This window comes from Streptomyces melanosporofaciens, from assembly GCF_900105695.1.
Classification (GTDB): Bacteria; Actinomycetota; Actinomycetes; order Streptomycetales; family Streptomycetaceae; genus Streptomyces; species Streptomyces antimycoticus.
The window spans coordinates 6,520,895-6,751,580 of the sequence record NZ_FNST01000002.1 but is presented as its reverse complement, the minus strand read 5'-3'; the positions used below and the strand labels follow the sequence as shown (position 1 = coordinate 6,751,580).

At 71.5% G+C, this 230,686-nt stretch carries 184 protein-coding genes and 11 pseudogenes (2 of these 195 cut by a window edge); 67 read left to right on the top strand and 128 right to left on the bottom strand.

Features of this window, described 5'->3' with window-relative positions; translation table 11 throughout:
• Both BLV72_RS32070 and tuf read right to left on the bottom strand, forming a co-directional pair.
• Positions 1-261, bottom strand: partial view of a spermidine synthase gene (locus BLV72_RS32070; RefSeq protein ID WP_093466683.1) — the beginning only. It extends 585 nt beyond the left edge of the window; the window shows 261 of its 846 coding nt (coding positions 1-261); the start codon lies at positions 259-261; its stop codon lies beyond the left edge, outside the window.
• A gap of 108 nt (positions 262-369) precedes the next feature.
• Positions 370-1,551: an elongation factor Tu gene (gene tuf / locus BLV72_RS32065; RefSeq protein ID WP_093466681.1), complete on the bottom strand. Its 1,182-nt coding sequence runs from the start codon at positions 1,549-1,551 to the stop codon at positions 370-372.
• 559 nt (positions 1,552-2,110) lie between these two features.
• Here tuf and BLV72_RS32060 point away from each other — a divergent pair.
• Entirely contained in the window at positions 2,111-2,869 is a 759-nt protein-coding gene (locus BLV72_RS32060) for a TVP38/TMEM64 family protein (RefSeq protein ID WP_093466679.1), read from the top strand.
• 30 nt (positions 2,870-2,899) lie between these two features.
• Here the strand turns inward: BLV72_RS32060 and BLV72_RS32055 are convergent, their stop codons facing one another.
• The gene (locus BLV72_RS32055; RefSeq protein ID WP_093466677.1) at positions 2,900-4,420 is read right to left on the bottom strand and encodes an MFS transporter; all 1,521 of its coding nucleotides are present in this window, start codon (positions 4,418-4,420) and stop codon (positions 2,900-2,902) included.
• 313 nt (positions 4,421-4,733) lie between these two features.
• Here BLV72_RS32055 and BLV72_RS32050 point away from each other — a divergent pair, with 313 nt between their 5' ends.
• Positions 4,734-5,606: an undecaprenyl-diphosphate phosphatase gene (locus BLV72_RS32050; RefSeq protein WP_059145874.1), complete on the top strand. Its 873-nt coding sequence runs from the start codon at positions 4,734-4,736 to the stop codon at positions 5,604-5,606.
• A 275-nt stretch (positions 5,607-5,881) separates the two neighbouring features.
• Here BLV72_RS32050 and BLV72_RS32045 read toward each other — a convergent pair whose 3' ends face one another.
• Together BLV72_RS32045 and BLV72_RS32040 are read right to left on the bottom strand one after the other, a co-directional pair.
• Positions 5,882-6,529, bottom strand: a complete 648-nt coding sequence (locus BLV72_RS32045) for an HAD family hydrolase (protein ID WP_093466675.1) — start codon at positions 6,527-6,529, stop codon at positions 5,882-5,884.
• 27 nt (positions 6,530-6,556) lie between these two features.
• A complete protein-coding gene (locus BLV72_RS32040) occupies positions 6,557-7,180 on the bottom strand; it encodes a flavin reductase family protein (RefSeq protein WP_093466673.1) in 624 nt (207 codons plus the stop codon).
• 124 nt (positions 7,181-7,304) lie between these two features.
• On the opposite strand from BLV72_RS32040, the gene BLV72_RS48165 reads away from it, so the two are divergent.
• Positions 7,305-7,697: a hypothetical protein gene (locus BLV72_RS48165; RefSeq protein ID WP_167746432.1), complete on the top strand. Its 393-nt coding sequence runs from the start codon at positions 7,305-7,307 to the stop codon at positions 7,695-7,697.
• Between the two features lie 103 nt (positions 7,698-7,800).
• Here BLV72_RS48165 and BLV72_RS32030 read toward each other — a convergent pair whose 3' ends face one another.
• Positions 7,801-8,943, bottom strand: coding sequence for an FAD-dependent monooxygenase (locus BLV72_RS32030; RefSeq protein ID WP_093466669.1), 1,143 nt, complete (start codon positions 8,941-8,943; stop codon positions 7,801-7,803).
• A 169-nt stretch (positions 8,944-9,112) separates the two neighbouring features.
• Between BLV72_RS32030 and BLV72_RS32025 the strand changes: the two genes are divergently transcribed.
• Complete coding sequence (locus BLV72_RS32025) at positions 9,113-9,448, top strand: ArsR/SmtB family transcription factor (protein WP_014059368.1); 336 nt, start codon at positions 9,113-9,115, stop codon at positions 9,446-9,448.
• 175 nt (positions 9,449-9,623) lie between these two features.
• Positions 9,624-10,082: pseudogene (locus BLV72_RS32020) on the top strand (transposase family protein); the annotation flags it as partial.
• Between the two features lie 118 nt (positions 10,083-10,200).
• On the opposite strand, the gene BLV72_RS32010 reads toward BLV72_RS32020, so the two are convergent.
• From BLV72_RS32010 to BLV72_RS31950, 13 genes and pseudogenes are all read right to left on the bottom strand, one after another.
• Entirely contained in the window at positions 10,201-10,632 is a 432-nt protein-coding gene (locus tag BLV72_RS32010) for a DUF2267 domain-containing protein (RefSeq protein WP_093466667.1), read from the bottom strand.
• Between the two features lie 96 nt (positions 10,633-10,728).
• Positions 10,729-11,298 (bottom strand): Hsp20/alpha crystallin family protein, encoded by a 570-nt coding sequence (locus BLV72_RS32005; RefSeq protein ID WP_093466665.1) that lies wholly within the window; start codon positions 11,296-11,298, stop codon positions 10,729-10,731.
• Positions 11,299-11,304: 6 nt separating this feature from the next.
• Positions 11,305-12,918 carry a cyclic nucleotide-binding domain-containing protein gene (locus tag BLV72_RS32000; RefSeq protein WP_208905791.1) on the bottom strand — a complete coding sequence of 538 codons (1,614 nt, stop codon included), beginning with the start codon at positions 12,916-12,918 and terminating at the stop codon, positions 11,305-11,307.
• The gene (locus BLV72_RS31995; protein ID WP_093470669.1) at positions 12,918-13,181 is read right to left on the bottom strand and encodes a UBP-type zinc finger domain-containing protein; all 264 of its coding nucleotides are present in this window, start codon (positions 13,179-13,181) and stop codon (positions 12,918-12,920) included. Before BLV72_RS31995 ends, BLV72_RS32000 begins: the two co-directional genes overlap by 1 nt.
• Positions 13,182-13,186: 5 nt before the next feature.
• Entirely contained in the window at positions 13,187-13,648 is a 462-nt protein-coding gene (gene trxA, locus BLV72_RS31990; protein ID WP_093466661.1) for a thioredoxin, read from the bottom strand.
• A 5-nt stretch (positions 13,649-13,653) separates the two neighbouring features.
• A pseudogene (gene clpB / locus BLV72_RS31985) lies at positions 13,654-16,294 on the bottom strand (ATP-dependent chaperone ClpB).
• A complete protein-coding gene (locus BLV72_RS31980) occupies positions 16,285-16,653 on the bottom strand; it encodes a chaperone modulator CbpM (protein WP_093466659.1) in 369 nt (122 codons plus the stop codon). The pseudogene clpB and the gene BLV72_RS31980 overlap by 10 nt, the downstream one beginning before the upstream one ends.
• 43 nt (positions 16,654-16,696) lie before the next feature.
• Positions 16,697-17,662 (bottom strand): DnaJ C-terminal domain-containing protein, encoded by a 966-nt coding sequence (locus tag BLV72_RS31975; protein WP_093466657.1) that lies wholly within the window; start codon positions 17,660-17,662, stop codon positions 16,697-16,699.
• Between the two features lie 7 nt (positions 17,663-17,669).
• Positions 17,670-18,269: a nucleotide exchange factor GrpE gene (locus BLV72_RS31970; protein WP_093466655.1), complete on the bottom strand. Its 600-nt coding sequence runs from the start codon at positions 18,267-18,269 to the stop codon at positions 17,670-17,672.
• A gap of 68 nt (positions 18,270-18,337) precedes the next feature.
• The gene (gene dnaK / locus BLV72_RS31965) at positions 18,338-20,248 is read right to left on the bottom strand and encodes a molecular chaperone DnaK (RefSeq protein WP_093466653.1); all 1,911 of its coding nucleotides are present in this window, start codon (positions 20,246-20,248) and stop codon (positions 18,338-18,340) included.
• A 163-nt stretch (positions 20,249-20,411) separates the two neighbouring features.
• Positions 20,412-21,086, bottom strand: a complete 675-nt coding sequence (locus BLV72_RS31960; RefSeq protein ID WP_244321110.1) for an alcohol dehydrogenase catalytic domain-containing protein — start codon at positions 21,084-21,086, stop codon at positions 20,412-20,414.
• A gap of 51 nt (positions 21,087-21,137) precedes the next feature.
• The gene (locus BLV72_RS31955; RefSeq protein ID WP_093466651.1) at positions 21,138-23,591 is read right to left on the bottom strand and encodes a SpoIIE family protein phosphatase; all 2,454 of its coding nucleotides are present in this window, start codon (positions 23,589-23,591) and stop codon (positions 21,138-21,140) included.
• A 19-nt stretch (positions 23,592-23,610) separates the two neighbouring features.
• Complete coding sequence (locus BLV72_RS31950; RefSeq protein ID WP_093466649.1) at positions 23,611-24,117, bottom strand: SpoIIE family protein phosphatase; 507 nt, start codon at positions 24,115-24,117, stop codon at positions 23,611-23,613.
• 939 nt (positions 24,118-25,056) lie between these two features.
• On the opposite strand from BLV72_RS31950, the gene BLV72_RS31945 reads away from it, so the two are divergent.
• From BLV72_RS31945 to BLV72_RS31935, 3 genes are all read left to right on the top strand, one after another.
• Positions 25,057-25,290 (top strand): hypothetical protein, encoded by a 234-nt coding sequence (locus BLV72_RS31945; protein ID WP_093466647.1) that lies wholly within the window; start codon positions 25,057-25,059, stop codon positions 25,288-25,290.
• Between the two features lie 152 nt (positions 25,291-25,442).
• Complete coding sequence (locus tag BLV72_RS31940) at positions 25,443-25,700, top strand: hypothetical protein (protein ID WP_093466645.1); 258 nt, start codon at positions 25,443-25,445, stop codon at positions 25,698-25,700.
• A gap of 72 nt (positions 25,701-25,772) precedes the next feature.
• A complete protein-coding gene (locus tag BLV72_RS31935) occupies positions 25,773-26,687 on the top strand; it encodes a glycosyltransferase family 2 protein (RefSeq protein WP_244321109.1) in 915 nt (304 codons plus the stop codon).
• Between the two features lie 28 nt (positions 26,688-26,715).
• On the opposite strand, the gene BLV72_RS31930 is transcribed toward BLV72_RS31935, so the two are convergent.
• The 15 genes and pseudogenes from BLV72_RS31930 to BLV72_RS31860 all read right to left on the bottom strand — a co-directional run bounded on the left by BLV72_RS31930 (position 26,716) and on the right by BLV72_RS31860 (position 42,530).
• Positions 26,716-27,537, bottom strand: coding sequence for an SDR family oxidoreductase (locus tag BLV72_RS31930; protein ID WP_093466640.1), 822 nt, complete (start codon positions 27,535-27,537; stop codon positions 26,716-26,718).
• Positions 27,534-28,571 (bottom strand): glycosyltransferase family 9 protein, encoded by a 1,038-nt coding sequence (locus tag BLV72_RS31925; protein WP_093466638.1) that lies wholly within the window; start codon positions 28,569-28,571, stop codon positions 27,534-27,536. Before BLV72_RS31925 ends, BLV72_RS31930 begins: the two co-directional genes overlap by 4 nt.
• Positions 28,568-30,007: a D-glycero-beta-D-manno-heptose 1-phosphate adenylyltransferase gene (rfaE2, locus tag BLV72_RS31920; RefSeq protein WP_093466636.1), complete on the bottom strand. Its 1,440-nt coding sequence runs from the start codon at positions 30,005-30,007 to the stop codon at positions 28,568-28,570. The genes BLV72_RS31925 and rfaE2 overlap by 4 nt, the downstream gene beginning before the upstream one ends.
• A 221-nt stretch (positions 30,008-30,228) precedes the next feature.
• Positions 30,229-30,789: pseudogene (locus BLV72_RS31915) on the bottom strand (D-sedoheptulose-7-phosphate isomerase); the annotation flags it as partial.
• A 98-nt stretch (positions 30,790-30,887) separates the two neighbouring features.
• Positions 30,888-32,129: a glycosyltransferase gene (locus BLV72_RS31910; protein ID WP_093466632.1), complete on the bottom strand. Its 1,242-nt coding sequence runs from the start codon at positions 32,127-32,129 to the stop codon at positions 30,888-30,890.
• Positions 32,126-33,091 (bottom strand): glycosyltransferase, encoded by a 966-nt coding sequence (locus BLV72_RS31905; RefSeq protein ID WP_093466630.1) that lies wholly within the window; start codon positions 33,089-33,091, stop codon positions 32,126-32,128. The genes BLV72_RS31910 and BLV72_RS31905 overlap by 4 nt, the downstream gene beginning before the upstream one ends.
• Positions 33,088-34,146, bottom strand: a complete 1,059-nt coding sequence (locus tag BLV72_RS31900; RefSeq protein ID WP_093466628.1) for a glycosyltransferase family 9 protein — start codon at positions 34,144-34,146, stop codon at positions 33,088-33,090. Before BLV72_RS31900 ends, BLV72_RS31905 begins: the two co-directional genes overlap by 4 nt.
• On the bottom strand, positions 34,143-34,784 hold the full coding sequence (locus BLV72_RS31895) for a D-glycero-alpha-D-manno-heptose-1,7-bisphosphate 7-phosphatase (RefSeq protein WP_425288408.1): 642 nt from the start codon (positions 34,782-34,784) through the stop codon (positions 34,143-34,145). Before BLV72_RS31895 ends, BLV72_RS31900 begins: the two co-directional genes overlap by 4 nt.
• A gap of 46 nt (positions 34,785-34,830) precedes the next feature.
• The gene (locus BLV72_RS31890; RefSeq protein WP_093466624.1) at positions 34,831-35,874 is read right to left on the bottom strand and encodes a glycosyltransferase family 2 protein; all 1,044 of its coding nucleotides are present in this window, start codon (positions 35,872-35,874) and stop codon (positions 34,831-34,833) included.
• 48 nt (positions 35,875-35,922) lie between these two features.
• The gene (locus BLV72_RS31885; RefSeq protein ID WP_093466622.1) at positions 35,923-37,599 is read right to left on the bottom strand and encodes a carbamoyltransferase family protein; all 1,677 of its coding nucleotides are present in this window, start codon (positions 37,597-37,599) and stop codon (positions 35,923-35,925) included.
• Positions 37,600-37,671: 72 nt separating this feature from the next.
• The gene (locus BLV72_RS31880) at positions 37,672-38,646 is read right to left on the bottom strand and encodes an NAD-dependent epimerase/dehydratase family protein (RefSeq protein WP_093470668.1); all 975 of its coding nucleotides are present in this window, start codon (positions 38,644-38,646) and stop codon (positions 37,672-37,674) included.
• 123 nt (positions 38,647-38,769) lie between these two features.
• Positions 38,770-40,140, bottom strand: coding sequence for an MFS transporter (locus tag BLV72_RS31875; protein ID WP_093466620.1), 1,371 nt, complete (start codon positions 40,138-40,140; stop codon positions 38,770-38,772).
• 215 nt (positions 40,141-40,355) lie between these two features.
• Positions 40,356-41,252, bottom strand: a complete 897-nt coding sequence (locus BLV72_RS31870) for a glycosyltransferase family 2 protein (protein WP_093466618.1) — start codon at positions 41,250-41,252, stop codon at positions 40,356-40,358.
• Positions 41,249-42,235, bottom strand: coding sequence for a polysaccharide pyruvyl transferase family protein (locus BLV72_RS31865; protein WP_093466616.1), 987 nt, complete (start codon positions 42,233-42,235; stop codon positions 41,249-41,251). The genes BLV72_RS31870 and BLV72_RS31865 overlap by 4 nt, the downstream gene beginning before the upstream one ends.
• 100 nt (positions 42,236-42,335) lie before the next feature.
• On the bottom strand, positions 42,336-42,530 hold the full coding sequence (locus BLV72_RS31860; protein ID WP_014056611.1) for a DUF2795 domain-containing protein: 195 nt from the start codon (positions 42,528-42,530) through the stop codon (positions 42,336-42,338).
• A gap of 444 nt (positions 42,531-42,974) precedes the next feature.
• Here BLV72_RS31860 and BLV72_RS31855 point away from each other — a divergent pair, with 444 nt between their 5' ends.
• Positions 42,975-43,499: a hypothetical protein gene (locus BLV72_RS31855; protein ID WP_093466614.1), complete on the top strand. Its 525-nt coding sequence runs from the start codon at positions 42,975-42,977 to the stop codon at positions 43,497-43,499.
• 49 nt (positions 43,500-43,548) lie between these two features.
• Here the strand turns inward: BLV72_RS31855 and BLV72_RS31850 are convergent, their stop codons facing one another.
• Positions 43,549-44,097 (bottom strand): hemerythrin domain-containing protein, encoded by a 549-nt coding sequence (locus tag BLV72_RS31850; protein ID WP_093470667.1) that lies wholly within the window; start codon positions 44,095-44,097, stop codon positions 43,549-43,551.
• 63 nt (positions 44,098-44,160) lie between these two features.
• Positions 44,161-45,363, bottom strand: coding sequence for a hypothetical protein (locus BLV72_RS31845; RefSeq protein WP_093466612.1), 1,203 nt, complete (start codon positions 45,361-45,363; stop codon positions 44,161-44,163).
• Between the two features lie 141 nt (positions 45,364-45,504).
• Between BLV72_RS31845 and BLV72_RS51155 the strand changes: the two genes are divergently transcribed.
• Together BLV72_RS51155 and BLV72_RS31835 are read left to right on the top strand one after the other, a co-directional pair.
• Entirely contained in the window at positions 45,505-45,870 is a 366-nt protein-coding gene (locus BLV72_RS51155) for a hypothetical protein (RefSeq protein ID WP_093466610.1), read from the top strand.
• A gap of 68 nt (positions 45,871-45,938) precedes the next feature.
• The gene (locus tag BLV72_RS31835; protein ID WP_093466608.1) at positions 45,939-46,232 is read left to right on the top strand and encodes a hypothetical protein; all 294 of its coding nucleotides are present in this window, start codon (positions 45,939-45,941) and stop codon (positions 46,230-46,232) included.
• A gap of 284 nt (positions 46,233-46,516) precedes the next feature.
• Here the strand turns inward: BLV72_RS31835 and BLV72_RS31830 are convergent, their stop codons facing one another.
• The 3 genes from BLV72_RS31830 to BLV72_RS31820 form a co-directional block, all read right to left on the bottom strand.
• The gene (locus tag BLV72_RS31830; protein WP_093466606.1) at positions 46,517-47,278 is read right to left on the bottom strand and encodes a TIGR03943 family putative permease subunit; all 762 of its coding nucleotides are present in this window, start codon (positions 47,276-47,278) and stop codon (positions 46,517-46,519) included.
• The gene (locus BLV72_RS31825) at positions 47,275-48,348 is read right to left on the bottom strand and encodes a permease (RefSeq protein ID WP_093466604.1); all 1,074 of its coding nucleotides are present in this window, start codon (positions 48,346-48,348) and stop codon (positions 47,275-47,277) included. Before BLV72_RS31825 ends, BLV72_RS31830 begins: the two co-directional genes overlap by 4 nt.
• A 243-nt stretch (positions 48,349-48,591) precedes the next feature.
• Positions 48,592-50,103 (bottom strand): alpha/beta hydrolase, encoded by a 1,512-nt coding sequence (locus BLV72_RS31820; protein WP_093466602.1) that lies wholly within the window; start codon positions 50,101-50,103, stop codon positions 48,592-48,594.
• Positions 50,104-50,203: 100 nt separating this feature from the next.
• On the opposite strand from BLV72_RS31820, the gene BLV72_RS31815 reads away from it, so the two are divergent.
• The 11 genes from BLV72_RS31815 to BLV72_RS31765 all read left to right on the top strand — a co-directional run bounded on the left by BLV72_RS31815 (position 50,204) and on the right by BLV72_RS31765 (position 62,986).
• Positions 50,204-51,460, top strand: a complete 1,257-nt coding sequence (locus BLV72_RS31815; protein ID WP_208905789.1) for an ATP-grasp domain-containing protein — start codon at positions 50,204-50,206, stop codon at positions 51,458-51,460.
• Positions 51,457-52,347 carry a Rossmann-like domain-containing protein gene (locus BLV72_RS31810; protein WP_093466600.1) on the top strand — a complete coding sequence of 297 codons (891 nt, stop codon included), beginning with the start codon at positions 51,457-51,459 and terminating at the stop codon, positions 52,345-52,347. Before BLV72_RS31815 ends, BLV72_RS31810 begins: the two co-directional genes overlap by 4 nt.
• Complete coding sequence (locus BLV72_RS31805) at positions 52,344-53,465, top strand: PLP-dependent cysteine synthase family protein (protein ID WP_093466598.1); 1,122 nt, start codon at positions 52,344-52,346, stop codon at positions 53,463-53,465. The genes BLV72_RS31810 and BLV72_RS31805 overlap by 4 nt, the downstream gene beginning before the upstream one ends.
• A complete protein-coding gene (locus BLV72_RS31800; protein ID WP_093466596.1) occupies positions 53,462-54,523 on the top strand; it encodes an enolase C-terminal domain-like protein in 1,062 nt (353 codons plus the stop codon). The genes BLV72_RS31805 and BLV72_RS31800 overlap by 4 nt, the downstream gene beginning before the upstream one ends.
• Positions 54,507-55,808, top strand: a complete 1,302-nt coding sequence (locus BLV72_RS31795; RefSeq protein ID WP_093466594.1) for an MFS transporter — start codon at positions 54,507-54,509, stop codon at positions 55,806-55,808. Before BLV72_RS31800 ends, BLV72_RS31795 begins: the two co-directional genes overlap by 17 nt.
• Entirely contained in the window at positions 55,805-56,629 is an 825-nt protein-coding gene (locus tag BLV72_RS31790; RefSeq protein ID WP_093466592.1) for a class I SAM-dependent DNA methyltransferase, read from the top strand. The genes BLV72_RS31795 and BLV72_RS31790 overlap by 4 nt, the downstream gene beginning before the upstream one ends.
• A 62-nt stretch (positions 56,630-56,691) precedes the next feature.
• Positions 56,692-58,311 (top strand): ABC transporter substrate-binding protein, encoded by a 1,620-nt coding sequence (locus BLV72_RS31785; protein WP_093466590.1) that lies wholly within the window; start codon positions 56,692-56,694, stop codon positions 58,309-58,311.
• Complete coding sequence (locus BLV72_RS31780; RefSeq protein WP_093466588.1) at positions 58,308-59,261, top strand: ABC transporter permease; 954 nt, start codon at positions 58,308-58,310, stop codon at positions 59,259-59,261. The genes BLV72_RS31785 and BLV72_RS31780 overlap by 4 nt, the downstream gene beginning before the upstream one ends.
• A 47-nt stretch (positions 59,262-59,308) precedes the next feature.
• Complete coding sequence (locus BLV72_RS31775; protein ID WP_093466586.1) at positions 59,309-60,181, top strand: ABC transporter permease; 873 nt, start codon at positions 59,309-59,311, stop codon at positions 60,179-60,181.
• 92 nt (positions 60,182-60,273) lie between these two features.
• Positions 60,274-61,821: an ABC transporter ATP-binding protein gene (locus BLV72_RS31770; protein ID WP_244321462.1), complete on the top strand. Its 1,548-nt coding sequence runs from the start codon at positions 60,274-60,276 to the stop codon at positions 61,819-61,821.
• 496 nt (positions 61,822-62,317) lie between these two features.
• Complete coding sequence (locus BLV72_RS31765; RefSeq protein ID WP_093470665.1) at positions 62,318-62,986, top strand: hypothetical protein; 669 nt, start codon at positions 62,318-62,320, stop codon at positions 62,984-62,986.
• A gap of 122 nt (positions 62,987-63,108) precedes the next feature.
• Here the strand turns inward: BLV72_RS31765 and BLV72_RS31760 are convergent, their stop codons facing one another.
• Positions 63,109-64,323 carry a GTP-binding protein gene (locus BLV72_RS31760; RefSeq protein WP_093466582.1) on the bottom strand — a complete coding sequence of 405 codons (1,215 nt, stop codon included), beginning with the start codon at positions 64,321-64,323 and terminating at the stop codon, positions 63,109-63,111.
• Between the two features lie 186 nt (positions 64,324-64,509).
• On the opposite strand from BLV72_RS31760, the gene rpmF reads away from it, so the two are divergent.
• From rpmF to BLV72_RS31745, 3 genes and pseudogenes are all read left to right on the top strand, one after another.
• Positions 64,510-64,680, top strand: a complete 171-nt coding sequence (gene rpmF / locus BLV72_RS31755) for a 50S ribosomal protein L32 (RefSeq protein WP_093466580.1) — start codon at positions 64,510-64,512, stop codon at positions 64,678-64,680.
• A gap of 27 nt (positions 64,681-64,707) precedes the next feature.
• Positions 64,708-64,923: pseudogene (locus BLV72_RS31750) on the top strand (GTP-binding protein); the annotation flags it as partial.
• Positions 64,924-65,001: 78 nt separating this feature from the next.
• Positions 65,002-65,931, top strand: coding sequence for a cobalamin-binding protein (locus BLV72_RS31745; RefSeq protein WP_093466578.1), 930 nt, complete (start codon positions 65,002-65,004; stop codon positions 65,929-65,931).
• Positions 65,932-66,225: 294 nt separating this feature from the next.
• Here the strand turns inward: BLV72_RS31745 and BLV72_RS31740 are convergent, their stop codons facing one another.
• Positions 66,226-67,131, bottom strand: a complete 906-nt coding sequence (locus BLV72_RS31740) for an AraC family transcriptional regulator (RefSeq protein ID WP_093466576.1) — start codon at positions 67,129-67,131, stop codon at positions 66,226-66,228.
• A 142-nt stretch (positions 67,132-67,273) separates the two neighbouring features.
• Between BLV72_RS31740 and BLV72_RS31735 the strand changes: the two genes are divergently transcribed.
• From BLV72_RS31735 to BLV72_RS31725, 3 genes are all read left to right on the top strand, one after another.
• Positions 67,274-67,594 (top strand): putative quinol monooxygenase, encoded by a 321-nt coding sequence (locus BLV72_RS31735; RefSeq protein WP_093466574.1) that lies wholly within the window; start codon positions 67,274-67,276, stop codon positions 67,592-67,594.
• 98 nt (positions 67,595-67,692) lie between these two features.
• Positions 67,693-68,664: an alpha/beta hydrolase gene (locus tag BLV72_RS31730; protein WP_093466572.1), complete on the top strand. Its 972-nt coding sequence runs from the start codon at positions 67,693-67,695 to the stop codon at positions 68,662-68,664.
• A gap of 456 nt (positions 68,665-69,120) precedes the next feature.
• Positions 69,121-69,948: a calcium-binding protein gene (locus tag BLV72_RS31725; RefSeq protein WP_093466570.1), complete on the top strand. Its 828-nt coding sequence runs from the start codon at positions 69,121-69,123 to the stop codon at positions 69,946-69,948.
• Positions 69,949-70,048: 100 nt separating this feature from the next.
• On the opposite strand, the gene BLV72_RS31720 is transcribed toward BLV72_RS31725, so the two are convergent.
• Both BLV72_RS31720 and BLV72_RS31710 read right to left on the bottom strand, forming a co-directional pair.
• Positions 70,049-72,016 (bottom strand): SpoIIE family protein phosphatase, encoded by a 1,968-nt coding sequence (locus tag BLV72_RS31720; RefSeq protein ID WP_093466568.1) that lies wholly within the window; start codon positions 72,014-72,016, stop codon positions 70,049-70,051.
• Positions 72,017-72,613: 597 nt separating this feature from the next.
• On the bottom strand, positions 72,614-73,657 hold the full coding sequence (locus tag BLV72_RS31710) for a Glu/Leu/Phe/Val dehydrogenase family protein (protein WP_093466566.1): 1,044 nt from the start codon (positions 73,655-73,657) through the stop codon (positions 72,614-72,616).
• A 79-nt stretch (positions 73,658-73,736) separates the two neighbouring features.
• Between BLV72_RS31710 and BLV72_RS31705 the strand changes: the two genes are divergently transcribed.
• Positions 73,737-74,210 carry an Lrp/AsnC family transcriptional regulator gene (locus tag BLV72_RS31705; RefSeq protein ID WP_093466563.1) on the top strand — a complete coding sequence of 158 codons (474 nt, stop codon included), beginning with the start codon at positions 73,737-73,739 and terminating at the stop codon, positions 74,208-74,210.
• 10 nt (positions 74,211-74,220) lie between these two features.
• Here BLV72_RS31705 and BLV72_RS31700 read toward each other — a convergent pair whose 3' ends face one another.
• Positions 74,221-75,210, bottom strand: coding sequence for a GlxA family transcriptional regulator (locus BLV72_RS31700; protein ID WP_093466561.1), 990 nt, complete (start codon positions 75,208-75,210; stop codon positions 74,221-74,223).
• Positions 75,211-75,281: 71 nt separating this feature from the next.
• On the opposite strand from BLV72_RS31700, the gene BLV72_RS31695 reads away from it, so the two are divergent.
• The 3 genes from BLV72_RS31695 to BLV72_RS31685 all read left to right on the top strand — a co-directional run bounded on the left by BLV72_RS31695 (position 75,282) and on the right by BLV72_RS31685 (position 77,878).
• Entirely contained in the window at positions 75,282-75,956 is a 675-nt protein-coding gene (locus tag BLV72_RS31695; protein WP_093466559.1) for an HD domain-containing protein, read from the top strand.
• A 48-nt stretch (positions 75,957-76,004) separates the two neighbouring features.
• A complete protein-coding gene (locus BLV72_RS31690; protein ID WP_093466557.1) occupies positions 76,005-76,427 on the top strand; it encodes a RidA family protein in 423 nt (140 codons plus the stop codon).
• 302 nt (positions 76,428-76,729) lie between these two features.
• On the top strand, positions 76,730-77,878 hold the full coding sequence (locus BLV72_RS31685; protein ID WP_093466555.1) for a DUF475 domain-containing protein: 1,149 nt from the start codon (positions 76,730-76,732) through the stop codon (positions 77,876-77,878).
• Between the two features lie 59 nt (positions 77,879-77,937).
• Here BLV72_RS31685 and BLV72_RS50280 read toward each other — a convergent pair whose 3' ends face one another.
• The 5 genes and pseudogenes from BLV72_RS50280 to BLV72_RS31665 form a co-directional block, all read right to left on the bottom strand.
• On the bottom strand, positions 77,938-78,273 hold the full coding sequence (locus BLV72_RS50280; protein ID WP_244321461.1) for an ArsR/SmtB family transcription factor: 336 nt from the start codon (positions 78,271-78,273) through the stop codon (positions 77,938-77,940).
• 99 nt (positions 78,274-78,372) lie between these two features.
• Positions 78,373-78,825: pseudogene (locus tag BLV72_RS50275) on the bottom strand (tellurite resistance TerB family protein); the annotation flags it as partial.
• 162 nt (positions 78,826-78,987) lie between these two features.
• Complete coding sequence (locus tag BLV72_RS31675) at positions 78,988-79,404, bottom strand: hypothetical protein (protein ID WP_143059817.1); 417 nt, start codon at positions 79,402-79,404, stop codon at positions 78,988-78,990.
• Between the two features lie 39 nt (positions 79,405-79,443).
• Complete coding sequence (locus tag BLV72_RS31670; RefSeq protein WP_093466550.1) at positions 79,444-80,310, bottom strand: helix-turn-helix domain-containing protein; 867 nt, start codon at positions 80,308-80,310, stop codon at positions 79,444-79,446.
• 88 nt (positions 80,311-80,398) lie between these two features.
• The gene (locus tag BLV72_RS31665; protein ID WP_093466549.1) at positions 80,399-81,367 is read right to left on the bottom strand and encodes an SMP-30/gluconolactonase/LRE family protein; all 969 of its coding nucleotides are present in this window, start codon (positions 81,365-81,367) and stop codon (positions 80,399-80,401) included.
• Between the two features lie 208 nt (positions 81,368-81,575).
• Here BLV72_RS31665 and BLV72_RS31660 point away from each other — a divergent pair, with 208 nt between their 5' ends.
• The gene (locus tag BLV72_RS31660; RefSeq protein ID WP_167746431.1) at positions 81,576-82,532 is read left to right on the top strand and encodes an alpha/beta fold hydrolase; all 957 of its coding nucleotides are present in this window, start codon (positions 81,576-81,578) and stop codon (positions 82,530-82,532) included.
• Between the two features lie 48 nt (positions 82,533-82,580).
• On the opposite strand, the gene BLV72_RS31655 is transcribed toward BLV72_RS31660, so the two are convergent.
• From BLV72_RS31655 to BLV72_RS31645, 3 genes are all read right to left on the bottom strand, one after another.
• Positions 82,581-83,249: a class I SAM-dependent methyltransferase gene (locus tag BLV72_RS31655; RefSeq protein WP_093466545.1), complete on the bottom strand. Its 669-nt coding sequence runs from the start codon at positions 83,247-83,249 to the stop codon at positions 82,581-82,583.
• Positions 83,250-83,331: 82 nt separating this feature from the next.
• The gene (locus BLV72_RS31650; RefSeq protein WP_093466543.1) at positions 83,332-84,294 is read right to left on the bottom strand and encodes an electron transfer flavoprotein subunit alpha/FixB family protein; all 963 of its coding nucleotides are present in this window, start codon (positions 84,292-84,294) and stop codon (positions 83,332-83,334) included.
• 84 nt (positions 84,295-84,378) lie between these two features.
• The gene (locus tag BLV72_RS31645) at positions 84,379-85,164 is read right to left on the bottom strand and encodes an electron transfer flavoprotein subunit beta/FixA family protein (protein WP_093466541.1); all 786 of its coding nucleotides are present in this window, start codon (positions 85,162-85,164) and stop codon (positions 84,379-84,381) included.
• Between the two features lie 132 nt (positions 85,165-85,296).
• Between BLV72_RS31645 and BLV72_RS31640 the strand changes: the two genes are divergently transcribed.
• Positions 85,297-86,055 carry a TetR family transcriptional regulator gene (locus BLV72_RS31640; protein WP_208905787.1) on the top strand — a complete coding sequence of 253 codons (759 nt, stop codon included), beginning with the start codon at positions 85,297-85,299 and terminating at the stop codon, positions 86,053-86,055.
• A 75-nt stretch (positions 86,056-86,130) separates the two neighbouring features.
• Here the strand turns inward: BLV72_RS31640 and BLV72_RS31635 are convergent, their stop codons facing one another.
• The 18 genes and pseudogenes from BLV72_RS31635 to BLV72_RS31550 form a co-directional block, all read right to left on the bottom strand.
• On the bottom strand, positions 86,131-87,192 hold the full coding sequence (locus BLV72_RS31635; protein ID WP_093466539.1) for an MBL fold metallo-hydrolase: 1,062 nt from the start codon (positions 87,190-87,192) through the stop codon (positions 86,131-86,133).
• Positions 87,189-88,694: a class I adenylate-forming enzyme family protein gene (locus BLV72_RS31630; protein ID WP_093466537.1), complete on the bottom strand. Its 1,506-nt coding sequence runs from the start codon at positions 88,692-88,694 to the stop codon at positions 87,189-87,191. The genes BLV72_RS31635 and BLV72_RS31630 overlap by 4 nt, the downstream gene beginning before the upstream one ends.
• A gap of 92 nt (positions 88,695-88,786) precedes the next feature.
• Entirely contained in the window at positions 88,787-89,107 is a 321-nt protein-coding gene (locus BLV72_RS31625; RefSeq protein WP_093466535.1) for an EthD family reductase, read from the bottom strand.
• A gap of 56 nt (positions 89,108-89,163) precedes the next feature.
• On the bottom strand, positions 89,164-89,541 hold the full coding sequence (locus BLV72_RS31620; protein WP_059143257.1) for a hypothetical protein: 378 nt from the start codon (positions 89,539-89,541) through the stop codon (positions 89,164-89,166).
• A complete protein-coding gene (locus BLV72_RS31615) occupies positions 89,538-89,906 on the bottom strand; it encodes a nuclear transport factor 2 family protein (protein ID WP_093466534.1) in 369 nt (122 codons plus the stop codon). Before BLV72_RS31615 ends, BLV72_RS31620 begins: the two co-directional genes overlap by 4 nt.
• A 204-nt stretch (positions 89,907-90,110) precedes the next feature.
• Complete coding sequence (locus tag BLV72_RS31610) at positions 90,111-90,734, bottom strand: TetR/AcrR family transcriptional regulator (RefSeq protein ID WP_093466532.1); 624 nt, start codon at positions 90,732-90,734, stop codon at positions 90,111-90,113.
• A 90-nt stretch (positions 90,735-90,824) separates the two neighbouring features.
• A complete protein-coding gene (locus BLV72_RS31605) occupies positions 90,825-91,973 on the bottom strand; it encodes an acetyl-CoA C-acetyltransferase (protein WP_093466530.1) in 1,149 nt (382 codons plus the stop codon).
• A 29-nt stretch (positions 91,974-92,002) separates the two neighbouring features.
• The gene (locus BLV72_RS31600) at positions 92,003-92,794 is read right to left on the bottom strand and encodes an enoyl-CoA hydratase/isomerase family protein (protein ID WP_093470663.1); all 792 of its coding nucleotides are present in this window, start codon (positions 92,792-92,794) and stop codon (positions 92,003-92,005) included.
• Entirely contained in the window at positions 92,791-93,570 is a 780-nt protein-coding gene (locus BLV72_RS31595; protein WP_093466528.1) for an SDR family NAD(P)-dependent oxidoreductase, read from the bottom strand. The genes BLV72_RS31600 and BLV72_RS31595 overlap by 4 nt, the downstream gene beginning before the upstream one ends.
• Positions 93,567-94,343 carry an SDR family oxidoreductase gene (locus tag BLV72_RS31590; protein ID WP_093466526.1) on the bottom strand — a complete coding sequence of 259 codons (777 nt, stop codon included), beginning with the start codon at positions 94,341-94,343 and terminating at the stop codon, positions 93,567-93,569. The genes BLV72_RS31595 and BLV72_RS31590 overlap by 4 nt, the downstream gene beginning before the upstream one ends.
• Complete coding sequence (locus BLV72_RS31585) at positions 94,340-95,572, bottom strand: acyl-CoA dehydrogenase family protein (RefSeq protein ID WP_093466524.1); 1,233 nt, start codon at positions 95,570-95,572, stop codon at positions 94,340-94,342. Before BLV72_RS31585 ends, BLV72_RS31590 begins: the two co-directional genes overlap by 4 nt.
• Before the next feature lie 37 nt (positions 95,573-95,609).
• Positions 95,610-96,584 carry a phosphotransferase family protein gene (locus BLV72_RS31580; protein WP_093466522.1) on the bottom strand — a complete coding sequence of 325 codons (975 nt, stop codon included), beginning with the start codon at positions 96,582-96,584 and terminating at the stop codon, positions 95,610-95,612.
• Positions 96,581-97,782, bottom strand: a pseudogene (locus BLV72_RS31575) (acyl-CoA dehydrogenase family protein). Before BLV72_RS31575 ends, BLV72_RS31580 begins: the two are co-directional and overlap by 4 nt.
• 103 nt (positions 97,783-97,885) lie before the next feature.
• Positions 97,886-99,031, bottom strand: a complete 1,146-nt coding sequence (locus BLV72_RS31570; protein WP_093466520.1) for a thiolase family protein — start codon at positions 99,029-99,031, stop codon at positions 97,886-97,888.
• A complete protein-coding gene (locus BLV72_RS31565; protein WP_093470662.1) occupies positions 99,028-99,411 on the bottom strand; it encodes a Zn-ribbon domain-containing OB-fold protein in 384 nt (127 codons plus the stop codon). Before BLV72_RS31565 ends, BLV72_RS31570 begins: the two co-directional genes overlap by 4 nt.
• A gap of 5 nt (positions 99,412-99,416) precedes the next feature.
• Entirely contained in the window at positions 99,417-100,205 is a 789-nt protein-coding gene (locus BLV72_RS31560) for an enoyl-CoA hydratase/isomerase family protein (protein ID WP_020866740.1), read from the bottom strand.
• Between the two features lie 94 nt (positions 100,206-100,299).
• Positions 100,300-101,475: an acyl-CoA dehydrogenase family protein gene (locus tag BLV72_RS31555; protein WP_093466518.1), complete on the bottom strand. Its 1,176-nt coding sequence runs from the start codon at positions 101,473-101,475 to the stop codon at positions 100,300-100,302.
• A gap of 126 nt (positions 101,476-101,601) precedes the next feature.
• On the bottom strand, positions 101,602-102,405 hold the full coding sequence (locus BLV72_RS31550; RefSeq protein ID WP_244321107.1) for an SDR family NAD(P)-dependent oxidoreductase: 804 nt from the start codon (positions 102,403-102,405) through the stop codon (positions 101,602-101,604).
• A 110-nt stretch (positions 102,406-102,515) separates the two neighbouring features.
• Between BLV72_RS31550 and BLV72_RS31545 the strand changes: the two genes are divergently transcribed.
• Both BLV72_RS31545 and BLV72_RS31540 read left to right on the top strand, forming a co-directional pair.
• Positions 102,516-103,556, top strand: a complete 1,041-nt coding sequence (locus BLV72_RS31545; RefSeq protein ID WP_093470660.1) for an NAD(P)-dependent alcohol dehydrogenase — start codon at positions 102,516-102,518, stop codon at positions 103,554-103,556.
• Positions 103,557-103,743: 187 nt separating this feature from the next.
• A complete protein-coding gene (locus tag BLV72_RS31540; RefSeq protein WP_093466516.1) occupies positions 103,744-104,484 on the top strand; it encodes an SDR family oxidoreductase in 741 nt (246 codons plus the stop codon).
• A 58-nt stretch (positions 104,485-104,542) separates the two neighbouring features.
• On the opposite strand, the gene BLV72_RS31535 is transcribed toward BLV72_RS31540, so the two are convergent.
• Positions 104,543-105,862, bottom strand: a complete 1,320-nt coding sequence (locus BLV72_RS31535) for an MFS transporter (RefSeq protein ID WP_208905786.1) — start codon at positions 105,860-105,862, stop codon at positions 104,543-104,545.
• A gap of 401 nt (positions 105,863-106,263) precedes the next feature.
• On the opposite strand from BLV72_RS31535, the gene BLV72_RS31530 reads away from it, so the two are divergent.
• The 3 genes from BLV72_RS31530 (at position 106,264) to BLV72_RS31520 (ending at position 109,372) form a co-directional block, all read left to right on the top strand.
• Positions 106,264-107,466, top strand: a complete 1,203-nt coding sequence (locus BLV72_RS31530) for an acyl-CoA dehydrogenase family protein (protein ID WP_093466514.1) — start codon at positions 106,264-106,266, stop codon at positions 107,464-107,466.
• On the top strand, positions 107,463-108,491 hold the full coding sequence (locus BLV72_RS31525; RefSeq protein WP_093466512.1) for a phosphotransferase family protein: 1,029 nt from the start codon (positions 107,463-107,465) through the stop codon (positions 108,489-108,491). Before BLV72_RS31530 ends, BLV72_RS31525 begins: the two co-directional genes overlap by 4 nt.
• 110 nt (positions 108,492-108,601) lie before the next feature.
• Entirely contained in the window at positions 108,602-109,372 is a 771-nt protein-coding gene (locus BLV72_RS31520) for an SDR family NAD(P)-dependent oxidoreductase (protein ID WP_093466510.1), read from the top strand.
• A 97-nt stretch (positions 109,373-109,469) separates the two neighbouring features.
• Here BLV72_RS31520 and BLV72_RS31515 read toward each other — a convergent pair whose 3' ends face one another.
• The 8 genes and pseudogenes from BLV72_RS31515 to BLV72_RS31475 all read right to left on the bottom strand — a co-directional run bounded on the left by BLV72_RS31515 (position 109,470) and on the right by BLV72_RS31475 (position 130,151).
• On the bottom strand, positions 109,470-110,825 hold the full coding sequence (locus tag BLV72_RS31515) for an FAD-dependent oxidoreductase (protein WP_093466508.1): 1,356 nt from the start codon (positions 110,823-110,825) through the stop codon (positions 109,470-109,472).
• Between the two features lie 162 nt (positions 110,826-110,987).
• Positions 110,988-112,511 carry an FGGY-family carbohydrate kinase gene (locus BLV72_RS31510; protein WP_093466506.1) on the bottom strand — a complete coding sequence of 508 codons (1,524 nt, stop codon included), beginning with the start codon at positions 112,509-112,511 and terminating at the stop codon, positions 110,988-110,990.
• A 109-nt stretch (positions 112,512-112,620) separates the two neighbouring features.
• Positions 112,621-113,466, bottom strand: a complete 846-nt coding sequence (locus BLV72_RS52145) for a hypothetical protein (RefSeq protein ID WP_167746273.1) — start codon at positions 113,464-113,466, stop codon at positions 112,621-112,623.
• Positions 113,463-119,099: an amino acid adenylation domain-containing protein gene (locus BLV72_RS50270; protein WP_425288542.1), complete on the bottom strand. Its 5,637-nt coding sequence runs from the start codon at positions 119,097-119,099 to the stop codon at positions 113,463-113,465. The genes BLV72_RS52145 and BLV72_RS50270 overlap by 4 nt, the downstream gene beginning before the upstream one ends.
• Positions 119,018-125,673, bottom strand: a pseudogene (locus tag BLV72_RS52140) (SDR family NAD(P)-dependent oxidoreductase). The gene BLV72_RS50270 and the pseudogene BLV72_RS52140 overlap by 82 nt, the downstream one beginning before the upstream one ends.
• Positions 125,674-125,843: 170 nt before the next feature.
• Positions 125,844-127,382, bottom strand: coding sequence for an ankyrin repeat domain-containing protein (locus BLV72_RS31485; protein ID WP_093466504.1), 1,539 nt, complete (start codon positions 127,380-127,382; stop codon positions 125,844-125,846).
• A 121-nt stretch (positions 127,383-127,503) separates the two neighbouring features.
• Positions 127,504-128,934, bottom strand: a complete 1,431-nt coding sequence (locus tag BLV72_RS31480) for a GntP family permease (RefSeq protein ID WP_093466502.1) — start codon at positions 128,932-128,934, stop codon at positions 127,504-127,506.
• Positions 128,935-129,161: 227 nt separating this feature from the next.
• Positions 129,162-130,151, bottom strand: coding sequence for a Bug family tripartite tricarboxylate transporter substrate binding protein (locus BLV72_RS31475; protein WP_093466500.1), 990 nt, complete (start codon positions 130,149-130,151; stop codon positions 129,162-129,164).
• A gap of 98 nt (positions 130,152-130,249) precedes the next feature.
• On the opposite strand from BLV72_RS31475, the gene BLV72_RS31470 reads away from it, so the two are divergent.
• From BLV72_RS31470 to BLV72_RS31450, 5 genes are all read left to right on the top strand, one after another.
• Entirely contained in the window at positions 130,250-131,953 is a 1,704-nt protein-coding gene (locus tag BLV72_RS31470; RefSeq protein WP_093466499.1) for a sensor histidine kinase, read from the top strand.
• Positions 131,950-132,642 (top strand): response regulator, encoded by a 693-nt coding sequence (locus BLV72_RS31465; protein ID WP_093466498.1) that lies wholly within the window; start codon positions 131,950-131,952, stop codon positions 132,640-132,642. Before BLV72_RS31470 ends, BLV72_RS31465 begins: the two co-directional genes overlap by 4 nt.
• A gap of 256 nt (positions 132,643-132,898) precedes the next feature.
• The gene (locus BLV72_RS31460; RefSeq protein WP_093466496.1) at positions 132,899-133,936 is read left to right on the top strand and encodes a LacI family DNA-binding transcriptional regulator; all 1,038 of its coding nucleotides are present in this window, start codon (positions 132,899-132,901) and stop codon (positions 133,934-133,936) included.
• Positions 133,937-134,079: 143 nt separating this feature from the next.
• Positions 134,080-134,550: an RpiB/LacA/LacB family sugar-phosphate isomerase gene (locus tag BLV72_RS31455; RefSeq protein ID WP_093466494.1), complete on the top strand. Its 471-nt coding sequence runs from the start codon at positions 134,080-134,082 to the stop codon at positions 134,548-134,550.
• Between the two features lie 35 nt (positions 134,551-134,585).
• Entirely contained in the window at positions 134,586-135,929 is a 1,344-nt protein-coding gene (locus BLV72_RS31450) for an MFS transporter (protein WP_093466493.1), read from the top strand.
• A gap of 140 nt (positions 135,930-136,069) precedes the next feature.
• Here BLV72_RS31450 and BLV72_RS31445 read toward each other — a convergent pair whose 3' ends face one another.
• From BLV72_RS31445 to BLV72_RS31435, 3 genes are all read right to left on the bottom strand, one after another.
• Positions 136,070-136,885: an SAM-dependent methyltransferase gene (locus tag BLV72_RS31445; RefSeq protein ID WP_059143280.1), complete on the bottom strand. Its 816-nt coding sequence runs from the start codon at positions 136,883-136,885 to the stop codon at positions 136,070-136,072.
• Between the two features lie 105 nt (positions 136,886-136,990).
• The gene (locus tag BLV72_RS31440) at positions 136,991-137,203 is read right to left on the bottom strand and encodes a DUF397 domain-containing protein (protein ID WP_059143363.1); all 213 of its coding nucleotides are present in this window, start codon (positions 137,201-137,203) and stop codon (positions 136,991-136,993) included.
• 25 nt (positions 137,204-137,228) lie between these two features.
• Positions 137,229-138,104 carry a helix-turn-helix domain-containing protein gene (locus tag BLV72_RS31435; RefSeq protein ID WP_093466492.1) on the bottom strand — a complete coding sequence of 292 codons (876 nt, stop codon included), beginning with the start codon at positions 138,102-138,104 and terminating at the stop codon, positions 137,229-137,231.
• Between the two features lie 266 nt (positions 138,105-138,370).
• On the opposite strand from BLV72_RS31435, the gene BLV72_RS50265 reads away from it, so the two are divergent.
• The 5 genes from BLV72_RS50265 (at position 138,371) to BLV72_RS31405 (ending at position 145,337) form a co-directional block, all read left to right on the top strand.
• On the top strand, positions 138,371-138,811 hold the full coding sequence (locus BLV72_RS50265; RefSeq protein ID WP_342030724.1) for an ATP-binding protein: 441 nt from the start codon (positions 138,371-138,373) through the stop codon (positions 138,809-138,811).
• A 3-nt stretch (positions 138,812-138,814) separates the two neighbouring features.
• Positions 138,815-139,261, top strand: coding sequence for a hypothetical protein (locus BLV72_RS31425; RefSeq protein WP_093466490.1), 447 nt, complete (start codon positions 138,815-138,817; stop codon positions 139,259-139,261).
• Between the two features lie 262 nt (positions 139,262-139,523).
• Positions 139,524-141,815 carry an AbfB domain-containing protein gene (locus BLV72_RS31415; RefSeq protein WP_093466487.1) on the top strand — a complete coding sequence of 764 codons (2,292 nt, stop codon included), beginning with the start codon at positions 139,524-139,526 and terminating at the stop codon, positions 141,813-141,815.
• Between the two features lie 124 nt (positions 141,816-141,939).
• Positions 141,940-143,793, top strand: coding sequence for a glycoside hydrolase family 76 protein (locus BLV72_RS31410; RefSeq protein ID WP_093466486.1), 1,854 nt, complete (start codon positions 141,940-141,942; stop codon positions 143,791-143,793).
• 77 nt (positions 143,794-143,870) lie between these two features.
• Positions 143,871-145,337: a glycoside hydrolase family 43 protein gene (locus BLV72_RS31405; RefSeq protein WP_093466484.1), complete on the top strand. Its 1,467-nt coding sequence runs from the start codon at positions 143,871-143,873 to the stop codon at positions 145,335-145,337.
• Between the two features lie 6 nt (positions 145,338-145,343).
• Here the strand turns inward: BLV72_RS31405 and BLV72_RS31400 are convergent, their stop codons facing one another.
• On the bottom strand, positions 145,344-145,982 hold the full coding sequence (locus BLV72_RS31400) for a TetR/AcrR family transcriptional regulator (RefSeq protein WP_167746429.1): 639 nt from the start codon (positions 145,980-145,982) through the stop codon (positions 145,344-145,346).
• Positions 145,983-146,117: 135 nt separating this feature from the next.
• On the opposite strand from BLV72_RS31400, the gene BLV72_RS31395 reads away from it, so the two are divergent.
• Both BLV72_RS31395 and BLV72_RS31390 read left to right on the top strand, forming a co-directional pair.
• On the top strand, positions 146,118-146,732 hold the full coding sequence (locus BLV72_RS31395) for an NIPSNAP family protein (RefSeq protein WP_093466481.1): 615 nt from the start codon (positions 146,118-146,120) through the stop codon (positions 146,730-146,732).
• Positions 146,733-146,823: 91 nt separating this feature from the next.
• Positions 146,824-147,771, top strand: coding sequence for a LysR family transcriptional regulator (locus tag BLV72_RS31390; RefSeq protein ID WP_093470657.1), 948 nt, complete (start codon positions 146,824-146,826; stop codon positions 147,769-147,771).
• 89 nt (positions 147,772-147,860) lie between these two features.
• Here the strand turns inward: BLV72_RS31390 and melA are convergent, their stop codons facing one another.
• From melA to BLV72_RS31340, 11 genes and pseudogenes are all read right to left on the bottom strand, one after another.
• Positions 147,861-149,171 carry an alpha-glucosidase/alpha-galactosidase gene (melA, locus tag BLV72_RS31385; protein ID WP_093466479.1) on the bottom strand — a complete coding sequence of 437 codons (1,311 nt, stop codon included), beginning with the start codon at positions 149,169-149,171 and terminating at the stop codon, positions 147,861-147,863.
• Positions 149,168-150,124 carry a carbohydrate kinase family protein gene (locus BLV72_RS31380; RefSeq protein WP_093466477.1) on the bottom strand — a complete coding sequence of 319 codons (957 nt, stop codon included), beginning with the start codon at positions 150,122-150,124 and terminating at the stop codon, positions 149,168-149,170. Before BLV72_RS31380 ends, melA begins: the two co-directional genes overlap by 4 nt.
• A gap of 47 nt (positions 150,125-150,171) precedes the next feature.
• Positions 150,172-151,083, bottom strand: coding sequence for a carbohydrate ABC transporter permease (locus tag BLV72_RS31375; RefSeq protein ID WP_078639616.1), 912 nt, complete (start codon positions 151,081-151,083; stop codon positions 150,172-150,174).
• Positions 151,080-152,030 carry a carbohydrate ABC transporter permease gene (locus BLV72_RS31370; protein ID WP_093466475.1) on the bottom strand — a complete coding sequence of 317 codons (951 nt, stop codon included), beginning with the start codon at positions 152,028-152,030 and terminating at the stop codon, positions 151,080-151,082. Before BLV72_RS31370 ends, BLV72_RS31375 begins: the two co-directional genes overlap by 4 nt.
• 10 nt (positions 152,031-152,040) lie before the next feature.
• Positions 152,041-153,369, bottom strand: a complete 1,329-nt coding sequence (locus BLV72_RS31365) for an ABC transporter substrate-binding protein (RefSeq protein WP_093470656.1) — start codon at positions 153,367-153,369, stop codon at positions 152,041-152,043.
• 71 nt (positions 153,370-153,440) lie between these two features.
• Positions 153,441-154,229: an endo alpha-1,4 polygalactosaminidase gene (locus BLV72_RS31360; RefSeq protein WP_244321105.1), complete on the bottom strand. Its 789-nt coding sequence runs from the start codon at positions 154,227-154,229 to the stop codon at positions 153,441-153,443.
• A 355-nt stretch (positions 154,230-154,584) separates the two neighbouring features.
• Positions 154,585-155,196: a DUF742 domain-containing protein gene (locus BLV72_RS31355; protein WP_244321104.1), complete on the bottom strand. Its 612-nt coding sequence runs from the start codon at positions 155,194-155,196 to the stop codon at positions 154,585-154,587.
• 16 nt (positions 155,197-155,212) lie between these two features.
• Positions 155,213-155,662 (bottom strand): roadblock/LC7 domain-containing protein, encoded by a 450-nt coding sequence (locus BLV72_RS31350; protein ID WP_059143295.1) that lies wholly within the window; start codon positions 155,660-155,662, stop codon positions 155,213-155,215.
• On the bottom strand, positions 155,659-158,550 hold the full coding sequence (locus tag BLV72_RS31345) for a sensor histidine kinase (protein WP_093466472.1): 2,892 nt from the start codon (positions 158,548-158,550) through the stop codon (positions 155,659-155,661). The genes BLV72_RS31350 and BLV72_RS31345 overlap by 4 nt, the downstream gene beginning before the upstream one ends.
• Positions 158,551-158,694: 144 nt before the next feature.
• The gene (locus tag BLV72_RS52135; RefSeq protein WP_413116947.1) at positions 158,695-158,781 is read right to left on the bottom strand and encodes an MFS transporter small subunit; all 87 of its coding nucleotides are present in this window, start codon (positions 158,779-158,781) and stop codon (positions 158,695-158,697) included.
• A gap of 61 nt (positions 158,782-158,842) precedes the next feature.
• Positions 158,843-160,230 (bottom strand): annotated as a pseudogene (locus BLV72_RS31340) (L-lactate MFS transporter).
• 539 nt (positions 160,231-160,769) lie between these two features.
• Here BLV72_RS31340 and BLV72_RS31335 point away from each other — a divergent pair.
• Together BLV72_RS31335 and BLV72_RS31330 are read left to right on the top strand one after the other, a co-directional pair.
• Complete coding sequence (locus tag BLV72_RS31335; protein WP_093466471.1) at positions 160,770-161,165, top strand: DUF485 domain-containing protein; 396 nt, start codon at positions 160,770-160,772, stop codon at positions 161,163-161,165.
• Positions 161,162-162,757, top strand: a complete 1,596-nt coding sequence (locus BLV72_RS31330; protein WP_093466469.1) for a solute symporter family protein — start codon at positions 161,162-161,164, stop codon at positions 162,755-162,757. The genes BLV72_RS31335 and BLV72_RS31330 overlap by 4 nt, the downstream gene beginning before the upstream one ends.
• Before the next feature lie 34 nt (positions 162,758-162,791).
• On the opposite strand, the gene BLV72_RS31325 is transcribed toward BLV72_RS31330, so the two are convergent.
• From BLV72_RS31325 to BLV72_RS31280, 10 genes and pseudogenes are all read right to left on the bottom strand, one after another.
• Positions 162,792-163,310: a hypothetical protein gene (locus BLV72_RS31325; RefSeq protein WP_093466468.1), complete on the bottom strand. Its 519-nt coding sequence runs from the start codon at positions 163,308-163,310 to the stop codon at positions 162,792-162,794.
• Complete coding sequence (locus BLV72_RS31320) at positions 163,294-163,785, bottom strand: RNA polymerase sigma factor (RefSeq protein ID WP_014056466.1); 492 nt, start codon at positions 163,783-163,785, stop codon at positions 163,294-163,296. Before BLV72_RS31320 ends, BLV72_RS31325 begins: the two co-directional genes overlap by 17 nt.
• 85 nt (positions 163,786-163,870) lie before the next feature.
• A complete protein-coding gene (locus tag BLV72_RS31315) occupies positions 163,871-164,485 on the bottom strand; it encodes a class F sortase (RefSeq protein WP_093466466.1) in 615 nt (204 codons plus the stop codon).
• A pseudogene (locus tag BLV72_RS31310) lies at positions 164,482-164,891 on the bottom strand (sortase-dependent protein). The gene BLV72_RS31315 and the pseudogene BLV72_RS31310 overlap by 4 nt, the downstream one beginning before the upstream one ends.
• A 219-nt stretch (positions 164,892-165,110) precedes the next feature.
• Positions 165,111-167,339 (bottom strand): catalase/peroxidase HPI, encoded by a 2,229-nt coding sequence (gene katG / locus BLV72_RS31305; RefSeq protein ID WP_093466465.1) that lies wholly within the window; start codon positions 167,337-167,339, stop codon positions 165,111-165,113.
• A gap of 33 nt (positions 167,340-167,372) precedes the next feature.
• Positions 167,373-167,810, bottom strand: coding sequence for a Fur family transcriptional regulator (locus BLV72_RS31300; RefSeq protein ID WP_059143305.1), 438 nt, complete (start codon positions 167,808-167,810; stop codon positions 167,373-167,375).
• Between the two features lie 113 nt (positions 167,811-167,923).
• Positions 167,924-168,985 carry an NlpC/P60 family protein gene (locus BLV72_RS31295; protein WP_093466463.1) on the bottom strand — a complete coding sequence of 354 codons (1,062 nt, stop codon included), beginning with the start codon at positions 168,983-168,985 and terminating at the stop codon, positions 167,924-167,926.
• A 21-nt stretch (positions 168,986-169,006) separates the two neighbouring features.
• Positions 169,007-169,489: a poly-gamma-glutamate biosynthesis protein PgsC/CapC gene (locus BLV72_RS31290; RefSeq protein WP_014056460.1), complete on the bottom strand. Its 483-nt coding sequence runs from the start codon at positions 169,487-169,489 to the stop codon at positions 169,007-169,009.
• Positions 169,486-171,030, bottom strand: coding sequence for a poly-gamma-glutamate synthase PgsB (pgsB, locus tag BLV72_RS31285; protein WP_093466462.1), 1,545 nt, complete (start codon positions 171,028-171,030; stop codon positions 169,486-169,488). The genes BLV72_RS31290 and pgsB overlap by 4 nt, the downstream gene beginning before the upstream one ends.
• 10 nt (positions 171,031-171,040) lie before the next feature.
• Positions 171,041-173,212 (bottom strand): HAMP domain-containing protein, encoded by a 2,172-nt coding sequence (locus tag BLV72_RS31280; protein WP_167746428.1) that lies wholly within the window; start codon positions 173,210-173,212, stop codon positions 171,041-171,043.
• Positions 173,213-173,510: 298 nt separating this feature from the next.
• Between BLV72_RS31280 and BLV72_RS31275 the strand changes: the two genes are divergently transcribed.
• Positions 173,511-174,473 (top strand): hypothetical protein, encoded by a 963-nt coding sequence (locus BLV72_RS31275; protein ID WP_093466459.1) that lies wholly within the window; start codon positions 173,511-173,513, stop codon positions 174,471-174,473.
• A gap of 504 nt (positions 174,474-174,977) precedes the next feature.
• On the opposite strand, the gene BLV72_RS31270 is transcribed toward BLV72_RS31275, so the two are convergent.
• Positions 174,978-177,224 (bottom strand): hypothetical protein, encoded by a 2,247-nt coding sequence (locus BLV72_RS31270; protein ID WP_093466457.1) that lies wholly within the window; start codon positions 177,222-177,224, stop codon positions 174,978-174,980.
• A gap of 437 nt (positions 177,225-177,661) precedes the next feature.
• Between BLV72_RS31270 and BLV72_RS31265 the strand changes: the two genes are divergently transcribed.
• The 3 genes from BLV72_RS31265 to BLV72_RS31255 are packed head-to-tail and all read left to right on the top strand — an operon-like array spanning position 177,662 to position 181,171.
• The gene (locus BLV72_RS31265) at positions 177,662-178,813 is read left to right on the top strand and encodes a hypothetical protein (RefSeq protein WP_093466455.1); all 1,152 of its coding nucleotides are present in this window, start codon (positions 177,662-177,664) and stop codon (positions 178,811-178,813) included.
• A complete protein-coding gene (locus tag BLV72_RS31260; RefSeq protein ID WP_244321103.1) occupies positions 178,774-180,393 on the top strand; it encodes a substrate-binding and vWA domain-containing protein in 1,620 nt (539 codons plus the stop codon). Before BLV72_RS31265 ends, BLV72_RS31260 begins: the two co-directional genes overlap by 40 nt.
• Positions 180,383-181,171, top strand: coding sequence for a hypothetical protein (locus BLV72_RS31255; protein WP_244321102.1), 789 nt, complete (start codon positions 180,383-180,385; stop codon positions 181,169-181,171). The genes BLV72_RS31260 and BLV72_RS31255 overlap by 11 nt, the downstream gene beginning before the upstream one ends.
• Positions 181,172-181,235: 64 nt before the next feature.
• On the opposite strand, the gene BLV72_RS31250 is transcribed toward BLV72_RS31255, so the two are convergent.
• The 3 genes from BLV72_RS31250 to BLV72_RS31240 form a co-directional block, all read right to left on the bottom strand.
• On the bottom strand, positions 181,236-182,171 hold the full coding sequence (locus BLV72_RS31250; protein WP_208905784.1) for an AurF N-oxygenase family protein: 936 nt from the start codon (positions 182,169-182,171) through the stop codon (positions 181,236-181,238).
• A complete protein-coding gene (locus BLV72_RS50260) occupies positions 182,168-184,369 on the bottom strand; it encodes an SDR family NAD(P)-dependent oxidoreductase (RefSeq protein ID WP_244321458.1) in 2,202 nt (733 codons plus the stop codon). Before BLV72_RS50260 ends, BLV72_RS31250 begins: the two co-directional genes overlap by 4 nt.
• Positions 184,370-185,052: 683 nt before the next feature.
• Positions 185,053-190,338: a type I polyketide synthase gene (locus BLV72_RS31240; RefSeq protein ID WP_093466451.1), complete on the bottom strand. Its 5,286-nt coding sequence runs from the start codon at positions 190,336-190,338 to the stop codon at positions 185,053-185,055.
• Positions 190,339-190,749: 411 nt separating this feature from the next.
• On the opposite strand from BLV72_RS31240, the gene BLV72_RS31235 reads away from it, so the two are divergent.
• The gene (locus BLV72_RS31235; RefSeq protein ID WP_093466449.1) at positions 190,750-191,904 is read left to right on the top strand and encodes an SDR family oxidoreductase; all 1,155 of its coding nucleotides are present in this window, start codon (positions 190,750-190,752) and stop codon (positions 191,902-191,904) included.
• Here BLV72_RS31235 and BLV72_RS31230 read toward each other — a convergent pair.
• Positions 191,853-193,229, bottom strand: a complete 1,377-nt coding sequence (locus BLV72_RS31230) for a WS/DGAT domain-containing protein (RefSeq protein WP_167746427.1) — start codon at positions 193,227-193,229, stop codon at positions 191,853-191,855. The two genes, BLV72_RS31235 and BLV72_RS31230, sit on opposite strands and share 52 nt — an antisense overlap.
• A 250-nt stretch (positions 193,230-193,479) precedes the next feature.
• Here BLV72_RS31230 and BLV72_RS31225 point away from each other — a divergent pair, with 250 nt between their 5' ends.
• Positions 193,480-194,076, top strand: coding sequence for a hypothetical protein (locus tag BLV72_RS31225; RefSeq protein WP_093466446.1), 597 nt, complete (start codon positions 193,480-193,482; stop codon positions 194,074-194,076).
• Here the strand turns inward: BLV72_RS31225 and BLV72_RS48150 are convergent.
• Complete coding sequence (locus tag BLV72_RS48150) at positions 194,053-194,826, bottom strand: MMPL family transporter (protein ID WP_244321457.1); 774 nt, start codon at positions 194,824-194,826, stop codon at positions 194,053-194,055. The genes BLV72_RS31225 and BLV72_RS48150 overlap by 24 nt on opposite strands.
• The gene (locus BLV72_RS31215) at positions 194,715-196,292 is read right to left on the bottom strand and encodes an MMPL family transporter (protein ID WP_093466445.1); all 1,578 of its coding nucleotides are present in this window, start codon (positions 196,290-196,292) and stop codon (positions 194,715-194,717) included. The genes BLV72_RS48150 and BLV72_RS31215 overlap by 112 nt, the downstream gene beginning before the upstream one ends.
• 420 nt (positions 196,293-196,712) lie before the next feature.
• Between BLV72_RS31215 and BLV72_RS31210 the strand changes: the two genes are divergently transcribed.
• Together BLV72_RS31210 and BLV72_RS31205 are read left to right on the top strand one after the other, a co-directional pair.
• A complete protein-coding gene (locus BLV72_RS31210; RefSeq protein ID WP_244321101.1) occupies positions 196,713-197,627 on the top strand; it encodes a VC0807 family protein in 915 nt (304 codons plus the stop codon).
• Positions 197,628-197,745: 118 nt separating this feature from the next.
• The gene (locus BLV72_RS31205) at positions 197,746-198,543 is read left to right on the top strand and encodes an SAM-dependent methyltransferase (protein ID WP_093466443.1); all 798 of its coding nucleotides are present in this window, start codon (positions 197,746-197,748) and stop codon (positions 198,541-198,543) included.
• Positions 198,544-198,571: 28 nt separating this feature from the next.
• Here BLV72_RS31205 and BLV72_RS31200 read toward each other — a convergent pair whose 3' ends face one another.
• From BLV72_RS31200 to BLV72_RS31180, 5 genes are all read right to left on the bottom strand, one after another.
• Positions 198,572-199,165: a TetR/AcrR family transcriptional regulator gene (locus BLV72_RS31200; protein WP_093466442.1), complete on the bottom strand. Its 594-nt coding sequence runs from the start codon at positions 199,163-199,165 to the stop codon at positions 198,572-198,574.
• A 43-nt stretch (positions 199,166-199,208) separates the two neighbouring features.
• Positions 199,209-200,150: a quinone oxidoreductase family protein gene (locus tag BLV72_RS31195; protein WP_093466440.1), complete on the bottom strand. Its 942-nt coding sequence runs from the start codon at positions 200,148-200,150 to the stop codon at positions 199,209-199,211.
• 135 nt (positions 200,151-200,285) lie between these two features.
• The gene (locus BLV72_RS31190) at positions 200,286-201,875 is read right to left on the bottom strand and encodes an ABC transporter substrate-binding protein (RefSeq protein WP_093466439.1); all 1,590 of its coding nucleotides are present in this window, start codon (positions 201,873-201,875) and stop codon (positions 200,286-200,288) included.
• A gap of 6 nt (positions 201,876-201,881) precedes the next feature.
• A complete protein-coding gene (locus BLV72_RS31185) occupies positions 201,882-203,942 on the bottom strand; it encodes an ATP-binding protein (protein WP_093466437.1) in 2,061 nt (686 codons plus the stop codon).
• A 206-nt stretch (positions 203,943-204,148) separates the two neighbouring features.
• On the bottom strand, positions 204,149-207,367 hold the full coding sequence (locus tag BLV72_RS31180) for an NACHT domain-containing protein (protein WP_093466436.1): 3,219 nt from the start codon (positions 207,365-207,367) through the stop codon (positions 204,149-204,151).
• A 146-nt stretch (positions 207,368-207,513) separates the two neighbouring features.
• On the opposite strand from BLV72_RS31180, the gene BLV72_RS31175 reads away from it, so the two are divergent.
• The 4 genes and pseudogenes from BLV72_RS31175 to BLV72_RS31160 all read left to right on the top strand — a co-directional run bounded on the left by BLV72_RS31175 (position 207,514) and on the right by BLV72_RS31160 (position 210,767).
• Positions 207,514-208,242 (top strand): TetR/AcrR family transcriptional regulator, encoded by a 729-nt coding sequence (locus tag BLV72_RS31175; protein ID WP_093466434.1) that lies wholly within the window; start codon positions 207,514-207,516, stop codon positions 208,240-208,242.
• 29 nt (positions 208,243-208,271) lie between these two features.
• Positions 208,272-209,426: an MAB_1171c family putative transporter gene (locus BLV72_RS31170; RefSeq protein ID WP_093466433.1), complete on the top strand. Its 1,155-nt coding sequence runs from the start codon at positions 208,272-208,274 to the stop codon at positions 209,424-209,426.
• Positions 209,427-209,744: 318 nt separating this feature from the next.
• Positions 209,745-210,184, top strand: a pseudogene (locus tag BLV72_RS31165) (helix-turn-helix domain-containing protein).
• A 13-nt stretch (positions 210,185-210,197) separates the two neighbouring features.
• Complete coding sequence (locus tag BLV72_RS31160; protein WP_093466431.1) at positions 210,198-210,767, top strand: toxin; 570 nt, start codon at positions 210,198-210,200, stop codon at positions 210,765-210,767.
• A gap of 22 nt (positions 210,768-210,789) precedes the next feature.
• On the opposite strand, the gene BLV72_RS31155 is transcribed toward BLV72_RS31160, so the two are convergent.
• The 5 genes from BLV72_RS31155 to BLV72_RS51590 form a co-directional block, all read right to left on the bottom strand.
• The gene (locus tag BLV72_RS31155) at positions 210,790-214,245 is read right to left on the bottom strand and encodes an aminotransferase class I/II-fold pyridoxal phosphate-dependent enzyme (protein ID WP_280143023.1); all 3,456 of its coding nucleotides are present in this window, start codon (positions 214,243-214,245) and stop codon (positions 210,790-210,792) included.
• Between the two features lie 26 nt (positions 214,246-214,271).
• Entirely contained in the window at positions 214,272-215,213 is a 942-nt protein-coding gene (locus tag BLV72_RS31150; protein WP_093466430.1) for an NAD-dependent epimerase/dehydratase family protein, read from the bottom strand.
• A gap of 144 nt (positions 215,214-215,357) precedes the next feature.
• Positions 215,358-216,956 (bottom strand): amidase family protein, encoded by a 1,599-nt coding sequence (locus BLV72_RS31145; protein WP_093466428.1) that lies wholly within the window; start codon positions 216,954-216,956, stop codon positions 215,358-215,360.
• Between the two features lie 639 nt (positions 216,957-217,595).
• Positions 217,596-218,045 (bottom strand): DUF7848 domain-containing protein, encoded by a 450-nt coding sequence (locus BLV72_RS31140; RefSeq protein WP_093466426.1) that lies wholly within the window; start codon positions 218,043-218,045, stop codon positions 217,596-217,598.
• Positions 218,042-218,434, bottom strand: coding sequence for a DUF7848 domain-containing protein (locus BLV72_RS51590; RefSeq protein ID WP_342030682.1), 393 nt, complete (start codon positions 218,432-218,434; stop codon positions 218,042-218,044). Before BLV72_RS51590 ends, BLV72_RS31140 begins: the two co-directional genes overlap by 4 nt.
• A 562-nt stretch (positions 218,435-218,996) precedes the next feature.
• Between BLV72_RS51590 and BLV72_RS31130 the strand changes: the two genes are divergently transcribed.
• Together BLV72_RS31130 and BLV72_RS31125 are read left to right on the top strand one after the other, a co-directional pair.
• On the top strand, positions 218,997-220,313 hold the full coding sequence (locus BLV72_RS31130) for an NsdA family TPR-like regulatory protein (RefSeq protein WP_244321099.1): 1,317 nt from the start codon (positions 218,997-218,999) through the stop codon (positions 220,311-220,313).
• 16 nt (positions 220,314-220,329) lie between these two features.
• Positions 220,330-221,049, top strand: coding sequence for a 5-formyltetrahydrofolate cyclo-ligase (locus tag BLV72_RS31125; protein WP_093466425.1), 720 nt, complete (start codon positions 220,330-220,332; stop codon positions 221,047-221,049).
• Between the two features lie 308 nt (positions 221,050-221,357).
• Here BLV72_RS31125 and BLV72_RS31120 read toward each other — a convergent pair.
• The 7 genes and pseudogenes from BLV72_RS31120 to BLV72_RS31090 all read right to left on the bottom strand — a co-directional run.
• A pseudogene (locus BLV72_RS31120) lies at positions 221,358-221,615 on the bottom strand (recombinase family protein); the annotation flags it as partial.
• A gap of 153 nt (positions 221,616-221,768) precedes the next feature.
• The gene (locus BLV72_RS31115; protein WP_093466423.1) at positions 221,769-223,154 is read right to left on the bottom strand and encodes a cytochrome P450; all 1,386 of its coding nucleotides are present in this window, start codon (positions 223,152-223,154) and stop codon (positions 221,769-221,771) included.
• A gap of 186 nt (positions 223,155-223,340) precedes the next feature.
• Positions 223,341-224,495: an ABC transporter substrate-binding protein gene (locus BLV72_RS31110; RefSeq protein WP_093466422.1), complete on the bottom strand. Its 1,155-nt coding sequence runs from the start codon at positions 224,493-224,495 to the stop codon at positions 223,341-223,343.
• A gap of 61 nt (positions 224,496-224,556) precedes the next feature.
• The gene (locus tag BLV72_RS31105; RefSeq protein ID WP_244321097.1) at positions 224,557-225,462 is read right to left on the bottom strand and encodes an ABC transporter permease; all 906 of its coding nucleotides are present in this window, start codon (positions 225,460-225,462) and stop codon (positions 224,557-224,559) included.
• A complete protein-coding gene (locus BLV72_RS31100) occupies positions 225,459-226,286 on the bottom strand; it encodes an ABC transporter ATP-binding protein (RefSeq protein WP_093466420.1) in 828 nt (275 codons plus the stop codon). The genes BLV72_RS31105 and BLV72_RS31100 overlap by 4 nt, the downstream gene beginning before the upstream one ends.
• A gap of 112 nt (positions 226,287-226,398) precedes the next feature.
• Positions 226,399-228,327: a glycoside hydrolase family 5 protein gene (locus BLV72_RS31095; protein WP_093466419.1), complete on the bottom strand. Its 1,929-nt coding sequence runs from the start codon at positions 228,325-228,327 to the stop codon at positions 226,399-226,401.
• Positions 228,328-228,440: 113 nt separating this feature from the next.
• Positions 228,441-230,686, bottom strand: the 3' portion of a protein-coding gene (locus tag BLV72_RS31090; RefSeq protein WP_093466417.1) for a glycoside hydrolase family 3 N-terminal domain-containing protein. Its footprint extends 82 nt past the window's final position; the window shows 2,246 of its 2,328 coding nt (coding positions 83-2,328); its start codon lies off the right edge, out of view — the gene reads right to left on this strand; its stop codon occupies positions 228,441-228,443.

Below are 230,686 nucleotides of genomic sequence, written 5' to 3'. Positions count from 1 at the left end.
GGCCAGACAGCGGGGCAGCATCAGCGCCCCGCCGCCCAGGTGCAGAACGTCGAGCGGGGCGCCGGGATCGGCCGCCGCGTCCAGGACGTGGGCGATCCGCCGCGCGTACTCGAATTCGAGATGGGCCGGATCGTCCAGGTCGACATAGGACTGCGGGGCGCCGTCCACCGTGAGCAGCCAGGCGTGCGGGCGGTCCAGATCCGGCATCAGCTTGGCGGTGCCGCCGTCCACGGCGCGGCTTACGGGTATCGGCTCGTTCACCGTCTCATTGTGCCGCCACGGGGCTCGCGCCTCGCGCCGCCAGGGGTCTTCGCGGCCTCGCCCGCCCGCCTCCGGGGGGGGAGGCGGGCGAGCGGTGCCGCTTCGTCGTTACGGCTGGTCGAGCACGGTGGTCACCGTGCCCGCGCCCACCGTGCGGCCGCCCTCGCGGATCGCGAAGCCCAGGCCCGGCTCCAGCGGTACGGCGCGGCCGAGCTCGACCGTCATGGTGACGGTGTCACCGGGGCGCGCCACCGCGACGGGCCCGAGGTCCACGGCGCCGACCACATCGGCCGTGCGGAGGTAGAACTGCGGGCGGTAGCCGGTGGACACCGGGGTCCGCCGCCCGCCCTCGGCCGCCGACAGGACGTACACCCGCGCCGTGAAGCGCCGGCTGGGCACGAGGCTGCCGGGCGCGGCCACCACATCGCCGCGGCGCACCGCGTCCCGCGCCACCCCGCGCAGCAGCAGCGCGACGTTGTCGCCCGCCTCGGCCGCCGCCATGGACTTGCCGAAGGTCTCCACGCCGGTGACCACCGTGGCCACCTCCGTGCCGGGCACCTCGACACGGTCGCCGACCCGTACCGTGCCGCGCTCGATGGCGCCGGTGACGACCGTGCCGCGTCCGGTGATGGTCAGCACGTTCTCCACCGGTAGCAGGAACGGGGCCCGGGTGAGGCGCACGGGCGTCGGCACATAGATGTCCACGGCGTCCAGCAGCGCCTCGATCGCCCCGGTCCACCGCGGGTCGCCGTCCAGCGCCCGCAGCCCGGAGACCCGTACGACGGGCGTGGTGTCGCCGGGATAGCCGTGCGCGGTGAGCAGCTCGCGCACCTCGAGCTCGACGAGGTCGGTGAGCTCGGGGTCGCCCGCGTCGGCCTTGTTGAGGGCCACCACGATGTGGTCGACGCCGACCTGACGGGCCAGCAGCACATGCTCGGCGGTCTGCGGCATCACGCCGTCGAGCGCGGAGACGACGAGGATCGCCCCATCGATCTGGGCGGCGCCGGTCACCATGTTCTTGATGAAGTCGGCGTGGCCGGGCATGTCGACATGCGCGTAGTGGCGGGTCTCGGTCTCGTACTCGACATGCGCGATGTTGATGGTGATGCCGCGCGCGGCCTCCTCCGGCGCCCGGTCGATACGGTCCGCCGGTACGTAGGCCCCGCCGGTGCCGCGCTCGCTCAGGACCTTGGTGATGGCGGCGGTCAGCGTGGTCTTGCCGTGGTCGACATGGCCCATGGTGCCGATGTTCAGATGCGGCTTGGTGCGCACATAGGTCTGCTTGGACATGCGACGGTCTCTCCTCGTCAGCGGGGGTGGGAAGCGCGGACCCCAGAACCTCGCCGACCCTCCCCCTGGGGGATCCGTCGGAGTTGTCCGAGGAGGGTCAGCTTCGGGCGCCGTGGAGGCAGACGGCGGGAACGGCGGCGGGCGGATCCGTCGTGAGGGCGGCGACCGCGGCCGGAGCGAGAGAGGGGACGGCAGCCTTCGGCGCGTCCGCGACCGCGGACGTCGGCGTGAGGAAGGCGAGCCGGAACATGCTGTGATCTTCGCGCACTGTACGGTCCGCGTCGAATGGTTTTCGGTGCGTACGGGGCCGGTGGGACCGGTGGTCCGGGAGCGAACGCCCGGTGGCACCGGGATGGTTGACCGGGCGTCCGGCCTGCTCGTTCCCGACGCTCGGGCCGGGCCCGGCGACTGGTTTCCGACCGTCTGCCGACTGATTTCGGACCGCCTGCCGACTGGTTTGAGACGGTCCGCCGACCCTCTGTCGACGGTCTGCCGACAATCCGACGACAACGCGACGACATCACGGCGCCCGCCCGGCTTGGTCGGTTACGCTCCACCGATGCTCGATGTCGCCGCACCGCCCGCGAAACCGGCCGCGCGCCGCGCCCGCGCCGTGCTCCTCTCTCCGTGGTCGCGGCTGGGGCTGCTCGCCTCGCTGCTCACGGGTTCCGCGATCGCGGTCTGGCTGTGGCAGCCGCAGCGGCTGCTGACCCACGGCTGGCCGGAGCTGTCGGGCGCGACGGCCGTGGTGCTGTTCACGGCCGCGTACGGGGTGGGCACCGCCGCCCTGGTGCCCAGGCCGCTGCTGAACCTGGCGGCCGGTGCGCTCTTCGGCATCCAGGCCGGGCTGGTCACGGCCGTCGGCGGCACGGTGATCGGCGCCGGGATCGCCTTCGGTCTCGGCCGGCTGCTGGGGCAGGACGCGCTGCGTCCGCTGCTCCGGGGCCGCTGGCTCACGGCGGCGGACCGGCAGCTGAGCCACCACGGGTTCCGGTCCATGCTGGCGATCCGGCTGTTCCCCGGCGTACCGTTCGCCGCCGCCAACTACTGCGCGGCCGTCTCACGGATGGGCTGGCCGTCGTTCCTGCTGGCCACGGGGCTGGGCAGTGTGCCGAACACCGCCGCGTACGTGGTCGCGGGCAGCCGCGCCACCACCCCCACCTCCCCCGTCTTCCTCCTCGCGCTGGCCTTCATCACGGTGCCCGCCGTCGCGGGGGCGCTGGTGGCCTGGCGCAAGCGCGGCCGGCTGCGCCCCGCGGGCCCCGGGGAGCGCCTCGGCGAGGAAGCGACCGCGGGCGAGACGCGGCCGTCGGCCTGACGAGCGGCGGACCGGAGGCGGGCGACGCGCTCAGCCGCCGGCCGGTCCATGGGCGGAGGCGGATGCGGCCGCCGCGCGGGCGGACAGCGGCTCGGCGATGTCCTCGAGCGAGCGCTGTTCCGCCGGGATGGCGAGGAAGGCGGCGACGAGCCCGGCGGCGACCATGAGCGCCGCCCCGATGGAGAAGGCCAACGCGGTGTCGGCGACGACTCCGCTCTGGGTCAGATCCGAGAAGATCAGCGGCCCGGTGATGCCTCCGGCCGCCGTGCCGATGGCGTAGAAGAAGGCGATGGCCAGGGCGCGCGTCTCCATCGGGAAGACCTCGCTGACCGTCAGATACGCGGAGCTCGCACCGGCCGAGGCGAAGAAGAGGACCACGCACCAGCAGGCGGTCATCGTGGCCGCGCTGAGCCAGCCGTTGCCGAACATCCAGGCGGTGATGAACAGCAGCACACCGGAGAGGAGGTAGGTCCCCGAGATCATCACGCGGCGGCCGACCGTGTCGAAGAGCCTGCTCAGCAGGGCCGGACCGAGGAAGTTGCCGAAGGCGATGACCGCGAAGTAGTAGCCGGTGTCGCCGGTGGGCACATCGAAGAACTGCACCAGGATCGAGCCGAAGCCGAAGGTGATGGCGTTGTAGAGGAACGCCTGCCCGATGAAGAGGGCCAGCCCCAGGACCGCGCGCCGGGGATACGCCCGGAAGAGCGTCCGGGCGATCTCGATGAAGCCGGTGCTCTTCCGCGTCTTGATGGTGATGGCCTTGTCCGGTTCGGGGAGGCGCCGCCCGGTCTCGTCCTCGATCCGCCGTTCGGCCGCCGCGACCAGTTCCCCGGCGCCCTCCGCCCGGCCGTGGATGAACATCCAGCGCGGGCTCTCCGGGACGTTCCGGCGCACCAGCAGGATGACCAGGCCGAGGACGACGCCGAGGGCGAAGGTGAGCCGCCAGCCGACGTCGAGCGCGAAGAAGTTCGTGTTGAGCATCAGCACGGAGAGCAGCGAGCCGCCCATCGCGCCGAGCCAGAAGCTCCCGTTGATGACCAGATCGACGCGGCCCCGGTACCTGCTGGGGATCAGCTCGTCGATCGCGGAGTTGATGGCCGCGTACTCCCCGCCGATGCCGAAGCCGGTGAGGAAGCGGAAGAGGAAGAACCACCAGGCGGAGAAGGCGATGGCGGTGAGCGCGGTGGCGGCCAGATACACCCCGAGCGTGATGAGGAACAGCTTCTTGCGGCCGTAGCGGTCGGTGAGCCAGCCGAAGACCAGCGCCCCGATGCAGGCCCCGGCCACATAGAGGGCCGCCGCGACCCCGGTGACCTGCGCGTCGGTGATGGGCAGCCCGCTGCCGGGCTCGGAGAGGCGGCTGGCGATATTGCCGACGACGGTCACTTCGAGACCGTCCAGGATCCATACGGTGCCGAGGCCGATCACGATCATCCAGTGCCAGCGCGACCAGGGCAGCCGGTCCAGCCGTGCCGGGACCTTGGTGGTGATCGTCCCGCCGGGCCCGTCCCCTCGGCCTCCCTGTCCTCCGTCGCGCCCGATCGCGGTCATACGGTTCGGCTCCTCGGCTGTCCAGGCTGTCCACGACTGTTCAGGCTGTCCACAGCTGTCCACGGCTGATCCTCACCAGGGCGCCCGCGGCCGGGCGGCCGAGCGCCGAGTACCCAAGGTCAAAGCGATGAACCGATGGTCCGACCGGGCCCTTGATGGGCCACGCACCCGGGGACGCTACGCTGCCCACACCCGGCAGTTGATCCTCGACCGCCGGCTTCCCACCGACCACCCCGCCTGAATCGGTCACGCCTGGCCATCTCTGGCCAGAAACCGATCAGCGCACGATCAGCCTCTGGATAGCGAAGACTCAATGTCGTGGTTTGAATCATTCATCCTCGGGCTGGTCCAGGGGTTGACTGAGTTTCTTCCGATCTCCTCCAGCGCCCATCTGCGGCTCACGGCCGCGTTCGCCGGCTGGAACGACCCTGGGCCCGCGTTCACCGCGATCACCCAGATCGGCACGGAGCTCGCGGTGCTCATCTACTTCCGCAAGGACATCGTCAACATCGTGTCGGCCTGGTTCCGCTCGCTCTTCAGCAAGGAGTGGCGCGGCAACCACGACGCCCAGATGGGCTGGCTGGTGATCGTCGGCTCACTGCCCATCGGTGTGCTCGGGCTCACCCTGCAGGACGCGATCGAGGGCCCGTTCCGCGATCTGCGGCTCATCGCCACGACCCTCGTGGTCATGGGCGTGGTCCTGGGCTTCGCGGACCGGCGTGCGGCGCGCGATGAGTCGGGCGGTCGGCATCGCGTCGCCAACCAGCGCAAGACGCTGAAGGAGCTGAGCATCCGGGACGGCCTCATATTCGGCGTCTGCCAGGCGATGGCGCTGGTGCCGGGCGTCTCCCGGTCCGGCGCGACCATCAGCGGCGGACTGCTCATGGGCTACACCCGCGAGGCGGCGGCCCGCTACTCCTTCCTTCTCGCGGTGCCGGCGGTGCTCGCCTCGGGCGCCTTCGAACTGAAGGACGCGTCCGAGGGGCATACGGCGTGGGGCCCGACCATCTTCGCGACCGTTATTGCCTTCTTTGTCGGATATGTCGTCATCGCGTGGTTCATGAAGTTCATTTCGAGCAAGAGCTTCATGCCGTTTGTGATCTACCGGATTCTGCTGGGCATCGCGCTCTTCGCGCTGGTGGGCTTCGGTGTGCTGAGCGCCCACGCGGCCGAGTCGGCGGGCTGACGCTTCCCCGCACGGACAGGGATCCGCACAGACAGGGATCCGCACGGACAGGGATCCGCACAGACAGGGAGATGGGCCGCCGGCCGAGGAGGGAGGAGTCCGGCGGCCCCTTCGCTCAGGTCTGGCGCCCCCTGAGCGGCATGGGACGAGTCAATCGCCCGGCGGGGCACCCGGGAAGGGTGTGCGGTAGATATATGCAAGCACTCGCATCACACCGGGTGTGAATTCCTCACCCAGCGCACGCCCCTGCCCTGAGCCGGCGGGACACGGGACGGTCACACCGACGGTTCGGTGACGATCTCCACCAGCCGGCTCAACGAGTCGATCCGCCAGTCCGCCATCGCCGCGTCGGCGGTATCGGCCCACAGATACGCCCACGGCCCCCGGCGGATATGCGCGGCCCGCAGCCCGGCGGCCTTCGCCGGCCGGATGTCGAAGGCCGGATAGTCACCCACGTACAACGTGTCCCCCGGCGCGGCGCCGCCGAGCTCCAGCACCCGCCGGAAGAACTGCGGCTCGGGCTTGGCGACCCCCCACTCGCTGGACGTCGCCACGGCGTCGACCGGCAGCCCCAGCTCCCGCAGCAGCTCACCGGCCCGCAGCGTCTGATTCCCGGCCAGCACCACCCGCACCCCCGACTCCCGCAGCGCGCCGAGCGCGGGCCGCACATCGGGGTACACGTCGGTCTCGTCCAGCCACTCCCCCCGCCCCGCCGCCTCCCGGGCCCGCCACTCGGCGTCGATGTCCACGCCCGGCCGCAGCAGACGGATCGCGTCCTTGTCGTCCCGCCCCTGCGCGACGACGGCACCCACCAGCGCGGACAGGGTGTGCCGCGGCACCCCGAGCCAGTCGGCCCAGAAACCCCAGTAGCGGTCCTCACGGACGAGGGTCGAGCCGATGTCGAACACGACGCTCTCGATCACCGCGGCCCCTTCCTCCGGCTCCTGCGCTCACACCTTCTCGGGCCCCTGGCCCTCCCAGTCCGCGTAACGGATCCGGGCGAGGTCCAGCACGTCACCGACCGTGCCCCACTCGTTCTTCCCCAGCCGGGACAGCGGCCGCAGCCTGGTGATCTCCGCATGCCCGTCGACCATCACCGCGTCGTCGATCGCGGCATGCACCACCCGCCCGAAGACCACCGTCGAATTGCCGAGCCCCATCGTGCTGTGCACCACGCACTCCAACGCCACCGGCGACCCCGCCACCCGAGGCGGCTTCACCCGCGCACTCGCCTCCTGCGCCACCCCCACCGCCTCGAACTCGCTCACCCCGTGCGGAAAGTCCGTCGCGGTCGCGTTGACCTGCTCGAACAGCCCCTCCGGCGCGAGGTTCACCACGAACTCCCCGGTGTCCTCGACGTTCCGCAGCGAGTCCTTACGCCCCACGGAGGTGAACTGCACGATGGGCGGAGCCACGGCCGCGACGGTGAAGAACGAATGCGGGGCGAGGTTCGCCGAAAGGTGGTCTCGGCTGATCGTCGAGACCCAGGCGATCGGCCGGGGCACGACGACCGAGGTCAGCAGCTTGTAGAAGGGAGTAGAGCCCAGGGCCTCGGGGTCGAAATCGATACGCATGCCGCCCAGTATCCGCGCAGGTGGCGGCGCATCCTAACGAGGGATCGCAGCATCACCCAGCTCCTGAGTTCCACGGAAGGTGCCCGGTGTCGGAAGACACGAGCATCCGGAGCTGAGCACCACCATGTCCGCCGTATCCCTCTGGGACGACTTCGACATTCCACCCCAAGCCCGCACCGGCCGCGTCACCCTCAACCTCTACGACCAGCTCTCCGCCTGCGCCCCGAAGCGCCCGGGCACCTACCCGCGGATCTCTTTCGACCGCTTCGGCCTGGAGGCGGGCGTCGACCGCCAGCACGAAGACGCCGAGGACACCCGCCGACGCCTGCGGTGGGGTCCCTTCGCCAAGATCTACAAGGAGAACGACACCTCCGCGTTCAATGCCGTGGCTTGCTCGCCGAGACAACACTTCACCTCCGCGTCGCGGGGGCGTAGTCACCGGCAGCACCCATGTCGTGGCGAGCGCCCGGAGTGGTGGGTGAGGCCGCCAGCAGCCGACCTGCCGCGTCGGCGATGACCTGCCACGCCGAGCCGGGCTCGTCGGACATGGCGGCGCCGACACGGCTGAGAGCTACCGCGGAGCTGCGCACCGACCGGTGACCGGTCGGTGCGGGCCCGGTCTACCGGTTCGCGGCTTCGCGAGAGGCGATCCGGTTCGTGCGACCGACCGCGCGGCCCACGGCGTTGCGCACCGCGAGGCCCGGCCGGGTGCGGGGCACCATGAGCCTGGAGAGCAGACCGACGCGTCGCTGCCGCGGGCCTACCTCACGGCGCAGCCGCGACTCGTAGGCGGCGAAGGCGCGGGCGTGATCACCGGGATGGGCGGCGAGCTCTTCCGCGAGGGCGTACGCGCCCGCCATCGCCATGCTGGACCCGTCGCCCAGCAGGGCTGTCGCCGCCGCCGCGTCCCCGAGCAGTACGACCCGTCCGCGGGACCACGAGGGCATCCGGACGGTGGTCAGGGGGTCGAAGAAGGGAGCCGGGTGGTCGAGGAACGCCGCCACGAGTTCCGGTGCCCGCCACCGCACGTCGGCGTAGGCCTCGGCCACGGTCTGCTTGTGAAGGGCGATGTTCTTGCGGTCGTGGGGCGCTAGCTGTGCGGCCCGGAAGGTGAAGATCGCGAGCGGAGTGGTCCGCGAGGGGTGGAGGACCAGCATCCGGTTCGGCGCGGTCAGCATCGTCATCTCGTTCGGGTCCTCGATGGCGTCGGGTTCCAGCGGGACGGTCGCGCCGTACAGGCCCAGGTCGCTCGCGAACTGCCGCTCGGGTCCGAATACCAGGCGCCGTACGGTGGAGTGCATCCCGTCGGCACCGACTATCAAGTCGAAGCGCCGTGGCGCGGACCGCCGGAAGGTGACGTCCACCCCACCTTCGTCCTGGTCGAGAGCGGTGACCGTGTCGTCGAACAAGAACTCGGCCTCGGTCTGCGCCGACCGGTGGAGCACCTCGGACAGGTCGGCTCGGGTCACCTCGACCGTCGGAGCCTTGTCCGAGGTGAGCGGGAGTTGCAGGATCCGCCTGCCGCCGGGGTCGAGCAAGGTCAGTGACCGATTGCGGGTGGCGAGAGCGCGGAGCTGCGGAAGGATGCCCATGCGGTCGGCGACCGGGATCGCGGGCCCCTTCACGACGATCGCGCTGCCACCGGAGCGCAGCTGCCGGGCGTGTTCGACGACCGTCGGCCGGTATCCATTCTGGGAGAGCCAGTATGCGAGTGCGGGCCCTGCGATTCCGGCACCGACTATCAGCACCTCGGGCTTCTTCATGACGATGACCTCGCGGAGTGTCGATGACCAGGTCCCCGGCGAGTGCCGGGCCGGGTCCCAGGGGCGGCGGCACCGGGCAGCGCAATCGGGTCAAGGTACGATCAATTTCGTACCTCAGTGGAGCACATGCTTCAGGTACGATGCAAGTCGTACCTGAAGGGAGTGCCGCGTGGCCGGGATGAACCTGGTCGGCCCCGAGGCCGACGCGCTCGATCTGGGTGCGGTATTTCGCGCCCTCGCCGACGAGCACCGTCGTTCGGTGATGACGGAGTTGGCCGCCGACCGCAGCGACAGCGAGCGGGGCTGCAACTCGTTCAATCTTCCGATCTCGAAGCAGACCCAGACCCACCACTTCCGGGTCCTGCGCGAGGCAGGTCTCATTGACGAGATCGACTACGGCAACCGCAAGGGCATCCGACTACGACGCGCGGACATCGAGAAGAGATTCCCCGGGCTGCTCACGCTCCTGGGCGCAGAGTCCCCGGGCGGTACTGCTCCTCGCTGAACACAGCTGAGCACACCGGAAGGAGTCCGAGTCGGCCCTGAGCCGCGAGCTCGACAGGATCCAGCTCGCGCCCGGCTCGCAGGTAGCCGAGCACGACCCGGCCACGAATGGATCGGTGTCGCTTCGACCACCGTCCCGCGCTCGTGATCGGCGCCGAGCTCTTCCGCACCCTCCCCATACCTACGCCCAGCTCGCCGCCGGATTCGGTGTGGGCACCACCACCGCCCACTGGCACATCGCCGAGGCCGTCGACATCCTGGCCGCTCTGGCTCCAACCCTCGCCAAGGCGGTGAGGACAGCATCCGGGAAGGCGTTCGTGATCCTGGACGGCACGTTGCTGCCGATCGACCGGATCGCCGCCGACCGACCCTTCTACTCCGGGAAACATAAGAAGCACGGCATGAACGTGCAGGTGATCGCCGACCCGGCGGGACGGTTGCTGTGGGCCTCGCCCGCGCTGCCGGGATCTGTCCACGACATCAAGGCCACGCGAACCCACGGCATCATCGGTGCCCTGCCGGGGCCGGGGTGGAATGCTTGGGCCGACAAGGGCTACCGGGGCGCCGCCGACACCGTGCGAGTTCCCCACTGGGGGCGCTGGGAGACTCTCTCCCCTGGTCAGCGGGCCGTCAACCCTGGCCCAGACGTTCAAGATCGTCTACCCGGACCTGAAGAACCCTCGGACCCAGCACTGGGAGGGGGCCGGGCGGCTCTTCGATCTCCTGCTGTGACACCTGCTGATGCTGGGCTCGCTATGCCGGGATGACAGTGGCCAGGTCGGCGGGCATCCGGCCCCGAAGGTCGTGCCATTCACCCTCGCTGATATGGCGCTGCAGGGTCTCCAGGACGGTGTGGACCAGCTGTTCGGTGTCGCCCTGGATCGCGTACGGGAAGTCGTGCCGGATCCGCTGGTAGAACTCCTCGCTGTGCATCTTCACGGGTGTCTCCGCGGGTTTCCACCCGTCGTAGTAGATGCCGCGCACCAGGAGCGGGAGCTGTGCGCCGAACTGGACGGCCTCGTCCACCGTCAGCCGGTCCCGCAACTGGTGCAGGACCGCGCGCAGGGCGGCGTACGACTGTTTACGGCGCTCCTTGGGCCAGCCGTACGCGTCCTCGATCTCCTTGAGGAGCCGGTTGGTCTTGTCGACCGTCGTGTCGAACGCGGGAAAGCCTGTCGCAACCATCGTGTTCGTCCTTCCGGTGCCCGCGGCGGCCGCCCGGCGGAGCGGGGGCCGCCGCGGGGAGGAGAGAGCCGGTTCGCGGCCGGCAGGCGCGCGGTCTCAGGGGCCGCCCTGCGGCTGCCGCGACTGCTGCGGCGGCTGTTGTTCCTGCTGGGGTTCCTGCTGCCGCCGGCTTTCGCCTTGAACGCTCTCGGTGATCTCTATATGGCGGGGCTTGGCAGCCTCCGCCTTGGGAACGGTGATCGTAAGGACGCCCTCGGACATGGCCGCCTTGACGCCCTCGGTGTTCACCTCGCTCGGGAGCAGCAGCCGGTACTCGAACCGACCGGTGCGGCGGCCGCCGCGGCGCAGGACGCCCTTGCGCTCCCGTTCCTTGATCTCTCCGGTGACGGTGAGCTCCTGGCCGTTGACCTCGAGGTCGATGTCCTGGCACTTGACGCCGGGGAGTTCGAGTTCGACGTGGTATGCCTCGTCGCCTTCGGTCACATCGGCGGCGGGCGTCCATGTCGCCAGACCGGGCGTCGCCGCTCCGCCGACCGTGGATTCGAGGAGACCGCCCATCTGGTTGAGCAGATCGTCGAATTCCGCCAGCGGATTGCGCGCCCACACCCGGGGTCGGTCCATCGCGCCTTGGCGCTGCTGTTGCTGTCGTCGGGCGGGTGTGCTCATTGTCCTTCACCTCCGGTCGTGTGTAGCGGATGCGTGCGGGTCACCGCCCGGTGCGGCGGACCGGCCGGACGGAGCTTGGATGTCACCGTTCGGGCGAGTGGGGTCGGCGGTGGTGTGGTCGAGGTGGTCATGGACGTGGTGGATGGCCATCGCCCCCTCGCCGGCCGCCGAGGCCACCCGCTTGACCGAGCCGCTGCGCACATCACCGGCGGCGAAGACCCCCGGCAGCGTGGTCTCCAGGCTCAGACAGCCGCGGCTCTGGCCCTGCCAGACGCCGGCGGCCGAGCGGGCCTCGGCCTCGTCGCCGGTGAGCACGAAACCCCGGTCGTCCAGGGCCAGGACACCGGTGAGCCGGTCGGTGCACGGCTTGGCCCCGATGAAGACGAACAGCGCGCGGACGTCCACAGTGCGGCGCTCCCCGGTGCGGGTCTGCTCCACAGTGCGGGTCTGCTCCACCACGTTCGACCGCAGGACGTCATCGCCGCGTACCTCGCGGATCTCGGTGTCCACAGCCACGCTCACCCGGGGAGGGCGCTCGATCCCGGGGACCTTGAGTCTGCGGTACCGGGCGCCGGTGGCCAGCACGACGGTACGGCACAGCGTTTCGCTGCCGTCGGCGAAGGTGACGCGGTAGTGGCCGTCGTCCGGTTCGAGGGAGGTCGCCTCGGCCGGGATCCGTACCTGCGTCCCGAACTTGCGGGCCTGCAGCACACGCCGCTCGGCCAGTTCCGAGCCGGGGATCCCGGCCGGGAAGCCGAAGTAGTTCTCGATCAGGGACGAGGTACCGGCCTGACCGCCGGTGGCCACCGCGTCCACGACCGTGGTGGACAGCCCGTCGGAAGAGCCGTAGACGGCGGCGATCCCCGCCGGGCCACAGCCGACGACCGGCAGATCGTTTTGGCTGCGGTCGGGGACCGGTGGGGTGAGGCCGATGAGCTGGGCCAGTTCGGCATTGCCGGGGTTGCGCAGCACCTGGTGCTCACGCCAGATGACGATGGGGGTGTCCTCCGGGCTGACCGCGACGCGGCGCAGCAGAGCCTCGGCCTCCTGGTCCGCCTCCAGATCGATCCAGCGGTGCGGCAGCCGGTTGCGGGCCGCGAACTCGCGCAGCCGCCGGGTGTCGGGCGAGTAGCGCGAGCCGAGGATGCGGAACCCGGCGCCGGCCCCGACCAGCTGGGCGCGGCGGCCCAGATAGGCGCGGAGGACGAGGTCGCCGAGGCAGGGGTCACGGGCCATCAGCGCCCGCAGCCGGTCCACCGGGAGGGCCAGCACCTCCCCGGCCTCCCGGGCGTGGGCGGTGTAGAAGGCCAGCTGGCCCTGGAGCAGGCCCAGTTCGCCGAGGAAGCGCCCCGGTCCGTGCACCCTCAGCAGCCGCTCGTCCGGGGTGCCGTGGTGCTCGGTGATCGCGACCGAGCCGCTGAGGATGACATAGAAGTCCGTGCACTGGTCGCCCTCGCGGATCAGCACCTGACCGGGCCCCACCGGATGGCGGGTGCCATGCCCGGCGAGGAACGTGATCTGCTCGTCCGTCAGCCGCGGATACGCGCCGTACACATCCGGGGTCTCGTCCGGAACCGCTCCCTCGGGTGCGGTGCCCGCGAACCGGTCCTCGCCCGTCATCAGGCCATGGCCTCGTGGGCGTAGCACCACCGCCATGTCTCGCCCGGTTCCAGGGGCTCGACGATGGGGTGTTGTTCGGCGTACGCGTGCGAACGGGCGTGCTTGAGCGGCGAGGAGTCGCAGCATCCAACGTGTCCGCAGGTCAGGCAGAGCCGCAGATGGACCCAGGGGGACCCCAGGCGCAGGCACTCCTCACACCCCTCGGGGCTGCGCGGGGTGACCTGGCGCACCATCGACAGGTGCGGATCGGGCTCGATGGCCATGGCGTTCACCCTTTCTTGCTGTCGCGGCCCGTCATCACCTGCCCGACCCACGAACGCAGGGTGCCCGCGGGCGCCGCGCCCGCGCGGCGGGCGACCAGTTCTCCCTTGTCCAGGATGAGCAGGGTCGGCACGGCCTGCACCTCGAACCGCTGGGCGAGCCGGGGGTTACGGTCGATGTCGACCTTGACGAGTTTGATCTCTCCGGCGAGTTCCCGGGCCACCTGCTCCAGCGCGGGGCTGACCATGCGGCACGGCCCGCACCAGGTTGCCCACAGGTCGACGACGACGAGGGGGTCGGCTTGCTCGGCGACCTCGGCGAAGTCCCGCTCCTCGGCGTCCACGATCCACGGCAGCGGGTCCTTGCAGTTGCCGCAGCGGGGACGGCCCTCCGACGCCGCGGGCACCTTGTTGGTCTTCCCGCAGGTGGGGCAGGTGATGGTGGGGGCCTTGACGGTCTGGCTCGGCATCGTTCTCACGCGGCCTTTCCGAGTCCTGCGGTCTCCGGCTGCCGTTCGTAGGTGACGACGAGTTCGCCGTGTTGGGCGTCGACCTTGACGGTGGCGCCTTCGTCGACGTCGCCGCGTAGCAGGGCGCGTCCGATGAGGGTTTCCACTTCGTGGGAGATGAAGCGGCGCAGCGGGCGGGCCCCGTAGACGGGGTCGTAGCCTTCGTGGGCGATGACCTGGCGGCCGGCGGGGTGAGTTCGACGGCGATCAGGCGTTCGGCCAGGCGTTTGCGCAGTTCGTCGAGTTGGAGTTCCACGATGCGTTCGATCTGGGGCTCGCCGAGTGGCTTGAACAGCACGATGTCATCGACCCGGTTGAGGAACTCGGGGCGGAAGTGGCCGCGCAGCTCGCTCATCACCAGGCCCCGGGCGTCCGGCTTGAGCTCGCCGTCGGAGGTGACGCCGTCCAGCAGGTGCATCGAGCCGATGTTGGAGGTCATGATGATCACGGTGTTGCGGAAGTCCACCAGCCGCCCCTGGGCGTCGGTGATCCGGCCGTCGTCCAGGACCTGCAGCAGGGTGTTGAAGACATCGGCGTGCGCCTTCTCGATCTCGTCGAAGAGCACCACCGAGTACGGCTTGCGCCGCACCGCCTCGGTGAGCTGACCGCCCTCCTCGTAGCCGATGTATCCGGGAGGGGCGCCGACCAGCCGGCTGACGGTGTGCCGCTCCTGATACTCGCTCATGTCCAGGCGGATCATGTTCTCCTCGGTGTCGAAGAGCGCGGCGGCCAGCGCCTTGGCCAGCTCGGTCTTTCCGACGCCGGTGGGCCGAGGAAGATGAACGAGCCGATCGGCCGGCGCGGGTCCCGGATGCCCGAGCGGGCCCGGATGATGGCGTCGGTGACCAGCTTGACCGCCTCGTCCTGGCCGATGACCCGCTCCTGGAGGATCTCGTCCAGGCGCAGCAGCTTCTCCCGTTCGCCCTCCTTTAGACGGGAGACCGGGATGCCGGTCCAGGCGGAGACGATGTCGGCGATCTCCTCCTCGGTGACCACCTCGCGCAGCAGCCGGTGCGCCCCCTGCTTGGCGGCCAGCTGCGCCTCCTCGGCGGCCAGCTTGCGCTGAAGCTCCTGGAGCCTGCCGTAGCGCAGTTCGGCGGCGCGGTTGAGGTCGTAGGCGCGCTCGGCCTCCTCGGCCTCGCGGCGCACCTCCTCCAGCTCCCGGCGTAGCTCCTGCACCCGGCGGATGGACTGCCGCTCGGCCTCCCACTGGGCGTGCTTGGCGTCGGCCTCGGCGCGCAGATCGGCCAGTTCGCGGCGGAGTTCCTCCAGCCGCTGCGCGCTGGCGGGGTCGGTCTCCTTGGAGAGCGCGGCCTCCTCGATCTCCAGCCGGGTGACCCGGCGGGTGGTCTCGTCCAGTTCGGCGGGCATGGAGTCGATCTCGGTACGCAGCCGGGCGCAGGCCTCGTCCACCAGGTCGATGGCCTTGTCCGGCAGGAACCGGTCGCTGATGTAGCGGTGGCTGAGGGTGGCGGCGGAGACCAGGGCGGTGTCCTGGATCTTGACGCCGTGGAAGACCTCGAGACGCTCGCGCAGGCCCCGCAGGATGGAGATGGTGTCCTCCACACTCGGCTCGTCCACCAGCACCATCTGGAAGCGGCGCTCCAGCGCGGCGTCCTTCTCGATGTGCTTGCGGTACTCGTCCAGGGTGGTCGCGCCGATCATGTGCAGCTCACCGCGGGCCAGCATCGGCTTGAGCATGTTCCCGGCGTCCATGGCGCCCTCGGCGGCCCCGGCGCCGACCACGGTGTGCAGCTCGTCGACGAACAGCAGGATCCGCCCCTGCGCGGACTTGACCTCGGTGAGCACCGCCTTGAGCCGCTCCTCGAACTCCCCGCGGTACTTCGCCCCCGCCACCAGCGAACCCATGTCCAAAGCGAAGATCGTCTTGTCGCGCAGCCCCTCGGGTACGTCGCCGCGGACGATGCGCTGGGCCAGGCCCTCGACGATGGCGGTCTTGCCGACACCGGGGTCGCCGATGAGCACCGGGTTGTTCTTCGTCTTGCGGCTGAGGATCTGGGTCACCCGGCGGATCTCCGCGTCCCGGCCGATCACCGGGTCCAGCTTGCCCGCACGGGCCTCCAGCACCAGATCCCGCCCGTACTTCTCCAGCGCCTCATACGCCACTTCGGGGTTGGCGGAGGTGACCCGCTGACTGCCACGCACCTGGGTCAGGGCATTCAGGAACGACTCGGGGGTGATCCCGTGCTCCCCCAGCACCCGCCCGGCCGCGGTGGCCGACCCCTCCCGGGCCAGTGCGAGCACCAGGTGCTCCACCGACACGTACTCGTCCTTCAGCCGCCTGGCCTCCTGTTCGGCGGCATCCAGCAGGTGGGACAGCCGCTGGGTGACGAAGACCTGCCCCGGCGTGGTCCCCGGGCCGGTGACCCTGGGTTTGCGGGCCACCTCCGCCTCCAGCATGGTGCGCACCGCCTCCGGATCGGCGCCCAACTGGCCGACCAGCCGGGGCACCAGCCCCTCGGGCTGCTCGAGCAGAGCCAGCAGCAGATGCTCACCGTCCACCTCGGTATGGCCATAACCCTGGGCCCTGGACTGGGCATCCTGGAGCGCTTCCTGAGACTTCTGGGTGAGGCGGTTCATGTCCATGGCGGTTGTTCACTCCTCACGCCACTGCGGCGCAATGCGGCTTCCAGCAGATCGATACGGTCCAGCAGATCCAGCACCAGACCGATAGAGGCGTAATTCAGACACAGCCCGGAATGCAGCCGCTCGACGCGGCCCAGCGCCGCCGGAGCCTCGGGGGCGAACACCAGCCGCCCCGCGGCATCATGCTCCGCCTCCACCAGACCAAGGGCGACAAAGCGCCGGATCAGCTCGGGGTGCAGCCCGGTACGGCTGGCCACCGTCTCCAAAGACAACCGGCGCGCGGGCACCAGCTCGTAGTGGACGGACGTCACGGGCGCGTACCGCGTGACGGTGACCGTCCCGGATGCATGGGTGCTCATCGCTCCCTCCCGGGTGTGTGGGTGCTCCCAGGTGTGTGGGTGCTCATCGCTCGCTCCTGGGGTCGAAGGAGGAGGTGCGGCCCAGCTCCTCGAACAGCTCCCGCTCCCGGTCGCCGAGGCTGGGCGGCACCATGACACGGATCTCGGCGTACAGATCGCCGTCGGGCCCGCGCCGGTTGGGCATGCCCTCACCGCGCAGCCGCAGCCGGCGGCCGCTGGAGGATCCGGGCGGGACCGTCACCTTGGCGGTGCCGCCGGGCGTGGGCACGGGGACGGTCGCGCCGAGCGCGGCCTCCCAGGGGGCCACCGGGAGCGTCACATGGATGTTCCGGCCGTCCAGCCGGAACCGCGGATGGGGCTGGATCCGCACCCGTAGATACAGATCCCCGGCCGGTGCGTCCCCGGTGCCCCGGCCGCCCTGCCCGGCCAGCCGGATGCGCTGCCCGTCGACGACGCCCGCCGGGACGTTCACCTCGAACGTGCGCTGCTGCCCCGAGGCTCCGGCCAGGGTGACGGCACGATGTCCGCCGTGGAAGGCGTCCTCGACGGTGAGCGGCAGCTCCGCCTCCTGGTCGGCGCCGGGGATATCCACACGCCCCGCGCCCCCGCCCGGGCCCGCGCCGCCGCCGAAGAACGCGCCGAACAGATCCTCGAAGTCCACACCCCCACCTCCGGCGTCCTCGCCGAAACCACGCGTGAACCGCACCCGCCCCCCGTCCCCGGCCGTCGTCCATCCGTGGAAGCCACCACCGGCACCGGCGCCGACGCGCTCCTCCCAGTCCTCGGGGATCTTGCGGAAGTCCTCACCGAACCGGTCATAACGAGCCCGCGTCTTGGGATCGGAGAGCACGCTGTAGGCGTCGTTGAGCTCCTTGAACCGCTCCTCCGCGTTCGGGTCCTTGTTCACATCGGGGTGAAGGCGGCGGGCCCGGGTGCGGAACGCCTGCTGGATCTCATCCTGGCTCGCACCCCGCGAGACACCGAGCACCTCGTAGTAATCCCGTGCCATCGCCGGCTCACTCCCGCTTCGCCACAGCCACGGCCACCGGCCTGAGCTGGTTCCCGGGGTCCCCGTAGCCCGGCCGCAGCACCTGGACCACCGTGCCCGGCTCGGCCTCGGGGTCCTCCACCACACCGACCACCTCATGCCGGGCCGGGTCGAACGGCACCCCCGTCTCCCCCTGCCGCTCGTAGCCGAGCTGGGACAGGGTGTTCACGGCCTGATCGCGGATGGCCTTGACACCCTCCACGATCGAGCCGGGGTCGGCCTCGGCGTGGGACAGGGCGAGTTCGAGGTTGTCGATGACGGGCAGCAGGGCCGCCGCCGTACGCGCCCGCTCCGCGGCCCGCTCCCGCTCGACCTCCCTGGCATGGCGCTTGCGCAGATTCTCCAGATCGGCCAGGGCCCGGCGCCAGCGGTCGTCCAGCTCCGCCAGCGCGGCGGCCTGCTCCCCGGACGCGGTGTCCTCGGGCCCGCCGGCCGCGTCCGGGCCGGGGCCCTCCCCGCCCGTCCCGCGCGCCTCCGCGCCACCCGGGGCGGGCAGACCCTGCTCCTGCTCCGGCTCCGTCACGGCGCCTTCCGGCACCGGTTCGGGCTGCTGCGGTTGAGTGGACATCGCGGCCTCTCCGTCAGCCTTCCTCTGCCTTCGCCGGATCGGCCGGGTCCGTCATACGGCCCGGTCGGTCAGCCCTTGTCGAACTCGGCGTCGATGACGTCCTCATCGCCCCCGGCCCCTGCCCCTGCATCCTGGGCACCGCCCGCCGCGCCCGCGCCGGCACCGGCACCGGCACCGGCACCGGCCGTCTCATGCGCGGCCAGGCCCGCGTGGACCTGCTGGAGCTCGGAGACCAGCGGCCTGGTCTTGTCGACACCGGCCGCGTTCCTGACCGCGTCGCGGGCATCGTTCACCAGCAGCTCGGCACGCGACCGCTCATGGGAGGGCACCGCATCACCCAGGTCGGAGAGGCGCTTCTCGACCTGGTAGGCAATGGCATCCAGCTCATTGCGCGCATCCACGGCCTCGCGCAGCGCCTGGTCCTCGCCCCGGTTGCGCTCGGCCTCCTGGACCATGCGCTCGACCTCGCCGCGGTCGAGATTGCCGGTCTCGCTGATCTGGACGGACTGCTCCTTACCGGTGTCCTGGTCGCGCGCGGTGACATTCAAGATGCCATTCGCGTCGATATCAAAGGTCACCTCGACCTGCGGTTCGCCCCGCGGCGCCGGACGGATACCGGTCAGCTGGAAACGCCCGAGCACCCGGTTGTCAGCAGCCCGCTCACGCTCACCCTGGAGGATCACGATGTCCACGGCCTGCTGATTGTCCTCGGCCGTGGAGAACGTCTCGGTGCGGCGCACCGGAATCGTGGTGTTCCGATCGATGATCTTCGTCATGACGCCGCCGCGGGTCTCCACGCCCAGCGACAGCGGGGTGACATCCAGCAGCAGCACATCCTTGACCTCGCCCTTGAGCACCCCGGCCTGAATCGCGGCACCCAGCGCCACGACCTCGTCGGGGTTGACGCTCATATTGGGCTCCTTGCCCCCCGTCAGCCGCCGCACCAGAGCCTGCACCGCCGGAATCCGGGTCGAGCCGCCGACCAGGATCACCTCGTCGATGTCGCTCTCCCCGGCCTTCGCATCACCCATGGCCTGCTGCACCGGACCCAGACAGCGCTCCACCAGATCGGCGGTGAGGTGCTCGAACGTGGACCGCATGACGGTCTCGGTCAGATGCTTGGGACCGGCGGCGTCCGCCGTGATGAACGGCAGGCTGACCTGGGTCTGGGTCACCGAGCTCAGTTCGGTCTTGGCCTTCTCCGCGGCCTCGAAGAGCCGCTGCAACGCCTGCGGATCCTGGCGCAGATCGATGCCGTTCTCCTGATGGAACTTATCCGCCAGATGATCCACCAGCCGCCTGTCGAAATCATCGCCGCCCAGATGGCTGTCGCCCGCCGTGGAGCGGACCTCCACCACCCCGTCCCCCACGTCGAGAATCGACACGTCGAAGGTTCCGCCGCCGAGGTCGAAGACCAGGACGGTCTCATGGCCCTTCTTGTCCAGGCCGTAGGCCAGGGCGGCCGCGGTCGGCTCGTTGATGATCCGCAGCACCTTCAGACCGGCGATCTCACCGGCGTCCTTGGTGGCGCTGCGCTGGGCGTCGTTGAAGTACGCGGGCACCGTGATGACCGCCTCGGTGACCCGCTCGCCGAGCTGCTTCCCGGCGTCGTCGGCCAGCTTGCGCAGCACCTGGGCGCTGATCTCCTCCGGCGAGTACAGCTTCCCGCGCACGCTGAAACGGGCCAGGCCGTGCTCGTCCGGGACGACGTCGTAGGCCACCGCCCTGGCCTCGCCGGACACCTCGTCGTAGTGCCGGCCGATGAACCGCTTGGCCGAGTAGATGGTGCCCTTGGGATTGAGAATCGCCTGGCGCCGGGCCAGCTGCCCCACCAGCCGTTCACCGGTGTCGGTGAAGGCCACCACCGACGGTGTGGTGCGGCTTCCCTCGGAGTTCGGAACCACCGAGGACTCACCGCCCTCCCACACGGCGATCACCGAGTTGGTGGTGCCCAGGTCGATGCCGACTGCCTTGGCCATGGCAACTCCTTCCGGGGCGGCCACGGGCCACAGTCAGCACCCGGTCAGCCGCGGGAGCGGTTAACGAGCCTCTACCACAAAGGGTGACAAACCGGGCCGCCGCTGGTCCAGCGATCCGGGGACGAATATCGGCGCCCCGAGCGCGCCCCGGGACGGGGGTCCGTCAGCGCGAGCCGTCCGGGTGCAGGACGACCTTGGTCCAGCCCTCGTCGCGGCGGTCGAAGTGCTGATAGCCGCTCGGAGCCTCATCCAGCCCGAGCTCATGGGAGACGACCCAGCTGGGCTCGGCCTTGCCCCCGGCGATCAGATCGCGCAGCATCCGGTTGTATCGCTTCACCGGCGCTTGGCCGGTGCCGATCCGCCGGCCCTTGAACCACAGCTTGCCGAAGCCGATCGGCACCTTGCCCTGGGCCTCGAGTTCACCCATCAGCCCGACCGGGCCCGCGCCGAAGACAACGGTCTGGTCCCCGGGCTTGACGCCGGCCATCTCGGTGGCGTGGTAGCCGGTGGGAAAGATGTCGGCCAGCATCACATAGTCCAACTGGCGCTCCTCGGCGTCCTCACCGAGCCGCAGTGCGTTGAAGTCGCCGTACGGCACGCGCAGATACTCGGCCTGGCCGCCCTGGTACGGCCCCATGTCCGCGAAGCCGTACGCAGCTCCGGCCGCAGAGGGTTCCGGCTGCATGGTCAGGCAGTAGTTGGTCAGCCCGCGTTCGCACTGTTTGCAGAAGCCGCAGGCGATGTTGAACGGCAGTACCACGTACTGACCGACCTTGACCTTTCTGACCGCCGAGCCGACCTCGACGACCTTCCCCAGATTCTCGTGCGCTCGCTTCATCACCGTCTCACCCGTAACGCCCGCCCGCGACCGGGGAGTTATCGGTCCAGTTCAGTCCGGGGCGAGGTCCTGCTCGACCCAGATCGTCTTGCCGTCCGCGCTCTGCCGGGTGCCCCAGCGCGTCGCCATCTGGGCGACCAGCATCAGACCGCGGCCGCCCTCGTCGAAGACCCGGGCCCGCCGCAGATGGGGTGCGGTGCTGTTGGCGTCGGAGACCTCGCAGATGAGGCCGCGGTCGCGGATCAGCCGCAGCCGGATGGGCGGACGGCCGTAGCGGATCGCGTTGGTGACCAGTTCGCTGACGATCAGCTCGGTGGTGAAGAGCGTCTCCTCGAGACCCCAGGCCATCAGTTGCCCGGTGGTGTTCCGGCGGGCCTCGGCGACGGCGGCCGCGTCCGGGGGGATGTCCCAGGTGGTGACCCGGTCGGCGGGCAGAACCCGGGTTCGGGCGAGGACCAGGGCCACGTCATCCTCGGGACGGGCCGGGAGCAGGGCCCGCAGGACGTTGTCGCAGAGCGCCTCCAGGGACGGGGCGGGCCGACTCAGGACCTCGCGCAGCGTCTCCAGCCCCTCGCCGATCTCGCGCTCGCGGCCGTCGATCAGGCCGTTGGTGTACAGGGCCAGCAGACTGCCCTCGGGCAGCTCCATCTCCGTGGTCTCGAAGGGCAGCCCGCCCAGCCCCAGCGGCGGACCGGTGGGAGAGCCAAGACGATCGGCGGTGCCGTCCGGGCTGACCACCAGCGGTGGAAGATGGCCCGCCGAGGCGAGGGTGCACAGGCGGGAGACCGGGTCGTAGACCGCGTACAGACAGGTGGCGCCGACGGCCCCGCCGATCTCGGGATTCTCGTCCGAGGACAGCCGGGTGACCAGGTCGTCGAGGTAGGTCAGCAGCTCACCGGGCGGCAAATCGATATCGGCAAGAGTGCGCATAGCGGTGCGCAGCCGCCCCATCGTGGCCGCCGCCTGGATACCGCGCCCCCTGACATCGCCGACCACCACGGCGGCGCGGGCGCCGGACAGCGGAATCGCGTCGAACCAGTCGCCGCCCACCCCGGCCCAGGCACCCGCGGGCAGATAGCGCGAGGCGATCTCCAGCGCCGTCAGCTCGGGTATTCCCTGCGGCAGCAGGCTGCGCTGCAGGGTCACGGTCGTCATGCGTTCCCGCAGATAGCGGCGGGCGTTGTCGACACAGACGGCCGCCCGTGCGGTGAGCTCCTCGGCCAGCATCGTGTCGTCCTCGGAGAAGGGCACCGGGGTGCGGTGGCGGGCGAAGAAGGCGGCACCGAGGGTGACCCCGCGGGCGCGCAACGGCGCCACGATCACCGAATGCATCCCGTGCTCCCGGATCCGGGCGGCCCGGTCGGGGTCCGTGGCCTCCCAGCGCGCCAGCAGGTGCTCCGTCACCCGGTGCCGCGCGGCCCGGCCCTCGATCAGGCACGCCGCCGTGGGGGACCGCTGGGGATGCGTGGCCAGCTCGCCCACGCCGACCACCGCCTCCGGGACGCCCTCCAGGACCGACCGGTGGGCCGCGCGCCGCAGGGTGATGGGCCCGCGCAGCGGCCCCTCCGGGGGCTCGTCGCCCCGGTGGAGGAAGGTGAGCAGATCGACACTGGCGAAGTCGGCGAACCGGGGGACCGCCACCTCGACCAGCTCCAGGGCGATCCGGTCCAGGTCCAGGGTGCTGCCCAGCCGCGCCCCCGCCTCGCTGAGCAGCAGCAGCCGCTGCCGGGCCTCCTGCTCGGCGGTGGTGTCGCGCGCTGCGAAGCACACGCCCTGGCGCCTGCCGGTCCGGTCGACCAGCGGGGCCAGGGAGACCGACCACCCGTGCTCACGGCTCTCGCCCGACCCCTGCAGATGCGTCTCCAGCTCGAGCCGTTCGCCGCTCTCCAGCACCTCCCGCATGGCCCGCTCGACCCGCTCGCTCTCCCCGCGGCCCACCAGCTCCGTCAGCCGCAGCCCGCGCATCTGCTCCTCGCTGCGGGCAGTGGCGGCCTCCATGTCGGCGTTCGCCGACACCAGGCGCAGCTCCGTGTCGAAGACCGCCAGGACGCACGGGCACTGGGCGAACGCGCGGTCCGCCGGCGCGCCCGGCTCCTGGGAGGACGACTCCCGGGGCAGCGGTTCCTGGGGGAGCGGCTCCCGGGGCGCGGCGCAGACCAGCAGCCAGCCCGCGGATCCGCCATCCACCGGGCCGCGGTGCGCCAGCAGCTCGACGTCCACCCGGCGCCCGTCCCGGTGGCACAGCGCGACCCGTCCGCTCCACCGCGCCCGGTCCACCAAGCACGGTCCGGCGCCCTCGCCGGCGTTCCCGGCCGTCCGCTCGGCGCGCAGCTCGCCCGCCGCCCGCCCTACGACCTCCTCGGCGCGATAACCCAGCAGCCGCCGCGCGCCCTCGCTCCACCCGGTCACCACGCCGTGGTCGTCGACGGTGGCCGTGGCCAGGTCGGGGGCCCCGGGCGGGGGGTTCGGCCGGACGCGGCGGGTGGCGGGGTCGGGGGGCGTCATCGAACATCGTCCCGACGGCTCAGGGATCCGGCGGTCGCCACTCGATCATCAAAATCGTGGCGTCGTCGCTGAGCTCACTGTGCCGGTGATCGAGGATGGCGTGGATGAGCAGCCGGAGCACCTCGGGGGCGTTCTCCCCGGCGGCCGTCGAGCGGATGATGTGGTCGGCGAAGCGCTCCAGGCCGAACTGCTCGCCTCCCTCGTCGCGCGACTCCACCACCCCGTCGGTGTACAGCAGAATCCGGTCGCCGGGCTCCAGGGTCGTCTCATGGATCCGGCGGGGCGCCGCCGACAGCCGCGGGGGCAGCCCCAGCGGCGGTTCGGAGGCGCGCTCCAGCTCCTTGTCCAGCAGCCGCTGCTGGAGGTCGACCAGGTAGATCACCGCGCGGCCGATACCCACGGCCTCGGCGTAGCGGTCCAGGGCCACTGGGAGCTCCACCGGTGATGCCTCGTGGGTGGCCCGGAGCAGCTCGTCCAGCGACTGCTCAGCAGCCTCGGCCGAGGTCGACACGCTCGCGTCCACCATGCGGTCCACCTTACGGCGGCCGGCCGCCCGGCGGCCCTGGGACAGCGGCCGGCTCGCGCACGGCCGCCTCCGGCTTCGGCGACCCCGCCGACGTCGAAGCGCTCACTCACCGGATGAGCGAGCGGGAACAGCAGATCCGCGACCTCCGCGCCGCCCTCGACGAACGAGACGAGGACCTCGCCGCCGCCCGCCGCGAACCGGGAGCTGATGGCTCGGCTCAACCGCTGACTGCGCCAGCGCCGTCTGACTTGGTTCACTGTGGGCGACAGCGTTTATCTACCGGTCCGGGGGCGGTTGATGGTCCAGCTGCTCGTCATGACCTCGACGGAGACAATGGTCGGCTATGGATCACTCCCCTCAGGAAGGGCGGCTCGTCCAGGCCCTCGACGATGATGGCCCGGTCGGTGATCTCAACGGGCCCGGTCGCGCCAAGGGTTCGCAGATGGTGCTGCGGCTTGGATACGGCCCTTCGGGTACGCGGACCCCTCGGCGGCCGTCCAGGATGTGCCGGACATTGAGCCGTAGTACCGGCCGCGTGTGCCGCGGGCCGGTACAGCCGCGCCGAGCACGAACCCGACGATGGAGGCGCCGTGCGTGTCGGTGCACTGCCGGTCGATCTTCACGTCCGTGCAGTGCGGCAGGCCGAGGTTGCCTCTGGCGGCTGGGCGCAGTGACGCACAGTTCAGCGTGCGGCAAGGCCATCACTCGCTCCCGGCCCACCGCGGAACCGCGGCCGGCACGGATCCCGAAGGCCCGTGCGGTCAGCGGCGCGGCCCGGTGGTGGAGACGCGGGGCCTGAACGCGGTCCTGTACGAATCATCACGGCGATCAGGGGCACCCGGCGATCGGCGGACGGAGTTCCGCCGGTGCGCTCAGGAGGGCGACCGCTCGACGTTGCCCGGACCACCCACCGCATCACACGGAAGGGGAGAGATCACCATGACCCACACCTCCGAAACCGGCGAGACCACCGGCACCAGGGACAAGGACTACAACCTGATCTGGTACGTCGAGGCGTGTCTGAGCAACGCGCTGCGGATGGAGACCTACATCCAGGACGCGGAACGCACCAAGGACACCGAGGTCGCGGAACTGTTCCGCAAGGCCCAGGCCGACAGCCGCAAGGGAGCCGAGCTGGGCAAACAGCTGCTGAAGGCGCGACTCGGCAGCTGACCCGCCGGCCCGAGGGCCCGCGGCCGGCCTTCATAGGCCGGGACGCCACCGGGTCTGGCATGCGGGTCCGGTGCGGGGCCTGCCTACCGGCCCCCACCGGTCCCGGGCAGGTGGGGCGGGTCCGTCACCGGCACGGAGAACAGGACTAACGGGTGAGAACGGTGGCCGGACTGCTGGTCACCACGGGCTGGGGGCAGTTGCGGGCGCGTCCGGCCGCCGATTCCCTGGCTGAGGCCCGGCGCAGCGGTCTGGGGACGGCCGGCGTCCTCCTCGTGGCCGACGTGATCTCCGTACCCACCGGCCGGGCACGCCGCGCGCACTGCCTCGACGCGGTGGTCGAAGCGGGGTGGGTCCTTGCCTGGTGGTGCGTGCCCACCCAGGGGCCGGGCGGGGGTCGGCGCGCCGCGTAGGGCCCCTTGGCCCGGGTACTCGGATCGCCTCGGGTACTCGCATGCGCGGAGAGGAGAACCCATGGTGATGGCATGCGCCGCCGTTCCGCGCGGCCCTCTCCGGCGGTACGGGTCCCGGCAGGCGCTGTGACCCCGCCCGCCGTCGGTGTCGTCGTCGCCACCCGCAATCGCGCCGACATCCTCGCCACCGCCCTGGAACACCTCACGGCCCTGCCGGAACGGCCGCCCGTCCTGGTGGTGGACAACGGTTCGACCGACCACACCCGCGCCATGATCGCCGAACGTTTCCCCGGAGTGGACCTCCTGGCCCATCCCGCCAACCGCGGGGCATTGGCCCGCAACGATGGCGTACGCGCTCTGACGACCCGGTACATCGCCTTCAGCGACGACGACTCGTGGTGGCGGCACGGCGCGCTGAGCCGGGCGGCCCGTCTCCTCGACACCCATCCCAGGCTCGGGCTGGTAACGGCGCAGGTGCGGGTGGGTCCCGAGGAGCGACCCGACCCGCTCAACGCGGTGCTTGCCGCCTCCCCCGTCGGCCGGGCGCCCGACCTGCCGGGACCGGAGGTCTTCGGTTTCCTCGCCTGTGCCGCCGTGGTGCGCCGCAGTGCCTTTCTCGACGCGGGGGGCTTCCATCCCCTGATCTTCTTCGGTGGAGAGGAAACCCTTCTCGCCTATGACCTCACCGCGCGCGGCTGGGGCGTTTCGTACTGCGCGGAGGTGGTGGCCCACCACAACCCGGCCCCGGCACCCCGTCCCGGCCGCAACGCCGTGATGCGACGCAACGAGCTGATCGGCCACTGGCTGCGGCGCCCCCTCCCTCTCGCCTTCCGGAGCACCGCCCGGCTCCTTGCCGAGGCCACGTGTGACCCGGAGGCGCGGCTCGCCCTCCAGGGGCTGCTCGCCCGGCTCCCGGCGGCGCTGCGGCAACGCCGCCCGCTGCCGCCGTGGGTGGAGGAGGCCGTCCGGCGGGTGCCCGTGCCCTGAGACCGTGTCCTGAGTAGCCGAACAGGATTCACCCCCGGCGCCAGTCCCCGCTCTCCAGGTGGGACCCGGCCATCGGCCCCATGCGGAGCATGCCACCGTCCACCGCCCAGGAGGCGCCGGTGACATAGCCGGCGTCCGGGCCCGCGAGGAAGGCGATCACGGCGGCGACCTCCCGGGCGTCCCCGGGCCGCCCCAGCGGGATTCCCGGCCGGTTCTGGCCGCGGACGTCCATGTCCTCCTGGCCGGTCATCGCAGTGGCGATCTCGCCCGGTGCGACCGCGTTGACCCCGATCCCGTGTTCGGCCAGTTCCAGGGCCATCACCTGGGTGAGCAGGCCGAGCCCGCCCTTGGCCGCGCAGTAGGGTGCGGCGCCCACCCGTGGCTGGTGTTCGTGGACGCTGGTGACGTTGACGATCCGGCCGCCCCCGCCCTGGCGGATCATCCGGCGGGCCGCGCGCTGCCCGCACAGGAACGGGCCGACCAGATCGACGTCGAGGACCTGTTGCACGGTGGTGTGGTCGAGGTCGAGGAAGGGGGTGGCGGTTCCCGTGCCCGCGTTGTTGACGAGGACGTCGAGGCGTCCGAGGGCGTCGGCCAGCCGGTCGACTGCCTCGGCGGCCTCCGGGAGACCAGTGAGGTCCATCCGCTCGATCACGGCCCGCCGCCCGCGTTCCCGTACCTCGGCCGCGGTCCGTTCGGCCCCTTCGTGGTCGGTGTTCCAGGTGATGCCGATGTCCATGCCGTCGTCGGCGAGCCGCACTGCTGTGGCGCGGCCGATGCCGGAGTCCGCGCCGGTGATGACGGCGGCGCGGGCGAAGCGGTCGGATCGGGTGGTGTCGCCGGGGGTCATCCGGCGGCTCCGGTGGGGGTGGTCGGATGCGGGCGGCGGGGCGCGGGGGCGGCCGGGCGCGGAAGCCTGCCGACCGCCGCCAGGACATCGGCCACGCTGATGGCGAGCAGTCGTTCGTCGGGGACGGTGCCGTGCGCGTCCCCCGGCCGGGGCGTGGCGTCGCTGCCGTACCAGAGCGCTTGGTGCAGGTCGCAGCGCGGTGGTCCCCACAGCCGGGGGGCCACCGGTCCGAAGAGGACGACGGAGGGAGTGCCCAGGGCCGTCGCCAGATGTGCCAGGCCGGTGTCGCCCACGACCACGGCCCGGGCCCGGGCGACGAGTGCGGCGAGGTCGGCGAACGGTACATCGGCATCGCCGCCGAGCACGGCCGACCGAGGCAGCCCGGCAGCCCGGGCGACCTCATGGGCCAAGGGGGCCTCATCGGCGCCCGCGGTGACGACGACCCGGTGACCGGTCGCGGCGAGGGCCCGTCCCACCGCGGCGAAGCGCTCGGCGGGCCACCGGCGCGCGGCGGCGTCGGCGCCGGGATGCAGGACCACCGCTCCGGGCGCGGGCGAGCCGCGGCCCTCGGGGACGGTCATCCGCTGGTCCCCCGGGTCGGCCGGGATGCCGTACCAGAGGAGCAGCCGGCACCAGCGGACCCACTCGTGTTCGTCGTCGCGCCACAGCGGTCCGGGGATCTGGGGGGTATCGGGGTGGGCGTAGGCCAGGGTCCGGCCCGGCCGCAGGGCGTTCAGCAGACGGTGGCTGGGCGGCCCGTTGCCGTGGAGGTCCACGGCCACCTCCGGTGGCGGTCCGGTCCAGTCGATCCGGTGGGGGACGGCCCGGGCGGGAGCCGAGGTGGGGAGCAACCGGTCGACGGCTCCGGTCGCCGCCGCGGCCTCGGCCAGGCGGCCCGGTGCGGCCAGCAACAGCTCGTAGCCGGGGTGGGAGCGCCGCAGTGCGCGGAGGGCCGGGACGGCCGTGAGCAGGTCGCCGAGGCCGAGAGCGCGCAGGACCAGCAGGCGGGGGCCGCGGCCCGCGGGGCGCGTCATCGGCGGGTCCGCGAGGGGACCGGGGGCGGGGCCGGGCGGACAGTGGCCCCGAGGGCCGCCCGACGGGCGAGTTCGGTGGTGGACCGGCCGTCAAGATACGGCAGGACGAGGGCCTGCCCGCCCCATTCGCGCAGCACGGCGGCCTCGGGCAGGGTGTCGGCGCTGTAGTCGCCGCCCTTGACCCAGACGTCCGGGCGCAGTCTGCGCAGCAGCGGCTCCGGGGTCTCCTCGTCGAAGACGGCGACGGCGTCGACGCAGCCCAGTCCGGACAGTACCCGGACCCGGTCCGCGACCGGGTTGATCGGGCGGCCGGGGCCCTTCAGACGGGCCACGGAGGCGTCGGAGTTGACGCACACGATCAGACAGTCACCGGTGCGGCGGGCGTTCTGGAGCAGTCCGACGTGGCCGACGTGCAGCAGGTCGAAGCAGCCTCCGGCGGCGACGACGGTACCGCCCCGGGCACGGACCGCCTCGGCCAAGCCGTAGGCGTCGCACGGGTGCCCGGGGGCCTCGTCGCCGCTGAGGACCTCCCCGGGCCGGAGGCCACCGGCACCACCCGACGCCACGAAGGCGGCGGCTTCGGCGACAGCGAGCTGGACCGCCTCCTCCGGCAGCCCTCCGCCCGCCAGCACGCTCGCGGCAGTGGCGGCGAAGCAGTCTCCGGCGCCGCAGGGGTCGCCCTGGGCCCGGTGGGCGGCCGGAACGTACATGTGATCGCCGCTGTGCGGGCGGGTGAGGAGCGCACCGCGCTCCCCCAGGGTGACGGCGACGGCCGCGGCGCCCCAGCGCTCACCGAGACGGCTGCCGCGCGCTCCGTGGACGCGCAGGGATTCCTGATCCTTCCTGGGACCGCCGTCGGAGCCGAGGAGCAGCCGGGCCTCGGCGGCGTTGGGGGTGGCGAGCCGTACGCCGGGCACGGGCCGTTCACCGCGCGGGTGCGGGTCCCAGACCAGAGGTGCGGTGTGCGCCGCGTCGGCGAGGTGCCGGCGCAGCGCGACCGCGGTGCCGCGACCGTAGTCGGCGACCAGGACGGCTCCGGCGTTCCGTAGGGCGGCGACGGTGGCCCTCCCAGGGCTTCCCGGCGTTCCGCCCCCTCGGTCGACGCGGACCAGGGGGTGGCCTCCGGCGCGGATCCTGGTCTTGACCGGGAGGGTGCCGTCCAGGGGCAGCTCGGCCAAGGTGACCCGGGAGCGCAGGGCCTCACGGACGGTCCGGCTCGCGGCGTCGTCGCCCAGCGCGGTGACGAGGACGACCTCGCGCCCGCCGCGGGCGGCGAGCAGAGCGGCGAGTCCGGCACCGCCGGGCCGGCTGCGGTCCACGGTGACGTCGACGACGGGAGCCGGGGCATCGGAGGCCAGGCGGGTGGCTTCGCCGTCGACGTCCTGGTCCAGCAGGGTGTCACCGACCACGACCAGGGGTCGCTGCGCGGCGCTCATGGGCACCTCCGGTCGGTCGCGCGGCTGGGACGGGGGGCGTGGGGCTGGGCTCGCGGGAGATCGTGGCGCCGTGTGGTCACGAGGTCGGCGGTGTCCGTGGTGAGGGTCTCGTGCCCGTGGTCGAGGATCTCGTGGTCGGCGGTGCCCGTGGTGAGGGTCTCGTGGCCGAGGAGGTCGTGGGCGTGGTCGAGGGTCTCGTGGTCGTGGTCGAGGGTCTCGTGGTCGAAGGTCTCGCACAGCAGATGGAGGGCCACCAGGTGGGCCTCCTGGACGGTCGCCGTGGTGCCGGAGGCGATACACAGCGTGTCGTGGGCCCGGAGGGTCAGCGGGTTGGGACGAGGGCCGGTCATGGCCCAGACCCGCAGCCCGGCGGCGCGCCCGGTGTCGGCGGCGGCCAGCAGGTTGGGGCTGCGTCCGGAGGTGGACATCAGGACCAGCACATCGCCGGGTCTGCCGTGTGCGGCGACCTGCCGGGCGTACAGCTCCTCGAAGCCGTAGTCGTTGCCAATGGCGGTGAGGCTGGAGGTGTCGGCGGGCAAGGCGATGGCCGAGTAGGCGGGCCGTTCGCGGCGGTAGCGGCCGACCAGTTCGGCGGTCAGGTGCTGGGCCTGGGCGGCGCTGCCTCCGTTGCCCGCGGCGATGAGCCGGCCGCCGACCGGGAGGGTGGCGGCCAGGTGGCGGCCCCACGCGGTGATCTGTTCCAGGCCGTTGTCGCGCAGGTGCGCCACGGCGTCCTGGAGCGATTGGCAGTGTGCCTGGGCGGCGCGCAGCGTGTCGGTCATGGTTGTCCGGGCCGGTACTTCGCCGGTGGGCGGGTCCGGCCCGCACCTCCTTCCCGTTGAGCGGGGCGGCCACCCGCAGGTGGCCGCCGTCGGGACGGTCAAGCCGCCCTGAGCGGTCCGGCCGTGGCCAGCAGATCGCGGTAGGTGCTTTCGGTGGCGGCGGCGACCCTCTCCCAGCTGTAGCGGGTCAGGACGCGCCGTCGGCCCGCCCGGCCGCAGGCGGCGGCCGTCCCGGGGGCGGCGAGGAGCCCGGCGACCGCCTCGGCCAGGGCCGCGGGGTCCCCCGGTGGCACCAGCCGGCCGGTCTCGGGGTCGACGACCGTGTCGCGCTGACCGCCCACGGCGGTGGCCACCACGGGTGTTCCGCAGCTCATGGCCTCGAGGGGCACGATGCCGAAGGGCTCGTAGTCTGCGGGGCACAGGACGAGGTCGGCGGCGCGCAGCAGGGCGGGTACCTGTTCGGGTGGCAGGCCGCCGGTGAATCGGACCCTGTCGGAGACCCCCGCCCGGCGGGCCAGGGCCCTCAGACGGCGTACCTCCGGGTCATGGTCCGCCAGGCCGGGCGGCGGCCCGCCCACGATCAGCAGGACGGCGTCCGGCAGCAGGGGGAGGGCGGCGAGGGAGACGGCGGCCCCCTTCCGGGGCACCAGACGGCCGATCTGCACCAGCAGAGCCCGGTTCGCGGGTCGGCGCACGGTGGGCCCGCTGGGGGTGAAGAGCCGTGGGTCCACACCGCAGGGCACGACGGTGATCCGGTCCGTGCTCAGGCCCATGTCGGCCAGTTCGGCGACTTCGTCCCGGCAGGTGGCGATGATGCGGTCACAGCCCTCGCCGACCTTCGTCTCCCACGCGACGCGGTCCGGCGGGCTGGTGTCCGTGTCCTTCTGATGGCGCCGCTTGACGGTCCCGAGCGCGTGGTAGGTGTGCGCGAGCCGCAGTCCGAGGGCCCGGGCGGCCTGCAGCGACGCCACCCCGGACATCCAGAAGTGGGAGTGGACGATATCGGGCGGGGCGATCCGCCACTCGTGTTCCAGGTGGTTTCCGAAGTCGGGCATGTACGGCAGCAGGTCGTCCTTCGGCAGTGGCCGGGCCGGGCCCGCGGGCACATGCCACACCTCGACGCCCGCGTGGATCGGCACCGTGGCGGGCAGGTCCGGCGCGTCGCGGCGGGTGTAGACCCGAACGCGGTGGCCGCGGTCGGCGAGGGCCCCAGCGAGGCGGGCGACGTGCACATTCTGGCCACCGGCGTCCACTCCGCCGAGCGCGGCGAGTGGGCTGGCGTGCTCCGAGACGAGCGCGATGTCCAGTGACGCGCAGGGGCGGTCGTACTGGGGTGTCATCGGGTCACCTCCGTTATCAGCCGCTCCCAGTCGTCGAGGAAACGCTTGATCCCGTACCGGTCGAGAGCGGCCCGGCGGGCCCGCGCCCCGTCCTCGGCCGCGGTGTCCGGGTCGTGCAGGTAGGTCCGCGCCGCGCGGGCGAGGACCTCGGGGCGGGTGGACAGCACTCCCGCGCCGTCCGGTACGGCCTCGACCACCTCGGTGGTGGCCAGGGCCACGACGGGCATGCCCAGGTGCATGGCTTCCAGCAGGGACAGCCCGAGCGAGGTCCAGCGCACGGGATGCAGATACAGACGGCGGCGTGCCATGGCGGTGTGCAACTCGGCCTGGGGCAGCTCCCAGGTACGGCAGAGGCCGCCGGGCAGGGCGAGGTGGCGGGCGAGTCCTCGGGCGGCCATGCCGAAGACGTCGAGCGGGGCGGCCTTACTGAGGGCGGGCAGCAGATCGGTGCCGGTGTGGCGGCCCCGCCGTATCGGTTCGTTGACCACGACGGCGGCGCGTTCGTACTCCCCCGTATAGCGGTGTCCGGGGTCCATGACGCCGTGCTCGACGACGACGGTGGGGGCGCGTCCGTTGTCCCAGAAGAGCCGGTTGAAGTGGGTGACGTGGACCAGGGTGAGGTCGTCTCGCTCGGCGCACGGGTGGCGGGTGCCGGGGACGTCTCCGTCCGGGGCGTTGTGCTCGACGTAGACGGCGGGCACCTCGCGTCCCGGTCGGCGGCCCCCGAGCCAGCGGCGGGCGAGCCCGGGCTCGTGGGGCCGCTGGAGGACGATCAGGTCCACCGGGGTCTCCGTCAGCTCTTCCGGAGTGATCTCGGTGACGGACTCGGGCCACGGGAAGGTCCGGGCCCGGCCGCGGCCGTCGGGACCGCGGCCGGGGAGGACGGGCACCAGATAGCGGTGGGGGCCTTGTACGAAGGCCGTGGTCCACGAGCCGTGCACATGCCACAGAAGGATGTTCATGCCGTCGTCTCCAGGGGGCGGTCGTCGGCCCGGCCGGTGGCGATCAGCGCGTCCACGGCGGCGAGGACCTCGGCGTCGGTCACGGAGTCCAGGCAGGGGTGGCCCGCCACGGGACAGACGCGGGCGCGGCTGCCCGCGCAGAGCGCGTCCTGACGCCCCAGCAGCCGGTGGGCAACGCGATAGGGGGCCCAGCGTTCGGCGGGCACCACGGGTGCGAAGAGACAGACGATCGGGGTGCCGACGGCGCTCGCCAGATGGCACGGGCCGGTGTTGCCGGTGACCACCGCGTCGGCGCCCGCGAGGATCCCGGCGAGTTCGCCGAATTCCGTCCGCCCGCCGAGGTCCAGGGCGGTTCCGTGGGCGACCTGAGCCGTCAGTTCCTTCTCGGCCGGCCCGCCGGTGACCACCACCCGGTGGCCGGTCTCCCCCAGGGCGGCCACCGCCCGCGCGGCGCGCGCCGGACTCCAGGCGCGGGCGGGAACGGCGGCACCGGGGTGGACGACCACATAGGGATCGGTCCCGGTGAGCGGGGCGGTGTCGGGAAGGGAGGTCACGCCCAGCCGCCCCGTGTCACCGGGCGGCAGGGCGAACCCGGCCGCCTCGGCCAGCTCCAGCGCCGCGCGTGCCTCGTGGCGGTGCGCCGCGCGCCGGTGCCGCAGGTCCAGCAGGCTGCCCGGATAGTGCTCGCTGTCCGCCGCGACCCAGGGGATTCCGGCCAGCTTGAGCAGCAGCGCGGCCGGAAGGGGACTTTGATGGTGGGAGGCGAGGATCAGGGCGCGGTCGAAGCGTCGGGCTGCCAGCGAAACGATCAGGGCCTCGGTGGTCTCTCGCCGTACCGGCGGGGCGTCGAAGCCCACCCATGGCGCATCGTGGACCAGCACCTCGTCGACTCCGGGGAGGAACCGGGCGGCGGGCTCGCCGAGCGGACCACACAGCATCCCGGTATGGCGGGAGGCGGCGGCGACGGCACGCACGGCCGGCCCGGCCAGCAGGACGTCACCGGCGCTGTCGAGCCGTACGACCAGGGTGCGCGGCCCGGCGCCCGGCGGGTTCAAGGGCCGCCTCCCGAGTCTTCGGGGCCGCCGAGCAGCGCCCGTACCGCGGTGAGGAGATCGGGTGCGGTGTGTTCCACGGCGGCGGTCTCCTCCGGCCGGGTCACCGGGGTGGGGACGAGCACCCCCGTCGCACCGGCCGCTTCCGCCGCGTCGATGTCCGCGCCGATGTCCCCGAGCACCAGGGTCGCGCGCGGATCGACGTCCAGGGCGGCGCAGGCGGCGTGGACGAGACCCGGGGCGGGTTTGCGGCACCCGCAGCCGTCGTCGGGGCCGTGCGGGCACACGGCCCACACGTCAAAGGGGCCGAGCAGTTCCTCGACGCGCCGCCGCACGGCCTCGACCGCGCCGGGGCTGAGCAGTCCGCGGGCGATACCGGACTGGTTGGTGACCACACCGACCGGTATCCCACGGGCCCGTACGGCGTCGATGGCGGCGCGGGCGGAGGGCATGAGCCGCACCCGGTCCGGATCGCCGTTGTACGGCAGATCTTCGACCAGGGTGCCGTCGCGGTCGAAGAGGACCGCCGCCGCGGGGCCCGTGCCACGGGCACGGGTGCGCGAGCCGTGCCGCTCACCCTGGGTGAGCAACCACGGCCCTTTGCACACGGACGACGCCTCGGGGACGTCCACGATGGACACGGGCCCCGAGTAACCAGGACATACCGTTATCAAACGGTGCCAAGCGCTACGCATGGTCCACCGTCGCGGTAGGCACCGCCGTGCGGGCGAGGCGGGCGGCCGCGCGGTGGCGTATCAGGCCCGCCACCCGGTGCGCCGTGGCCACGGGCGGGATCAGGGCACTGGTCAGGACCATCGTCACGATCTCGGCCCGGGTGCGGGGCCCCGGCAGGACGCGGGCCAGGGCGAATTCGGCGGTGCCGGCCAGCCATAGCGCCGCACCGCCCGCGGCCGGCCACCGGCTGCCGGTCGCGGCGCCGATCACGGCGGCGGCCCCGGCCGCGGTGATGGCGAGATGGCGGCGCCGACGGCCGCGCGGAGCACCTGCTCGGGCCCACCAGTCGCGCCCGTGGACCCTGGCCATCAGCGCGTCGTCCGCGTTCCCCGCCTGGGTGCGGACCGACACCCAGCGGTCTGCCGGGCGCACGGGATGGGTTGTCCGGCGCGAGCCCGTGGACAGCCCCCACCCGGCCGCCACGATACGCAGCGCGAGGTCGGCGTCCTCTCGGAAGGCGCGGGGGAACCGCTCGTCGAAACCGCCGACGGCCTCCAGCGCGGCCCGCCGGTACGCCATGTCGGCGGTGATCCAGCGGGCGGTGGCGAGCCCCGCGGTCATCCGCTCCCAGTCCGTCGGCCTGCGGTCATCCGGCAGCGGTACGGCGATCCGGCCCTGGCTGCCCGCGACGCCTGGCCCGGCCGCCGCCAGATCGGCGGCAAGGTCGTCCGCCCAGGTGGGGTCGGGGACGACATCGTCGTCGAGGAAGACGGTCCAGGGCTCGGGGGCGGCACGCCAGCCGATGTTGCGCGCGGCGGCGGGCCCGGCGGCGCACCCGGGCGTGATCTCCACCAGGGGCGCCAGTTCGTCGGGGACCGCGACGGGCAGCGCCGTGCAGTCGTCCAGCGGCCGGTCGTCGACCAGGACGATGCGCCGCGGCGCCGGCCCTTTGGTGTCGGCGAGGGCGCGCAGGGTCACGTCCAGGCTCGGCCGGCCCAGCGTGGGGATGACCACGGCGTACTCGGGTGTGGCGGTCCGCTCTGCCGCTTCCGTCATGGCGGGCTCCTCCCTCGACAAGTGGTCCAGGTAACGCGGGCAGCCCGCTCAGGTCCCCTTCCGCGGCGCCGTATCGGTGCGGCCGCCCGCGAACAGGGCGCCGCGGCGGATCACGAACGGCCCGATGGCCAGCAGGTCGACGGGGGCGGAGCCGAAGCATTCGAGAGCGTCACGCGGATCGTCGACCATGGGGCGGCCGGAGGTGTTGAGACTGGTGTTGACGACCACGGGCAGCCCGGTGCGCCGTTCGAACGCCGTGAGCATGCGGGCCACCAGCGGTTCGGCCGCGGCGTCGACGGTCTGGATGCGGGCCGTACCGTCCACGTGCACCACGGCCGGTATGCGATCACGCCACTGCGGGGCGACACCGTGGACGAAGAGCATGTAGGGGCTGGGCAACGGGCCGTCGAAGATCTCGGGCGCGCGCTCTGCCAGCACCATCGGAGCGACCGGCCGGAACTGCTCCCGCCCCTTGACGTCGTTGAGCCGCTCCAGGTTTCCGGACCTGCCGGGGTGGGCGAAGAGCGAACGGTGGCCGAGCGCCCGCGGCCCGTACTCGGAACGCCCCTGGAACCATGCGACGATCGCGTCGTCCGCGAGCGCCTCGGCGACCGTCTCGGCGACATCGGCCGGACGTTCGAAGGGCACGGCCGCCGTCTTCAGCCACGCCTCCACTTCGGCGTCCGACCAATGGCGTCCCAGGTCCGCGCCGGTCATCGGCCCCGGCCGGTCGCCGGCCTCGGCGGAGAGCAGCAGCGCACCGCCCAGCGCGGTGCCCGCGTCACCGGCGGCGGGCTGGACCCAGACCCGGTCGAACTGCCCCTCACGGGCGATGCGCGAGTTGGCCACGCAGTTGAGCGCCACTCCCCCGGCCAGGGTCAACACCCGGTCGTGGGTACGTCCGTGCAGCCAGCGGACCAGGTCCAGCAGCGTCTCCTCCAGACACGCCTGGACGCTCGCCGCCAGGTCGGCGTGCGCCTGTGACCACGCCTGGCCGGAGCGGAGGGCGGGGCACAGACCGGCCCATGGCACACCCGTCGCGTGGAAGCCGCCGTCACCGGTGGCGAACACATAACGGCGCAGCTCGGGGAGCATCCGGGGGGTGCCGTACGAGGCGAGGGCCATGACCTTGTACTCGTCGGAGGAGCGCAGGAAGCCCAGGTGTTCGGTGAGTTCTTCGTACACCAGCCCCAGGGAGTGCGGCAGTTCCTGCCCGTACAGCGGCTCCAGCCGGTCGCCGGTACGGCGGGCCGCCAGATGGGAGGTGGCTTCGCCCCGTCCGTCGAGAACGAGGACGGAGCTGGTCTCGGCGCCGGGCGCGGCGAGGGCGGAGGAGGCGGCGTGGGCCATGTGGTGCGGGACAAAGCGCACAGCGTCCGGGTCGAGCCCGGGGAGGGCGGTGTGCAGGAAGCCGGGGGCCTGGCGGGCGTAGGTGAGCCGGAGGTGGTCCCAGGGGTCGTCCAGACCCATGGTCGCGGCGGGCCGGGCCAGGGCCGGGTCGAAGGAGTAGGCGACGGCGTCCAGGTCCTGGGGGCGCAGGCCCGCCTGTTCCAGGCACCACACGGCCGCCTTCTCGGGGAGTTCCCAGGCGGAGAAGGGAACCGGGCGCTTGCCGTGCTTGCGCCGCGAGAACCGTTCCTCCTCCGCGGCGGCGACGGTGCGTCCGTCGACGACGAGGGCGGCGGCCGGATCGTGGAAGAGGGCGTTGATGCCGAGGATGCGCATGGGTGGGGCCTTTCCGTGGCTCCGGGGCCGCTGGGGAAACGCGTACGGTGCAGGCGGGATACGGGCGGGTGCTCAGGCGGCGGCCCGCGCGCGGAACCACTCGATGGTGCGGGCCAGCCCTTCGTCGGCGGAGACGGCCGGCGCCCATTGCAGCTTGCCGCGCGCGAGGGTGATGTCCGGGCAGCGGACGGCGGGGTCGTCGGTGGGACGGCCGATGAACTCGACGGTGGAGCGGGACCCGGCGAGCTGGATGATCTTGTGTGCGAGATCCAGCATGGTGATCTCGTCCGCGTTGCCGATGTTCACCGGTCCGCGCAGGTCCGACGCCGCCATCGCCAGAATGCCGCGCACGGTGTCGTCGATGTAGGCGAGGGAGCGCGTCTGCGTGCCGTCGCCGGTGACGGTGAGCGGTTCCCCGGCCAGCGCCTGACGGATGAAGGTGGGCACGGCTCGTCCGTCATGGCCGCGCATCCGCGGACCGTAGGTGTTGAACAACCGGACGACGGCGGCATCCGTACCGTTGCTTCCCGCCTCCGCGATGGTCAGTGCCTCGCCGAAGCGCTTGGCCTCGTCATAGACACTGCGCGGACCCACCGGGTTGACGTTGCCCCAGTAGCGCTCGTTCTGCGGGTGCTGCTGGGGGTCGCCGTACGCTTCGGAGGTCGAGGCCAGCACGAAGCGCGCCCCGTGGCGGCGGGCCAGGGCCAGCGCGTTGCGAGTGCCGAGGCTGCCGGTCTCCAGGGTGTGCAGGGGCAGTCGCAGATAGTCGGCGGGCGAGGCCGGTGACGCGAAGTGCAGGACGAGGTCGGCGGGCCGTTCCACGTCGAAGGGCTCGGTGACGTCCCTGCGCAGCAGGGTGAAACCGGTCCGTCCCTTCAGGTGGGCGACATTCTCCGGGGTGCCGGTGCAGAAGTCGTCCACACAGGTGACGGTGGCTCCCCGAGCGAGCAGTGACGAGCACAGGTGCGAGCCGACGAACCCGGCCCCGCCGGTGACGACGGCGTGCGCCCAGGAGCGGGCGGAGGCTGCGGAGCCACTGGTCACCATGGCCATTCCCTTCCCTTCACGTCCCTTCACGCATGGGACCCCCGGATACCCGTACAAATGGGACGCAATCAGGACATGCCCGATACGCGGACCGCTCTGCCTCCGCTTCCCCGTCCGCACCGATCACGGGACGGGGGCCGGCTCCTCGACGTGTGGAGCCGGCCTCGGGGAGGGGAGTGCGGACTCGGGCACGTGGGCGGCTACGGGCTTCGTTCCGGAACGGAGCGCCGTGCGGCGAGTGTGACCCAGCGCGCCCGCCCCGATCACCGTAACGATGAGCAGCCCGCCGAGGACAAGGGCGCCGCGCGGCCCCGCCCACTCCATGAGCAGGCCGAGCAGCGGAGGGCCCGCCAGGCCCCAGCCCGTCTGCGCGGTGCGCCACACCCCCAGCACCCGTCCGCGCATCCCCGGCGGCGGATCGGTTTGCAGCACCGTGGTCCCGGCGGTGTCGAAGAGCGACTCCGCGACGGCCATCGGCGCCGTGACCACCAGCAGCACCACCAGGGTGGGCGAGAGCCCGGCGACGACCTGCAAGAGCGCCCCGACCGCGGCGAACGCGCCGATCAACTGTACGGACGGCCGCTGCATGCGCCCGGCCAGGACGGCGCCCAGGATGCCGCCGACGGCCAGCACGGTGGCGACGGTCCCGAACTGCTCGTCGCTCCCCGCCAGCGGTCCCGTGACGAGCACCGCCAGCGTCAGCCCGTAGTTGCGTCCGAACATGGCACTCACCGCGGTGACCACCGTGAGGGCGACCAGCCGTGGCCTGCCCATGAAGTAGGCCAGTCCCTCGCGGGCGGCGGCCACGGGCCGTCGCGCCCGCCGGTCGGGTTCGGCCGGGGCCTGTCCGTCCACCGGACGGAGGAAGGGGATGACGGCGGCCACGAAGAGGAAGGACAGCCCGTTGGCCGCGTAGGCCGCGGCGGTGCCGAGCGCCCCCACCGCGACCCCGGCACATGCCACCCCGATCAGCCGCCCCGCGCTGTGCACCACCGAACCCAGGGCGATCGCCGAGGACACGTCCCGGACGGGTACCAGTTCGTTGCCGAGCAGGGCGCACGCCGGCCCCTCCACGGTGGCCACCAGCCCGGTCAGTGCGGAAAGGACCATGAGCGCGGCGACGTCGAGCAGGTCGAACGCGACCAGGACCGCCGTGGTGAAGGCGATGGCCGCCAGCGCCACCTGGCTGACGGCCGCGGTGAGCTTGCGGGGCCAGGCATCCACCGCCGCTCCCCCGACCAGCCCGAGGAGCAGTCCCGGAGCCGCCTGCACCGCCAGCGAGACACCGGTGGTGGCGGCGGATCCGGTGATGTGCAGCACCAGCAGGTTCTGCACGGTCAGCTGCATCCACGTACCGACGTTCGACACCAGGTTCGCCGCCGACCACCACCGCATGCCGCCGTGCCGGAGGCAACGCCAGGGGGAGCGCTCGCTCTGCCCGGCCGAGGGTGGTGCGGGACGTTCGGGAGATCGAGGCTCGGGTATCGAAGGCAAGGAGGAGGTCACGCAGGCAGGCCGAGGGTGAGGAGATGGACGGATAGGGAAGCCCCATCAGGGGTCGGCTGACCACGGCGACACTGCTACGGCCCAGCGACCGTCCATGCTCACAGACGAACCCTCCGGGAGGAGACCCGGCCGCCGGTGGCCTTCCTCACACCCGGAAAGCACAGCCCCGGCCAGAAACCACAGAGCCCGCCCGAAAGCGCCCCTCAGCTCACGTACCGCCGCGCCGTCGAATTCCGCTGTGTTTCGTCCAGCAGCCGGAGCCGGTCCTCGATCTCCGCGGGGACGATCCTGCGCAGCGCCAGTGTCCGGGGAACACCTGCCGCCGCCTGGAGGAATCCGCGCAGGCTCGCCGTGTCCCGGGGGACCGTGCGGGCCAGGAAGAAGGTGCGGCGCACGGCGGCGGGAAGCGGTCGGCGCTGCCAGGTGAACCACAGAGTGTTGCGCAGGCCCCGTACTCGCCTGGCCACTGGGTCCCGGATCACAGAGGGCGCGTGGTGAGCCGTCATCTCCGGAATGTAGGCGAGCCACCAGCCGCGCACCGCCAGATCGGTGGCGAGCAGCTCCTCTTCGCCGTCCAGCCACAGCCGCGGCGAGAAACCGCCGACACTGCGGAAGGCATCGGTGCGCACACAGGTCGCGGCGGCGATGAAGGAGCCGAGGGCCGGGCCCGGCAGCCACGGCGGCCCCGGTACGGGTGAGGAGCGCAGCTCCGCCACGATGGGGTCCTCGGTGCCGGCGGGCTCCACGAGGATGCGGGCCGTGACCGTGGCGAGGAGCGGATGGCGGTCGAACCGATCCACGGCGGTTGCCAGAGCGCCGGGCTCCCACCACGAGTCGTCGTCGCAGAAGGCGGTGTACGGGGTGCGCACCTCCCTGACGGCCACGTTCCGGCCGAGTGCCCCGAGGTTGCGGCTGAGGCGCAGCAGCCGTACGCCGCCGTGCAGACGGGCTACCGCGTCGGCGGTCCCGTCGGTGGAACCGTTGTCGGCCACGATCACGGGCGGCCGTTCGGGCAGTTCCGCCAGCCGGTCGAGCGTATGCAGCAGCTCGACGCGCCGGTTGCGGGTGATGATGACCACGGTGATCCGATCGCCGGTCAAGGCCCGCTCCTCGCGCCGCTCGTACGCTCTCGTCGGCCCTCGGGCCACGCGGCCGTCGAGAGCACCCGCGCCAGCCCCGCCGTCCCGTCGTCCCGGGTGTCATGGAAACGCGCGTCCAGGAACTCCTCCCGGCGCCGCTCGGCGAGATTCCGGCCGTCGCCCAGGCACCAGGACCACCACCGGTCGAGTTCGGCGCGCACGCACTGGCCGGCGCCCAGCGTCGCGGGCCAGGAGAGGGCCCGGCCCTGCGCCGACACCTTCGCCCCACCGGCGACGGGGTCGACGGCCAGCGCCGGAACGCCCGCCCGCAGGGCCAGTACGAGCCCGTGCAGACGGTCGGTGACCACCAGGTCCAGCCGGCCCACCACCGACTCGAACTGTCCCGCCGTCGTACACAGCCGCCAGTCGTGCGCGTCGAGCCGCGTGGTCAGCTCCAGACATGCGCAGTCCTTGGCCGCCAGCCACCGGGTCAGCGTGGCTGCCACCTCCGCGTGGCGGCGCGCACCCGCGTACTCCCCCTGCCCATGGGTGAGGACCACCCCGACGACCGGGGCACCGGGGCCGGTGGGAGCGGCGGCGGCCAGGTCCGGTACCGGACGGACACCGCCGGGGGCGTCACGGGACAGGACGTGGTGGAAGCCGGTGACAGCCGGGGCGGAGCCATCGATCACGGACGTGCCGACGGCGATACGCACACAGGAGGGAAAGCTCCGGTGCAGTTCCTCGACCTGGGGCCCGTGCGCGGGGCCGCAGAGGAAGACCAGATGGGTATAGAGATGTCCGGCCGCCTCGGACAGGTGCAGGGCGTCGGGCCGGTAGCCCGCACTCCAGGCCACGTCGTACGGGATTCCGAGGTGGTCCAGGCAGGCTCGGATTCGTCGCAGCGCGAGCGCGTCGCCCGCGGTGACCTCACCGTCCGGGAAGCTGAACCAGCCGGTGAGCAACACTCTCCCGGGCATCGCCACCTCGTGCTCGACGGCCATCGAGCCTCCCGCCACCTCGTACTCGACCGGGGTGGTGGTGGGCGGCGCTCAGTGCGTGCGCACTCCCCTCCGCCCACCGTCGCCCGTCCTCGCGGCCGGGCTACTTGCCCTTGAAGACGGCCTTCTGCACCTCGTCCGGGCCTTCGAAACGGCCCTTCTTGAGATGCGCCAGCTGATCGACCAGTTGCCGGTCCGCACCGTTGTCCTTGGCCCGCTCGACCAGGGAGTCGCGGTCGGCCGGATAGTTCGCGTCCTTCAGGGCCTTCTGGAGGTCTGTGGGGTTGGGCTTGGCCACGGCGCATCCTTCCCTTCGCACTTCTCGGGTTTCGCTGCCTCCACCGCCACGGCACTCGATCGGCCGTGCCTTGTGCCCCCGGGTAACCCGCCGCTATGGGAGCCAACCAGTCATAGCCATCCAATTGCCATGTATTGGTGAAATGAGCCAGATGGCCGCTTCGCCGGACATCCGGACGCACCGGGGCGACCCGCTCCCAGCGCGGCCACGCCGTCTTCCCGAAGCCTGCTCGCCGGGGCCCGAGCCGGTGCGCACGAAACCCTGCCGGGCACTTCCGGTAGCCGCGTGCGACGAGGGTGGGGCGCCGGGCAGCACTTCACCGCCCTGCTCACGATCCGGCCCCGGTCCTTCGCCTTCCGCCTTCACTACCCGGATGACCCCCTGTGCCGGATTCACCCGTATGGTGGCATTCCACCGCAGCCCGGCAGGAGAGGAACGGCTTCGTTGTCAGGGAATCTGTCATCCATCATCGCGGCCACGGCTCAATGGCTGGTCCGGGCCTACCCGGCGGCCGGAGGAACGATGAATGCCGCGCTCGCCGAGGCCCAGGCCCGGCAGGCCGTGACCGTGGCTGCCTGGCTTCGCTATCCAACAGTGACGGAGTCCGCACTCGTAGCGATGGCAGGGCCGGGCGGCTCCGCCCGGCTGGAGTGGCTCCTGGGCACAGAGCCGCTCGAGGTGGATGGAGCGGACATCGCCTGGCGCACCTGGGTGGACGAGGTCGTGGCGAGCTGGGCGGCGGCCCTGCTCGCCTCGCCCGCCCTGGCAGACACGGCCGTGGCGGCGCTCGCCGACTGCGAGCACACGGCCGCCTCGCCGGTCGATTTCCGGCGCCTGACGGCTCCCGATGAGTTTGACCGGAAGGCCGCGCCGCTGCTGCGCCACCCGGATCTACTGGCACCGGTCGCGGACCTGCATCACGCGCAGTTGCTCGAGCGCCTGCACAGCGACCCCGTGGGCGCAGGCTGACGAGGCACGGGAAGGTCGTGCCCCCTGCGCCCTCCCGCCTTCGCCTTGGTCAGCCGTCCTTACCCATGGCCTTGCGGACGCTGTCACGGGCGCGGTCGATGACAGCCGCCACCGGGCCCGCCGCGATGTTCTCCGCGGCGGTCTCCACGCCCGGATGCGGATGAGTGGGAGCCATGGCTTCGGCTGCCTTGACCATCTTGGCCATGGCGGCGAGCTGCCCGGCATCCGTGCGTCGCCGCAGCTGCACGAATTCATAGCGCTCCTCGGCGCGAGCGTGCGCCATGACCTCGGTGCGCAGCTCCCTCAGCAGCGGCAGGAACCCGGCGTCCGCGGTGTCCATCCCGTCGAGGCGGCTGAGCTTCTCCTTGGCCTGCTTCTCTTCCCGCAACCGGTCCTCGACCACCCCTTCGCCGCCGTCGAAGGACCGGCGTGCCACAGGGTGCACCACTTCCTCCTCCGCCGTCTCATGGACCGCCAGCATCCGGACCAGGCGGCGGAAGGCGTCCCGCCGGTCGTCCCCCGTGACCCGCTCCACCTCGTCGAAGAGGTTGCGGATCTCGCCGTGCTGACGCATCAGGAGCGCCACCACATCGTCCATGCCGTCGGCGGCGTGGCGCTGAGTGCCATCGGTCACGATGTCCTCCAGAGGCCGGGGGTGGGGTCAGTCGCGCGAGCGCTGCGACGGCGCGGGGTGCTCGCCCTCGGTTTCCAGCCGGTACTCCCGGCCGAACATCTCGCGGTGCCGCGCCATCACGCGCTTGCTCGGCGGCTGGTCGCCGTTGTTGAGCTGAGCCTGCATGGCCTCGAAACGCTCGTGTGCCTCCCGTACATAACCGGTGCCGAGGGTCGTGAGGTCCATCTGGGTGGCCAGCAGCTCACGGACGTATTGCTTATTGGGCTCGAAGGTGAGCACGTTCGGCAGCTCCCGGCCGACGACCTCCTCGGGCTCGCGGCCGTCGTTGCGGCGCATCAGATCACCGGCGATGCGCAGATGCTCCAGCTCCATGTTCAGGTGCAGCTCCCAGACGGCCTTCACCTTGGGATCGGGCTCCTGCTCCATGAAGGAGTGGTAGAGGTAGCACTCGTTGTACTCGTGCACGACCAGCCGCTCCCACCAGGTCTCGCCCGGATCGACCAGGGACTCGTAGTGGGTGACGTGCTCTTCCTCGATCAGCCCGATCTCCTGGTAGAGCTGTCTGGCGATCGGCTCCATGTACTGCGGGCCGACGTTCATGTAGAAGTTCATGGTCTGCTGCTCAGCCGCCATGATCGTCAGCGCGTGCAGCTTGGAGATCGGGTCGGCCCGCGTCCGATCGTAGGGCTCGCGGACGTTGTCCGCCGGGTTGCGGTGGTGGTATTCCGTCGGACGGCCCGGCATGACTTCGGTCAGCCCCTGGACGATCTCCTCGGCCTTCCGGTGTTCGATCATCTCGTACAAGTTCGCGTACCGGTACAGATGGTCGAAGTCCTCCAGCACACCGAACTGGTACGCCTGCGTGAGGTACGGATCGGGCTCCATGCGGGCCACCCAGGCGGTGAGGTCAACCGCCACCTGCTCGTAGGCGATCGTCGTCTCCAGCACCGAGGCGACCCCCGGCAGCAACCAGTTCACCGCCTTCTGCTGCTGCGCCTCGACATAGCGGGTCCGAGCCAGCTCCCGCTTCACCTCGAGGTCCGGACAGTGGCGCGCCATCTGGTGGCTGAAGAGGATCGCCTCGATCTCGATGCCGTTCATGGCGATGATGCGGCACCGGGTGTACGGGTCGCAGCGATCCGGGTCGATGGGGGCGACGTCCAGCTCACGCCAGGTGCGGACCTGGCGGTCGAGGGGGATGCCGCGCTGCTCCAACGGGTTGAACGACATATGAGCTCCTATGGTCACAACAGTTCTGTTCTTACCGCACCGATAGTCCCGTCATGTCGCTTATTGACCACTTTCACCCCGTTGCCGGTTCATCGTGTCGAGGCACGGTCGCGTCAATTGAGGCATATTTGCGTCAGCCGAATGAGAGCGCTGACGCGCCTGTTCACCTCACGGGAGGCGATGATCTCGGCGATGGGCCGCAAGATGCCCGCCGACTGCGAGTCGGTCCTGGACGAGGCCGGAGTGATCGGGGCCCCGGTGCGGGACGCCCTGGATGTGCTGGTGGAGCGGTATACGGCGCTGGGGCAACTGTGGGGTGTGGTCTACGTCGAGGAGGATGTGCCGGGGGTGCCGGAGCTGTCGCAGGCGGCGGATGCGGTGGTCGAGCGGATCACGGCGTTCGTGGCCCGGGGGCAGCGGGAGGGTCTGTTCCGCGCGGACATACCGGCCACGTGGCGGGCCTGGTGGGCGTTTCCCAGCCCAGGGCGACACGGATCCACGTCTTGATCGCCGAGCGTGGCATGGGCAGTGGCGGGACTGCAGAATGTGCCAGGGGGGAGAAAGAAGGTGCCCCCATGACCACGCACGCTCCCCACACCGACCACTCCCACCATCATGGAAGCGGCTGCGGCCACGTCGCACTCCCGCACGACGACCACACCGACTACGTCCACGACGGCCATCTGCACCGGACACACGACGACCACGTCGACGAGTGCGAGCCCAGTGGCCATACCGTCCACGAAGGCCACGACCACCAGCACCGCGACGACTGCGGACATGTCGCCGTACCGCACGGCGACCATGTGGACTACGTCCACGACGGCCACCGCCACGCCCAGCACCAGGGCCACTGGGACGACCACTGACCGTGCCCCTGGCCGGCGCCACGGTCACACGCCCGCGACCCTGCTCCGGGGACGCGCTGTGATGAGCACCGGAGGTGGACGGTGGTGGCGACGGACAGGATGGCGACGCTGAGCGGCAATCGCGGCGCGACGTAGCTGCGACGTAGCGCAGATTCCGACACGCGGTCCCAGATCCTCGGCCAGTGCCCCGAGTTCCACGGCTGCAGACCACCCTCAGGGCTCCGCGCCCGGAACACGGAAAGCCCCGGGCCGACGGCCTGGGGCTGCACCCGTGTGCCCGCCTTTCACCGGCCCGGCCGGGTCACCACCGCATCGTTGTACGGGTCCTTGGGCGCGGGGACGCGCTTGACAGTCGTGGCGTCCAGGGCCGGGCTCGCGTCGTCCGTCCCGACCTTGCCGGTGGGGTGCCACGTACCGGTGACGGTGACCCAGGCGTCGGCGGGCGGCGCCGCGGCCCCGTGCACCCGCACCTTGCGCACCGTCGCGTCGGCGGCACAGCAGCTGATCGCCAGGCGGCTGACGTACCAGGTGCCGTGGTGGCCGGGGGTGACGAAGCCGGTAAGGCGGACGGTGTGCCCCCTGAGGGTGCCGTCGGTGTCCCAGACCGCGCGGGAGCTGAAGTCGTTCAACGACATCTCGACGATCCCGTTCCGCGGGAGGGCGGGGAAGAGGCTGTCTCCGGCGGTGGGGGCCTTGGCCTTCGCCTCGTCACGGGCGGCGGTGTACGAGCCGAGAGCGGGTGGCGCGAGGAACAGGATGGTCAGCGCCGGTACGTACAGCAGCCAGGCGATCCGCGGCCCCTGAGAGTGATCGTGGCCGTGGCCTTGATGGTCACCGCGGTCGTGGTCCGTACGCGGGCGGTTGAAGGGAAAGCCGTCGCGGGCGGCGCTCACCGCGCCGAGCACGATCAGTAGCACTCCCGAGGCGATGAGCGCGGGCCGCAGGCCAGGGCGCACATAGCGCAGATACAGATCGGTCAGCAGCGAGATGTGCAGCAGACCGACGCCGGTGAACAGGAGCAGCAGCACCTGGATGTTGCGTTTCACAGCAGCCACCACCCCACCAGAGCACTGGACAAAACCGCCACGACCCAAGTGGCCGACGAGAAGCGCAGGGCGAAGGCCCGCCCGAAGGTGCCCGACTGCAGCGCGATCAGCTTCAGGTCGACCATCGGGCCGACCACCATGAAGGCGAGCCGGGCGCTGGGCGAGAACCCGGTGAGCGAGGCGGCGACGAACGCATCGGCCTCGGAGCACACCGCGAGGACCACCGCCAGCACCCCCAGCATGGGCACCGACAACCACACCGAGTCGGAGAAGAGCCGCAACACGGAATGCGGCACCGTGACATTGAACGTGGCCGCGGCCGCCGCGCCCACCACGAGGAACCCCCCGGCGTGCAGGAAGTCGTGCTGGAGCGAGACCCGGAACTCCTCGGCCCGGCTCACACCGGCGGTGTGCCCGGTGGGCCCCTTCGGGGCGCGCAGCCACTCCTCTCGGCCCAGACGGAGCCACAGCCAGCCCATCACCACAGAGGTCAGCAACGAGGCGACGAGACGGGCCGCGACCATCCAGGGATTGCCGGGAAAGGCCACGTACGTCGCCATCAGCACGATCGGGTTGATGGCAGGGGCCGACAGCAGAAAGGCCAGCGCCGCCGCCGGGGTCACCCCGCGCCGCATCAGACTGCCCGCCACCGGAACCGACGCACACTCACATCCCGGCAACACCGCCCCGGCCATCCCCGCGACCGGCACGGCGAGCGCCGGGGTGCGCGGCAGCACCCGGGTGAACACCCAGGCCGGTACGAAGGCGCTGATCGCGGCCGACACCAAAGTGCCGAGCAGCAGAAACGGCACCCCCTGGATGACGATCGCGGTGAACACCGTCCGCCACGCCGCCACCGCCCGGTTGTCGAGCCCAGCGGAGATCCCGGGCCCCAGCACGATGGCGACGACACCCAGCACCGCCACGGGCAGCCCCGCGATCAGCGCATGAGAGGCGACACGCACGGCCGCACGCAGGCCACCGCGCCCGTCGGGATGCGCGGCCGACGGCGCCCGGTCATGGGCAGGGCTCTCGGGCAGCGGTGGCGCGACCCCGACATCCCTGTCCACTACGCCTCCCCTCACACAGGACTCTTCGTCACGACGACATCCGCAGCCACACCCTAGCGGCGGGGCTCATGCGCCACGTCTCACCGCGGTGTTCGATGCGCAGGCGTTGAGGTGTGTGCGTTCCTCCCTGTCCGGCATGGGGCCGAGCGCGCGGTGGCGCCGGGCGGCGGGACCCGTGCCGCGTCGCCCGGATCCCGCCACACTAGCCAACTGAAATGCTCTTCAAAAACGCGGGCCCGTGTCTCACGGCGCCGCGGGCAGGCCGGGTCCCGCACAGCGCACATCCGCCGTTGGCGCGGCCCCGTCGACGAGGTAGGCGGCCGTGGCGTCGTCCACGCAGGCGTTGCCCCGGCTGGCGAACACCCCGTGCGAGTAGTCGTTGTCGAGCGTCACCAGGCGCGAGCCGGGAAGCAGGCGGCGCAGCTGGCGGGCCCCCTCGATGGGTGTGACGGGGTCGTGGGCGGAGGCCACCAGGAGAACGGGCGGGGCGTCGGGGCTGCCGAGCGGGGTGCGGCGGGCGGGGTGGTGGTGCCAGTAGGCGCAGGTGGATGCCTCCATGCCGGTGAGGACCGGCTGGGGGTCGAGGTGTCGCGTGCGGCGGATGTCGGCCACGATCCGCCGGGGTGTGGGGCCGGGGCCGTCGGCGCACTTGACGATGCGGTTGGCGGCTTCGTAGTTGCGTGAGTCCGGGCCGGCGAAGTCCTCGGCGGGACGGAGCCCGTCAGGAGCGCCCTCGCGCAGGTAGGTTCGCAGGCCGTCGGCGAGACCCGCCCAGCGTTCGGTGCGGCCCAGGGCGCGGTACACGGCCCGGTCGAACTCCGCGGGGCCGAAGCCCTCCACGGGGTCGGCGGTGAGGTGGTCGCGCACCCGCAAGTAGGCCCGGCGTACGGCCGCCGCACCCTCGCCCAGGCGGAAGCGGTCCGCGTGGGCGGCGGTCCAGGCGAAGAAGGTGTCACGCTGCCGCAGCAGTGCCCGGCTCTGGATCACGTCGAAGTCGTACCAGTTCCAGGGGCCTACGGCGCTGTCCAGGACCATCCGGCCCGTGCGGTGCGGGAAGGCGGCGGCGTAGGCCGCGCCGAGGTAGGTGCCGTAGGAGACACCGAGGAAGTTCGTCCGCCGTTCGCCGAGTGCGGCGCGTATCGCGTCCATGTCCCGGGCGGTCTGCTCCGTCGACAGGTGCCGCAGCGCTTCGCCGGCGCCCGCCGCGCAGTCGTCGGCCAGGTCGCGCAGTGACGCCAGGTGGGCCCGCTCGGCCGTCGGGCCGACAGGCACGGGGTCCGCGTCCGGGGCGGCGAAGAGACCGCCCATCGGGCCGCAGTCGACGGGGGCGCTCTGCCCGACACCGCGCGGGTCGAAGCCGACGACGTCGTACGAACGGCGCACACCCACAGGGAGTTTGGCCCGTTTGGTGACCGCATAGGGGAGCCCGGAGCCGCCCGGCCCACCGGGGTTGACCAGCAGAATGCCGCGCCGCTCGGCGGGTGCCCCCGAGGCCCGGACGCGCGAGACGGCGATCTCGATACGCGGCCCACGAGGGCGGTTCCAGTCCAGCGGCACGCTCAGTCGCCCGCATTCGACGCGCTCCGGTGCGGGCGGCTCGGGCACGGACTCGGGGCAGGCCCCGAAGCGGAGTGCGGATGCCGAACCGGCGGAGTGCACACGTACGGCGGACTGCGCGGGCGCTGCGGGGGCGACGGTCGCGGCGATGGCCGCCAGGGCGCACAGCAGGGCCGTGCGGTGCGTGGGTGAGCTCACAACGATTTCTTCCTCGGCATGCAGGGAGTCAGATGACAATGAAAACGATTATCGATAACGTGGCCGCCACGTTATCCCACACGACTGGAAAAGGGGAGCTGTGGCTCATCTGTTGGTGGTAGAGAGCTGGGTCGGGTCGATGAGCAGACTGCTGCCACGGGCGATACGCGAGAGTGGGCACGAGTTCACCTTCCTCACCCGCGACCTGCACCACTACCTGCGCTCCGCCCCCGAGGGCACGGCGCACCCGCTGCTCGGGGCGCGCAACGTGATCACTGCCGACACCAATGACACCGAGGCGCTGCTGCCGGAGGTCCAGCGGCTGCACGCAGTGTTCGGTTTCGACGGGGCGATCACGTCCTGCGACTACTACCTGCCGACGGTCGCGCGGATCGCCGGGCACCTCGGCCTGCCCGGCCCGGCCCCTGAGGCGGTCCACAACGCCTGCCGCAAGGACGCCACGCGGCGCGTCCTCGCCGAGGCCGGGGTGCCCGGGCCCCGTTTCGCGGTGCACGAGGAGTGGGCCGACATCGCCCGGGCCGCGCGGGAGATCGGCTACCCGCTGGTCGTCAAGCCCGTCGACCTGTGCGCGGGCATGTACGTGCGGCGCGTGGACGACGATGCCCAACTCGCCGCCGCCTTCGAGGCGTTGGCCGACTTTCCGGTCAACGCGCGCGGCCAGCGGCGCACGCCCGCGGTCCTGCTCGAAGAGCTGCTGGACGGCCCCGAGGTGAGCGTCGAGACGGTGTCGCACGGGGGCGCGGTCCATGTGGTGGGCGTGACCGACAAGAGCGTCGGCGGGGCGCCCGCGTTCATCGAGACCGGGCATATGTTCCCCGCCGCGCTGACGGCCGTCGACACGGAGGCCGCCGAGCAGACCGCGTTGGGTGCGCTCAAGGCGCTCGGGCTGGTGGACGGCGTCGTGGCGCACACCGAGATCAAGCTGACCTCCGCCGGGCCGCGCGTGGTCGAGGTCAACCCGCGGCCGGCCGGGAACCGCATCACCGAACTCGTCCGCCACGTCACCGGCATCGACCTCGCCGCCGCCTGCGTGGACGTGGCCCTGGGGTGCGCCCCCATTCTGCGGCGCACGGACACCGGGCTGCGCAGCGCCGCCATCGGCTTCCTCGTGCCGGAGCGCACGGGCACGCTCGCCTCGCTGGACGGCGCGGGGCTGCGGGACGCTCCCGGTGTGCTGGAGGTCCAGCTCGCGGAGCCCGGCAGGCAGGTGAAGGCGGCGGGCAGCAACAACGAGTATCTCGGGCATGTGATGGCCGGGGACCCGGCGGGGGCCGGGGCCCGGGGCCGGGTCGAGGCGCTGCTCGCCGAGGTGCGGTCCGGACTGGTGATCCGATGACCGCCGCCGCCTCCGACACCTCCGGCATATCCGCCGTCGGCTCCGTCCCGGTCCCTTCCGCGGCCCGTGTGGGGACGTACGACGATCTCGTGGCGTGTGTCCGGGCCGGCGAACTCGGGCCCGACCCGCGCACTCGGCGGATCGCCGTGGCCTTCACCACTCGGCAGGCCGTACGGCACGACGGGCGCGGCACCGGCTACCGCAACGAGGTGCTCAGCCTGCGGCTCGCCGGAGCCGTCGGCTCGTGTGCGGTGGAGCCCGGCGCCCTGTCCGACAGCGCCGTGGAGGAGTGTGTCGGCGCCGATGTGGCCGCGCTGCTGGACCATCCGCTGCTCCCGGTGCGCGTGGCCGCGCTCGACGCCTACCTGATGCACGTCACTCCGCACGCCCCGGAGCACGGGGCCCGTCCGGTCGCCCTCCCCGCCGGGACGTCCCTGGAGAAGTCCCGGGCACGGGCGCGGGCCGTCGTCGAGCTGCTCGATCTGGCGCCGGGGGCGACGGTGCTCGTGGTCGGCGTCGTCAACTCCCTTCTGGAGGCGCTTCGTTCGCACGGAACCGACTATGTGCCGTGCGACCTCAAGGGCGGGGTGACGGAGTGGGACGAGCCGGTCGTCACCGACGCGCTCGCCGCGGCCCCCCGCTGCGACGCGCTGCTCGTCTCCGGGATGACCCTGGGCAACGGGACCTTCGAGCCGCTGCGGGAGCACGCGCTGCGGCACGGCAAGCGGCTGGTGCTGTTCGCGCAGACCGGCAGCGCCGTACTGCCCCGGCTCCTGGGGCACGGGGTGAGCGCGGTGTGCGCCGAACCATACCCGTTCTTCTGGCTGGACGGCGGCCCCGGCACCGTCCACCACTACCGCGCCGACCGCCCCGGAGGTGCCCGATGACCTCGACAGCCCTCCGTCCCACCGCCCACCGGGAGCTGCTCGCCCTGCTCGGCCGCACCCCCGTGGTCCGCATCGCCTCCGATCTGCCGGGGCCGCACCCCGGCTTCTGGGCCAAGCTCGAAGGGCTCGCGGCGGGCGGTATGAAGGCGCGGGCCGCCGTGTCGATGCTGCTGGGCGCCCGCGAGCGCGGGGAACTGCGCCCCGGCGCACCGGTGGTGGAGTCCACCTCCGGCACACTGGGCATCGGGCTCGCCTTCGCCGGGCAGGCCCTCGGCCACCCCGTCGTGCTGGTCGGCGACAGTGAACTGGAGCCGTTCATGCGGCAGTTGCTGCGCGCCCACGGAGTGCGGCTGGAGCTGGTGGACCGTCCGGCGGTCAGGGGCGGCTGGCAGGCCGCCCGCCTCGCCCGGCTGCGGGAGCTGCTCGCCGAACTGCCCGGCGCGTACTGGCCCGACCAGTACAACAACCCCGACAACACCGCCGGTTACGCCTCGCTGGCCGCCGAACTCGCCGCCCAACTCGACCACCTGGACATCCTGGTGTGCAGCGTGGGCACCGGCGGCCACAGCGCGGGGATCATCGGTCCGCTGCGGCGGCACTGGCCCGCGCTGCGGCTGATCGGCGTAGACGCCACCGGCTCCACGATCTTCGGCCAGCCCGCGCGGCCCCGGCTGATGCGCGGCCTGGGCAGCAGCATCCACCCGCGCAACGTCGCCTACGACGCCTTCGACGAGGTCCACTGGGTCGGTCCGGCGGAGGCCGTGGACAGCTGCCGCCGGCTCGCCCGGGGGAGTTTCGTCAGCGGCGGCTGGAGCACCGGCGCGGTCGCGCTGGTCGCCGCCTGGGCCGCCCGCGTCCACCCCGGAGCGGTCGTCGCCACCGTCTTCCCCGACGGCCCGCACCGCTACCTCGGCAGCGTCTACGACGACGACTTCGCCGCCGCCCACGGCCTCGACCCGGCCACAGCTGCCGCCCGGCCCGTGGAGATTCCGCACCCCGGCGCCGCCGAGGCCACCGGCTGGACGCGATGTACGAGGGTCACCGACCCCTTGCGGGCCGAGCTGCTCACGTCCCTCCCCCTGGGCGCCGTCCCCCACCACCCGGAAGAAAGCCTGTGAAAGCCAGTCAGCGCACCATCCATCTGGAACTCGCCGAGCCGCTGCGCATCTCCCGCTCGACGATGGCCGCCCGCGACGCGGTATGGCTGAGCGTCGAACACGACGGGGTCAGCGGCCACGGCGAGGCCGTCACCAGCGTCTACTACGGTCTCGACGCCGCCACCTTGCGACGCCTCCTCGCGGCCGTCGGCACGGATCTCGTCCGCCATCGCGACCCCGAGAGCGCCCTGGAAGCCCTGCGGACGGGCGAGTTGGCCGGTGCGGACACTCCCCCGGCCGTGACCGCCGCGCTGGACGCGGCGCTCCTCGACCTCGTCGGCAAGCGCGCGGCCACCCCCGTGCACCGCCTCCTCGGCACCCCGGAACCTCCCGTCGCCGCCACCGCCCGCACCATCGGCATCACCTCGCCGCGCCGTGCCGCGGCCGAGGCCCGCCACCTGGCCGCCCACGGCTTCCAGGTCCTCAAGGTCAAGGCGGGAACTCCCGACCCCGAGGACGACGTGGAGCGCGTCCGTGTCATCCGCGACGCGGCACCCGGCGTCCGGCTGCTCCTCGACCCCAACGGCGCCTGGACCGTGGCGCAGGCCGTGGCGTTGCTGCCGCGGTTCGCCGAACTCGGCGTGGAGGCCGTCGAACAGCCCCTGGCGCCCGGCCACCCGGACGCGCTGGGGGCCCTCGCCGAGCGCTCACCCGTACCGATCATCGCCGACGAGGACGCCGTGGACCTGGCGGACGTACGCCGTCTGGCCGGACGCGTCCAGGGCGTCAACGTCAAGCTCGCCAAGTGCGGCGGGGTGCACGCCGCCCTGCGCATCGCCGAGGCGATCGAGGGCAGCGGTACCGCGCTGATGCTCGGCTGTCTGACCGCCAGCAGCCTCGGCCTGGCACCCGCCGTCCACCTCGCCGACCGCGCCCGCTGGGCCGACCTCGACGGGCACCTGCTGCTGGCCCACGACCCGTGGTCGGGCATCGGCGGGGCCGACGGCTTCGTCCGTGCGAACACCCTTCCCGGACTGGGAGTCCAGCCCCGGGAGGTGAGCCGTGAAGACGTGGCATGAAATGCGCCGCTTCCCGCTCGCGATCCAGCTGCTGCTGGTCAACCAGCTCGGCGTCAACACCGGCTTCTACCTGCTCATCCCCTATCTCGCCACCCACCTCGACCAGAACCTGGGCATGTCGGCCGCCGTCGTCGGCATCGTCCTCGGCGTGCGCAACCTGAGTCAGCAGGGCCTGTTCATCATCGGCGGCTCGGCCGCCGACCGGCTCGGCGCACGTGGCGTCATCATCGCCGGATGCGCCCTGCGCACGGTCGGGTTCGGGCTGTTCGCGCTCGGCGACAGCCTTTCCGTCCTGATCGCCGCGTCCGTGTGCAGCGGGTTCGCCGGGGCGCTGTTCAACCCGGCCGTGCGCGCCTACCTCGCGCAGGAGGCCGGAGAGCGCAAGGCCGAGGCGTTCGCCCTGTTCAACGTGTTCGCCACGACGGGGGCGTTGATCGGTCCGCTGCTCGGCAGCGCGCTGCTCCTGGTGGACTTCCGCACCTCGGCCCTGACCGGCGCCGGAATCTTCGCGGTCCTCACCGTGGCGCAGGCCCTGGTGCTGCCCGTGCGCGAGGTGGAGCCGAGCAAGGGCACGGTGCTCGCGGACTGGCGCGAGGTGCTCGGCCACCGCGCCTTCCTGGCGTTCGCGCTCGCCATGGTCGGCATGTTCACCCTGGAGAACCAGCTCTATCTGCTGCTGCCCGACGGAGCACGCCGCGCCACCGGCTGGGACGGCGCCGCCGGGCTCGTCTTCCTCGTCGGCACCCTCGCCAACCTCGCGCTCCAGCTGCGCATCACCAGCGCCCTGAAGGTGAGCGGTGACCGGGCGCGCTGGATCGCCGTGGGGCTCGGTCTGATGGCGCTGGCGTTCGTGCCGCCCGCACTGGTGGCGGGCGGTTCCGGCGGCCCGGACGGCACCGCCGACGCGATACTGCGCGCTCTTCCCGTGCTGATCGGCGCCCTGCTGCTCTACCTCGGGGTGATGGTCGCCCAGCCGTTTGTGATGGAGCTCGTCCCCGGCTTCGGCCGGCCCGAACTGACGGGCACCTACTTCGGCATCTTCTACGTCATCTCGGGCATCGCCGCCGCCCTCGGCAACACCGTCGTCGGCTGGGCCATGGACGCCGGCGAGCGGGGCGACGCCGACTGGCTGCCCTGGACGTGCTGCGCGCTGTTCGGGCTCGCCTCCGCACTCGGCGTGGCCTGGCTGCACCGGCTGGGCTCACTGCCGACGACGCCCAAGCCCGCCACACCGGCCACCGTGTCCGGCCCCACCGGACGCGGCGCGACGAGGGAGACGACATGACGACCTCCACGACGGGGGCGGACGCGCACAATCTGCTCACCGACAACCCCGAGCTGTACGAGGCCAGGTTTCCCGACCCCGAGCGGCTGGCCGGCCGCTGGACGGAGGACTGCCTGCGCCGGCACGGCGCCGGACCGCGCGTCCTGGACCTGGGCTGCGGCACCGGCCGCGACGCCGCCCACCTCCACGGCGCGGGCCGCGAGGTGACCGGGGCCGACCTCTCCGAGGCGATGCTCGCGCACGCCCGCGAGAACCACCCCGGACCCGTGTACGTCCGCGCCGACCTGCACACGTTCGATCTGGGCCGGGGCGTGTCCGACGCCGTGGTGTGCCTGGACAGCGCGCTGCTGTACTGCCACACCAACGCCCAGCTCGACGGCTTCCTGTCGTCGTGCCGGCGCGCCCTCGTCCCGGGCGGGCTGCTCGTCGCGGAGATGCGTAACGGCGCCTACTTCCTCGGCCGTACGGACCTGCTCGACGCGCCCACGGTCGGTGAGTTCACCTGGCGGCGCACCGCCTACCGGTCCACCACCACGCTCACGGTGGACCGCACGGCCCAGCTCCTGCGCCGTACCCGCGTATGGACCCCGGACAACGGATCCGCGCCCGTGGAACAGCGCTCCGCGTGGCGGCTGCTCTTCCCGCAGGAGTTGCGCCACCTCCTGGGCGCGCACGGCTTCGAGGTCCTGGAGCTGCACGACGGACCGGGTCCGCGCACCGAGCCGCCCTGGCGCGAGGGCCACTCCCCCGGCCGTACGGCCGACGCCGACCGGCTGCACGTGGTGGCCCGCCTCACCGAGCCCGCCCCCTCGGCGCCCTGAGGGCCGCACCCGACGCCCGCCCCGTATCCCACCGGCACTTCCCACACCCCGAGGACACCCGCATGCATGACGAACCCGCCCGCCACCTTCTCCCCGTGGGCGATCACCCGGACGAGCGCCACTTCTCCGGCCTGCGCCGCCGCGGCTTCCTCGCCGCCACCGGCGCCGCATCGCTCGGCGCCTTCGCCCTCACCGGATGTGGCGGCACCGACGACACCGCGGGAGCGGGCGGCGGCGCCGGTACCCCCCGGCGCGGCGGACGGCTGCGCGCCGCGTTCGCCGGCGGCGGTGCGAGCGAGACCCTCGACCCGCACCTGGCCAACCTCTTCGCAGACGTCGCCCGCGCGAAGGCCCTCTACGACAAACTCGCCGACTACGGCGCCGACCTGTCCGCCCAGCCCCGCCTCGCCGAGAAGTGGGAGCCGAACAAGACCCTGGACCGGTGGCGGATCACCCTCCGCAGGGCCACGTTCCACGACGGTCGGCCGGTCACCGCCAAGGACGTGCTCCACAGCTACCGCCGGATCGCCGATCCCCGGAAGGCGTTCCGCGCCAAGGCGTCCCTGGAGCCCATCGACCTCGACGCGAGCCGCGCGACCGGCGAACGGGGCATCGAATTCGTCCTCAAGCGGCCCACCGCCGAATTCCCCAACATCCTGGCCGCGTTCGGCGCGTACATCGTGCCGGAGGACGCCACCGGCTTCGACAAGAAGCCGATCGGCTCCGGCCCGTTCCGCTTCGTGTCCTTCGCCCCCGGCCGCTCCGCCGTCTTCCGCCGCAACGAGGACTACTGGGACGGCGCCCCGCACCTCGACGAGCTCGAGTTCGTCGTCGCCAACGAGGAGTCCGCCCGGGTCAACGCACTGCTGGGCGGACAGGTCGAGTACGCCCACGAACTCCACCCCACCACCGCCCGCGCCCACGAGGGCAAGGGGCAGATCACCATCGTCCGGCTCCGGGGCAGCGACATGCAGGGGTTCGCGATGAAGACCGACCGGGCCCCCTTCGACGACAAGCGGGTGCGCCAGGCGTTCTTCCTGATCGCCGACCGCAAGGAACTCCTCGATGGGGCCCTGTCGGGCGCGGGGGTGATCGGCAACGATCTGTTCGGCAAGGGCTACGAGTACTACGCCAACAGCCTCCCGCAGCGCGAGCAGAACCTCGACCGGGCCCGCGCCCTGCTGAAGGCGGCCGGCGCCGAGAAGCTGAAGGTCACCCTCGACACCTCGGCGGTGGCCGCCGGGTTCACCGAGTCGGCGAGCATCTTCCGCGACCAGGCCGCGAAGGCGGGCGTCACGATCGACGTGAAGATGGGCAGCAAGGACTCGTACTGGAGCGACATCCTGGACGGCGGCACCCTGTGCTCCTACCGCTCCGGTGCCATGCCCATCGAGGCCCATATCTCCCAGCGGCTGCTCACCGACTCCACCACGAACGCCACCAAGTGGCACCACAAGGACTTCGACGCGCTCTACCAGCGGGCCCAGTCCACCAAGGACAAGGCCGAGCGCGCCGCCGTCTACGAGCGCATGCAGCGGCGCCTGTACTCCGAAGGCGGCTTCCTGGTCTGGGGCTTCGCCGACCGGATCCTCGGAACCGCGCGCAATCTCAGGGGAGTTGAGTCCAAGGCGCCCGCCAACACCCTCGACTGGGCACGCTTCGACAAGGTGTGGCTCGCATGAGCGCACCGCGCTCCTTCATCGCCCGGCGGCTGCTGCTCGGCGTCGCGCAGACCGTGGCCGTGGTGCTGCTGGTCTTCGCGCTCACCGAGGCGCTGCCGGGCGATGCCGCGGTCGCCCTGGCCGGCGACCAGCCCGACCCCGCGCGTATCGCGGCCATCCGCGAGGCCCTCCACCTGGACCTCCCCGCCCACGAGCGGCTGGCCGACTGGGCCGTGGGCCTGCTCCACGGCGACCTCGGGACCTCGCTCACCTCCGGCCGCCCGGTCAGTACGTACCTCGCCGACGGCTTCGGCCCGACCCTGCTGCTGGCCGCGCTCACCGTGGCGGTGCTCGTCCCGGCCGGCTTCGGCCTCGGGGTGCTGGCCGCACGGTACGAAGGCCGCCTGATCGACCGGCTGGTCAGCTCGGTGACGCTCGCCGTGTACGCGGTGCCCGAGTTCGCCCTCGGGGTGCTGCTGGTGACCGTCCTCGCGCTCCGCCTCGACTGGCTGCCACCGACCGCCGTCGGCTACGGCACCGACCTGCTCGGCCACCCGTCCGCGCTCGTACTGCCCGTGCTCGTCCTGCTGTCCCGGCCGGTGTGTTCGCTGTCCCGGCTGGTGCGCGCCGGCATGGTCGACGCGCTCGCCTCCCCGTATGTGGCGCAGGCCCGGCGCTACGGCGTCTCCGGGGCCAAGGTCCGCTACGCCCACGCCCTGCCGGCCGCCCTCGCCCCCGCCGCCCAGCAGTTGGCCCGCACCATCGACTGGCTGCTGTGCGGGGTCGTCGTCGTGGAGGCCCTGTATGTGATCCCGGGCCTGGGGACCGTTCTGCTGAACGCCGTCGCCGAGCGGGACGTGCCCGTCGTCCAGGGCCTCGCCGTCGTCTTCGGCATCCTGACCGTTGTCCTCAACCTGGGCGCGGACCTGGTGACCCATCGGCTGGCGCCCCGGACGGGGGTGGCCGCGTGAACTTCCCTCCCGTCGCGGAGCGCGCTCCGAGCGAAGGTGGCCGCCCGATGCCGATGCCCAGCCGTGCGGCGAAAGGGCGTACGGGCCGTTTCGCGCTCGGCGTCGCCGTCGTCTCGGTGCCCCTCGTGCTCGCCCTGCTCGGGCCGGTGTTCGCGGGCGCGCCGGGCCCGCGGACCGCGTCCTTCACCCTCGGGGGCGGCCACTGGCTCGGCACCGACTTCGTGGGGCGGGACGTGTGGCGGCAGGTGCTGCACGGCGGACGTCCGGTCGTGCTGACCGCGCTCGCCGCCACCGCCCTGTCCTATCTCGTCGCCCTCCCGGTGGGCCTGGTCTGCGCGCTCACCCACCGACGCTGGCTGGAGGAGCTGCTGATCCGGCCCCTGGACGTCCTGCTCGCCGTGCCGTCGCTGCTGCTGATCCTGCTCGTCGCCTCGGTGTTCTCCCCCGGCGCCGTCGGCCTCGCTCTGCTGGTCGCGCTGGTCAACGTGCCCGACGCGGCCCGTATCGTGCGGGCCACCGCCGCCGAGGCCGCCGCCCGCCCGGCGGTCGAGGCACTGCGCATGCAGGGCGAGACCTGGTGGCGCATGGCCGTCGGCTACGTCGGGCGCTGCATCCTGCGCACCCTGGCCGCCGACGCCGGCACGCGGCTGACCGGCGTGCTGTACCTGGTCTCCACGGCCGCGTTCCTCGGCGTCGGGGTCGCACCGGACGCCGCCGACTGGGCGGTCATGGTCGACCGCAACCGCACCGGCCTGTTCGTCCAGCCGTGGGCCGTGGTCGTCCCCGCCGTACTGATCGTCGCCCTGACGATGGGCACCAACCTCCTCTTCGACGCCGCGCTCGCGGGCGGCCGACGGCCCGCACGGGGCCGGGCGAGGACCAGGATCAACTGGAATCGGGCAGGAGAGCCACGTCCGTGAACCACGAGAACGACACCACAGGCCGCGCCGCACCCCTCGGCCTCGAAGGCCCGGCCGCGTCCCTCGGCTTCGACGCCGGGCCCGTCGCCGAGATCCGCGACCTGCGGGTGGAAATCGACGGCAGGGCGATCGTCGACGGCGTGAACCTCGCGGTCCGGCCCGGCAAGATCACCGCCCTGGTGGGTGCTTCCGGCAGTGGCAAGACCACCACCGGCCTCGCCCTGCTCGGTGAGTACCCGCCCGGCGCGCGGATCGGCGGCGACGTCCGCCTGGCCGCTGAGGGCCCGGTCGGCTACATCCCCCAGCACCCGGCGGCCGTCCTCAACCCCGCCCGCCGCGTCTCCGCCCTCCTGACCGACATCGCCCGCTCCCAGGTACGCCACCTCCCCCGCGGCCGACGCCGGGCAGCGGCCCGCGAGCGCGTCCTCCGCGCCCTGGCGGAAGCCCAGCTCCCGGACGGCGAGACCCTGCTGCGGCGCTACCCGCACCAGCTCTCCGGCGGCCAGCAGCAGCGTGTCGTCCTCGCCCAGGCGCTCCTGCTCGGCGCCCGCGTCATCGTCGCCGACGAGCCCACCACCGGCCAGGACGCCCTGACCAAGAGCCGCATCGTCGACCAATTGGCGGCCGTCGCCGCACGGGGCATCGCCGTCGTACTGCTCAGCCACGACCTGGACGTGGTCCGCACCCTCGCCGACGACGTCCTGGTCCTGCGCGCCGGAAGGATCGTGGAATCCGGCCCGGCCGAACGCCTATGGAGCGCACCCCGCCATCCGTGGACCCGCGAACTGCTCACCGCGCACGCGGATTTCACACCCCCCGGCCCCCCAGGTGGAACCGGGGAGCCGGTCCTGCGGATACACGACCTCATCGCCCGACACCGCGACGGCGGCACCCGCGGCCGACCGACCACGGTGCTGCGCGTCCCCGAACTCGCCCTGCACCCCGGCTCGTGCCTGGCCGTCGTCGGCCGCTCGGGCAGCGGAAAGACCACGCTCGCCCGCTGCCTGGCCGGACTCCACCGGGACCACGAAGGGGAGATACTCCTCGATGGCACCGCCCTGCCCCGCACGCTGCGCACCCGCGACCGCGCACAGCTGGCGGCCGTGCAGTACGTCTTCCAGGACTCGCGCGCCGCCTTTGACGAGCACCGGCCCGTCCTGCACCAGGTCGCCCGCACCGCGGTACGCCTGCGCGGCACCGACAAGGACACGGCACGGCAGGAGGCCCTGACCACCCTGGCCCGCCTCGGCCTGCCCGAGGAACTGGCCGACAGGCACCCCGGCCGGCTCTCCGGCGGCGAACTCCAGCGCGCCGCCCTCGCCCGCGCCCTGCTCGCCCGGCCGCGCGTCCTCATCTGCGACGAGAGCACCTCCGGCCTCGACACCATCAACCGCCGCAGCCTCCTGGAACTTCTCGCCCAGCTGCTCCGTGACCGCTCCGACCTCTCGCTGGTCCTCATCACCCATGATCTGGGCATCGCGGCCCTCGCCCACCACATCGCCGTCCTCGACGCCGGAGAACTCGTCGAGCAGGGGGCGGCCCCACGCGTACTGACCGCGCCGGAACACCCTTTCACCGTCTCGCTCATGGAGACCACGGCACGCCTAGAAGGATTGCTCAGTTCCTCTGACCTGGGCTGACGTCCAGGTCGCCGACACCGCTTTCCTCAGAACTCCGCAGGGGCGAGGTTCGCGGGCCCATCCCGGCCCACCACCGACACCCAGGCGGCCCCTGGTTGTTCGCCGCCATAGCCAGTGCTCGGGTTCCGGTCACCACCCTCGTGATCGGCGCGGGCGGATCCGGCGGCGCACTCGCGCTGGTGGCCACCGGCAACACTTGGGTCACCGCCGACAGTCATCTGTGCCGTCGCCCCAGCGGGGGTGGACTCTGACCGGGGACTCAGCGCGGCAGTGATGGCTGGTTTCCAGCCGAGGGCTTGAGCGGCGAGGAGCGCCGTGCCGACGGCCCTCCTCAAAGGGACGGCCGGGTGTCCGGACTCATGTTGGGTCCACGCTGCGTGCTTCGCGTGTTCCCGGCCTTCCCCCGGGCTCAGCGGCCCGCTTAGGCTCGGACCGTTTCGGTGCGAAGTGATGTACTTGCTCTCGGCGCGGTGAGGCGGTTTCCATGCCTGAATGGATGGACTTGGCATATACCACGGCCGGCGGTGTTGTCGGCGCCGCGGTGACCAACTACCTCTCCAGGAACCAGGAACGCCGGCAGCTGCGAGCAGCGGTCATGCAACAGCTCCTCCGCGTCGAAGCGGTGCGCGACAGGGTGTGCGACATCGTGCCGAGCCGGAGGGAGAGTCCGTCGCGGCACTTCATCGGGGCACGACTGCTTGCCACGACGCGGTTTGGCGTCACGGCGGTCCTGGAGGACGGCCGTGACGCCGAGCACGCCCAACGGGAAGCGATCTCAGATCTCGTGGTGGCTGCGCTCTCGGCCGGCATACCCCGCAGGGTCGTGGACTTTGCCGGAGGCAGCGAGGTACGTGCCTTGCAATGCGAGGTCATCAGAGTGATCGATCTCCGCCTGGGCGGTGTCCTGGGTGAGTCGCTCGAAGGACTCATGACACAGTGTGAGGAATATCGACAGGCGACAGCCCAACACCTGCTCCGGGCGCTGTGGCACCCATGGCAGACGCGGTTACGGATGCGCGTGCGCCTTCGCGTGTTGCGCCAAGACGTCGCCGCACTCCATCGCAGACAAGAAGCGGCGATGTCCGTCCTGGCTCAGCCGGAGCACATAGGTCGCCTCTCGAATCAAGACCCACAACGCGTCAACAACCCGGGACCTGCGGCATAGACAGTGCCGCATGGCATCGATCGGATCCGTTGCGCAACGTCAGTACAGATAGTGTCGCCACAGGCCCTGGGCGACCAGAGCTCGGCGCCATGTCCCGGGCGGCGTCCGGCTACGTTGCCGTGTCAACCCTCCGGGCCGGGCGCCGCGTCGCCGAGCAGCGGATCGGGCAGGCGGGCCCAGCCCTCGGCGCCGAGGGCCAGTTCACCGTCATCGAGCACGGCGGAGTCCAACGCGGCCCGCAGCCGGTCGGGGTCCAGGTCAGCACCGGTGAAGACGATCTCGTTGCGCCGTTCGCCGTAGTAGTCGTCCCAGTACCACGAGGCGAGCGTCCGGCGCTGGGGCGAGGCCGCGCGCCATGCCGCGGTGTCCTCGTCCGCCAACCAGCCTCCCGCCTCGTGCAGTTCGAGGTGGCGCCCGGCCGAGCGCCAGGAGATGACCGTCCGCGGGCGGGTGGCCATCCACAGGTGTCCGCGGCTGCGCACCACCGACGGCATGACGCGCGGCAGGCTCTCCGCCAGCCGCTCGGGGTGCAGCGGGCGCCGGGACCGCCAGAGCACCGAGGTCACGCCATGGTCGACGCCGCGGCGGCGTACGACGGGGGCGACGACGTCGAGACGGTCGGCCGGTCCGGCCGTACTCCAGCCGGAGTCGGACCGCGCCAGAGCCGTCAGCGCGGTGACCTCCGCGTCGTCCGAGTCGAGATGCACCACTGCCGACGGGTTGAGATGGCCGAGCAGGGCGCGGCACCCTTCCCGGCGGCCGTCCCCCTCCCCCGGTCCGCCCCGCAGGACCATCACCTGGGCGGCCTCCATTTGCCGGGCGGCGGCTTCGGCGACCGTGAGGGGCGCGCCGTTCGGCTCGCGGCCGAAGAGGCGGGTGGCGCGGTGCACACAGCGCAGATCGTTCAGCAGACGGCCGGGGTCCACGCCGACGGCGGTCGGGGCCAGTTCGTAGTGGTGCGACAGCGGAGTCCTGCCCAGCGGGGTCCGCCACAGCTCGGCGAGAAACGGCGCAGTGTCCACGGTGTCAGGGAGCGCGAGCACGACATGCGGACGCGAGGCGGTCCGGGCGATGGTGTCCAGATCCTGGCGGATGATCACGGCTGGGTCTCCGGTCGCCCCCTGGCACAGCGAGGCACGCCGCCGTTCCTCACCACCCATGACGAAGCGCTGTACGAAGGGGTACCGCCCCGTCCCGTCGGCGTGGACCGAGACCGAGAGCACCAGCGCGTCGGGCGAGGCACACCGCAGCAGGTCCAGTACGCGCCCCCGAGCTTCCGGGGTGTTGCCGCACACCAGGCCCAGGAGACCCCGGCCCGCGTTCGCCCCGGCGCTCACTCCGTCGCCTGGGCAAGGGCGGTCACGACGGTATGGGCGGCTCTGCGCACCCGTAGCAGCACCAGCGGCACATCTCCTCCTGGATATCGGCGTCACAGTGTCACCGTGGAGACTACATGGAAACGGTATCCATTTTCATATACGGTGCGGGTGACCATCCGCCGAACAGGAAAGGACCCTTACGTCATGGCCGTGCCCAAGCGGAAGATGTCCCGCAGCAACACCCGCCACCGCCGCGCCCAGTGGAAAGCGAACACCCCCGAACTGGTGACGCTCACCATCGACGGCCGCGGACACCGGGTGCCGCGCCACCTCGTCCCCGCCTACCGGCGCGGACTGCTGAGCCCCGAGGGCTGACCGCCCGATGGCCGACCGGCTTCCGGTGAGGGACGGTTCGACTACCTCCTCATCGAGTCCAGCGGCATCTCGGAACCCATGCCTGTCGCCGCGACGTTCGCGCATCCGCGCGACGACGGAGCCACGCTGGGCGAGGTCGCGCGGCTCGACACCATGGTCACCGTCGTCGACGCCACGGGCTTCCCGCCGGAGCTGACAGGCGGCGACGAGCACGCACGGGGCGTACCCCACTGGGTGGGTGACACGATCGCCTTGCGCTGGGGCGCCTGACGACGGTGCGGGAGCCGGGGCCTGCCCCCGGGCAGGCCCTAAGGTCGCGGCATGCGCATCGTCTCCCTGCTGCCCGCCGCGACCGACATCGTCGCCGAACTCGGGCTCGCCGAGCACCTGGTCGGCCGGACACACGAATGCGACTGGCCACCGCGAACCGTGGCATCCGTTCCCGTGGTCACCGGAGCCGACCTCGACCAGAACACCCTCACCAGCCGGGAGATCTCCGACGCGGTCGGTGGATCGACACACGCCGGGTCGTCCCTCTACACCCTCGACACCGAAGCGCTCGCGGCCCTGAGGCCCGACGTGGTGCTCACCCAGGACCTGTGCGAGGTGTGCGCCGTCTCGTACGAGAAGGTCAGCCGGGCCGTCCGGCTGCTCGACGCCGACATCCGCGTCCTCAGCCTGGAACCACGCACGCTGGAGGACGTACTCGACTGCCTGGTCACCGTCGGTGAGCTGCTCGGCGTGCGCGAGCGCGCCGAGCAGCGCCGGGCCGACCTGCGCGACCGCCTCGAACGGATCCGCCGGTCGGTCGCGGGCCGCGCCCGGCCCCGGGTCGTGGCGATCGAATGGCTCGACCCGCTGTGGCCCGCCGGGCACTGGGTCCCCGACCAGATCACCACTGCCGGCGGCGAACCGCTGCTCGCCGCGTCCGGCGCGCACACCAAGCCGATGACCTGGGAGGCGGTGCGCGCCGCCCGGCCGGAGGTGGTGCTGGTCCTGCCGTGCGGCTTCCCACCCGAACGGACCCTGCGCGAGACGGAACTCCTCACCCGCCTCCCGGGCTGGACGGACCTGCCCGCCGTACGGGACGGGCGGGTCTGGGTGCTGGACGGGCCCGCCTATTTCAACCGCCCGGGCCCCCGCGTGGTGCGCGGAGCCGAAGTACTCGCCCACGTCCTGCACGGCGTACAAGCCGGGACGGCGGTGACGGCGGACGAGGCATGCCCGTTCCCGGGCGCGCCCGGCCGCTGACGTACGTCTCGGGTCGGCCCGGCGCTCGGATGGACGAGCTCGCCGTCCGCCCCACGGCCCAGGGCACCGGCCTCGCGGCCCAACTCCTGGAAGCGGTCACCGCGGACGCACCGGAGGGCCGCTCCTGGCCTCGGCCCTGTCGCCGGGTGCGGCGCGGACGGGAAGGACGGGGGAGGCGGCGACCGGTTCCGCGCCGCGTTCACGGGGTCGACGGAGTGATCTTCTACGACCTGGGCCGGCTCGACCGTCAGTCGACGGCGGTCGCCGACATCTACGCCGACTGTCCGGGGCTGCTCAGGGCAGGACGCCCGCGGGGGTGCGTACGGTGTTCCGCAGGCGGGCCGCGTCCCGGCTCGGGGGTGCGCCGAACTGGCGGCGGTACTCGCGGCTGAACTGCGAGGGGTTGTCGTAACCGACGCGGTGGCCGACCCCGGTGACGTCGCCCGGGTGGGTGGCGAGCAGCAGCCGGGCCTCCTGGAGCCGGATCTGCTTCTGGAACTGGATGGGGCTCATCGCGGTCACCGCCTGGAAGTTGCGGTAGAAGGCGGAGACGCTCATGCCGGACAGGCGTGCCACGTCCTCGACCCGGAAGGGCTCCGCGTAGTGCTCGCGGATCCAGCGCACGGCCCGGGAGACATGGCTGAGGCCGCTGTTGGCGAGGCCGAGCTGGCGCACCGTCGCACCCTGCTCGCTGGTGATCAGACGCCACAGGATCTCGCGCTTGACCAGCGGGGCCAGTACGACGCGGTCGCGGGGCTCGTCCAGCAGGCGCAGCAGCCGGACCACCGCGTCGAGCAGCGCGGGCGGGGCAGCGCTGACAGCGATGCCCGACGGAGCGCCCGCGCCGGTGCGGGGGGTGTCCGCCGGACCGGCCTGCAACAGCAGTTCGGCGACGGCGGACGGTTCGAGCGTGAGGCCGAAGCCGAGGGCCGGCTGCTCCGGTTCGGCCTGGGTGAACTGTCCGGTGACGGGCAAGTCGACGGATGCGACCAGGTACTGCCCGGCGCCGTACTCGTAGACCCTCTCACCCAGCGCGAGTCGCTTGGCGCCCTGGGCAATGACCGCCAGCACCGTGCCGGACATGGCGGGCGCCGGCGGGTCCGCCCGGTCGACCCTCGAGATCAGGACGCCGTCGATGGCAGTGGTCCAGTCGGGCCGGGCATGCCGGGCCAGCAGGGTGCGGAGCTCTTCGAGGGACATGCGTCCATTGCAGCACCCTTGCGCAGCGCAGGTCCCAAGCCCGCGAGGATCGTGCAAGCACGAGGGAGCATCGTTCTACGTTTCCGCAGGCCAGGCCCATTCAATGGAATCACCGCACTCCATCACCAAGAAGAGGGCAGCCATGATCGTCAAATACGGCTTCAACGCCGTCCTGACCGCCAAGCCCCACATGGGCGACCGGCTGGTCGAGCTGCTGCTGACCGGCCTGAACGAGGGCAACCCCGGCGCGAGCGAGCACTGCGTCGTCTATCTGGTCTCCCGTTCCGCGTCGGACCCTGACGTCGTCCACATCACCGAGGGCTGGACCAGCGAGGAGGACCACCACCGGATCTTCGCCGGCAAGGCCGCCCAGGCCATCGTGGCGCAGATCGACGGACTGCTGGCCAAGGAATCCGAGTACACCGACTACGTCCCGGTCCGCGGCAAGGCCGCCGCCTTCTGAACCCCGGACCGATCCCCCGGCCTGCCGCCTCGATGCCTGCCGAGGCGGCCCCCACCCTCTCCGACCGCCCCGCGCCACCCCACGAAAGGCCGACGACCATGACCACGGCACGACCCGCCCTGGACCCCGAACTGCGTGAGCTCCTGGCCGACATGCCGCTGATGTCCCAGCTCAGCCCGGAAGTACTCGCGCAACTGCGCCAACTCCCCTCGACGCCCATCGAGTCCCTGCTCGCACACCGGCAGGTCGACCGGCTCGAGATCACCGTGCCCGTCGAGGACGGTGCCCCGATCCCCCTGTCGGTCTTCAGCCCCGCGACCACCGAACGCACCACTGCCGCCGCACCCTGCATCTACTGGATGCACGGCGGCGGAATGATCATGGGCGACCGCTACTCGCAGATCGACATCCCGCTGGAGTGGCTCGACGAGTTCGGCGCGGTCGTGGTCTCCGTGGACTACCGACTCGCCCCCGAGGCCACCGGTACCGCCCTCGTCGACGACTGCTACCGGGGACTGCGCTGGATCGCCGAACACTCCGAAGAACTGGGCATCGACCCCGACCGGATCGTCGTCGCCGGCGCCAGCGCGGGCGGCGGCCTGGCGGCCGGCGTCACCCTGCTGGCCCGCGACCTCGGCACCCCGGCGATCGCCGCCCAGATGCTGATCTGCCCCATGCTCGACCACCGCAACACCAGCACCTCCAGCCGCCAGTACTCCGGCGGACCCGGCGTCTGGACCCGCGAGATGAACGAGTTCGGATGGCGCGCCGTCCTCGGTGACCTCACCGACGACGAGGTGTCCGCGTACGTCTCACCCGCGCTGGCCGCCAACCTCTCCGGCTTGCCGACCACCTACATCGACACCGGCTCCGCCGAAGTCTTCCGCGACGAGGACACCGACTACGCCACCCGCATCTGGACGGCCGGCGGCCAGGCCGAACTCCACGTATGGGCGGGCGGCTTCCACGGGTTCGACGCCCTGTACCCGCAGGCACACATCTCGGCCACGGCCCGCCGGACCCGAACCGACTGGCTCGCCCGAATCCTGTCCCCGAACCGCGCCGCATAACGCCGACCCGGCGCGGCTGGGTACCGTTACACCCGCCTGGAATCCGCTCCTGGTATCCGTCGCTGGGAGCGCGTACTGGGGAGGACTCTGCCGGGGATCGCGCCCACAGGCGTGGACATCCTGCTCAACCCCGGTGACAGAGCACAGTTCCGCCTGCTGACCGAGGGACTGCGCCGCTGACGGAAGACCGGTTCAGGCCGACCCGCCCGGACGAACGAGCCCACCCGGGGAGCGGACCGGGCTGGAGCTGAGCACCACCATGTCCGCGTATTACCTTGGAACGACTTCGACACATTCCGACAACACGAGGGAAATTCCCGGTGACGTACAGCTGAACGCGAAAAGGGAATTCGAAAAGACCGGTGAACAGGGCATGGGAGTGGCACAACCCCGCGCGGATTTTCCACGTCAAAACGGGTGATCGGAAATCAGATCCACTCCCCACGGAGGTTTTTCGTGTTCACCCTTGGCCCGCGTTCCCGCCGCGTCCGCCCGGTCGGCGTCGCCGCCTTACTGGCCGTCGCGGCCGGCACCGGACTCTTCGCCCGGAACGCCCAGGCCGCCACCTCGCCCGCGTCGTCGTCGCCGGTGTCGTCGGCCGTGTCGCCGGCCACCGTGACCGTCGCCGACGGAGTGATGGCCTATACGGCGGCCGACGGCCAGACCAACAAGCTCACCATCAAGCGGGTCAGCAAGACCGACACCACGCTGACCTTCGGCGTCGACGACGTTGTCAAGATCACCGCCGGCACCGGCTGCACCCACCCCACCGCAACCGACCCGACGTACGTGACCTGCACCGTGCCCGTCCCCGACCCGGACCACGGAGGCGACCAGGGCAACGTCGAACTCGGCGACGGCGATGACACCGTCAAGATCTCCGGCGACGATGTGAACGTCTACGGCGGGGCCGGGGACGACACCATCAACGGCGCTTCCGTCGCGGTGGGCGATGACGGCGACGACACCATCAGCCACACCACGAACGCGAACGGCAACGCCGGCAACGACACCATCACCGACTCGTACGCGGCGTGGGCAGGGGACGGCGACGACATCGTCATCGGCGACGACGTGGCCAACGAGATCTACGGCGGCCCCGGCGACGACTCCCTCGACGGCGCCGGCAACGATGACTCGATCTACGGCGAAGAGGGCCACGACACCATCAAGGGCGGGCCGGGCAACGACTACCTCTTCGGCGGCCCCGACCAGGACGACATCGACGGCGGCCCCGGCGACAACGTCATCGACCAGGACGGATCCGTCCCCGAGGGGTTCTGAGGGGGCCTGAAGAGACGGTGTCCGGTCGCGATTGAGGCGATCGGTCCAGCTCGCCTCACTGCCTTCCCAATCGGCCGTTGTCAGCGGCCGCTCGCCGGTGTCATTCTGTGCGTCGGACGACCAGAACAGCCACATCGTCGGCATGGCCCACCGAGACCGCCGCGTCGACGATTCGGTCAGCGGTCGCCTCCGCGTTCAGTCCCGCGTGGAGGGCTTCGCCTGCCAGCGTTCCGGCCTGTTCCAGTCCGGCGTCCAACGTCAGGCCCGGCCCTTCCACCACGCCGTCGGTGACCATGACCAGCGCGCTGCCCTTGTCCAGGGTGAAGGTCGCCTCGGGGTAATCGGTGCCGGGCACGATTCCCAGGACCGGCCCGCCCGGCAGCTCGTGGACTTCGTGGCTGCCGTCGTTGTGCGCGCACAGCAGCGGCACGTGGCCGGCGCTGGTGCCGGTGACCTGCCCCTCGGGGGCATCGAGATGCAGCACGGTGCAGCTGGCGAAGCGTGCGGCGCCCATCGTGACGAGCAGCTCATTGGTGCGCGACAGAACGGTTCCCGGATCCGGTTCATGGGCGGCGATCGCTCGCACGGACGAGCGCACTTGCCCCATCAGAGCGGCAGCGTCCACATCGTGCCCCTGGGCGTCACCGATCTCCAGGGCGATCGCGCCGTCGGGCATGACGAAGGCGTCGTACCAGTCCCCGCCGATGTCGAGCCCGTCCTGGCTCGGTCGGTACCGGGCGGCGACCTCCAGGCCCGGGAGGTGCTCGGGCAGCGTGGGGAGCATGGCCTGCTGGAGCGCCGCGGCCAGCTCGAGTCGCGCCTTCTGCAATCTGATGCGCCTCAGGGCCTGGCCTGCCAGATCACTCAGAGTACTCATGAGGGCACGCTCGTGCGGGGACGAGTGGTGCTCGCTGTCGTAGGTCACCCACCAGGCCCCGAGCGGCTGATCGCCGAGCGGGCTGAGGGGGCTGACCGAGACAGCGCAGTGCGACCCGAGCTGATCGATCCACGGCATGTGGGCCCCATGCGGCCAGCGACGGATGTATTCGTCCCGGCTGGAAATGAACTGCGGCTCGCCGGTTCGGAGGGCGAGGCCCAGGGGGTTCGGGAGATCCATCGACTCTTGCACGGCTTTGGCCACCGGCAGCGGAATGCCCGCATCGGAGGAGAGGCGCAGGCGGCCTTCGTCGATGAGCGCCAGCGCGGCGCCGGTCGCACCGAAAGTCGCGGCGAGCCGCGTCAGGACGACCTGCTGCAGTTCCTGCTCCGTGGCGGCGGCGATCAGGGCGGACGAGAAGTCGGCGACCTCGTCGGCCCGCTGGCGCTCGGCATTCAGCGCGACCAACGCTCTCCGTCGGCGCGCTTCCTGCCGGGTGTCGTCCCGGACCACCGCGAAAGTCCGCTCAGGGCCGTCGTAACCCAGCCGGATCTCACGGGTCTGGCAGGCCAGATGGTGCCAGCCATCGTGCTCAGTGAGGTACCGGAAACTGATCCACGGGGACTGGGCGGCGGTCGTCCGCGCGAGCCGCCTCAGGGCCTCCCGGTCATCAGGGTGGGTTCGCCGCACCACCTCGGACAAGGGCACCGACGCCTCCGGGAACAGCATCGCCAGGGCGGGTGCGCCGCCCATCCACTCCAACTCGCGCTCATGGGGGGAATACATGCACAGACCGAGATGGGCGGCCTTGGCCGCCAAGCGGAACGGAATCAGCAGACCGGTCCGGTCGTTGCCGGCGTGCAAGGCGTGCAGCCATACGAGCCGCCCACCACCTGAGGGATCCTCCACTGCCCGCGCCTCGATCAAGCAGACAACGGGTGCGTGGCCCGGCCCGGGGAATTCCAGAATCCGCATCGCGACCGTCCTCGTCGTGGCGGCGTGGACCACGAGACTCTCGGCTGATATCCGCTGGCTTGCGGGCAACAGATCACCGATGGTGCCCCCCACGAGCTGCTCGGCCGGCCTGCCCAGGGTCCTGGCCATCGTGGCGTTGACGTTGCGGACGACACCGTCCAGGGTCAGAAGAGCCGAGGGGGCAGGGCTCCGAAGGAGTTCGTCCGAGGCGTCCATCTGCCACTCCCTGACAGTCGGCGAGCGATTCCTCTTACGCCTTGTTCATTTTACTCCGATTCCACAGGGTTCCATGTCGCCCGAACAAGGGCGCAGGGGGTGAACGGCCGCCTACGATAATCCGTAGGCGAATGCGCGATGTAAAGGCTTTTCCTTGGCTGTCGGCGATGCCCGGGCACGCTTGAACGCGCTGGATCAAGCTCGTTATGTATGGGGCGCTTCAATGACGTTAAGTGTCTGCGGCAATATGAACGGCTTTCCCGGCGGCCTCTGATCAAGCCGAAGAAAACCTCGCCTCCTCACCAAGGGCGCCGCTCCGCCGCGCACGAACCGGGCGCCGTCCGGGCCCTGCTCGACGCGGCGTCTGGCCGCGGTGGGCAGCCGGGGGAACGGCAGGTGGTGAAAGTCGATGGCTGGCCCTTGTGGGAGGCGGCTGCCGCCGCGCCGGCCGGCGACGCCGACCCTGCTGTCCACGGGCACCACATCGGTGTCCGCATATACACAAGGGCCTGATCGACTACTTCATCGGCCATAAGCGCTCGGCGTGGTCGAGGTGGTGTTGTCCCCGCCATCAGGCGGCCATCAGACGCCCTGGGCCTACGAGGCCGGGGACGCCAGTCGGCGTTCGGCGAGCTGCTGGGCCGCCCGCAGCGGGGTGGTGCCGGTCGCGAGCGCCAGGTCGAGGATGCGGGTCACGGTGTCACCGATGTCCTCCACCCGTTTCTGCGCGGCCTCGTGGCTGTCGCCTTCCGACTCCCGGCTCAGGGCGTAGGCGATACCGCCGGCACTGGCGACATAGTCGGGCACCCAGACGATGCCCCGCTCCGCGAGGACATCGGCCACGCGCTCCTCGGTGAGCTGGTTGTTCGCCGGGCCGACGACCAGGCGCGCGGTGATCTGCCGGGCGGTCACGTCGTCGAGTACACCGCCGACGGCGGCCGGGACCAGGATGTCGGCCGGTGCGGACAGAGCCTGACCGGGCTCGACCCATCCGTACCCGCTCGCCAGGGCCGCCCCCTCACGGGACGCTTCCAGGTCCGACACGACGACATGCGCGCCCTCAGCGGCCAGGCCGGCGGCGATACCGCTGCCCACCGACCCGAAGCCGCTGATCACCACGGTCCGTCCGGTGCAGGAGGCATCGCCGAATACCTGCCGCGCACCGGCGCGCAGGGCCGCCAGGACACCGGCGGCGGTCGGGCCTCCGGAATTGCCGGTACCGCCGTGCTCCTCGGGCGCGCAGTACGCGTACGGCGAGAAACGCCGCAGGACCACCATGTCCTCGGGGCCGGTGCCGACATCGGGGCCGGTGCGGTAGGAACCCTGGAAGGAGGCGATCAGCTCGCCCAGATCCTCCAGTGCGGCCTCGCGCAACTGTGGGGTGAGCGCGGTGTCGTTGTCGAGGGCGATCACGCTCTTGCCGCCGCCGAAGTCCAGACCGGCCACCGCGGCCTTGTAGGTCATCGCCTCCGACAGACGCAGCGCGTCGGCCAGGCCCTGCTGCCAGGTGTCGTAGCGGCGCAGTCGGCAGCCGCCGACCGCCGGGCCCAGGACCCGGGAGTGGACTGCCACGATCAGCGGCAGCCCAGAACGGCGTCCGCGTCGAATGATCACGTCTTCATGTGCAAGTGCTTGGCTCATGCCCGCGAAGCTAGGCTGATGCACGAAACGGTTGACGTGACGCCGAAGTACATTCGGTGTCGCGATCCAGGAGGCAGTCATGGATGAACTTGATTCGGCGATCGTGCACCATCTGCAGGCCGATGGTCGGCTGTCTAACCGGGCCCTCGCCGAGAAGCTCGGTATCGCCCCCTCCACCTGCCTCGAACGCACCAGGCTGCTGCACAAGCGCGGCATCATCCAGGGCTACCGGGCCCAAGTCTCCCTGCGGGCACTCAACCGCTCCGTGCAGGCGATGGTCTTCACCCAGGTCCGGCCGCTGCGCCGGGATGTCGTCGCCGACTTCGAGCGGTCGGTGACCCGGCTACCAGAGGTGGTCTCCGTCTACACGATGGCCGGCAGCGACGACTTCCTCGTCCACGTCACGGCCCAGGACATCGACCACCTGCACGCTTTCCTCCTGGACCAGTTCACCAACCGCCGGGAGATCGTCAGCTTCCGCACCTCGATCATCTACCAGCACCTCACCAACCCCGTGCTCGACCCACTCCCCCCGGAGACAGAGCACCTGTGACGCCACGCGGTCACCGGACAGACCCCTGCTCCGATGTCCAGCTACGCTCCAATACATCGCGCTTGACGGAGCGTCCGAAGGTGCGGCGGTAGGCGGTGGGGGTGGTGCCCAGTGCGCGCCGGAAGTGCAGCCGCAGGTTGGCCGCCGTGCCCAGTCCGCAGTCCCGCGCCACCCGATCCATCGGGTGGTCCGTGGTTTCCAGCAGTTCCCGCGCCCTGCTGAGGCGGGCGCCCTGCAACCACTGCAACGGGGTCGTGCCCGTCTCCTCGGTGAACCGGCGCATGAAGGTGCGCTGCGAGAGACCCGCGTGCCGGGCGAGCACGCGCAGCGTGAGCGGCTCGGCGAGCCGGTGCAGGGCCCATCCCCGGGTACCGGACAGTGACGCCTCACCGGCCACCGCGACGGGAGCGGGCACGTACTGGGCCTGCCCACCGTCCCGGTGGGGGGCGGCCACCAGACCGCGGGCGATCTCGTTGGCCACCACCGCCCCCAGGTCGCGGCGCACGAGGTGCAGGCACAAGTCGATGCCGCAGCACACCCCGGCCGACGTGAGCACGTCGCCCTCGTCGACGTAGAGCACATCACGGTCGACCTGAACGGCCGGGAAGCCCTGCTCGAACTCGTCGATGTGCTTCCAGTGGGTGGTGGCGTGCAGCCCGTCCAGTACACCCGCCGCGGCCAGTGCGAAGGCGCCCGTGCAGATCGACACCACACGCGTGCCTCGGTCGCGGGCCCCGGCCAGCGTCTCGAGCACGGCGTCCGGCAGTTGGAGGATCGGTTCGAATCCCGGCACGACCACGGTGTCGGCGGTGCGCACCTGCTCCAGCTCCCCGTCGGCGACCAGGGCGAAACCCGCGCTGGTGACCACCTTCGCGTCCAGCGCGCACAGGGTCATCTCGTAAGGGGTTTCCGGCCGGGTGGTGAAGATCTGCGTCGGGATCGCCAGGTCGAGCGGGGTGACCCCGTCCAGCGCCAGGACCGCGACTCGATGCACTGTCATGGCAAGATTCTATCGAAGTAAGGGAATTTTGCCTCTCGCCAGGTCAGGGCGGTCGCGGCCAGGCTGAGGACATGACCGGATCTCCCCGCGAGGCGACCGCCGACCTGATCACGCTGCCCGGCACACCGCTTGCCGACGCCGTCGTGAACCTCATCCGACCGGTGGAAACGCCGTCCGTGTTCAACCACAGCCTCCGCAGCTATCTGTTCGCCCGGCTGGTGGCAGGCCGCCTCGGCCTGGCCGTCGGCCACGACTACCAGGACGACCTGTTGTTCGCCGCGTGCGCGATGCACGACCTCGGCGTGGCGTCGGACGGCCCGCACAGCCAGCGGTTCGAGGTCGAAGGCGCCGACCGGGCCGCCGCGTTCCTCATCGAACGCGGAGTGCCCGCGGCCGACGCCGACCAGGTCTGGCAGGCCATCGCCCTGCACACCTCACCGGGTATCGCGGAACGCCGCGGCACGCTGTGCGTGCTCGTCCGCGAAGGCGTCGCGCTCGACTTCGGCGGCCCCCTGGCTACCGGCCACATCGACGCCGTCACCGATGAGCAGGCCGACGCCATGCACGCCGCCTATCCGCGGCTGGACATGATCCGCTCACTCACCGACGCGATCGTCGCGCAGGCCGCGAAGAACCCGACGAACGCACCCCGGTACACGATTCCCGGCGAATTCCTCCGCGAACGCGAGACCTTCGGCCGGACCCGGCTGGAGCACGCCTGCCGTTCGTCCCGCTGGGACGACTGACTCCGCGGACTCCACGCCTTTCGTCAACAAGGAAAAGGAAGCACCGCCATGACCATCCACACCGTCGAGGTCCCCGAGGACAACGTCGTCTTCGGGCAAACCACCAGCGCCTTCGCGGGCTTCGGCTACTCCGCCGCGGTCCGCGCGCACGGCCTCCTGTTCATCGCGGGAACGATCGGCCGCCGAGCCGACGGAACCATCCCGGACACCATCGAGGAGCAGACCGAGATCGCCATCCGGAAGATCGAGGAGATCCTTCGGCTGGAGAACCTCGACCTGTCCGCCCTCGTCGACGTCACCAGCTACCACGTCGACATCCGCCGGCATCTGCCCGGCTTCATCGAGGCCAAACAGCGCCTCGTCACAGCGCCTTACCCGACCTGGACGATCATCGGGGTCAGCGGCCTCGCCAGCCCGGGTCTCCTCGTCGAAATCCGCGCGACCGCCGCGTACCCGGACGCATCCAGGTAGCCGCCGCTCGTGGGCCCGCCCCCGGGCCCACGAGCTCGGCGGCGACCGACGTGCGGTCGTCGTGAGCACCGGGATGCCCACCGGGCCGCCTTCGGCCGAGCGGTGGGCGGACAAGGAGGCGGCCAAACGATCGACGGCCGGCACGGCGGCGTGGAAGTCTCGTGCTGTTGGCCCGGAATATGTGTCGGGGCTGCGGGACATCGCTCTAGACTGCAGGGTCAATGTTTCGCAAAGCCAGGTACGGCGCGGGGGAGCCCCGTACACGGCGCGGGGGAGCCCCGTACACAACGATTGGGTAGCCAGTGCTTCTGAAAACGTTCGGCTGGTCGTTCGCGGTCACCGCGCTCGGTCTGGTCGCGGCGGTGTTCTACGGGGGGTGGACCGGCTTCGGGATCGTGGCGATCCTGTCCATCCTCGAGATCTCGCTGTCCTTCGACAACGCCGTGGTCAACGCCGGGGTCCTGAAGAAGATGAATGCCTTCTGGCAGAAGATCTTCCTCACCATCGGCGTCCTGATCGCGGTCTTCGGCATGCGTCTGGTCTTCCCGGTCGTGATCGTCGCCATCAGCGCCAAGATCGGTCCGATCGAAGCGGTACGGCTCGCGCTCGACGACAAGGACAAGTACCAGCAGTTGGTGACCGACGCCCACCCGTCGATCGCCGCCTTCGGTGGCATGTTCCTGCTGATGATCTTCCTCGACTTCATCTTCGAGGACCGGGAGATCAAGTGGCTCGCCTGGCTGGAGCGTCCGCTCGCCAAGCTCGGCAAGGTCGACATGCTCTCCGTCTGCATCGCGCTCGTCGTGCTGCTCGTCTCCGCGATGACCTTCGCCACCAACGCCCACCAGCACGGCGGCATCCATGCGGACAAGACGGAGACCGTCCTGATCGCCGGCATCGCGGGCTTGATCACCTACCTGATCGTCGGCGGCCTCTCCGGCTACTTCGAGAACAAGCTCGAGGAAGAGGAGGAGCGCGAGCACGAGGCCGAGGAAGAGGCCAAGCGGAGCGGCAAGAAGGTCCCGGCGGTCGTTATGGCCGGCAAGGCCGCGTTCTTCATGTTCCTCTACCTGGAGGTCCTGGACGCGTCCTTCTCCTTCGACGGGGTCATCGGCGCCTTCGCGATCACCAACGACATCGTCCTGATGGCGCTCGGCCTCGGCATCGGCGCGATGTACGTCCGTTCGCTGACGGTCTATCTGGTCCGCCAGGGCACCCTCGACGACTACGTCTACCTGGAGCACGGCGCGCACTACGCGATCGGCGCCCTCGCCGTGATCCTGCTCGTCACCATCCAGTACGAGATCCACGAGGTCATCACGGGTCTCGTCGGCGTCGTCCTGATCGCCTGGTCCTTCTTCTCCTCGGTCCAGCGCAACCGCAGGTCGGCGGCGGCCGAGGGGAAGGACACGGGGTCCAACGAGAAGGCTGAGGTCTCCTCCGGCGTCTGAGCCGGGCCGTCGGCGGCGGCCGCAGGGCCGCAGGGCCGCCGCCAAGCCGCCGGTGTTGCTCAGCCCTGGGTAGGAGAGGGGCCCGGCGGTTCGGAGGGGGCGAGAAGGTAGGAATGGAGCTGCCCGAGCAGTTCGGCGATGCCTTCCCGGTCCGCGCGGTAGCGGACCAGTTTGCCGCTGCGCGTCGACTGGAGCAGGCCGCCGCGCCGGAGGACCGCGAGGTGCTCGGAGGTGGTCGACGGGCCGAGTCCGGCCCGCTCGGCCACCTCGCCGACGGTCAGTTCCTCGCCATTGATGAAGTGTGCGAAGAGCTTCTGACGGGTTCCGCTGGTCAGCGCCTTGAGGAAGACCTGGAGGTCGTCGCCGGGTACGGCGGCCTCGGGGCGTACGGCCACTCCCGTACCGGATTCCGCCTGCCCGGACACCTGGTCGCCGGCCGCCTGCGGGAGCTCATCCGGGGCCCGGGACGGGCGGGGAACGCGCAGGGGGCGGTGGAGGTCGAACTCGGTCGGGGGGATGTCCAGGGCTGAGCACGCCTCGCGGACGACGTCCCGCTCGCTGTCGTCGAAGTAGCCGTCGGCGCAGCCGATGACGATGCCGATCTGGATGACGGCCCGGGCCTCGGCGGGCCTCCGCTTCGCCTTGCCGATCTCCCGCATGGCGCTCGCCCTGCCGAGGGCGAAGTCCGTGGTGAGCTCGTCGAGGTGGTCCTCGAAGCGGCGGTGCAGATCGTCCGCGGGGAAGTTCTGGAGCACGTCGTTGGTGGCGATGAGCTGGGCGACGCGCCGCCGCTCGGACGGATCGATCGTGCCGTCCGCCGCAGCCACCAAGGCACACATCGCCATGCTCGCGTCCCGGAAAGCCCCGCTCCGCAAGTCGTTCTTCTTCGCCGTGAGCTGAGCCTGCATCGTCTGGACCGAGTCCTTGAGGCGGTCCCACAGCGTCATCTGCATCTCCTTGTCAGTAATACCTCCATAGTGAGGAGAAAACAGAATCTACAGGTTTGTAGAGCCCCCTCGCGCGCCGCCGCGACACCCGCGCTCCCCTTGGCTTCAAATGATCGGTTGCGGCACACCACGGCCACCTGGCGAATCGCCGGTCGGTGATACCTACGGGTCGCCCACCGGTGCTCGATCCATCACGACGTGAGTGTGGCGAAAAGGGCCGGAATCAACTGCGCGTCGGGGTAGCTCAGAGGCACGGTCAGCACCGGCTTCTCGGCACCCCGCCCGACAGATGTAGATCATGCCGTTGTGCAGCCGCGGAGTGCACTCCTCGGGCTGGTCGGCTCGGCGGCCTGGCTGGTAGAAGTGCACGCGCACCACAGGCCCGCCGTAGTACGGGTACCTGCCCACCGCGAAGTCCCATGTGCTGTCGTGGGTCGTCGGGTACAGGAAGCGCTTGGTGGCGGTGTGGGTCGCCGTACAACTGGCCCACTCCGCCTGGTCGAGCGCGAGCGAGTGCCCGCCGAAGATGATCTCCCGCGCGCCCGGTCGAGCCCCGACCTGGTCTCTGAGCTCGGCCATGAACCGTTCCATCGCCTGGCGCGGTCCGCTCCCGACGGCTCAGCCGGATGACAGCGGCTGCGTGGTCTGGGTGGCGGCAATTCGCACGTACTCGAGTTTTTCCTCATCCGAAGAGCCCGGCTCTGCCGTATAGGTCACGATCCTCACGTCGTGGTCAGGCACTTTCAGCACATCGTTGTCGAGACCTATCTCCCCCACAAGAGGATGCCGCAGGCGTCTATGGCCGCCCAGGCGGGAGCCGAGCGCTGGGGTGCTCCACAGGCTCCGGAACTCCTCGCTGTTACTCATAACCTCATCAATCAGCATTCTGAAGTCCTCATCATGAGGGTATGCACCGTGCGTTATCCGAAGGTCTACGACCAGAGCAGCTTTGAATTCGGGGGTGCTCTGTTCGACGGGAAAGAGCGGACGGCCCGTATCCGACGGCTCGCTGAACACCGCGCGTACCAGGTTTCGCTCTTCTGGCGATCGAAGGGACGGGTCACCCAGCAAGGCCGCCCACATGGACGTCCATGTCAGCAGGGTCCATGAGGCGGAGAACACGCCCACCGGGATGTTTCCCCAGCGGCTGACAAGCCGTTGTACACCAGGCGGCATCTGATGCGGGATGGTGGGCGGCGTCGGCGGACGGAGCCCGGCCACCAGGTGCAGATGGCAGGTTTCATCCGTACTGAGTTGCAGCGCGCGGGCGAGTGCGGCCACGACGTCGCGAGAGGGGCGCTGGGACCGGCCCTGTTCAAGGCGCAGAAGGTAATCCGTGGATATTCCCGCCAGATGGGCGAGCTCTTCGCGGCGCAAGCCGGCGGTGCGCCGCCGGCGGGTGGCCGGCAGTCCGACGTCTTCCGTCGTAATGCGGGCACGCCAGCCACGCAGCGCGTTACCCAGCGAGTTCTCTGGACGACTCATGTTCCCATTGTTGCCGACCCGGCGGTCGGCAACATGGGACTGCCGTTCCTGGGATAACTGCCGGGCAGCCGGCGCGGCCGTGGTCGCCTCAGTCGTGGTGACCGAGGTGGGCCGTCAGAAGATTCGCATCCCCGCCTGTGGTGAGCGCACCGCTGGCGACGTAGACCGTGTCGCCGTCGACCGCCAGTGCTGTGGTGTTCTGCAGACCATCGCTCTCATCGAGGACGATACGGCCGGCCTTGCCCGGAGTGATGAGGACCACCTTGCTCGGGACATTGAGCGCGGCCAGCAGCTGATCACCGCGGCCGGTAAAGGCGAAATCATCGACGCTGTCGAGTCCGGATGCCATGACCTGATGCGGACCGGCCGTTCCCTTTTCTGTCAGCGGTATCCGAAGGATTGTTCCTCGATCGAGGTTGGAGACCCATACAGCTCCGTTGTGCACCTTCACGCCGTTGGCGCCGAAGAAGTGCGTCGGGGCGAGATCCTCTCCCGCGGCCCAGAGCGCGGCAGTTCCGCCGTGCGATCCGACCTGCCACACTCTGCCCTGTGTGGAGTCGGTGAGGTAGAAGTTGCCCGTACGGTCGTCCCTGGCAAGTCCGTTGAGGAAGCTCGCCGCCGGAAGAGCGGCGACGCGCTCCGGCTTTCCTCCCGGGCGCAGTTTCCAGAGGCCGGTGAGGGATGCGTCCCCTGCCGAATACAGGAAGTAGAGGGTTCCATCTCCGGTTCGTTCGATCCCTGTCACCGCGGCGGCCCCGGGGCCAGGGGTGTTCACTCCCCCATCCGCGGGGAGCGGCATGGTCGCCAATACCTCAACGTGTCCGCCGAGCGTGACGTGAGCCACCTGCCGCGACAGGATGAACCCGACATCCGCTGACCCGTTCGGCCGCACGACGACGCTCTCCGCCACCTGCCCGGCTGGACGGTCGAAATGGGCGACGATCCGCGGGTGCGAGAGGGGCGGCACAGCCGCTTCGGCCGTTGACGAGACCGCGGTAAGTCCGATCAGGGCGCCGGCAGTGGTCACCGCCAGGTGGAAGACAAGGTGTTTTGGCATGATCGCCTCCGAAGGTGACGCGCTTCATCAAGGGCGGGCCACCGCGGCAAACAGAACCGAAGGCTGGCCCGCAGGAAGAAGCATCAGCGCACCCGCGTGGCTCAACCAGTACCCGGCTGGTCCCTTGAACCGCAGGACCATGCTGTCCGGCGCAGGCGCAGGCCGATCCTCCACATCGCCGACGATCATGACGCGTACGCTCGTACGCATGGTTGAGCATCGAATGGTCGACACGAACGGGATTCGGCTGCATATCGCCGAGGAAGGCGAAGGCCCCCTGGTCGTGCTGCTGCACGGCTTTCCCGAGTCATGGCACTCCTGGCACCACCAGTTCGGCCCCCTGGTCGAGGCGGGGTTCCGAGTGGTCGCCCCCGACCAGCGTGGATACGGGCGCAGCGACCATCCCGAGGACGTCGACGCGTACAGCATCCTCCACCTGGTCGGCGACGTCGTCGGCCTGATCCGGGCGCTGGGCGAGGACAAGGCGTATGTCGTCGGGCACGACTGGGGCGCGCCGGTCGCCTGGAACACCGCGCTGCTACGGCCGGACATGGTGCTCGGGGTGGCCGGCCTGAGCGTCCCACCGCCGTTCCGCGGCTCGCAGCCTCCGCTGGCCGCCATGGAGAAGAGGTTCGGTGGCCGCTTCTACTGGAACTACTTCAACCGCCCCGGTGTCGCCGACGCCGAGTTCGCGAGGGACACCCGCACCACATTGCGGAAGATCTTCTACTCGATTTCCGGCGACGCTCCCGACACGGTCGACCAGCCGCTCGTCGACCCCGAGCGGGGCTGGCTCGCCACCATGCAGGACCCCGACGTACTGCCGGAGTGGTTCACCGAGGACGACCTCGACGCGCTCACCGAGAGCTTCTCCCAGGGCTTCACCGGAGCTCTCAACTGGTACCGCAATCTCGACCGCAACTGGGAACTGACCGCGCCCTGGCACGGCGCCGTCGTCACCCCGCCCGCCCTGTACATCTACGGCGACCGCGACCCCGTTCCCGCTTTCCCCGGCACGCCCGAACTCATCGCGAGCCTGCCCGATCTGATGCCCAACCTGCGACGCGCGCCCCTCGAACTGGCGGGCTGCGGACACTGGACACAGCAGGAACGCCCGGCGGAGGTGAACGCCGCGCTCATCGAATTCCTCAGGGCCGGCTCGTGAGCCCGGCGCGCCGAGTCGCCACGCCCGACATCCGGGCGCGGCCGGTCCTCAGGCGGGTCGCTCGGCCATGATGACCACGCTCGGCCCGGTGTGCTCGGCCGCGGGGAGCCGAAGTTCGGCGACCGGGTGCAGGCCGGCCTGCTCGATCAGGTCCACGAGTTGTTCCGGCCGCCATTTGTGTGTCGTCCAGCGAACGGGCACACCTCCGTAGGCCTCGGTGCGCACCTTGTCCTCGTCGCCGACGTGTGTCCCGGTGATGAAGTGTCCGCCCGGCTTCAGGGCGCGCGCGAACAAGGTGAGGACCTGGGGAAGGACGTCGCGAGGGAGGGTGAACAGCGACCACCACCCGAGTACGCCGCCGAGCGACGCTTCCTCGAGGTCGAGGTCGGTGACGGAGGCGACGCTGAAGCGGCATTGCGGATGAAGACGGCGCGCGTTTTCGATCATGCGGGGTGAGAGATCGACTCCGGACACGTCGAGTCCACGTTCGGCGAGATAGGCGGTCACCATTCCGGGTCCGCAGCCGACGTCGAGGACGGGCCCGAGGTCGCCCACGGTGTCGGCGAAGGCGTCGATGGACGCCTTGAGCCAGGGATGACGACGGATGTCACCGACTCCCGTCGTCACCACCATGTGGACGTAGTTGTCGGCCACCCGGTCATAGGACTCTCGGACCACGTCGAGATCGGCCGGGCGGTCCATACGGTGTGTGCGCATCAGCCAACAATAGGGTGGCGATGGCCGTCAGCAGCACTGTCCGACCTCGGTCGGGGAGGCGCAAGGGGCTGCCGGTCCGACGTCAGCCCTTGCGGGTCTTGACCTCTTCGGTCAGCTGCGGGACGACCTCGAAGAGGTCACCGACCACGCCGTAGTCGACCAGGTCGAAGATCGGAGCCTCGGCGTCCTTGTTGACCGCCACGATCGTCTTCGAGGTCTGCATACCGGCCCGGTGCTGAATCGCACCCGAGATACCCGCCGCGATGTACAACTGCGGCGAGACCGTCTTACCGGTCTGACCGACCTGATGGGTGTGCGGATACCAGCCCGCGTCCACCGCCGCACGCGAAGCACCCACCGCCGCACCCAGGGAGTCGGCCAACGCCTCGACGACCGGGAAGTTCTCCGCACCACCCACACCACGGCCACCGGAGACCACGATCGCCGCCTCAGTCAACTCCGGACGCCCCGTCGACTCACGCGGCGTACGCGAAACCACCTTCGTCCCCCTCGCCTGCTCCGAGAACGACACCGACAACCCCTCGACCGCACCCGCGGCCGAAGCGGCCTCCACCGCCGCCGAATTCGGCTTCACCGTGATCACCGGCGTGCCCTTGGACACCCGGGACTTGGTCGTGAAAGCGGCCGCGAACACCGACTGCGTCACCACCGGACCCCCCTCACCCGCCTCCAGATCCACCGCGTCGGTGATGATGCCCGACCCGATACGGACCGCGAGGCGCGCCGCGATCTCCTTGCCCTCCGCGGAGGACGGGAACAACACAGCGGCCGGCGACACCGCCTCATACGCGGCCTGAAGCGCGTCCACCTTCGGGACCACGAGGTAGTCGGCGAACTCGGACGCGTCAGCGGTCAGCACCCTCACCGCACCGTGCTCGGCCAGAACGGACGCGGTGTTCTCGGCACCGGCACCCAGCGCGACGGCGACGGGCTCGCCGACACGGCGGGCCAAAGTCAGCAGCTCAAGGGTGGGCTTGCGGACGGCACCGTCCACGTGGTCGACATAGACAAGGACTTCAGCCATGGGAATCGCTCTCCTGCGACATGCGAAAGAAATGGACGGTAAGGACAGCGCGGCTCAGATGAACTTCTGACCCGCCAGGCGGCATCAGATGAATTTGCCCTCCGCGAGAAAGGCGGCCAGCTGCTTGCCGCCCTCGCCCTCGTCCTTGACGATCGTGCCCGCGGTACGGGCCGGACGCTCCGTGGCACCGTCCACCGCGGTCCAGGCACCCTCGAGACCGACCTCGTCCGCCTCGATCTCCAGGTCCTCCAGATCCCAGGACTCCACCGGCTTCTTCTTCGCCGCCATGATGCCCTTGAACGACGGGTAACGCGCCTCACCCGACTGGTCCGTCACCGACACCACCGCCGGAAGCCGCGCCTCCAGCAACTCCGTCGCGGAGTCACCGTCCCGGCGCCCCTTCACCGTGCCGTCCTCGACCGACACCTCCGACAGCAGCGACACCTGCGGCACACCCAGCCGCTCCGCCAGCATCGCCGGAAGCACACCCATTGTGCCGTCCGTCGACGCCATCCCGCAGACCACCAGGTCATACCCGGCCTTCTCGACAGCCTTGGCCAGCACCAGCGAAGTACCCAGCGCGTCCGTGCCGTGCAGATCGTCGTCCTCGACATGCACGGCCTTGTCCGCACCCATCGACAGCGCCTTGCGCAGCGCGTCCTTGGCATCCTCCGGACCGACCGTCAGCACGGTGATCTCGGCGTCATCGGCCTCGTCGGCGATCTGGAGGGCCTGCTCGACCGCGTACTCGTCCAGCTCCGAGAGCAGGCCGTCCACATCGTCGCGATCGACGGTCAGGTCCTCGGCGAAGTGCCGGTCGCCGGTGGCGTCGGGCACGTACTTCACACAGACAACGATCCTCAAGCTCACGCCGGCTCTCCTTACTGTTCGTGGATGTCCGCGCTGCCCCACCGGAGCACCTGGATGAGGATATGGCACTCAGTACCCTCAGTAAAGGCACTCAGTATCGCTTTCGCCGGGCGCTGGTGCTACGTTCCCCCCATGGCGGACGTACGCGACGACGGCGGGGCGACCGCGGCGGTGGGCGGGCCCGGGCCGTCCGGCAAGGCACCTATGCGCGAGGTACTCATCGAGGCCGCGTTCCAGCTCTTCGTGGAGCATGGCTTCGAGCGGACCACGGTGGACGACATCGTGGCGCGGGCCGGCGTGGGGCGCCGGTCGTTCTTCCGCTACTTCCCGTCCAAGGAAGACGTCGTCTTCCCCGACCATGAGCGCTGCCTGACCGAGATGAGCGCCTTCCTCGCCACGAGCACCGACGGCGAACCGCTCGACGTGATCTGTGACGCGGCCCGGCTCGTCATGCGGATGTACGCCGCGAATCCGGAGTTCTCCGTACAGCGCTATCGGCTCACCCGCGAGGTGCCCAGCCTGCGCGGCTACGAGCTGTCCGTGGTGCACCGCTACGAGCGCACCCTGGCCCACTACCTGCGGCAACGCTATGCCGGAGACCCGAACGGAGCGCTGCGGGCCGAAGTGCAGGCCGCGGCCATCGTCGCCGCGCACAACAACGGGCTGCGGACCTGGCTGCGGAGCGGGGGGCACGGCGACGGCGCGCAGGCGGTGGATCAGTCGCTGGCATTCCTCCGGCAGACATGGGGCAGTGCCCGCGAATCCGCGGAGAGCGGCGCCGCGCCCACGCCGCAGAGCGAGGAGGACGATGTGGTCGTCATCGTCGCGCCGCGGAAGGCTCCCCTGTGGCGCGTGGTGCAGAAGATCGAGAAGACGTTGGGGGACGACTAGCCACCGACTGGCCACCGGCGTGGCACTCAGCACCCGGAGAGGGTACTCAGTGCCATACCGTGGCCGGTGCCGGGTTCATGAGGGCGGCGCCGACCCGCCAACTGCCGCGCGCGTGTACCGATGCACACCGTCGGCGAACGCCACCGTCGCCCGGCCCCGCAATACCAGGACATCGAGGTGTGCGGCCGTCTCATTGATCGCGAGCATCTGGTTGAAGGCGCTCAACTCCACGAACGGCACGGCCCGTCGCGTCCAGGCCAGCTTGCGCGCCACCGCGTGGGCGTCGAGTGTGTTCTCGCCCAGCGCCGCCAGGCTTCTGGCCAGCCGTTCGTCGTGGTGGGTGAGCAGTTCGTCGACCCGGGTGTGGGTGCTGTCGGCCACCGGCCCGTGTGCGGGCAGCAGGCGGGCGTCGGCGTAGCGGGTCATCAGCCGCAGCGAGTCCAGGTAGTCGGCGAGCGGACGGCCGCCCGGTTCGGCCAGCTCGAAGCCGATGGACGGGGTGATATGCGGCAGGACGTGGTCCCCGGAGAACACCAGCCCCCGCTCTTCGTCCAGAAAGACCACATGGCCCTTGGTGTGTCCGGGGGTGGGGACGACCCGCAGCTCGCGCTCGCCGAAGCGCAGGGTCTCGGCGCCGAGCCAGCGGTCGGGGGCCTCCCACACGCTCGGGTCGTAGCCGCCGTGGTCCATCGCCTCGATGCGGTCGGCAAGGTCCCCGGCTCCCGCCGCGCGCAGGGTCCGCAGCGAGCCCACGGGCTGGTCGCTGCGCAGCCGGTCGAGCATCTCCAGGCCGGGGCGCTCCCCCGCGCCGAGGTAGACGCGCGAGCCCAGCAGCCGGCGCAGTTCCACCGCCTGGGTGTAGTGGTCGCGGTGGATGTGGGTGACCAGGATGTGGCTGATGTCGCCGGGGTCGCGGTCGATGGCGGCCAGGGCGTCCTCGAGCACCTTGCGCGCCTCGGGGATCGCCCAGCCCCCGTCGATCATGACGATGCCGTCGTCGGCCAGATCCTCCAGGAGGTAGACGTTGACGGCGCGCAGCCCGTCGCCCGGAAGGGGCAGCGGCACGCGGTGCACCCCGGGCTGTACGGTCTGGATTCCGGCCTCCGCCCAGGGAGCCTGATCGAACCGTGCCGTCATGATCCTCCTTCGCGGGTATGCAGCCTGATGGCCAGGTCCCGGGCCCCGCCCCGGTCGAGCTTGCCGACCTTCGTCTGGGGCAGCTCCTCGACACCGTAGACGTACTCGGGCCACTTGGTCTTGGACAGACCGACGCTCTCCAGATGGCCGGTCACCTCGGCCAGTTCGACGCCGCCGCCGTCCTCGGCGACGACGAGCAGCGCCACGCGTTCGCCGAGGACATCGTCGGGGACCGGTGCGACACAGGCTCTGGCCACGCGTGGGTGGCTGGCGACCGCACGCTCTATCTCGGTGATGTCGATGTTGCGGCCGCCGCGGATGATGATGTCCTTCTCGCGGCCCATGATGGTGAGGGTGCCGTCGCCGTGGACCATCAGCAGATCGCCGGTGGGCAGATAGCCGTCCCCCGTCAGCTCGGGCGGATCGGTCCTGCCCTCGCGGGCGTACCCGAGGAAGAGGGAGGGGCCGCGGACCTGTGCCCGGCCGGTCACCCCCGGGCCGGCCGGCTGACCGTCGGCGGTGAGCGCGCGCACGTCCGTCCCCGGGAAGGGGCGGCCGTCCCTGCCGAGCCGGATCTCCTCGGGGTCGTCGGGGCTCGGCGAGGTGTGGCCGAGGCATTCGGACATGCCGAAGACGCGGAGGATCTTGGTGCCCAGGGACCGTTCGGCCCGGGCCAGGGCCCCGCGGTCCATGGGCCCGCCGCCGACGGTGATCGACCGGACGCCCCGGAGGACGCCGGATCCGGCCGCCTCGGTGCCCATCTGCAGCGCCATGGTCGGTACGCACATGGTCCAGCGGACACCGGCGTCGGCCATCCGCCGCAGCGCGACCGCCCGGTCCCACTTCCCGGTCAGGACGAGCGGGCCGCGCAGCAGGAGGGAGAGATAGACCCCGAAGCAGTACGCCGCCGTGGACGACAGCGGCACGATCGCGGCGACGGCGTCGCCCGGCGCCAGGCCGTTGATGTCGATGGTGCTCGTGGCGGCGTAGCGCAGGGCCCGCTCGGACTGGACGACGCCTTTGGGGCGCCCGGTCGATCCGGAGGTCAGGCCGATGAGGGCGCCACCGGCCCACCGCGACACCTCACGGCTGTCCGGTGCGGATCGGCAGGTCCACCCGTCGAGCACCGTCCGCGCCGGGTCCGGCAGCCGGGTGGGCACCGCCCACTCGTCCATCGCCGAGGGCTCGGCGACGACGGCGTCCGGGCGAATGTCCTCCCATGCGGCGGTGAACTCGGCGGGTGTGGTGTGCCGATTGACCACCGCGAGGACCCCGCCCCGCAGCCCCACGGCGAGGGTGGCGGCGACGGTGCGCCATGAGTTGTCCGCCTGGACCAGGACGGTGCCGACCGAGCCGTCGGCCTCGCCCGCGGACAGCGCTCCGGCCAGCCGTACGGCCTCGTCGAGCAGCTGCCGGGCCGTATGGCTGCCGGTGTCGTCGATCACGGCGGTGAAGTCCGCTTCTTCCGCCTTCTGCTGGAACTCCCGCGCTACCTGTCGCATCCTGCCCCTCGTTGCGCTGTGCCGAACTCCGCTTGCCGAACGCTGTGGTGCTTGACCTGCCGCTGGCCCCCTGCCGGGCGGCCCCGGAATCCTCAGGCGGCGAACATCTCCGCCTCGTGTCCCATGACCGCGATCCGGCGGCCCTTCATGTCGCCGACCTGGGCGACGGCCTCGGCCCACTCGGGGCTCGCGAGGGCCTTCTTCAGGTCCTCCGGGGAGTCGAAGCCGAGCACGGAGATCCCGTCCCAGCCCTCGGAACGCGGCTCCAGAGCGGCGTCGATATCGGTGTGGCGCCAGGAGCGCAGCCCGGGCAGGCGGTAGGTCAGCTCCGCGTGGTCGCCGCGCCACCAGGTGATGAACTGCTCATGCGTCCACTCCGGGGGCCGGGCTGCCAGCAGGACGAGGTTGTACATGACGGTGCTCCGCACGGGGTCGAGGGGATGTGGGTGGTGAGCGGGTCCGAGACCGCTCAGGTGAAGCGGATCTCGGACGAGCGCCCGATGAGCAGGCGCCGCAGCCGGCCTTCGCCGTTCACCTGCCCGGCGGCGACGAAGCTGGCCTCGGGGACGCCCGCCCGGCGTACCTCGCCCAGGAAGAGCTCGTCCTGGCCGAGCGTGGTCGCCGACAGCAGATGGTGGGTACGGGTACCCTTCTCACGCTGTTCGAGATAGCCGACGAGGGCGGCGCGGTCCCCGGCGAAGTCGGTGGCGTTGCCGTCACCGGTGGAGAACAGGATGGACAGCGAGAAGTCGTCGCTGATCAGGTCGAGGATCCGGGACGGCTCGTCGCCGTCCAGTATCTCGAACCACGCGGTGAGGAAGGGGGCCGCGGCCGGGGTGTCCGTCATGCCCGGCTCCCGTCGCTCACCCAGTCGACCAGTTCGAACGAGGTGGTGAAGAAGGACTGGTAGCGCGACAGGAGCCCGCCGGGCGAGATCACCGCGGCCGAGAGGAAGGAGCCGGTGTACCGCCCACCCTCCGTCACCACCCCGTACACGGTCTCGACGTCACCGTCCCGGCTGTGGCGCAGGATCTCATGCGACCGGTCCTTGGGGTTCCGGCCGGCGATATAGGCGGCGAAGTCCTCCTTGGATGTGCCGGTGACCTCACTGCCCGGCAGGGCGATGAGGAAGCGGAAGTCGGGTTCCAGCAGGTCCAGCGTCCGTTCCGGATGGTCGCTGTCCATACTGGCCATATACGTGCGCAACGTCATGACTGCGCCCTTTCGATGGGTGGCCGAGCGCTCTCGGGGACCCGGGGCCGTTGGGACGACCCCCGGATCAACCTGAGTTCAGTTCAATTCAGATTGGATGCTAATCCCGGGGAAACACGGCTGACAAGAGTCCGCACGAAACGCGAAACGGCCCCCGGCGGATATCCGCCGGGGGCCGGAAGCGACAAGGAGCCGCTCAGGGGGTCACGTGGCGACCATACGTACGCAGGCGCCCTCGATCAGCTCGCTGATCTCGGACAGCGGCGTCGGCCCCGAGGGCCGGTACCACCGCCACACGCTGACGATCAGCCCGAGCACGCCCGAGCCCAGCAGCTGCGCGTCCCGGAGCGGGAAGGCACCCATGGACATGCCCCGGACCAGCAGGTTCGTCCAGTTCCGCTCGACGAGCTGGACCAGCTTGCGGGCCTCGACGCGCTCGGCCTCCTCCCGCTTGGACTTGCGCGTGCCGGAGAGCAGATCCATGTGGTTGTGCAGGATCCGCATCTGCAGGACCTCTTGCTCCGAGACGTCGTAGGCCGCGCGCACGGCCGCCCGGAGCGCCTCGGTCGGGTCCTCGACGCCCTCGGTCGCCTCCGTGAACTTGTCATGGGACCGCTGGAGCTCCAGCCGCATGATGGTCAGCAGGCAGTGCGTCTTGGACTCGAAGTAGTGGTACAGCGCCGTCTGCCCGATGCCGACCCGCTCCGCCACGGTGGACCACTTGGTGGCCTCGAACCCCGTCTCGCCGAAGCAGTCGACGGCGGCCGCCAGGATGGCGGCGCGCTTGGACCTCGGTCCCGCTTCCGGTTCAACGATTCTCGTCGCCATGCCTCGTCTCCTGGCTGCAGCCCACCGTGTCGGTACCCGAGAGTAGCCCCAAGCTGAACTCAGTTGCCAATCGACGTGAACGCACCCGGGTCAAAGGCGCTCCAGCACGGTCGCGTTCGCCATGCCGCCGCCCTCGCACATCGTCTGCAGACCGTAGCGCCCACCGGTCCTGCGCAGTTGGTGAACGAGCGTGGTCATCAGCCGGGCGCCGGTGGCGCCGAGCGGATGGCCGAGGGCGATGGCGCCGCCGAAGGCGTTGACCCGCTCCGGGTCGGCGCCGATCTCCTTCTGCCAGGCGAGGACGACGGAGGCGAACGCCTCGTTGATCTCCACCAGATCGAGGTCGCCGATCGACAGCCCGGCCCGGTCCAGGACCTTCTCGGTGGCGGGGATCGGGCCGGTCAGCATATGGATCGGATCGGAGCCGACGACGGCCATGGTGTGCACCCGCGCGAGCGGGGTCAGGCCGTGGCGGCGCACCGCCTCCGCGGAGGCGATCAGCAGGGCGGCGGCTCCGTCGGAGATCTGGCTGGAGACGGCGGCGGTCAGCCGGCCGTCCTCGGTGAGGGTCTTCAGCCCGGCCATCTTCTCCAGGGTGGTGTCGGCGCGCGGACCCTCGTCGGCGGTGAGTCCGAAGGCCGGGGTGATCTCGTCGTCGAAGGCGCCGCCGGCCTGGGCGGCGAGTGCGCGCCGGTGGCTGGTGAGTGCGAATTCCTCCATGTCCGCCCGGGAGACGCCCCACTTCTCGGCGATCAGTTCGGCCCCGCGGAACTGGGAGACCTCCTGGTCCCCGAAGTGCTCGCGCCAGCCGTCCCCCGCGTACGGGCTGCCCATACCGGCCTGTTCGCCGACGGTCATGGGGCTGGCGATGGGCACCAGGCTCATCACCTCCACCCCGCCGGCGACCACCAGATCGGCGGCCCCGGAGCCGACCGCCTGGGCGGCGAAGTGCACGGCCTGCTGCGAGGAGCCGCACTGGCGGTCGATGGTGGTGCCGGGGACGTGCTGCGGCAGGCCGGCCGACAGCCATGCGGTGCGTGCGACGTTTCCGGTCTGCGCGCCGATCTGGCTGACGCACCCGAAGTACACGTCGTCCACGGCGCCCGGGTCGGCTCCGGTGCGCTCCAAGAGGGCGCGCAGCGCATGGGCGCCGAGATCGGCGGGGTGCACGCCGCTGAGCGCGCCCTTGCGGCGGCCGACGGGGGTGCGGACGGCTCCGACGATGAATGCTTCCGACACGGTGGGGCTCCAGGGGTTTCGGGGAGGTGTCAGGTGCTGGGGGCGGCGCGGGAGAAGTCGGGCGCCCGCTTGCCCAGGAAGGCGGCGACGCCCTCGCGGCCCGCGGCGGAGGCGGCCGCGGCGGCGATCGCACGGGCCTCGCGGTCCAGGTGCGGACCGAGGTCCGAGGTCAGCCCGGTGGCGACGAGACGGCGGGTGGCGCCGAAGGCGGCGGTGGGTCCGCCGCACAGGGTCTCGGCCGTGCGGACGGCCTCGGCGGCCAGCCGGTCGGGGGCGACGATCCGGCTCACCAGGCCGATGGCCTCGGCTTCCGCCGCCTTGACGCGGCGGTTGGTCAGCAGCAGGTCCAGGGCCCGCTTGGGGCCGATGAGCCGGGGCAGGAACCAGCTCACTCCGGCATCCGGTGAGTATCCGATCCCAGTGTAGGCGGTGGTGAACGAGGCGTTGTCGGCGGCGAGGGTCACATCGGCGGAGGCGGCCAGGCCGATGCCCGCACCGGCGACGGCGCCCTGCACGGCGGCCACCACGGGCGCGTCGCCCGCCGCGAACGTGCGCAGGGCCTCGTGGAGCGCGCCGGTCACCTCGATGAGGTGCTTCTCCAGCACCTCGCCGGAGAGCCGGGCGAACTCCCCGAGGTCACCGCCGACGCAGAAGGACTTCCCCTCGCCGGTCAGCAGCACGGCACGTACGGACTCGGCGGCGCACACCCGCGCCGCGTCCAGCAGTTCGCGTGCCATCTGAAGGTCGATGGCGTTTCCCGCCTCGCCGCGGCGCAGGGTGACGCGGGCCAGACCGTCGTCGATCTCGATGCCGACCCTCATCGCGCGGTCCATCCGCCGTCGACGGTCAGGATCTGCCCGGTGCAGTACGAGGAGGCGTCCGAGGCCAGGAACAGGAGCGCGCCGTCGAGTTCATGGGCGTCGCCGCCGCGCCGCAGCAGAGTGTTGCGGTCGACCCAGCGGCTGGAGCGCTCATCGCCGAAGAGGTCCGCGGTCATCTCGGTGCGGAACCAGCCCGGGGCGAGGGCGTTGACACGGGTCCCGCTTCCGCCCCACTGTCCGGCCAGCTCCCGGGTCAGCCCGATCAGCCCGGCCTTGGACGCCGCGTAGCTCGCGCCGCCCAGGGGGGCGGCGGTGACCAGGCCGAGGATGGAGGAGACGTTGATGACGCTCCGGGGTGGCGCGCCGTCCCCGACGGGTGCCTCCGCCACCAGGCGTGCCAGGTGGAAGGGGGCGGTGAGATTGGTGCCGAGGACGTCGGCGAAGGCGTCCGGGGATTCGTCCTCGGCGCGGGTCTCGCCGGACGTGGCCGCGTTGTTGACCAGGATGTCGAGCCGGCCGGTGGTGGTCCGCGCGGTCTCGATCAGCCGCGTACGGTCGGCGGCGAGCGAGACGTCGCAGGCGAGGGGGTGGATGCGCGCGTCGGAGTCGGCGAGTTCCTTCAGCCGGTCGATCCGCCGGGCGGCGGCGAACACGGTGGCGCCGGCCTGCGCGAGGACGGCGGCGAAGCGTGCGCCGAGCCCCGCGGACGCGCCGGTGACCACGGCCGTCCTGCCCTCGAGCGAGAACAGCTCCGCGGCAGGTGGCGGCGCGCTCATCCCTCCACCCCGATCGGCAGGGCGGTCGCGCCGCCGTCGAGCACCAGGGTCTGGCCGGTCATCCAGGAGGAGGCGTCGGAGGCCAGGAAGAGCGCCGCCCGGGCCACGTCCTCCACGGTGCCGAGGCGCCGCAGCGGCAGCTTGGCGGTGAGGATCGGCTCTCGGACCTCCCACACCGCCCGCGCCAGCTCGGTCTTGATCAGCCCGGGGGCGATGGCGTTGACGCGGGCGTGCGGCCCCAGTTCATAGGCGAGCTGCCGGGTCATATGCAGCATGGCGGCCTTGGTGGCGTTGTAGTAGCCGATGTGCGGGTCGACGATGAGCCCGCCGACGGAGGCGATGTTGACCACCGCTCCCCCGTGTTCGGCCATCCAGGCCCGCCAGGCGCACCGGGTCCAGGCGATCATGCCGTACTGGTTGACGCGGACGGTCTTCTCCGCGCGCGGCAGGTCCAGGTCGAGCAGATCTCCGTGGTACGGGTTGGTCGCCGCGTTGTTGACGAGGAGGTCGAGGCGGCCGAAGCGGGCCATGGTCTCCTCGACACACCGCTCGGCCTGGTCGGGTTCGCCCGCGTTCGCCACCACCGTGCGCACATCGCCGTCGCCCTTGACGCGCAGCAACTCCTCGCGGGCCTCGGCGAGTCCGGCCGGTTTACGGGCCGCGATCACCACATGTGCGCCGGCCGCCCGGTAGGCGGTGGCGATGCCGAGGCCGATGCCGCGGGATCCGCCGGTGATGACGGCCACCTTGCCGTCGAGGCTGTTGGCGCTCACGCCGCCCCCGTCTCCGTGTCGGTCTTCTTCTTGTATGGCGCGAGTTCCTGGCGGGCCACCGTCCGCAGATGGACTTCGTCGGGGCCGTCGGCGATCTGCAGCGCCCGGGTGATGGCGTACAGCCGGGCCAGTACGGTGTCGTCGCTGACCCCCGCCGCGCCGTGTGCCTGCACCGCCCGGTCGACCACCTTGTGGGCGACCTCCAGCGCCGCCACCTTGATGGCGGCGACCTCCATACGGGCGGCGGCGTTGCCGACGGTGTCCATCAGCCAGGCCGACTTGAGGACGAGGAGACGAAGCTGCTCGATCTCGATGCGGCTGCGGGCGATCCACTCCCGGACCACTCCCTGGTCGGCCAGCGGCCCGCCGAAGGCGGTGCGTTCGGTGACGCGCTCGCACATCAGCCGCAGGGCGCGCTCGGCGAAACCCACGGCGCGCATCGCGTAGTGCATCCGGCCGGGACCCAGCCGTCCCTGGGCGAGCGCGAAGCCCTCGCCCTCCCCTCCGAGGATGTTCTCGGCCGGGACCCGGACGTTCTCGAAGAGCACATCGCCGTGTCCCAGCCGGTCGGTGTAGCCGAACATCGGCAGGTCGCGCAGGACGGTGACGCCCGGGGTGTCCCGGGGGACGAGCAGCATGGACTGCTGCCGGTAGGTGGGCGCGTCCGGGTCGGTCTTGCCCATCAGGATGATCAGCTTGCAGTCGGGGTCGAGGATCCCGGAGGTGTACCACTTGCGGCCGTTGACGACGTAGCTGTCGCCGTCGCGGGTGATGCGGGTGCGGATGTTGCGGGCGTCGGAGCTCGCCACCTCCGGCTCGGTCATGGCGAAGCATGAGCGGATCTGAGCGTCGAGCAGCGGGCGCAGCCAGCGTTCCTGCTGCTCGGGGGTGGCGTACAGGGCGAGCAGCTCCATGTTGCCGGTGTCGGGCGCCGAGCAGTTGAACACTTCGGGGCCGATGATGGAGCGGCCCGCCAGCTCGGCGAGCGGCGCGTATTCGAGGTTGCTGAGCCCCGCGCCCCAGTCGCCGTGCGCCATGAAGAGGTTCCACAGGCCCTCGGCGCGGGCCTTCTCCTTCAGCTCGGCCATCACCGGCGGCAGGGCGTGCGGGTCGTCCCCTTCGGCCAGCTGCCGGTCGTACGTCGCTTCCGCGGGGAAGACGTGTTCGTCCATGAACGACCGCATGCGGTCCTGGAGTTCACTCGCCCGTGGCGAGTATCCGAAATCCACGATTGCTCCTGTTCGGTGGGGGCGTACCGGTGCCGGATCAGCCGAGGATGTCGCGGGCGGTGCGGATCATCGCGGCGATGGTGGGCGGCAGGCGTTCCTGGTCCGGGTCGTGGTGCTTGCCCTCGCGGTGCCGGCGGAGGTTGTGGCCCATGATCGCGGCCATCTTCATGCGGCCGAGTGCCCGGAACCAGTCCATCGCGGGCAGCGCGGGCCGCCCGTCGCGGTAGGTGTCCAGCAGTTCGGCCTCGCCGGGCAGCCCGGGCACGGCGTGTCCCAGCTGGGGGAAGTTGCGGTGGTCGGCGAAGAGCAGAAACCAGCCCAGGTCGATGCGCGGGTCGCCGACGCTCCAGATCTCCCAGTCGACGACGGCCACCGCCCGCTCGCCCACGCACAGCACATTGCCGAGCCGGAAGTCCCCGTGCAGCAGCACCGGCGGGAGTCCGCGGGGGACGCCGTCGGCGAGACGCGCCAGCAACTCCTCCCCGCCGGGCCGCAGTTCGGCGGGAACGGCACGCAGGGTGCGGCTCCAGCGCTCCAGCTCGCCGGCGGCGCCCAGCGGTGCGGGCGCGTCGAGCCCGGGTGTGTGCACATCGGTGCCGTGCAGTAGGCGCAGGACGGAGGCGATCTCCAGCATCCGCGCGCGGGACGTCGCGGGGTCCACCTCGTGCTCGTCCAGTACCGGCTCGACGGCCTCCCCGGCCGCGAAGTCCATGGCGAACCAGGCGGGTTGGGTCTCGTCGACGGCCATGACACCCGGGACCGGCACCGTGGATCCGGCCAGCGCGCCGAGCACCCGTGCCTGGCGCAGGACGTCGTTGCGCCCGACGGGCCGCTGACCCGGAGGCACCGCCTTGACGACGTAGCGGGCATCCCCGGCCGCGACCTCGTAGGTCAGCCCCGAGTGGCCGCCCGGCAGCACCGTCAACTCGCCGACCTGCGCGCCCGGATGGTGGCGGGCGAGCCGGTCGCGGACCCGGGCGGCCAGCTCCGGCACCTCGGTGGCCATGCTCATCGGACGGGCTCCTTGGGCAGGCCGAGTACGCGCTCGGCGAGGATGGTGCGCTGGATCTCGTCGGTGCCGCCCGCGATGCTGTAGCCGGGGGCGCCCAGCAGGTGTTCCGTCCAGGCGTAGGTGCCCCACTCCCCCGTGTCCGCCACGAGGCTCGGCCCCAGCAGCTCGGACACCAGGTCGCTGGTGCGCCGCATGGTCTCGGTGGCGTACAGCTTGCCGACCGACGCCTCCGCGCCCGGTTCGCGCCCGGCGACGAGGGCGGCGGTCACCCGCAGTCCCATGAGCCGCTGGACGAGGGTGCGGAGGTGGAGGTCGGCGGCCCGCTGCTGTTCGCCACCGGTGAGTGGGCGCGACAGGTTTCCGGCCAGGTCCAGCGCCCGGTCGGCGTTGTCCAGGCCGAGGCTGCCGGAGTCGAGCCGTTCGGCGGCCAGCACGCTGAGCGTGACCCGCCACCCCTCGCCGACCGGCCCGAGCCGGTCGGTGTCGGGCACCCGCACCCCGTCCAGGTAGACCTCGTTGAAGCTGGTGCCACCGGTCATCTGCCGGATGGGCCGTACGGTGACGCCCGGCGCGTCCATACGCACCAGGAAGACGGTGATGCCGGCGTGCTTGCGGACGTCCGGATCGGTGCGGCACACCGCCACGCCCCAGGTCGCCACGCGAGCCCCGGAGGTCCACACCTTGTGCCCGGTCAGCACCCAGGTGTCCCCCTCGCGCACCGCCCGGGTGCGCACCGCGGCGAGGTCGGATCCGGCCTCGGTCTCCGAGAACAGCTGGCAGGCCAGTTCGTCGGTGCGCAGCATGGGCACGAGCCAGCGGCTCTTCTGCTCCTCGGTGGCCCACAGACCGATCGCGGGGCGACGAGTGCTTGGGTCACGGGGAAGATCTCGGGGCGGTGCGGTACGTCGAAGGCCGCCTCCTCGCCGCGGTAGAGCTGCTCGTAGTACGCGGGCAGACTTCGTCCGCCGTACTCCTGCGGCCAGTTGAGCGCGGACCAGCCCTGGTCGTAGCGGGTGCGTTCCCACTCCTGGACGCGGGCGGTGTGCTCGCGCTCCTGCTCCTCGGTCCAGTTCTCGAATACGGCGACGGAGTCGGAGCCGCTGCCCCACTCCCCGTCGGCGGCGCGGGGCCGGGCCACTCCGGCGAGCCACGTCCGGGCCTCGGCGCGGAACTCATCGGGTTCCGGGATACCGCTCATCTCTTCCTCCACCTCCGATCGGGGGGGCCGTTCAGCCGGACATTCCGCGGGCCAGTGCCCGGAATGTTCGGCGGGCCATTCGGCTGGACATCCGGCGGGACGTTCAACGGGACAGGACCGTGCAGGCGCTCACGCCGGGGGCGCCGTACACATGGGTGAAGCCGATCCTGGGACGGTCCGGGACCTGGCGCTCACCGGCCCGGCCGCGGAGCTGCTGGACGACCTCGTAGACCTGGCGCAGTCCCGAGGCGCCGATGGGTTCGCCGTTGGCGATGCAGCCGCCGTCGGTGTTGACCGGCAGCGTCCCGTCGATCCCGGTGGCGCCGGAGGCGATCAGCCGCTCCTGCTCGCCGTCCTCGCAGAATCCGCACTCGGCCATGTGCATGACCTCGGCGCCGCTCTCGGTGTCCTGCAGCTGACACACGTCGACATCGCCGGGGCCGAGTCCCGCCTCCTCGAAGGCGGCGGCCGAGGCGTCACGGCTGACGCTGGTCAGCGTGCCTCCGGGAATCCACGGGCTGAACACCTCGAACGAGCCGAAGCGCCGGGTGCGTACGGCCGCCGAGCGCAGGGTGACCGGTGTGCCGTCCATCGCGCGGGCGGCCTCGGGCGAGCAGAGGACCAGCGCCGCCGCGCCCGCTCCCGGGGAGCAGAACATGAAGCGGGTCAGCGGATCGCTGACCATGCCGGATTCCAGGATCTCCTCGGCGGACACCGGTGTGCGACGCCATGCCTCGGGGGTCAGGCCGCCGTTGCGGTACGCCTTCTCGGCGACCAGGGCGAGGGTCCGCGAGGTGATCCCGTGGTCGTGCATATAGCGCTGGATCTTCATGCCGAAGAACTGGGTGGTCACCATCAGCCCGTCGCTGCCGTACTCCGCGCCCAGGCCCCAGTCCTCGGGCCTGGGATCGAAGGCGCCGCGCGGGTGTTTGTCGAAGCCGACGGCGAGGACGACGTCCGCCATGCCGGAGCGGATCGCGTTCACGGCGGAGATCAGCGCGCTGCCACCGGTGGCGCAGCCGTTCTTGACATTGACGAACGGCAGTCCGGTCAGCCCGAGTTGGGCCACCAGGGTGTCCGCGAGACCCGCGCTGTCGCTGCCGCCGAACGCGGCCCGCACCCGCGACCACGGGATCCCGGCGTCCGCCAGCGCGGCGTTGACGGCGGTGACGGCCAGTTGTCGGCCGGTCGCCTCCGACCGGCCGAACGGGGTGCGCCCCGCGCCGCAGATCAGCACATCGGTGCTCACGAGCCCTCCTCGCTCACGGGTGTGGGCCTGGCCCGGGGCACCCCGGGACCGGCGGTCACGGAGAGCGGCATGCCGATGCGGACGGCGTCGAGGTCGTCGACATCGAGGACGGCGGCCACCCGCACGCCCTTAGCCAGCTCGACATAGCCGAGCGCGAACGGCTCGAAGCCCCCGGGCGGGACCTGGTAGGGCGGCGACTTGGGGGCGTACCGCTGCACCGTCCAGGTCCACAGCGTGCCCGTGCCCTGGAGGGCCGCCGGATCGGCCGGCCCTCCGCAGCGCGGGCACGTGTCGTCCGCGGGGTACACCGTCACCGAGCAGCCGGAGCAGCGTGCGCCCTGGAGCCCGCCGACGGCGGGGCTCCGCGGATCCGTGGTCATCCGGATCAGCGCCCCTGCCACTTGGGTTCGCGCTTCTCCAGGAACGCCGACACGCCTTCGTTCGCGTCCTCGGAGTTGAGCGCCACGCCCACGGCGAGGTGCTCCATCACCATCAGCGACTGGGTGTCGGCGTCCAGGCTGCGGTCGATCGTCATCTTCGTGAGCCACATGGTGAAGGGGCTCTTGTCGGCGAGGTGGCTGATGAACTCCTCGACCGTCGCGTCCAGCTCATCGGCCGGGGCCGACTTGTTGATCAGGCCGAACTCGGCGGCCTCGACGCCGGAGAGGAGCTTGCCGGTGAGCATCAGCTCCTTGGTCTTACGGATGCCGATCATGCGCGGCACCCGGTAGATCGGACCGGCCCCGCCGAAGAGCGCGCGGCGGATGTGGAAGTCGCCGATCTTCGCGTCGTCGGCGGAGATGGCGAAGTCACAGGAGATCATGATCTCGAAGCCGCCTGCGGTGACATGGCCCTCCAGGACCGCGACCGAGGGGGTCTTCATCGAGTACAGGCGGTCGCACACCTTCGCGGACTTCACCGCGACGTCGATCGCGTTCGACTTGCCGACGTACTCGGCCTTCAGGCTGTCGAGGTCGAACCCCGAGCAGAACGTGCCGCCACGGCCGCGCACCACCAGGACTCGCAGCTCGGGGTCCTCGTCCACCTCGGTGATGATCTCGTCGAGCCGGTCCAGGATCGGCACGGTGACGCAGTTCTTCTTCCACGGACGGTTGAGCCACACACGGGCGACGTGGCCGTCGCGCTCGAACTGGATCTCTTCTTCCGTTGTCATCCCTCACCCCTCAGAAACTGAACTGAATTCACTACAACTTTGATTCCAGAGCCGCACAGTGTCAAGCCCTTGATCGAGACATACCTATTCGGGTTCAGGCAGCGGGGCGGGCGGCGAGGCCGGCAAGCCCGGCGAGCCGGGTCCGGTGCTGGTCCGCCGTGCCGAACAGCACCTCGGCGCCACGCGCCCGGCGTACGTACAGATGCGCCGGGTGCTCCCAGGTGAAGCCGATCCCGCCATGCAGCTGGACGTACTCGGCCGTGGCCAGGCGGAAGGTCTCGGAGCAGACCACGGCGGCGGCACAGGCGGCCACCGGCAGTTGCGGCGAGGCGATGGCGGCGCAGGCGGTCGCGTAGGCGGCCCCCGAGCGCGCCGCCTCCAACGCCACCAGCACATCGGCCAGCCGGTGCTTGACGGCCTGGAAGGACCCGATGGGGCGGCCGAACTGGTGGCGCTGCGCCACGAAGGCGACCGTGGCGTCCAGCGCGTGCCCGCTGCCGCCGACCTGCTCGGCCGCCAGCGCGGCCCGCCCGGCGTCCAAGGTGGCCGAAACCGTGCCCTCGGCCTCCTCCGCCGTGCCCACGGCAGTGGCCGGGGCACCCAAGAACTCCACCAGCGCCTGGCGCCGCGTCTCGTCCAGGACGCGGCGCGGAGTCCGCCGGCAGGTGTCGGAGGCGGGCTCACAGGCGAAGAGCCGGGGTCCGGCGGGGGTTCCGGCCCGCACCAGGAGCAGATCCGCACCGGCCCCGTCGAGCACGAAGTCCGCCCGGCCGCGGAGCACCCAGCCGTTGCTCCCTTCTTCCGCGGTGACGGCGAGCTCATGCGACTCATCGCGCCCACCGGGGCGGTCATCGGGGCCGAACCCGGCCACGGTGGCGGTGAGCGTGCCGTCGGCGATCCGGGGCAGATAGCGCTCGCATGCCGCACGATCGCCGCTGAGCAGGAGGGCGTGTGCGGCCAGGACCACCGTGGGAAGCAGCGGCGCGCAGTACAGGGCGCGCCCGGATTCCTCCAGGGCCACGGCCAGTTCGGCGAAGGTGAAGCCCGACCCGCCGTACTCCTCCGGAATGGCCAGGCCGTGGACGCCGATCTCGCCCGCGAGCCGTGCCCAGAGCGCTTCGTCGTATCCGCGCGGGGTGGCCAGATGCTTGCGTACCTCCTCGACGCCACTCGCCTCGGCGTAGAGGTCCCGCAGGACGGTGCGCAGTTGTCGCTGCTCGTCCGTTTCGGACAGCAGCTGGGGGTCGATCTCGGGGTGGCGACGGTGCATGGGATCTCCATCGTGCTCGTACGGCGGGCGAGTAGCGCAAGAATTGAACTCAATTCATGACCGTAGGCATGGGACACCAGGCAGGCAAGAGCATCCGGCGCCAGGATCGGGGCGGGCCCGATCCGCTCAGGCGGTGAACCGGCCGCCGTTGGCGAGCAGCACCGCGCCGACAAGGTTCGCCGCGGCATCGCTCGCGAGGAAGAGGGCGATCTCGGATATCTCCTCGGGCGTCGCGTACGGGCGCACCCGGGGGTCGGCGAAGGCCGACCGCAGCGCCTCGGGGGTGCGGGTCGCCATCCCCGTGTCCGTCGGGCCCGGCGCCACCAGGTTCACGCGGATCCCGGACGCGATGACCTCCTTGGCCACGGCTTGGGCCAGGGCGTGCACACCCGCCTTGGAGGCGGCGTAATGGGGGTAGCCGACGGGCGCGTCGAAGGCCGACGACGATCCGATCACCACGATCGCCCCTGCCTCGCGGGGCCGCATGACCCGCACCCCGGCGCGGAGCACATGGAAGGTTCCGTCCAGGTTCACCCGCAGGACCCGCTGCCAGGAGGCGTCGTCGAGGGAATCGGTCAGCTCGACCGGCCGCCCTTCGACGGCCGCGTCCGCGATGCGCTGCTTCGCCTCCGGATCGTCGACCCCCGCCGCGTGCACCAGGACGTCGAGGCGGCCGTGCCGGCGCAGTACGTCCTGGAAGGCGCTGTCGACGCCCGCAGCGTCCGTGACGTCGAGTGCGACCGCCTGGGCGGCGGACAGTTCCTCGGCGACGGCCGCCGCGCCGTCGCCGTTCACGTCCGCCAGGACGACGGCCCGTGCGCCTTCCGCGGCCAGTTGCCGGGCGACCGCCGCGCCCATGCCCGAGGCGGCTCCCGTCACCATCGCGACCCGGCCGGCGAACCTCCCCGCGCGAACCTTTTCGTGCGTCACGCCTTCGCTCGTCACACCGATCCCCTTCCGTTGCCTCGGCCATCTATTGAACCGACTTCACCTCTGTTACCGTGGCAGCCGCAGCGCTGACAAGACCCGGGACGGTGAAGATGAGGGCACTGCGGCTGACTACCTGGGGCGAGGCTCCGGCATCGGCAGAGGTCGAGCGGCCCGTCCCCCACGGCACCGAGGTGCTGGTGCGGGTCGAAGCCGCCGGTCTGTGCCGCTCCGACCTGCATGTCATCGACGGTGCTCCGGGCGCGCTCCCCTACCGGCTGCCGTTCACCCTCGGCCACGAGGTCGCCGGGCAGGTCACGGCCCTGGGGCCCGCCGCCGACGGAGTGAGCGCAGGTGACCGCGTGGTGCTCTACGGACCGTGGGGCTGTGACTCCTGTGCGCGGTGCGCCGCCGGCTCCGACAACTACTGCGACCGGCGGGACACCCTCGCCTGGCACGGGGCGGGACTGGGCCGGGACGGCGGAATGGCCGAGTACGTGCTCGTCCCCTCCGCCCGCCATCTGGTGCCGATCGGCGACCTGCCGGCCGACCAGGCCGCCCCGCTCTCCGACGCGGGCCTGACGTCCTACCACGCCGTGGCCGGGCTCCGGCACGCCCTCGGCGAGGGCACCACCGCCGTCGTCATCGGTGTCGGCGGACTCGGCCACCTGGCCGTCCAGGCCCTCCACGCGACCACCGCGAGCCGTGTGCTGGCGGTGGATGTCCGGGAGGACGCCCTGGCTCTCGCGGACCGCTCCGGCGCGGACTTCAGCACCCTGATACGACCGGACACCGCCCGCGTCCTGAGGGCACGCAGCGGTGGCGTGGGAGCGGACGCCGTATTCGACTTCGTCGGCGCCCCACAGACGCTGGAACTCGCGACCGGCGTCCTGCGCCCCGGCGGCGAACTCGCCGTCGTGGGAAGCGGAGGCGGCAGCCTGACGGTGTCCAAGCCGGGCGTCCTCCCGCCCGGCTTCCGGCTCTCACTGCCCTTCTGGGGAACGCGCCACGAACTGGCCGCGGTCGTCACGCTGGCACGTTCGGGGGCGCTCCACGTCGAGACGGAGCGCTTCCCGCTGTCCGCCGCCGCGGAGGCGATCGAGCGGCTCCGCCGGGGTCGGGTGCGGGGCCGGACCGTGCTCGTACCGGACTGAGCACGTTCGCGGTGGACTGATGGCTCCGGCCCATGGACGCGGGGCTTGGGGACGCGCGGGGCTTGGGGACGCGCGGGGCTTAGGGGCGCGCGGGGCTTAGGGACGCGCGGACTCATGGACGCGCGGGCTCACCGGCGCGGGAACTCACGGATGTCGGCAACTCACGGATAGGGAAGGGAAGTTCAGCATGCGCTTCGACGGAAAAGTGGCGATCGTCACCGGCGGCGCCCGGGGCATGGGTGCCACGCATGTACGGGGGCTGGTCGCGGAGGGCGCCCGGGTCGCCGTCTGCGACGTCCTGGACGACGAAGGGGAGGCCCTGGCCGGGGAAGTCCCCGACACGCGGTACTGCCACCTCGACGTCACCGACGAAGCGGAGTGGCAGTCCGTCGTCCGCACGGTCGCGCACACCCTCGGCCCCGTGGATGTCCTGGTCAACAACGCGGGGATCATGCTCTACGGCGGTGTGGAGCAGCAGTCGCCCGAGCACTTCCGCCGGATCATCGACGTCAATCTGGTGGGCGCGTTCCTCGGCATGCACACCGTCCTCCCCGGCATGCGCGAACGCGGCCACGGGGCGGTCGTCAACGTCTCCTCGGCCGCCGGTATGACGGGTTTCGCCGGTGGCATCGGCTATGTGGCGAGCAAGTGGGGGGTGCGCGGGATGACCAAGGCCGCCGCACTGGACATGGCGGGCAGCGGGGTGCGGGTGAACTCCGTCCACCCGGGTGTCATCCGTACGTCCATGGGTGAGACCGCCTCACCCGCGCTCTTCGCCCATCAGCCGGTGCGGCGCATCGGGGAGCCCGAGGAGGTCACCCGCATGGTGCTCTTCCTGGCGAGCGACGACGCCTCGTACACGACGGGCGGGGAGTTCCTCATCGACGGCGGCCAGACCATCGGTCACGGCGGCCACTCCGCGGATTAGAGCGGCGCCGAGCCCGCGGCCGTGCGTGGCGCCTGCCGCCACCACGGCCGAACGCCCGCTACACATCCTTGCGGACGGTGAGCAGGGAACCGATCCCGATCAGGCAGACCAGCATGACGAAGAACGCCGGGGAGAGCAGGTTCCCGGTGTGCTCGACCAGGAAGGCCGCGATGTACGGAGCCGTACCGCCCGCGAGGACGGTGCCGATGTTGTACCCGATCGCCATACCGGTGTAGCGGACCCGGCGTTCGAAGAGATGCGGCCACAGACTCGCCGCCGGGACCTGCACGAACGCACTGCTCAGCATCAGGAGCAGATAGGCCAGACCGGCCAGCGCCAGGCTGCCCTGACCCATGAGCATCATCGCGGGATAGGCGGACACCAGGAAGCCCAGCAGCCCGCCCATCAGGACGCGACGGCAGCCGAACCGGGCGGCGAGCCGGCCGGCCGGCACCATGAGCAGCACGGTGACGAGCACGACACCCGCGGTCAGCCAGTACACCAGCGTGGTGTCGTATCCCAGGTTGGTGGTCAGGTAGATGCCGATGTACGTCAGCCCGAGGAAGATGGCGCCGCCCTGCGCCATGGCCAGACCGACGGACTGCAGCAGCGCCGGGCGGTGGGTGGCCAGGACCTCCCGGATCGGGGCCGCGGGGATGTCGGCGCGCTCTGCGGCCTCCTTGAATTCCGGGGTGTCCTCGATCCGCAGCCGGGCCCACAGACAGAGGAGGGTGAGCGGCACGGCCATCAGGAAGGGCAGCCGCCAGCCCCAGTCGCCCATCTGTTCCTTGGTGGTGAGGGCGGAGATCGCTCCGGCCGTCGCGGCCGCGAACATGAACCCGAGGTTGGAGCCGATGGGCGTGACGGAGCCGAGGAAGGCTCTGCGCCCGGGCGGCGCCGACTCGTAGATGTAGGTGTAGGCACCGACCGACTCGCCGCCCGAGGAGATGCCCTGTACCAGCCGGGTGATGAAGAGGAGTACCGCGGCGAACACACCGATCTGGCCGTAGGTCGGCAGCAGTCCGGTGACGCTGCTGGCCACCCCCATGCACAGCACCGAGGAGACCAGCGCCTTGCGACGCCCCCATCGGTCGCCGATCCATCCGAAGAAGACACCGCCGATCGGCCGCACCACGAGGCCGGTGGCGAACACCGCGAGCGCCGCCAGCATCGAGGCCGCCGGATCGTCGCCCGGGAAGAACTGCGGGGCGATGGCCACGGCGAGATAGCCGTAGACGCTGAAGTCGTAGTACTCGATCAGGGTGCCGATGCTCCCGGCGAGCATCGCGCGGCGCACCGTACGGGGATCGTGCGACGCCGACTCCTCCGGCGGCGCGGGCTCCTCCCCCGGCGGCGCGGGCTGCTGTGTGGTGCTCATGATCCGGCTCCCTTCCCCGCGGCACGGTCCGGTACCTTGCCGACGCCCGGGACGCTACAGAACTGAACTCAGTACAGCTAGCCGTCGAACACGAGTTTTCTCCCGGGACGCGCCAGAGGCCATGGACACGATCAGGCGCGCGGGCCGGAAGGGCTCGATGTAAACGGTGTACGACCTGCGGTTCAGCCAGCAGCGGCGTGCCGCGCGAGACGGTCACCGCATCGACACACGCCCGACCGGTTGAGGATCTGAATTGGATTCGGTTTACTCGTAAGGAGCGGGGTGTGCCGTATGCGGACCCCGCGCTTCAGACCAGCTTCGCGTCGTGGGTACGCGGTCGCGCGCCCAGGACGTGAAGTGTCGCCGTACAGGTAGGCAGTAGCCAAGCTCGGGAGTGCAACGTGCCCATCGGGTTCGAGATCGATGAACGAGTCGCCGGGATCGCGCGGCGCACCACCGAGTTCGTACGGGAGGTGGTGATACCCGAGGAGCAGGCGTGTGACGGCAACGTCCATGCCGGGCCGGAGCCGCTGCGCCGCCGGCTGCAGGACGCGGCCCGCGAGGCGGCAGTGTTCGCCCCGCACGTCGGCGCCGAATGGGCCGGACTCGGACTGGACCTGTGCGGACAGGCCGTGGTGTTCGAAGCGGCCGGGTACTCGCTGCTCGGGCCCCTCGCGCTCAACTGCGCGGCTCCCGACGAGGGCAATACGCATCTGCTCGAGGTGGTGGCCACGGAGGAGCAGAAGGAGCGGTATCTGCGCCCGCTGGCGGCCGGTGAGGCGCGCTCGTGCTTCGCGATGACCGAACCGGCGCCGGGCGCCGGCTCCGACCCGCGTGCGCTCACGACGACCGCGACGAAGATCGACGGCGGCTGGCGGATCGACGGCCGCAAGTGGTTCATCAGCGGCGCCGACGGGGCGGCCTTCGCCATCTGCATGGCCCGCACCAGCGGCGGCCCCGGCGACGCGGGCGGCGCGACGATGTTCCTCATCCCCGCCGACAACCCCGGTATGAAGATCGTCCGGAATATCGACACCCTGGACCAGGGCCTCTTCGGCGGGCACAGCGAAATCGCCTTCGAAGGCTGCGAGGTGGCGGACGATGCCGTACTGGGCGAGGTGGACCAGGGCTTCGCGTACGCCCAGGTACGCCTCGGGCCCGCGCGCATGACCCACTGCATGCGCTGGCTCGGCGTGGCCCGGCGGGCGCAGGACATCGCCCTGGAGCGCGCGGCGGACCGTTCGGCCTTCGGCAAGCCGCTGGCCGAACTGGGCATGGTGCAGCAGATGCTGGCCGACTCCGAGATCGACATCGAGACCAGCCGGGCGGTGCTGTGGCGGGCCTGCTGGGAGCTGGACCAGGGCCGCCCGGCCGCCCAGCACACCTCGATCGCCAAGACCTACGTCTCCGAAGCGGTGAACCGGGTGGTCGACCGGGCCGTCCAGATATGCGGTGCGCTCGGCATCTCGGGCGACGCCCCGCTGTCGCGGCTGTACCGCGAGGTGCGTCCGTTCCGTATCTACGACGGCCCGTCCGAAACCCATCGCTGGGCCATCGCCAAGCGCGCGGTGCGGGCGGCGCGGGAGCGGCGGGGCACCCTGTGACCAGTTCTGGGACGACGGTGGCCGGAGTCGACGTGGCCGCGTTGCAACGCTACTTCGAACGCCACGTACCCGAGTGCGCGGGCCCGCTCACGGTCACGCTGCTGCAGGGCGGGCGCTCCAACCTCACCTACGCGGTGACCGACGGGGCACACCGATGGGTGGTGCGCCGCCCGCCACTGGGGGTGCTGACACCGACCGCACACGACATGGACCGCGAATACCGCGTCGTCGCGGCGCTCGGCGACACCGCTGTGCCGGTCGCCCGGGCCGTGCTGTCGTGCACGGACCCGGAGGTGATCGGGGCGCCCTTCTGCGTCGTCGACTTCGTGGCGGGCACGGTGCTGCGCGACGGCGACGAGGCCGCCGTACTCCCGCCCGACGACGCGCGGCGCGCCGCCGATGCGCTGGTGGACGCCCTGGTCACACTGCACTCGGTGGACGCCGCCACCGTCGGGCTCGGCGACTTCGGCCGGCCCGACGGCTATCTGGAGCGCCAGGTGCGGCGGTGGCGTGGGCAGTGGGACAAGGTCGCCACGCGGAACCTGCCGGACCTCGACGAACTGCACGGCAGGCTGGCCCGCTCCCTGCCCGCGAGCGGCGCCCCGGCCATCGTGCACGGGGACTACCGCCTGGACAACGTCATCCTGGCACCCGGCGAGTTCGGGCGGATCGCCGCCGTCCTCGACTGGGAGATGGCCACGCTCGGCGATCCGCTCGCCGACCTCGGGATGCTGCTCATGTACTGGGACCCGACCTGCGAACCGGTCCTCGGGGCGCGCCACGTCCCGACGGCCAACCCCGGCTTTCCCTCGGGCCGCGAGGTGGCCGAGCGATACGCCGCGAAGTCCGGACGGGACATCGATGGCCTGCCCTTCTACCAGGCGCTGGGCTGTTTCAAGCTCGCCGTCATCGCGGAGGGCATCCACGCCCGCTATGCGGCGGGACAGACGGTCGGAACGGGATTCGAGCGGGTCGGCTCCGCGGTGCCCGCGCTGCTGCGCTCGGGGCTGGAGCTGCTGCCGTGACCGGTCACATCGCAGATGCCACGGCTGACGCCGGAGATGCCGCGCGAGACGCCATGCCAGATGCCACGCGAGTTACCACCCAAGGTGCCGCGCAAGACAGAGGAGAGCCCGTGCGAGACCGACTGTCCGGACAGATCGCCCTGGTCACCGGCGCCACCGGCGGTATAGGAACCGCCGTCTCGCGGCGGTTGGCCGTCGAGGGCGCCACGGTGGTGGTGACCGACGTGGACGCCGACCGTTGCGAGCAGCTCGCGGAGGAGCTGACGAAGGACCTGGCGGCCGATGGAGCGCGGGCGCTGGGCCTCGCGCTGGACGTGAGCGACGAGGAGGCGTGGCGCGGCACGGTCGAGCGCGTGGTCAACGAACTGGGCGGCCTGTCGGTGCTCGTCAACAACGCGGGCATCGCCAAGATGCGCACCGTGGAAACGGAGACCCAGGAGTCCTGGGACAAGGTCATCGCCGTGACCCAGGGCGGTGTCTGGCTCGGCATGAAGCACGGTGGACCCGCGATCGAAGGCTCCGGGGGCGGCTCGATCGTCAACATCGCGTCGATCTTCGGCACGGTGGGCGGCTTCGGCAGCCAGTTCTCGTACCACGCGGCGAAGGGTGCGGTCCGGCTGATGACGAAGAACGCCGCCCTGCACTGGGCCACGCGCGGCGTCCGCGTCAATTCGATCCATCCCGGTTTCATCGAGACCCCTCTCTCGCGCGAACTGTGGCGGGGCACTCCCCGTCACACCGCGATGGTCGAGGGCACCCCCATGGGGCGGCTCGGCACGCCGGACGAGGTCGCGGGGGCCGTCGCGTTCCTCGCCTCCCAGGACGCGAGCTTCGTGACCGGCTCCGAACTGTACGTGGACGGCGGCTGGACGGCACGCTGACGGGACACCGCCACCACCACCCCGTCACGGCTGACGACCGCCACCACCACCCGTTCGTCGCGGCGGACGAGCCAGGGGGTGGGGCGGCGAGCGGTCATCAGTCCGTCGTCTGTGCCGCCGTCGCGGTGGCGGCGGTGGCGGTGTCCGCGGCGGTCAGGCCGAACACCAGGGCCGAGGCGATGCCACCGGCGTAGGCGCGGTGCCACAGGCCACCGGTGTCCGACCCGGCCGCGAGGAGTCCGTGGAGCGGTTCGCCGTCCCCGCGCAGGACGCGGGCCCGATCGTCGATGCGTACACCGTGAAAGGGGAACGTGATGGCCGGTACGGTCTCGATCACGTAGTAGGGCGGTTCGTCGAGCGGAAGGCGGTCCAGCCGCCGACCGGGGACCGGCTCCAGCCCCGCCGCGGCGTCTTCGTTGAACAGCTTGACCGCGTCGCGTACGGCGTCACCCCGATACCCCCATTCCTCCGGGAGGTAGGCCAGTTCGTCGAGGTCTTCGGCGAGTCCCACACGGCCGCCCCGCTTACTGGCCAGAGCGAACTTGTCCACGGCGACCGCGCCCTCGACGTACGACCCGACGACCCAGTCACGGAACACCCGGGCGTCAGCGATGAGAAGGCCCCGGCTCTCGGGCTGCTCCAGCAACGCCATGGCCGTGAGGTGGTCGCCCAGCGTCTCGTCCACGAACCGATCGTTGCGCACATTGAACAGCAGGGCGTGTTCGCTGTAGTAGAGCGACAGGTCGACGAAGTCCGCCGGGTCGGCGAAGGAGATGCCGCTGGGGATGAGATGGCCGTAGAAGCCCGCGTCATCGTGGCCGGTGGCGGCACCGACCTGGGTGGCCAGACGGTATCCGCCGCCACGGCTGAAGGGGTTGGAGCGGAGCTGCATGCTCTCGGCACGGGGGTGCACATGCGCGGTGCGGAGTTCCGCATCGCCCTGAAACCCGCCGGTCGCGATGAGCGTGGACCCGGCGCTCACACGCATGCGCGCGCCATCGGCCAACCTCAGCTCCGCCCCGGTCACGGCCCCGTCCTCGACCACCAGCCGTTCGGCGCATGTCTCCAACAGCAACGTGCCACCGCCTTCGCGAACGACCCGACGACAGGTGTCGACATACTGATGGGTGTCGAACTGGTGCCCGCGACCGAAACTGAGGACGCGCTGCGCATCCTTGACGTCTACGCCGAGGGAGCGGATCCATGCGACGCCTTCGGGAAACCGATCCACGAGGGCGCGCTTGAGCGCGGTGTCTCCCCATGGGTTGTGCTGGTCCATGGCGTCATGGCTCGGCGCGGTCCAGGCGTAACCCGCGAAGCGCGCGGAACCGCCGACGTCCGTACCGATCTCCACGACCATGACGGACAGACCGTTGCGCACAGCGCGGGCACCGGCGGTCAACCCCGCCATTCCCGCACCGATGACCAGCAGATCGACATTCTCCACGCGCACGTGACTCCCCTCCGGCGATGAGCTCGACGGCTCGCCAGGGACGGCGACATGCCCTTGGCGACCCTCCCAGCAAAACCGAATCCAATTCAAAAAACAAGCATTGAGGACGAGGCAAGCCAGGGGGCGCCGAAATGAATTCGCTTTCAGGATCTGGAAGGGCGCTCAGCGCTCCTGCAGTGCTGCCAGCGCGTGGACGGTCGCGGCGGTGTCCGGGTACAGCCGCCGGTAGAGGGCGTACAGCTCGTCGTAGCGTCCGGTGTGCTCGGCGCGGGGCGTCACCGTCTCGCGCACCGGGTTCCAGTCCTCGATGGAGGCGCCCCCGACGAGCTGCGCGGCCAGCAGAGCATCGCCGTAACCGGCGCCGATGGTGATGGTGCGCAGCTCCTGCGGGCGGCCGGTGATGTCGGAGACGATCTGCGTCCACAGGGAGCCCTGGGTGCCGCCACCAACGGCGACCACGCGGCGGATGTCGCCGCCGGCCGCCTCGATGACCTCGATGTTCTGGCGGACGCCGAACCCGGTGGCTTCGAGTGCGGCCCGGTAGAGGTCGCCGCGGGTGTGGGACAGGGTCAGCCCGGCGATCACTCCGCGGGCGTCCGGGTCCATGATCGGGGTGCGCTCCCCGGAGAAGTACGGGAGCATCAGCAGGCCATTGGCGCCGGGGCCCGACTCGGCGGCCAGCGCGGTGAGTTGGGCATGGTCGCCGTCGGCGAACAGGTCACGGAGCCAGTTGGCGACCGCACCGGAGGTGGCCATGCCGCCGGCCAGATTCCGGGTTCCGGGCAGGGCGCCGACCGTGCCCCACAGGGACGGACTGGTCAGCGGCTTGGGCACGGTGTGGATGAGGAACATGGTGGTGCCGTACATCAGCATCAGATCACCGATGTGCTGCGCCCCCACGCTCAGGGCCTCGGCCCAGGCGTCGATGGTGCCGGTGGTGACGGGGATCCCGGCGGGCAGACCGGTCGCCTCGGCGGCCTCGGCGGTGAGGGCACCGGCCGCCTCACCGGGCCAGCGCAGTGGCGGCAGTTCGATGCCGGGAGCGATCTCGGCGGCCCAGGGGGCGTACCACTCACCGGCGAGCGTGTCGTACAGCGGGGTGCACTGGCTGGCCGAGTGGTGGTCCAGGACGTAGTGTCCGGTGAGCTTCCTGACCAGCCAGGAGCTCGGCATGTACAGCCGCCGGGCCCGCGCGTAGACCTCGGGCTCGTGCTCGGCGATCCAGGCGATTTTCGGCCCGGCGGCCTGTGTGGTCAGGGCGGAGCCGCAGCGGCGGATGATCTCCTCGGCGCCGAGCCGCGCCTCGATGCGCTGGATCTGGTGGACCGAGCGGGTGTCCACGCCGTACAGAACGGCAGGGCGCAGCGGGGTGTCGTGCTCATCGGCCAGCAGGACGCAGGGCCCCATGCCGCTGACCCCGACGGCGACTACGGTGGTGTCACCGGAGGCGGCGTCACCGGCAGCGGTGCCATCGACAGTGGTGTCATCGGCGGCGGTCAACTCCCGGGCGAGTTCGACGAACTCGCGCCACCAGACGGCAGCGTCCATTTCGAAGTGGCCGGGGCCGGGCCTTGCGGGGGTGTGCTCCCGAGTGGCCGAGCGGATCAGTGTGCCATCGAGGCCGACGAGAACGCCCTTGCTGCTCGAGGTGCCGATGTCCACACCGATGACTGCGTTGCGAGGCATGGCGAGCACGCTGACAGAAGGCGATTTCAGCGTCAAGGAAGCCCGGACACAAGGCCTTATCCGGGAGAAAAGCCATATCAACAGCGCGAACGGCAACTCGGGGAGTCGGTCAAGACGTCCCGTGAGAAGTCGTCCCGTGCCACGGTGGCCCGGTGGCGATGGTGTGGCCGAGCAGATGCAGTGGGGCGGCGCTCACTCCGGCCGCCTCGACCGCGTCCCAGTAGGCGTGCGCATGGGAGGCGTTGACCAGTCCGTGGACCAGTGGCAGGCCGGATACGGCGGTGTGCAGCAGGGATTCGAGTCGGCAGGAGGCGACCGTGCCCGGCAGCCACGACCGTTCCGCGTATCCGGAGGCGGCGGCTGGTGGGAGGTTGTCGGCGATGTACCGCTCGGTGTCGCCGACCGCGAGCAGACCGCCTCCGACGGTCAGCACATCGCGCTGCCCGCGCATCCGGGCGAGGGCGTGTGCGGTGTCGAAGCAGTGCGGGAAGGAGTCGTCGACCACGACGGTGCCGGGGCGCAACCGGTCGATGTCGAGGACGGCGGTGCCACCGCTGACGGCGGTGACGATCAGGTCGGCCTGGTACACGGCGGCGGGAAGGGCCGGGGCGGACTCGGCCGTCGCCACCGACCCGGCCAGGCCGCTCCCGCGCAGTTCCGTGGCGAGCGCGCGCAGGCGCGGTGCGCTGCCCGCGACATCGCACAGCACCAGGTGGGCGGGCGGGCGCGGGGCGCGGGTGAGCAGCAGGTTGAGGGATGAGGTGCCGATCGAGCCGAGTCCGACCATGGCGACGGTCAGGTCACCGAGGTCACGTCCGCTCGCGGCGAGTGCGGCATGGACCGTCTTGACCACGGACACGGCGGTGGCGGCGTGGCCGGTGGTGATCGCCGTCGTCGTCGCCCGGTCGGTGGCGCGCACCACCTCGAATCCGTAGCCGGTGAGCGCGGGGATCATGCCCGCCAGGGACACGCAGCGTGCGCCGAGGGAGGCGGCGTGGCTGACGGCGCGGGCGGTGTGGCCGGTGAGCGCGCCCCCGCGGCCAGTTCATCCGCGAACAGCGGCAGCGCGACGAACGCGGAGCGGCCCAACGGTGTGCTGATCTCCTCCAGCAGGCGGGGTCCACCGTCCGGGAAGAGCAGGTCTCGCAGGTGTTCGCGGGGCAGGTCGGGTTCCGGTATCCCGGCGAGGGCCGCCAGGTGTCCGGGGGCCGGTAGGTAGCCGATGAGCGCGGCGTCCGTACCACCGGAAGCGCGCGGCGCCCGGGCCGGCGCTGGGGCCGGGGTAGGGCGCGAGCGGGGCGTGGCCGCCCGGGTGAGTTCGTCCCGCAGGGCGTGGGTGAACGCGGTGAAGGTGGGCGCGTCGAGGGCGGCGGCCGATGCCCGCAGGGTGACGCGCAGGCCGTCCCCGACCGGGCGGACGGCCAGGAATACGTCGGTTCCCACCGGGGGCGGGGCGAGTTCCGTGTCGTGGTGATCCCAATCGAGGGTCAGGGTTGCGCCGGTGGGCGGGCCGAGGGCGGAGAAGTCCAGGTAGCTGAAGAGGAACTGAGTGGCGATCGGCAGGCCGGGCGGGGTGGGGGGCAGGTTCGGCGGACTGGGCCGGCCTTCGGGCGGCTCGCCACCGGTGTCGCTGCTCATGCTGCCACCGGTGCCATCGCTCGTACCGCCACCGGCGCCGCCGGTGGCGCCAGCGGTGCTGTACGTCCGGGCGGCCACGGCCTCCTCGGTGATCCGGAGCAGGTCCTCGCGGAAGGAGCGGGGCGATCCGTCGGGCGCCGTGGCCCCGGCACCCGCCTCCGCCACGGCAGGGCGCAGCGGCACGGCGGCCGCCAAGGGACCGAACAGCCGGCTGATGCCGGGCAGCGGGTGGTCGCGTCCGGTGACCGCCAGCCCGAGGACGAGGTCCCGTTGCCCGGTGAGGTCCGCCAGGGCCCGGTAGTAGGCGGTCAGGACGGGGGCGTACGGCGTGGCGCGGACGGTAGTCGCGAGGGTGCGCAGCCCGGCCGTCAGCTCGGCGTCGAGGGTGAACCCCGCCGACCTGAACTCCGACGAGCCGACCCCCGTGGCCTCGGCGCCCGCCGTCGCGTCGCTCCCCGCGCCCGGGCGTCGCAGGTCGGGCCGCTGGTACGGGGTGGCGTGGCGGGCCCGCCAGGCGGTGGCCGCCGGGTCCCGGCCGGGGCCCACATCCGGCTGCTGGAGCAGGGTGACGTAATCGCGGAAGGTGCCGCGCAGCGGTGGCAGCCCGGTCGGCCCGCCACGGCCGAGCCGGTCGTAGACGGCGATCAGTTCCCGGCCGAACAGGGCCGCGCTGTAGCCGTCACCGATGAGGTGGTGGGCGTGGACGACGAGCGTGTGCTCGTCGGGTCCGGTGGTGAGCACGCGCAGGCGCAGCAGGGGCCAGGCCCACGGTTCGAAGCGGCGACGGCGTTCGTCGGCGACCCGCTCCTCGATCAGGCTCGCGGATGCCAGCGTCTCGAAGTCGACCGGGAGTCGCAGTGCGGGCGGCAGTTCCTGCTGGACCGGCGGACGGGCGCCCGCGGGGAAGACGGTGCGCAGCATGGGGTGACGGACGACGAGGGCGTCGACCGCGCGCTGAAAGACATCGGTCCGCAGCGTGCCGCGCAGGCGCAGCCGGGCCAGCCACGCGGAGCCCGAGCCGGGCGCGATGGCCTCGGCGACCAGGAAACCGCGCTGGGTTGGGGTGAGGGGATACGGCGTGAGGTCCGCGCCGGCGAGGGCGGAGGTGTCGCCGCTTCCGGTGGTGGGAGAGGTATGCGGAGCGCCCGACACTCCCGGGCCAGGCGGGTCCCCTGGACCAGACCGAACAGGCTGGTCCCGCAAGGCGGACAGGGCCGCGGCATCGGACGGGTTACCCGGGGCGGGCGAGTTTCCCGGCGCGGGCGGGTTCCACGGGCCAGACGGCGCGGGCTGGTCCGGCAGGGCACGCGGCGCTTGCGCATCGGGCGAATGTCCCGGCGCGGGCGGACTTGCCGGAACGGGTGGGCTTCCCAGGACGGGCGGGTCGGGCACAGCGGGCGGGACTGCCGCGTCGACCGCCGTGTCCACGGTAACGGCCTCGTCCGCGACGGCAGGCACGTCCACGCGGGCAGCCTCGTCCACGGAAGTGGCCTCGTCCACGGCGGTGGCGAGGGCGGTGAGCGTGGTGTGCTCGTAGATGACCGTCGGCCTCGGCAGGGTGGCGTCTCGCCGTTCCGGTTCGTACGCCTTCTCCAGGCGCGCGAACACCTCCAGGATGAGGATGGAGTCGCCGCCGAGCGCGAAGAAGTCGTCCTCGCGGCTGACCTCCGCGACACTCAGCACCTCGGACCAGATACGGGCCAGGGTGCGCTCGGTTGGCGTGGCCGGCGCGGTCCCCGGGGCTTCTGCACGGATAGGCGGGTGTTCGCTCGGCGCCACTCCCGTTTCCGCGGCGGCCGACTCGTCCAGTCGGCGGCGGTCGACCTTTCCCGTGCCGGTGAGGGGCAGCGCGGCCAGGAACCGGAACCGGGCCGGGAGCATGTGGTCCGGCAGGGTGCCGCGCAGATGGGCGCGTAGCTGTGCCGGATCGGGTTCGGCGCCGCCCGGCAGGGGTTCCACATAGGCGGTCAGCCTGCCGTCACCGTGCAGTACGGCGGCCTGTGCGACCCGGGGGTGGGTTTGCAGCACGGCCTCGATCTCCCCCGGTTCGACCCGATGGCCTCGGATCTTCACCTGGTCGTCGAGGCGGCCGAGGAACTCCAGTACGCCGTCGGGCCGTTGGCGGGCCCGGTCGCCGCTGCGGTACCAGCGCTTGCCATCGTGCTCGGCGAACGCGGCCGCCGTGAGCGCGGGGTCGCCGAGGTACCCCGGCGTCAGCCCCGTTCCACCGATGAGCAGTTCACCGGGCTCGTCGGGGGTGCAGCGGCGCCGGTCCTCGGCCACCACCGCGACCTCGACGCCGGAGATGGGACGGCCGATCGGCAGTCGGCGCACCTCATCACCGGGGCGGGTCTCGATGAGATGGCAGGTGGCGTTGATGGTGGTTTCCGTCGGCCCGTACAGGTTGGCGATGCGGTGGCCGGGCCCGAACAGGTCGTACCAGCGGCGGACGTGCGCTGCGGGCAATGCCTCCCCGCCGACGTGGATCCAGCGCAGCGCCGACAGATCGGGGCGGGGCGCGCCGCGCCGCACCCGGGTCTCGGCGGCGGTCAGCAGCCGTTCCCACAGCGTCGGCACCGAGCTCCACACGGTGATCCGGTCCTGTACGACCCGGTCCAGCAGCGCCTCGGGGTCGCGGACCAGGTTTCGCGGCAGGGTGTGAACGGTGGCGCCGACCAGCAGCGGTGCCAGCAGTTGGCGTACGGAGGCGTCGAAGCACACGGAGGCCGTTTGGACGAGCCGGTCGCCCGCGCGGTAGCCGAAGGTGTCCACGGCCCAGTCCAGGTAGTTCACCATCGCCCGGTGGGTGATGGGCACGGCCTTGGGGCGGCCGGTGGATCCCGAGGTGAAGATGACGTAGGCGATGGCGTTGGGGTCGGTGGGTGGGGCGAGGTCCGCTGCGGGCAGTGGTGTCGGTATCGGATCGTCGATGGCCACCGTCGTCACGGCGCCGAGTGTCTCGGCCGTCGCTCGGGTGGCGTCGTGGCACACCACGGTCCGGGCCGTCGAGCGGTTGAGCTGGTCGGCCAGGCGCGCGGTGGGATGGGCGGCGTCCAGCGGTACCCATCCGGCCCCGGCCCGCAGGATGCCGATGACACCCACGACGGTGTCGCCGCCCGGCTCGGTGAGCAGACCGACCAGGTCCCCGGGGACGACGCCGCAGGCGCGCAACCGGTCGGCGAGTGCGGCGGAGGCCCGGTCGAGTGCACCGTAGGTCATGGTGGCATCGCCGGTTTCGACCGCGATCTGGTCGGCGGCCAATCGGAAACGTGCCGACAAGCGCTCGACGATGCCGCGCCCGGGGGCGAGGGTCGGTGCCGGTGCCGGATCATTGTTTCGGGCGGGCGCGGCGAGTTCCCTGTGTCCGACGTGTTCCGCGGGTTCGGCGAGTCGCGCGAGGTGGCCGAGTTCGGCGAGGTGTTCGCGGGCCAGGCGCTCCACCGTGGTCCGGGTGAACAGCCGGGTCGGGAAGTTCCAGGAGAAGTACAGGGCTCGGTCGCTCTCCCAGCACAGCAGCCCCAGACGCGTGGCGGCCGAGGCAGTGCGCGCCGCGGCCGGGCGCACCGTGACCGGGCAGTCGGGGTCGGTGGTGGCAGGGAAACGGGCGAAGCTGAACCCCGCCGGGGAGGCCGTACGCGGCCGGGGCCCAGCGGTGGGCAGCAGCCGGGCGATGTCCAGACTGGTGAGCCGGGCGTGCCGCTCTGCGTCCAGCCAGATCGCGCGCAACCGCTGTGCCAGGGCGGGGACCGGCTCATCGGGGTCGACGGCGGCCGACAGCGGCAAGGTGTCGGCGAGCGGGCCGACCAGCCGGTCGAGACCGGACAGCCGGAGTTCGCGACGGGCGCGGGCCACGTTGACCGCGATGCCGCGCTGCCCGCTCCACCGGGCCAGACAGCGCGCATACGCGGCCAACAGCAGGTGGAAGAGGGAAACGCCGTGGGCGGCGGCGCACTTGCGCAGTGCGGCGGTGAGGTGGGGGTCGGTGGCCACCTGGTGTGCGGTGAGGGGCGCGGCGGGCGGCGCCTCCGGGTCGCCGTCCCAGGGCAGGTCCAGTGTCGTGGGGTGGGTGGCGAGCGTGTCATGCCAGTACCGCTGGTCCTCGGCGAACTCCGGCGCGGACCGTTCCGCCCCGACGGCGGCGGCGTAGTCGGCGAAACCGGCTTGCAGCGGCGGCAACTCGGGCGAACGGCCGTGCGCGAGGGCGGTGTAGACGGACCACAGCTCCTCGCCGAGGACGTTGAGGCTGAATCCGTCCGCAGCGGAGTGGTGCAGTACCAGCAGCAGGTGGGCCAAGTCGGCGCGTTCGCGTACCAGCACGGCGCGCACTGGCGCCTCGTTGGCCAGGTCGAAGGGGCGATTGCACAGCGCCTCCTCCAGGTCGGCCAGGGGGCCTTCGGCGTGGCGGACCTCGTACCAGGACGGTGTGGTGTGCGGTTCGGGTGGCGCCACGCTCAGCTTGGGGGTCGTGGTGTCGGCCTCGATCCTGGCGCGCAGCATCGGGTGACGTTCGGCGAGAAGCGCGAGCGCGCGGCCGAGCAGACCGGTGTCCAGGGGGCCGTTGACGGTCTGGCGCACATACGCGTACGCGGTGACCTCGGGGTGCAGTTTGCCGAGCGTGTGGAAGGCCAGTTGCACGGGTGTGAGGGGAAGCGGGCCCCCGTTGTCGAACGCGCCCGTACGGTCGGCGGTGGGGTGTGAAAGGGGTGCGGGTTGTCGCGCCGCCCCCGCCTGAGCGGTCGTTGCCAGGTGGGCGGCCAGCTCGCCGATGGTCCGGTACTCGAAGAACAGGGTGGGCGGCAGGGGGCGACCCAGCTCCGACTCCAGCCTTCTGACGAGGTCCACGGCGGAAAGTGAATCCAGCCCCATGGTCAAGAACTGCTCGTCGTCGGCGACTTCGGCGGGCGCGCGGTGCAGAGCCTCGGCCAGCAGGCGGCGCAGAACGCCGGTGATGCGTGACGGGGTTTCGTCGGCGGCGCCCGGTGTGGTTGCGAGGGGTCCCGTTGTGGGGGTGAGGGGTCCCGTTGTGCTTGCGGGGGCCTGATGACGGTCCCAGACCCGGCAGCGCCCGGCACGACGGCCCTCGGCTCATCGGCAACCGACACGCTGAACTCAGGCCCGGCAGCGGCCGACATCACGGCCCCTGACCGTGCGGTAGCCGCTTCCGCCGTCAGCTCGGCCACCACCAGCTGCGCCGCGTCGATACCGCATGCCGCATGCAGCGCGGTCAGGCCCGCGCCCGTGGTCAGGGGCGCCACGCCCCGGGCCGTGGCGGCGGTTCGCGACGGCTCCGCGGCGGCCAGCCCGGTCCCGGCGAACGCGGCGAAGTTGAGCGACTGCCACGGTCGTCCGGCCTGCCGTTCGGAGGCGGCGAAGGCGTCGAGGAAGGCGTTGGCCGCCGCGTAGTCACCGAGCGCACCGGCCAGCCCGGGCAGCACCGAGGCGACCGAGGAGAAGGCCACGCACACCGCCGGACGGTGGCCGTGCCGCCACAGGGCCTGGGACAGCAGGTGGCTGCCGCGCACCTTGACGGCCATGACCTCGGCCATCTCCTCCGGTGTCTTGGCTCGCAGCGTGCCGGGACGCGCCACTCCGGCCGCGTGGAACACCCCGTCCAGCGGCGGCAGATCCGCGACCAGGGCCTCGATATCCGCTTCGACGGACACATCCGCCACGCGGTACTCCGCCGTGGCGCCGAGTGCGTCGAGTTCGGCCATCAGACGGCCCGCCGGAGGACGGGCCGACCGGCCGACGAGGACCAAGGTCGGCCGACCGCGTCCGGCCAGGTCGCGCGCGAGTTCGGTGCCGATCCCGCCCGTACCGCCGGTGATCAGGTAGGTGCCGTCGGACGGCAACGGCGAGGGCGACGGCAGCGGGTCGGCCGCCACCGCCATGGGGGCACGGGCCAGGCGGCGGCCCGCTCGGTACGCCACAGCGCTGCCACCCGGCGCGTTCCACCCGAGCACCTCCCGCTCCAGTGCGTCGAGCCGGACGTCCAGGGAGTCGTACGACGACAGGTCGACGCCGTACGCGGTGAGGCCCGGATACTCCTCGGGGAGCGCGAGCACAAGACCGGTGAGCAGCGCCTGGGCGGGGCGCAGCCGTTCGGCGGTGACGCCGGTGGCGTGTACGTCCTCGGTGACCGCCACCAGTCGGCCGGCGTCCTGGCTCATCGAGGCGATCAGGTCCCGCAGCGTGGACAGGACGGTGTGCGTCGCGGTGTCGAGGTCCGCCACGGTCGCACACTCGGCGGCCGGTCCGGCGAGCCAGACGGTGACCTGCGCGGGCGGCTCGGCGAGGGAGGCGCCGCCGTCCCCGCGGACCGTGATACCGCGCCGCTCCAGTCGGTGGGCGAGCGCACGGGCCAGCGCCGAATCCGGCCCGGCCAGCCGGACGGTGTGCGGTGTGTCCCCGCCGGCCAAGGGAGGTGTCTCACGCCAGGTGAGACGGTGCAGAGGCGCCGCCGCCCCGTGCTCGGACCGGTGCCCGGCCTCATGCTCGGGTCGGTGCTCGGGCCGGTCCCCCAGCCGATGCCCGGCCCGGTCCTCGGGCCGGTGCTCGGGCTCATGCTCGGGCCGGTGCTCGGGCCAATGCTCGGGCCAATGCGGTGGCCAGTGGCGACGGCGCTGGAACGGGTACGTCGGTACGGCCACGCGCGTCCGCCCGGTGCCCAGTGCCGCGTGGTCCAAGTCCACCCCGCGCGTCCACAGCCGCCCCAGGGCCGTCAGCAGAGCCTGCCCGGCGTCGGAGTCGGCACCGGCGCCGGTACCCGGGATAGCCGCCAGCGCCAACACCTCCGGCGACGGTGCGCGTTCGGCCGCCACGGCGCGGACCGGGCCTGGCAAGGTGGTGCCGGGCCCGAGCTCGACGAAAGTGTCGTACCCGTCGTCGAGCAGACGCTCGACGGCGGCGCCGAAGCGCACGGGGCGCAGGGCGTGTTCGCGCCAGTGGGCCGGGGCCAGGGACGGCTGCCACAGGGCGGTCAGCGTGCTGAGCAGGGGTACCGATGGCGGTTGGGGGCTCAGTCGGGCGGCCGCGGCAGTGAGCGGGTCGGCCACCGGGCGCATCGCCGGGGAGTGGAAGCCGTGGGAGACGGGGAGTTCGCGGGCCGTTATCCCACCGGCGACCAGCCGCTCGACGGCTCGGTGGACGGCGTCCAAGGCTCCGGCGATCACCACGTGCCCGGGGGCGTTGACTGCGGCCACGCACAGCGCACCGGCCGACTCGGCCACCACCGCGGCAACGGCGTCCTCGCCACCGCGTACGGCGGCCATGGCGCCCGGTGCGGCCAGATCGCGCATCAGGCGGCCCCGCTCGGCGGCGAACCGCACCGCCTCGGCCAGAGTGAGGGACCCGGCGACGCAGGCAGCGGCGATCTCGCCGACGCTGTGCCCGGCGACCGCGTCCGGGCTCACGCCCCAGGCGCGCAACTGCCGGGCGAGCGCGACACCGAACGCGACGAGCAGCGGCTGGGAGACCTCCGTACGGGCCAGATCGGCGGGCGCGGCGTCGGGATCCAGGCACCACTGGGCCAGGGTGCGCCCCCGCACCGGGCCGACGAGTGCGGACGCCTCCTCCATCACACGGCGGAACTCCGGTGCGGTGCGGTACAGGGAGCGGCCAAGCCCCGGCCGCGCGGTGCCCTGGCCGGGCAGCAGAAACACCAGCCGGGGCCGGGAGCGGGCCACCGCGGGGGTGGGGCGGGCTTCGAGGCGTTCGGCGAGGTCGCCACGGGACACCACCGCCAGGCGGTGGCGGCCATGGTCGCGGGCGGTGTTGACGGTGGCGCACACGTCGCCCTCGTCGAGCTCGGGGTGGGCCCGCAGATGGGCCGCGAGGTCACGGGCTGCGGCTGCCAAGGCGTCGGCGCCGCGGGCCGAGAGGGTCAGCAGATGCGGGCCGGTCTCGGCCCCTGAGCTGTCCCCACCCCCTGAGCTGTCACTCGGAGCACCCTGAACACCTGGGCCGTCAGTCGGGCAGCCCTCAATACCTGGACCGTGGCTCGGTCCACGCTGAACACCCGAGTCGCCACTCGGGCAGTCCTCGATACCTGCACCGTGGCTCGGACCACACTGAACACCCGAGTCGTCGCTCGCACCACGCTCGACACCTCGGCCGTAACGCGCGCCGTTCCCCAAACCCGAGCCGTCGCGTACGGCATTCGTCTCGTGCGGGGCGCCGGCCGGTCGGGCGCGGCGCGGCAAACGCGGGCGCGGGCGCGGGGGAGCCTGCTCGAGGATGGCGTGCGCGTTGGTGCCGCCGAACCCGAAGGCGTTGATTCCCGCCACCAGCGGGCCGGGGGCCGTCCATGCGCGGTGCTCGGTGACCACCGCGAAACCGGCCGCGCCATCGTCCGGGAGGGAGGCGGGCGGATCGTGGTGCAACGAGGCGGGCAACTGCCGGTGACCGAGGGCCAGGACGACCTTCACCAGGCTCGGCATGGCGGCGGCGTTGAGCAGATGGCCGAGGTTGGTCTTCACCGAGCCCAGCAGTCGCGGCCACCCGTCGGCCCGTGGCGCGAACGCCTGGGCCAGGGAGCGCAGTTCGACGGGGTCGCCGAGGGCGGTGCCGGTGCCGTGAGCCTCGATGTAGGACACGCTGTCCGGGTCGACTCCCGCGTCACGGTACGCCTGGACGATGATCTCCCGCTGGGTGAGCGCGTTGGGGGCCAGCAGGCTCAGCGAACGCCCGTCGTTGTTCACCGCGGTGCCGCGCAACAGGGCCAGAACCGGGTCGTCCGCGCGGTGCGCGTCGTCCAGCCGGGTGAGAACGATCGCCGCGCCGCCCTCCCCGGGGACGAAGCCGTCGGCCGCGGCGCTGAAGGCGTGACAGCGCCCGGTCGGCGAGAGCACGCCCGCCTGCTCCAGCAGCCGGTGACCGGTCGGAGCCAGCGCGAGGTTGACCCCGCCGACCACGGCGAGGTCGCACTCCCCCGACTGCAGGCTGCGGCGCGCCAGGTGCAGCGCGACCAGCGCCGAGGAGCATGCGGTGTCCACGGCGAGGGCCGGACCGGTCAGATCCAGACTCTGCGCCACACGGGCGGCGACGAGGTTGGGGAGATTGCCGACCAACGCGGCGGGAGGCAGCCCGCCGTCCGGGCCGGAGGCCCGGGAGAGCAGTTCGCGGTAGCCGCTCTCCCCGGTCGCGGCGAACACGCCGATGCGGCGGCCCGTCCGCCGGGGCCCCGCGTGACCGGCGCGCTCCAGGGCTTCATGGGCCAGCTCCAGGAAGATCCGGGCCTGGGGGTCGGTCGCGGCCGCCTCTTCGTCGTCCATCCCGAAGTACGTGGCGTCGAAGCGGAACGGGTCGTCCAGGAAGGCGCCCCACCGGGCGGTGTCCTCCGGCCGGGTCGTCCACCGGGCGGGCGGTACGGGGCCGACGGCGTCGTGGCCGGCCGCGAGGCGGTCCCAGAAGGCGTCCGGGGTGTCCGCGCCGGGGAAGCGACAAGCCATGGCGAGGACCGCGATGGCTCCCGGGCCGGTGTCGTTCGCCGTCCCGCTCAGGCTCAAGGTGGGGGTAGGGGCGGCGTGGGGCCGAGCGGCCTCCGGCGGACCGCCGTGCCGCGTCGCCACCACGTGTTCGGTGATCGCGGCGACCGTGTCACGGTCGCGCAGCACGGCCGGTGGCACGGTGACGCCGAAGGTGTCCTCCACCTCGGCGAGCACCTCCATCGCCTTCAGCGACGAACCACCGATGGCCAGGAACCGGTCATGCGGGCCGATGGTGTGCTCGGGCCGGTCCAACACCCGCGCCCAAATGCCGGTGACGACCCGCGTCACCTCCCGCCGCGAACACGGCCCGCCGGGCACGTCCCGCGCAGGAGGGATGGCAGGGGCCGGAACACCCTCATCCGCGGACCCCCCGCCCCCACGCCCCCACCGCTCCTCGACCGCCGCATAGGCCCCCGCCTCGAACCGCTCCCGCATCGCGCCGCGACGCAGCTTGCCGCTCGTCGTCCGGGGAACGCGCCCGGTGGCAGAGGCAGCACGCGTACGTCGTCGTGGGCCAGGGCCAGCCGTACCCGCGCCGCCACCTCGGCAAGCGTGGCCGTCGCCTCGCGCGGTGGCTTGGCCCACCGTACGAAGACCACCACCCGTTCCGCGCCGTCGGCCGGGTCGGTGGAGCCCACCACCGCGGCCAGGGGCGGCGTCGGCAGGCCGGGGGCGGCCATTGCTACCTGCTCCACATCCGGGGCGTGGAAGGTGCGGCCGCCCACGAACACCACATCCTTGTGGCGGCCGGTCACACACAACCGGCCGTCGGCCAGGAATCCCAGGTCACCGGTGCGCAGCCAGCCATCGGCGAACGTGGCGGCGGTCGCCTCGGGGGCCTTTCGGTAGCCGCGCGCCACCTGCGGTCCGCGTACCTGGATATGGCCCACCCGCCGGTCGTCCAGCGTGCGGTCCGCGTCGTCCACGATGCGTACCTCGCACCCGGGCACCGGCAGGCCGACGTCCATCAACTCCACGGCGTCCGGGCCCAGGACGGTGTCCACCGCGCGGCCGCGGCTGAGGGCCGCCCGGTCCAGGACATGGGGCACCGCCACCTCGTCCAGGGGCGGGAAGGTGACCGCCAAGGTGGCCTCGGCCAGGCCGTAGACCGGCAGCGGGGCCCGCTCGTCGAGCCCGGACGGCCGCGCCTTGGCGGCGAACCGACGCCACACCGCCGGGGCGATCGGCTCGGCGCCGACCAGGACCGACCGCACGGCGGTCAGATCGAGCCGGGCGAACACCTCGTCGGGGATCCGCCGTGTGGCCAGGGCCAGGGCGAAGTTGGCGGCGGACAGGAGTGTCGCCCGGTGCCGGGCCGCCATCTCCAGCCATAGCGCCGGCCGCTTGGCGAACGACAACGGCTCCAGCCGCACCTGCTTGGCGCGCGCGGCGAGCGGGGCCAGGTGGGTGCCGATGAGGCCCATGTCGTGGAAGTACGGCATCCAGCTCGCCACCACATCGTCGGGTGTGAGGGCCGCGGCGAGGCGGATCTGCTCCAGGTTGGCGAGGACGCAGGCGTGCGTCAGCTCGACGCCCTTCGGGTCTCCGGTGCTGCCCGAGGAGAACTGCAGAAAGGCCACATCGCCGGGGGCGGCATCCGGCAACCGGGCGGGCGGGCGGCCCTGCCGCAGCGCGCCCAGCCGCAAGGGCTCGACCTCGTCCGGCAGTTCGGCCAGCAGTGTCTCGGCGGCCTCGTCGACGGCCACCGGCGGGCGGCCGAGCGATTCCCACACCGGCACCACCCGCCGGACATCGGACGCGAGCGGCACCGGGACGACACCGGCCAGCAGAGCGCCCCAGAACATCACCTGGAAGTCGTCACCGCGGTCGGCGAGCAACGGGACACATGTGCCGGGCGCCACCCCTGCCGCTGCGTAGCCACCGGCGACGCGCAGCGCCTCGTCCCGCAGCCGCGCGAAGGTGACGGTCCGCTCCCCACCGTCCCCCCGGACATGCACCAGCACCTGGTCCGGGGCCGCGTCGGCGGCGTCCAACAAGACCTGCGCAAGCGTGGTCTGGCCATTCGGTCCCGTCATCAAGATCCCCAACTCACTTGCCGTCCCCTAGTGGGAGGCGCGAAGGGAGCGTCGGGTTCCAGGGGGTCGGCAATCCCTCACCTCGGCGTTCACCTCACACCTCAGCGCCCGCCTCGACGTTTCACCTCGCCGTTCACCTCACACCTCAACGCTCGCCTCGACGTTTCACCTCAGCGTTTCGCCCGGAGCCCCGGGTCCACCATCGCGGAGAGCCGGTCGACCACGGCCTGGTAGTGGGTCAGGCCGTGGTCGACCCACTGGATGGCGCTCTCGCGTGCCGTCCTGCCATAGGTGCCCGGCCGGTCACCCACGCCGCGGCTCAGCATGATGTCGACGAGTTCAACGAGGTAGTCGGCGGAAAGTTCACGCTCGTAGTAGCCCGTGACGGCGAGCAGAGCGTCCAGCGGATGGTCGTACGGCGCGCCGGTGTCCAGCAGGAAGCGGACCTGATTGCGCAGGACGCACAGCTCCTCCTCGTAGCCGTACGGCACCCTGCGGACGAGCGCGTCCACGCGCGTGGTCGCGAGTTCGCGGCTGACGGCTCCCCGTTCCAGCAGCAGGCGCACCTGCCGTTCCGGGTACGGCTCGGACCGGACGGCCAGGTCGAGCAGGGTCTGACCGGCGGTGTTGACGGCGTTGATATCGGCGCCCGCGTCCAGCAGGGACCACAGGAGGCTCCAGTGCTCCTCGTCCTCGACCCGGCGGGCGGTGGGGTAGGGACGGCCCGGACCGGCGGCCGTGAACTGGGGTGCGTTGCCGAAGGCCGCCTGGGCGCGCGGATCGGCGCCCGCCGCGAGCAGCGCGTCGACGGCCGCGGCCGAAGGCGCCGCCACGGCGTGGTGCAGCGGTGTCGCCGCGTACTCGTCCAGCGTGCCGACGTCAGCGCCCTCGCCGAGCGCGGCGCGCAGCGCGGCCGGGTCCCCGGCGGCAGCGGCCAGGAGCAGGGCGCGGCCGACCGGGTCCGGGGTGTCGCGGGGCGGGAGTTCGAGGATGGCGAAGGCCACTTCCTGGTTCGGCGGGGCGGCGCTGGCCAGCATGACGAACCGTGCTCCGGGGAGCCGTGTCGCCACATGGCCCAGGTAGCAGTCCTGCTCGAAGTCCTCCGTCAGGAAGTCCATCGGGCCGAGGACACCGCAGAGCAGCTGGACGACGGCGCGCCGCCGGGGGTCCCGTATGCCTCGCAGGAGAGCGAGCCATTCGTTCCCCTCTTCGCCGTCTGCTTTTCCACCTGCTTCTCCGCCCTCTTCTCCGCCTTCGGCCTCCGCGGCCGCGCCGATCACGTCCGCGCCGATCACGTCCGCGCCGAAAACGTGCGCACCGAACTCGGCCGCCTCCTCCGCCCACTCCTCCTCGTCGAGTTCCGCCAGGCCCTCCTCGTCGGGGAGTTCGTCGCCGAGGAGATCCAGCGCCTCGTAGAGCGAGGGCGCGACACCGATCAGGGAGAACCAGGCGCCGTCCTCGTCCTCGTACTCCTCGTCCCCGGACTCCTCGTCGGTGTCCTCGATGGCGTCCGGATCCTCGACGGCGTCCGGGGCCGCCGCACCGGTGTCGGGGGTCGGGACACCGAAGAGTTCCGCGAGGGCCGCGTCGTCGAACACCGTCTCCTCGGGGTCGTACTGCACGACCACATAGCGCCCACCGGTCAGCTCCTCCCGCAGCTCGCCCGACTCGGCCTCCGCGAGACACCGCAACAGCTCGTCAAGATCCATGGCCGGAGTCTGGCAGGCGGGTCCGACAGCCTCCGGGCGGCCGGGCCCGCCACGGTCGGGCCCGTCGCGACCAGCCCCACCACGGTCGGACCCGCCGCGACCGCCCGGCCGCCGCCTCGCCTCAGGCGAACACCGACAGCAGCAGGGCCATCGCCAGGCCGAGCACGCTGACCAGCGTCTGCACGACGGTCTGGGTCTTGGTGGCCTGGCTGAGGTCCATTCCGAACGACTCCTTCACCAGCCAGAACCCCGCGTGGTTGACATAGTTGAGGCCGAGGGAACCGGCCCCGATCGCGACCACGAGCAGGGATGCCTCCAGGCCCCCGCCGTCACCGATCAGCGGGGCAACGATGCCGGTGGCGGAGACGATGCCGACGGTGGCGGAGCCCGTGGTCAGCGACAGCAGCAGGGCGATCAGCCAGCCCAGCAGGATCACATTGATATGGGCGCCCTCGGCGGCCGAGGCGATGGCATCGCCGATGCCCGAGTCCTGGAGTACCTGTTTGAACGCCCCTCCCCCACCGATGATGAGCAGGATCGCGGCGATGGACTTCAGGCTGTCGGTCAGGGAGGCACGGGTCTCGTCACCGGAGCGGCCGGAGCCGAACACCGTCACCCCGAAGGCGAAGACGAAACCGGCGAGCATCGCCACCAGCGGTTCTCCGGCGAACACGAGCGCCGCGCCCAGCCCGCTCGACTCGTCCAGCACCGTCTCGGCGAGCGTACGCAGCAGCATCAGGACGACGGGGACCAGCACCGCCGCCACGGCCAGGCCGGTGGGCACACCGGTCCGGCGGCGGGGCGTGTCCGTGCCCGCCTGTGCAGCGGGTCCCGAGGTGGCCGCAGCGGGCTGCCGCTCGGCGCCGGCGAACTGGGCCACCAGTTCGGCGTCCGGGGCGACGTCGGGCAGCCGGGGCGCGATCCAGCGGGCGTAGACGGGGCCCGCCAGGATGACGGTGGGCACGGCGCAGACAATGCCGACGCCGAGGGTGAGACCGAGGTCGGCGTGGAGACCGGTCATCGCGGTCAGCGGCCCCGGGTGGGGCGGCAGCATGCCGTGCAGGGTGGACAGCGAGGCGATGGCGGGCACGCCGAGGAGGACGTACGGGCTGCCCTTCGTGCCGCCCTGGCTCTCCATCCTGCGGGCGACGCTGAAGATCAAGGGCAGCAGCACGATCAGGCCCACCTCGAAGAACATGGGCACGCCGATGACGAACGCCGCGGCACCGACCAGCCAGGGCAGCCTGCGCGGCTCGGCGCGGGCGACGAGGGCGCGGGCGATGGTGTCGGTCGCGCCCGAGTCGGAGAGCAGACGGCCGAGCATGGCGCCCAGGGCGAGGGTGACGCCCACGTCGCCGAGGGTGCCGCCGGCGCCCTCCTCGATGGATCCGGCGAGTTTCGCGGCGGGTTCCCCGGCCGCGATCCCCGTGCCCACGCTGACCAGGATCAACGCGACGAACGGGTGGACACGCAGCCGGGAGTTGATGAGGTAGATCAGGGCTGCTATCGCCACCGTGAGGATGAGCAGCAGCCACCAGGTGTGTGCGGTCATGCGGTGCCTTCCGGGACATGCGTGTCATTACGGGACATGCGGGCGTGTTCGTACGGCCACGAGGGCATGGGGGGTCAGGGGGCGGGGGTGGTCCGGGTCGAGGGCATGGGTGGGTAAGGGAGTGGGGGTGGTGGGGTGGTGCGGATCGAGGGCGTGCGGGCGTGAGGCGGCGGCCGGTGGCAGCCGCCATTGCGGTCACCGGTGACGGCCGCCCCGGCGGGGGTCGGTCAGTCCAGTCCCAGGTGTCCGACCAGATCGGCCACGGCCTTGTCCTGCCGGGCCAGATAGGTGGCGAAGGCGCCACCGGTGGTGAAGGCGTCGGTCCAGCCGTGGCGGGTGAGCTCGGCCTTCCACTGCCGGGAGGTGTGCAGCGCGGTCAGCACCTCGATCCAGCGTTTGCGGTCCGCGGAGCTGATGCCGGGCGGGGCGACGATCCCCCGCCAGTTGTCGAAGACGAGATCGATCCCGGCGGCCTTCAGCGTCGGCACCCTGGGCAGCGCCGCCACCGGCCGGTCGCTGGTGACCGCGAGCACCCTGAGCTGTCCGGCGGCGATCTGGTCGAGGAACTCGCCGATGCCGCTGGTGGCGAAGTCGACCCGGCCGTCCAGCAGGGCGGGGAGCAGATCACCGCCACCACCGTCGTAGGCGGCGTACCGCACCTTCTTCGGCTGGATGCCGACCGCACCGGCCAGCGCCATGGGCAGCAGATGGTCCGGGCCGCCCAGCGACGAGCCACCACCGACCGTGACGCCTCCGGGGTTCTTGCGCCACCCGGTGACCAGGTCGGCGAGGGTGCGGTACGGCGAGTCCTTGCGGACCACCACCGCTTCGGGCTCCTCGATCAGGCGGGCGATCGGGGTGGTCCGCGCGACGGTCACCTTCGCGCCCTGCACATGGGCCGCGCCGAGGACACCGAGGCCCATCTGCAGGGCGAGCCGGCCATTGCCCCGTTCGTCCACGGTGCGCTGCAGGCCGACGGTGCCGCCGGCTCCGGGCAGGTTGAAGACCTCCATGTCCGAGGCGCTCCCGGTCTCCTCCAGCACCCGGGCCACAGTCCGCGCCGTGGTGTCGTACCCGCCTCCGGGAGTGTTCGGCACCAGGATCCGCAGCCCGTCGTCCGCGGTGCCCCCGGACCCCGGCCAGGTGCCGCAGGCGCCGACGAGCAGGGACAGCACAGCGGCCAGGAGGCCGGACAGGGCGCGGGTGCGGCCTCTCATGGCACCTCCCTTTCGCTTCCCAAACGGCGGACGCCATGATTGTGCAGCCTGGTGAGAAATGCGCCCAGGTTGTGTCAGCAGGAGAGATTGAGTTCATTGTGGTCGCCGCGTTCCGTCGTCAAACACTCGCGGGCGAGATGCTGGTGTTGCAGCTCGCCATCGTCGTGGTGGTGCTGATGGCGGTCGCCGCGGTCTCGCTCGCGCAGTCGGAAGCCACCTTCAACCGGGTGGAGGGCCGCCGGGTCGGTGCGCTCGCCGAGCAGCTGGCCGCCCAGCCACTGGTGCGCAGCCGGCTGGTGGGCCCCTCACCGGCGGAGGCGCTGGCCCCGCTGGTGTACTCGGCCCGGGTGCAGTCGCGGGTGACGTCCGTCACGGTGGCCGACGGTGACGGGCGCGTCGTCAGCTCGACCAATCCCACGGTGCTCGGCGACCGGCTGCCGCTGGGCAAGGGGGTCGGCGCGGGGCGCGGCTGGTCGGGCACGCTGGACTGGGACGGCAGCCGGGAGCTGGTGGCCCAGGTGCCGGTCCTCGGTGCGACGAGGGACGACCTGGGACGGCATCTGGGCACCGTCATGATCGGCGAGGCGTCCCCCACGGTGTGGCAGCGGCTGAGCGGCGCGTCTTCGTACCTGCCCGTCTACCTCGGCGTCGCCAGCGCGCTCGGCGTCGTCGGCTCCTGGCTGCTGGCCCGGCGCGTCAAACGGCAGACGCTCGGGCTGGAGCCGCGTGAGATCACCGGGCTGGCCGAGCACCGCGAGGCGATGCTGTACGGCATCGCCGAGGGCGTCGTCGCGCTCGATCCGCAGCACCGGGTGACGCTCGTCAATGACATGGGCAGACGGCTGCTGGACCTGCCCGAGGACTGCGTGGGCCGGAACCTGGCCGAGCTCGGCATCGAGGGACGGCTGCTGGACGTGCTGGCCGGGGCGCGGAAGGAATCGAGAGACCCGAAGGACGAGGTCGTCGTCCGGCACGGCCGCGTCCTGGTCATGAACCGGATGACCGTCGTCAAGGACGGACGTCCGCTCGGCTCCGTCACCACGCTGCGGGACCGCACCGAGCTGGCGAGGCTGGAGCGCGAGATCGGCTCCTTCCGCGGCACCTCCGAGCTGCTGCGCGCGCAGACCCATGAGTTCGCCAACCAGCTGCACACCATCTCCGGGCTGATCCAGATCGGCGAGCAGGAGGAAGTGGTGCGTTACATCCGGGCGCTGAACCAGCGCCGCCAGTCGCTGGACATGTCCATCGGCCGACGGGTCCGGGACACCGCCGTGGCCGCGCTGCTGATGGCTAAGGCGTCCCAGGCCGCCGAGCGGAAGGTGGCCCTGCGCCTCTCGGACCGCACCGCGCTGGACCGGCTGACGCCCGAGGACGCCGCCGATGTGGCGACCGTGGTCGGCAACCTGGTCGACAACGCCATCGACGCCGCCACATCCGAGCGCGGCGACGGGAACGGTGGCGGTGGCGGCAAGGTGGCCGGGGACATGGCCGCGGGCCTCGGCGGCGAGGAGCCATGGGTGGAGGTCGAGCTGCGCCAGGACAACACCAGTGTGGAGATCGTGGTGCGCGACTCCGGCCCCGGTGTCGCCCCCGGCCTCGCCCAGGAGGTCTTCGCCCATGGCTTCACCACCAAGGCAGCCCGGGAGGGCGAGCGCGGCATCGGGCTCGCCCTCACCCGGCTCGTCTGCGAGCGCCGCGGTGGCGAGATCGCGGTGACCAACACTCCCCAGGGCGCGATGTTCAGCGCCCGCATGTCCGTCAGCCACCCCGCCGACGCGGTGGCGGAAGGAGCGCGCCGATGACCGAGTTGGCCGGCACGATCGATGTGCTCGTCGTGGACGACGACTTCATGGTGGCCCGTGTCCACCGCACCTTCGTGGAGCGGGTGGCGCCGTTCCGCGTCGTCGGCACCGCTCACACCGGCGAGCAGGCGATCGAGGCGGTCGACGCGCTCCGTCCCGACCTGGTCCTGCTCGACCTCTATCTGCCCGACCTCTTCGGCCTGGACGTCATCCCCCGGCTGCGCACCGCCGGGCACGACTGCGACGTCATGGTGATCACCGCGGCCCGGGAGGCCGACGCGGTGCGCGGCGCCGTCCGCCAAGGCGTGGTCGACTATCTCCTCAAGCCCTTCGACTACGAGGATCTGCAGCCCCGCCTCGAACGCTACGCGACCCAGCGCGGACGGCTGCTCACCACGGTCGTCCGCGGCCAGGCGGATGTGGACCGGGTCCTGTCCGGGGCGTTCGCACCCCCGGCGGGCGGCGCCCTCCCGAAGGGCCTGAGCGTGGAGACGGCCCAGCTCGTCGAGCGTGCCCTCCGCGAGGCGGACGGCACCGTCTCCGCCGCCGAGGCGGCCACCACGATCGGCATCTCCAGGGTCAGCGCCCGCCGTTACCTGGAGTACTTCCACGCCATCGGCAACGCCGACGTCGCCCTGCGCTACGGCACCACCGGCCGCCCGGAGCGCCGGTACACCTGGCGGGCGTAGCAACCCCGGTCCGGTACGCGCCGGTTCGCACCCGGCCCGGCGGACGACGACACGTGGCGAGAGAGCCGAACGAGCCTTGTCATGACCCTTGACGCGGGTCGGCGCGTCCACCAAGATCCCACTGGAATCGATTCCATGGAATCGGTTCCAGTGGGATTCGTCCCGAGCATCGCCGTCCCTGTCCCTCCCCCAACCTCACCATCAGGGCGGCCGCTTCGCCGTACCCGCACGAGCCCGACCCAGTGAAAGGCCGCATGTGGACGCCACCGTTACCCTCAAGGACGTCGCAGCGCGCGCCGGTGTCTCCGTGGGGACCGCGTCGCGGGTGCTCTCCGGCCACTCGGCCACCTCGCCCGCGGCCCGCGAACGTGTGCGGGCGGCGGCCACCGAGCTCGGCTATCGGGTGAACGCCCGGGCGCAGGCGCTGCGTTCGGCGCGCAGCCATGCGGTGGGGCTCCTTGTCTCCGACGTACGCAACCCGTTCTTCGCGGACATCGCCCACGGCGCCGAACAGACCGCGCTCGCCTCCTCGTACGTCACGCTGCTGGCCAACGCCAACGAGGACACCGCACAGCAGGACACCTACCTGGATGTGTTCCTCACCCAGCGGGTGGACGGCATCATCATCGCCCCCCAAGGAGAGGGCCGCGGCGACCTGCGCGCTCTGGAACAGGCGCGGGTGCCGCTGGTCTTCGTGGACCGCACCGTCGACGGGTTCGAGGTGCCCAGCGTGACCGCCGACAACGCACAGGGGGTCGAGCTCGCCGTCGCCCATCTCGCCGAACAGGGCCACACCCGCATCGGATACATCGGCGGACCGCCGTCCGTGTCCACCGGGCGGGCGCGTCTGAGCGCGTTTCTGGAGTCGATCGCCCGCCACCAGCTGGACGACGACCCCGCGCTCATCACGGCGGGCGACTTCCGCCGGGCGAGCGGTGGCACGGCGGCCGCGAAACTCCTCGCGCACCACCGGCCGCCGACCGCGTTGCTCGCCGCCGACAGCCTGATGGCGGTCGGCGCCGTGAGCGAGGTGCGCCGACGGGGCTTGCGGATCGGCGAGGATCTGGCGCTGGTCGCCTTCGACGACATCGAGTGGTTCGCCGAACTCGACCCCCCGCTCACCGTGGTGGCCCACGACGCCCGCGCCTTAGGGGCGACCGCGATGCGGCTCCTGCTCGACGTCATCAACGGCGGCACGGCCGAGTCCGTCGTCCTGCCGATGCGGCTGATCCCGCGGCGGTCGTCCTCGGCGCGGCCGACGCACACCGCCGCCGTCCGTCCCTCCTCCGTCTGACGGCCCCAACTCACCCACACCACGACCAAACGCCCACAGCCCGAACACCCACTCCGCGGAGCCGCCCACCGTGCGGCCCCGCCGCCTCGGCGCGGCCTTCGCGGACCACCCTCACCTGCCCGAGGCACGACGAAAGGCTGACCATGCGCATCGCACTCGGCAACGACCACGCGGGGCTGGCGCTCAAGGAACACGTCCGCCAGGTGCTGCGACGTCTGGGACACGAGGTGGCCGACTTCGGCCCCGACACCGAAACCCCCGTCGACTTCCCCGACATCACCTTCGCCACCTGCGACGCCGTACGCCGCGGTGAAGCCGACCGCGCCGTGCTGGTGTGCGGGACGGGCGCCGGTGCGCTGATGGCCGCCAACAAGATCGCGGGCATTCGATGCGGTCTCGGACATGACGTGTACTCCGCCCACCAGGCCGTCGAGCACGACGATGCCAACGCACTCGCCATGGGGGCATGGCTCATCGGACCGGCCATGGCCACGGAGGTCCTGGAGGCGTTCCTGGCCGCTACGTTCGACGACGACGCCGACACGGTGCGCCGCGTGGCCAAGCTCCGCGACCTGGAACTGCGCTCGGCCCGCGAGCTCGCCGACCACATCTGACCTCTCTGGCACACCTCCGAACCAAGGAGACCGGTATGAGCGCTCCCGCCTCGCCCCCGACCCCGCCACCCACGCGTGGACGCGTCCGCACAGCCCTCGCGTCCGCCGTCGGCACCTGTGTCGAGAACTACGACTTCGTCGCCTACGGCACCGCGTCCGCCCTGTACTTCGGCGACGCGTTCTTCCCCAACTCGGACCCGGTGGTCGGCACTCTGCTGGCCTTCGTCACCCTCGGCGTCGGCTTTCTGATGCGCCCGATCGGCGGGGCCATCGGCGGCTACCTCGGCGACCGCCACGGGCGTAAACCGGTCCTGGTCGCGACGCTGCTGACGATGGGCATCGCCACCGTCCTGATCGGCATGCTGCCCACGTACGAGCAGGTCGGGGTGTTCGCGCCCGTGCTGCTGGTGGTCATCCGCTGTATTCAGGGGCTGGCGTTCGGCGCCGAGTGGGGCAGCGCCGTGATGATGACGTACGAACACGCGCCCCGCACCCGCCGCGGCCTGTACTCGGCGATACCGCAGGCCGGAAACCCGCTGGGCATCGCGCTCGCCAACATCGCCTTCCTGCTCTCCTCCACCCTCGACTCCGACTGGGCCTGGCGGCTGCCCTTCCTGGCCAGCGCCCTGCTGATCGTGGCCGGAGTGGTCATCCGGATGAAGCTCACCGAGTCCCCGGAGTTCGAGGCCGCCAGGGCGAAGGGCACCACCGTCCGCAACCCGCTGCTCAGCGTGGTGCGCGAGGACTGGCGCAACATCCTGCGCATCATCGCCCTGCGCGTGGTGGAGTCCTGTGCCTACTACCTGACCGCCACCTATCTCCTGTCCTACATCACCGACCGCGACTCCGGTGACCGTGGCGTGGCACTGGCCGGTGTGGTCACCGCCAGTCTGCTCGCCACCGCCACCACCGTGCTCTCCGGCGCGCTCACGGACCGCGTGGGCCGCCGCACGGTCTACCTCGTGGCCTGTGTGCTGGCCGCGGTCTTCGGCTTCCCGATGTTCCTGATGGCCAACTCCGGGACGCCGGTGCTCATCGTGCTGATCTTCCTGATCGGCATCGGGGTGATCCACGCGGCGCTGACGGGCACGCAAGCGGCGTGGTTCGCCGAGCTGTTCAACACCGCCACCCGTACGTCCGGGGCCTCACTGGGCTACCAGACGGCGGCGTCGGTGGCCGGTTTCGCGCCGTTCCTCGCCGTCCTGCTCGCGGAGTCCTTCGGCTGGGCGGGCCCGGCCGGGCTCTATGTGTGCATCGCGCTGGTGGGGCTCGTCGGTGTGCTGTCCACCCGCGAGACCTGGGGTCCCGGGCAGCGCACGGCCCTCCCGGCCGATCAGCCACGGCGCGTGGCCGACCGGGAGCGGCATCCTTCGCACTGAGGGCAGCCGGTGAGCGGCATCCCTCGCGCCGAGAGGCGATCGGGGGCCCGGACACGGTGCCGGGCCCGCCGGTGCGGGCCGCGATGCCGCGGCGTCCGCACCGGCGAGCCCATGGAGAGCGGAAGCCGAAGGAAACGGCCTCAGGGCTTGCGGGCCACCGCTCCGTACATGGCGATGTCCTCGTCCTTGATGGTTTCGGTGGAGGTGCCGTCCGGGCGCCACTTGTGGACCTGGGTGAGGCCGGGCTCGACCAGGTCGAGGCCGTCGAAGAACCGCTCGGCCTCGGCCTCGGTGCGCAGCCGCATGGGCATATCGCGGGCCGCGTACTCGCGGGCGACCCGGGCCACCTCGTCCGGTGCGAAGTCGGCGGTGCCGATGGACATCGCCAGATAGCTTCCGGAGGGCAACGGCTCCAGGAGGCGGTTGACGATTCCATACGCGTCGTCCTTGTCCAGGACGAAGTGCACGATGGCGATGACCGTCAGGGCGACCGGGCGGCCGAGGTCGAGGGTCTCGCGGAGCTCGGGGGCGTCCAGGATGGAGGCGGGCTCGCACATGTCCGCCTCGACATAGGCGGTCCTGCCCTCGGGTGTGCTGGCCAGCAGCCCCTGGGAGAGGGTGAGGACGATGGGGTCGTTGTCCACGTAGACGACCCGGGAGTCCGGGGCGACCGCCTGGGCGATCTCATGGAGGTTGGGCGAGGTCGGGATGCCGGTCCCGATGTCGAGGAACTGCCGGATCCCCGCCTCTTCGGCCAGATAGCGCACGGCCCGGTTCATGAAGTCGCGGTTGGCCCGCATATGGATCGGGAGGGCGGGCCACTCCCGGGACATGGCGATGCCCGCTTCCTTGTCAGCCGGGTAGTAGTCCTTACCGCCGAGGATGTAGTCGTAGATACGTGCCGAATGCGCGCTCTCGGTGTCGATGCGGTCGGCCGACCATCCGTTGTCGCTCAAGGCGTCCCCTCCCAGTGGATCGTCAGTTCGCTGTCGGTGTGGCCCCCCGTCCGTGCGGGGCCGGGCCGGCCTCGCACGGACGGGGAAGGTTGCGGTGCCGTGGCGCTAGCAGAGGAAGTCGGCGTCGCCCGCCTTCACCCCTGCCAGAAACCGGGTCATCTCGTTCGTGGTGAAAACCAGCGCCGGGCCGTCGGGGTCGGTCGACTGACGCAGCGCCACCCGCCCGTCGTGCAGCTTCTTGGCTTCGACGCAGGCGCCTCCGGCGTCGTCGCTCCACGGCTTGGACCAGCCCCTGGTGCCGAGATCATGGGAGGGCATGCCGCTGCGTATGTGGTGGTGCACTTCAGAGCTCCTTGCGAATGGCGCCGAGCACGGACTCGGTTCTCCTGGCGGGCACCGACTGGGCGCCCATCCGGTCCAGGACCTCGCGATACACCACCACGTCTTCCTCTTTGTCCAGATACACCGCGCCGACCAGGCCGCTGAGGTAGACGATGTCGGGCAACTCCGCGGCCCTGAACCGGAAGACATGGAACGCACCGGCCCGCATGGCCGGATGCGGACCGCTTCCGAACGGCATGATCTGCACGGTCACATGAGGGAGGGCGCTGATCTCGATCAGGTGGTCGATCTGGGCGCGCATCACGGCCGGGCCGCCGACCGGCCACCTCAGCACGGTTTCGTCCATCACGACCCACAGCCGGGGAGGGGATTCCCGGGACAGCAGTTCCTGGCGCTGCATGCGCAGGGCGACCCGGCGCTCGGTGGCCTCCGCCGGAGCGTGCGGGTTACCGGCGCTGAGCAGCGCGCGGGCGTAGTCCTCGGTCTGCAGCAGCCCGTGGACGAACTGCGCCTCGTAGGCGCGGATCTGCAGCGCCGCCTGCTCCAGGTTCAGATACGCGGCGAACCAGTCCGGCATCACATCGCGGTAGGTGTGCCACCAGCCGCGCTTGTTGGCCTCGCGGACCGACTTCAAGAAGGTGTCAATCTCATGCCGGTCGGTGACGCCGTACGTCTGGAGCAGCTTCTCCACGTCCGCGAGCCTGAGCCGCGCCACCTTGGCGGCTTCCATCCTGCGGATCGTGGAGTGGCTGACCCCGATCGCCGCGCCCGCCTGGTCGTAGGTGAGGCCGGCGCGTGTCCGCAGCTCCTCCAGCTGCCTGCCGAGGATCATGCGGAGGACAGAGGGCGCACCGCCCCATGCGGTTTCCGCGGTCAACGCTCTACCTCCCCACACCGGGCTTTACGGCTGCAGTCTGCCACGGTCGCCGGAGCGGACGAGCGGAACCTCCGATGGCAACTTGCAATTTCCAATTTACCGCTTGCAACTCGTTCGTTGCACCTGTCACAGTGGTCACACCGTCCGATCACGGTGGGAACGCTTGCGTGGGTACGTCCGTAGGCACTGCGCAGTGCGGGAACGGCACGGTCCATGACGCGCAGGCAGACGAAAGGCGGCCGCTCGTGGCTCCCCTCGCCCTTCCCCTGACTCCCCTTCGGACGTCCCGGGAGCGGGACACACATCCGGCAGTCGCCTTACGGCTGCCGGCCATCGTCTCCTCGGTGAGCACGGTGCGCACGGCCGTGCGCGAGCGGCTGCTCGCCTGGGGCATGAGCGCCCATGTGCGCGACGACGCCCTCCTCGTGGTCTCCGAGCTGGTCACCAACGTGATCACACATACGCTCAGCGATCATGTGGAGTGCAGGCTGAGCATCGGTGCGGGCCATCTGCGCATCGAGGTCGAGGAAGAGATCCGGGCCCACACCCTCCCCGCCCCGCGCACCCCCGACCCCGATGAGCACGGCGGACGAGGGCTGCTGCTGGTCGGCGCGGTGAGCAGTGCCTGGGGCGTCCGGGACGCCCCGCACGGGCCGGGGCGGATCATCTGGGCCGAGCTGCCGGCGCGCACGGAAGAGTGTCACTGACCGATGGACCGACAGTTTGTCGCCCCCGAGGCGCCATCACTCAACGCGCCGAACCGCTGGCGAGGCCACAGCGGCCGGCTGCGCCTACCGGACGGACTGCCCGCCAGGCTGGGTTACGACGCGGTGGGGATGCCCGCGGACATCGGCCGGCGGGTCATGAAGTGCCTGCCGCGCATCGGCTGTGTCTTCGCCGACGATCAGCGATGGTGGTGGATCGTGCCGTCCGGATCGCATATCGACGTCGCCTGGCCGTCGTTCACCAGCTATGCGGTCGGGGCCCATACGACCGACCTGAGCGCCTGCTCCCGCCTCCCCCGCCTGGTGCATCACCCCCAGGACGACTCGCCGTACACACCGCCGATCCCGCTGTACTTCATGACCTGCCATATCGCCGGTATCCGGCCCCATTGGTCACCGGAGGACGCCACCGGGCCGTCCCAAGCGGTGTGAGCCGGACCGTACCGCCCTCCGCACGCTGATGTTCCGCACGAGGCCCAGCAAGGCCGACAACGTTGTCCCAGCTATGGACAAACACCGGTTGTGAATGCTCTGGTATTCGTGCAGCAAGTGTTCCCTGTGGAAGAGTTCCGCCGCCCACCGGGCGGCGGCGCCAACCGGACCATGGAGCAGCAGCGTGCTGAAACACTTGTTCCTCCACTTCCCCTCCCTTCTCCGTCCAAGACGGACCTGGCGGCGGCGCGTTGCCGCCACCGTGGCCCCCGCGCTGGCCGCCACCGCCCTGCTCGTCTCCGGTGCCGGCCCCTCCCACGCCGCCCCGGCCTGGGACCCCAAGCCCTCCCCGATGACGACCCCATGGACGAACCAGGTCCCGGTCGACCACCCGCTGCCGGAATATCCGCGCCCGCAGCTCACCCGGCCCGACTGGACGGATCTCAACGGCATTTGGGACTTCGCGGTCACCTCCCGCGACGCCGGGCAGCCGTCGACCTTCGGCGAGCAGATCCGGGTGCCGTTCGTGCCCGAGTCCGCGCTCTCCGGCGTCCAGCGCAAGATCACCCAGAATGACAAGCTCTGGTACAAGCGCACCTTCACGGTGCCGTCCGGCTGGAGCGGCCGCCACATCCAGCTCAACTTCGGCGCGTCCGACTGGGAAACCACGGTCTGGGTCAACGGCCGGCAGGCCGGCGCCCCCCACCGCGGCGGCTACGACGCCTTCTCGTACGACATCACGCCCCTGCTGAACGGCGGCACCAACACCATCGTCATCTCCGTCCACGACCCGACGGAGACCGGTGGCCAGGCCATCGGCAAGCAGCGCATCCAGGACGTCACCCCGCACCCCGGCAGGAGCATCGTCTACACCGCCTCGTCCGGGATCTGGCAGACCGTCTGGCTGGAGCCCACCGCCACCGCGCACATCACCCGCCTGGACATGGTCCCGCGCCTGGAGGACAACACCCTGCGGGTCACCGTGCGCGGCGCCGGAGGAGCGGACGGCACGAGCGTCAAGGTCACCGTCTCCGCCGACGGCACCACCGTCGGCAGCGCCACCGGCACGGTGGGCACCGAAATCTCCGTGCCGGTGCCGGGCACCCACCTGTGGACGCCGGAGGATCCCTTCCTCTACGACGTCACGGCCGAACTGACCGGCACCGCAGCCGACAAGGTCGGCTCCTACACGGGCATGCGGTCGATCGCGGTGAAGGACGTGGGCGGGGTCCGGCGGCCGGTGCTCAACGGCAAGTTCGTCTTCCAGACCGGCACCCTGGACCAGGGCTACTGGCCGGACGGCATCTACACCGCGCCCACCGACGAGGCCCTCAAGTACGACCTGCAGAAACACAAGGACCTGGGCTTCAACATGGTCCGCAAGCACATCAAGGTCGAGCCGCAGCGGTGGTTCTACTGGGCGGACCGGCTCGGGCTGCTGGTGTGGCAGGACATGCCCTCGATGGACAGCGGCAAGACCCCGGACACCGCCGCCCGCACCCAGTGGGAGAGCGAATACCGCGCCATCATCGACCAGCACCGCAGCTCGCCCTCGCTCATCCAGTGGGTGGACCAGAACGAGGGCTGGGGCCAGTACGACCAGGCCCGCATCGCGGACATGGTCAAGGCGTACGACCCCTCCCGCCTGGTCGACAACATGAGCGGCGTCAACTGCTGCGCCGCCAAGGACGGCGGCAACGGCGACGTCATCGACAACCACAACTACGTCGGGCCCGGCAACACCCCGACCGAGCCGGTGCGCGCCTCGGTGCTCGGCGAGTACGGCGGCCTCGGCTACCGGGTGCCCGGCCATGAGTGGTATCCGGGCGGCGGGTTCAGCTACGAGGACCAGCCCACCACGACCGCGCTCAACAACCGGCTCGTCGGCCTGCTCGACGGGATGCGGGAGAACACCATGCCCGCGGGCGGCCTGTCGGCCTCCGTCTACACCCAGATCACCGACGTCGAGAACGAAGCCAACGGGCTCATGTCCTACGACCGCCAGGTGGTCAAGGTCGACCAGGCCCGAGTCCGGGCCGCCAACCAGGCCCTCATCGCGGCCTCCCGGTCACTGGGCGCGACGGTGAAACTGCCGGTCGGGCAGAACGTGTCGCTCCGGGTCACCACCCCCGGCTACACCGACCGCTACATCCGCCACTACGACGGGCTGGGCTTCACCGAGGTGGTCAACGCCGCCAGCGGCGACCTGCTGAAACAGGACGCCACCTGGACGGTCAGGCAGGGGCTGGCGAACAAGCTCTGCTACTCCTTCGAGTCCCGCAACTACCCGGGCGAATACCTGCGCCACCGCGAATTCCGCGTCCGACGCGAGGCGAGCGACGGCTCCACCCTGTCCAAGGAGGACGCGACCTGGTGCCCGGTCCAGGGCAGCGGAGGCGTCCGGATGTCGGCCGCGGGCTTCCCCGGCCAGTATCTGCGGCATATCAACGCCGAGCTGTGGCTGGCCCAGTCGGGCTCCACCCACACCTGGGACAACCCGGCGAGCTTCACCGAGGACACCACCTGGGCGATCGAGCCACCCTGGGCTCCCTGAACCACCGCCGCGGGCCCGCGCCGACGGGCCCGCCCCCGGCGGCCGCCGCTTTCCACGGGCGGCCGCCGCCTCTCTCCTCCCCCACGCTCATGCGCACGGCCCCCTACGGAAAGGCGGGTACGTCATGTCAGCGCGGCTCCACCGGGTCCTTCGCGGACTCCTGACCCTGGCCATCGCCCTGGCCGGACTGGTCCTCCTCCCCACGCCGTCCCGTGCCGCGACCCCCCCCGTCTGCGCACTGGCATGCGACACCCTCGACCCCTCGAAGGCGCAGCGCGACACCTTCCCCGTACCGCAGGTGAACCTGGGCGGCCGGATCCTGAAGCTGCATCTGTCCGACCCCGACAGCATGGCCTGGGCCAGCATCGACAACGGTGTGAGCGGCGACTCGGTCTGGCTCGACCGCTCCTGGGACCGGGGGAAGTCCTGGGAGGGCCTGCTCGGCAAGGCGAGCATCCCCGGCACCTGGACCGGCACCCGCACCCTGATGTACAACCTCACCGACCCGGTGGGACACCGGCGCGGCTGGATCCGCGCCTGCGGTGACGCCGCCGGTGTCACCTGCACCGACTGGGCCTACCCCACGGTGTGCGACGGCACCTCCTGCGACGGCGCCGACCCCGCCACCGCGGCGGGCGACGACCGCCCGGTGCCGAACACCACCCTCTTCGGGCGCACCATCAGCCTCCATGTCGACCAGAAGAACGCGATGGCGTGGGGCGTCATCGAAAGCGGCGGCGCGGGCGACGAGATCTGGCTCGACCGCTCCTGGGACAACGGAGCCACCTGGCCCGAGGGCTCCTCCCTCGGCCGTACGAGCGTGGCCCCGGGCAGGACCTCGACGCGCACGGCCATGTTCGCCACCCGGGATCCGCGCGGGCTGATGTTCGGCGGCGCGGTCCGGGCCTGCGGCCGGGAGGCCGCCCACCAGGAGGGCGCCTGCACGGCCTGGGTGCGGCCCGCGCCGAGCCGGGCACGCGCCGCCGCGGACGCGCTGATGGCGTCATACCAGACGTACGAGGGCTGGTGGCGCAGCAGTTGGTGGAACTCGGCCGTCGCGGTCACCTCGCTCATCGACTTCGCCCAGCGCACCGGGCGAAGCGACTACGACTGGGTCATCGCCCGCACCTTCGAGCAGAACCGCGGCACCTTCCCGGCCGGGGTGCGCAGCTCCGACGCGGTGGAGGGCCATTTCATCAGCCGCGCCATCGACGACGCGGCGTGGTGGGGAGTGGCCTGGCTGGCCGCGTACGACCACACCCATGAGCGGCGCTACCTGGACGAGGCGGTCACCATCGCCGCTTACGTCCACCAGTACTGGGACACCGGCAGCTGCGGCGGCGGTGTGTGGTGGGACCGGGAGCGCACCTACAAGAACGCGGTGACCAACGGGCTGTACCTGTGGCTCACCACCTCACTGCACCAGCGGATCTCCGGCGACACCGTATGGGGCGACCGGGCGGCCACGGCCGCCACCTGGTACCAGCGCAGCGGGTTGATCAACGGCGCGGGCCTGGTCAACGACGGGCTGACCGGCGACTGCCGCAACAACGGCCAGACCGTGTGGAGTTACAACCAGGGCCTGGCCATCGGCGCCTTCACCGAGCTGTGGCGATCCACCGGCAACGGCCAGTACCTGGACACCGCCCGCCGCCTCGCCGATGCCGCGATCACCTCGACGGCGCTGACCCGCGACGGTGTGCTCACCGAGTCCTGCGACACCGGCACCGGCGCGTGCGACGACAACCAGAAGCAGTTCAAGGGCATCTTCATGCGCCACCTCGCCGACCTCGCGGACGCCACCGGATCGGCCACCTACCGGGCGTACATCACCCAGCAGGCCGACTCGATCTGGACCACCGACCGCGACCCCCTCAACCGGCTCGGCCAGCGCTGGGCGGGCACCACCCCGAACCAGGTGGACTGGCGCACCCAGGCCAGCGCACTCGGCGCGCTGACGGCCGCGGACGGCCTGTGACCCGCCTCCCCGACACGGGGACGGCCACTGTGCCCGGACCCCACCAGTGGTACGCACATCGACGCCAGGAGGCGCCCATGCACCCCCGCACGACCCGCTGCCACGCGGCACTGCTCACCGCCCTGCTGGCCATCCTGTGGGGCCTGCTCTCCGCCCCACCCGCCGCCACCGCGGCCCCGTCCGCCGCCGAGGGGACACCGCGCACCGCCGCCGCGGGCACGTTCCGCAACCCCCTCAACACGGGCCCCGACCCGTATCTGACCGTCTGGAACGGGAACTACTACCTGACCACCACGCAGGGCGACAGCATCCGGATGTGGCGCTCCTCCTCGCTCGGCACCCTGCTCGAAGCCGACCCCATCACCGTGTGGACGGACACCGATCCCTCCCGCAACCAGCACATCTGGGCACCGGAGTTCTACCGCTTCGGCGACCGCTGGTACCTCTACTACACCGCCGACGACGGGGTCGACGACCACCACAGGCTCTATGTGCTGGAGTCGGACCGCGACGACCCGGCCGGCCCCTACCACTTCAAGTCCAAGCTGACGCCACCCAACCACGCCTCCGACTTCGCCATCGACCCCGGCATCCTCCAGCACAACGGACGCCTCTACCTCGCCTACTCCGGCATCAACCAATACCAGCACAACGGCATCAACATCGCCCCCATGTCCAACCCCTACACCGTCTCCGGCAACGCCGTCGCCCTGAACCCGGCAGGTGGCTGCCCCGAGGTGCGCGAAGGCGCCGAGTTCCTCTACCGCAACGGCCGCACCTGGATGACGTACTCCACCTGCGACACCGGCAAACCGGACTACCAGGTGTGGATGATGTCCCTGCCGTCCGGCGCCGACCCGCTCGTGCCCGGCAACTGGATCCAGCACTCCGGTGCGCGGTTCGCCCGCGCCGACGACCACGGCGTCTACGGCCCCGGCCACCACGCCTTCTTCCGCTCCCCCGACGGCACAGAGGACTGGATCGTCTACCACGCCAAGTCCACGTCGGTGAACACCTACAGCGACCGCACCACCCGGGCCCAGAAGATCACCTGGAACGCCGACGGCAGCCCCGACCTGGGCCGCCCGCTCGCCGCCGGCGCCACCCAGGACCTGCCGTCCGGCGATCCGGGAGCGGGCACGTACTGGATCAACGACGACGGCCGGTCCAGCGGCGACGGAAGCGCCACGTTCACCGGCTCCTGGAACTCGGGGACCGGCTGCGCCACCCAGTGCTTCTGGGGCGATGACCACTGGAGCGACCAGGCGGGCAACACCGCCACCTTCTCCTTCACCGGCACCCGGATCGCCCTGCTCTCGGTCCGCGACACCGGCAACGGCATCGCCGCCCTCAGCGTCGACGGCGGCCCCGAGCAACGCCTGGACTTCTACGGCGCGATCCGCACCGGCGAGACCCTCCAGTACCTCAGCCCACGGCTCCCCTACGGCCGGCACACCCTGCGCATCCGTGTGACCGGCGAACACAACGCCCAGTCGGGGGCCTCGTTCGTGAGCGTGGACCGTGCGGAGGTGTACACCCGCTAGCCCCGGCTAGGGCGTCTGCGCCGCGTCGGCCGCCGGGACGAGCAGACCGTGCAGGGCATACTCCACCAGCTTGCGCACCTCCTCGGGGGCCAGCGATTCATGCCCGGCCATCAGGCGGAACGCCAGCGCGCCCAGCAGCACGTCCGTGGCCGTCGCGGCGTCCACGCCCCGCCTGGTCAGCCCCGCCTCGGCGGCCCGGTCCCAGTACGGCTCCAGGGCCGCCCTGCGGGGCGCCAGGAAGAACTCATGGAAGTACGGCGCCGCCTGCGGCTCGGTCGCGCAGGCGGCCAGCAACTGCCCGAAGACGCCACCTTCCGGGCTGGTGTAGTAGGTCAGCAGGTCGGTCGCGAAGGTGACGAGATCCTCGACGGGGCGGCCGGTGTCCGGGAAGACCACCGCCTCGGCCGCATCGCGACCGAACGCCTCCGCCATGATCGCCGCCTTGCAGGGCCAGTGCTTGTAGATGGTCGCCGTGCTCACACCCGACCGGCCCGCGACGCGGTCGATGGTGACCCCGGCCGTGCCCACCTCGCGCATGAGCGCGCTGGTGGCGGCCAGCACCGCGTCATGCGCCCGGATGCTGCGCGGGCGCCGGGGACGGTCCTGCGTGCGGCGCGCACCGGGTACATCGGCCGTGGTGTCCACAGGTGGCCTCCCTCTGCGCTTGCTTGCCCCGAAACTGAAGTGATGCTTCACTTTAGTTTCTGGAGACCGGCGGCGCAAACCCGACCACCGGAAATTCCCGTGAACCATGACAAATGAACCGTCAGGACATCGGCCATGCTCTATGAACTCGCCACCCTCTCCCTCAAGCTGCGCACGGTCCCGAAGGCACTGTCCGCGCTGGAGACCTACACCACGAGCGACGCCACCGGCGGCCGGCTGCTCGGCTGCTGGGAGCCCGAACACGGCGTCATCGTGGGGCAGTTGCTCCTGCTGCGCGGCTTCGAGAACGCCGAGGAACTCACCGAGGAGCGCACCCGCCTGCTCACCAGCGCCGACCCGTTCGGCATCGGTGAGCACCTCACCGGCTTCCAGGTGGAGAGCTACGCCCCGTTCCCCTTCCTGCCACCGGTCGAGCCGGGCCACTACGGCTCGGTGTACGAGTTCCGCACCTACCACCTCAAGGTCGGCGGCCTGATGCCCACGATGGCCGGCTGGGAGGCCGCGGTGCCGGAGCGCACCCGGCTCCACCCGCTGACGACCGCCATGTACGGCCTGGACGGCGTCCCCCGTATCACCCACATCTGGCCCTTCCCCGACCTCAACGCCCGGCTGGACATCCGCCGCGAGTCCTACGAACGGGGCATCTGGCCCCCCGAGAACGGCCCGGAGAACATCGCCCACGCCACCTCCACGATCGCCCTGCCCACCCCCATCTCCCCACTGGCCTGACCCCGTGGGCGGTCGCCGGGAGTAGCCGCCGGAGCGGGGCAGACATGACGTCCGGCGCAATCCCTCCGGGGCATCGCTTACCGTGGCGCAGGTGGATCTCAACTTGCTCGTGGCGCTCGACGCGCTGCTGGAGGAGAACAGCGTGACCGCCGCGGCGGACCGGCTGCACCTCTCGCCACCCGCCATGAGCCGGACGCTGGCCCGGATCCGCCGCGCGACCGGCGACGACATCCTGGTGCGCGCCGGCCGCGCCATGGTCCCGACCCCACGCGCCCTCGAACTGCGCGAGGAGACCCGCGAACTGGTCCGGCGGGCCACCGCCGTGCTCACTCCCGTACGCCGACTCGACCTGGCCCGCCTGAACCGGCACTTCACGGTGCGAGGTCATGACGCGCTGCTGGCGGCCCTCGCCGCCCCGCTGATCGCCAGGATCGGCGCCACGGCCCCGAACATCCACCTGAGCCTGCTCGCCGAATCCTCCGCCGACCAGCCGGATCTCACCCGGGGCCAGGTCGACCTGGAGATCGGGGCGAACGAGCCGGGGCGCCCGGAGATCTCCTCCGAGGTGGTGGGCAGCGACCGGATGGTCCTGGTCCTGCGGCGGGAGCATCCGCTCGCCAAGGGAAGGGTCGATGTCGACAAGCTCCTGCGCATGGCCTTCGTGACCGTCTCGCGCCGGGGCCGTCTGCACGACGCCGTCGATGACGCCCTTGCCGAACGCGGCCTGCGGAGGCGGGTGATCGCGTCCCTGCCGACGAGCACGGCGGCGCTGGACGTGGTCTCCCGCTCGGACGCCGTCGCCGTCGTCGCCGAGCGGGTCTGCCGCCCCGCCTCGACGCGGCTCGGCCTGGTCACCCGACGGCTCCCGCTGGAGCTGCCCCCGACCCAGGTGGTCGTCACCTGGCATCACCGGCACGACAGCGATCCCGCGCACGCGTGGCTGCGCGACCAGGTGCGGGAGGTGCTCGGCGAGGCGACCGACGGCACCGCGGAGGGCCGCCCCGCGACCGGGCCCGGCGGCCCACGCGAATCCGCATAGCCCCGGGGCCCGGTGCGAGAGTGCACGCTTGGTGCGACCGCGGATGGTCAGTCGCTTGGCACACTATTCTGCTTCAGGGTCTTGAACCTTCAGCTGCCGAGGGTGGCGCGCAGCCCGGGCTGCAGCCGTTCGGCGTGTGCGCGCACCATGTCGTCGCACAGCTCCCAGATCTGCTCGACGCGCAGGGCGGCGGCGGTCGCCGGGTCGGTCATGGCCGCGTGCCGGATGTGGCGCGGCTCGTCCTCCAGGGCGGCCCGCACCACGAGGTCGTTCATGCTGAGGTAGGTGCGGTTGAGCGCGGCGAGCTGCGGGGGCAGCGCTCCGGCGCGGGTCGGCTGGACACCGGACCGGTCGACCAGGCACGGCACTTCGACCACGCCATGGGCCGGGAGGTTCTCGATGAGGCCGTGGTTGGGCATGTTGCCGTAGACGGTCCTGGGGGTGCCGGTCACCATGGAGTGGATGATCTGCGGCGCGTACTCCATGGTCCCCTCGACGTCGATGCAGGCACCGGCCGCGAGGTCGTCGCGGGTCCGCTCGTAGGCGGCGACGTTCTCGTCCACGATGCCGAGATAGGCCCCGATGGGCAGCCGCAGCCGCTCGATCTCGCTGTCGTGGTGCAGATACCAGGGCACGTACTCGGAGGAGTGCTCGCTGGTCTCGGTCGGGTAGTGGCCGAGCCGCCGGTACATGTCGACGCGGACCCGGCGCCGGAGCTGCTCGTTCTCGGCGATCAGCGCGTCCAGCCGGGGGTACAGGTCGGTGCCGTCGTGCTCGAAACGGAGCACCCACGCCTGGTGGTTGACCCCGGCGGCGCGGTAGGTGACCTCGTCGAAGGGGACCTTCAGCAGGGCGCACAAATCGTGCATGGTCCAGTACACCGAGTGGCACAGGCCGACCACCCGGGTCAGACCGGTCGCCGCGGTGAGGTACTGCACGTTCATGGCCATCGGGTTGGTGTAGTTGAGCAGCCATGCCCCGGGGCATACGACGGCGATGTCCTCGCCCAGCGCCTTGAGGAACGGGAAGGTGCGCAGCGCGCGGAAGATGCCGCCGACGCCGAGGGTGTCGCCGATGGTCTGCCGTACGCCGTGGCGCGCGGGGATCTCGAAGTCGGTGCGGGTGGCCTCGCCCATGCCGATCTGGACGAGGTTGATGACGAAGTCGGCGCCGTCGAGTGCCGCGCGCCGGTCGGCGTGTGCGGTGATGTGCGCGTCGGCGCCCCGCCGCTCGGCGATGTACCGGGCGGCGGCCTCGGCGGTGCCCAGGCGTTCCGCGTCGATGTCGTGCAGGGCGATCCGGGCGGTCTTCAGCTCCGGGAAGGCGAAGAGGTCCGCCAGCAGGCCCTGGGTGAAGACGACGCTTCCGGCGCCGATCAGCACGATTTTGGGGTTGGTCATGACGGGCTGTCTCCGTTGACGGTGAGGTGGGTGAGGGCTTCTTCCCAGGTGGGCTGGGCGGTGGTGCCGCCCGCGGCGCGGGTCGACAGCGCACCGCAGGCGGCGGCGAGGTCGAGCGCCTCGGCGATGGGCCGGCCCGCGAGCCGTCCGGCGAGGAAGCCGGCGTTGAAACTGTCGCCCGCGCCCACGGCGTCCTGGGGTGTCACGCGGATGCCGGCGGTGGTGAGCAGGGTCCGGCCGTCGTGGCACAGGGCGCCGTCGGCCCCGTTCTTGACGGCCACCAGCGGCACCTGGTGGGCGAGGAGTTCGGCGGCGGCCGCGACGGATGTGCCGTCGGTGCCGGCCAGCCGGTGCGCCTCGGCGGCGTTGGGCAGCAGGATGTCGGTCCGGGCGAGGACGGGCGCCGACGCCGCGCGGTCCCATCGGCCCGAGGGGTCGTCGTTGGTGTCGAGCGAGGTGGTGACGCCCGCCGCGTGGGCGGTGTCGAAGAGGCCCGGCAGATCGGCGGCCAGCCCCGGCATCAGGAAGTAGGACGCGGCGTGGACGTGCCGGGCCGAGGTCAGCAGGTGCTCGGGCACATCGCGCCCCGAGGTCGCGGCGAGGGTGCCCGGCGCGGTGAGGATGGCCCGGTCCTCCCCGCGGGTCACGATGACCGTGAGCGGTGTCGGCAGGCTCGGGTCCAGGTGCAGCCCGCTGATGTCGACGCCTCGTGCCGCGAGTTGGTCGCGCATGTAGTGTCCGGCGCCGTCGTCCCCGACGCGTCCGGCGAAGGCCACGCGCAGCCCCAGCCGGGCGGCGCCGCAGGCGGTGATCGCGGCGGATCCGCCGGGGGTGAGCGCGCCGCTGTCGATGAGCTGTTCGCGCTGGCCGAAGGCGAGTGGGGTGGCGAGCGGTCCGACGATGACGTCCGGGTTGGCGTCCCCGATGACGAGCAGGTCGAAGGTGGGCGGCATACGGCTTCCTGACGAGTGGTGAGGGAGGGGCGGTGCGGGGCCTTGGGTCAGCCCTTGAGACCGGTGGAGGTGATGGACCGGACGAAGGTCTTCTGGGCCGCGAGGAAGGCGAGCAGCACCGGCAGGACGGTGATGACGTTTCCCGCCATCACGGCCGACCACTGGGTGTGGTGCTGGCCCCGGAAGGTGGTCAGGCCCAGTTGGAGGGTGTAGTTGGCGTCGTGGTTCAGGGCGATGAGGGGCCACGACAGGTCGTTCCAGGTGGTGAGGAAGGTGAGGACGGCCACCGTGCTCAGCGCGGGCCGGGACAGCGGGACCACGATCTGGAAGAGCACCCGCAGCCGCGAACACCCGTCGATCCAGGCGGCCTCCTCCAGCTCTCTTGGCAGGGAGAGGAAGAACTGCCGCAGCAGGAACACCGCGAACGGCGTCACCAGCGACGGCACGATCAGGGCCCCGAGGGTGTCGACGAGTCCCAGTTTCCGCATGACCAGGAAGGTCGGGATCATCGTCAGCTGGAACGGGATGGCCATGGTCGCCAGCATCAGGACCAGCAGCACCCGGGACCCGCCGAACCGCATCCGGGCGAAGGCGTATCCGCCCAGCGTCCCCAGCAGCAGGTTCGAGAAGACCGCGACGGCCGAGACGATCAGGGAGTTGGCGAACCAGCGCGGGAACATCGCGTTGCCGAGGACGAATCGGTAGCCGCCCAGGTGGATCCCGGAGGGCCAGAGCGCCGGCGGGAACCGGTTGATCTCCGCGTCGCTCATCACCGAGCTGAGCCCCAGCCAGATCAGCGGCACGGCGAAGAGCAGCGCCAGGGGTGCGAGCAGCAGATGCCACGGGCTGAACGGCAGCCGGAACCGGCGCCGTGGGCGGGCCACGGGCTCCCCGGTGCTCCGGCCGACCGGCCGGAGCCGGTCGGTGGCTCTCCCGGGGAGGTGGGACAGGTCCGTCATGACGTGGCTCCCTCGATGCGGCGGTCGTCGCGGCGCCGGACCAGCCGCAGCCCGGCGGCGACCACGAGCAGGGCGACGCCGAGGACGTAGGCCGCCGCTGCCCCGTATCCGGCGGTGAAGTTCCGGAACGCCTGCTCCCAGACGAAGTAGACGATCACGGTGGTGGATCCGAGCGGACCGCCCTTCGTCGTCACGTACACCAGGTCGAAGACCTGCAGCGCGCTGATCGTCTGCCACAGCAGCAGGAACACGCTGACCGGCGCGATGGTGGGCAGGGTGACATGGCGCAGCACATGGCGGCGTTCCGCGCCGTCCAGGGTGGCGGCCTCGATGAGTTCACGGGGTACGTCCTGGAGGGCGGCGAGGTAGATCACGACGCAGAAGCCGGTGCCGCTCCACAGGGAGATGGCCACCAGGACCAGCAGGGCCTGGGCCGGATCGGACAGGAATCCCTGGGGGGAGATCCCGAGCCGGTGCAGCAGCGCGTTGGCCGCGCCGAACTCCGGGTCGAGGATGAAGGAGAACAGGACGCCCTGGGCGGCGGCCGAGACCACGAACGGCACGAAGAGCAGGGTGCGGTACAGACCGGAGAACCGGATGCGGCGGTTGAGGACCAGCGCGAGCGCCAGCCCCAGGCCGATGCTCAGCGGCACATACAGCGCCGTGTACACCAGGGTGTTGCGCACGGCCTGGGCGAACTGCGGATCGTCGGCGAGCTGGCGGTAGTTGTCCCAGCCCACCCAGACGCTCGGGGTGAGGAGGTCGCTGTACTGGAACGACAGCAGCAGCGACCACAGGACGGGGACGACGCTCAGGCCCAGGATGACCAGGACGGAGGGGAGGACGAACGCCCAGGCCGTCGCGGCCTCCCGGCGGCCTCTGCGGCGTGCGGACCCGGCCGGTGTGCGCGGCGCCGGGCGGGTGATGGGGGTGGGCAGACGGGACATGTGGAGCTCCTCAACGCACCTTGGCCATGGCGGCGTTGGCTTCGTCCGCGCATCGCCGCAGCGCCTTCGCCGGTGTGCTCTTCCCGAGCAGGACGGCGGTGATGGCCTCGCCGAACGGCATGGAGATCTTGGGGTAGGCCCGGTCGACGGGCCGTACCCGCGCGGTCTGAAGCACCTCGGTGAACACCGAGAGACCGGGCACCTCGGCCGCGTGCTTCCGCCACTTCGGACGGCGCTCGGCGGGCCGACTCTGCGGCAGGCTGCCCGCCTCGGAGTCCCACAGATAGGCCTGGTCGGGTTCCATGAGCCAGCCGATGAAGGTACGGGCGGCCTTCAGCCGCGCGGAGCCGTTGTCGAACACGCTCCAGGTGTCGGGGCCGGAGATCGTCACCGACCGGCCGTGGAAGCCGGGCAGCGGGACGACGCGATAGTCGATCTTCGCCTGGCGGATGTCGGGCAGCTGCCAGGGACCGGTCCCGACCATGCCCAGTCGGCCGGTGGAGAACGCCTGGTACATCTGCTCGCCGCCGGGCTTGGGGTCGACGTAGACGCTGCGGTCCCGGGCGAGCGCGGCGAGCACATCGAGGGAGCGGACACCGGGTTCGCCCGCGAATCCGATCTCCCGCTTGCCCTGGGCGATGACCTCACCGCCCAGGTCCCAGATCATGGGCCACAGCCGCCACACCGTGTCCTCGTCGCCCGCGCCGGGCCAGCCGGTGCCGAACGTGCCCTTGCCGCGGTCGGTCAGCTTCCGGGCCATTGCGATGAAGTCCTGCCAGGTCCAGCCCGGTGCGGGCAGATCCAGCCGGGCCTCGCGGAAGAGCTTCTTGTTGCACACCACGGCGAGCGAGTCCAGCACCGCGGGCACCGCACGGACCACACCGTCGACCATGACGCCCTCCCGGGCGGCCGGCCAGTACTGGTTCCAGGGCACCGGCTGGGATTCCACGACCGATGTCATGTCGGCGAGCTGGGGACTTCTGGCGACACTCGCCAGGTCGGAGCCGAAGATGTAAGCGACGTCGGGTGGCGACTGGGCGACGAGACCGGCCATCACCTTCTGCAGCATGTCGTCCGCCAGCACCCCGCCGCCGATGTCGACCCGGATGCCGGGGTGGCTTCGGTGGAAGGTGGCCACGAGCCGTTTGAACGCCTTCAGCGAGGGACCGTTCTGCCCGTGCCACACCTCGATGTGGACCCTTCCGTCGGAGTCCACGCCCAGGCCGGTCCCGCATCCCGCCACCGCCGTACCCGCTGCCGCGGTGAGGGCCAGCGCGCCGCCACCGCGCAGGATGCCACGGCGCGAGGGCCCGCCCCGGCCACTGCGGACCGCGTTCATGTCTGCCTCCAGATGTTCGGTGGATATGTGGCCGCCGCGGTCCGCGGCGGCCACACCGTCCCCGGCCAGGACTACGGGCAGGTCTTGCGGACGTAGCCGTCCTCGCCCTTGGGCAGCACATCGAGGTCGCGCTGGACGACGCTCACCCGGTCGCCGTACTCGCAGGCGTTCTTCATCCCGGCGTCCGTGTACTCGATGAAGATGGCGTTGTCCCCGAACTCCGCCAGGTAGTCGGCGCACTCGTTGTACTCGGGGTTGCCGCACTCCTCGGCGATGGCGAAGTCGAGGCCGTTGGCCGCGTGGTTCTTGGCCAGTTCCACGGTGTTCTTCTGACCGACCGCCAGGCCCTTGCCGTGGCCGTAGGCGGACAGCATCCGGATGTAGGTCTGGGCGTGCTCCTCGGTGATCCGGCCCTCGACGACATCACGGGTGAAGGTGTCGAAGTTGTCCAGCTCGAGCGCGTTGAAGCCCTTGGTGGCGCATTCGTCGATCTGGGCGTCGATCTTCTCCGCGATGCCCTCGCGCTTCTTCTGGGTGGTGATGTCGAGGATCGCCTCGTCCCAGTCCGTGTCGATGATGACGTCACCGTCGTCGTTCTTGAGCAGCAGGTCGGACGGCCAGTCCGCGGGGCCGCCGGGCTGGCCGATCTTCTGCGTCTGGAAGGCGTTGACGTAACAGATGTTGTACAGACCGGGTGCCGGGGAGGCGCTGTGGTCACGGCTGACGACCTGCACTCCGGACGGCGGGGTGTACGCCCCGCCGATCTGGTAGTCGAAGCCGGCGTGGACCGGCGGAAGGGCGGCCGAGGTGGCCGAGGCGGGGGCGGGGCGAGAACGCCGGCCGCGGCGGCCGCGGCGCATGCCACGGCGGCGCCCACAGTGGTACGGATGCGCGAACGGTTCAGGCTCATCGCTGAGAGCTCCATGATCCGTGGGCACGGCCCCGCCTCGGTCGCAGACAGCGACCTGGCGACTCGGGCCGGACTCGCGGCGGGGCCGCATACCGGCTGGGCGTACCTCTGTCGCCGAGCATTCGACATCGGCGTGCCAGGGAGTAAACCGATCAAACCGAGCCACGTCAAGAGCGTGAAACTGCTCAATGTCGGCTCGGAACACGCACAAGCAATCAGCTCGGAGAGGCTCTGCGGCGGACATTACGCACAGATGCGGGCATGTCGATGCGCGGGAACCCGTCGGTCCCCGCGCGCCGAAGACACTAGATCCGCCGGAGCCCCACCAGCACTCTCTCCATCAGGGCGCGGTCCGGCGCGGCGCCCTCCTCGGAGGCCGTCCGGTGGACGACGATCAGCCCGTGTTCGGCCATGTCGCCGAGCAGGACCTTGGCCACCCCCAGCGGCACCAGGAGCATGGCCGCCACCTCGGCCACCGACCTCGGCTCCTGACACAGCGCGATCACCGGGCGGTGGTCGGCCTGCACGACGTCGGCGGAGCGGTGACCCAGCTCGGTGGTGGTCACCAGGGTCTCGACCTCGAAGTGATGGTGGGACCTGGTCCGGCCGCGCGTCCATGAGTAGGCGCGCACGAGCGCGGCCGGGCCCTGGCTCTCGTCGTGCTCGGACTCCCAGACGGCCGGCCCCTCGGCCTCCGACGACGCCCGCGGGAAGGCTCCCCCGGGTTCCTCGGGACGGCCGTCCCCGCCCTCACGGCGGGGCGGGGCCTCCGGCGTGCCGTCGGACCGAGGTGCCTTCCGCCCGCGTCGCCCCTTGCCGAAGCTGAAGGCGTTGAGCACGTCGGCGAAGGTCTGTTCGTCCTCCGCCCCCTGTTCTCTCCCAGGTCCCTGCCCGGAAGGGCCTTCACCGGTGCTCATCATCTCCCCGTCCGGCCTATTGGGCTGATGTCCGCTTCACGCCCTGCAGGTTGAGCTCCTGCAGCTCAGCGCGGAGCTCGGGGGTCAGCATCTCGCCGACCTGGTCGACCAGTACGGTCATCTCGTAGGCCACCTGACCGATCTCGCAGTCCGGCGCCGCCAGCACCACGAGGCATGAGCCGTCCTTGATCGACATCAGGAGCATGTTCCCGAGCTCCATCTGAATGACCGAGGACCGCACATCACCGGTCATCAGGCACTGCGCGGCGCCCTGGATCAGGCTGATGGCCCCCGCGGCAATGGTGGCGACCTGCTCGGCCCGCTCGGCCGCCAGCCCGTCCGACGCGGTGAGCAACAGTCCGTCGGCCGAGACCACCACGGCGTGCGCCACATTGGGCACACGCTCGGTGAAATTGGTGACCAGCCATCCGAACTGGCTCACCTCCCGCAGCTGGGGTGAGGTCATTGGTTCTTCCTGTCCATCTTCGCTGAGACCTTATGTCTCGTCGCGTCCGTCGGGCTGACCCCGGCGGATGCCCGACTGGTAATTGCTGAGGAACGTAAGGGTGCGGCCGGCGTTCCGCCGCGCGGATTCCTCGTCCCCGGCTCCACGCGGCTTGGGGCGCTCTTCGGTGGCGCGCGGCTTGGGCCGTTCCGTGCCCGGGCCCTGGCGCGGCACCCTCCGGGGCAGCCCGGCCTGCGTGGTTCCGCCCGCGTCCGCGGCGCCCGGCCGCTCGTGGACGATCTGGCCGGGGTCATCGACGGCAGCGGGCCGGCTCTCGCCGGGGGACGCGGGCGCGGCGGGGGCGGGCCGCCGGGGGAGCTCGGACGCCGGGAGGTCCGCCGGCTTCCGGCTCTCGGCCGTCTCCTCGGCCGGGGGCCCGCCGGGGCCGTGTCGGCCTCGGTCGACGCGAACCACGGCGAGGGGGCGTCGCCTTGGACGGCCGGACGCGAACGCCGCGATGGCAGCGGTGGCTGTCCCGGCGGCTGTACGGCACGGCGGTCGGCGGGGGCGTTGCCGTTCCCGTTGCCGGGCCCATTGCCGTTGCCGGAGAGGGCGGCGGCCTTCCCCGGCGCGTCCTCGCCGACCGGGGCGGGCCGGCCGGTCTTGGCGGGAGGTATTCGGCGCGGCAGTCCGCCGGGCTGCGAGGAATCCACGAACGCCCGCGAGCCGCTGGAGCGGGTCGGCAGGGAACGGCCCGTGTCCCCGGAGCCGGCCGGGGAATCCCCGGCGCGCAGCGAGCGGGCACCGTCGGTCGCGCGGCGCGGCAGAGGCGCCGTCGGGGCCGCGCCGGTCTCCCGGCGGGTGCCCACCGGCTCGGCCGTCTTGGAGGTCCGCCGGACGGGCAGGGAGCTCTCCCGGCCCGCGAGGGCGGGCTTGTCCCCGAGCATCAGCTTGGCCGGGACCAGCACACCCGCGCGCAGCCCACCGCCGGTGTCGCGCTCCGAGATCAGCTCCACGGTGACGCCGTGGCGACGGGCCAGGCGGCCGACGACGGTCAAGCCCATCTGCCGGGACGTAGGTACCTCCACGGATACGTCCCCCGCTACGCGCCGATGAGCCTTGGCCAATTCGGCCCCGCTCATCCCGAATCCCTCGTCGCGGACCTCGATCAGTGCGGAACCGTCCAGGCGCAGTGTATTGCTGACGACCACTTGGGTCTCCGGCGGGGAGAACGCGGTGGCGTTGTCCAGCAGCTCAGCGATCATTCGCGCCAGGTCACCGGCAGCGTACCCGATCACTTCGGCGGCGGGAACGGGCTCCACCACCACCCGCCGGTAGTGCTCGATCTCGGAGACCGAGGCCCGCAGCACATTGTCGAGCGGCACACGCTGCTCGGAGGGGCGGACCGGGGTGCTGCCGCACAGGACCATCAGGTTCTCGTTGTTGCGCCGCATCCGGGTCGCCAGGTGGTCCAGCTTGAAGAAGCTGGCGAGCTGGTCCGGGTCCTCTTCGTGCAGTTCGAGCTGTTCCATCAGCCGCAGCAGCCGGTCCACCAGGCTCTGGCTGCGCCGGGAGAGGTTGACCAGGGTGTCGCGCAGGTCGCCGCGGAGCGCGGCCTGTTCGGCGGCCAGCCGTACGGCCTGGCCGTGCACCGCGTCGAAGGCCCTCGCGAGCTGCCCGAACTCCTCGGTGGTGTGGACGGGCACGGCGCTGATCGAGGTGGTCGCCATCTCGCCCTCGCGGATGCTCGACACCGCTTCGGGCAGCCGGCGCTCGGCCACGTCGAGCGCGGTGGAGCGCAGCACGGTCAGCGACCGCAGCAGATGCCGGGCGATGGCGATACCGATGGCGAAGGCGAGCAGGAGCACGGCGAAGAGCAGCACGGACTCCGCACCGGCCCGGTCGCTCGTCTCGTCCTGCAGCTTGGCGGAGGTCACGCGGAGCCGGTCGGCAAGCCGCTTCTCCACGGTGTTGATGAGGGTTCCGGTCGCCTCCGAACTGCGGTTCCAGTCGCGGACGGAGAACGGCGCGGCGTCGGCGGCGTTCTGCCCGGCGCTCTGCGACCCCGTCTGGGACAGCACCCCGTCCAGCAGCCGGGTGCGCCGCTGGACCTCCGGGCCGGTGACCGTCCGCTGGTAGGCGCGCTGGTCCCCCTCGGTGGCCACGGCGCGGAAGTCGCTCAGCTTGTCCCGCATGCGGATGTCGGACTCCTGGAGCGCCCTGATGAGCTTGGGGTCCGCCAGCCTGCCGGGGTCGGGCGCGTCCATGACGATCACGTGCTGGAGGTGGACCTGTTCCCGGACCAGCTCCAGGTCGTACAGCGCGGTGGCCGGTCCGGAGAGCTGGGGGTCACCGAACCGGCTGCCCAGCGCCTGGTCCAGGTCGAGCAGACCGTTGATGATCTTGCTGTACTCGGTCACCGCGGTCCACGAGCCGATGTCCGTGGACGTCACCTGCTTGCGCAGCGCGGGCAGCCCGTCCAGCAGTTTGAACGCGTCGCGATAGCGGTTCGCCGATACCCCTTCGAGGCCCTGTGCCCGCTTGGTGGTGCGCGTGACGGCGGCCTGGGCGCGGTCGACGCGCTGGTTCTGCTGCCGGAGCATGGCCCGATCGGCGGACGCGTGGTCCCCTCTCAGCCGCTCGGCCGACATGGTCCGTTCCATCTGCAGATCGCTGATCAACGGCATCAGCCCGTCGCGCAGTCTGACCAGCCGCTGCACGTCCGCGTAGGTGTTCGCGCGCTCGACGTCGCGTTGGATCTGCACGACGCCCAAGGCGACGGCGAGGAGGGCGGGCACCACCAGAACGGCACCCAGCTTCACGGGCAGCCGCCAGTTGCGCCATTCCACGACGCCGGCCCACCACGACGGTGAGCGATCGCGCGCGGCCGCATGCCTGCCCGGGGTCATGAGGCGCGCTCCGCGCTCGGACCGGCTTGCCCACAGGGATGTATCACGATGCCGTTTCTCCTGGGATTTCCCCGGCTGGGGAAAGTCGAACGCCCGGCAGCGCGCCGGTACATCGCTTTCGGCGATGCGCCGGCGCGCCTGCCTTTACTCGAACAACTTGCTGCTCTTCTCGGCCAGTTGGTAAAGACCGTACAGAAACGGCACAGCCACCCACAGCCATGCCACGACCATGACCACGGGAGAACCCGTCTTGGCCACGCCCGGCGAAGGGCTGTCTGCGTCAGTCACCGGCTTACCGCCTCTCTGCCGGAAGGGGGTCGGGGGTTTCCTCCGGGGGCGCCGACTCCACCCGGGCCGCCGGCTCAGGTTCATGGAACTTCGGATTCACCGGACGCACCAGTTCGTTCGCGATGAAGCCGATGACAAGCAGCCCCATCATGAGAGTGAACGAAAAGGTGTAGAGGGCCGGGCCGGTGTCCCCGGACTCATGCGCGGAATCCGCGATGGAGTCCACGATGAGCGGTCCGGCGACTCCGGCGACCGACCACGCGGTCAGCAGCCGGCCGTGGATCGCGCCGACCTGGTAGGTGCCGAAGAGATCCTTGAGGTAGGCCGGAACGGTGGCGAAGCCACCGCCGTAGAACGACAGGATCACCATGGTCGAGGCGACGAACAGCGCGGTGCTGCTGTCCTTCTCGAGCATGATCGTGAGGTAGAGCAGGGCACCGGCGCCCAGGTACAGGCGGTAGATGTTCTTCCGGCCGACCAGGTCGGAGACCGAGGACCATACGAAGCGACCGGCCATGTTGGCCAGGGACAGCAGCGCGACGAAGCCGGTGGCGGCGCTCGCGCTCACCGGACTGTCCGTGTCCTGGAAGAAGTCCTGGATCATCGGGGCGGCCTTCTCCAGGATCCCGATACCAGCAGTAACGTTCATGCACAGCACCACCCAGAGCAGCCAGAACTGGGGCGTGCGCACCGCGTTCTTCGCCGAGACGTTCGCGGTGGTGACCAGCGGCTTGGCCGCGTCGTCGCTCGGCGTCCAGCCGGCCGGCCGCCAGCCCTCGGGCGGCACCCGCACCAGCACCACGCCCAGCGACATGAAGGCGGCGTAGGCCAAGCCGTGCACCAGGAACGTCTTCGCGATGCCGCTGGTGTCGCTGCCGAACGCCTTGAGCATCTCCGTCGACCAGGGGGAGGCGATCAGCGCGCCGCCGCCGAAACCCATGATCGCCGTACCGGTGGCCATTCCCGGCCGGTCCGGAAACCACTTCATCAAGGTGGACACCGGGGCGATGTAGCCGATGCCGAGCCCGACCCCGCCGATACCGCCGTACCCGAGAACGACCAGCCAGTAATTGCGCGTGGCGACGCCGAGGGCGGCGACCAGGAAGCCGGTGGAGAAGGCCACGAGCGCGACGAACATGGCCCAGCGCGGGCCTTTTCTCTCGACCAGCGTTCCCCGAACGCGGCAGAGAGCCCAAGTACCAGAATGCCGATCTGGAACGGGAGGGCGCTAGCCGTCCCGGAGATGTCTAGGGAATCTTCCAGAGGTATCTTAAAGACGCTCCAGGCGTACGCCTGGCCGATGGAGAAGTGGATCGCAAGCGCCGCCGGCGGAATCAGCCAACGATTCCACCCCGCCCCTGCGATGATGCGAGAGCGATCGAGGAAACCCACAGATCAACCTACCTCCGGCTTCTTGAGAGCACCCCCGCAGACTGCGATTTCGAACCTATCCAAACACCTCGGGGGAGGCAGTGGCGAGCGCGGGGCTGCCGTCATATGCCAGTGGCAGACTCACTGCACAGCGGCACGCTCACAGCACTCATGCTCACGCACGATGGGACGTTCTACCCGAGATGAGGTTCTACCAGTGGCGACACTTGGGACACAACGCCGGGTCCCGAAATGTCCTCAAGGCGCAACCCTGAGCGGCCACCGCCAACCTGACACCAAGTCAAAATGGACAACACGGGAAGGAGAGACAAAGTACTGGTTCAGCGACCACTCCTGCCATATTCGAGATGGCGCCGAAGCCCGCTGCATAGCGGGACACTCGCCCACCTGCACCGCCGGGAGCAGGGGGCGGCGTTGACTGTGTCCGGCGCCTCACTAGACTTGCGGCGCCAAGGGCCCGCCGGTCGCCCCTCACCATCTACCGCTCGAGCGCGGGCGCTCCGAACCGACGCCTCGTCAGAAACACCCCGGAGAAAACCATGAATAAATCGGTGCGACCGCCCGCTTCCTTGCCATCCGAGCGGGCCACCGGAACGGGGTTCGCCGATCGCGGCGACGACATCGGGGAGCCCGATTTCGAGGCGATTCAGCAGAGCCCGGAGTTCAAACTTCTCCGCAGGAGACTGCTCTGGTTCATCTTCCCGATGAGCGCCTTCTTCTTGTGCTGGTACATGACCTTCGTGCTCTTCTCGGCCTATGACCACGACTTCATGAGCCGCAAGCTGTTCGGCGCGGTCAACACCGGCACCGTCTTCGGCCTGCTGCAGTTCGTGACGACGATGGCGATCGTCCTGACGTACCGGCGCTTCGCGCGCAAGAAACTTGACCCGCAGGTGGACACGATCCACGAGCTGGCGGGAGTCGGCAAGGAATGACATTGCAGATCGCAGCCCGCACGACCGGCAGCCCGATAATCAACCTGAGCGTCTTCTTCGCTTTCGTCATCATCACGCTGTTCGTCGTCTACAAGGCCACCAACAGAAACTCGACGACCTCCGACTACTACGCCGCGGGCAGCGCCTTCACCGGTGTCCAGAACGGCATCGCCCTGTCCGGCGACTTCCTCTCCGCTGCCTCGTTCCTCGGCATCTCGGGGGCGATCGCCGTCCACGGCTACGACGGGTTCCTCTACTCCGTGGGGTGGCTCGTGGCGTGGCTGGTCGCCCTCCTGCTCGTCGGGGAGCGGCTGCGCAACACCGGGCGGTTCACGGTCGGCGATGTGATGGCCTACCGCATGAAGCAGCGCCCGGTGCGCGCGGCGGCGGCCAACTCCACCCTGGTGATCACGTTCTTCTACATGCTCGCCCAGATGGCGGGCGCGGGCGGTCTGATCGCCCTGCTGCTCAATGTGCACAGCAAGGGCGGGCAGGCCCTCATCATCACCGGCGTCGGCCTCGTCATGGTCTTCTACGTCCTGGTGGGCGGCATGAAGGGCACGACCTGGGTGCAGATCATCAAGGCGGGCCTGCTGCTGATCTGCGTGACCTTCATGAGCGTGTTCCTGCTCGGCAAGTTCGGGTTCAGCTTTTCGGCGATCCTCGACCAGGCGGCGCAGAACAGCCCGCTGGGCGGGGAGCTGCTCAACCCCGGTGGCTGGTACGGCGAGAACTCGATGACCAAGCTCGACTTCGTCTCGCTGTCCCTGTCGCTGGTCCTCGGCATCTCCAGCCTGCCGCACGTGCTGATGCGGTTCTACACCGTGCCCGACGCCAAGGAGGCCCGGCGTTCGGTGGTCTGGTGCTCCTGGTCGATGTTCATCTTCTATCTGTCGATCCTGATCGTCGGGTACGGCGCCACCGCGCTGGTCGGCTCGGACCGGATCGTCAACGCCCCGGGCGGCGAGAACTCCGCCGCTCCCCTGCTCGCCTTCGAGATCGGCGGCGCGATGCTGCTGGGCGTCGTCTCCGCGGTGGCCTTCGCGACGATCCTGGCGGTGGTGGCCGGGCTGACCCTGGCCGCCTCGGCCTCGTTCGCCCATGACGTGTACGCCAACGTGATCCGCAACGGCAAGGCCGACCCGCGCTCGGAGATCCGGGTCGCGCGGCTGACGGCGCTCGTGATCGGTTTCATGGCCATCCTCGGCGGCATCGTCACCAACGGCCAGAACGTGGCCTTCCTGGTGTCGTTGGCGCTGGCGCTCGCCGCGTCCGCCAATCTGCCGACGATCCTCTACACGCTGTTCTGGAAGCGGTTCAACACGACCGGGACGCTGTGGAGCATCTACGGCGGTCTGGGGTCCGGCCTGGTGCTCATCATCTTCTCACCGGCGATCTCGGGCAGCTCCACGTCCGTCATCAAGGGCATGGACTTCCACTGGTTCCCCCTCACCAACCCCGGCCTTGTGTCGATTCCGCTCTCCTTCCTCTGCGGATTCCTCGGCACGGTCTTCAGCAAGGAGTCCTCGGACTCCAAGAAGCAGGCGGAGATGGAAGTCCGGTCGCTGACCGGCATCGGCTCCAAGGCGTAGCCGGACCGCTCTGGGCGGCCCCGCTCGGGGCCGCCTACGGCCGGCGGATGCTGCCGGGGGTGGGGAGGGCGCCGCTCCGGCGCTCCGACGGCTCGGCCCGCGCCGAGGAGCTCGGTGCCGTCGAGCGCCCGCGGAGGGGGACGTCCCCGCTGTCCCGGGGGCCGGCGGTCTCGCCTCGGGGCCCGCGCGTGGCGCGCTGGCTGGGGACCTTGGACGGCGCCGACGGGGTGGGCGACGCCGAGGGACGACTGGCGGGCGCCGACGGGAGCGGGGGCGTCGTACGGCCCGTCGCGGGCGGCGGGGCGAGCGGCACCGTCGGGCGCGCGGGTGTCTCGGGCGCCGTCAGACGCAGCGGCAGTGCGATGAGGGCGGCGACGGCGCAGGACACGCCGACCCCGGCCGCGGTGCGCAGCAGCCGGCGGCGGGCAGCCGCGCGGCGGATCGCCTCGTACCGGCCGGGGGGCGGGCCGAGGTAGTCGGAGGTCGGCCGCAGGATCACCGCGAGGGGATCGTCGGGTTCCAGCTCCGGGCCGTCGTCACAGTGTGGGGTCAAGGCTTCTCCTCAGGTGGACGCGGAGCAGTTCTCTGGCCGCGTGGAGGTCGGCCTTGACGGTTCCTTCCTTGCGCCCGGTCAGTACGGACACCTCCCGGATCGGCATGTCAGCGTAGTAGTGCAGCAGGATCGGAACGCGCAGTCGTTCCGGCAGCGACTGTACGAGCAGGCGTACCGACGGGTCGGACTGTTCGGCGTGGGGGCGGAGGGCGGCTTCGGAGGTGGCCCGGCGCATGGCCTTGCGCTCGCGCTCCATCTTGCGCCAGTGGTCCCGGACGAGATTGGCCGCGGTGACGTAGAGGAAGCCACGGGGCTCCTCCACGGACGTCCAGCGGGCCCAGAGCCGGGTGAACGCCTCGGAGGCGATCTCATGGGCCGTCTCGTCGTCGTCGACGAGCCGGCGGCACCAGCCGGCGAGGCGTGGGTAGAGGGCGGCGAACAGCTCGGACGCCGCCCTGTCACGGGACCGTTTCAACGCGCTCCATGGTCGTGATGGCACTCGGAGGGGAAGACCCCGGGCCGCCGGTGTGGGTTCCATGGGCCCGGGATCCAGGGGTGGGTCAGGAGCCGGCGGAGGTCAGCGCGGCGAAGGCGATCACGTTGTCGAGGTAGCCGTCGCCGGAGCGCGGGCCGCCACAGGTGATCAGCCGCAACTCCGGTCGGTCCACGTCCCCGTAGACCGCGTCCGCCGGGAAGTCCGCCTTGGCCACCGTCCGTACGGCGGTGATGGCGAACTCCGCCGACGTGCCGTTCTCCAGGCGCGCCACGACCCGGTCGCCCCGGCGCAGCCGCGCGAGGTGCCGGAAGACCCCGTCACCGTAGGCGCCGACCGTGACATGGCCGAGGATGACCGACGGGCCGACCTGTCCCGGTGTCGGCGAGTGCCGGTACCAGCCCGCCTGGTCGTGTTCGGTGACCGGCGGTACCCGCACACTTCCGTCCGGCGCCAGTCCCAGCCGCATGACCGGGGTGTCGACGTCGATGGCCGGGATCCGCAGCCGAACCGGGACCGAACGCCCCAGGGGACGCGCCGCCTTCACGGGGGTCGGGGAAGGCGGTGACGTCCTCCCGGAGCCTGGTCCGGCCGTGGTCTGCCGGGCCGGGTGGCCGCCGCAGCCCACGAGCAGCGAGGCCATCGCCGCCGTGGCGAACGCGCGCCTGGAGAACGGGGTCATGCTCCGGTCGCCCGCCGGCGACGGACGACGAAGACCGCCGCGCCGCCCGCGACGAGCGCAGCGGCGGCGCCCCCGCCGATCAGTTCGCCCTCGGTCCCGGAGCCGGAGGACTTGGCCGTCACGCCGGTGTTCGGCGCGCCCCTCGGGATGACGCCGACCTGGCCGCGGTCCCGCGTCTTGGTCGGCTCCTCCTTCGGGGCCGGGGTGGCGGCGCCCGGCCGGGTCCGCTGCTGGCTCGGGACCGGGCCGGCGGCCGGGCCGCGGGTGGGCGCCGCGCTCTGGGCGGGGGCCGCGGCGGACGAGGGGTCGCGGGGGCCGGGGTCTTCTCGTCGGCGAACGCGGGCGCGGTGCTCACCAGGACGGCGGCGCACGCGAGTGTCATCGCGCTGAGGACAGTTCGGCGCATGAATCGCTCTCTTTCGTCGGTCCGCCCGCTGTGCGGCGGGCGGGTTACGGATCGAGCGGAGAGACGAGGCAGCGGCGCGGCGCGTTGTAAAGAGCCGGCAAAGTATGTCGGTCGGCCCTGTCCGGGCGGAAGGACGGGCTGAACGCCTCAATGAAGGCCGGACGGAAAAACGTCCAGGACGGCCCGTGCGGGCCGTCCTGGACGTCGTGCTCAGATGTGTCAGACGAGGTCGAACCGGTCGAGGTTGGAGACCTTGACCCAGGCGGCGACGAAGTCCTTCACGAACTTCTCCTTCGCGTCATCGCTCGCGTAGACCTCGGCGAGCGCCCGCAGCTCGGAGTTGGACCCGAAGACCAGGTCGGCCCGGGTGCCGGTCCACTTGACCGCACCGGTGACGCCGTCGCGGCCCTCGAAGGTGCTCTGGTCCTCCGAGGTGGCCTTCCACGTCGTGCCCATGTCGAGCAGGTTGACGAAGAAGTCGTTGGTCAGCACCCCGGGCGTCTCGGTGAGGACACCGGCCGACGACTGCTGGTAGTTGGCGCCCAGCACCCGCAGGCCGCCGACGAGGGCGGTCATCTCCGGGGCGCTCAGGGTCAGCAGGTTGGCCCGGTCGAGCAGCAGGTACTCGGCGGGGAGTCGGTTGCCCTTGCCGACGTAGTTGCGGAACCCGTCGGAGGTGGGCTCCAGCGCGACGAAGGACTCCGCGTCGGTCTGCTCCTCGGTCGCGTCGACACGGCCCGGGGTGAAGGGCACCTCGATGTCGTATCCGGCGTCCTTGGCGGCCTTCTCCACGGCGGCCGCACCGCCGAGGACGATCAGGTCGGCCAGCGACACCTTCTTCGCACCGGAACCGGCGTTGAACGCCTGCTGGACGCCCTCGAGGGCACGCAGCACGGTGGCGAGCTCACCGGGCTCGTTGACCTCCCAGTCGCGCTGCGGCTCGAGGCGGATGCGCGCGCCGTTGGCGCCGCCGCGCTTGTCGCTGCCGCGGTAGGTCGAGGCCGACGCCCACGCCGTGGAGACCAGCTGGGCGACGCTCAGGCCCGCGTCGAGGAGCTTGGCCTTGAGGGCCGTGATGTCCGCGGCGTCGATGACCTCGCCCTCGGCCTCCGGCAGCGGGTCCTGCCACAGCAGGGTCTCCGCCGGGACCTCCGGGCCCAGGTACAGCGATTTGGGGCCCATGTCGCGGTGGGTCAGCTTGAACCAGGCGCGGGCGAAGGCGTCCGCGAACTGGTCGGGGTTCTCGTAGAACCGGCGGGAGATCGGCTCGTAGACCGGGTCGAAGCGCAGCGCCAGGTCGGTGGTGAGCATGTTCGGGGCGATCTTCTTCGAGGAGTCGTGGGCGTGCGGCACCGTGCCCTCGCCCGCGCCGTCCTTCGGCCGCCACTGGTGGGCGCCGGCCGGGCTCTTGGTCAGCTCCCACTCGTAGCCGAAGAGGTTCTCGAAGAAGTTGTTGCTCCACTGGGTGGGCGTGGTGGTCCAGGTGACCTCCAGGCCGGAGGTGATGGCGTCCGCGCCCTTGCCGGTGCCGTAGGTGTTCCGCCAGCCCAGGCCCTGCTCCTCGATGGTGGCGGCCTCGGGGTCCGCGCCGACGTGGTCGGCCGGGCCCGCGCCGTGGGTCTTGCCGAAGGTGTGGCCGCCCGCGATCAGCGCGACCGTCTCCTCGTCGTTCATCGCCATCCGGCGGAACGTCTCACGGATGTCGCGGGCCGCCGCGATCGGGTCCGGGTTTCCGTTCGGGCCCTCCGGGTTGACGTAGATCAGACCCATCTGCACGGCCCCGAGCGGGTTCTCCAGCTCACGGTCGCCGGTGTAGCGCTCGTCGCCGAGCCAGGTGCTCTCCGGGCCCCAGTACACGTCCTCCTCGGACTCCCAGACGTCCTCGCGCCCGCCGCCGAAGCCGAAGGTGGTGAAGCCCATCGACTCCAGGGCGACATTGCCGGTGAGGACCATCAGGTCGGCCCAGGACAGGGCCTGGCCGTACTTCTTCTTCACGGGCCACAGCAGACGGCGCGCCTTGTCCAGGTTGCCGTTGTCCGGCCAGCTGTTGAGCGGGGCGAAGCGCTGCTGACCGGCGCCCGCGCCACCGCGGCCGTCGCTGATCCGGTAGGTGCCCGCGCTGTGCCACGCCATACGGATCATGAACGGGCCGTAGTGGCCGAAGTCCGCCGGCCACCAGTCCTGCGAGGTGGTCAGCACCTCGGCGATGTCCTGCTTCACCGCGGCGAGGTCAAGCCCCTGGAAGGCCTCCGCGTAGTCGAACCCCTCGTCCAGGGGGTTCGCCACGGCCGGGTTCTTGGCAAGGATCTTCAGATTGAGCCGCTCCGGCCACCACTGACGGTTGCCGCCCCCCTGAGTCGGATGCGGAGCGCGCTCGTGCGCGACCGGGCAGCCCCCCGCCTCCTCCGTCTTCGCGTCTGTGACGATTGCCTCATGGTTCTCGGACATGGGAATCCTTCCAAGCTGGGCGGATCATGGTGCTCAGGAACTCGTGGCGGTGGAACAGTCGGAGCACAGGCCCCAGTAGATGACCTCGGCCTCGTCGATCGAGAAGCCGTGGTCGTCGGACGCGGTCAGGCAGGGCGCCTCACCGGCGGCACAGTCGACATCGGCGACGGCACCACAGGACCGGCACACGACGTGGTGGTGGTTGTCGCCGACGCGTCCTTCGAACCGGACGGGGTTGCCGGCCGGTTCGATGCGGCGTACGAGGCCCGCCGCGGTCATCGCGTGGAGGGCCTCGTACACGGCCTGAAGGGAGATGTGGCCGACGCGATCGCGTACCCCGGAGGCGATCGCCTCGACACCGAGGTGATCACCGTCCCGGACGGTTTCGAGCAGCGCGACTCGGGCGGCCGTCACCCGCAGGCCGGCACCGCGCAGCTCCTCGGCAGTGGTCGGAGTCTGGGATGCGGTCATGGCGCTAGAACCTACCCGCATAAACGCGAACGCTACAAGGAAACGAGGCGTTAAAGTCTGCCGCAACGCGGAAAAGTTTTGCCCGATTTTCGGGTGCTTTCTCCTTGCGGCCCTCAGAGGCGCTTGGCGCTGCGGAAGAGCCCGGCGTAGAAGCCGTTGCCGTCGATACGGGAGACACCGCCGTTGTCGCCGATGGTGGGGCCGTTCTGCTCCTTGCGGCTGGAGACGAAGACCCGATGGCCGTCGGTGTCCAGCCCCAGGTACAACGCGACATGGTCCATATGGTTGCCGGTGCGGTGATCCATCTTGAAGAACAGCAGGTCACCGGGTTGCAGAACGTCGATGTTGGTGGGCCGGGTGTACCAGGGAGCGGGGCCCTGCATCTTGATGACGTCGACGCCGGTCTTGGAGCGGGCCATGCCGTCGGCGGTGCGCGGCAGGCCGTCGCCGAGGGCGTTGGTCGCCATCAGGGGGTAGCGGGCGCGGTAGCCCATCACCATGCGGATGAAACCGGAGCAGTCCAGCGCCCGGTAGCGGTCCTGGCGCGGGGCCAGCGTGGTGCCGTTGCGGAAGGTGTAGGAGATGCCGAGGTAGTCGTAGAAGTCGTTCTGCTCCAGACGGTCCACGCCGTCCGGCTTGAACGGTCCGAAGACCGCGTCGCCCGCGTACGGGATGCCCTGGGCGTCCTTCTTGACCGGCGCGCCCTGCACATACTGGAAGGCGATCGCGAAGAGGTCTTCCTTCTTGCTGCCGTAGTTCTCCTTGAACCAGCTCTTGAACCACTGCTCCTTCTCGGCGCCCGCGGTCCACGGCTGCGGCATCAGCCGCACCCAGTCCTCGGTGATCACCTTGGACTTGGTGTTCGCGGGCTCGCTGAAGGTGCGCGAGGGGCCACGCAGGGTGGCGGTGCGGGCGCGGTCGGTGAAGGTGGCGAGGATCTGGCCGTTCTCACCGCGCAGGATGGTGCGCTCGGGGTTCTTCAGCCGCTCCCAGGTCTGCTTGCCGTTCTGCCGGCCGGTGCCGCCTTCCAGGGTCAGCTCGTCGATGACCGCCTGGGTGGCGGGCGTCTTGGCCTGCTCGTCCTTTCTGAGCTCCACGGTCAGATAGCCGCTGGCGCCGAGCAGCGCGAGCACGGTGACGGCGTGCAGGACGGGGCGTTTCTTCTTGGGTGGCATGGGATCGGCTCCGGTCGTGGGTCAGGCGGACGGCATGACGCCGAGGAGGATTCCGGCGGTGAGGACGACATAGGCCATCAGCGTCACCGACCCGGTGGACAGCAGGGTGGCCCCCCTGGGCTGGCGGACCAGCTGGTAGGCGATGAGTCCGGGGACGATGAAGCCGAGGGTCTGGTTCGCGTACATCAGCGGGAACTCCAGCGACAGGATGATCATCACGGTCGCCTGGAGCGTCACGCCGAGCAGCACGACCGCGGCGAACAGCCGCTTGCCGTAGAGGATCACGAACTTCTGCATCAGCAGCGTGCCCACATAGGTGAGCACGGTCACGCCGACCACCATCGCGGCCCGCTGCAGATCCTCGACCAGGGTCAGCGCCAGCCAGCCCGGGGTGATCATGCCGCCGGGCGAGAGGTTGGTGGTCAGATAGCAGACCAGCGAGAAGAGCAGCCCGATCGCGATGCCGATGGCGGCGATCTCGGGGGTGAGGACGGCGGGGATCAACGGTGCTGCTCTCCTGGGTTCTGCCCCTGCTGGGAGTCGTCGGCGGGCGGGGCGGGCGGGACACGCGGCTCGAACAGGCCGCGGGGCTGCGGGGATTCGGCGGTGGGGATCACCGCGGGCCAGGGCTCCCGGGAGCCCTGGTCGTGGGTCTGCCGCGGATACGGCTGCTCCTGCTCGGAGCTGCGCTGATGCGGTACGTGCGCCTGGGGCGCGTACCGGTTCTCGTACGCCTCCGGGTAGCGCTGGTAGGGGTCCAGGCGGGGCGCGTAGAGCTGCATCGTGTCCACGTACTCGACATGGCGCTCGTCGGCCTCCGGAGCCGACGGGGCCGCCGGTGCGTCCTCGGCGCTGTCGTCGGCCGGCAGCTCCGCGAGGTGCTCCAGGAGGAGCTCGCCCTGGCCGTGGATGTTGCCGATGGCGACGAGCGATGCGAGGGGGGCGTCGGGACTGAGCCGGCCGAGCAGCTCGGCCATGAACTCCTCGGGGTCCCGGCGGTCGCCGCCGAGGTCCACCGCCCGGCCCCGGTATTCGGCCGGGATGGCGTCGATGGCGGACTTGGCCGGATGCCCGATGACGAAGACGCGCTCGGGGTCGAGGTCGGGGATGATCTCGCCCATTTGGCCGTTGCGCTCGACGCGGTCGGGACGGCAGTTGATGACGACGTTGAGCGGGCGGTGGATGGCGCCGAGGTCGAGCAGCTGGTTGATGTTCATCAGCGTCGACTCGGGGTCGTTGGCCGCGAAGACGTTGGCGAAGCGCAGCTTCTTGCCGTCCTCGGTGGCATACCGCTCGACGGAGAGGACACCGGGGTCCGGCGGGGCGTCGTACATGCCCTGCAGGGCGGTCTCGCGGTCGACGCCCGCCAGCTCGGCGACGGTGAGCGCGATGGCCACGTTCTCCTTGAAGGTGAACCAGCTGAAGCCGCGCAGCTCCTCGTCACTGACCGTCTTGGGGTCGGCGTAGATCAACTGGCAGTTCCGGGCGTCCGCCTCCTCCTGGAGGATGTCGAAGCGGTCCTGCTCGGCGGTGACGCAGATGCCGTTCTCCGGCATGGACCGGCACAGGGAGCGCGCCACGTCGTCCAGCGTCGGGCCCATTTCGGCCAGGTGGTCCTCGCGGACGTTGCACAGCACGCCGATCGTGGAGCGGATCAGCTTGGACTGGTTGATCTCCTGGAGCGCCGGCATGACCGCCATGCACTCGATGACGAGCGCCTCCGGGTTGTAGGCGGCGGCGCGGCGCACGATGCCGATCTGCTCGACGACGTTGGCGATGCCGAACTTGCGGTAGACGGGCTCCTCGGTGGCATCCGGGTGGATGAAGCGGGCCGCCGTACCGGTGGTCTTGGCCACGGTGGTCAGACCGCCGCCGCGCAGGGCGCCCGCGCACAGCCGGGTGATGGAGGACTTGCCGCGGATGCCGTTGACCAGGACCCGGGTGGGGATCATGTCGAGGTTGGTCTGGTGCCGCCGCTGTTCGACGATGCCGGCGATCAGCAGGACGGCCTCGCACACCACGAGCACGGTGTAGAGGAAGAGCACGGTGAGAGCCTCAGTTCCTTCCGACTCCGGCGGGGGTCCGGCTGCCGCCGTCCCGTTTGCGGGGCTGCTCCTGGAGCTGTTGCCGGATCAGCTCCAGGCTGCGGACGACGGCGCCGACCTCGTCGTGGTGGCGCGGGAACAGCACGGTCTTGCGGTCGCCGGCGGCGAGCGCCTCGGCCAGCCCGGCCAGAGCGCGCAGGGGCCGTACGACGACGATGTGCAGCCAGCCCAGGCAGGCGGCCGCGGCGGTCAGTCCCAGCAGTCCGGCCAGTACGGTCCGGTTCTGCAGGCTGTACTCCGGGATCGCCAGGCTGGATGCGGGCTGCCAGCTGGCCAGGGACCACTGGAGCGACTTGGCCGCGCCGCCGCCGCTGAACGGCGCGACGGCCGCGACCCGCACCGTGCCGCCGCGCTGGACGGTGGCGTGCGCCTTCTTGGTGGCGAGCAGCGAGTTCAGGTACGAGGGCGCCTTCTCGAAGGCGATGTAGCCGGAGTCGCCGCCGATGACCCGGCCCTTGGCGTCCACGACACGGACCTCGCCCATGCCCTGGCGGCCCAGCAGCGCGTTGACGAACTCGATGCGGAACTCGCCGACGACGGCGGCGCCGCCCCGGCCGGGCGCCTGGGCGGTGGCGGTGACCACGGGCTTCTTGCCGCCCTCGCCGGTCACCTCGAGGGCCTGCTCGGAGGGGGCCTTGCCGTCCTCGTGGTGCGGGGAGTGGCCGGCCCGCGCGAGGATCTCGCCGTCGGCGCCGAGGACGTACACCGACTCATAGCGGTCGTGGTCCTGCATGGTGCGCTCCAGCACCTTCTTCATGTCCTCGGGCGTGGTGCGGTCCCCGATCAGGGCGGCCACCGCGGACAGATCCGCGTGGCCCTCGTTGAGCGCGCGGCGGACCCGGTCGCTGAGGGTGATGGTGCGGGAGTTCTGGTCGTGGACGATCTGGACCGGGACCTTGACGGCGGAGTCGGCGCGGTTGAGCAGCAGCATCAGCGGGACCGACCAGACCAGCAGCAGGACGGCGCAGACGGCGAGCAGGGCGCGGGCGCCCAGGCCCTTGCGCACGGCCGGGCCCTCGACGTCCGCGGGCTCGCCCTGGAGTTGCCGGCGCAGCCGCTCCAGCGCGGCGCCCACCCGGGCGGCCTCGCCGGCCCTCGGCACGCTCACCGGGCGGGCCAGATCGCCGCGGGTGAGGCGGCGGCTCTCCAGGAACAGCCGGATCAGCGGGCGCTGCACGGTGCCCAGCAGCACGATCACCGCGAGCCCGCCGATGACCAGCAGGGCGCCGGCGGCGGCCACGCCGAAGGCGGGGCGGGTGATCTGGGAGACCTTGGCGGAGACGTCGACCTCGGTGACGACGGTCAGGCCGAGGCTGCTGGCGGTGGTGGCGCCACCGGCCTGGGGGGCGGCGAGCGTGGCGTAGCCGCCGACGGTGCGGACCTCCTTGGCGGCGCCCCCGGTGAGGTGGCCGCTGACACCGGTGTAGCCGCCCGCGCCGGGCTCCTTGGCCTTGACGGGGTGCTGCCGGCCCTTGCGCGCGGCGGTCTTGGCGAACGAGGTGAGCTGCTTCCTCGCCCGCTCGCTGTCCAGGGCGCCGTGGCTGGAGAGCAGATGGCCGGTGGAGTCGACGACGCCGATGGCGCGGCCGGGGCCGAGGTCGACACCGGGGAAGCTGAGGGTGCTGGAGGCGACGAGCAGCTGCTGCGGCCGGCCCTTCCAGGACAGCAGGGCGACGATGATCAGCCGGGTCTGGCCGTTCTCCAGGCGCACCATGCGCGGGTCCAGCCCGTCGCTGCGGGAGAGCTTGGTGAGATCGATCGCGGTCAGCGGGACGTTCTCGCCGCGGGCGGCGAGCATCTTGCCCGATTTGATCTCGATGACGGCGGTGCCGCGCCACTTCTGGTAGACGTTGCCGACCTTGTCGAGGACGGTGTCGGCGGAGACCGGCCGGCCCTCGTTGAAGAGGGTCGCGGTGCTGGTGAGGTCGGTGACCGACTCGTCCAGTGACGCCCGCAGCGCGATGGCGCCGTCCTCGGCGACGTACTGCTGCGAGGTCAGGACCGCCTTGGGAACCAGGGCGTTGTCCGGTTTGCCCAGAGTGAGGGCGGTGATTCCCGCGAGGGAGAGGAGCAGAACCGACAGCACCGCTATGGGCGGCCGAATACCCCCCACAAGCGACATGTCGGCCCTTCGGCGGACCTTGTGCCGCCGCTTCGAGCGCGAAGCGGCCACGGATGGGCTCCTCTCATGCAACTCACACCACACAGAGCGCACTCGAGTGCGATCCGGACCGTCAGACAGCCAGACGGATCAAAGGGTTGCACATCTTAGAGAAATAACGAGAAAACCAGTTTGGTTATGACCAAGGCTGGGCAAACGACGGTCTTCCCTTCTTTGCCGGTCGTTCACCTCTGCGCCATCCTTCGCCCGCTCCATCCTGATATGCCCTCGTAAAACGGGTCGTTACGATGAGACGGTCATGGCGGAGATACGAGCGAAGTCGATCACTGTGGCGGCTGTCACGGTCGCGTTCGGACTGCTCCTGGCGGCATTGAGCGCGTATACGATCGGCCGGTCGGGCGGGGACCCCGCCTCGGACGGCGCGGATGCCCCCGAGGTCCCGCTGGAGCGCAGGATCACCGACTTCACGGCCGGGTTCGGCCCCGACTCCGGCTACCGGGAGCCACGCCGCGCCGAACGCCGGGCCGTCGCCGACGCGGTGGGCCTGATCCTCGACGGACACCCGGACCGCGCCCGCCCGCCGCTCGCCGACGCCGGTTTCCGGCTCCGTACCCTCACCGACACCGGCACCGGCCGCCGCTACGCCGAACTGTCCGACCGCACCGAGGACGGACCCGCCCCGCGCGGCTGGGGCCGGGTCTACGTGGACCTCTCCGCGCCCGCCCGCTGGTCGGTCCAGGTGCCGCACCCGGTCTCCGACGCGGACACCGAACGGCTCGGGGCACGCGTACTCCTGGGCTCCCCCGGCGGCGTCCTGGTACTCGCGGGCGCCCACCGCAGAGCCGGGGAGGACGATGCCGCGGACGCCGCCCACCGTACGGACTCCGTCTTCGACGCGGTCTGCGACGAGCTCGCCCGGCGCGGTCTGCCCGGCGTCCAGGTCCACGGTTTCGCCGACGACTCGGCGCCGGGCCGGGACGCCGTCGCCTCCACCGGCACGGGCTCGGCGGGCCGCGCGGACGCCCGCCGCCTCGCGGCCGCGCTGACCGCACGGCACCTCACCGTCTGCCGCGCCTGGGTCCGCGGCTGTCCCCTGGAGGGCCGCGACAACGTCCAGGGCCGCAGGGCCGCCGCCGACCATGTGCCGTTCCTGCACGTCGAGTTCGCACGGTCGGTGCGCGCGAGCGACACGGGGATCCGGCATGCGGCGGCGGCCCTCGACACGGTGACCTCGCGGTGGGCGAAGGACGACTCAGGCTGACCACCCGGTGGACCTTCCCCGTCCCCCGCCCCTTCCCACTACCAGGGGCTCCGCCCCTGGACCCCGAAGTCCGCTGCGGAGCCCCGCCACGCGGCGAAGCCGCATGGCGGCGGCAGGGAGGGCCGGAGCCCGGGTCCGGGGTGGAGGGCAGAGCCCCCGGGCCGGGGGCTGGGGCGGAGCCCTGGGCCGGGGGCTGGGGCGGAGCCTCGGACCGGAGTCAGGGGCACAACCCCGGGCCGGGGGCTGGGGCGCAGCCCCGATCCGGAGCCCGGGGCACAACCCCGGGCCGGGGGCTGGGGCACAACCCCGATCCGGAGCCCGGGCCGCAGCCCCGATCCGGAGCCCGGGGCACAATCCCGATCCGGAGCCCGGGGCACAACCCCGATCCGGAGCCCGGGGCACAACCCCGATCCGGAGCCCGGGGCGCAGCCCCCGATCCGGGGGCTGGGGCGCAGCCCCAGTTTCGGGAAGGGGCGGGGAGGGGAACGGCGCGCCGCAGGCGGACTAGCCGCGGGCCGCGGCCACCGTGAACGCGCTCCTCACCGTCTGCGTCACCGCGTTGCCGCCCGCGTCGGTCCCGGTGACGCGCAGGGACGCGTCCCGGCCCGCCGCCGCGTCCGGAGTGGTCCAGTCCGCGCGGAACCGGCCCTTGCCGAGCGTGGTGATGGACGTCGCGGTCCACCGCTGGCCGTCGTCGAAGGACACCTCGACCCGCGCCTTGGTGACCGCGGGCGGGGCCACCACGCCCGGCACATGCCCGAAGCCGACGACGAGATGGCCGTCACCGGCCGGGCTCGTACCGTCCAGCCCGGCGTCCAGCCGGTAGTGCGGAACGACGACCGGCAGCGCCGAGCACTCGGCGGGCCCCTCGTACTCGCCCGCCTCCGACACACACGTCCAGTTGTCCGGCACGGTCTGGCCGCCCGAGTGCCCCGAGGCGAAGGTCCACTCGGTGTGCGTGGTCAGCGACTGGCGGAAGTCGCCGTTGGTCCTGGTCTGGTCGTACACCACCGTGTACGGGGCCTTCTCGGGCGGCACGGTCAGCACACCGCCGGGGACGCCGTCGCCCTCGTACAGGGTCGTGTCACCGGAGACCACCGCGAAGTGCGAGGAGGTGATGTCGGACGGGACCGCGAGGACGTGGTGTCCGGCGGAGTCCGTGACCGTGGCCGTGCCCAGGGAGAAGGTGAGGGCGTCGCCCTTGCGGCACGCCGAGCAGTACCACGTCCCGTCCGCGGCGGCGCCCCGCGCGGGCTCGGTGAAGCCCGGGACCAGCGGGCCGCGCAGCCAGTCGACCGTGGTGGTCCGGCCGGGCACGAGGGGCTGCTCCTGGGACACGAAGCGCCGCTCCCCCGCCTTGAGCCAGTCCGCGTAGGAGGCACCGGCGGAGCCCCCGACGTACTCGGTCCGCCGCGCCGGGGTCTTGAACGGCTCGGACAGCGCCTCGCCGCTGGTCTCGTACGGCAGGTACATCAGGCGTGCGACCTCTTGGGCGCGGCCGGGCGTATCGCTGTGGTAGTTGGTGCGCACCGTGGCCAGGTGGCGTCCGGTGACCTTGTAGTGCTGGTTCTTCGCGATCGTGCCGGCGGGGTTGGCCAGCTTCAGGTCGTAGGAATAGGGCGTGGCCGCGTCCGCCGGCGCCCTGCGGTGGGTGTACACGTTGAAGCGCAGGTCGCCGGTGGTGACGGGGCGGCCGGAGGGCTGCACCTGGACGGGCGAGCCGCCGGAGACGCCGACGCCGCCGTTGACCGCCACCGCGCCCTTCGCGTCCTGGCGCAGGTAGTGGAGGATCAGCTGGTGTTCCTCCGCGGGCCTCGGGGTCGAGAAGGTGACCCGCTCGGTCGCCTTGCGCAGATCGAGCACGGCCTCGGTGCCGGTGCCGCTGTCGGGGACGGTGAACTCGGCGGTGGCCATGCGTACACCGGCCGGCTCACCGGCGCTGTCGAAGGCCGGGGCGGAGACCATCGCGGTGTAGTGGCCCGCGGGGACCTCGACCCGCGTCTCGCCGTCGACGGCATCGAGGAACGGCTCCTGATAGAGGGCGGCGTCGTCGGCGTTGGCCAAGGCGAACGACGTGGTGCCCGGGAGGGGTTTGCCGTCCGTACCGAGCACGGTGACCTTCACCGTGTGGTCCGTCCGCACCGACGGGCGCGGAGTGTCCCGTAAGCCGTCGGTGGCGACCGCCGGTGCGACGGAGGTGACGCCGCCGAACAGCGGGCCCTCGCCCATGGATCCCTTCACCGCCTCGGCGCCGATCTGCCGCGCCAGCGCCGCGCCGAAGGCGGGGCCCGAGGGCGGCGCCGTGGCGCCCGCGGTGGCCTCGAGACGCACCGGGGTGGTGGTGACACCGGCCTCGGCGAGGGCGGAGACGTTGAACAGCGCGGGGTCCAGGGTGCGGCCCAGATACGGCAGCGCGGTCAGCGGAATGACGAAGACATCGTTGTCCAACCGCCGGGTGACATAGTCCGCCTCGGCACCCGGCCGCGGCGCCACGACGACGCTCCCGTCCGGGCGGAGCGTGACGCGCTCGCCGGTGACCAGGGTGACGGTGTGGGCCGTCGTCTCGGGTACGACCGGCACGGCGGACGCGTCCGTGGCGGCGCCTGACACCGGGGCGGGGGCGGCCAGGGCGCCGGGCGCGGGGCCGGCCGCCAGCCCGAGGGCGGCCAGGACACAGCCGGACACGAGGGCGCGGGTGCCGCGCGCTCCGGCACGGCGCACGGCGGTCTGTCCGATCCGTCGGTACCACATGAGGCGGATCCTTCCTTGACGGTGGATCAACATGACGGGGAGCAACCTGAAGGGGATGACGGCGGGGCGGAGTGACGGGGGATCAGTGGGCACTTTTACGCCCCACAGGTTCGCCACCGGAAGAGATCACTGCCAGGTACGCACCAAAGCTGGCCGAAAAGCGCCGCTTTGAGGCGTCAACCGAGCGTGCGGTAACCGAGCACGCGACGCGCGGCGCGGGGGCAGGGCCACCCCCGGTGCCGGAGCGGCCACAGTGAATTCGGCCCCCATCCCTGCGGAATTCACCGATCCGCCAAGGGAAAGGGAAATGATCTTTCCCCTTTCCCAGGCAGGAGGAGCCGGTGACCGCAGAAAGACCCCATGCGGAGGAGCCACGCTTAGCCATCCGTGGCCCCTCGCGACGCCTTCCCCTGCGGGGCCGCACCCTCCGTTCGCTCGTGACCGCGCTCGTCTTTCCCGTGGCCGGGCTGCTGGCGCTCACCGCGGGCGGGCATCTACTGCTCCCCTTCGACGGGGTCACCACACTCGAAGGCAAGATCGCCTCCAAGTCGGAGTTCTTCGAGGACGAGAAGGTCCAGCGCCTCCTGATGAAACACGGCATCAGGGTGCACATCACCCGCATGGGTTCCCGGGATATCGCCACCACCGGCTTCGACGGATACGACTTCGCCTTTCCGTCCGGCCGGCCCGCGGCCGACTTGATCAAGAACGACCGCAAGAGGAAGAACGCGTACGCGAAGGGGCACTCCGCCTTCGTCAGCCCCATCGTCCTCGCCACCTACCGCGAATACGCCGAAACCCTGCGGGACAACGGTCTCGCCACACCACGGCAGGGCGTCGGCGCGGACGGGAGCAGCACGCTCTACTACACCCTCAATATGAAGCGGTTCATCGAACTGAGCGCGGGCGGGAAGAAATGGAGCGATATCGGAATCAATAAATACCGGACGGAGAACGGCAACAGGATTCTGGCCCAGACGTCGAACGTCTGCGAGGCGAACCACGCCGGGACGTATCTGGGGCTGGTCGCCTTCGTCGAGAACGGCAACACCGTTCCGACGGACAACGCGGCGGCGGACCGCGTGGCCCGGAAGATCAAGCCGACGCTCGTATCCCAGGGGCTTCCCTCGGAGCAGATGTTCCAGACGTACGAGGTGCCCGAGGGAAAGGGCCTGGCCCCGATCGTGGTGGTCTATGAGCACCAGTACTTCGCCTACCAGATCCGGCAGCGGCAGCAGACCGGAAAGCCCGACTCGCAGCGGGTGCTGCTCTATCCCTCGACGCAGTTCCTGACCGAGCCCGAGTACATCGCGCTCACCCCCAAGGGCGACCGGCTCGGGGAACTGATCGAGAACGATGACCAGCTCCAGCGCCGGGCGATGGAACTGGGCTTCCGCGTCCTGGACTCCAGCGGCAAGGCGACCAGCACCGAGCTGTACCGGTTCCTGGAGGACCAGGGCATCCCGGCGCCCGCCTCGGCGGCCAATGACACCAAGGCGACGCTGCCGAGCCTGCCGCTGCTGGAACGGATGATCACCACCGTCGGCGAATGCCCGCCGCCGACGAGCACCCCCGGGACGACCTCATGAGGCGGCGTCCGCACCGCCGGGTGGTGCTCGCGCTCTGTCTGGCCCTGCTCACCACCGCCACCGCCACCGCCTGCGGCTCCGGTGACGAGGAGCCCACCACCCTGCGGGTGCTGGCGAGTTCGGAGCTGAGGGACATGGAGCCGCTGCTCGACGACCTCCGCCGGGACACGGGGGTGGACCTGGAGATGGAGTACCAGGCCACCGTGGACGCCGGAAACGGGCTGACCCCCGGTGAGTACCACCACGACCTCGCCTGGCTCTCCTCCGACCGCTACTTCCAGCTCCGGCTCAAGGAGTCCAAGGCCACCGCCAAACCACTCGCCACCACGACCATGCTCTCCCCCGTGGTCGTCGGCGTGAAGCCGGAGACGGCGAGGGCCCTGCGGGCCAGGGCCAAGGGCGGTCAGGTGTCCTGGGCGGACATCGCCGACGCCGCCGCCGCGGGCTCGGTGCGCTTCGGCATGGCCGATCCGAAACGCACCAACAGCGGCCTGTCCGCGCTCGTCGGCGTCGCGACCGCCGCGGCCGGGACCGGCAGCGCGCTGCGCGCCGAGGACATCTCCTGCGACCGGCTGCGCGGCTTCCGCACCGGGCAGAAGCTCACCGCGGACAGCAGCGCGGACCTGCGCGAGCAGTACATCGCCCACCAGGATCGGCTCGACGCCCTGATCACCTACGAATCGGAGCTGCTCTCGCTCAACGCCGGCGGCAAGCTCCACGAGAAGCTGGAGATCGTCTACCCGAAGGACGGCATGGTGCTGTCCGACTATCCGCTGCTCCTGCTCGACCCGCGCAAGCGCGAGGCGTACGACAAGGTGGCGGACTGGCTCAAGAGCCCGTCGACACAGAAGAAGATCATGGAACGCACGCTGCGCCGGCCGCTCGGCGCGGAGGTGCGCAGGGACCCCCGGCTGCGGGCGGACATCGGCAACGCGCTGTACTTCCCCAACCAGCGGGCGGTGGTGGACCAACTCGTCGAGGACTACGGCGATCCCCGGCTGCCCACCGCCCACCACGTGATCTTCCTCCTCGACTTCTCCACCTCGATGCGGGGCGCGCGGGTGGCCTCGCTGCGCTCGACGTTCGCCGGACTCAGCGGTGCCGACACCTCCGCCACGGGGAAGTTCGTGCGGTTCTACCAGGGCGAGAGGATCACCGTGATGCGCTTCGGCGGCAGGGTGCTCGCCGAGCGGGATGTCACCGTCGACGGGCGGCGGGACCTGGACTCCGTGAAGTCCTTCGTCGCGGCGGACGACTTCGACAACTCCACCGCCATCTGGTCCGCGCTCGACCACGCCTACCGGAAGGCGTCCGGCATCGCCGACGACCACCCCGGGCAGCCGATTTCCATCGTCCTCATGACCGATGGCGAGAACACCTCCGGCATCGGTCCGAAGGAGTTCCGGCGCCGGTACGCGGCACAGCCGGAGGCGGTCCGCGACGTCCCCACCTTCCCGCTCCGGTTCGGCGAGGCGGACACCGCGGAGCTGACCCGGGTGGCGCGTACGACCGGCGGGCGCATGGTGGACGCGGGCGCCCGCTCCCTTCCCGACGCCTTCAAGGAGATCCGTGGCTGTTGACAACGGGATGTGGTGGAGCGTCTGGTGGCCCTGGATGCTCGTGTGGACGGCGACCGCCGTGAGCCTGATCGCCGTCGTGGTCTGGCTGGCGGTCCGCCTGCAGCGATATCGCAGACGCTGCAGACCGAGCCCCGAGAAGCCGACCGAAGGCATCTGCCTCTACCTCCATGACCGCGCCATCATGAACCTGTACGAGATGGGCCGTTACGAGAAGGCGCTGGAGCGGGAGGTCGAGCAGCGGATCACCCGCACCACGGACGGATCGCTGCGGGCCCGGCTCTTCGGTGTGGGCGTCAGCGGCGGCAGGAACGTCAGCCGCGAGGAAATCAGCATGTACATCGAGAGCGCCCGGCCCATCACGGCGATCGGCCTCATCGTGGACACCCTGGAGCGGACCGACGCCATCGTCCACGGCGATCTCAGGACCGGCACCATCACCTGGAACCACGCCCTGGCCCGGGCGCTGGACACGGTCGACCGCCCCGGTCCGGGGGCCGCGGACAGCGTCCGGCTGCGCGACATCGAGGACTTCGTCTCCATACGGGGCCGGTTCCGCAAGGCCCGGCAGACCCCCGAGCGCACCGTCTTCCTCGCCCCGTACGGCGACCCGGAGGACCCGGCCGAGGGGCCGCAGGTCCGTGTCCTGTGCGCCACGGACGGGCTGCGCAACGACGACAGCCACGAGGGCACGTTCCCGGCGCGCTGCCTGGGCAAGGTGCGCGACTGGAACCCCGGGACCGGTGAGCTGACCATCGAGGCCATCGCGATCTTCAGCTGAAGCGCCGTGCCCCCCCCGGGGGGTGTTCGGCGCCCGCGGGATGTTCAGCGCCCGCTGGGGGCGTTCAGCCGAGCAGCAGGCTCCGGCGCCACAGGGGGCGCTGGAGCGCGGTGATCAGTCCGGCGTCGGTGAGGAAGGCGACCAGCCGCTCGCCCGCCCAGCGCATGGTCTGCCGGAAGTGCGGATTGGCGCGGGCCTCCCGGGCGGCGCGGCGCGGGTCGAGGCCCACGGCCCGGTAGATCGGGGCGTTGGTGTACGTGCTCATGGCCAGCATCGCGCACCAGGCGGTGAGCTGCCGGTGGACCTCCAGCACGGCGCCCGACCTGCCGCGCGTGGCGTCCAGGAGTTCGCAGTGGGCGAAGCGGATGTGCCGTGACTCCTCCATCACATGCAGGCGCGACACCTGCCGTACGAGGGGCTGCACCCGCTCGTCGCCCATGGCCTCCCGCTGGAAACGGTCGTAGACCTCCTCGATCAGCAGCGCGGCCGCGAACAGACTCGCGCCGCGCAGCTGCGGGAGCACCGCCCGGCCCAGGTGCCGGACGAGGGCGGGCGGCCGATAGACCGGGCAGCCCAGGGTGCCGAGGGCCCGGCCGAACATGGCGACGTGGCGCGTCTCGTCGGCCACCTCGCTCAGCGCGTAGTGGGTGCGTGGCGACGCCGGATCGCGGGCGGTCAGCTGGCCGGTGAGCATCTGCATCAAGGTCAGCTCGAACCAGGTGGCCATGCTGATCATGTTGGCCCACTCGCTGCGGGAGAGCGCGAGGCGCCGCTCCTCGCTCAGCCGGTGCCAGGTGGGGGTGGCGTACAGCGACATCCGCTCCGGCTGGAGATACCAGTGCCCGGGCTCGGGCGGGGCGTCCCAGTCGATGGCGAGGGCCGGATCGTAGGTGTGCTTGGCCGCGGTGCGCAGCAACCGTCCCGCCACCTCGGCCGGTGTCTGGCGTGGGGTGCCCGTGGGGGCGGGCGCGGAGCGGCCCCGCGGCTGTGGTTCCCTCACCGCGCACCGCCTGCCGTGACCGAGCGGTCCGGTCCGGCCTGGGCCGGGACGGGCAGCGGTCCTGCCGGTGCGGGGGACTCCGGGGCGGCGGCGGGCGATGCTGTTGCGGGGCCGGGGATGTCGGGGCCCGGTGGGGCGCCGGGCGGAGCCGTGACCTGCAGTCCCAGCCGGAGCTGCACGATCCTGGCGAACTCGGCGATGGTGCCGTTGCTGCGCAGCAGTTCCATGGGCGGGATGTCGAGTTCGTAGCGCTGGTTGAGCGAGACGAGCACCTGAGCGGCCATCAGCGAGTCCATGCCGTAGGAGTCCAGGCGCCGGTGGGGGTCGAGTGCCTCGTGGTCCATGTGCAGGACCTCCGCGAGCAGGCGGGTGAGCTGGTCCACGAGGTGGGCGAGGGCGGTCTCCTCGTCCATGAGGGAGAGCCGGCGCAGGAGTTCCTCGCGGGTGGCCTCCCCGTCCCCCACCTGGGGCGGTACGAGGTCGCCGAGGCGCGGGGCGCGCAGCAGGGGCAGCAGAACGGCGGCGCGCGACCAGTCCGTCCGGGAGACGCCCACCACCGCGGGGGCGTCCGGCCGGTCGTCGCCGAGCAGCCGCCGGCCGTGGTCGAGGGCGGTGTGCGGGGCCAGGGGCTCGATGCCCAGGCCGTGGAGGGAGTCGAGCAGGTCGTTGCGGGCCGCGTATCCGATCTCGCCGATGGCGCCCCAGGCGAGGGTGAGCGCCGCCTCGCCGTGTCGTCGGCGCAGCCGGGCCAGGCCCTCCAGGTAGAGATTGCCCGCCGTGTAGGCCGACTGCTTGAAGTTGCCCACCATGGCGGTCGTGGAGGAGTAGCACAGGAAGAAGTCCAGCGGACGCCCGCGGGTCAGGGTGTCCAGGACGTGGGCTCCGGCGATCTTGGGCCGCAGGACGGCGCTCATCCGCTCGGCGGTCAGCTCGGCGAGGGGTGCGTCGTCCAGTGCCATGGCCGCGTGGACCACACCGCGCAGCGGATGGCCGTTCTCGTCGATGTCCTTCAGCACCCGGCGCATCGCCTCCGCGTCGGCGGCGTCCGCGGCGTACGCGGTGACCCGAACCCCGTCCGGGGCGAGCGCGTCGCGCACGGCGGCGGCCTCCGGGCCGCAGGCCCCACTGCGGCTCACCAGCGCGAGATGCCGGGCGCCCAGCCCGGCGAGCCACTGTGCGGTGGCCGCGCCGAAGCCGCTGGTGCCGCCCGTGACCAGGTAGGAGGCATCGGGGTCGAGTTGGGGTGCGCGGGGCGTGGCGGACGTCCCACGCGCGAGCGGAGAGGCGGGCGAGGAGGCGGGTTCGACGGCGCAGGGCTCATCCAGCGGGTCGAACGTGACGACGACCTTGCCGATATGGCGTGAGTGGCGCATCAGCAGGAAGGCGTCCGCCACGCGGGCGGCGGGGAAGACGGTGTGCGGCAGCGGCTGGAACTCCGGGCCACTCTCCGGCGCCCGGCCGTCCCCCAGGGTCCGTCCCACGTCCTCCAGGAGGTCTCCCAGCAGCCGGGGGTCGCGCAGCACGGTGGTCAGATCCACGCCGTGGAAGGAGATATGGGAGCCGAACGGGCGCAGCGGCAGGGTCCGGTCCTCGTAGAAGTCGCGCTTGCCGAGTTCGATGAAGCGGCCGCCGGGGCGGAGCACCTCCAGGCCCCGCGCCAGGGCCTGTCCGGAGAGGGAGTTGAGGACGATGTCCACTCCCCTGCCGCCGGTCACGTCCATGACCTGGACGGTGAAGTCCAGCGAGCGCGAGTCGAGGACGTGTTCCACGCCGAGTGCGCGCAGCAGATCGCGTTTGGGCTCGCTGCCCGCCGTGGCGATGACGGTGGCGCCGTGCGCCCGTGCGTAGTGGAGGGCCGCGAGGCCGACGCCACCGGCCGCGCCGTGCACGAGCACGGTCTCCCCCGCCCGCATCCGGGCGGTGTACAGCAGGCTGTAGTGAACGGTGCAGAGGGCGACGGGCACGCCGGCGGCCTCCGCGAAGGTGGCCCCGCCGGGGATCGGCCACAGGTTGCGGGCCGGGCTGACCACGTGGGACGAGAGCGCCCCGGTCAGCAGCCCGACGACCCGGTCCCCGGGCGCGAAGCGGTCCACACCCGGCCCGCAGGCGGTGACCACGCCCGCGCATTCGAGTCCGAGGTTCTCCTCGCGTGGGCTGCCAGCCAGTGCCTCCGTCGGCAGCAGCCCGACCGTCTGCATGATGTCGCGGTAGTTCAGGGCGGCCGCGCGCACCTCGACGACCACCTCTCCGGGACCCGCGACCGGCGGGGGGATCTCCTGCCAGGCGAGGCGGTAGGAGAGGCCGGGCCGGCGCACCCGCAGGGCGAACGGCGGCGGGGCCGCGCCGTCGGCGAGGGGGACGGCGGGCGGCAGGGCCCGCTCGCGCGGGACGAAGCGATCGTGCGCGGTGAGCACGATCTCGTCCTCCTGCTCGGCGTTGCCGGGGGCGGCCTCGATGTCGAGCAGTTCGCGGACCAGCCGGGCGGCGTCCGCGGCCGGGTCGCCGCCCCGGCACAGGCTCAGGCGGCGCCCGCGCAGATCGGGTTCCTCGTTGGCCAGGCAGCGTGCCACGCCCCAGGCGGCGGCGTCGGTGGGGTGGGTGATCGGTCCGGGGGTGGCCTCGGCGCCGTGCGGCCGGGTGATGAGCCACAGCCGGACCCCGGCCGGTGAGCCGAGGGACCGGTGCGCCTCCGCGACGGCCCGCAGCGTCTGACCGGCGTGGGTGGCGCGGGCCACGGCCTCCTCGGCGTCGTCGGGTTCGGCGCCGCCCAGGATCAGGACGACGGTCGTCTCGCCGGTGCCGGACTCGGTCAGCGCCCGGCCCCACGCGGCGGCGTCGGTGTGGGCGTCGGTGAGAACGGTGTGCCCGGCGCCGTGTGCGGTCAGCGCCTCGGTGACGGCGTGGGGCAGCGGGTCGTCGGCCGTGTCGCCGCAGACGATGTACGCGGCGGAGGGGGCGGGCGGTGACGGTGCCGCGGCGGCGAGGGCGGGGCGCCACCGGCCGCGGCGAGGAAGACGGAGGCGTGGTCGCGTCCGGGCGGCTCGGTGTCGCCGGTACGGGCACAGGAGGTGAAGCCGCACCGGCGCAGGAGCGCGGGCCACTGCTCGCGGGTCAGCAGCGGGGAGCCGGGCCGCAGGCCGGTGTCGGTGCGCTGGTGGAAGCTGTCGAGGGCGCCGAAGACGGGGAGCAGGATCTCCGGCTCATGGCATTCGAAGGCCAGCAGGTGTCCGCCGGGCGCGAGGAGCGAGGCCACGCGGCCGAGCGCGGGCTCCAGGTCCTTGGCCGTGTGCAGCGCGTTGGCGGCGACGACGAGGTCGAAGCCCTGTGGGTGGTAGCCCTGTTCGGCGAGGTCCCGGTCCAGGTCGAAGGTGCCGTACTCGACGAAGTCGTAGTCGCCGAAGCGGTTGTGGGCGCGGGTCAGATAGGCCGGTGAGACATCGGTGTAGCGGTAGCGGGTGCGGTCGGCCGGCAGCAGGGGCAGCAGCGCCGCGGTCATGCCGCCGGTGCCGGCGCCGATCTCCAGGACGCGCAGCGCGCGGTCGGCGGGCCAGCGGGCGAGCAGGGCGCGGAGCAGGGCCTGGGCGAGGCGGTTGTGGAAGCGGGAGGTCGGCGCGGTGTCGTAGTACTGCTCCAGGAGATGGGCGACCGATTCGGCGCTGAGCAGCGCCAGGGCGCTCGCGCGGCCGGTGAGGACGTCCGCCAGGTGCCGGGTCAGATGTGTCGCCAGGGCGATCCGGTGCACATCCCCGGGGGCCCGGACGAGGGCCTCGCGGACCGGTGGCGGGGTGTGGCGGGCGTCGAGGGTCAGGCATCGGCCGCCGGGGGTCTCGGTGAGCAGGCCGCGGCGCAGCAGGAGGGGTTCGAGCAGGGCGATCAGGGGGCGGTGGCGCTCCTCCATTCCGGCCGCCACGAGGTCGTCGGCGGTGAACGGCGCGGCGGGGTCGGGCAGCAGCCGGGCCAGCGCGGCGGCGACCGAGCGCGCGGTCAGCTCCTCGTCATGACGCGAGGTCAGGTCGTAGCGGGCCTCGCGCCACCGCTCCCGTACGGCGTCCAGGCGCGGGGCGGCGTCCCGGAGGATGGCCTCGGGGGGCGGCAGGGGCGAGGGCGCGGCCGGGAGATGGGCGCGGGGAGCGGCCCGCGGAACGGTGTGATGGAGGGTGACGGGCGTGGTGCGGGCGATCGGGAACAGGCGCAGCCGGCACTCCTCCAGGCGTGCCGTGACGGTGCCGTCGGCGTCCGCGACCGTGATGTCCCAGCAGACCTCGCTGTCGGTGGCGTCGCGTTCGGTGACCCACATGATCCCGGTGGGCGACGGCGCCGACCACACCCGCACCGCGCCGATGGACGCGGGCAGATAGGCGCCCCGTTCCCGCAGCCGGTCGTGGAGGAGGGCGACACCGGTCTGGAGGGCTCCGTCGAGCAGCGCCGGATGCGCGGTGTACGGGGCGCCCGGGGCCTCGTGCCGGTAGGTGGCGACCGAGGTCCGCGCCCCCAGGCGCACCTCGTCCAGCGTCCGGAACGCGGGCCCGTAGACGAGCCCCACCTCGGCGCAGGCGGCGTAGTGTTCCTCGCCGCTGACGCGCGTCGCGCACCGGGCGCGCAGCCGCTCCGGGTCCACCGGCTCGGGCCGGGGGCTCAGCAGCGGGCGCACCCGGGCCCGCGCGTGCGCCCGGGGTTCCGGGCCGCGCTCGTCGGTGCTGGTGACCGTGGCGAGGGTGGTGTCGGGGTCGAGGCCGACCCGCAGCCGTACGGCGGAGGCGTCCGCCCAGGGCACCACGAGGCTGGCGCTGACGTCGAGGTGTGCCACCTCGACCGGCCGTCCGTGTACGGCGCGCCCCGCGGCGAGGAGCGCTTCGGCGTATCCGGTGGCCGGCATGACGACGGATCCGCCGAGCCGGTGGTCGGCGAGCCAGGGCACCAGGACGGGCTCGATCGCGCCCTCCCAACTGGGGACGGCGGTGGGCATGCGCTCGCCGAGCAGCGGGTGGACGATGACGCCGTCCCCGCTGGAGTTGGCCCAGGAGCGGGGGGTGCCGGACCAGTGGCGCTCGTACTGCCATGGGTACGCGGGGAGCCGGGTGACCCGGCCCGGCACCGGGAAGTGCCGGGTGAGATCGGCCGAGGCCCCGGCCGCGAGCGCTCCGGCCACCGCCGCGCCGAGGGCGGCGGGGCCGTCCGCACCGCGGCGCAGGGTGGGCAGAACGACAGTGCTGCCGGGCCCGGTGCCAGTGCCGGTCCCCATGCCGGTCCCGATGCCGGTCTTTCCGCGTCGGGACGCCACGCGCCACAGGTAGGCGCGCAGCACGGGATGGGGCCCGATCTCCAGGAGGATGCCGGCCCCGTCCGCGAGGGCGCGCCGCACCGCGTCCGCGAAGAGCACGGGGCGGCGCACGTTCTGCCACCAGTACGCCGCGTCCAGGTCGGTGCCGCGGGCACGGAAACCGGTGACGGTCGAGTAGAACGGCACCCGCACCGGCGACGGTGTCACGTCGACCAAGCGGGCGCGGAGTTCGTCCTCGGTGGGGTCCATATGGCGGCTGTGGAAGGCGTAGTCGAGGCCCAGGTCCCGGAAGAAGATGCCCTCGGCGGCGAGTTCCGCGCCGAGCAGCGCCAGCGCCTCGGCGTCACCGGCCACCGTGACGTCCTCGGCGCTGTTGACCCCAGCGATCTCCAGCTTCTCCCCGTACCCGGCAAGAGCCTTCGCGGCCCGGTCGGCCGACAGCCCGACGGCGGCCATCCGGCCACTGCCGGCCGTGGTCCCCTGCACCCGGCCACGTTCGGCGATCACCCGCGCCGCGTCCGGCAGGGACAGCGCCCCGCAGATGTGAGCGGCGGCCACCTCCCCGACGCTGTGGCCGACGACCATGGCGGGCTCGATCCCCCGGGCGCGCAGCACCGCGGTGATGCCCAACTGCACGACGAACAGGAGGGGCTGGGCGACCTCCGTCGCACCAAGGTCCGCCTCCCCGGCGGGCGCGGTGAGGCGATCGGCCACCGACCAGCCCAGCCGGGGCGCGAGCTCCGCGTCGGCCTCGCGCACCGCGCGACGAAAGACGGCATCGGCGGAGAAGAGGTCCGCCCCCATGCCCGCCCACTGCGAGCCGTTCCCACAGAACACGAAGGCGACACGCCCGCTCTCGGCGGCGGCACTCACCGCTCCGGGTGCAGCTTGCACCCGGGTGGGGGCGGCGGTCGAGGCGCTGGCGGGCGTGGCCGGTACGCCGGTGGGCGCGGTCGGTGTGCCGGTGGGCGCGACCGATTCTCCGTCGGGCGCGGTCGGCTTCACGGTCGGCGCGGCCGACTCCCCAGCGGGCGCGATCGGGTCCCCGGTGGACACCACCAGCTCCCCGCCGAGCGCGCCCAACTCGCCGCCGGGCGCAATCGACGCCCCGCCAGATGCGACCGACTCCGCGGCGTGCACGGACAACTCACCGCCGGGCGCGGCCGATTCTCCGGTGGGCGCGGTCGGCTCGCTCGTGGGCGCGGTCGGCTCGCTCGTGGGCGCGGTCGGCTCCGCGGCGAGCGCAGTCGACTCCCCAGTGGGTGCGGTCGACGCCCCGGCGTGCACGGCCAACTCCCCACCAGCTCCGCCGACACCCGGCCGCCCCGGCTCGGGCTCCGGCGCCGTCAAGGCGCGCAGCCCCCGCGCCGCCTCCCCCGGCGTGGTGGCCCAGACGACGGCGCGGTGTTCGTGGCGGCCGCGGCGGAGGTAGGAGGTGTGGGCCAAGTCGTAGAAGTCGTCGGGGGTCGTTTCGTCCAGGTGTGCGGCCGTGGCCTCGGCCGCCTCCGACAGGGCCTTGGCGGTGCGGGCCGAGACGAGCAGGGGCACCGGTGAGCGCGGGGGTCGCGGGCGGTCCGGCGGGGGCGGGGGTTCGGCCACGATGGCGTGGGCGTTGGCGCCGCCGAAGCCGAAGGAGTTCACCCCGGCGACGGCGCGCCCGCCGGTCGTGGCGGGGGCGAGGACCGTGGACCGGGTGGTGAGCCGCAGGCCGAGGCCCTCGAAATCGATGTCGGGGTGCGGCGGTTCGGCGTGGAGGGAGGCCGGTGCGGTGCGGTGTCGCAGTACCAGGAGGGCCTTGAGCAGACCGGCCATGCCGGACGCGGGCTCCAGATGGCCGAGGTTGGTCTTCACCGAGCCGAGCGGGAGGGCCCCGGAGATCCGGCGTACGCCGAGGGCCCGGCCGATGGCGAGGGCCTCCAGCGGGTCGCCGACCGGGGTGCCGGTGCCGTGCGCCTCGAAGTACACCAGCTCGTCGGGGTGCACCCGGGCGCGGTCGTAGACCTCGCGCAGCAGCCGCTCCTGCGCCTCGGGGCTGGGCAGCGCGAGCCCCATGGTCCTGCCGTCGCTGTTGCTGCCGGTGCCCAGGACGAGTCCGTGGATCCGGTCGCCGTCGGCCAGCGCGTCCGACAGCCGCTTCAGCAGGACCACGCCGCCGCCCTCGGCCCGGACGAACCCGTCCGCCTGCGCCGAGAAGGAGGCGCACCGGCCCCGCTGGGACAGCATCGACGCCTGGGAGAACCCCACGTAGTGGAACGGGCTGAGCAGCACATTGACCCCGCCGCAGACCGCGGCCCGGCCGCCGCCCTCCCACAGGGTGCGGCAGGCGCGGTCGAGGGCCACGAGGGAGGAGGAGCAGGCGGTGTCGATCGCCATGCTGGGACCGCGCAGATCGAAGGCGTGCGAGACCCGGTTGGCGGCGATCGACGAGGCGGCGCCCGACATGGTGTAGGCGCCCACCGTGCGCAGCGCGGACATCTGGAGCGCGCCGTAGGAGGCATCCGAGATGCCGACGAACACCGCGGTGTCCGAACCGGCCAGCGTGGCGGGGTCCACGGCGGCGTCGTCCAGCGCCTCGGCGGTCATCTCCAGCAGCAGCCGGTGCTGGGGGTCCATGTGGGCCGCTTCCTTGGGGGAGATCCCGAAGTAGGCGGCGTCGAATCCGGCCACGTCGTCGAGGAAACCCCCGGCCGCGGTGTACGACTTGCCCCGGCGCGGCACGGCGGGGTCGGTGAACAGGCGGGCGTCGAACCGGTCCGCGGGCACCTCCCCCACCAGGTCCCTGCCCTGCTCCAGGGCCTCCCAGAGCCCGTCCAGGTCCCGGATGCCACCGGGGAGCCGGCAGGCCGCCCCCACCACCGCGATCGGTTCGGCCTCGTCCTGACGCATACCGGGGCCTTTCTCCAGTCACTTCGCGACACCGGCGGGAAGCCCGCGTCACGCTCTCGGCAGCGACGCACACTAGGCCAGACGGACGACCGCCGAGGCCGTCTGTACACCCGTTGGAGGGAACGGCGGCGAAGTGCACTCGGTGAGGTGAACGGAGCCGGCTCGGGCCGCTTAGCCCATTCGGGTGATGTACGTCGACGGGGCCCGTACAGAGCGTGCGTACGGCGGGGTGGGCGGCGCGGCGGGGTGCGGTCGGTGTGGTGTCCTCGGCACGCGCCCCGGCGCGGTCACCGGCGCGGTCCCGGCGCGGTGGGAACCGCCACCGCATCGCGTGCCCCCTCGGATCCGCTGCCGGATCGCGCCGCCGGATCGCACAGCCCCTCACCCGCCCTTCGACGTCTGGAGCCCGCCATGGCCGTACTCTTCACCGGCGCGACCGGTTTCCTCGGCAGCCGCATCCTGCGCCACCTGCTCGCCGAGGACGGCGGCGACCGGCCCGTCACCGTGCTCGGCCGGGGCGGGGAAGGGAGTCTGCGGGCACGCGTCGAGACGGCCCTCGACGGGCTCGACGGCCTGGCGGGCGCCGCGACGCCGCGCGGGCGCCTGCGGTACGTGTCCGCCGACCTCACCCTGCCCGGCCTCGGCCTCACCGACGGCGAGCGCCGCGCCCTCACCGACGCGTGCTCGGTGGTCTGGCACTGTGCCGCGCAGCTCGCGCTGCACGACGACCCGGTGCCGCTGTTCAAGGCGAACGTCCTGGGCACCCGGCGCGTCCTCGACCTGGCCACCGAGGCGGCCGGGGCGCGGGTGGTCCATCTGAGCACCGCGTACGTCGCCGGGGGACGCGCCGAGGGGCACATCCGCGAGGACGACCTGGACGGCGGCCACGGCTTCCTGACGCCGTACGAGGAGAGCAAGTACACCGCCGAACGCGCGGTGCACGCCTGGAGCACCCGCACCGGCCGGGGCGCCACGATCCTGCGGCCGTCGCTGCTCGTCTCCGACCGGCCCGTCCACGGCAGCGGGCAGCGCCAGCCGCTGGCGGTGCTGGCGTTCCTCATCCACGAGGCGCTGCGCCGCAGGGCCGAGGACGATCCGGCGCTCGCCTCGCTCCTCGACGGGGGCGACGCCCACGGCAGCGGTCTGCGGGTGCGGGTCCGCGCGGGGAGCGGCGGGGCGCTGAACCTGGTCCCGGTGGAATACGCGGCCCATGCGGCGGTGTGCGCCGCGCGGGCGGCGGCCCGCCCCGGCGCCCCGGCGGGGGTGCGCACGGTGCATCTGACCCATCCGCACAACACACCCTTCGCGACGGCCGTGAAGGTCCTGGAGCGGCTGTACCCGGGGCTGACCCTGGACCTCGTGGACGACCTGGACGATCCGGACCCTTACGAGTCGTTGTTCGCACACCACTTGGCCTCGCTGCTGGTCTTCACCGCGCAACGCCGGACGTACGACCGGAGCAACCTGCTGCACGACACCGCGGGCCTGCCCGACCCGAAGCCCCTGGACGCCGCCTACCTCGCCGACGCGGCCGGAGAGGCGGTGGCATCCGCCCCGGCCGCCTGAACGCTCCCCCACGGCCCCGCCGTGGCCAGCGCCCGCAACTCCCCCAGCCAGGCGGCCGCGAACGACTCGGCGGCCGGGCGCGGCTCGGTGGTGGTGAAGCCGGCCACGGCCCGGCCCTGGGCGGTGGCCAGCACGGTGGACAGGCGGTGTCCGGCCGGGAGGAAGTTCAGCGGCAGTATGTGCAGGACCCGCCGCCCGGCCACCACCAGCGGGGACGAGGGGCCCCGCACATTGCTGGCGAGCAGGGTGGCGCGGCCCGGGTCGAAGTACCGCTCGAAACACCATCCCCCGGCCACGGCGGGGACGGACCGGAACACCGCGCGCACCAGCGGATGGCGCAGGGCGCGGGCGCGACCCGCCGTGCGGGCGGCGACGAGGGCGAGGCGGCGTCCGGCGTCGGGCTCCGCCACGGGGAGCGGGATCCGGAGCGGGATATGGCGGTTGCGCAGCACGGCCGCGTCCCCGGGCCCCCGGACGTTCACCGGGACCATGGCGCGCATCTGCCCCTCGGTGCCGTGGAGTTGGGGCTGGGCGCGCAGCGCGCCGCTCAGCGCGGCCAGGTATACGTCGTTGACGGTCGTGCCGTGGCGGCGGGCGATGTCGCGCAGCAGGTCGAGGTCCGTCTCCGCGCAGGCGTAGGAGAGGGTGGCGGGCGGGCCACCGACGGCTTCCGCCGTGCTCCCCCGGCGCCGCTCCAGCAGGGGCGTCCCGCACAGCCAGGCCGCGCGCAGCGGATCGGTGACGGCACGGTGCAGGGCGCCGCGTGCCCGCCAGGGTTCGGCCCGCGCGGGGGACACCGTGGCGGCGCCCGGGCCAAGGGCGCCGGGTCCGTGAGCTCCCGGGACATGAACGCCCGGGCCAAGGGCGCCCGGGCCAAGGGCGCCCGTCCAGGCGGCCAGTACGCCGACCACTCCCGCCCCGTCGAGCAGCCGATGGTCCGCCCGCCACACCAGGGCGGACGTGCCGCCGGGCAGCCCCGCCACCGTGGAGCAGGACCAGCGGTGCGGCTCCAGCGGGCTGGCCAGCGCCTCATGCGCCACGTCGGACAGCCCCCGCTCCAAAGCGGCCTCGGCGTTCCCGTCCGCGCCACTCCACGGCCCGCCGTCGAAGGGCCCGGTGCCCAGCAGTTCCGCCACCGGCCGCAGCGAGTCGGCGAGTTGGCACCGGTCGGGAGGCGGGCCCTCCAGCTCCAGCACCACGCCGATGGTCAGTCCGGTGCCGGGGTGCGCCTTCCCGTACGCCACGAGAGCCGCGTCCGGAAACGGCAGTTTCCCCGTCGGCTTCCCGGTCGCCTTCCCCGTCGGTTTCCCGCGCTTCCCCGTCATCCTCCACCACCCCTCCGCCGGTGCCATCGACCGGCAGCCGGAACAACGCCCGGGCGGCGTCCACGTCACCGTCCGGGGCCGCCGCGTCAGCGGTCGGCGGGCGTCTTCACGACAACGGGTACACCTTGGTGACCGTGCGGGTGAATCACCCGCACGGACCAACGGCCACGCCTCCTCCGGCCGCCATCATCGGACGGATCAATCATCGGAAGCGGCCACCCCTTTGTGTGGCCCGACCTGGGAGAAGTGCGTGACTTCAGCGAACGGGCGCAGGCGCGCCCTCGTCCATACGGCGGCCCTGGGGCTGCTGGCGGCCTCGGCGACCGCCGTGGCCTTACTGGGGCAGCAGCCCCCGGCCCGCGCGGCCGCCGAAGCGCCGGCCGTACCCCTGCCGTTGACCTGCAAGGGCACGGCCACGGTGGAGCCCACCAACCCCGACCTGGTGCTCGTACGCGACCAGAGCGGCGTCGCGGGCTACCGGGCCACCATCACCGGAAACTGCCTCGGCTCCGCCGTGGTCTCCAAGGTGCGGGTCACCCTGGAGGGCATGGCCGAGGGCACCTGCGCCGCGGCCGTCGGCACCGGCACGGGCACGGCGGAGTGGATCGGGCCGGGCGGTGCGCGGGTCGGCACCAGCACCGGTGGCGGCAAGCTCCGCTTCACCAACGACGCCGACGGCGACGTCACCTTCAGGGCCGAGAACGTGCAGATCGCCCGGGGCCTCTTCGCGGGCTCCGCGGGCGTCGACATCACGGTGAACGACCGCGGTGTGGGCCGGGACTGCTGGACGCAGGGCAGGCTGGCCGGCGGCTCGGGCAGCGGCTCAGCGCGGCTGACGTTCGGCTGACGCCTCGGCGGGGGCCGGAAGCCGTGCCGCGTGTTCCGGGGCGGCCTCCGGTCGCCCGCCCTTGCCGGTACGCCATTTCCGCCCGCCCTTGCCCGAGCGGGATTTCCCGGCCGTGCCGGAACTCCGGGAGAGGCGGGGCCACCACCAGTTCGCCGCGCCGAGCAGCCGCATGACGGCGGGTACCAGCACCGCCCGTACGAGCACCGCGTCGATCAGCACCGCCAGGAAGACACCGACGCAGATCTCCTTCACCATGACCACACTGCTGGTCGCGAAGCAGGCCGTCACCACCAGAACGGCCGCCGCCGCGGCGCTGATCACCCGCCCCGAGCGCTCGATCCCCACCGCCACCGACTCCCGGTCGTCCCCGAGCAGGCGGTACTGCTCACGGATGCGCAGCAGCAGGAACAGCTCGTAGTCCATGGACACCGCGATGAGGAGGAACAGCATGACGATGGGGGCCAGCGCGTCCACGTAACCCGTCGGTTCGGCGCCGAGCAGCCTGCTGGCGTGTCCGTCCTGGAAGATCCAGGTGAGGGCGCCGAAGGAGGCGCCGATGGACAGGCCGTTCATCACCAGCGCCTTGAGGGGAAGCACAAGCGAGCGCAGGGCGACGGTGAGCAGCACGAAGCTCGTGATCACCATGAAGGCGAGCACCCGGGGCAGCAGCCGGTAGAAGGTGTCCATGGTGTCCACGGCGAGGGCCGACGCGCCGCCCACCAGCACACCGCTGCCGCCGGGTACGGGCAGCGCGCGCACGGCCCGTACCAGTGACTTCGCCGAGGCACTCTCCACCCGCTGGTCCTGGCCGACGTAGATGACGGCCTTGTTCCCGGTGGTCCCGGCCACCAGCACCCCCGGGCACCGGGGAGTTCGGAGACGTTCCGCGTCCAGGTGAGCAGGTCGGCGTGGCCCCGGCCGCGGTCCACGGGGTGGTCGAAGGTGGCGATGGCCTGCAGGGTGCCGAGGCCGGAGACGGCGAAGTCGTGTTCCATGCGTTCGGCCGCCACCCGGGCCGGTGCCCCGGCGGGCAGCATCCGCTGGTCGGGGAAGCCGATGACGGTGTGCAGGAAGGGCACCGCGAGGGCGAGCAGCAGCGCGGAGACGGCGCAGGTGTAGGCGATGGGCTTCTGCATCACCGCACGGGCCACACGGCCCCACAGCACGCCGTCCCGGCGGCCGCCCTGGCGCCGCAGCCAAGCCGGTGAGAGCGCGTCCACGCGCTCGCCCAGGCAGAACAGCAGCGCGGGCAGCACCGTCACCGTCACCAGGGCCCCCACCAGCAGCCCGGCCGCCGCGCCGATGCCCAGCGCGCGGACGAACCCGAGCGGGAAGAAGGCCAGGCCCACGGCGATGAAGGTCATGACGACGCCGGAGAGCGCCACCGTCCGCCCGGCGGTGTCGACGGTGATGGCGACGGCCTCCGCCGGGGTGCGTCCCGCCCGCAGCTCCTCCCGGAATCTGCTGACGATGAGCAGACCGGCGTCGACACCCGCGGCGAGGCCGATGGCCACCACGAGGTTGACCGTCACATACGGGACCTCGATGACATCGGCCACGGCGCGCAGCGCGGCGAGGGCCGCGGCCGTCGCCAGGACTCCGGTGACCACCGGCAGCAGTGCGGCGACCACGCCCCGGAAGACGAACACCATCAGCAGCATCATCAGCGGCAGCACCATCAACTCGGTGCGCACCAGGTCGCGTTGGGACCGTTGGACGATCTCCGAGATGATCGCGCTCGGCCCGGTCCAGGTGACCTCGAAACCCGGTGCGCGCAGGGCGTCCCGCAGCGCCAGATAGCTCTGGGTGCGGCCGGTCTCCCCGTCGCCCTTCAGCAGGATGGGCACCACGGTCGCGTGCTGGTCGAGGGAGACCAGCAGCGGATTGGCCGAGGACCAGGCCGTCGTCGCCCGGTCCACCGTGCCCTTGGGCGCCCGGCGCAGCGCGTCCTCCACCGCCTCCCGGAAGGCGGGCCGGGAGGCGGCCAGCTCCTTGCTGCGGAAGGTCACCAGGACATCCGCGCCGCCCTCCCCCACCTCGGTCCGGATCGCGTCCGCCGCCCGGGTCGCCTCGGCGGCCGGTGCCATGAAGCCGCCGTAGCTGAGCCGCCCGGAGAGCCCGGAACACGCCCAGCAGGAGACCACCAGCACCAGCACCGCCCCCGCGAGCACCCAGACCCTGCGCGCGACGTCGAAACGCCCCAGCCGGACGAACATGCCACCCTCCCTGGCTCACCGCGCCGGCGCCCACGGTGGGACGGCCCGCGCAGGACGCCCAACGAACGACACTCCTCCAGGTCACCCAGGTGTACGGAGAAGCCCCGCAATGCCCCGCTATCGGGGGTAGCGGCCGGATTTTCCGGGTGCGCCCTTACACAACGGAAACTGTCGTTTACCGGACCGGGTTCGCAAAGGGCTTTTCTCAGGGCCTCTCACCGCAATGGCCTTTGACGCCCCAAAACGCCGGAGAGGGCCCCGGAATACCGCTCCGAGCAGTCACTTGACCGTTACCGACCCCCTGAAACAACCTTCTGCCGAGATTTTTGCGACATTTGATGTCCCGGCCCTGTCCTCTTACGACATGGCTGCTTTACGTTTCTCTTTTCCCGCACTACCAGGAACAGTTACAGGGGAACCGTGCTCACTCAGGACACCACCACGCAGAGCGCTTCGAGCGCACCGGAGCCACAGGCACCACCGATCAGCGACCGGCCGGCCGCGCCCGCCCGGTCCAAGAGCGCCGCCATTCTCGGCTGGGTCGTCACACTCACCCTCAACGTCGCCGCGCCGATCGTCACCTACAACGTGCTGCGCGACCACGGCTGGAGCGAATTCGCCGCCCTGCTGCTCAGCAGCGCCTGGCCGGTGGTCGACGGCGCCGTTCACATCGTCTGGCGCCGCCGCCTCGATGAACTCGCCATCGTCACCCTCGTGTTCATCGTGATCACCGCCGTGGTGTCGACGGTCGGCGCACACTCGGCCCGCGCCCTGCTGATCAAGGACTCGGCCGTCACCGGGCTGTTCGGCCTGCTGTGCCTGGCGACGCTGCTGACGCCGCGCCCGCTGATGTTCTACCTGGGGCGCAAGTTCGCCACCGACGGCACCGAGGAGAGCACCTCCTGGTGGAACGGTCTGTGGAACGTCGATGGCTTCCGCAAGGCCATGCTGACGATGACGACCGTCTGGGGCGTGGCCTACTGCATGGAGTCCGCGGTCCGGATCGTGCTGTCCTACACCCTGAGAACCGACACCATGGTGGTCCTGAGCCCGGTCCTGATCTACGCCGTGCTCGCCTCCCTCGGCGTGTGGACGGGCGTGTACGGCAAGCGGTCCCGCCGCAAGGGCCAGGCGCGCGCCGCCGCGGCAGCGGCTGCTGCGGCCGAGGCAGAGGCTGAGGCTGAGGCAGTGGCCAAGGCTGAGGTGGCCGCCGAGGCTGAGGCTGAGACGGTGGCTGAGGCTGAGACGGTGGCCGAGGCTGAAGCGGAGGCTGAGACTGAGGCAGCAGCGGACGAGGCAACGCCCGCCGAGGCGAAGGCGACCGAGCCCGCCTGACACCGCGTAGCCGGCCGCGGGTGAACTCCGGCGGCCGGGCGCGGCGTCGATATGGGAAGCTGTTCGACAGCCGGACACGCATGCGGGGGCCGTGACGGCCGTCGAGAGGAGCAATAGCGTGACGGAGAACGGCTTCCGCGCCGAGGAGATCGATACCAGCAGGCCGCATCCTGCCCGGATCTACGACTACCTGCTGGGCGGCAAGAACAACTACGAGGTGGACCGCGAGGCGGGTGACCGGCTCGCCGCCGCGGCGCCCGAGGTGTGGAGCGGCGTACGGGCCAACCGCGACTTCCTGCGGCGTGCCGTGCGCTACGTGGTCGGCAACGGCATCCGGCAGATCCTCGACATCGGCACCGGGCTGCCCAGCTCCCCCAACGTGCACGAGATCGCCCGGGAGTTGGCGCCGGACGTGCGCGTCGCGTACGTCGACAACGACCCGATCGTCAACACCTACGCCAATGTGCTCCTCCGCGGCTCCGCCGCGACCAGCATCGCGCTGGCCGACCTGCGCGATCCGCGGGCCATCCTGGACCACCCCGACGTCCGCGAGGTCATCGACTTCGACGAGCCGGTGGCGTTGCTCCTCGTCGCCATCGTCCACTTCCTCACCGAGGCGGAGGAGCCCGAGCGGGTCCTCGCCACTCTGCGCGACGGGCTTCCGGCCGGGAGCTTCCTGGTGCTCTCCCACGCCACGGGCGACTTCGCCGACCGCAGCGCGGCCCAGGCCGTGTACGACAACGCCACCGCCACCCTGAACCTGCGGTCCCGCGCCGAGGTCGAGCGGCTCTTCGACGGCTTCACCCTGGTCGAGCCCGGTCTGGCCGAGGTCCCGTACTGGCGCCCGGACGCCCCGCCGCGGACCAGGCCCGGCGATATCGGCTACTACGGCGGCGTGGCGCGCAAGACGGGCTGACCCGCCCGAGGCTCGGCGCCGGCCGGCGTCAGCCGCGCTCCGCACAGCGGTGCCCGTCGCCCGTTCCCACCCCGCGGAGCACCGCGCGCGCTACGTCCTCCGGGAACTTCGGTCCGAGTTTGGAGTGGCCGAAGAGCGACCGGAAGACGATGGGGGCGGCGAACAGGTCCAGCACGAGGTCGGCGTCGAGGCCGGCGCGGAGGTCGCCGCGCGCGACTCCCTTCCGCAGGGACACCTCGCACGCTTCCCGGCGAGGTGCCCAGACCGCGGTGAGGAAGGTGTCCCGCAGCTCCGGATCGTCCGCGAGGTCGGCCACGAGCGCCGGGAGCACATGGCCGAGGACCGGGTCGTCCATGGCGACCCGGAGCGCTTCCAGATGGCCGACGATGTCGCAGTGCGTGCATCCGGTGTCCATGTCCACGACTCCGGCCCGGTCCCGCGCCATGGCCTCGACGACCAAGTGTTTCTGGCTCTTCCAGCGCCGGCGGATGGCGGGTTTGGTGGTGCCCGCCCGCTGCGCGATGGCTTCCATGGTCAGGGCCGGATAACCGACCTCCGCCACGAGTTCGGTCACCGCGGCCAGCACGGCGTGGTCGATCCGCTCGTCCCGCCGGCGTGCCATCGAACTCTCCTGGAACCACACGAAACCCTGTTGTCCGGCCACCCTACCGGGGGGACAGGACGACCTTGCCGAACGGCTTTCCGCTCTCCACCAGCCGGAGGGCGGCATCGGCCTCGGTGAGCGGCAGACGACGGTCGACCACGGCCGAGAGCCGGCCGTCCGCCAGCAGCGTCACGATCCTCGCCCAGGAGGAGCGAAGGTCCTCGGGGGACAGCGAGTTCAGGCTGAAGGCGTACAGCGTCGGCGATGCGTGGAAGTGGCTCAGCAGCGGTGCGAACGCTTCCGGCCCGGGAGATCCACCGGCGGCGCCGCACAGGACGTAGCGCCCGTCGGGCCGCAGGAGTTCGAGGTGCTTCCCCAGGTCCGGGCCGGCGACCGTGTCCACGACGACGTCGTACGTCTGCCCGGGAAGGGCGGACCCGGTCCGGTCGACGACCCGTGCGGCGCCCAGCGCCCGCAGGCGTTCGCCGCGGGCCGGGGACGAGGTGACGACGGTGACCTCGGCTCCGCGCGAGTGGGCGATCTGCGTGGCGAGCACGCCGATCCCGCCGCCGGCGCCGCGCACGAGCACACGTTCTCCCGCGGCGGCTCCCGCCCGGTGCAGCGCGCCCTCGGCGACCAGCGCGTTCACGCCCAGCGTGACCACATCGGCCGCGTCGGTGCCCGGCGGTGCCGGAAAGACCCGGTCGGCGTCGGCGACGACCTTCTCGGCGTAGCCGCCGAAGGCGGGCAGGGCGAGAACCCGCTGCCCGGCGAGCGCCTCGGGCGCGTTCGGTCCGACCGTCGTCACGCGGCCGACGACTTCCAGGCCGGGCACCGACCCCGCGCCGGGAAAGTAGGCGTACTCGCCTCGCCGGGCCATCACGTCCACGTAGCCGACGCCGATCGCGTCGACGTCGACGAGCACCTGGCCCGGCCCGGGCACGGGTTCCGGCGCGTCGACCACGGCGAGATCCCCGGACGACCTGACGATGACGGCCTTCATGGGCTGCTCCGTTCACGATAACGTTCCGGTCCGCATCGGAACGTTATGATGGAATCCGTCGAGCGTCAACGACGGGAGGACGCCAACCCGTGGCGTGCTGTCGTGTCAGGAGCCGGTGTGGCGGGAGCCGTCGCCTCAGGAGGGGCAGGCGCTCTCGGAGCCGCTGCGGTAGGTGCGGTAGAGGGTGGCCGCGCCCGGGGCGCCGGAGCGGGCGCTCGACGGGTACTCGACTACGGGGACGGGCTTGCAGACGGCCCATTGGTCGTTCTTGCCCGGGCCCTCGAAGCCGTAGGTGCCTCCGGCGCCGACCAAGCAGGAGCTGCACGAGTCGCCGGCGATGCTCGGGATGATGAGGGTGTTGTACACATCGTCCTTGGTCGGGATGCTCATCGCCTCCGGCGCCTTCTTGCCGCCCTCGTTGATCTCGGCGAAGGTGCGGTCCACGGCGCCCGCGAGCAGCGCGAAGGCGTCGTGGTACATCACGGCGTAGCCGTCGTCCAGCGGCTTGCCGCCCAGCTTGTGCTGCTTCCGTATCTCCTCGAAGCGGTCGAGGAAGCGGCCGAGCGCCTTCTTGGGGTTGCTCTTCCCCGCCCACCAGGCGGGGTCGACGGAGGAGGCGTCGACGATCGTGGCCCGTGCCTCGTCCAGCCACCGGGTGGGCGCGTCCGCGGTGAGGGTGGGTTCCAGGCCGATGCCGACCTTCAGGATGCGCAGCGTCGAGGTGCGCCCGCAACTGCCCTCCTGCGCCATGCGCTCCATGAACGCGGGCAGGTCCTGGTCGCGGCCCGCGAAGAAGACGGTGTCGGACTTCTCGTTGCAGATCTTCTGCACGGCGTCGGTGAACCGCTGGGGGATGCCCTTGTCGGTTCCGGAGGTGCCGGTGAAGTTCGAGTTGTGGTTGGTCAGGTCGTATGCCGTGCCGAAGTGCCGCTCGAAGACGCTGCGCAGATTCTGGGAGTAGACGTCCTCGCTGCGGTTGTCCCAGACCAGGAAGCCCCGGTGCCCGGCCGGCTTCTTGTCCAGGTAGAGCCCCAGGGCGCGGGCGAACTGGTCGTTGTTGGGCGAGGTCTTGAAGAAGTACGGGGAGTTCATGTTGGCCGCGGTGATGACCGGGCCGACGGTGGGGATACTGTGCTTGCTGAGCGCGGCGATGGCCCTGCGGGTCTCCGGGGTGCTGCTGGGGATGCCGGTCACGCCGACCAGTGGCGCCCGGGTGTCCTTGGACAGCTCGGCGAGGCGATCGACGACGGGCTCCCAGCGGTCGAGGTTCCGGCCGTCGGGGGCGAGCAGCAGCTGGTACTGCGGCCCGCCGAAGCGGTTGGCCTGCCGTTGGGCGGCCAGCGCACCGGCGAGTCCGCGGCGGATCATGTCCACCGTCATGGCGCTGTGGTCGTCCGCGGTGAAGGGCATCATCAGCGCGATCCGCACGTATGGGATCTTGGGCCCGCTCGGCGGATCCTCCCAGTCCTGCCGCACCCGCGCGTTCTCGTCCGCCACCGCCCCGATGAGGCTTTCGATGCCCGGGTCCGCCTCGAAGGCTTCCGCGGTGACGCCCACGCAGTCTCCGCCGATCTCCCGCAGATCGTCACCACACCTGCCGGGGCCCTGCGCCACGTTGACGACGACGGTGATCGCGACGGCGACCAGGGCGCCGACCCCGACGACGGCCAGCCATTCGAGCGGCCCCCACTCGCGAGGGTGACGGCGGAACAGACGGAACAGCATGCTTCCTCACTGACCGGATATAGGGAAGGGGCGCTTCTTCCGTGCCGCCGCAGGCCAACTGCGGGCGGCCTGACCCAGGACGGCGTGCCAGGACGGATGGCGCGGGGAGAGGTAGGCCAGCTCTTCGCCGACCGCCTTGCACATATCGGGGTCCGGCTCGGCGTGCGGCTCGGACACGTGCCACAGGGCGTGCAGCAGCCGGTTCACACAGCGCTCGATCTCATGCAGTTCGGCGTACCGGCCGTCGTGCGCGCCGAGGGCGATCTGCATCCGTTCGTCGGTCCACTCCGCGGCCGGTGGGGTGGGAGCGGTGGCGGCGTACCGCAGGCACAGCAGCCAGTGGGCGGCGGCCTGGGCGTCCTTCTCCGACTGGAACTCCTCCGTCAGCATGGCCACCACCGTCTCCGCGTTTCCGGCCGCGAGGGTGTGCCGCAGGGCGTCCGCCTCGCCGCTCTCCCCGCGCTGGGCGTGGTGCATCCGCAGGAAGCGGTGGATGTCCTGCCAGCTACGGCCGTCCTCGGCCCGTGACGAGGTGCGGCGCGCCTCGTGGACGAGCAGCGTCCGCAGCAGCGCGTCGGTGACCAACGGCTCGTCGGGCGGGGTGAGTTGCTGCCACTGCTGCTCTTCGAGGTAGTCGGTGGCGGAGTTGGCGGGGAGCTGGTCCGGGCCCTGGAGACGCAGATTCTCGGCCAGCGCCTCCGCCGCGGTGCTGTCGCGGGCGAGCGAGAGCAGGGTCAGCCGGTCGCGCTGGCGCCGGTTGGGAAGCAGCCGCTCCAGGAGCGCTTCGGTGACGGCGCGGCCGTCCTTGGCGTGCAGTTCGAGGAGGTCGCGCGGGCCCACACCGCGGCCCCGCTTGGTGGCGTCCAGGACGGCCGCGCACAGGACGGTGGTCACGGCGGGATGCCCGCCGGTCAGGGAGTGCACGGCGGAGGCCAGATAGGGGTGGAGCGGCCGGGCGGGCCAGTCCGGCACCAGGAGGGGCAGGATGTCGTCCCGGCTCAGTGGAGTGAGGGGTACGGCGAGCAGCCCGGCGGACGGGGCCAGGCCGTTGCGCTGCCAACCGGAGGACTTCACCAGGTCGGGCAGGTCGCGGCGGATGGCAGCCGACGCGTTCTCCGGTAAGCCGCCGAGGCGGGTGGCCACGACGACGAGCTCCTCGTGGTCGGGGCGTTCGGGCAGCGCCCGGTGCTCGAGAAGCAGATCGAGGAAGTCCTGCCCGGGCGGGAAGTGGGCGTCGTCGAGCAGGATGAGCGGCCAGGGCTCCCGGTTCCAGCGCTGCAGCCTGCCGTAGGAGGAGGCGACATCGTGGAGGAAGGCGGCCATCAGGCTCTGCTCGGCCGCGTGCCGGTAGTCGCCGCCGCGCTGGAACCACTCCCCGAGCAGCACCAGCGGATCCTGGCCGTCCGCGCCCCGTGGGAAGCGCCGGCGGTACCACTCCTGTGCCGCGACCGGCTGATACCGGTCGGTGTACTCCGCCACCACGGCGGCGGTGACCGCCTCCCGGCCCCATTCCCCGTCGGCCTGCGCGCCCATCGTCTCCAGACGACCTTCGACGGCGGTGGCCCAGGCGTGTCTCAGCGCGTTCTCGTCCCCGTCGGCGAGGCGGCAGGCAAGCAGCAGCCGGGCGAACGTCAGGCACGCCACGTCCCGCTGCTCGCCGTTGCCGGGGTACCAGCCGGAGACGGCGAACAGGCCGGGCACCAGGACCGGGAAGCGGCGGCGCACATCGGGGGCGAGCCCGCACACCAGCTCCGCGAGGATCTCGACGAGGGTCGAGGCGGTGGGGGCGCGGCCGTCGGCCGGGGCGGGCGGGAAGGTCTCGGATTCGGTGGCCACGGCGCGGACATGGGCCAGCGGCAGCCGGTCGCGGTAGCGCGCGGCGAGCTCTTCGAGCACCGCGCTGCGCCCCATGCCGTGGTATCCGGTCACCAGCACCACGGGAAGGTCGCCCTGGTGCTCCCGGCCCACCCGGGACCGCTCGTCGTAGGCCAGGCCGGTCAGCCGGGGAACGAGCGAGCGCAGCAGGGGGTCCCGGCCATAGAGCGGTGACCCTTCCGATACGCGCATCCTGCTGCGTCCCGCCTCAGTCGTCCTCTGCTGCCCGGCAGCCGTGACCTCGGAGACGGGCGGCACCGCTCCCCCGAGACATCAGCCGCTGACATCCGTACCAACTACGCCTACATTCTTGAACTTACCCGTTGGGTAAACATCCCACCAGGTAATCGCGGCACCGGGTGTGAGCCGGGTGGGTGCCGGGTGCGCGGCGGCGCCGGTCAGGGATGCGGGTAGATGTCGAGTTCCACGCTGTCGGGGAGCGAGTCCGCGCCGCGTATCTCGCCCGGGTAGACGAGCCGCACCCGGCGCAGCCGGGGCAGTCCGGCGAGGGAGGCGAGATCGAGCTCCGCGACCTGCGAGAGATGGATCTCCTCCAGCCCCGGAAGGCGCCGGGCGATGCGCCGCAGCGGCACCGCGGAACCGGCCCTGGCCCATACGTCCAGGTGGGTGACCTGGGGGATCTCGGTGCGGGGGGCGAACAGCAGCATGCTCAGCTGCTGCGGGGAGAGCGTCAGCTTGCGCAGATTCGGCAACTCGGCGATGAGGGAGCCCCATTCGTCCGGCGCCAGGCGCTCGCTGGCGTCCTGCAGCCGCAGCTCCTCCAGCTCCCGGCACTCCACGATCCCGGCGAGCTGCGCCGCCGACGACGGCAGGGAGAGCAGCCGCAACTCGGCGGGGCGCGGGAGGTCGGGCAGACCGCGCCAGGGCACCTCCGGTCCGACCAGGAGCCCTTCCAGCCGGGGGCAGTCGGCCAGCTTCAGCAGGGGCTCGAACTGGGGGAGGTCCCGCAGCTCCAGCCTCCGCAGCCGGGGCAGCCGGGTCAGCGGCGTGGGGTCCTTGACGTTCCGGCATCCCTGCAGGGCGACCGTCTCCAGCTCCGGGTAGGCGGAGAGCAGGGTGAGGTCCTCCAGCCGCAGGGTGTTGCGCAGGCGCAGCTCGCGCAGATGACGCGGGTCGAGCGAGGCGCGGATGTCCTCCGGGGCGAAGTCGCCGTGCAGGCCCACGCGTTGATAGCCGGACATGGTGCGCAGCGCCTCCAGCTCGGCGGGTGAGCGCACCGTGACGATCTCCTCGGGGGCGGTGTCGAGGAGCGGCCGTACGATCTCCTCCGCGTACACCTTGGTGTCGAACCGGTCCCAGTGGGCGAGGAGTTGCGCGCGCACCGCGGGCTGGCCGGTGCCCAGGAACTCCCGGAGCCTGGGGATGGCGGCGTCCCCGCCGATCTGGCAGATCGCGTGGACGGTGGCCAGCTCCTCGTCGCCCGCCAGGTCCTTGGCGTCGGGCAGCAGGCCCAGGAGCAGCGGGCCCGTCTGCGCCAGCGACCTGGCCTCGCGCAGGCTGCGCGGCGGCAGCAGCCGGGCGGCCCGGTCCTCGATGGCCTCGCGCACCGTCGGCTCCAGGCGGGTGGCCTGTTCGAGGGAGGCGAGGGCGAGGAGTCGCAGCCGCGCCTGGACGGTGGCGTCCTGCTCCCGGTCGCCCCGCTCGCGCAGCCGGGTCAGCAGGTCGGCACGCTCTTGGTGACGAGCCTGTGCGACGGCCATCTGCACCACGTCCTCCCACTGGTCCAGGTGTGCGTTGTTCACCAGCATGCCCATATCGCGCTCTTCCAGCACGGCCCTGGCGCCCAGGAAGTCCTGGAAGGTGCGGTGGATGAAGTCGACCGCGCCCGGGGCCGGTTCGCGCAGCAGTCCGGAGCGCTCCAGCAGATGCTGGAGGGCCTCCTCCGCCGTTCCGACGTCCGCGAGGCGCGGGACGGAGGGCTGCAGCCGCCGCACCACGTTCACCGCATCGGGACGGTCCAGTTGCGTCCGCTCGTTGCGGATCAGCCAGTACGCGAGCCTCTGGAGCGGCTCGGTGGCCGACTTCTGGTCCAGGGCCGGACGGCTGCGGCCGTAGACCTCGCGCTCCAGGTCGCGCCGCTCCAGCAGCATGGAGAGCGCCGCCTCGTACAGGGAGGCGCGGCCCTGGGGCAGGAAGCCGCGCCGCTCCCGGTGCAGGGCGCAGATCAGGCCGCACATCAGCGGGTTGGTCGCCAGGCGGCTCAGCTCGGGGCTGCTGCGCAGCGACAGCGAGAGCGACTCGCCGAGTTCCTGGGAGGCTCCCGCCGCGGTGTGCCAGCGCCGGATGAACTGCTTCATGTCGGCGGGCCGCATCGCGGCGAGCGCGAACTCCTGGAAGCCCTCGCGGGCCAGCCAGCCCCGTTCGAGGGCCGAGGGGCGGGAGGTGAGCAGCCACAGATTGCCGGGGAAGACGGCGAGCAGCTTCTTCAGCCAGGCCCGCACCCGGGCCCGGTCGTCCTTCGGGATCTCGTCGGCCCCGTCGATCAGGAGCACACCGCGCCCGTGCCGCAGCACCCGCGCGGCCCAGCCGTCGGGCTCGGTGCCCACCAGCGGGCAGCCGATCCAGCGCAGGAAGTCATCGGGCATGGGCAGCTCGGAGTCCCGGCGCGCCAGGGTGCGCAGCGGCAGGACGAAGGGCACGCGCCCGAACAGCTGCGAGAGCCCGCCCGGCACCCGATCCTGCTGGGCCGTGGAGAGCGCCAGCCACTGGACGAGGGTGGTCTTGCCGGTGCCGGCGACACCGCGCAGCAGGACGCGCTCATGGCTGGCGAAGACCGCCTCGGCCGGGCCCGCGGCCCGCTCGGCCTCGGTGTCCCGGTCGGCGCCGGGCTCGCCGTTCACCACCGGGACCCGGTCGGTGCCGTCGCGGTACGGCCTGGCCTCCAGGCTCAGATAGGCGGTCTCCAGCGGCCAGTCCTGGCCGTCCGGTTCGCGGAGGTCGACGCCGTAGATCGTGAGCCTGCCGTGGCACTCGACGACGTAGCGCGCGTACTCCTCCTCGAACTGGATGTCCTGGTGGCTGATGTCCGGCAGCCGCCGCAGGATTGAGTCCAATTTCTCGCTCTGCTCCCGGATCTCGCGGCTCTGCTCGATCTGGGCTCGGGCCGCGAATCCGGGCCGCTGGCTGAAGAAGCGCATGAGATGGAGGCAGGCCGTCTCCAGCAGCCGGTCGTGGAAGCGGGCGGCGTCGTCGCTCAGCAGCCTGCGCGTGTCGGGGCCCGCGCGCCGGGACAGCTCCGCGGCCAGCCGCTCGGGGCCGAGCGCGAAGGCGTGGACGTCGTCCATGTCGAGATCGCCGAGGGCGTGCAGGGTGCGGGTCAGCGCCTGGCCGACGGAGTCGTGCTCGTCGGCGCCGATCGGCGGATCGTGCGGCCCGGCGGCCCGCACGGCGCGGCGGACCAACTCGCGGGCGAGCTTGTGCAGATCGTCCTCGGTGAGGGTGCGGTGCTCCCGGGCGAAGGAGACGAGCCGGCGGATCGGAACGGGCCGCTCGCCGTACTCCGCCCCGGGCGCGCTCGCGGGCGGCAGCAGCAGCCGTTTGACCACCGGTACGACCACTGCCGATGCGATCCGCAGCCCCACCGTGCCGCCGTCCACAGCAGCCCCTCCCTCGCGGCGTCGGCGCGCGTTCCCCGCCGAGCCCCGTGCAACCCCTCACCTGCCGCTCACCATAGCCGCGAAGACCCCTCCAGGGTGAGAGTCCACGGAGCGCGAAGCGCGGTCGCACCGGTACGGTTTGGCCCATGGATGTTTCCGGAACAGCTTCCGCCGATGAAAACACCAGGCCGCAGGCGGTCATCAAGACCACCGCACGCCAACTGCTGGTGAAACTGGGGGCCGGGGGGCTGACCCTGGACGCCGTCGCCCGAGAGGGCGGACTCGCCCTCAGCGATGTGGAAACCGTCTTTCCGCATCGGGACGAGCTGCTGACCGCGCTGCTCATCGACGCCTACAACGACTCCGGCGCCGCGATGGAGCAGGCCGATCAGGCCGCCAGGGACGCCGGCGCGTCGGCGGGGGCGCGGCTCCTCGCGGCCACCCGCGCGCTGCGCCGGTGGTCCTTCGCCAACCCCGCCGAGTTCACGCTGGTCTACGGCTCGCCCGTGCCGGACTACCACGCCCCGCAGGACACGGTCCCGCCCGCCTCACGCACCCCGGCGGTGCTGGCCGGCATCGTGCGTTCGGCGCTGGAGGCCGGTGAACTCACCGCGCCCCGGCGTCAGGTGCCGGGGCCGCCGCTGCTTCTGCCGGAGGCCGAGGCGCTCTTCGGCGGGGCGCCCGAGGCTCCGTTCTCGGACCTCATCGAGCGCGGCATCGTGCTGTGGAGCAGTCTGGTCGGGCTCCTGGTCTTCCAGGTCTTCAGCCGTACCCATGACAGCGTCCGGGACGAGACCGCGTTCTTCGACTACGCCATCGCGGTCGCGGCCGAGGGGATCGGACTCGTGGTTCCCTTGGGCGAGCACACCGACTGAACCGTTCGGCACCTGTGGGGGAAAGGGCCGTGACCACCATCAAGACTCTCTGCTTCGTCATCGCGGCGCTGTCGTCGTACGCCGCGCTGATCTACCGACTGTTCCAGGTCAGGCGCAGCTGGCGGGACACCGCCTACCGCGCACTCGTGATCACCCTGCTGCTGCAGTGCCTCACCTTCACGATGGGTGCCTTCGCCATGGGGAGCGAACGCTTCCTGGGCGTCGGCAACCTCGCGATCCTGGTGATGCATCTGTCGGCGGTCGCCTTCTGCGTCAGCGCGCAGATCATCCTGCTGCACTGGGCGTCCGCCACCGAGGAGTCGGGGCGCAGGGCCCGCTACTGGCTGATCATCGGCGTCGCCCTCGACGCGCTGCTGACGGCGCTGTTCTTCATCGCCGACGGCCCCGGGCGGCCGGCCGAGGACTTCAACACCGGCAGCGGCCGGCCGCTGATCCTCACCTACCTCCTGGTCTTCATGGTCTCCCAGGCCATTCCGTGCGTCACCATCCTGCGCCAGTGCGTGCCCTACGCCAGGATGGCGGGCAAGACCTCGCTGGGGCAGGCGCTGCGGATGCTCTCCGTCGCCGCGGTGATCCTCTTCCTCTACTGCCTGGCCAGGGTGGTCAACGTGCTCACGGCCGCGGGCGGGCTCGACATCGGCGGCTGGACGCTCGCCGCCTCCGTCTTCAGCGCGCTGGGCATCGTCACCCTCTCGCTCGCCCTGACGATCTCCTCCTGGGGGCCCTCGGCCACCAAGTTGCTGGAGTGGGCGCGTGGTTACCGGTCCTACCGGGCCCTGTACCCGCTGTGGCGGGATCTGTACGAGTCCTCTCCGGACATCGTCCTGGAGCCGCCGGGGGCCGCGGTCTCCGACCTCAACTACCGGCTCCACCGGCGGGTGATCGAAATACGGGACGGCTGGCGGGAGTTGCGCCCCTATATCGACCGCACCACGGGCGGCGACGGCCAGGTCGGCGCCAAGGGGAGCGAGGAGTCCCGGCAGGCGTTCGCCGAGGCGGCGCAGATCAGGCAGGCCCTGCACGCCAAGCGCACCGGCATCATTCCCGATGACAACGCGGACACCGGCGACTTCGAGGACCGCGACACGGACAACTTCACCGCCGAGGTCGTCTGGCTCACCAAGGTGGCCTCCGCCTACCGGCGGCTCGCCAAAGCGCGCTGAAAGGGGGACGAGAGGGATCCCGCCCGGTCTGCCCCCGTCAGGCCGAGCGGGATTTCCCCCGTGATTCCCCCGTTTTCCTTACTTCCGGGCCGAGCGGGTGGCCCCGCCCGGCCCAGCTCGGCACAGCCCTGGAAGACCGGGCCGAACCGGCCGACAGAACTGACAACCTACTCGGCCACCCCCGTGAGCGGAGTTAGCTGGCAGCTATCGGCGAGGTCCACGTTGGCGGAGTTGGGCCAGATTGTCAACTGACCGCTAATCTGCGAAACTGACGATTAGCCGGGGGCAAAGCCGAGGAGGTGAGGGAGGGAGATTCGCATGTCCGAGACTGACGACCGGCCCACGCTGGCAGTGCGTCTGGACAACCTCTTCAAGACGGTTCGTCCCAAGGGCAAGCACTGGACCAACGCCGAGGTGGCGGAGGAGCTGAAGCGGGCCAACCCCGAGCTCAAGGTCGGGGGGTGTATCTGTCGCAGTTGCGGACGGGCAAGCGCTCCAATCCCTCACCGGACCTGCTGGCCGCCCTGGCGCGCTTCTTCGGCGTGTCGGTGGCCTACTTCTTCGACGACCAGGTCGCCGAGTCCGTGCTCGGCGAGGTCGCCGCCATCGAGGCGCTCCGGCAGGCCGGGGTCCGCGCCGTGGCGATGCGGGCGGCCGGCATGAAGAAGGAGAACCTCGAGGCCATCACGACCATCATGGACCAGTACCGGCAGCTTCAGGGCCTTCCGCCCGTCACCGACACCTCGGACCAGGAATGAGGGGTGCGGCTGGGTGAGGAGCGCCAACAAGGGACGGTCGGCCGACCACGACCGGCGCAGTCAGCTCAAGAAGCTCCGGAAGGCGGGAGCGCGGCGGATCGCCGACCTCGACCTGCCGGAGGTGGCCGATGTGGCCGAGCTCTGCCGCTATCTCGGCGAGGTCCGCGGCCGCCCCATCACGCTGGTCCCGATGCAGATGCCCGCGACGCACCCGTGCGGCATGTGGGTCGCCGCCCGCGACGAGGACCTCATCTTCTACGACGCCAACACGACCAGCGCGCATCAGGAGCACATCATCTTGCATGAGCTGGGCCACATCATCTGCTGCCATCGCGGGGCGGGTTGGCTGGACGAGGCGAGCGCCCGCCTCCTCTTCCCCAACCTCGACCCCGACCTCGTGCGTGACATGCTCCTGCGCGCGACCTACGACGACGTCCAGGAGCAGGAGGCGGAGATCATCGCCTATCTGCTCTCCCAGCGGGTGGGCGGCACCGAGGAGCGGCATGGCACCGCCCCCGCCGCGTGCTCCGGCGAATCCGGACAGGGCGCCATGCTCAGCCGGATCGAACGCACCCTGATCTGACGTGGATCCGACGGTGTCCCCCTCATCCCCCGGCGGCTGCCACCTCCTCGGCCAGGATCGCCACGGTGCGCCGGATGTCGTCGTCGCGGTGCTCGCTGGTGACGAAGAACCGCAGCCTGGCGAGCCCCTCCTCGACGGCCGGGTGGAAGATCGGATCGGCGATGACACCGCGGTCGAACAGCCGGTCCGCGACGCGCAGGGTCCGCGCCGAGTCGCCGAGCACACACGGCACGATCGGCGTGTGGGCGCTGGAGCCGGTCGCCAGACCGGCCGCGGCGGCCAGGCCCAGGAAGAGCTCCGCGTTGCGCCGCAGGGCGGCCACCCGGTGCGGCTCCGCGAGGATCAGCTCGGTGGCGGCCAGGGCCGCGGCCGCGTTGGCGGGGGTCAGCCCGACGCTGTAGACGAAGCCGGGCAGCGTATGCCGCAGCCACCGCACCATCCGTGCCGAGCCGCCGAGATAGCCGCCGCAACTGGCGAACGTCTTGGACAGGGTGCCCATCCACAGATCCACACCGGACCGGTCGACGCCGAAGAACTCGCCCACACCACGGCCGCGTTCGCCCACCGTGCCGATGCTGTGCGCCTCATCGACCATCAGCAGGGCGCCGTAGCGCCGCTTCAGCTCGATCACGGCGGGCAGGTCGACCAGGTCGCCGTCCATGCTGTAGGCGCCCTCGACGGCGATCAGCACCCGTCTGAACCGGGACCGGTTGCGCCGCAGCGCGTCCTCCAGCCCGGCGATGTCGTTGTGGGGGAACGGGCGCCGCGCCGCCCCGGACAGGGCACAGCCCTGGAGGATGCTGTCGTGGGCCAGCGCGTCGTGCACCACCAGGTCCCGCGCGCCGACGAGATGCCCTATCGCGGTGACATTGGTGGCGTGGCCGCTGACCAGCGCCAGGCAGTCCGGGACGCCGAGGAAGTCGGCGAGCGCCCGCTCCAGCCGTACGGTCAGCTCCCGTTCGCCGGAGAGCACCCGGCTCGCGGAGACCGAGGTGCCGTACCGGTCCACCGCCCGGTGCACGGCCTCGTTGACCGCCGGATGACCGGAGAGCCCCAGGTAGTTGTAGCTGCCGAAGGACAGGTACGGCCGTCCGTCGATCACCGTCATGTCGCGGATGTTGCCCTGATGGACCCGGAAGTACGGGAAGTCCGCGCCGCTGCCGGCGATCGCGCTCAAGCGCTCCTCGAACTGCCGCACCTCGGGGAAGTCATCGGCGCAGGCACTCGCCGCGTCCCAGTCCGCCCGCGGCTGCTGGGGCAGCGGCGCACCGGCGGCAGGCTCCGGTGGGAGATACGGATCGACGAGCGCGACCAGCCGTTCCACGGTGAGGTCGGGCGAGAAGATCTCCTCGGTGCGGAATCCCGGTATGCGCTTGCCGATGTTGACCTCCAGCTCCTGCAGCATCAGGGAGTCGAAGCCGAGGTCGGCCACCAGTTGCATCCGCTCGGTCAGGTCGGCGAGCGGAAAGACGCCGGTCCGCGACAGCTCTTCGAGCACGATGGACCCGGCGGAGGTCCCGCCGCCCCGCGCCGCCGCGGGCGCGCCCACCGGCCCGGTCCGGCCCTCCCCCACGGCCCCGAGGGCATGGGAGGTGTCCTCTTCCACGGGAGCGCGTGCCGACTCGTCCACCACCCAGTGGTGGCGCGGGGCGAGCGGGCTCGGCGGCAGGGTGATGGGGGGTATGCGCTCCCCCACCGGGCGAAGCTCCGCGCCGGTGACCACGCGCTGTGCGAGCCGGCCCAGTGCGGCCGAGCGCGCGTCGGCGGACAGCGAGCCCGGCTCCGGTACGGCGGCCTCCGGCAGCTCGCCGGGGGGCACGGTGCCGGCCACCAGCCCCGCCCCGAGATCCCCGGTGCGGCCGACGGCCACGGCCTCGGCGGCCGCGGTCAGCCGGGTGGCGGCGTCGGCGGCGTCCTCCGCCACCAGGGCGAGGCGTTCGGTGAGGGGAGCCCGGCGGGCCAGGGTGTCCGCCACCCCGGCCAGCGACGGCCGGTCATCGGCGAGGGTATGGGCCAGCTCCCGGGCGTAGCGGGCCAGTCCGGCCCGGTCGCGGGCGCTGAGCACCAGCAGATGCGGCCCGCCGTCCGGTGCGGGGCGGGCCGGTGCCGTGGCACACTCCTCCACCACCAGATGGACACCGGTGCCGCCGAAGCCGAAGGCGCTCACGCCCGCCCGGCGCGGCTGCCCGGGGTCGGGCCAGCCGGTCGGCTTCGTCGGGATGGCCAGCCGCGCGGCGTCGAGTCCGGAGCGGTCGGCCAGGTCGAAGTCCGGCTGTGGCGGTATCACCCCCCGGTGCACGGCCAGTACGGTCTTGACGAGGCCGGCGATCCCCGCGGCGTTGAGCGCGTGGCCGACCACCGCCTTCACCGCGCCGAGGAAGGCGGGTGCGCCCCGCTCGCCCCGCAGTTCCCGCAGGACACCGACCTCGACCGGATCGCCGACCGTGGTCCCGGTGCCGTGCGCCTCGAGGTATCCCACCGCGTCCGGGGCCAGGTCCGCGTCGCGGTAGGCCCGGCGCAGGGCCCTGAGCTGACCGGCCGCCTGAGGGTGCATACCGCCCTGTACGGTCCCGTCGTTGGCCGTGCCCACGCCCCGGATCACCGCGTAGACCCGGTCACCGGCGGCCAGCGCGTCGGCCAGCGGGCGCAGCGCCAGGACCCCGGCGCCCTCCCCCAGGACGAAGCCATCGGCCTCCGCGCCGAACGGCAGGCATCTGCCGCTGCGCGAGATGGCGCCGATCCGGCACAGCCCCACCAGCAGGTCCGGGGCGAGGATGAGCTGGGCGCCCCCCGCGAGCGCGATCCGGCAGCGGCCCGCGCGCAGTGCGAACACGGCGTTGGCCACGGCCATGAGTCCACCGGAGCACGCCGAGTCCAGCGCATAGCTCTCGCCGTGCAGATCGAAGACCGAACTGACCGTGTTCGGCCCCATGTTGAGCAGCAGCCCGGCCACCGAGGAGCCGTGCAGCCCGTCCACCGCGCGGACCGTCTCCGGCCACCGGGGGTCGCTCGCCCGCGCCCCGAACTCGCCGCCGGTCAGCTGGCGCATCCGGATCTGCATGGTGCTGAGTTCGCGGTAGCCGCTCTCGGTGAGCGCCGTGATCACCGAGGTCTCCTCGCGGTCGAAGCCCTCGGCCTCCCATCCGGCGTCCTGGATCGCCTCCCGGGCCAGGTCGATCAGCAGCCGGCCCTGCGGATCCATCGATCTGGCCCGCCGTGGCGGGATGCCGTAGTGCGCCGCGTCGAAGTGGCCGACGTCCGGCAGCAGGGCCATGGTGTCCGTATAGGCCGAGGATGTGTCACGTAAGTTGTCGCTGAGGAAGGTGGCGGTGCGCCACCGCGCGTCGGGGACGGCTGTGAACTGCGCTCGCGGCTCGGTGAGGAGCCGCCAGTACTGGTTGACGTTCCGCGCCCCCGGGAACCGGCAGGCCATTCCCACGATCGCGACGTCATCACGCCGCGTACCAGCTGAACCCACTTGGGAACCCTTCGCTGTCACGGATGTCACCCGGCGGTGGACTGTCGCTCGCGCCACCACTCGACCGTCGCCTTGACCTGCTCGTCGACGGGGGTGGCGCGCACCGCGAACGCGGCTTCGTAGGCGCTCGCATCCACGACGAAGGGACGGTCGAACTGGTAGCGGACCTCCTTCAGTTCGCGCAGCAGCGGAGAGACCAGCGATGCCAGACCCAGCACGGCGGACGGCAGCCTGCGCACCGCGACCGGCCCGGTCTCCGCCTGCGTGGCGAGGCGGTCGACCATCTCCCGGGTGGAGTGCGCGGGCGCCGTCGGTACGTGCCAGGCCCGGCCCCAGGCCCGCTCCTCGCCCGCGACCTCGGCCAGAGCGGCGGCCACATCGGGGAGATAGCTCCAGCTGTGCGGGGTGTCCGGGTCCCCGAGCGAGGAAACGGGCTTGCCGCGCAGCACCTTGGGCATGACCCGCGCGGCCAGATGCCCGCCGTCGGTCACCCCGGGCCCGAAGAAGTCCGACGCCCGTACCTCGACCGCCTTGATCCGGCCCTGCTCATGGAGGTCCCGCGCCTGCTCCCACACGGCGGCGCGCACCCGGCCCTTGGTGCCGGTCGCCGCGAGCGGCAGCTCCTCGGTCATGGGGCCGTCCACCGGGCCGTAGCCGTAGAGGTTGCCCAGGATGACCAGGACGGCCCCGGTCGCCTCGGCGGCCGCGCACAGCGACGAGGCCAGCGGCGGCCACTCGCTCGCCCAGCGGTGGTAGGGCGGTGCGGCACAGCTGTAGATGGCGGCCGCGCCCTGCGCGGCCTCGGTCAGTAGTGCGCTGTCCGTCGCGTCCAGCGCGACATGCTCGATGCCCGGTTCGGGGCTTCGGCCCGATGTGGTGACGACCCGTACCGAATGGCCCTTTTCGGCCAGCAGCCGAGCGGTGGCCGCTCCGGCGGGCCCGAATCCTATGACGACATGAAGGCTCACGCGCGCACACTAGCGCGAGAATCTGTGGCCATTGGGGCAGACTTTCCGACGCCCGTTCGGGTGCGGTGGAAGTTGTCCCGATCTGGTCGGTGACCGATGGCGTCCGGGCGGTGCCCCGGGGGCCGGACGCCACGGCCGGACCGTTCAGCGGGAGGCGCCGGTCCCCACCGACGGCAGATAGCGCGGCGCCCGCCAGGCGTGAAGTCGCCGCTCCGCCGCGGCGCCCAGCGACAGGAGCTCGCTGTCCTCGTGGTCACCGGCCATCAGGAGCAGGCCCACCGGCAGTTCGTCCACGAATCCGGCGGGCACCGACAGGGAGGGGTATCCGGCCACGGCGGCGGGGGTCGAGGACGGGATCACGTCGTTGTCGCCCCGTGCGCAGTCGGTCGTCCAGGCGGGCGGGTTGGTCGGCGAGGCGATGGCGTCCAGATGGTGGGTGGCCATGGTCTCGTCGATGGAACGCCGGGAGAGGTCCTTCAACTCGGTGCGCATGGCCCGGTATTCCGGGTCGGTGGTGGCAGGCGCGGCAAGAGCCTGCTCGAACAGCTCCTGACCGGCGAAGCAGGTCTGCTCCCCCGGGTGGGTGCGGTTGAATTCGATCAGCTCGGCGAGGTTGCGCGGCCCCTCTCGGGTGGCGAGGTAGGCGTCGATGTCCCGGTGGAACTCGCTGAGCAACGCGGGGAATTCGAGCTCGGCCAGCCGCTGCTGATACGGCGGTGTCACCTCGACGACCTCGGCTCCCGCGGTACGCAGTCGTTTCGCGGTACGGGTCATCACGGCGTCCACCTCCGGTCCGAGCGAGGGCAGCCGCCACAGGCCGATGCGTTTGCCGCGCAGCCCGCCCGGGCTGGTCGGCTTGCCCGGGCTGGTCGGCTTGCCCTCGCTGCGTTGGCCGCTGAGCACCGAGAAGGTGAGCGCGGTGTCGATCACGTTGCGCGCCATGGGCCCGGCGGTGTCCTGCTCGGCGGAGATCGGGACCACTCCGTCCTGGCTGACGAGGCCGAGGCTGGGCTTGTGGCCGACCACCCCGTTCATCCCCGCCGGGCACACGATGGAGCCGTCCGTCTCGGTACCGATCGCCACCTGCGCCAGCGACGCGGCGAGCGCGGCACCCGAACCGGCGGACGACCCGCACGGGTTCCGGTCCAGTACGTAGGGGTTGTTGGTCTGCCCGCCCACGGCCGACCACCCCGATGTCGGCTTCGCGGCGCGGAAGTTGGCCCACTCGGACAGATTGGTCTTGCCGAGGATCACCGCCCCCGCGTCACGCAGTCGCGTCACCAGGGCGGCATCCGTGTCCGGCGGGCTGCCGGCCAGCGCCAGCGATCCGGCGGTCGTGGGCAGGCCGCGGGTGTTCACGTTGTCCTTGAGCAGGACCGGGATGCCGTCGAGCGGGCCGCGGGTGGCGCCGTGCCGGTGCCTGACGTCGCTGGCGGCCGCCTGCCGCAGGGCGGTCGGGTCGGTGCGCAGCACCGCGTGGATCGTGGGGTCGATGGCCTTGATCCGCCGCAGATAGGCGCTGGTCAGGGCCGACGAGGTCAGCGAGCCGCCCGCCATACGCGCCTGGAGTTCGGGGATCGTCACGGTGTCGAGATCGACGCCGAGTTCGGCGGGGGAAGCGGTCGGCGGCGACGACATGCCGCCGCCGGCCTCGGCGGCCTCGGCCCGCGGTCGAGGTGCGCCCGCGCAGAGGGAGCCCACCACCAGGGCGGCGACCAGCGTGGCGAGGCTCGGCTTCCTCATAGCGCTCATGACCCTCATGCTCCTCATGGAGGTCAGCGGACTACGGGCCGGCGGTCCAGCACAAGGGGGTTACGCGCCGAGCTTGGGCGCGGACGCCTACGGGTGTCCGGCGGATCTGTCCCCTCCCCGCCCCTTCCCGCTACCAAGGACTCCGCCCCTGGACCCCGGCTCTGGGGCACAGCCTCGGTCCGGGGGCGCAGCCCCAAGTCCGGGCTCTGGGGGCACAGCCCCGACCCGGGCCCTGGAGCGCAACCCAGACCCGGGCCCTGGGGACACAGCCCCAACCCGGGGTCCAGGGGCGCAGCTCCAGTCCGAGGTCTGGGGCGGAGCCCCAGTTTCGGGAAGCCCCGATGCTCGTAAGTAAGTGTTCTGGAGCATACCGGCAGGTCAGCGGGCATGGAAGTGCCCCGCCCCCGGTCGTGATCAGTCGGGGACGGGGCTGGTTGGTGGCGCTCTGACCGCGCGGTGCGCGGCGCTCCGGTGAAGGGGCGGACCGGGGCGGGAGCCTCAAGCGCGTCCGCTCGGCGTGGGCACGTCTGCCCATCGGGCTCGGGGCTTGTCCGGTCGGGAGAGCCACCGTTCCCGCGCGACTGGAGGCTACGGGGGAGCGTCCCCGGCCGTGCGGGCGTCTTCAGCGGGTCAGCCGGTGTCCTGGCCGGTCCCGATGAGGTAGCCGCCGAGTCCGGCGGTCACGATGAACATGGTCAGGACCAGCGGTCCGGCGAATCGCCCCAGCCACGCCACGACGCGCCGCCAGCAGGCACCCCAGCGTCCGGGGGCGCGGTGCGTGGCGGGCGCCTGGCCGGCGCTGCGGGCCGGGGGCGGCATAGCCGTGCCGTGTCCGTCCTGGGGCCGTATGGGGTCCACGCGCCAGTGACGCTCAACGGTCACGAGGAACTGACCGTGATTCAGCCCTTGTTGCTGGGTGTGGAGGATGGCCCAGCGCGCGACGGGACCGGGATCGCTGTCCACCCGCCCCGACATGGCGGGGCACGTCATGCATTCGGCGAGATAGATCCCGTCCGGCGCTCCCTGGGCGCGTTCGGCGCTGAGCACCAGGTCCGAGCCTTTAAGGATGGTTCGCGTCACTGCCACGCTCCCGGTTCGAACCGGCAGGGGCGGGTGTTGATCTCCCGATAGGTGAAGTGCTCCGGGTTCGCCTTCAGGTGGCCGGTCGCCCATGCGTGCGCGGCGGCCTGCTCGTCGCCGGGCTCCCCGGTCTGCTCGCACACCGCGCACTGCATGGCGAATGTGATCGGTTCGGCGTCAGGCTCGGTGTCGGGGATGAGCTGGAACTCACGGAAACGGTACGTGGCCCGGTTCATGCCCGCCCCCTTCCAGAGAGCGCTCCTCTTGCTGTGGTCGGGGTGGCGCTTGAGTAACACGGCACAGTCGGTGACCTTGCTCAGGTCCCCCGCCTGACGCGCCGCTTCCTTCTCGCGCTCCAGACGGGCGCACTCCGCACAATTCGCACTCATGACACCCCTGCCGCACGTCGTGCCTCTTCCAGCCGTCGCGCTATGTCGCACGACTGGTCGGGCGTGCACGTCTGGCACTCGGTCCGGTGCATGAGGTACGCGGCTTGAAGTTGCTCAATGTCAGCGGCGCGGGGGTGTTCGGAGACTTCGCGCTCAGGCACGGCTCACCTCTGCCGGGCGAAGGTCTTCCGGGCGTGCCTGCCATTCCTTGCCACCGTGCTGGGGCCCGAGCATTAAGCATGGTTCGCCCCGGCCCATGTAGCTACCCAGGCGGTCGGTGGCCGTATCTCGTACCAGCATCCCCACGTTCGGGTGATCGTGGCTACTCTTGCGCACGGCTGCCTGTCCTTTCTCTCATGTGTACAGGTGGCCCGCGCCCCCGGACGTTGGCCCGTCGCGGGGGCACCCTTTGGGGCGCACTGCACGTGTTCCATGAGCTTCGAGGCGGCAGACCTCCGAGAGAACCGCGAATGGGGAACCCCGCAAGCGACTTTGGGGAACCCCGTTGCGAGGAACCGGGGACTACCCTGGGGAGATCACCTCCGTCCCTGCTAGGTGGGCCATGGACGAACGCGAGACGCAACGCGCTGGCTACCCGCTGACGATTCCTGACACGCTCCTCGGGAGCGAGGCCATGCAGCGGGCATGCGCTACCCGCAACTTCCAGGAGATCTTCCGCCTCGTCAACAGGCGTACAGGCTCAAGCCATGCGGCCATGGCCGCCGCCATCGGCAAAATGACGAGTTCCCGTGTGAGCGACATCATCCGGGGTGTCCGTGGCGTACGCAGCCAACAAGTGATCGAACGTATTTCCGACGGCTTCGGCATTCCCGGCGAAATGCTCGGACTACCGAAACGGCCATGGGAGGGTTCCCCAAATGACATTGACGGAACCACCAACACCGGCACTACCGTCGAGGCTGTGACTGATTCGCAGGCCAAAGCGCGTACTCAGTACGTGCAGGAGAACCCCGGAAGCCTTGACCTATTGGCGGTGGCTGAACTCCGGCAACAAGTGCAAACCCTGGACGCGCGCTATGTCACTGAGCCGTCTACGGCGCTAATCGCCGAAATCGGGCAGCATTTAGGGCAACTCGCGTACTGGCATACTCACACGACCACGTATGCTGTTCGCCGAGACCTCTATGCCGCACAGGCGGAAGCCTCCACGTTAATGGGGCAATTGGTCTGGGATGCTTCGGGGAGGACCGACCACGACACCCCTCGCGCTTACTTCGCTCAAGCTGCCGAGGCGGCACGCGAATTACACGACCCCGTTGCCGAGGGGCTGGCCTTACTGCGTACTTCTTTTGTTTCCCTATATGGCGAGAAGAATCCGCGTACCGGTCTAGAAATTGCACAGCGCTCCGCCGACACGGTTGAGAATACCAGCCATGTTCTTGCGGGACTGGCTGTGCTACACACGGCCGAGGCTTACGCGATGTTGCAGCAACGCCGAGACTGCGAAAAAGCATTGAGAAACGCCGAATGGCATTTCAGTCAAGTTAGCACCAACGATGCTGGCGTGTCGCTGTTCTCTCCTGGGCAGTTCGGGCGATTGACTGGGTCTTGCTTTCTTTTCCTAAATGAAACTACTCGCGCGCAGACAGTCCTAGAGGACACAGCTAAAGAGTTGCGTGAGGGGTCAAAATCTCATGCTATCGCCCTGGGGAATCTGACTCTTGCGTACATTCGACAAAGGAAGGTAGACGAAGCTGCGGGTACGCTCGGCAAAGCGATTGACGTTGTAGAACGTAACCGTGGCGGCGGCGGGCTGAACCTCATCTTTCAGGCAGGTCGTGAACTGCAACCATGGCGAGCCGTCCCGGCAGTACATGAACTCAATGACCGGCTTCTGAATCTCATTGCATCCGCATAAGCAGAAAGAGGCATCGATGAATAGGGCGCAAGTTCAGCATGCCAAACAAGCCGTCCGCGAACGCGTCTGGGCTCGACTGGAGCCCACGCACGGGGACGTGACGGGCCGTATCCCTTCTTTCATCGGTGCGGACTCTGCTGCTGCCCGTCTCGCTGAACATCTTGCCTGGCAGACTGCAAGCGACATCAAGGCGGTTCCAGACAAAGCCCAGTTGCCTGTACGTGCTCGGGCGCTCCAAGAGGGCAAACGGATTTATATGGCATCGCCGAAGCTGGCGACGGAGAATCCTTTCTACCTCTTGGACCCTGAAAGTCTCAGCATTCCGCCGATCGAAGCCGCCGAACGGCGAACAGCAGCAAGAGTCGCGCAGCCGGTAGGCGTGCATGAGATGCCGGTCGTTGACTTGATCGTGTGCGGAAGTGTTGCCGTTAACTCAAAGGGTGTACGGCTAGGGAAAGGCGCCGGATACTCCGATATTGAAGTAGCCCTACTGCAGGAAGCTGGCCTCATCGGCCCGAACACACTTATCGCGACTACGGTTCACTCTCTCCAAGTCGTGAAAGAAGAGCTACCCGAGTCCGAACACGACTTTCGAGTGGACCTTATTGTTACTCCAGATGAAACTATCGAGTGTCCACCCCATCCACGTCCGCCCGGAATCTTCTGGGAACGCCTTACCTCTGACTCCATCGCCGCAATTCCCGCGCTGGCAAATCGCAAGCCAAGTAGCCGGTGAGAAGCTGAAGCCCCCGCACCTGCCATGGTGGGCGGGAACGGGGGTTTCGATGCTCGACAGGACAATGCGAACGGGGAATCATGGATCAGGGATTAGCTGCCGTTTTAGGCGGGCAGTGCGTCCCGTACTTGTAGGAGGCACACCCATAGTTGCCCGACGACTTGTTGAGGTACATCCGCCCGCCGCACCCCTCACAGTGGATGACGCGCAACAGCAGCGCGCCACAGTCGCTGCGCTGCGCAGCCCCCTCGGCACGGGACTGGGACGCGAACAGCGCGGCCACCTGGTCGAACTCCTCACGAGTGAGGATCGGGGCGGGCGAGCCATCCGCCGAGTTGCGGACGATCGAACGGACCGACCTTCGACGCGCTCACATCCAGGTCCACAGCCTCACGGACCCCGCTGCCCCGCCCGAAGTCGACACCGAGCGTCGCCGCCGCTATGTCGTCGGCCTCCCGCTGCCGCTCCGGGCTGGTGGTCTCGTCCGTCCGTACTGACAGCCGGATACACCGGACCCCGCGCAGCGTCTCAGTGACGCCGACCCCTACCGTCGTATTCGTCTCCATGCCCCGGGGGGAGCGCAAGGGGTGCGAGACTGCTTTGACCTGCTGCGTTACCACCACTGTCGATCCCAGAACTACCCATCTGGAGCATCGGGAAGGGGCAGGGAGGGGAACAGCCCGCCGCAGGCGTCACGCTCCGCCCGGACCATCCATCCCCTAGCCTCGGCGCAGGCTCGCCAGGAAGCGCCAGAGCGCGGAGCGGGGCCGTTCCGGCTCGGCGGGGGCGGGCGCCGCGGGCTCCGGCAGCGGGGCGGGCGCCGCGGCTCCGGCGGCCGGGGGCATCGGGGCCCGCCGCGTCCGCATCCGGTACCGGACCGGGAAGGACTTCAGGCCGCGTACATGCGTGGACGAGCGCCAGGGCAACTGGTCGATGGGCAGGCCCAGTTCGAAGTCACACCGTTCGAACAGCTTGCCCACCGCCGTGGTGACGATCATGTCGGCCAGCCCCCGGCCCGGGCACTGGTGCGCCCCCGCGCCCCACGCCAGATGGGCACGCGAACTCACCGACGCGTCCTGGCTGCCGGGCGTGGCGAACATCGGGTCGCCGTGCGCGGCGGCGATGGAGGGCACCACCACATCGCCCGCGGCGAGCCGGAAATCCCCCAGGTCGGTGTCGACCGCGGGGAAGCGGAAGGTGAGGTTGACCCACGGCGGCGAGGCTATGTGCACGCGGTTGACCAGTTCCTCGACCGGCCCCGCCATCAGTCCGGCCCGCGTCCCGGCCTCCCCGGTCAGCACCTCCAGCACGCTGTTGGTGATGGCGTGGCTGACCAGCTCCGACATGATGACGATGATCGCGTACAGCTCCAGGCCGATCTGCTCCACCGTCAGCGGGGGCTCGATGGCGAGCAGCCGGGTGGTCAGGTCGTCACCGGGGTGCTGCCTCTTGTACGCCGCGAGTTCGGTCGTCGCGGCCACCAGCCGGCCCACGGCCGCGGCGGCGTCCGGGCCGCCGTCCACCATGCGCCACGAGTCCATGAACACGTCGTCGCCCTGGTCGACCGGGAAGCCGAACAGCCGGTTGACGGCCATCAGCGGCAGCGCCCGCGCGAACTGCCCGCCGAGGTCCACCCATCCGCTCTCGCTGCCGTCCGCGAAGAAGGTGATCAGCTCGTCGGCGTGGCGGGAGACGGCGTTCGCCAGCTCCCAGGACTGGGGCGCGTCGGAGTCCTGGAAGGGGGCGAGTGCCTCCTCCACGGCGGCGCGTGTCGCCTTGTGCCGCTGGTCGTCCTGGACCAGCAGATGGCTGACCTGGTAGCCGGGCAGATGCGGCCAGTCGGACGGCACCCGGCCCTCGCGCAGCCACCGCCAGTGCTGGACGTCCTTCTTCCAGGCGCTCTCGTCGCGCAGCACCTCCCACACCTCGCGGTAGCCAAGCACCAGCCAGACCGGCACCCCGTGCAGATCGACGGGTGCCACCGGCCCGTACCGGGCCCGCAGGCGTGCGTAGACCGCGGCGGGCCGGGTCTCGAAGTCCCGTGTCACCAGCGGCTCAACCGCCAGGGACGCCAGCTCGGACGGCGCGGAAGCAGGGAAGTGCATTTCATGTCCTTAGTGCGACAGCTGGGCCATTCCGACCGGGCCGCGGGGTCCGTGTGGGGGAAGCCACACGGCATCCGACGCGCGGCACGGAGCGAGAGTCGGCCCGCTACGGCGCAGGCCACACTATCGGCCGTTCGGCGGGCTGAACAGCGTGGCGGACCTCCATGGCCCAGGTCGTGGAGCGCGTCAGGGCTTGTGGCCGACCGCTTCCGCGTAGAACGAGCGGTCCACGACCCGGTCCTCGGGCAGGGGGTCGCCCTCGACGACCCCGGCGGTGGCGTACGCCTTCTGCAGCCGGTCCACCGTGCCCGCGCGGATCTCCCAGTCCATGCGCAGCGACGGCACGGCCGCCAGTGTGTCCGGCTCGGTCTTGATCGCTTCGCCGAGGTCGTCGAGGAACGCCGTGTCCTTCTTGTAGTCCCCGGCGAAGTAGGTGTTGACGGTGCGGATGTAGGCGCGCAGGAACGCCACCCCCGCGTCCGGGTTCTCGGTCAGCAGATCGGGGCCGAACAGCAGCCCGCCGAGCGGTTCGCCGCGCGGCTGGCCGCCGAGGAAGGCGTAGTCCGCGTCGCCGTCCACCTGGCGCCACACCGGGTCGAGCAGCCATGCGGCGTCCACTCCGCCGTTCTTCAGCGAGGTGAGGACCTCGGCCGGGCCGAGCTGCTGGAAGCGGACGCTGTCCACGTCGGCCTTGTGCGCGGCGAGCACCTTCTCCATCGGGTACATGATGACCGAGCCCTTGCCGATGAGCGTGCCGACCGTGCGGTCCTTGAGGCTGACCTCGTCCGCCGTCTCCCCCGGTTTCAGCCTGGCCCAGAAGCCGCTCTTGGAGCCGGGCGCGGGGGTGAAGTTGCCGGCGACCCAGCGAATGTCGAACCCCTGGCGGATGCCGTTGAGCACGGCGGCCTCCGGCGCCGCGTACTGGACGTCGATATCGCCCTTGGCGAGCAGCGGAAGGGCGTCCGGGGTGGGCAGCAGCTTCAGTTCGACATCGAGCTTCTCCTTGCTGAACTCGCCCTTCGCCATGGCGATCCGCAGGGGCGCGAGGTACTCGGCGGTCAGCGTGCTGGCGGAGACGACGATCTTCGTCTTCTTCTTCAGCGGCTTCGGCGCGGGCGCGCCGGACGCGCAACGGGCGGGCGCGCGGGCGGCGGACGCGTCGGCGGGATCGGTCCAGCCCTTGGCGCAGCCCGCGACCGGGGTGATCGGGCGGGGCTCGCCCGATGTGCCCGAGCGCGCCGACTCCGAGGTCCGCGCGTCGCAGGCGGCGAGGGAGCCGAGGACGCCGAACAGGGTCAGGCCCGTGATCAGGGCGCGGGTGAGGGAGGGTCTCCGGGCCATGGGTGCCGCCTTCCGGGGCTGGGGGTCGGAGCCGGGGTGAGGGTCAGGGCCGAGGTGAGCGTCAGGGCCGGGGCCGGCCGCGGTCCCGCGGCGCCCAGGGGGTGAGCCGACGGCCGATGAACCGGACGAGTTCGGAGAAGACCACGCCGAGCACGGCCACGCAGACGATGCCGACGAACATCACGTCGTTCTGGAACAGCGTCCGCGAGTCGAAGATCAGGTGGCCGAGGCCGTCGTTCGCGGCGATCTGCTCGGAGGCGACGATGACCAGCACCGCCACTCCGGACGCGACCCGCATGCCGACCAGGACCTGTGGCAGCGAGGCGGGCAGCAGGACATGGCGGAACATCTGCCAGGGGCCGGCGCCGAACACCTGCCCGGCCTCCCGGTAGCCCTCGGCGACGCCCATCACCGCGGCCATCGTGGAGATCCATACGAAGAAGAAGACGGTGGTCGCGACGAGGGCGATCTGAGGCCCCTCACCGAGGCCGAACATATTGAGGAACACGGGGAGCAGCGCGAGCTTGGGCACCACGTACAGGGCGTCGAGCAGCGGTTCCAGCGCGGCGCGGACCATCCGCAGCGCGCCCATCACCAGCCCGAAGAGATATCCCGCGGCCGTGCCGAGCGCATACCCGGCGACCACCCGCTGGAGCGTGGCCGATACGTCCGGCCACAGCTTGCCGTCGGCGGCGCGCTGCCAGCCGTCCGCCGCGATGGTGGACGGCGCGGGGTAGATGCGCGAGTCGATCCAGTGCTGATCCGCGGCCAGTTGCCACAGCAGGATCAGCGCGGAGGGCACGGCGAGGGCGAGGGCGAGCTCGATGCCGCGGCGCCGCCGGTGGGCGCGGACGGGATCGCGCTCCCCCGGTCCGGGGCGCCGCACCAGCACGGTCTCGGCGGGCCCGCCGTCCACCGCCCCGGGCCGGGCGGTCGGGGCCGAGGCGGCCGTGCTCTCGCCCTTCATGAGGGCTTCCCCACCGGATCCACCGGGGCGGCGGCACCGGCCCCGGCCCGCTGGACCTCGGCGCGCAGCAGCTCCCACAACTCGGACTGCAGCGCGGCGAACCGGGGAGCGCGGCGCATCGCCCCGGTGCGCGGGCGGTCGAACGGCGGGCGGCGTTCGGCGATCACTCTGCCGGGCCTGGCCGACATCACCACCACCCGGTCCCCGAGCACGATCGCCTCCTCCAGACTGTGGGTGACGAACAGCGCGGTGGTACGGGTCGCCTGGCACACCGCGAGCAGCTCGTCCTGGAGGATGGTGCGCAACTGGGCGTCGAGCGCGGCGAACGGTTCGTCCAGCAGCAGCACCTCCGGCTCCACCGCGAGCGCGCGGGCGATCGCCACCCGCTGCCGCATCCCGCCCGACAGGGTGGCGGGGTAGGCGTCGGCGAAGTCGGCGAGACCGAGCCGGTTCAGCCAGTCCCTGGCCCGCCCGTCGGCGGCCTTGCGTGGCACGCGCTGCACATCGAGGCCGAAGCGGACGTTGGCCAGCACGGTCTTCCAGTCGTAGATCCCGTAGTCCTGCGGGATCATCGCGGCCGGATGGCGCCGACCCGCGCGCAGCTCGACCTCACCGCCGCTGGGGCGGACGAGTCCGGCGACGATGCGCAGGAACGTGGACTTGCCGCAGCCGGACGGGCCGACGATGCAGCAGAACTCCCCGTGCTGGATGTCCATATCGAGTGGTCCGAGGGCGTGCACCTGCCGGGTTCCGTGCCCGAAGGTGCGGGTCACCGCGCGGGCACGTATTTTCGGCGCGGTCCCGGGTGTGGTGTGCGGCTCCACCCGTAACTCCTGATCCGGTTCGGCGGGTGTCGTGCGACAACGGCTGCGCGCACCACCTCACGATATGACGGACCGTCAGATTCGGGCAAGGGTCGCGGAACGACTTGCGGGTTCAGGACAGGCGGCGGCACAGCAGCGCGTCCGGACTCCCGGAGCTGCCCACGCGCGTGGTGAAGGCGATCCCGGCGGCGTACTCGTCGGCCGCGCACTGGCCCTTGTAGGCGCCGTGGGCGAAGTCTCCCCCCGCGGCGTCGGCGGGCCGGTCGTCGGACCGGTCGAACCACACGGTGCGTCCCGTGGTGCCGAGCGGGGTGCGGGCCGGGGCGCACAGCGCGGCGGACACCCGGCCGCCGCGGCGGCTGTAGCCGATGAGGAACTGGTCCGAGGGGCACTGGAACTTGGTGTGGCCGGAGGCCCAGTCGCCACCGGCCGGCACATACCGCTCGTCCGTGACGACCGTATGGGCGGTCCCGGGCGCGCGCGGGTCGTCGGCGCCGGTGTCGGTGCATAGTCCGCGCCCGGCGGTGTGGCTGAGGCCGACCAGCCGCAATCCGTCGGGGCAGGCGGCCTTGTAGGCGCCCGGATCCCAGTCGCCGTGGGCCCGCTCGATCAGCGACTGCACCTGGTCACCGTGGTCGGTGGCGAGCATGCGCCAGGTGGGGACGGGGTCGACGGGCCCGGTGTGCTCGGGCACGGTCATCAGCCGCTGCCAGGGCGTGGTGCGCCAGTCGCCCTGGTCGAGGATTCCGGTGCGGTGTGCCGCGGAGTCGTAGCGCAGCAGCGCCCAGTCGTCGCTGCCCTCCCAGCCCACCAGTGGCCAGTAGGCGAAGTCGGCGTCATGGTCGGCGAAGTAGTCGGTGAGGTTGGTGAACCAGGCGCGCGGGCGGGTGCCCGTCTCGGCCGCTCCGATGCCGAACTCGCTGATCCACACGGGTGCGGTGTAGTGCCGCCCGGTGTCCTCGGCGACGAAGAACGCCTGGTCGGTGAGGACTTTACGGAGCTCGTCGCGACTGAGGTCCTGGTACCGGGGGTCGTGGGTCTCGCCGACGCCGGTGGCGCCGCTGTGGCGGGGGCCGGTGTAGCCGTAGAAGTGGGCGGAGTAGACCAGCTTGTGGGCGTTCACGAGGGTGTGCGAGAGGGTGCGCGCGGGCGCCAGGGTGGGCCGTTCATGGGGCAGTCCGTCGACCGGTATCCCCGTCCAGTTGATGCCCTCGATGACGATGAGGAGGTCGGGGTTGCCGTCGGTGAGGATGCGGTCGGCGGCTTGTTGCGCGGCGGCGTACCAGTCGTGCGCGTCGCCGAGCCCCCAGTTGGGGTCGTCCAGGATGTCGCGGCGCACCTCGTTGTAGAGGTCGGCACCCACGACACGTGGCTCATCGGCGTAACGGCGGGCCATGAAGACCCAGTCGTCTATCCACTTCTGGGTGGTCTGGCCGCTGTTCCACCGCTCGTTGCCGTCGACTCCGCAGCACCAGCGGGTGGTGTTGGTGTGGTTGTTGAGGATGACGGCGAACCCGTCGCGGCCGAGGGCGGACACCACGGCGTCGAAGATCTGCAACGGTGTCTTTCCGCGCAGTTGCGGGTTGGCGGCCACGGCACCGTCCGGCACGGTCGCGGTGGCGTGGACCATCTCGTTGGAGAACGGCAGCCGGATGCTGTTGATGCCGAGCCGGTGGAAGTCGGCGAGCAGCGTCGGCAGGGGGACCCGGTCCAGGCCGAGGGGGATGCCGTGGGAGTTCTGGCCGGCGTGGTGGTTGGCCGGGTCGTCGACGCTGCCGCTTCCCGTCCACGACCCCTGCGCACCGTCCCAGTTGGCCGACTTCAGCCGGAAGCGGTCACCCTTGGCGTCGACGATGTACCGGCCGCGGGTGGACAGCGGCGCCTGCCAGGTGTCGGCGGCGGGAGTGGCGGCCGGGGCGGTGGCGCGGGTGGCGGGCTCGGCGTGCTGTTGCGCGGTGGCGACCGGCCCCGGCGCGGTGGCCGACAGCGCGAGGGCCGCCGCGAGTCCCGTCAGATATCTGAGTGATCTCCTGGTCGGCATGCGGCCTTCCCCTGGGTCGGCGGCCGGGCGGTCCCTGCCGGGCAGGTGACTGTAGGACGGCCCGCTCGAAGTGTCGAGTACGCTCCGGCCCGGCACCCCGCTTCCGGCCCGGATCAGTCGACCACCAGCCGCGCCCCCTGGGTCTCGGCGGAGGAGGGACCGGTCTCCAGCATCAGCTCTCCGGGCTCGACGGCGAGGCCGAGGTCCCGGGTGACGGAGGCGAGGGTGTCGGCGTCGATCGCGAACACGGCGTCGGCCTCCTCCCCCGGCCGCAGGTCGAGACGGGCGAATCCGCGCAGCTCGCGGACGCGGGGCCAGGAGGAGCCGCCCGACAGCCGCCGCAGATAGAGCTGGACCGTCTCGCGCACCGGCCGCTCGCCGGTGTTGCGCACGGTGACCCGGCAGATGAGGGTGGGATCGTCCGGGGTCACCCGGGCGCGGGAGAGCCGTGGCGGCGCGTAGGCGACCGTGGTGTACGACAGGCCGTGGCCGAAGGCGTATCGGGCGATGGCGGGCTGGTCCACATAGCCGCGGTAGCCGTGGTCCTTGGCGTTGTAGAACACCGGAAGCTGCGCGGCCGACCGGGGTATCGACACCGGCAGCCGCCCCTCGGGCCCGGCCGCGCCGAACAGCACATCGGCCACGGCCCGTCCGCCCCACGGGCCCGGGTACCAGGCGCTCAGCACCGCCCCGGCGGTGCCGGAGAGGTCGGGCAGGGCGTGCGGACGGCCCTGAACGAGGACCACGACGACCGGCACACCGGTGGCCGCCACCGCGTCCAGGAGCACCAACTGCCCCTCGGGCAGGCGCAGATCGGCCAGGTCGACGCCCTCGCCACACGTCATACCTGCGGGGTTGGCCGAGGTCACGACGGCCGCGCCATTGGTGTCGAAGGAGGTGTCGCCCGAGCGCGCGCTGGACCCGCCCAGGACGAGGACCGCGATGTCGGCCGCTGCCGCCAGCGCGGCCGCCTCGGGGACACCGGAGAGGTCACCGCCGACCAGATCGCACCCGGCCGCGTAGCTGACCTCGGTGTCCGGCGGGGCTGCCGACCGGATGCCGTCCAGGACCGTGACATGGTCGGAGCCGGGGCGCTGTGGGGCGGTGTAGTCGCCGATCTGCTGGGCTATGGAGTCGGCGTTCGGGCCGAGGACGGCGATCCTGCGGATGGAGGGCACCAGCGGCAGGACTCCCCCGTCGTGGGCGAGCAGGGTGATGGAGGCGCGGGCTATGCGTTCGCTGAACTCACGCGGATCGGGGCGCTGTTCCCCAGGGGGCGTATGCGGCTCGGGGCGCCGGCCCACCGCAGGCGTATGCGGCTCGGGGCGCTGTTCCCCGGTACGCGTATAGGGCTGCTCGAAGAGGCCCAGGCGGAACTTGAGTGCCAGGACCCGCGCCACGGCGGTGTCCAGGGTCCGCTCCGTGACGAGCCCCTGGGCGACCGCCTCGCCCAGCCGCGGAAAGCAGGCGTCCCAAAGGCTCAGATCACATCCGGCGTTCAGGGCGAGGGCGCCCGCGGCCACCGGGTCGCCCGTGAGCCGGACCAGCCGGTCGACGGCGGCGCCGTCGGCCATCACGATGCCGTCGAACTCCAGTTGCTCCCGTAGGAGTTCGGTCAGCAGCGGACGGCTGGCGACACAGGGCAGACCGTCGAATTCGTTGTAGGCCGCCATCACCCCGGCGGCCCCGGCGCAGATCCCGGCCCGGGCCGCCGCCAGATGGATCTCGTGCATGTCGCGGGCGCCCAGTTCGGTGGCCGCGCTGTTGCGCCCGCCGACGGTGGCCCCCTGTCCGGCGAAGTGTTTGAGCACAACGGCCACGTCGGCGGTGCGCATGCCCCGCACCAGCGCCTCGGTGAGCCGCGCCGCCAGATACGGGTCCTCGCCGAAGCACTCCTCCGCGCGGCCCCAGCGCGGGTCGCGCACCAGGTCGAGGGCGGAGACGAGCGCCACATGGCCGCCGCGCGCCCGCACCTCCGCGCCGACCGCGGCCGCCGCGCCCTCGTAGAGCCCGGGATCCCAGGTGGCGCCGACGGCGAGGTTGACCGGCAACACCGTGCCGTCCAGGGCCTGGTGGCCGTGGGGAACCTCCTCGACGAACAGCAGCGGAATGCCCAGCCGGGTGTTCTCCACGACGTGCCGCTGTACCGCGTCCGCGGCCCGCGCCCCGTCCGCCGCCGTGATGCCGTCGGCGAAGCCGACGCCGGACCACGCGTCGGCCCGCTGCAGCCCGTACAGGGCGCCCATCCCGTCGTACGCGGCGACCTCGGCGCGGAAGGCATCGGTGAGCCGGTGGCCGTCGCCGTCCCGCTCGTAGGCGTGCCAGCCGTACATGCGCTGGTTGACCTGGCCGACCTTCT

Coding starts and splice junctions, on each gene's coding strand:
- BLV72_RS31125 (WP_093466425.1), top strand. CDS start 220,330: ATGAATAGGGCGCAAGTTCAGCATGCCAAACAAGCCGTCCGCGAACGC.
- BLV72_RS31810 (WP_093466600.1), top strand. CDS start 51,457: ATGACCGCCGCCGCCTCCGACACCTCCGGCATATCCGCCGTCGGCTCC.
- BLV72_RS31235 (WP_093466449.1), top strand. CDS start 190,750: ATGGCCGTACTCTTCACCGGCGCGACCGGTTTCCTCGGCAGCCGCATC.
- BLV72_RS31355 (WP_244321104.1), bottom strand. CDS start 155,196: ATGAGCACCGGTGAAGGCCCTTCCGGGCAGGGACCTGGGAGAGAACAG.
- BLV72_RS31350 (WP_059143295.1), bottom strand. CDS start 155,662: ATGACCTCACCCCAGCTGCGGGAGGTGAGCCAGTTCGGATGGCTGGTC.
- BLV72_RS31960 (WP_244321110.1), bottom strand. CDS start 21,086: ATGAAGCGAGCGCACGAGAATCTGGGGAAGGTCGTCGAGGTCGGCTCG.
- katG (WP_093466465.1), bottom strand. CDS start 167,339: ATGTCCGAGAACCATGAGGCAATCGTCACAGACGCGAAGACGGAGGAG.
- BLV72_RS31835 (WP_093466608.1), top strand. CDS start 45,939: ATGACCACGCACGCTCCCCACACCGACCACTCCCACCATCATGGAAGC.
- tuf (WP_093466681.1), bottom strand. CDS start 1,551: ATGTCCAAGCAGACCTATGTGCGCACCAAGCCGCATCTGAACATCGGC.
- BLV72_RS32040 (WP_093466673.1), bottom strand. CDS start 7,180: ATGCGTATCGATTTCGACCCCGAGGCCCTGGGCTCTACTCCCTTCTAC.
- BLV72_RS31775 (WP_093466586.1), top strand. CDS start 59,309: ATGCCGATGCCCAGCCGTGCGGCGAAAGGGCGTACGGGCCGTTTCGCG.
- BLV72_RS31950 (WP_093466649.1), bottom strand. CDS start 24,117: ATGGTGGACGCGAGCGTGTCGACCTCGGCCGAGGCTGCTGAGCAGTCG.
- BLV72_RS31785 (WP_093466590.1), top strand. CDS start 56,692: ATGCATGACGAACCCGCCCGCCACCTTCTCCCCGTGGGCGATCACCCG.
- BLV72_RS31925 (WP_093466638.1), bottom strand. CDS start 28,571: ATGACGCGCCCCGCGGGCCGCGGCCCCCGCCTGCTGGTCCTGCGCGCT.
- BLV72_RS31145 (WP_093466428.1), bottom strand. CDS start 216,956: ATGAGGAAGCCGAGCCTCGCCACGCTGGTCGCCGCCCTGGTGGTGGGC.
- BLV72_RS31190 (WP_093466439.1), bottom strand. CDS start 201,875: ATGCTGTTCCGTCTGTTCCGCCGTCACCCTCGCGAGTGGGGGCCGCTC.
- BLV72_RS31790 (WP_093466592.1), top strand. CDS start 55,805: ATGACGACCTCCACGACGGGGGCGGACGCGCACAATCTGCTCACCGAC.
- BLV72_RS31485 (WP_093466504.1), bottom strand. CDS start 127,382: ATGGATCTTGACGAGCTGTTGCGGTGTCTCGCGGAGGCCGAGTCGGGC.
- BLV72_RS31405 (WP_093466484.1), top strand. CDS start 143,871: ATGCACCCCCGCACGACCCGCTGCCACGCGGCACTGCTCACCGCCCTG.
- BLV72_RS31910 (WP_093466632.1), bottom strand. CDS start 32,129: ATGACACCCCAGTACGACCGCCCCTGCGCGTCACTGGACATCGCGCTC.
- trxA (WP_093466661.1), bottom strand. CDS start 13,648: ATGCCGAGCCAGACCGTCAAGGCCCCCACCATCACCTGCCCCACCTGC.
- BLV72_RS31980 (WP_093466659.1), bottom strand. CDS start 16,653: ATGAGCACCCATGCATCCGGGACGGTCACCGTCACGCGGTACGCGCCC.
- BLV72_RS31635 (WP_093466539.1), bottom strand. CDS start 87,192: ATGACGGCACGGTTCGATCAGGCTCCCTGGGCGGAGGCCGGAATCCAG.
- BLV72_RS31695 (WP_093466559.1), top strand. CDS start 75,282: ATGACCGGATCTCCCCGCGAGGCGACCGCCGACCTGATCACGCTGCCC.
- BLV72_RS31370 (WP_093466475.1), bottom strand. CDS start 152,030: ATGTCCCGTCTGCCCACCCCCATCACCCGCCCGGCGCCGCGCACACCG.
- BLV72_RS31610 (WP_093466532.1), bottom strand. CDS start 90,734: ATGGCGACGAGAATCGTTGAACCGGAAGCGGGACCGAGGTCCAAGCGC.
- BLV72_RS31995 (WP_093470669.1), bottom strand. CDS start 13,181: ATGGCCATCGAGCCCGATCCGCACCTGTCGATGGTGCGCCAGGTCACC.
- BLV72_RS31620 (WP_059143257.1), bottom strand. CDS start 89,541: ATGACGGACACCCCGGCCGCGGCCCCCTTCCTCACCGCGTGGTTCGAG.
- BLV72_RS31300 (WP_059143305.1), bottom strand. CDS start 167,810: ATGACCGCATCCCAGACTCCGACCACTGCCGAGGAGCTGCGCGGTGCC.
- BLV72_RS31200 (WP_093466442.1), bottom strand. CDS start 199,165: ATGGCACGCCGGCGGGACGAGCGGATCGACCACGCCGTGCTGGCCGCG.
- BLV72_RS31510 (WP_093466506.1), bottom strand. CDS start 112,511: ATGCCTCGCAACGCAGTCATCGGTGTGGACATCGGCACCTCGAGCAGC.
- BLV72_RS52135 (WP_413116947.1), bottom strand. CDS start 158,781: ATGGTCGTGGCATGGCTGTGGGTGGCTGTGCCGTTTCTGTACGGTCTT.
- BLV72_RS31655 (WP_093466545.1), bottom strand. CDS start 83,249: ATGCGCACACACCGTATGGACCGCCCGGCCGATCTCGACGTGGTCCGA.
- BLV72_RS31705 (WP_093466563.1), top strand. CDS start 73,737: ATGGATGAACTTGATTCGGCGATCGTGCACCATCTGCAGGCCGATGGT.
- BLV72_RS31240 (WP_093466451.1), bottom strand. CDS start 190,338: ATGCGTCAGGACGAGGCCGAACCGATCGCGGTGGTGGGGGCGGCCTGC.
- BLV72_RS31480 (WP_093466502.1), bottom strand. CDS start 128,934: ATGACCGCACACACCTGGTGGCTGCTGCTCATCCTCACGGTGGCGATA.
- BLV72_RS31360 (WP_244321105.1), bottom strand. CDS start 154,229: ATGCGCCGCGGCCGCCGCGGCCGGCGTTCTCGCCCCGCCCCCGCCTCG.
- BLV72_RS31270 (WP_093466457.1), bottom strand. CDS start 177,224: ATGTGGTACCGACGGATCGGACAGACCGCCGTGCGCCGTGCCGGAGCG.
- BLV72_RS31555 (WP_093466518.1), bottom strand. CDS start 101,475: ATGCACCGTCGCCACCCCGAGATCGACCCCCAGCTGCTGTCCGAAACG.
- BLV72_RS31660 (WP_167746431.1), top strand. CDS start 81,576: ATGGTTGAGCATCGAATGGTCGACACGAACGGGATTCGGCTGCATATC.
- BLV72_RS31230 (WP_167746427.1), bottom strand. CDS start 193,229: ATGACGGGGAAGCGCGGGAAACCGACGGGGAAGGCGACCGGGAAGCCG.
- BLV72_RS31565 (WP_093470662.1), bottom strand. CDS start 99,411: ATGACCACGGATCCGCGGAGCCCCGCCGTCGGCGGGCTCCAGGGCGCA.
- BLV72_RS32000 (WP_208905791.1), bottom strand. CDS start 12,918: ATGACGGGCGAGGACCGGTTCGCGGGCACCGCACCCGAGGGAGCGGTT.
- BLV72_RS31930 (WP_093466640.1), bottom strand. CDS start 27,537: ATGACCCCCGGCGACACCACCCGATCCGACCGCTTCGCCCGCGCCGCC.
- BLV72_RS31130 (WP_244321099.1), top strand. CDS start 218,997: ATGGACGAACGCGAGACGCAACGCGCTGGCTACCCGCTGACGATTCCT.
- BLV72_RS31275 (WP_093466459.1), top strand. CDS start 173,511: ATGGCGGAGATACGAGCGAAGTCGATCACTGTGGCGGCTGTCACGGTC.
- BLV72_RS31650 (WP_093466543.1), bottom strand. CDS start 84,294: ATGGCTGAAGTCCTTGTCTATGTCGACCACGTGGACGGTGCCGTCCGC.
- BLV72_RS31465 (WP_093466498.1), top strand. CDS start 131,950: ATGACCGAGTTGGCCGGCACGATCGATGTGCTCGTCGTGGACGACGAC.
- BLV72_RS31615 (WP_093466534.1), bottom strand. CDS start 89,906: ATGACGTTGCGCACGTATATGGCCAGTATGGACAGCGACCATCCGGAA.
- BLV72_RS31690 (WP_093466557.1), top strand. CDS start 76,005: ATGACCATCCACACCGTCGAGGTCCCCGAGGACAACGTCGTCTTCGGG.
- BLV72_RS48165 (WP_167746432.1), top strand. CDS start 7,305: ATGTCCGCCGTATCCCTCTGGGACGACTTCGACATTCCACCCCAAGCC.
- BLV72_RS31580 (WP_093466522.1), bottom strand. CDS start 96,584: ATGAGCATGGCCACCGAGGTGCCGGAGCTGGCCGCCCGGGTCCGCGAC.
- BLV72_RS50260 (WP_244321458.1), bottom strand. CDS start 184,369: ATGCAGACGGTCGGGCTGCTGCCGACGGAGGCACTGGCTGGCAGCCCA.
- BLV72_RS31955 (WP_093466651.1), bottom strand. CDS start 23,591: ATGACGCCCCCCGACCCCGCCACCCGCCGCGTCCGGCCGAACCCCCCG.
- BLV72_RS31280 (WP_167746428.1), bottom strand. CDS start 173,212: ATGTCGCTTGTGGGGGGTATTCGGCCGCCCATAGCGGTGCTGTCGGTT.
- BLV72_RS31740 (WP_093466576.1), bottom strand. CDS start 67,131: ATGTCCCTCGAAGAGCTCCGCACCCTGCTGGCCCGGCATGCCCGGCCC.
- BLV72_RS31260 (WP_244321103.1), top strand. CDS start 178,774: ATGCCCGCCGCCGACGAGCACCCCCGGGACGACCTCATGAGGCGGCGT.
- BLV72_RS31345 (WP_093466472.1), bottom strand. CDS start 158,550: ATGACCCCGGGCAGGCATGCGGCCGCGCGCGATCGCTCACCGTCGTGG.
- BLV72_RS31745 (WP_093466578.1), top strand. CDS start 65,002: ATGCGCATCGTCTCCCTGCTGCCCGCCGCGACCGACATCGTCGCCGAA.
- BLV72_RS31410 (WP_093466486.1), top strand. CDS start 141,940: ATGTCAGCGCGGCTCCACCGGGTCCTTCGCGGACTCCTGACCCTGGCC.
- BLV72_RS31665 (WP_093466549.1), bottom strand. CDS start 81,367: ATGCCAAAACACCTTGTCTTCCACCTGGCGGTGACCACTGCCGGCGCC.
- BLV72_RS31885 (WP_093466622.1), bottom strand. CDS start 37,599: ATGCGCATCCTCGGCATCAACGCCCTCTTCCACGATCCGGCCGCCGCC.
- BLV72_RS31670 (WP_093466550.1), bottom strand. CDS start 80,310: ATGAGTCGTCCAGAGAACTCGCTGGGTAACGCGCTGCGTGGCTGGCGT.
- BLV72_RS31395 (WP_093466481.1), top strand. CDS start 146,118: ATGCTCTATGAACTCGCCACCCTCTCCCTCAAGCTGCGCACGGTCCCG.
- BLV72_RS31625 (WP_093466535.1), bottom strand. CDS start 89,107: ATGTACAACCTCGTCCTGCTGGCAGCCCGGCCCCCGGAGTGGACGCAT.
- BLV72_RS31105 (WP_244321097.1), bottom strand. CDS start 225,462: ATGAAGGGCGAGAGCACGGCCGCCTCGGCCCCGACCGCCCGGCCCGGG.
- BLV72_RS31675 (WP_143059817.1), bottom strand. CDS start 79,404: ATGGCCGAGCTCAGAGACCAGGTCGGGGCTCGACCGGGCGCGCGGGAG.
- BLV72_RS31630 (WP_093466537.1), bottom strand. CDS start 88,694: ATGCGACAGGTAGCGCGGGAGTTCCAGCAGAAGGCGGAAGAAGCGGAC.
- BLV72_RS31735 (WP_093466574.1), top strand. CDS start 67,274: ATGATCGTCAAATACGGCTTCAACGCCGTCCTGACCGCCAAGCCCCAC.
- BLV72_RS31780 (WP_093466588.1), top strand. CDS start 58,308: ATGAGCGCACCGCGCTCCTTCATCGCCCGGCGGCTGCTGCTCGGCGTC.
- BLV72_RS31640 (WP_208905787.1), top strand. CDS start 85,297: ATGGCGGACGTACGCGACGACGGCGGGGCGACCGCGGCGGTGGGCGGG.
- BLV72_RS32010 (WP_093466667.1), bottom strand. CDS start 10,632: ATGGTTGCGACAGGCTTTCCCGCGTTCGACACGACGGTCGACAAGACC.
- BLV72_RS32055 (WP_093466677.1), bottom strand. CDS start 4,420: ATGACCGCGATCGGGCGCGACGGAGGACAGGGAGGCCGAGGGGACGGG.
- BLV72_RS31440 (WP_059143363.1), bottom strand. CDS start 137,203: ATGCCCTCCCATGATCTCGGCACCAGGGGCTGGTCCAAGCCGTGGAGC.
- BLV72_RS52145 (WP_167746273.1), bottom strand. CDS start 113,466: ATGATCCCCGCGCTCACCGGCTACGGATTCGAGGTGGTGCGCGCCACC.
- dnaK (WP_093466653.1), bottom strand. CDS start 20,248: ATGGCCAAGGCAGTCGGCATCGACCTGGGCACCACCAACTCGGTGATC.
- BLV72_RS32050 (WP_059145874.1), top strand. CDS start 4,734: ATGTCGTGGTTTGAATCATTCATCCTCGGGCTGGTCCAGGGGTTGACT.
- BLV72_RS31700 (WP_093466561.1), bottom strand. CDS start 75,210: ATGACAGTGCATCGAGTCGCGGTCCTGGCGCTGGACGGGGTCACCCCG.
- BLV72_RS32060 (WP_093466679.1), top strand. CDS start 2,111: ATGCTCGATGTCGCCGCACCGCCCGCGAAACCGGCCGCGCGCCGCGCC.
- BLV72_RS31095 (WP_093466419.1), bottom strand. CDS start 228,327: ATGCCGACCAGGAGATCACTCAGATATCTGACGGGACTCGCGGCGGCC.
- BLV72_RS31380 (WP_093466477.1), bottom strand. CDS start 150,124: ATGCCGCCCACCTTCGACCTGCTCGTCATCGGGGACGCCAACCCGGAC.
- BLV72_RS31110 (WP_093466422.1), bottom strand. CDS start 224,495: ATGGCCCGGAGACCCTCCCTCACCCGCGCCCTGATCACGGGCCTGACC.
- BLV72_RS31595 (WP_093466528.1), bottom strand. CDS start 93,570: ATGAGCGCGCCGCCACCTGCCGCGGAGCTGTTCTCGCTCGAGGGCAGG.
- rpmF (WP_093466580.1), top strand. CDS start 64,510: ATGGCCGTGCCCAAGCGGAAGATGTCCCGCAGCAACACCCGCCACCGC.
- BLV72_RS31475 (WP_093466500.1), bottom strand. CDS start 130,151: ATGAGAGGCCGCACCCGCGCCCTGTCCGGCCTCCTGGCCGCTGTGCTG.
- BLV72_RS31450 (WP_093466493.1), top strand. CDS start 134,586: ATGAGCGCTCCCGCCTCGCCCCCGACCCCGCCACCCACGCGTGGACGC.
- BLV72_RS31600 (WP_093470663.1), bottom strand. CDS start 92,794: ATGAGGGTCGGCATCGAGATCGACGACGGTCTGGCCCGCGTCACCCTG.
- BLV72_RS31365 (WP_093470656.1), bottom strand. CDS start 153,369: ATGAACGCGGTCCGCAGTGGCCGGGGCGGGCCCTCGCGCCGTGGCATC.
- BLV72_RS32030 (WP_093466669.1), bottom strand. CDS start 8,943: ATGAAGAAGCCCGAGGTGCTGATAGTCGGTGCCGGAATCGCAGGGCCC.
- BLV72_RS31560 (WP_020866740.1), bottom strand. CDS start 100,205: ATGACAACGGAAGAAGAGATCCAGTTCGAGCGCGACGGCCACGTCGCC.
- BLV72_RS31215 (WP_093466445.1), bottom strand. CDS start 196,292: ATGTTCGTCCGGCTGGGGCGTTTCGACGTCGCGCGCAGGGTCTGGGTG.
- BLV72_RS31540 (WP_093466516.1), top strand. CDS start 103,744: ATGCGCTTCGACGGAAAAGTGGCGATCGTCACCGGCGGCGCCCGGGGC.
- BLV72_RS31425 (WP_093466490.1), top strand. CDS start 138,815: ATGGACCGACAGTTTGTCGCCCCCGAGGCGCCATCACTCAACGCGCCG.
- BLV72_RS31535 (WP_208905786.1), bottom strand. CDS start 105,862: ATGAGCACCACACAGCAGCCCGCGCCGCCGGGGGAGGAGCCCGCGCCG.
- BLV72_RS31880 (WP_093470668.1), bottom strand. CDS start 38,646: ATGGTGACCAGTGGCTCCGCAGCCTCCGCCCGCTCCTGGGCGCACGCC.
- BLV72_RS31890 (WP_093466624.1), bottom strand. CDS start 35,874: ATGACGGAAGCGGCAGAGCGGACCGCCACACCCGAGTACGCCGTGGTC.
- BLV72_RS31710 (WP_093466566.1), bottom strand. CDS start 73,657: ATGAGCCAAGCACTTGCACATGAAGACGTGATCATTCGACGCGGACGC.
- BLV72_RS32005 (WP_093466665.1), bottom strand. CDS start 11,298: ATGAGCACACCCGCCCGACGACAGCAACAGCAGCGCCAAGGCGCGATG.
- BLV72_RS31935 (WP_244321109.1), top strand. CDS start 25,773: ATGCGCCGCCGTTCCGCGCGGCCCTCTCCGGCGGTACGGGTCCCGGCA.
- BLV72_RS31765 (WP_093470665.1), top strand. CDS start 62,318: ATGGACTTGGCATATACCACGGCCGGCGGTGTTGTCGGCGCCGCGGTG.
- BLV72_RS31455 (WP_093466494.1), top strand. CDS start 134,080: ATGCGCATCGCACTCGGCAACGACCACGCGGGGCTGGCGCTCAAGGAA.
- rfaE2 (WP_093466636.1), bottom strand. CDS start 30,007: ATGAGCGCCGCGCAGCGACCCCTGGTCGTGGTCGGTGACACCCTGCTG.
- BLV72_RS31975 (WP_093466657.1), bottom strand. CDS start 17,662: ATGGCACGGGATTACTACGAGGTGCTCGGTGTCTCGCGGGGTGCGAGC.
- BLV72_RS31295 (WP_093466463.1), bottom strand. CDS start 168,985: ATGCCACCCAAGAAGAAACGCCCCGTCCTGCACGCCGTCACCGTGCTC.
- melA (WP_093466479.1), bottom strand. CDS start 149,171: ATGACCAACCCCAAAATCGTGCTGATCGGCGCCGGAAGCGTCGTCTTC.
- BLV72_RS31850 (WP_093470667.1), bottom strand. CDS start 44,097: ATGGACGATGTGGTGGCGCTCCTGATGCGTCAGCACGGCGAGATCCGC.
- BLV72_RS31545 (WP_093470660.1), top strand. CDS start 102,516: ATGAGGGCACTGCGGCTGACTACCTGGGGCGAGGCTCCGGCATCGGCA.
- BLV72_RS31945 (WP_093466647.1), top strand. CDS start 25,057: ATGACCCACACCTCCGAAACCGGCGAGACCACCGGCACCAGGGACAAG.
- BLV72_RS31335 (WP_093466471.1), top strand. CDS start 160,770: ATGAATAAATCGGTGCGACCGCCCGCTTCCTTGCCATCCGAGCGGGCC.
- BLV72_RS31115 (WP_093466423.1), bottom strand. CDS start 223,154: ATGCACTTCCCTGCTTCCGCGCCGTCCGAGCTGGCGTCCCTGGCGGTT.
- BLV72_RS31315 (WP_093466466.1), bottom strand. CDS start 164,485: ATGACCCCGTTCTCCAGGCGCGCGTTCGCCACGGCGGCGATGGCCTCG.
- BLV72_RS31330 (WP_093466469.1), top strand. CDS start 161,162: ATGACATTGCAGATCGCAGCCCGCACGACCGGCAGCCCGATAATCAAC.
- BLV72_RS31195 (WP_093466440.1), bottom strand. CDS start 200,150: ATGAAGGCCGTCATCGTCAGGTCGTCCGGGGATCTCGCCGTGGTCGAC.
- BLV72_RS31175 (WP_093466434.1), top strand. CDS start 207,514: ATGGATGTTTCCGGAACAGCTTCCGCCGATGAAAACACCAGGCCGCAG.
- BLV72_RS31905 (WP_093466630.1), bottom strand. CDS start 33,091: ATGAACATCCTTCTGTGGCATGTGCACGGCTCGTGGACCACGGCCTTC.
- BLV72_RS31805 (WP_093466598.1), top strand. CDS start 52,344: ATGACCTCGACAGCCCTCCGTCCCACCGCCCACCGGGAGCTGCTCGCC.
- BLV72_RS31375 (WP_078639616.1), bottom strand. CDS start 151,083: ATGACGGACCTGTCCCACCTCCCCGGGAGAGCCACCGACCGGCTCCGG.
- BLV72_RS31865 (WP_093466616.1), bottom strand. CDS start 42,235: ATGGCCGTCGAGCACGAGGTGGCGATGCCCGGGAGAGTGTTGCTCACC.
- BLV72_RS31970 (WP_093466655.1), bottom strand. CDS start 18,269: ATGTCCACTCAACCGCAGCAGCCCGAACCGGTGCCGGAAGGCGCCGTG.
- BLV72_RS31185 (WP_093466437.1), bottom strand. CDS start 203,942: ATGCGCGTATCGGAAGGGTCACCGCTCTATGGCCGGGACCCCCTGCTG.
- BLV72_RS51155 (WP_093466610.1), top strand. CDS start 45,505: ATGAGAGCGCTGACGCGCCTGTTCACCTCACGGGAGGCGATGATCTCG.
- BLV72_RS31845 (WP_093466612.1), bottom strand. CDS start 45,363: ATGTCGTTCAACCCGTTGGAGCAGCGCGGCATCCCCCTCGACCGCCAG.
- BLV72_RS31730 (WP_093466572.1), top strand. CDS start 67,693: ATGACCACGGCACGACCCGCCCTGGACCCCGAACTGCGTGAGCTCCTG.
- BLV72_RS31720 (WP_093466568.1), bottom strand. CDS start 72,016: ATGGACGCCTCGGACGAACTCCTTCGGAGCCCTGCCCCCTCGGCTCTT.
- BLV72_RS51590 (WP_342030682.1), bottom strand. CDS start 218,434: ATGAGTGCGAATTGTGCGGAGTGCGCCCGTCTGGAGCGCGAGAAGGAA.